Annotated in this window: 234 protein-coding genes, 2 tRNA genes, 2 pseudogenes and 1 CRISPR repeat array (1 of these 239 only partly in view); of the genes and pseudogenes, 123 read left to right on the plus strand and 115 right to left on the minus strand. The window is 67.2% G+C overall.

Annotation, left to right across the window (positions count from 1 at the left end; translation table 11 throughout):
* Positions 1-81: 81 nt before the first annotated feature.
* From ligA to ACV7JO_RS00290, 3 genes are all read right to left on the minus strand, one after another.
* A complete protein-coding gene (gene ligA / locus ACV7JO_RS00280) occupies positions 82-2181 on the minus strand; it encodes an NAD-dependent DNA ligase LigA (protein WP_470354338.1) in 2100 nt (699 codons plus the stop codon).
* A 79-nt stretch (positions 2182-2260) separates the two neighbouring features.
* Positions 2261-3757 carry a receiver/sensor box histidine kinase gene (locus tag ACV7JO_RS00285; RefSeq protein WP_470354339.1) on the minus strand — a complete coding sequence of 499 codons (1497 nt, stop codon included), beginning with the start codon at positions 3755-3757 and terminating at the stop codon, positions 2261-2263.
* A gap of 63 nt (positions 3758-3820) precedes the next feature.
* Complete coding sequence (locus ACV7JO_RS00290) at positions 3821-4927, minus strand: pyridoxal-phosphate-dependent aminotransferase family protein (protein ID WP_470354340.1); 1107 nt, start codon at positions 4925-4927, stop codon at positions 3821-3823.
* Between the two features lie 159 nt (positions 4928-5086).
* Here ACV7JO_RS00290 and ACV7JO_RS00295 point away from each other — a divergent pair, with 159 nt between their 5' ends.
* The 5 genes from ACV7JO_RS00295 (at position 5087) to ACV7JO_RS00315 (ending at position 9576) form a co-directional block, all read left to right on the plus strand.
* On the plus strand, positions 5087-5632 hold the full coding sequence (locus tag ACV7JO_RS00295) for a CDP-2,3-bis-(O-geranylgeranyl)-sn-glycerol synthase (RefSeq protein ID WP_470354341.1): 546 nt from the start codon (positions 5087-5089) through the stop codon (positions 5630-5632).
* Between the two features lie 85 nt (positions 5633-5717).
* Positions 5718-6854 carry a hydroxymethylbilane synthase gene (gene hemC / locus ACV7JO_RS00300; protein ID WP_470354342.1) on the plus strand — a complete coding sequence of 379 codons (1137 nt, stop codon included), beginning with the start codon at positions 5718-5720 and terminating at the stop codon, positions 6852-6854.
* Positions 6851-7615 (plus strand): uroporphyrinogen-III C-methyltransferase, encoded by a 765-nt coding sequence (gene cobA / locus ACV7JO_RS00305; protein ID WP_470354343.1) that lies wholly within the window; start codon positions 6851-6853, stop codon positions 7613-7615. Before hemC ends, cobA begins: the two co-directional genes overlap by 4 nt.
* An 18-nt stretch (positions 7616-7633) precedes the next feature.
* Complete coding sequence (locus ACV7JO_RS00310) at positions 7634-8386, plus strand: uroporphyrinogen-III synthase (protein WP_470354344.1); 753 nt, start codon at positions 7634-7636, stop codon at positions 8384-8386.
* Positions 8383-9576, plus strand: coding sequence for an MFS transporter (locus tag ACV7JO_RS00315; protein WP_470354345.1), 1194 nt, complete (start codon positions 8383-8385; stop codon positions 9574-9576). The genes ACV7JO_RS00310 and ACV7JO_RS00315 overlap by 4 nt, the downstream gene beginning before the upstream one ends.
* Before the next feature lie 4 nt (positions 9577-9580).
* Here the strand turns inward: ACV7JO_RS00315 and ACV7JO_RS00320 are convergent, their stop codons facing one another.
* Positions 9581-10312: a PspA/IM30 family protein gene (locus ACV7JO_RS00320; protein ID WP_470354346.1), complete on the minus strand. Its 732-nt coding sequence runs from the start codon at positions 10310-10312 to the stop codon at positions 9581-9583.
* A gap of 163 nt (positions 10313-10475) precedes the next feature.
* Between ACV7JO_RS00320 and ACV7JO_RS00325 the strand changes: the two genes are divergently transcribed.
* The 4 genes from ACV7JO_RS00325 (at position 10476) to ACV7JO_RS00340 (ending at position 12936) form a co-directional block, all read left to right on the plus strand.
* Positions 10476-11939 (plus strand): DHHA1 domain-containing protein, encoded by a 1464-nt coding sequence (locus ACV7JO_RS00325; RefSeq protein WP_470354347.1) that lies wholly within the window; start codon positions 10476-10478, stop codon positions 11937-11939.
* Between the two features lie 46 nt (positions 11940-11985).
* Entirely contained in the window at positions 11986-12225 is a 240-nt protein-coding gene (locus ACV7JO_RS00330) for a hypothetical protein (protein ID WP_470354348.1), read from the plus strand.
* Between the two features lie 41 nt (positions 12226-12266).
* The gene (locus tag ACV7JO_RS00335; RefSeq protein WP_470354349.1) at positions 12267-12539 is read left to right on the plus strand and encodes a hypothetical protein; all 273 of its coding nucleotides are present in this window, start codon (positions 12267-12269) and stop codon (positions 12537-12539) included.
* A 76-nt stretch (positions 12540-12615) separates the two neighbouring features.
* Positions 12616-12936 (plus strand): DUF5783 family protein, encoded by a 321-nt coding sequence (locus ACV7JO_RS00340; RefSeq protein ID WP_470354350.1) that lies wholly within the window; start codon positions 12616-12618, stop codon positions 12934-12936.
* Between the two features lie 23 nt (positions 12937-12959).
* Here ACV7JO_RS00340 and ACV7JO_RS00345 read toward each other — a convergent pair whose 3' ends face one another.
* Entirely contained in the window at positions 12960-13961 is a 1002-nt protein-coding gene (locus ACV7JO_RS00345; protein ID WP_470354351.1) for a DUF4350 domain-containing protein, read from the minus strand.
* 1 nt (position 13962) lies between these two features.
* Positions 13963-14880, minus strand: coding sequence for a S49 family peptidase (locus ACV7JO_RS00350; protein WP_470354352.1), 918 nt, complete (start codon positions 14878-14880; stop codon positions 13963-13965).
* 110 nt (positions 14881-14990) lie between these two features.
* Here ACV7JO_RS00350 and ACV7JO_RS00355 point away from each other — a divergent pair, with 110 nt between their 5' ends.
* Positions 14991-17018: a heme-binding protein gene (locus tag ACV7JO_RS00355; RefSeq protein WP_470354353.1), complete on the plus strand. Its 2028-nt coding sequence runs from the start codon at positions 14991-14993 to the stop codon at positions 17016-17018.
* 25 nt (positions 17019-17043) lie between these two features.
* On the opposite strand, the gene ACV7JO_RS00360 is transcribed toward ACV7JO_RS00355, so the two are convergent.
* Positions 17044-17811: a methyltransferase domain-containing protein gene (locus tag ACV7JO_RS00360; protein WP_470354354.1), complete on the minus strand. Its 768-nt coding sequence runs from the start codon at positions 17809-17811 to the stop codon at positions 17044-17046.
* A 160-nt stretch (positions 17812-17971) separates the two neighbouring features.
* Here ACV7JO_RS00360 and ACV7JO_RS00365 point away from each other — a divergent pair, with 160 nt between their 5' ends.
* A complete protein-coding gene (locus ACV7JO_RS00365) occupies positions 17972-18148 on the plus strand; it encodes a hypothetical protein (RefSeq protein WP_470354355.1) in 177 nt (58 codons plus the stop codon).
* Here the strand turns inward: ACV7JO_RS00365 and ACV7JO_RS00370 are convergent.
* Positions 18145-18378: a hypothetical protein gene (locus tag ACV7JO_RS00370; RefSeq protein WP_470354356.1), complete on the minus strand. Its 234-nt coding sequence runs from the start codon at positions 18376-18378 to the stop codon at positions 18145-18147. The two genes, ACV7JO_RS00365 and ACV7JO_RS00370, sit on opposite strands and share 4 nt — an antisense overlap.
* 9 nt (positions 18379-18387) lie before the next feature.
* Here ACV7JO_RS00370 and ACV7JO_RS00375 point away from each other — a divergent pair, with 9 nt between their 5' ends.
* Positions 18388-19497: a tyrosine-type recombinase/integrase gene (locus ACV7JO_RS00375; protein ID WP_470354357.1), complete on the plus strand. Its 1110-nt coding sequence runs from the start codon at positions 18388-18390 to the stop codon at positions 19495-19497.
* A gap of 669 nt (positions 19498-20166) precedes the next feature.
* Here ACV7JO_RS00375 and ACV7JO_RS00380 read toward each other — a convergent pair.
* From ACV7JO_RS00380 to ACV7JO_RS00405, 6 genes are all read right to left on the minus strand, one after another.
* Positions 20167-21738: a hypothetical protein gene (locus tag ACV7JO_RS00380; RefSeq protein ID WP_470354358.1), complete on the minus strand. Its 1572-nt coding sequence runs from the start codon at positions 21736-21738 to the stop codon at positions 20167-20169.
* A gap of 207 nt (positions 21739-21945) precedes the next feature.
* Positions 21946-22386 (minus strand): Fe-S cluster assembly sulfur transfer protein SufU, encoded by a 441-nt coding sequence (sufU, locus tag ACV7JO_RS00385; RefSeq protein ID WP_470354359.1) that lies wholly within the window; start codon positions 22384-22386, stop codon positions 21946-21948.
* Between the two features lie 78 nt (positions 22387-22464).
* Positions 22465-23712 carry an aminotransferase class V-fold PLP-dependent enzyme gene (locus ACV7JO_RS00390; protein ID WP_470354360.1) on the minus strand — a complete coding sequence of 416 codons (1248 nt, stop codon included), beginning with the start codon at positions 23710-23712 and terminating at the stop codon, positions 22465-22467.
* Between the two features lie 124 nt (positions 23713-23836).
* A complete protein-coding gene (locus ACV7JO_RS00395) occupies positions 23837-24283 on the minus strand; it encodes a hypothetical protein (RefSeq protein WP_470354361.1) in 447 nt (148 codons plus the stop codon).
* A gap of 37 nt (positions 24284-24320) precedes the next feature.
* Positions 24321-24611 (minus strand): DUF424 domain-containing protein, encoded by a 291-nt coding sequence (locus tag ACV7JO_RS00400; RefSeq protein WP_470354362.1) that lies wholly within the window; start codon positions 24609-24611, stop codon positions 24321-24323.
* Positions 24608-25339, minus strand: coding sequence for a tetratricopeptide repeat protein (locus ACV7JO_RS00405; RefSeq protein WP_470354363.1), 732 nt, complete (start codon positions 25337-25339; stop codon positions 24608-24610). Before ACV7JO_RS00405 ends, ACV7JO_RS00400 begins: the two co-directional genes overlap by 4 nt.
* Before the next feature lie 82 nt (positions 25340-25421).
* Here ACV7JO_RS00405 and thpR point away from each other — a divergent pair, with 82 nt between their 5' ends.
* Together thpR and ACV7JO_RS00415 are read left to right on the plus strand one after the other, a co-directional pair.
* Positions 25422-25985: an RNA 2',3'-cyclic phosphodiesterase gene (gene thpR, locus ACV7JO_RS00410; RefSeq protein WP_470354364.1), complete on the plus strand. Its 564-nt coding sequence runs from the start codon at positions 25422-25424 to the stop codon at positions 25983-25985.
* A 149-nt stretch (positions 25986-26134) separates the two neighbouring features.
* Complete coding sequence (locus ACV7JO_RS00415; RefSeq protein WP_470354365.1) at positions 26135-26944, plus strand: ZIP family metal transporter; 810 nt, start codon at positions 26135-26137, stop codon at positions 26942-26944.
* On the opposite strand, the gene ACV7JO_RS00420 is transcribed toward ACV7JO_RS00415, so the two are convergent.
* Positions 26941-27450 carry a hypothetical protein gene (locus tag ACV7JO_RS00420; RefSeq protein WP_470354366.1) on the minus strand — a complete coding sequence of 170 codons (510 nt, stop codon included), beginning with the start codon at positions 27448-27450 and terminating at the stop codon, positions 26941-26943. The genes ACV7JO_RS00415 and ACV7JO_RS00420 overlap by 4 nt on opposite strands.
* A 130-nt stretch (positions 27451-27580) precedes the next feature.
* On the opposite strand from ACV7JO_RS00420, the gene ACV7JO_RS00425 reads away from it, so the two are divergent.
* Genes ACV7JO_RS00425 through ACV7JO_RS00435 form a run of 3 tightly spaced genes read left to right on the plus strand, consistent with a single transcriptional unit; the run spans position 27581 to position 28678 of the window.
* Complete coding sequence (locus tag ACV7JO_RS00425; RefSeq protein ID WP_470354367.1) at positions 27581-27733, plus strand: 50S ribosomal protein L39e; 153 nt, start codon at positions 27581-27583, stop codon at positions 27731-27733.
* Positions 27733-28011, plus strand: coding sequence for a 50S ribosomal protein L31e (locus ACV7JO_RS00430; RefSeq protein WP_470354368.1), 279 nt, complete (start codon positions 27733-27735; stop codon positions 28009-28011). The genes ACV7JO_RS00425 and ACV7JO_RS00430 overlap by 1 nt, the downstream gene beginning before the upstream one ends.
* A gap of 1 nt (position 28012) precedes the next feature.
* The gene (locus ACV7JO_RS00435) at positions 28013-28678 is read left to right on the plus strand and encodes a translation initiation factor IF-6 (protein ID WP_470354369.1); all 666 of its coding nucleotides are present in this window, start codon (positions 28013-28015) and stop codon (positions 28676-28678) included.
* A gap of 216 nt (positions 28679-28894) precedes the next feature.
* Here the strand turns inward: ACV7JO_RS00435 and ACV7JO_RS00440 are convergent, their stop codons facing one another.
* Positions 28895-29248, minus strand: a complete 354-nt coding sequence (locus ACV7JO_RS00440) for a DUF5658 family protein (protein ID WP_470354370.1) — start codon at positions 29246-29248, stop codon at positions 28895-28897.
* A 146-nt stretch (positions 29249-29394) separates the two neighbouring features.
* Here ACV7JO_RS00440 and rpl18a point away from each other — a divergent pair, with 146 nt between their 5' ends.
* The 4 genes from rpl18a to ACV7JO_RS00460 all read left to right on the plus strand — a co-directional run bounded on the left by rpl18a (position 29395) and on the right by ACV7JO_RS00460 (position 31803).
* Positions 29395-29568, plus strand: a complete 174-nt coding sequence (rpl18a, locus tag ACV7JO_RS00445; protein ID WP_470354371.1) for a 50S ribosomal protein L18Ae — start codon at positions 29395-29397, stop codon at positions 29566-29568.
* Positions 29565-30026, plus strand: a complete 462-nt coding sequence (gene pfdA, locus ACV7JO_RS00450; protein WP_470354372.1) for a prefoldin subunit alpha — start codon at positions 29565-29567, stop codon at positions 30024-30026. The genes rpl18a and pfdA overlap by 4 nt, the downstream gene beginning before the upstream one ends.
* Positions 30027-30033: 7 nt before the next feature.
* Positions 30034-31215 (plus strand): signal recognition particle-docking protein FtsY, encoded by a 1182-nt coding sequence (gene ftsY, locus ACV7JO_RS00455; RefSeq protein WP_470354373.1) that lies wholly within the window; start codon positions 30034-30036, stop codon positions 31213-31215.
* Positions 31216-31392: 177 nt separating this feature from the next.
* Positions 31393-31803, plus strand: coding sequence for a hypothetical protein (locus tag ACV7JO_RS00460; RefSeq protein WP_470354374.1), 411 nt, complete (start codon positions 31393-31395; stop codon positions 31801-31803).
* An 85-nt stretch (positions 31804-31888) separates the two neighbouring features.
* Here the strand turns inward: ACV7JO_RS00460 and ACV7JO_RS00465 are convergent, their stop codons facing one another.
* Genes ACV7JO_RS00465 through ACV7JO_RS00475 form a run of 3 tightly spaced genes read right to left on the minus strand, consistent with a single transcriptional unit; the run spans position 31889 to position 33920 of the window.
* Positions 31889-32539 carry a bifunctional 4-hydroxy-2-oxoglutarate aldolase/2-dehydro-3-deoxy-phosphogluconate aldolase gene (locus ACV7JO_RS00465; protein ID WP_470354375.1) on the minus strand — a complete coding sequence of 217 codons (651 nt, stop codon included), beginning with the start codon at positions 32537-32539 and terminating at the stop codon, positions 31889-31891.
* 45 nt (positions 32540-32584) lie between these two features.
* Entirely contained in the window at positions 32585-32959 is a 375-nt protein-coding gene (locus tag ACV7JO_RS00470) for a cupin domain-containing protein (RefSeq protein WP_470354376.1), read from the minus strand.
* Between the two features lie 52 nt (positions 32960-33011).
* Positions 33012-33920, minus strand: a complete 909-nt coding sequence (locus ACV7JO_RS00475; RefSeq protein WP_470354377.1) for an AEC family transporter — start codon at positions 33918-33920, stop codon at positions 33012-33014.
* A 103-nt stretch (positions 33921-34023) separates the two neighbouring features.
* Between ACV7JO_RS00475 and ACV7JO_RS00480 the strand changes: the two genes are divergently transcribed.
* From ACV7JO_RS00480 to ACV7JO_RS00490, 3 genes are all read left to right on the plus strand, one after another.
* Positions 34024-35433, plus strand: coding sequence for a signal recognition particle protein Srp54 (locus tag ACV7JO_RS00480; protein ID WP_470354378.1), 1410 nt, complete (start codon positions 34024-34026; stop codon positions 35431-35433).
* Positions 35434-35495: 62 nt separating this feature from the next.
* Entirely contained in the window at positions 35496-37316 is a 1821-nt protein-coding gene (locus ACV7JO_RS00485) for a bacteriohemerythrin (protein WP_470354379.1), read from the plus strand.
* Between the two features lie 93 nt (positions 37317-37409).
* Positions 37410-37814, plus strand: a complete 405-nt coding sequence (locus tag ACV7JO_RS00490; protein WP_470354380.1) for a universal stress protein — start codon at positions 37410-37412, stop codon at positions 37812-37814.
* 43 nt (positions 37815-37857) lie between these two features.
* Here the strand turns inward: ACV7JO_RS00490 and ACV7JO_RS00495 are convergent, their stop codons facing one another.
* The 6 genes from ACV7JO_RS00495 to ACV7JO_RS00520 all read right to left on the minus strand — a co-directional run bounded on the left by ACV7JO_RS00495 (position 37858) and on the right by ACV7JO_RS00520 (position 43542).
* Positions 37858-38532: a thioredoxin family protein gene (locus tag ACV7JO_RS00495; protein WP_470354381.1), complete on the minus strand. Its 675-nt coding sequence runs from the start codon at positions 38530-38532 to the stop codon at positions 37858-37860.
* 1 nt (position 38533) lies between these two features.
* Complete coding sequence (locus ACV7JO_RS00500; protein ID WP_470354382.1) at positions 38534-39277, minus strand: ABC transporter ATP-binding protein; 744 nt, start codon at positions 39275-39277, stop codon at positions 38534-38536.
* Positions 39274-40032 carry an ABC transporter ATP-binding protein gene (locus ACV7JO_RS00505; RefSeq protein ID WP_470354383.1) on the minus strand — a complete coding sequence of 253 codons (759 nt, stop codon included), beginning with the start codon at positions 40030-40032 and terminating at the stop codon, positions 39274-39276. The genes ACV7JO_RS00500 and ACV7JO_RS00505 overlap by 4 nt, the downstream gene beginning before the upstream one ends.
* Positions 40029-41105, minus strand: coding sequence for a branched-chain amino acid ABC transporter permease (locus ACV7JO_RS00510; protein WP_470354384.1), 1077 nt, complete (start codon positions 41103-41105; stop codon positions 40029-40031). Before ACV7JO_RS00510 ends, ACV7JO_RS00505 begins: the two co-directional genes overlap by 4 nt.
* Positions 41102-42040 carry a branched-chain amino acid ABC transporter permease gene (locus tag ACV7JO_RS00515; RefSeq protein WP_470354385.1) on the minus strand — a complete coding sequence of 313 codons (939 nt, stop codon included), beginning with the start codon at positions 42038-42040 and terminating at the stop codon, positions 41102-41104. Before ACV7JO_RS00515 ends, ACV7JO_RS00510 begins: the two co-directional genes overlap by 4 nt.
* Positions 42041-42156: 116 nt before the next feature.
* A complete protein-coding gene (locus tag ACV7JO_RS00520; RefSeq protein ID WP_470354386.1) occupies positions 42157-43542 on the minus strand; it encodes a substrate-binding protein in 1386 nt (461 codons plus the stop codon).
* Between the two features lie 145 nt (positions 43543-43687).
* On the opposite strand from ACV7JO_RS00520, the gene ACV7JO_RS00525 reads away from it, so the two are divergent.
* The 3 genes from ACV7JO_RS00525 to ACV7JO_RS00535 are packed head-to-tail and all read left to right on the plus strand — an operon-like array spanning position 43688 to position 45805.
* A complete protein-coding gene (locus ACV7JO_RS00525; protein ID WP_470355797.1) occupies positions 43688-44614 on the plus strand; it encodes a hypothetical protein in 927 nt (308 codons plus the stop codon).
* A 51-nt stretch (positions 44615-44665) separates the two neighbouring features.
* On the plus strand, positions 44666-45244 hold the full coding sequence (locus tag ACV7JO_RS00530) for a magnesium transporter (RefSeq protein ID WP_470354387.1): 579 nt from the start codon (positions 44666-44668) through the stop codon (positions 45242-45244).
* A 42-nt stretch (positions 45245-45286) separates the two neighbouring features.
* Complete coding sequence (locus ACV7JO_RS00535) at positions 45287-45805, plus strand: magnesium transporter (RefSeq protein ID WP_470355794.1); 519 nt, start codon at positions 45287-45289, stop codon at positions 45803-45805.
* Here ACV7JO_RS00535 and ACV7JO_RS00540 read toward each other — a convergent pair.
* Entirely contained in the window at positions 45802-47937 is a 2136-nt protein-coding gene (locus tag ACV7JO_RS00540) for a PAS domain-containing protein (protein WP_470354388.1), read from the minus strand. The two genes, ACV7JO_RS00535 and ACV7JO_RS00540, sit on opposite strands and share 4 nt — an antisense overlap.
* On the opposite strand from ACV7JO_RS00540, the gene ACV7JO_RS00545 reads away from it, so the two are divergent.
* The gene (locus ACV7JO_RS00545) at positions 47936-49054 is read left to right on the plus strand and encodes a nucleoside recognition protein (RefSeq protein WP_470354389.1); all 1119 of its coding nucleotides are present in this window, start codon (positions 47936-47938) and stop codon (positions 49052-49054) included. The two genes, ACV7JO_RS00540 and ACV7JO_RS00545, sit on opposite strands and share 2 nt — an antisense overlap.
* On the opposite strand, the gene ACV7JO_RS00550 is transcribed toward ACV7JO_RS00545, so the two are convergent.
* Together ACV7JO_RS00550 and ACV7JO_RS00555 are read right to left on the minus strand one after the other, a co-directional pair.
* Positions 49051-49785, minus strand: coding sequence for a GNAT family N-acetyltransferase (locus ACV7JO_RS00550; protein WP_470354390.1), 735 nt, complete (start codon positions 49783-49785; stop codon positions 49051-49053). The genes ACV7JO_RS00545 and ACV7JO_RS00550 overlap by 4 nt on opposite strands.
* 63 nt (positions 49786-49848) lie before the next feature.
* Positions 49849-50745, minus strand: coding sequence for a CBS domain-containing protein (locus ACV7JO_RS00555; protein ID WP_470354391.1), 897 nt, complete (start codon positions 50743-50745; stop codon positions 49849-49851).
* A gap of 94 nt (positions 50746-50839) precedes the next feature.
* On the opposite strand from ACV7JO_RS00555, the gene ACV7JO_RS00560 reads away from it, so the two are divergent.
* On the plus strand, positions 50840-51820 hold the full coding sequence (locus ACV7JO_RS00560) for a lamin tail domain-containing protein (RefSeq protein WP_470354392.1): 981 nt from the start codon (positions 50840-50842) through the stop codon (positions 51818-51820).
* A 40-nt stretch (positions 51821-51860) separates the two neighbouring features.
* Positions 51861-52913, plus strand: coding sequence for a molybdopterin-dependent oxidoreductase (locus ACV7JO_RS00565; RefSeq protein WP_470354393.1), 1053 nt, complete (start codon positions 51861-51863; stop codon positions 52911-52913).
* On the opposite strand, the gene ACV7JO_RS00570 is transcribed toward ACV7JO_RS00565, so the two are convergent.
* The 7 genes from ACV7JO_RS00570 to ACV7JO_RS00600 form a co-directional block, all read right to left on the minus strand.
* Complete coding sequence (locus tag ACV7JO_RS00570) at positions 52908-53528, minus strand: HAD family hydrolase (RefSeq protein ID WP_470354394.1); 621 nt, start codon at positions 53526-53528, stop codon at positions 52908-52910. The genes ACV7JO_RS00565 and ACV7JO_RS00570 overlap by 6 nt on opposite strands.
* On the minus strand, positions 53525-53947 hold the full coding sequence (locus ACV7JO_RS00575; protein ID WP_470354395.1) for an RNA-binding domain-containing protein: 423 nt from the start codon (positions 53945-53947) through the stop codon (positions 53525-53527). Before ACV7JO_RS00575 ends, ACV7JO_RS00570 begins: the two co-directional genes overlap by 4 nt.
* Positions 53944-54504, minus strand: coding sequence for an AAA family ATPase (locus ACV7JO_RS00580; protein ID WP_470354396.1), 561 nt, complete (start codon positions 54502-54504; stop codon positions 53944-53946). Before ACV7JO_RS00580 ends, ACV7JO_RS00575 begins: the two co-directional genes overlap by 4 nt.
* Before the next feature lie 33 nt (positions 54505-54537).
* Positions 54538-55380 (minus strand): polyprenyl synthetase family protein, encoded by an 843-nt coding sequence (locus tag ACV7JO_RS00585; protein WP_470354397.1) that lies wholly within the window; start codon positions 55378-55380, stop codon positions 54538-54540.
* 60 nt (positions 55381-55440) lie between these two features.
* Complete coding sequence (locus tag ACV7JO_RS00590) at positions 55441-56391, minus strand: electron transfer flavoprotein subunit alpha/FixB family protein (RefSeq protein WP_470354398.1); 951 nt, start codon at positions 56389-56391, stop codon at positions 55441-55443.
* Positions 56388-57185: an electron transfer flavoprotein subunit beta/FixA family protein gene (locus ACV7JO_RS00595; RefSeq protein WP_470354399.1), complete on the minus strand. Its 798-nt coding sequence runs from the start codon at positions 57183-57185 to the stop codon at positions 56388-56390. The genes ACV7JO_RS00590 and ACV7JO_RS00595 overlap by 4 nt, the downstream gene beginning before the upstream one ends.
* Positions 57186-57267: 82 nt before the next feature.
* Positions 57268-58401, minus strand: a complete 1134-nt coding sequence (locus ACV7JO_RS00600) for a helix-turn-helix transcriptional regulator (RefSeq protein WP_470354400.1) — start codon at positions 58399-58401, stop codon at positions 57268-57270.
* A 154-nt stretch (positions 58402-58555) separates the two neighbouring features.
* Between ACV7JO_RS00600 and ACV7JO_RS00605 the strand changes: the two genes are divergently transcribed.
* Positions 58556-59785, plus strand: a complete 1230-nt coding sequence (locus ACV7JO_RS00605) for a DUF7096 domain-containing protein (protein WP_470354401.1) — start codon at positions 58556-58558, stop codon at positions 59783-59785.
* Positions 59786-59816: 31 nt separating this feature from the next.
* Here ACV7JO_RS00605 and ACV7JO_RS00610 read toward each other — a convergent pair whose 3' ends face one another.
* Positions 59817-60437, minus strand: coding sequence for a methyltransferase domain-containing protein (locus tag ACV7JO_RS00610; protein ID WP_470354402.1), 621 nt, complete (start codon positions 60435-60437; stop codon positions 59817-59819).
* Positions 60438-60621: 184 nt separating this feature from the next.
* On the opposite strand from ACV7JO_RS00610, the gene ahaH reads away from it, so the two are divergent.
* The 11 genes from ahaH (at position 60622) to ACV7JO_RS00665 (ending at position 73038) form a co-directional block, all read left to right on the plus strand.
* Positions 60622-60954: an ATP synthase archaeal subunit H gene (ahaH, locus tag ACV7JO_RS00615; RefSeq protein WP_470354403.1), complete on the plus strand. Its 333-nt coding sequence runs from the start codon at positions 60622-60624 to the stop codon at positions 60952-60954.
* The gene (locus ACV7JO_RS00620; RefSeq protein ID WP_470354404.1) at positions 60941-63217 is read left to right on the plus strand and encodes a V-type ATP synthase subunit I; all 2277 of its coding nucleotides are present in this window, start codon (positions 60941-60943) and stop codon (positions 63215-63217) included. Before ahaH ends, ACV7JO_RS00620 begins: the two co-directional genes overlap by 14 nt.
* Before the next feature lie 282 nt (positions 63218-63499).
* The gene (locus tag ACV7JO_RS00625) at positions 63500-63763 is read left to right on the plus strand and encodes a F0F1 ATP synthase subunit C (protein ID WP_470354405.1); all 264 of its coding nucleotides are present in this window, start codon (positions 63500-63502) and stop codon (positions 63761-63763) included.
* Positions 63764-63783: 20 nt separating this feature from the next.
* Positions 63784-64368 (plus strand): V-type ATP synthase subunit E, encoded by a 585-nt coding sequence (locus tag ACV7JO_RS00630; RefSeq protein WP_470354406.1) that lies wholly within the window; start codon positions 63784-63786, stop codon positions 64366-64368.
* Positions 64365-65441 (plus strand): V-type ATP synthase subunit C, encoded by a 1077-nt coding sequence (locus tag ACV7JO_RS00635; RefSeq protein WP_470354407.1) that lies wholly within the window; start codon positions 64365-64367, stop codon positions 65439-65441. Before ACV7JO_RS00630 ends, ACV7JO_RS00635 begins: the two co-directional genes overlap by 4 nt.
* Positions 65438-65761, plus strand: coding sequence for a V-type ATP synthase subunit F (locus ACV7JO_RS00640; protein ID WP_470354408.1), 324 nt, complete (start codon positions 65438-65440; stop codon positions 65759-65761). The genes ACV7JO_RS00635 and ACV7JO_RS00640 overlap by 4 nt, the downstream gene beginning before the upstream one ends.
* A gap of 3 nt (positions 65762-65764) precedes the next feature.
* Positions 65765-67525 carry an ATP synthase subunit A gene (locus tag ACV7JO_RS00645; protein ID WP_470354409.1) on the plus strand — a complete coding sequence of 587 codons (1761 nt, stop codon included), beginning with the start codon at positions 65765-65767 and terminating at the stop codon, positions 67523-67525.
* On the plus strand, positions 67525-68949 hold the full coding sequence (locus tag ACV7JO_RS00650; RefSeq protein WP_470354410.1) for an ATP synthase subunit B: 1425 nt from the start codon (positions 67525-67527) through the stop codon (positions 68947-68949). Before ACV7JO_RS00645 ends, ACV7JO_RS00650 begins: the two co-directional genes overlap by 1 nt.
* A 163-nt stretch (positions 68950-69112) precedes the next feature.
* On the plus strand, positions 69113-69814 hold the full coding sequence (locus tag ACV7JO_RS00655; protein WP_470354411.1) for a bacteriorhodopsin: 702 nt from the start codon (positions 69113-69115) through the stop codon (positions 69812-69814).
* A 117-nt stretch (positions 69815-69931) separates the two neighbouring features.
* Entirely contained in the window at positions 69932-70636 is a 705-nt protein-coding gene (locus tag ACV7JO_RS00660) for a V-type ATP synthase subunit D (RefSeq protein WP_470354412.1), read from the plus strand.
* Positions 70637-71145: 509 nt separating this feature from the next.
* On the plus strand, positions 71146-73038 hold the full coding sequence (locus ACV7JO_RS00665) for an N-6 DNA methylase (protein ID WP_470354413.1): 1893 nt from the start codon (positions 71146-71148) through the stop codon (positions 73036-73038).
* Between the two features lies 1 nt (position 73039).
* Here the strand turns inward: ACV7JO_RS00665 and ACV7JO_RS00670 are convergent, their stop codons facing one another.
* On the minus strand, positions 73040-73720 hold the full coding sequence (locus ACV7JO_RS00670; RefSeq protein WP_470354414.1) for a MamI family restriction endonuclease: 681 nt from the start codon (positions 73718-73720) through the stop codon (positions 73040-73042).
* Between the two features lie 99 nt (positions 73721-73819).
* Here ACV7JO_RS00670 and ACV7JO_RS00675 point away from each other — a divergent pair, with 99 nt between their 5' ends.
* Complete coding sequence (locus tag ACV7JO_RS00675; RefSeq protein WP_470354415.1) at positions 73820-73996, plus strand: AbrB/MazE/SpoVT family DNA-binding domain-containing protein; 177 nt, start codon at positions 73820-73822, stop codon at positions 73994-73996.
* Here the strand turns inward: ACV7JO_RS00675 and ACV7JO_RS00680 are convergent, their stop codons facing one another.
* The 7 genes from ACV7JO_RS00680 to ACV7JO_RS00710 form a co-directional block, all read right to left on the minus strand.
* Positions 73997-74554: a TATA-box-binding protein gene (locus ACV7JO_RS00680; RefSeq protein WP_470354416.1), complete on the minus strand. Its 558-nt coding sequence runs from the start codon at positions 74552-74554 to the stop codon at positions 73997-73999.
* An 86-nt stretch (positions 74555-74640) separates the two neighbouring features.
* Positions 74641-76032 carry a DUF8148 domain-containing protein gene (locus tag ACV7JO_RS00685; RefSeq protein ID WP_470354417.1) on the minus strand — a complete coding sequence of 464 codons (1392 nt, stop codon included), beginning with the start codon at positions 76030-76032 and terminating at the stop codon, positions 74641-74643.
* Positions 76033-76143: 111 nt separating this feature from the next.
* Positions 76144-76311, minus strand: a complete 168-nt coding sequence (locus ACV7JO_RS00690; RefSeq protein ID WP_470354418.1) for a hypothetical protein — start codon at positions 76309-76311, stop codon at positions 76144-76146.
* A 206-nt stretch (positions 76312-76517) separates the two neighbouring features.
* Complete coding sequence (locus ACV7JO_RS00695; protein WP_470354419.1) at positions 76518-76646, minus strand: DUF7557 family protein; 129 nt, start codon at positions 76644-76646, stop codon at positions 76518-76520.
* Positions 76647-77019: 373 nt separating this feature from the next.
* On the minus strand, positions 77020-77316 hold the full coding sequence (locus tag ACV7JO_RS00700) for a hypothetical protein (protein WP_470354420.1): 297 nt from the start codon (positions 77314-77316) through the stop codon (positions 77020-77022).
* The gene (locus tag ACV7JO_RS00705; protein WP_470354421.1) at positions 77313-77600 is read right to left on the minus strand and encodes a DUF8136 domain-containing protein; all 288 of its coding nucleotides are present in this window, start codon (positions 77598-77600) and stop codon (positions 77313-77315) included. The genes ACV7JO_RS00700 and ACV7JO_RS00705 overlap by 4 nt, the downstream gene beginning before the upstream one ends.
* Before the next feature lie 298 nt (positions 77601-77898).
* Positions 77899-78312, minus strand: coding sequence for a hypothetical protein (locus ACV7JO_RS00710; RefSeq protein WP_470354422.1), 414 nt, complete (start codon positions 78310-78312; stop codon positions 77899-77901).
* 122 nt (positions 78313-78434) lie between these two features.
* Between ACV7JO_RS00710 and ACV7JO_RS00715 the strand changes: the two genes are divergently transcribed.
* A complete protein-coding gene (locus ACV7JO_RS00715) occupies positions 78435-78593 on the plus strand; it encodes a hypothetical protein (RefSeq protein WP_470354423.1) in 159 nt (52 codons plus the stop codon).
* 43 nt (positions 78594-78636) lie between these two features.
* Here the strand turns inward: ACV7JO_RS00715 and ACV7JO_RS00720 are convergent, their stop codons facing one another.
* A complete protein-coding gene (locus ACV7JO_RS00720) occupies positions 78637-79989 on the minus strand; it encodes a tyrosine-type recombinase/integrase (RefSeq protein ID WP_470354424.1) in 1353 nt (450 codons plus the stop codon).
* A 248-nt stretch (positions 79990-80237) separates the two neighbouring features.
* Here ACV7JO_RS00720 and ACV7JO_RS00725 point away from each other — a divergent pair, with 248 nt between their 5' ends.
* A complete protein-coding gene (locus ACV7JO_RS00725; protein WP_470354425.1) occupies positions 80238-80630 on the plus strand; it encodes a DUF6276 family protein in 393 nt (130 codons plus the stop codon).
* 144 nt (positions 80631-80774) lie between these two features.
* On the opposite strand, the gene prf1 is transcribed toward ACV7JO_RS00725, so the two are convergent.
* Positions 80775-82025: a peptide chain release factor aRF-1 gene (gene prf1 / locus ACV7JO_RS00730; RefSeq protein WP_470354426.1), complete on the minus strand. Its 1251-nt coding sequence runs from the start codon at positions 82023-82025 to the stop codon at positions 80775-80777.
* A 201-nt stretch (positions 82026-82226) separates the two neighbouring features.
* On the opposite strand from prf1, the gene ACV7JO_RS00735 reads away from it, so the two are divergent.
* Positions 82227-83045, plus strand: coding sequence for a MinD/ParA family ATP-binding protein (locus ACV7JO_RS00735; protein WP_470354427.1), 819 nt, complete (start codon positions 82227-82229; stop codon positions 83043-83045).
* A gap of 39 nt (positions 83046-83084) precedes the next feature.
* On the opposite strand, the gene ACV7JO_RS00740 is transcribed toward ACV7JO_RS00735, so the two are convergent.
* The 6 genes from ACV7JO_RS00740 to pyrH form a co-directional block, all read right to left on the minus strand.
* Entirely contained in the window at positions 83085-83744 is a 660-nt protein-coding gene (locus ACV7JO_RS00740; protein WP_470354428.1) for an AIM24 family protein, read from the minus strand.
* 74 nt (positions 83745-83818) lie between these two features.
* Positions 83819-85552, minus strand: a complete 1734-nt coding sequence (gene argS / locus ACV7JO_RS00745) for an arginine--tRNA ligase (protein ID WP_470354429.1) — start codon at positions 85550-85552, stop codon at positions 83819-83821.
* A gap of 47 nt (positions 85553-85599) precedes the next feature.
* Complete coding sequence (locus tag ACV7JO_RS00750) at positions 85600-87369, minus strand: site-2 protease family protein (RefSeq protein WP_470354430.1); 1770 nt, start codon at positions 87367-87369, stop codon at positions 85600-85602.
* Between the two features lie 114 nt (positions 87370-87483).
* Positions 87484-87693 (minus strand): hypothetical protein, encoded by a 210-nt coding sequence (locus ACV7JO_RS00755; RefSeq protein ID WP_470354431.1) that lies wholly within the window; start codon positions 87691-87693, stop codon positions 87484-87486.
* A gap of 50 nt (positions 87694-87743) precedes the next feature.
* Positions 87744-89384, minus strand: a complete 1641-nt coding sequence (gene lysS / locus ACV7JO_RS00760; RefSeq protein ID WP_470354432.1) for a lysine--tRNA ligase — start codon at positions 89382-89384, stop codon at positions 87744-87746.
* Between the two features lies 1 nt (position 89385).
* Positions 89386-90072 (minus strand): UMP kinase, encoded by a 687-nt coding sequence (pyrH, locus tag ACV7JO_RS00765; RefSeq protein WP_470354433.1) that lies wholly within the window; start codon positions 90070-90072, stop codon positions 89386-89388.
* Positions 90073-90422: 350 nt separating this feature from the next.
* On the opposite strand from pyrH, the gene ACV7JO_RS00770 reads away from it, so the two are divergent.
* The 3 genes from ACV7JO_RS00770 to ACV7JO_RS00780 all read left to right on the plus strand — a co-directional run bounded on the left by ACV7JO_RS00770 (position 90423) and on the right by ACV7JO_RS00780 (position 92284).
* Complete coding sequence (locus tag ACV7JO_RS00770) at positions 90423-90671, plus strand: DUF7123 family protein (RefSeq protein WP_470354434.1); 249 nt, start codon at positions 90423-90425, stop codon at positions 90669-90671.
* A 111-nt stretch (positions 90672-90782) separates the two neighbouring features.
* A complete protein-coding gene (locus ACV7JO_RS00775; RefSeq protein ID WP_470354435.1) occupies positions 90783-91967 on the plus strand; it encodes a site-2 protease family protein in 1185 nt (394 codons plus the stop codon).
* A gap of 191 nt (positions 91968-92158) precedes the next feature.
* Positions 92159-92284 carry a hypothetical protein gene (locus ACV7JO_RS00780; protein WP_470354436.1) on the plus strand — a complete coding sequence of 42 codons (126 nt, stop codon included), beginning with the start codon at positions 92159-92161 and terminating at the stop codon, positions 92282-92284.
* 38 nt (positions 92285-92322) lie between these two features.
* Here the strand turns inward: ACV7JO_RS00780 and thiL are convergent, their stop codons facing one another.
* On the minus strand, positions 92323-93189 hold the full coding sequence (gene thiL / locus ACV7JO_RS00785) for a thiamine-phosphate kinase (RefSeq protein ID WP_470354437.1): 867 nt from the start codon (positions 93187-93189) through the stop codon (positions 92323-92325).
* 82 nt (positions 93190-93271) lie between these two features.
* Here thiL and ACV7JO_RS00790 point away from each other — a divergent pair, with 82 nt between their 5' ends.
* The 6 genes from ACV7JO_RS00790 to ACV7JO_RS00815 all read left to right on the plus strand — a co-directional run bounded on the left by ACV7JO_RS00790 (position 93272) and on the right by ACV7JO_RS00815 (position 97700).
* Positions 93272-94309 carry a lysylphosphatidylglycerol synthase transmembrane domain-containing protein gene (locus ACV7JO_RS00790; protein ID WP_470354438.1) on the plus strand — a complete coding sequence of 346 codons (1038 nt, stop codon included), beginning with the start codon at positions 93272-93274 and terminating at the stop codon, positions 94307-94309.
* 77 nt (positions 94310-94386) lie between these two features.
* Positions 94387-94848 carry a 30S ribosomal protein S19e gene (locus ACV7JO_RS00795; RefSeq protein WP_470354439.1) on the plus strand — a complete coding sequence of 154 codons (462 nt, stop codon included), beginning with the start codon at positions 94387-94389 and terminating at the stop codon, positions 94846-94848.
* Positions 94849-94927: 79 nt separating this feature from the next.
* On the plus strand, positions 94928-95275 hold the full coding sequence (locus tag ACV7JO_RS00800; protein WP_470354440.1) for a DNA-binding protein: 348 nt from the start codon (positions 94928-94930) through the stop codon (positions 95273-95275).
* Complete coding sequence (locus tag ACV7JO_RS00805) at positions 95276-95881, plus strand: DUF7411 family protein (protein WP_470354441.1); 606 nt, start codon at positions 95276-95278, stop codon at positions 95879-95881. It abuts the gene before it with no gap.
* A gap of 65 nt (positions 95882-95946) precedes the next feature.
* Positions 95947-97254, plus strand: coding sequence for a histidine--tRNA ligase (gene hisS, locus ACV7JO_RS00810; RefSeq protein WP_470354442.1), 1308 nt, complete (start codon positions 95947-95949; stop codon positions 97252-97254).
* A 38-nt stretch (positions 97255-97292) separates the two neighbouring features.
* A complete protein-coding gene (locus ACV7JO_RS00815; protein WP_470354443.1) occupies positions 97293-97700 on the plus strand; it encodes an SHOCT domain-containing protein in 408 nt (135 codons plus the stop codon).
* Here ACV7JO_RS00815 and ACV7JO_RS00820 read toward each other — a convergent pair.
* The 3 genes from ACV7JO_RS00820 to ACV7JO_RS00830 form a co-directional block, all read right to left on the minus strand.
* Positions 97697-98203 carry a GNAT family N-acetyltransferase gene (locus ACV7JO_RS00820; RefSeq protein WP_470354444.1) on the minus strand — a complete coding sequence of 169 codons (507 nt, stop codon included), beginning with the start codon at positions 98201-98203 and terminating at the stop codon, positions 97697-97699. The two genes, ACV7JO_RS00815 and ACV7JO_RS00820, sit on opposite strands and share 4 nt — an antisense overlap.
* Positions 98204-98301: 98 nt before the next feature.
* Positions 98302-100113: a PAS domain S-box protein gene (locus tag ACV7JO_RS00825; RefSeq protein ID WP_470354445.1), complete on the minus strand. Its 1812-nt coding sequence runs from the start codon at positions 100111-100113 to the stop codon at positions 98302-98304.
* Positions 100114-100117: 4 nt separating this feature from the next.
* A complete protein-coding gene (locus tag ACV7JO_RS00830; protein ID WP_470354446.1) occupies positions 100118-101578 on the minus strand; it encodes an ATPase domain-containing protein in 1461 nt (486 codons plus the stop codon).
* Positions 101579-101680: 102 nt separating this feature from the next.
* Here ACV7JO_RS00830 and ACV7JO_RS00835 point away from each other — a divergent pair, with 102 nt between their 5' ends.
* Complete coding sequence (locus ACV7JO_RS00835) at positions 101681-103372, plus strand: histidine kinase N-terminal 7TM domain-containing protein (protein WP_470354447.1); 1692 nt, start codon at positions 101681-101683, stop codon at positions 103370-103372.
* 1 nt (position 103373) lies between these two features.
* On the opposite strand, the gene ACV7JO_RS00840 is transcribed toward ACV7JO_RS00835, so the two are convergent.
* Together ACV7JO_RS00840 and ACV7JO_RS00845 are read right to left on the minus strand one after the other, a co-directional pair.
* Positions 103374-104741, minus strand: a complete 1368-nt coding sequence (locus ACV7JO_RS00840; RefSeq protein WP_470354448.1) for an NAD-dependent succinate-semialdehyde dehydrogenase — start codon at positions 104739-104741, stop codon at positions 103374-103376.
* 98 nt (positions 104742-104839) lie between these two features.
* Entirely contained in the window at positions 104840-105400 is a 561-nt protein-coding gene (locus ACV7JO_RS00845; protein ID WP_470354449.1) for an NUDIX hydrolase, read from the minus strand.
* A gap of 146 nt (positions 105401-105546) precedes the next feature.
* On the opposite strand from ACV7JO_RS00845, the gene ACV7JO_RS00850 reads away from it, so the two are divergent.
* From ACV7JO_RS00850 to ACV7JO_RS00860, 3 genes are all read left to right on the plus strand, one after another.
* Positions 105547-106191 (plus strand): helix-turn-helix domain-containing protein, encoded by a 645-nt coding sequence (locus ACV7JO_RS00850; RefSeq protein WP_470354450.1) that lies wholly within the window; start codon positions 105547-105549, stop codon positions 106189-106191.
* Between the two features lie 78 nt (positions 106192-106269).
* Positions 106270-106956 (plus strand): potassium channel family protein, encoded by a 687-nt coding sequence (locus ACV7JO_RS00855; protein WP_470354451.1) that lies wholly within the window; start codon positions 106270-106272, stop codon positions 106954-106956.
* A 2-nt stretch (positions 106957-106958) separates the two neighbouring features.
* Positions 106959-107189: an Lrp/AsnC family transcriptional regulator gene (locus ACV7JO_RS00860; RefSeq protein WP_470354452.1), complete on the plus strand. Its 231-nt coding sequence runs from the start codon at positions 106959-106961 to the stop codon at positions 107187-107189.
* A 29-nt stretch (positions 107190-107218) separates the two neighbouring features.
* Here the strand turns inward: ACV7JO_RS00860 and ACV7JO_RS00865 are convergent, their stop codons facing one another.
* From ACV7JO_RS00865 to ACV7JO_RS00895, 7 genes are all read right to left on the minus strand, one after another.
* On the minus strand, positions 107219-107731 hold the full coding sequence (locus ACV7JO_RS00865) for a DUF5813 family protein (protein WP_470354453.1): 513 nt from the start codon (positions 107729-107731) through the stop codon (positions 107219-107221).
* Positions 107732-107798: 67 nt separating this feature from the next.
* A tRNA-Leu gene (locus ACV7JO_RS00870) sits at positions 107799-107883 on the minus strand.
* 40 nt (positions 107884-107923) lie between these two features.
* Entirely contained in the window at positions 107924-108265 is a 342-nt protein-coding gene (locus tag ACV7JO_RS00875; RefSeq protein ID WP_470354454.1) for a ferredoxin, read from the minus strand.
* 146 nt (positions 108266-108411) lie between these two features.
* A complete protein-coding gene (locus ACV7JO_RS00880; protein WP_470354455.1) occupies positions 108412-109140 on the minus strand; it encodes a DUF7260 family protein in 729 nt (242 codons plus the stop codon).
* A gap of 157 nt (positions 109141-109297) precedes the next feature.
* Positions 109298-110083: an MOSC domain-containing protein gene (locus tag ACV7JO_RS00885; RefSeq protein WP_470354456.1), complete on the minus strand. Its 786-nt coding sequence runs from the start codon at positions 110081-110083 to the stop codon at positions 109298-109300.
* A 109-nt stretch (positions 110084-110192) separates the two neighbouring features.
* Positions 110193-110741 carry a peptidylprolyl isomerase gene (locus tag ACV7JO_RS00890; protein WP_470354457.1) on the minus strand — a complete coding sequence of 183 codons (549 nt, stop codon included), beginning with the start codon at positions 110739-110741 and terminating at the stop codon, positions 110193-110195.
* A 51-nt stretch (positions 110742-110792) separates the two neighbouring features.
* Positions 110793-111707, minus strand: a complete 915-nt coding sequence (locus ACV7JO_RS00895) for an alpha/beta fold hydrolase (protein ID WP_470354458.1) — start codon at positions 111705-111707, stop codon at positions 110793-110795.
* Between the two features lie 90 nt (positions 111708-111797).
* Here ACV7JO_RS00895 and ACV7JO_RS00900 point away from each other — a divergent pair, with 90 nt between their 5' ends.
* A complete protein-coding gene (locus tag ACV7JO_RS00900) occupies positions 111798-112097 on the plus strand; it encodes a hypothetical protein (protein WP_470354459.1) in 300 nt (99 codons plus the stop codon).
* A 2-nt stretch (positions 112098-112099) separates the two neighbouring features.
* Positions 112100-112570 (plus strand): hypothetical protein, encoded by a 471-nt coding sequence (locus ACV7JO_RS00905; protein ID WP_470354460.1) that lies wholly within the window; start codon positions 112100-112102, stop codon positions 112568-112570.
* A gap of 34 nt (positions 112571-112604) precedes the next feature.
* Here the strand turns inward: ACV7JO_RS00905 and ACV7JO_RS00910 are convergent, their stop codons facing one another.
* On the minus strand, positions 112605-113684 hold the full coding sequence (locus ACV7JO_RS00910) for an anthranilate phosphoribosyltransferase (protein ID WP_470354461.1): 1080 nt from the start codon (positions 113682-113684) through the stop codon (positions 112605-112607).
* Between the two features lie 109 nt (positions 113685-113793).
* On the opposite strand from ACV7JO_RS00910, the gene ahbB reads away from it, so the two are divergent.
* From ahbB to mptA, 3 genes are all read left to right on the plus strand, one after another.
* Positions 113794-114831 (plus strand): siroheme decarboxylase subunit beta, encoded by a 1038-nt coding sequence (gene ahbB / locus ACV7JO_RS00915; RefSeq protein WP_470354462.1) that lies wholly within the window; start codon positions 113794-113796, stop codon positions 114829-114831.
* A 103-nt stretch (positions 114832-114934) separates the two neighbouring features.
* Positions 114935-115534 carry a HalX domain-containing protein gene (locus ACV7JO_RS00920; RefSeq protein WP_470354463.1) on the plus strand — a complete coding sequence of 200 codons (600 nt, stop codon included), beginning with the start codon at positions 114935-114937 and terminating at the stop codon, positions 115532-115534.
* A gap of 74 nt (positions 115535-115608) precedes the next feature.
* Entirely contained in the window at positions 115609-116553 is a 945-nt protein-coding gene (gene mptA, locus ACV7JO_RS00925; RefSeq protein WP_470354464.1) for a GTP cyclohydrolase MptA, read from the plus strand.
* 38 nt (positions 116554-116591) lie between these two features.
* On the opposite strand, the gene ACV7JO_RS00930 is transcribed toward mptA, so the two are convergent.
* Together ACV7JO_RS00930 and ACV7JO_RS00935 are read right to left on the minus strand one after the other, a co-directional pair.
* Positions 116592-117398: a TrmB family transcriptional regulator gene (locus ACV7JO_RS00930; protein WP_470354465.1), complete on the minus strand. Its 807-nt coding sequence runs from the start codon at positions 117396-117398 to the stop codon at positions 116592-116594.
* Positions 117399-117499: 101 nt separating this feature from the next.
* Positions 117500-119122, minus strand: a complete 1623-nt coding sequence (locus tag ACV7JO_RS00935) for a DUF255 domain-containing protein (RefSeq protein ID WP_470354466.1) — start codon at positions 119120-119122, stop codon at positions 117500-117502.
* A gap of 89 nt (positions 119123-119211) precedes the next feature.
* Between ACV7JO_RS00935 and ACV7JO_RS00940 the strand changes: the two genes are divergently transcribed.
* Genes ACV7JO_RS00940 through ACV7JO_RS00950 form a run of 3 tightly spaced genes read left to right on the plus strand, consistent with a single transcriptional unit; the run spans position 119212 to position 122166 of the window.
* Positions 119212-119676: a DUF5812 family protein gene (locus tag ACV7JO_RS00940; protein ID WP_470354467.1), complete on the plus strand. Its 465-nt coding sequence runs from the start codon at positions 119212-119214 to the stop codon at positions 119674-119676.
* Between the two features lie 49 nt (positions 119677-119725).
* Entirely contained in the window at positions 119726-120601 is an 876-nt protein-coding gene (secF, locus tag ACV7JO_RS00945) for a protein translocase subunit SecF (protein ID WP_470354468.1), read from the plus strand.
* Entirely contained in the window at positions 120598-122166 is a 1569-nt protein-coding gene (locus ACV7JO_RS00950) for an MMPL family transporter (protein WP_470354469.1), read from the plus strand. Before secF ends, ACV7JO_RS00950 begins: the two co-directional genes overlap by 4 nt.
* A 5-nt stretch (positions 122167-122171) precedes the next feature.
* Here the strand turns inward: ACV7JO_RS00950 and rnhB are convergent, their stop codons facing one another.
* Together rnhB and ACV7JO_RS00960 are read right to left on the minus strand one after the other, a co-directional pair.
* On the minus strand, positions 122172-122810 hold the full coding sequence (gene rnhB, locus ACV7JO_RS00955; protein ID WP_470354470.1) for a ribonuclease HII: 639 nt from the start codon (positions 122808-122810) through the stop codon (positions 122172-122174).
* A gap of 111 nt (positions 122811-122921) precedes the next feature.
* The gene (locus ACV7JO_RS00960) at positions 122922-124535 is read right to left on the minus strand and encodes a methyl-accepting chemotaxis protein (RefSeq protein WP_470354471.1); all 1614 of its coding nucleotides are present in this window, start codon (positions 124533-124535) and stop codon (positions 122922-122924) included.
* A gap of 128 nt (positions 124536-124663) precedes the next feature.
* Here ACV7JO_RS00960 and ACV7JO_RS00965 point away from each other — a divergent pair, with 128 nt between their 5' ends.
* Positions 124664-125320, plus strand: coding sequence for an HVO_2922 family protein (locus ACV7JO_RS00965; protein WP_470354472.1), 657 nt, complete (start codon positions 124664-124666; stop codon positions 125318-125320).
* 43 nt (positions 125321-125363) lie between these two features.
* Here the strand turns inward: ACV7JO_RS00965 and ACV7JO_RS00970 are convergent, their stop codons facing one another.
* Positions 125364-126641 carry a tRNA pseudouridine(54/55) synthase Pus10 gene (locus ACV7JO_RS00970; protein WP_470354473.1) on the minus strand — a complete coding sequence of 426 codons (1278 nt, stop codon included), beginning with the start codon at positions 126639-126641 and terminating at the stop codon, positions 125364-125366.
* Between the two features lie 101 nt (positions 126642-126742).
* Here ACV7JO_RS00970 and ACV7JO_RS00975 point away from each other — a divergent pair, with 101 nt between their 5' ends.
* Both ACV7JO_RS00975 and ACV7JO_RS00980 read left to right on the plus strand, forming a co-directional pair.
* A complete protein-coding gene (locus ACV7JO_RS00975) occupies positions 126743-127555 on the plus strand; it encodes an undecaprenyl-diphosphate phosphatase (RefSeq protein ID WP_470354474.1) in 813 nt (270 codons plus the stop codon).
* Between the two features lie 46 nt (positions 127556-127601).
* Positions 127602-128471, plus strand: coding sequence for a CheF family chemotaxis protein (locus ACV7JO_RS00980; protein WP_470354475.1), 870 nt, complete (start codon positions 127602-127604; stop codon positions 128469-128471).
* Positions 128472-128700: 229 nt separating this feature from the next.
* Here ACV7JO_RS00980 and ACV7JO_RS00985 read toward each other — a convergent pair whose 3' ends face one another.
* The 8 genes from ACV7JO_RS00985 to ACV7JO_RS01020 all read right to left on the minus strand — a co-directional run bounded on the left by ACV7JO_RS00985 (position 128701) and on the right by ACV7JO_RS01020 (position 137823).
* Positions 128701-128940: a hypothetical protein gene (locus ACV7JO_RS00985; protein ID WP_470354476.1), complete on the minus strand. Its 240-nt coding sequence runs from the start codon at positions 128938-128940 to the stop codon at positions 128701-128703.
* Between the two features lie 92 nt (positions 128941-129032).
* A complete protein-coding gene (locus ACV7JO_RS00990) occupies positions 129033-129260 on the minus strand; it encodes a DUF8119 family protein (RefSeq protein ID WP_470354477.1) in 228 nt (75 codons plus the stop codon).
* A gap of 8 nt (positions 129261-129268) precedes the next feature.
* A complete protein-coding gene (locus ACV7JO_RS00995) occupies positions 129269-129739 on the minus strand; it encodes a universal stress protein (RefSeq protein ID WP_470354478.1) in 471 nt (156 codons plus the stop codon).
* A 2-nt stretch (positions 129740-129741) separates the two neighbouring features.
* A complete protein-coding gene (locus tag ACV7JO_RS01000) occupies positions 129742-131427 on the minus strand; it encodes a VC_2705 family sodium/solute symporter (RefSeq protein ID WP_470354479.1) in 1686 nt (561 codons plus the stop codon).
* Positions 131424-131879 (minus strand): DUF4212 domain-containing protein, encoded by a 456-nt coding sequence (locus ACV7JO_RS01005; protein ID WP_470354480.1) that lies wholly within the window; start codon positions 131877-131879, stop codon positions 131424-131426. Before ACV7JO_RS01005 ends, ACV7JO_RS01000 begins: the two co-directional genes overlap by 4 nt.
* A gap of 96 nt (positions 131880-131975) precedes the next feature.
* On the minus strand, positions 131976-133970 hold the full coding sequence (acs, locus tag ACV7JO_RS01010; RefSeq protein WP_470354481.1) for an acetate--CoA ligase: 1995 nt from the start codon (positions 133968-133970) through the stop codon (positions 131976-131978).
* 81 nt (positions 133971-134051) lie between these two features.
* Positions 134052-135737, minus strand: a complete 1686-nt coding sequence (locus ACV7JO_RS01015; RefSeq protein WP_470354482.1) for a bacterio-opsin activator domain-containing protein — start codon at positions 135735-135737, stop codon at positions 134052-134054.
* A gap of 142 nt (positions 135738-135879) precedes the next feature.
* Entirely contained in the window at positions 135880-137823 is a 1944-nt protein-coding gene (locus tag ACV7JO_RS01020) for an acetate--CoA ligase (RefSeq protein ID WP_470354483.1), read from the minus strand.
* Positions 137824-137948: 125 nt separating this feature from the next.
* On the opposite strand from ACV7JO_RS01020, the gene ACV7JO_RS01025 reads away from it, so the two are divergent.
* The 3 genes from ACV7JO_RS01025 (at position 137949) to glmS (ending at position 142060) form a co-directional block, all read left to right on the plus strand.
* Positions 137949-138809: a CheF family chemotaxis protein gene (locus ACV7JO_RS01025; protein ID WP_470354484.1), complete on the plus strand. Its 861-nt coding sequence runs from the start codon at positions 137949-137951 to the stop codon at positions 138807-138809.
* 264 nt (positions 138810-139073) lie between these two features.
* Positions 139074-140264 (plus strand): bifunctional sugar-1-phosphate nucleotidylyltransferase/acetyltransferase, encoded by a 1191-nt coding sequence (gene glmU / locus ACV7JO_RS01030; protein ID WP_470354485.1) that lies wholly within the window; start codon positions 139074-139076, stop codon positions 140262-140264.
* Positions 140264-142060 (plus strand): glutamine--fructose-6-phosphate transaminase (isomerizing), encoded by a 1797-nt coding sequence (gene glmS / locus ACV7JO_RS01035; protein ID WP_470354486.1) that lies wholly within the window; start codon positions 140264-140266, stop codon positions 142058-142060. Before glmU ends, glmS begins: the two co-directional genes overlap by 1 nt.
* Positions 142061-142069: 9 nt before the next feature.
* Here the strand turns inward: glmS and ACV7JO_RS01040 are convergent, their stop codons facing one another.
* Genes ACV7JO_RS01040 through ACV7JO_RS01055 form a run of 4 tightly spaced genes read right to left on the minus strand, consistent with a single transcriptional unit; the run spans position 142070 to position 145965 of the window.
* On the minus strand, positions 142070-143506 hold the full coding sequence (locus tag ACV7JO_RS01040) for a sugar transferase (RefSeq protein WP_470354487.1): 1437 nt from the start codon (positions 143504-143506) through the stop codon (positions 142070-142072).
* Between the two features lie 58 nt (positions 143507-143564).
* Positions 143565-144551: an SDR family oxidoreductase gene (locus ACV7JO_RS01045; protein ID WP_470354488.1), complete on the minus strand. Its 987-nt coding sequence runs from the start codon at positions 144549-144551 to the stop codon at positions 143565-143567.
* A gap of 42 nt (positions 144552-144593) precedes the next feature.
* Positions 144594-145352 (minus strand): UTP--glucose-1-phosphate uridylyltransferase AglF, encoded by a 759-nt coding sequence (gene aglF / locus ACV7JO_RS01050; RefSeq protein WP_470354489.1) that lies wholly within the window; start codon positions 145350-145352, stop codon positions 144594-144596.
* Between the two features lie 37 nt (positions 145353-145389).
* The gene (locus ACV7JO_RS01055) at positions 145390-145965 is read right to left on the minus strand and encodes a metal-dependent hydrolase (protein WP_470354490.1); all 576 of its coding nucleotides are present in this window, start codon (positions 145963-145965) and stop codon (positions 145390-145392) included.
* Positions 145966-146050: 85 nt separating this feature from the next.
* Between ACV7JO_RS01055 and ACV7JO_RS01060 the strand changes: the two genes are divergently transcribed.
* The 4 genes from ACV7JO_RS01060 to ACV7JO_RS01075 all read left to right on the plus strand — a co-directional run bounded on the left by ACV7JO_RS01060 (position 146051) and on the right by ACV7JO_RS01075 (position 149474).
* Positions 146051-146326, plus strand: a complete 276-nt coding sequence (locus tag ACV7JO_RS01060; RefSeq protein WP_470354491.1) for a DUF8044 family membrane protein — start codon at positions 146051-146053, stop codon at positions 146324-146326.
* Positions 146327-147439, plus strand: a complete 1113-nt coding sequence (locus ACV7JO_RS01065) for a DUF4350 domain-containing protein (protein ID WP_470354492.1) — start codon at positions 146327-146329, stop codon at positions 147437-147439. It begins immediately after the preceding gene.
* 3 nt (positions 147440-147442) lie between these two features.
* Positions 147443-148456, plus strand: coding sequence for an AAA family ATPase (locus ACV7JO_RS01070; protein ID WP_470354493.1), 1014 nt, complete (start codon positions 147443-147445; stop codon positions 148454-148456).
* A 211-nt stretch (positions 148457-148667) separates the two neighbouring features.
* The gene (locus tag ACV7JO_RS01075) at positions 148668-149474 is read left to right on the plus strand and encodes a class I SAM-dependent methyltransferase (protein ID WP_470354494.1); all 807 of its coding nucleotides are present in this window, start codon (positions 148668-148670) and stop codon (positions 149472-149474) included.
* A 674-nt stretch (positions 149475-150148) separates the two neighbouring features.
* On the opposite strand, the gene ACV7JO_RS01080 is transcribed toward ACV7JO_RS01075, so the two are convergent.
* The 4 genes and pseudogenes from ACV7JO_RS01080 to ACV7JO_RS01095 all read right to left on the minus strand — a co-directional run bounded on the left by ACV7JO_RS01080 (position 150149) and on the right by ACV7JO_RS01095 (position 151986).
* Positions 150149-151222, minus strand: coding sequence for a tyrosine-type recombinase/integrase (locus ACV7JO_RS01080; protein ID WP_470354495.1), 1074 nt, complete (start codon positions 151220-151222; stop codon positions 150149-150151).
* Positions 151223-151396: 174 nt separating this feature from the next.
* Complete coding sequence (locus ACV7JO_RS01085) at positions 151397-151525, minus strand: hypothetical protein (RefSeq protein ID WP_470355798.1); 129 nt, start codon at positions 151523-151525, stop codon at positions 151397-151399.
* A gap of 46 nt (positions 151526-151571) precedes the next feature.
* A pseudogene (locus tag ACV7JO_RS01090) lies at positions 151572-151721 on the minus strand (DUF7563 family protein); the annotation flags it as partial.
* Position 151722: 1 nt separating this feature from the next.
* Positions 151723-151986, minus strand: coding sequence for a hypothetical protein (locus ACV7JO_RS01095; RefSeq protein ID WP_470354496.1), 264 nt, complete (start codon positions 151984-151986; stop codon positions 151723-151725).
* A 113-nt stretch (positions 151987-152099) separates the two neighbouring features.
* Here ACV7JO_RS01095 and ACV7JO_RS01100 point away from each other — a divergent pair, with 113 nt between their 5' ends.
* Positions 152100-152324 (plus strand): hypothetical protein, encoded by a 225-nt coding sequence (locus tag ACV7JO_RS01100; RefSeq protein WP_470354497.1) that lies wholly within the window; start codon positions 152100-152102, stop codon positions 152322-152324.
* Positions 152325-152333: 9 nt separating this feature from the next.
* Here the strand turns inward: ACV7JO_RS01100 and ACV7JO_RS01105 are convergent, their stop codons facing one another.
* Positions 152334-152678, minus strand: coding sequence for a hypothetical protein (locus ACV7JO_RS01105; protein ID WP_470354498.1), 345 nt, complete (start codon positions 152676-152678; stop codon positions 152334-152336).
* Positions 152671-152865 carry a hypothetical protein gene (locus ACV7JO_RS01110; RefSeq protein ID WP_470354499.1) on the minus strand — a complete coding sequence of 65 codons (195 nt, stop codon included), beginning with the start codon at positions 152863-152865 and terminating at the stop codon, positions 152671-152673. Before ACV7JO_RS01110 ends, ACV7JO_RS01105 begins: the two co-directional genes overlap by 8 nt.
* 231 nt (positions 152866-153096) lie before the next feature.
* On the opposite strand from ACV7JO_RS01110, the pseudogene ACV7JO_RS01115 reads away from it, so the two are divergent.
* The 3 genes and pseudogenes from ACV7JO_RS01115 to ACV7JO_RS01125 form a co-directional block, all read left to right on the plus strand.
* Positions 153097-153345, plus strand: a pseudogene (locus tag ACV7JO_RS01115) (winged helix-turn-helix domain-containing protein); the annotation flags it as partial.
* A gap of 145 nt (positions 153346-153490) precedes the next feature.
* Positions 153491-154099, plus strand: coding sequence for a hypothetical protein (locus tag ACV7JO_RS01120; protein WP_470354500.1), 609 nt, complete (start codon positions 153491-153493; stop codon positions 154097-154099).
* Between the two features lie 8 nt (positions 154100-154107).
* On the plus strand, positions 154108-154230 hold the full coding sequence (locus ACV7JO_RS01125; protein WP_470354501.1) for a hypothetical protein: 123 nt from the start codon (positions 154108-154110) through the stop codon (positions 154228-154230).
* 200 nt (positions 154231-154430) lie between these two features.
* Here the strand turns inward: ACV7JO_RS01125 and ACV7JO_RS01130 are convergent, their stop codons facing one another.
* From ACV7JO_RS01130 to ACV7JO_RS01145, 4 genes are all read right to left on the minus strand, one after another.
* Positions 154431-155222, minus strand: a complete 792-nt coding sequence (locus tag ACV7JO_RS01130; RefSeq protein WP_470354502.1) for a DNA adenine methylase — start codon at positions 155220-155222, stop codon at positions 154431-154433.
* On the minus strand, positions 155223-155489 hold the full coding sequence (locus ACV7JO_RS01135; protein ID WP_470354503.1) for a hypothetical protein: 267 nt from the start codon (positions 155487-155489) through the stop codon (positions 155223-155225). It lies immediately after the preceding gene.
* Between the two features lie 201 nt (positions 155490-155690).
* The gene (locus tag ACV7JO_RS01140) at positions 155691-156686 is read right to left on the minus strand and encodes a Cdc6/Cdc18 family protein (protein WP_470354504.1); all 996 of its coding nucleotides are present in this window, start codon (positions 156684-156686) and stop codon (positions 155691-155693) included.
* A gap of 105 nt (positions 156687-156791) precedes the next feature.
* Positions 156792-157427, minus strand: a complete 636-nt coding sequence (locus tag ACV7JO_RS01145; protein ID WP_470354505.1) for a hypothetical protein — start codon at positions 157425-157427, stop codon at positions 156792-156794.
* Positions 157428-157682: 255 nt separating this feature from the next.
* Between ACV7JO_RS01145 and ACV7JO_RS01150 the strand changes: the two genes are divergently transcribed.
* Both ACV7JO_RS01150 and ACV7JO_RS01155 read left to right on the plus strand, forming a co-directional pair.
* Positions 157683-157961: a DUF7692 domain-containing protein gene (locus tag ACV7JO_RS01150; RefSeq protein ID WP_470354506.1), complete on the plus strand. Its 279-nt coding sequence runs from the start codon at positions 157683-157685 to the stop codon at positions 157959-157961.
* 21 nt (positions 157962-157982) lie between these two features.
* Positions 157983-160117: a CRISPR direct-repeat array (repeat unit 37 nt; unit sequence GTTTCAGTCCCGGTCGGTGTTTTCGCCCCGTTGGGAC).
* 625 nt (positions 160118-160742) lie between these two features.
* Positions 160743-161945, plus strand: a complete 1203-nt coding sequence (locus ACV7JO_RS01155; RefSeq protein WP_470354507.1) for an RNA-guided endonuclease InsQ/TnpB family protein — start codon at positions 160743-160745, stop codon at positions 161943-161945.
* Positions 161946-161984: 39 nt separating this feature from the next.
* On the opposite strand, the gene ACV7JO_RS01160 is transcribed toward ACV7JO_RS01155, so the two are convergent.
* Positions 161985-162242: a DUF8053 family protein gene (locus tag ACV7JO_RS01160; RefSeq protein ID WP_470354508.1), complete on the minus strand. Its 258-nt coding sequence runs from the start codon at positions 162240-162242 to the stop codon at positions 161985-161987.
* Positions 162243-162400: 158 nt separating this feature from the next.
* On the opposite strand from ACV7JO_RS01160, the gene ACV7JO_RS01165 reads away from it, so the two are divergent.
* From ACV7JO_RS01165 to ACV7JO_RS01205, 9 genes are read left to right on the plus strand one after another with little or no spacing between them, the layout of a single operon-like run.
* On the plus strand, positions 162401-162577 hold the full coding sequence (locus ACV7JO_RS01165; protein WP_470354509.1) for a hypothetical protein: 177 nt from the start codon (positions 162401-162403) through the stop codon (positions 162575-162577).
* Positions 162574-162717: a hypothetical protein gene (locus ACV7JO_RS01170; RefSeq protein WP_470354510.1), complete on the plus strand. Its 144-nt coding sequence runs from the start codon at positions 162574-162576 to the stop codon at positions 162715-162717. Before ACV7JO_RS01165 ends, ACV7JO_RS01170 begins: the two co-directional genes overlap by 4 nt.
* The gene (locus ACV7JO_RS01175) at positions 162714-162953 is read left to right on the plus strand and encodes a hypothetical protein (RefSeq protein WP_470354511.1); all 240 of its coding nucleotides are present in this window, start codon (positions 162714-162716) and stop codon (positions 162951-162953) included. Before ACV7JO_RS01170 ends, ACV7JO_RS01175 begins: the two co-directional genes overlap by 4 nt.
* Positions 162950-163375, plus strand: a complete 426-nt coding sequence (locus ACV7JO_RS01180) for a hypothetical protein (RefSeq protein ID WP_470354512.1) — start codon at positions 162950-162952, stop codon at positions 163373-163375. Before ACV7JO_RS01175 ends, ACV7JO_RS01180 begins: the two co-directional genes overlap by 4 nt.
* Positions 163362-164879, plus strand: coding sequence for a hypothetical protein (locus ACV7JO_RS01185; protein WP_470354513.1), 1518 nt, complete (start codon positions 163362-163364; stop codon positions 164877-164879). Before ACV7JO_RS01180 ends, ACV7JO_RS01185 begins: the two co-directional genes overlap by 14 nt.
* A 37-nt stretch (positions 164880-164916) precedes the next feature.
* Positions 164917-165375, plus strand: coding sequence for a hypothetical protein (locus tag ACV7JO_RS01190; RefSeq protein WP_470354514.1), 459 nt, complete (start codon positions 164917-164919; stop codon positions 165373-165375).
* Between the two features lie 42 nt (positions 165376-165417).
* Positions 165418-165765 (plus strand): hypothetical protein, encoded by a 348-nt coding sequence (locus ACV7JO_RS01195; RefSeq protein WP_470354515.1) that lies wholly within the window; start codon positions 165418-165420, stop codon positions 165763-165765.
* Positions 165762-166229: a hypothetical protein gene (locus ACV7JO_RS01200; protein WP_470354516.1), complete on the plus strand. Its 468-nt coding sequence runs from the start codon at positions 165762-165764 to the stop codon at positions 166227-166229. Before ACV7JO_RS01195 ends, ACV7JO_RS01200 begins: the two co-directional genes overlap by 4 nt.
* Entirely contained in the window at positions 166226-166537 is a 312-nt protein-coding gene (locus tag ACV7JO_RS01205) for a hypothetical protein (protein ID WP_470354517.1), read from the plus strand. Before ACV7JO_RS01200 ends, ACV7JO_RS01205 begins: the two co-directional genes overlap by 4 nt.
* Before the next feature lie 81 nt (positions 166538-166618).
* On the opposite strand, the gene ACV7JO_RS01210 is transcribed toward ACV7JO_RS01205, so the two are convergent.
* Positions 166619-167125 carry a hypothetical protein gene (locus ACV7JO_RS01210; protein ID WP_470354518.1) on the minus strand — a complete coding sequence of 169 codons (507 nt, stop codon included), beginning with the start codon at positions 167123-167125 and terminating at the stop codon, positions 166619-166621.
* On the opposite strand from ACV7JO_RS01210, the gene ACV7JO_RS01215 reads away from it, so the two are divergent.
* The 7 genes from ACV7JO_RS01215 (at position 167106) to ACV7JO_RS01245 (ending at position 177921) form a co-directional block, all read left to right on the plus strand.
* The gene (locus ACV7JO_RS01215) at positions 167106-171110 is read left to right on the plus strand and encodes an RHS repeat domain-containing protein (protein WP_470354519.1); all 4005 of its coding nucleotides are present in this window, start codon (positions 167106-167108) and stop codon (positions 171108-171110) included. The genes ACV7JO_RS01210 and ACV7JO_RS01215 overlap by 20 nt on opposite strands.
* Positions 171110-172861: a hypothetical protein gene (locus tag ACV7JO_RS01220; RefSeq protein WP_470354520.1), complete on the plus strand. Its 1752-nt coding sequence runs from the start codon at positions 171110-171112 to the stop codon at positions 172859-172861. Before ACV7JO_RS01215 ends, ACV7JO_RS01220 begins: the two co-directional genes overlap by 1 nt.
* A complete protein-coding gene (locus tag ACV7JO_RS01225) occupies positions 172861-173694 on the plus strand; it encodes a hypothetical protein (protein ID WP_470354521.1) in 834 nt (277 codons plus the stop codon). Before ACV7JO_RS01220 ends, ACV7JO_RS01225 begins: the two co-directional genes overlap by 1 nt.
* Positions 173695-174834, plus strand: a complete 1140-nt coding sequence (locus ACV7JO_RS01230) for an ATP-binding protein (RefSeq protein WP_470354522.1) — start codon at positions 173695-173697, stop codon at positions 174832-174834.
* A gap of 292 nt (positions 174835-175126) precedes the next feature.
* Positions 175127-175450: a hypothetical protein gene (locus ACV7JO_RS01235; RefSeq protein WP_470354523.1), complete on the plus strand. Its 324-nt coding sequence runs from the start codon at positions 175127-175129 to the stop codon at positions 175448-175450.
* Positions 175447-177270, plus strand: coding sequence for an ATP-binding protein (locus ACV7JO_RS01240; RefSeq protein ID WP_470354524.1), 1824 nt, complete (start codon positions 175447-175449; stop codon positions 177268-177270). The genes ACV7JO_RS01235 and ACV7JO_RS01240 overlap by 4 nt, the downstream gene beginning before the upstream one ends.
* 108 nt (positions 177271-177378) lie before the next feature.
* A complete protein-coding gene (locus tag ACV7JO_RS01245; RefSeq protein ID WP_470354525.1) occupies positions 177379-177921 on the plus strand; it encodes a hypothetical protein in 543 nt (180 codons plus the stop codon).
* On the opposite strand, the gene ACV7JO_RS01250 is transcribed toward ACV7JO_RS01245, so the two are convergent.
* A complete protein-coding gene (locus ACV7JO_RS01250) occupies positions 177918-178055 on the minus strand; it encodes a hypothetical protein (protein WP_470354526.1) in 138 nt (45 codons plus the stop codon). The two genes, ACV7JO_RS01245 and ACV7JO_RS01250, sit on opposite strands and share 4 nt — an antisense overlap.
* A 326-nt stretch (positions 178056-178381) precedes the next feature.
* On the opposite strand from ACV7JO_RS01250, the gene ACV7JO_RS01255 reads away from it, so the two are divergent.
* Positions 178382-179548, plus strand: a complete 1167-nt coding sequence (locus ACV7JO_RS01255) for a hypothetical protein (RefSeq protein WP_470354527.1) — start codon at positions 178382-178384, stop codon at positions 179546-179548.
* Between the two features lie 574 nt (positions 179549-180122).
* Here ACV7JO_RS01255 and ACV7JO_RS01260 read toward each other — a convergent pair.
* The 10 genes from ACV7JO_RS01260 to ACV7JO_RS01305 all read right to left on the minus strand — a co-directional run bounded on the left by ACV7JO_RS01260 (position 180123) and on the right by ACV7JO_RS01305 (position 186340).
* Positions 180123-181781, minus strand: a complete 1659-nt coding sequence (locus ACV7JO_RS01260; protein ID WP_470354528.1) for a DUF7845 domain-containing protein — start codon at positions 181779-181781, stop codon at positions 180123-180125.
* On the minus strand, positions 181778-182299 hold the full coding sequence (locus ACV7JO_RS01265; RefSeq protein WP_470354529.1) for a hypothetical protein: 522 nt from the start codon (positions 182297-182299) through the stop codon (positions 181778-181780). Before ACV7JO_RS01265 ends, ACV7JO_RS01260 begins: the two co-directional genes overlap by 4 nt.
* Positions 182299-183072 carry a DNA cytosine methyltransferase gene (locus ACV7JO_RS01270; RefSeq protein ID WP_470354530.1) on the minus strand — a complete coding sequence of 258 codons (774 nt, stop codon included), beginning with the start codon at positions 183070-183072 and terminating at the stop codon, positions 182299-182301. Before ACV7JO_RS01270 ends, ACV7JO_RS01265 begins: the two co-directional genes overlap by 1 nt.
* Positions 183069-183572 carry a PD-(D/E)XK family putative nuclease gene (locus ACV7JO_RS01275; RefSeq protein ID WP_470354531.1) on the minus strand — a complete coding sequence of 168 codons (504 nt, stop codon included), beginning with the start codon at positions 183570-183572 and terminating at the stop codon, positions 183069-183071. Before ACV7JO_RS01275 ends, ACV7JO_RS01270 begins: the two co-directional genes overlap by 4 nt.
* The gene (locus ACV7JO_RS01280) at positions 183569-183907 is read right to left on the minus strand and encodes an ASCH domain-containing protein (protein ID WP_470354532.1); all 339 of its coding nucleotides are present in this window, start codon (positions 183905-183907) and stop codon (positions 183569-183571) included. Before ACV7JO_RS01280 ends, ACV7JO_RS01275 begins: the two co-directional genes overlap by 4 nt.
* On the minus strand, positions 183904-184029 hold the full coding sequence (locus tag ACV7JO_RS01285; protein WP_470354533.1) for a hypothetical protein: 126 nt from the start codon (positions 184027-184029) through the stop codon (positions 183904-183906). The genes ACV7JO_RS01280 and ACV7JO_RS01285 overlap by 4 nt, the downstream gene beginning before the upstream one ends.
* Positions 184026-184529 carry a DUF6884 domain-containing protein gene (locus ACV7JO_RS01290; protein ID WP_470354534.1) on the minus strand — a complete coding sequence of 168 codons (504 nt, stop codon included), beginning with the start codon at positions 184527-184529 and terminating at the stop codon, positions 184026-184028. Before ACV7JO_RS01290 ends, ACV7JO_RS01285 begins: the two co-directional genes overlap by 4 nt.
* The gene (locus ACV7JO_RS01295) at positions 184522-185640 is read right to left on the minus strand and encodes a GATA-type transcription factor (RefSeq protein ID WP_470354535.1); all 1119 of its coding nucleotides are present in this window, start codon (positions 185638-185640) and stop codon (positions 184522-184524) included. Before ACV7JO_RS01295 ends, ACV7JO_RS01290 begins: the two co-directional genes overlap by 8 nt.
* On the minus strand, positions 185641-186096 hold the full coding sequence (locus ACV7JO_RS01300) for a hypothetical protein (RefSeq protein WP_470354536.1): 456 nt from the start codon (positions 186094-186096) through the stop codon (positions 185641-185643).
* Positions 186097-186267: 171 nt separating this feature from the next.
* Positions 186268-186340, minus strand: a tRNA-Pro gene (locus ACV7JO_RS01305).
* Positions 186341-186478: 138 nt separating this feature from the next.
* Here ACV7JO_RS01305 and ACV7JO_RS01310 point away from each other — a divergent pair.
* From ACV7JO_RS01310 to ACV7JO_RS01330, 5 genes are read left to right on the plus strand one after another with little or no spacing between them, the layout of a single operon-like run.
* Positions 186479-187654 (plus strand): NAD-dependent epimerase/dehydratase family protein, encoded by a 1176-nt coding sequence (locus ACV7JO_RS01310; protein ID WP_470354537.1) that lies wholly within the window; start codon positions 186479-186481, stop codon positions 187652-187654.
* A 3-nt stretch (positions 187655-187657) separates the two neighbouring features.
* Positions 187658-188608 (plus strand): NAD-dependent epimerase/dehydratase family protein, encoded by a 951-nt coding sequence (locus ACV7JO_RS01315; protein ID WP_470354538.1) that lies wholly within the window; start codon positions 187658-187660, stop codon positions 188606-188608.
* Positions 188601-189581 (plus strand): NAD-dependent epimerase/dehydratase family protein, encoded by a 981-nt coding sequence (locus ACV7JO_RS01320; protein ID WP_470354539.1) that lies wholly within the window; start codon positions 188601-188603, stop codon positions 189579-189581. The genes ACV7JO_RS01315 and ACV7JO_RS01320 overlap by 8 nt, the downstream gene beginning before the upstream one ends.
* Positions 189582-189628: 47 nt before the next feature.
* Positions 189629-190090: an OB-like fold-containing membrane protein gene (locus tag ACV7JO_RS01325; protein ID WP_470354540.1), complete on the plus strand. Its 462-nt coding sequence runs from the start codon at positions 189629-189631 to the stop codon at positions 190088-190090.
* The gene (locus ACV7JO_RS01330) at positions 190083-190583 is read left to right on the plus strand and encodes a hypothetical protein (RefSeq protein ID WP_470354541.1); all 501 of its coding nucleotides are present in this window, start codon (positions 190083-190085) and stop codon (positions 190581-190583) included. The genes ACV7JO_RS01325 and ACV7JO_RS01330 overlap by 8 nt, the downstream gene beginning before the upstream one ends.
* Here the strand turns inward: ACV7JO_RS01330 and ACV7JO_RS01335 are convergent.
* Complete coding sequence (locus ACV7JO_RS01335; protein WP_470354542.1) at positions 190569-191819, minus strand: glycosyltransferase family 4 protein; 1251 nt, start codon at positions 191817-191819, stop codon at positions 190569-190571. The two genes, ACV7JO_RS01330 and ACV7JO_RS01335, sit on opposite strands and share 15 nt — an antisense overlap.
* A gap of 91 nt (positions 191820-191910) precedes the next feature.
* On the opposite strand from ACV7JO_RS01335, the gene ACV7JO_RS01340 reads away from it, so the two are divergent.
* The 5 genes from ACV7JO_RS01340 to ACV7JO_RS01360 are packed head-to-tail and all read left to right on the plus strand — an operon-like array spanning position 191911 to position 197801.
* Entirely contained in the window at positions 191911-192918 is a 1008-nt protein-coding gene (locus ACV7JO_RS01340) for an NAD-dependent epimerase/dehydratase family protein (protein WP_470354543.1), read from the plus strand.
* The gene (locus tag ACV7JO_RS01345) at positions 192915-193931 is read left to right on the plus strand and encodes an NAD-dependent epimerase/dehydratase family protein (protein ID WP_470354544.1); all 1017 of its coding nucleotides are present in this window, start codon (positions 192915-192917) and stop codon (positions 193929-193931) included. The genes ACV7JO_RS01340 and ACV7JO_RS01345 overlap by 4 nt, the downstream gene beginning before the upstream one ends.
* A 6-nt stretch (positions 193932-193937) precedes the next feature.
* Positions 193938-195062, plus strand: a complete 1125-nt coding sequence (locus ACV7JO_RS01350; RefSeq protein WP_470354545.1) for a glycosyltransferase family 4 protein — start codon at positions 193938-193940, stop codon at positions 195060-195062.
* A gap of 7 nt (positions 195063-195069) precedes the next feature.
* The gene (locus tag ACV7JO_RS01355; protein WP_470354546.1) at positions 195070-196506 is read left to right on the plus strand and encodes a sulfatase; all 1437 of its coding nucleotides are present in this window, start codon (positions 195070-195072) and stop codon (positions 196504-196506) included.
* A complete protein-coding gene (locus ACV7JO_RS01360) occupies positions 196503-197801 on the plus strand; it encodes a sulfatase (RefSeq protein ID WP_470354547.1) in 1299 nt (432 codons plus the stop codon). The genes ACV7JO_RS01355 and ACV7JO_RS01360 overlap by 4 nt, the downstream gene beginning before the upstream one ends.
* A 19-nt stretch (positions 197802-197820) precedes the next feature.
* On the opposite strand, the gene ACV7JO_RS01365 is transcribed toward ACV7JO_RS01360, so the two are convergent.
* Complete coding sequence (locus ACV7JO_RS01365; protein ID WP_470354548.1) at positions 197821-198378, minus strand: hypothetical protein; 558 nt, start codon at positions 198376-198378, stop codon at positions 197821-197823.
* A gap of 3 nt (positions 198379-198381) precedes the next feature.
* Positions 198382-199119 (minus strand): DUF4330 family protein, encoded by a 738-nt coding sequence (locus tag ACV7JO_RS01370; RefSeq protein WP_470354549.1) that lies wholly within the window; start codon positions 199117-199119, stop codon positions 198382-198384.
* Between the two features lie 150 nt (positions 199120-199269).
* On the opposite strand from ACV7JO_RS01370, the gene ACV7JO_RS01375 reads away from it, so the two are divergent.
* The gene (locus ACV7JO_RS01375) at positions 199270-200583 is read left to right on the plus strand and encodes an O-antigen ligase family protein (protein WP_470354550.1); all 1314 of its coding nucleotides are present in this window, start codon (positions 199270-199272) and stop codon (positions 200581-200583) included.
* Positions 200584-200594: 11 nt separating this feature from the next.
* On the opposite strand, the gene rffA is transcribed toward ACV7JO_RS01375, so the two are convergent.
* On the minus strand, positions 200595-201725 hold the full coding sequence (gene rffA / locus ACV7JO_RS01380; protein WP_470354551.1) for a dTDP-4-amino-4,6-dideoxygalactose transaminase: 1131 nt from the start codon (positions 201723-201725) through the stop codon (positions 200595-200597).
* Positions 201726-201778: 53 nt separating this feature from the next.
* Here rffA and ACV7JO_RS01385 point away from each other — a divergent pair, with 53 nt between their 5' ends.
* Positions 201779-202489 (plus strand): sugar nucleotidyltransferase, encoded by a 711-nt coding sequence (locus tag ACV7JO_RS01385; RefSeq protein ID WP_470354552.1) that lies wholly within the window; start codon positions 201779-201781, stop codon positions 202487-202489.
* Between the two features lie 126 nt (positions 202490-202615).
* Positions 202616-203359, plus strand: a complete 744-nt coding sequence (locus tag ACV7JO_RS01390) for a class I SAM-dependent methyltransferase (protein WP_470354553.1) — start codon at positions 202616-202618, stop codon at positions 203357-203359.
* 3 nt (positions 203360-203362) lie between these two features.
* Here ACV7JO_RS01390 and ACV7JO_RS01395 read toward each other — a convergent pair whose 3' ends face one another.
* On the minus strand, positions 203363-203962 hold the full coding sequence (locus ACV7JO_RS01395; RefSeq protein ID WP_470354554.1) for a class I SAM-dependent methyltransferase: 600 nt from the start codon (positions 203960-203962) through the stop codon (positions 203363-203365).
* A 439-nt stretch (positions 203963-204401) separates the two neighbouring features.
* Between ACV7JO_RS01395 and ACV7JO_RS01400 the strand changes: the two genes are divergently transcribed.
* On the plus strand, positions 204402-205931 hold the full coding sequence (locus tag ACV7JO_RS01400; protein WP_470354555.1) for an ArnT family glycosyltransferase: 1530 nt from the start codon (positions 204402-204404) through the stop codon (positions 205929-205931).
* A 6-nt stretch (positions 205932-205937) separates the two neighbouring features.
* On the opposite strand, the gene ACV7JO_RS01405 is transcribed toward ACV7JO_RS01400, so the two are convergent.
* On the minus strand, positions 205938-206657 hold the full coding sequence (locus ACV7JO_RS01405; RefSeq protein ID WP_470354556.1) for a glycosyltransferase family 2 protein: 720 nt from the start codon (positions 206655-206657) through the stop codon (positions 205938-205940).
* A gap of 94 nt (positions 206658-206751) precedes the next feature.
* On the opposite strand from ACV7JO_RS01405, the gene ACV7JO_RS01410 reads away from it, so the two are divergent.
* The gene (locus tag ACV7JO_RS01410) at positions 206752-207732 is read left to right on the plus strand and encodes a lysylphosphatidylglycerol synthase transmembrane domain-containing protein (protein ID WP_470354557.1); all 981 of its coding nucleotides are present in this window, start codon (positions 206752-206754) and stop codon (positions 207730-207732) included.
* Positions 207733-207744: 12 nt separating this feature from the next.
* On the opposite strand, the gene ACV7JO_RS01415 is transcribed toward ACV7JO_RS01410, so the two are convergent.
* Positions 207745-208686: a dTDP-glucose 4,6-dehydratase gene (locus tag ACV7JO_RS01415; RefSeq protein WP_470354558.1), complete on the minus strand. Its 942-nt coding sequence runs from the start codon at positions 208684-208686 to the stop codon at positions 207745-207747.
* 110 nt (positions 208687-208796) lie between these two features.
* Between ACV7JO_RS01415 and ACV7JO_RS01420 the strand changes: the two genes are divergently transcribed.
* The 3 genes from ACV7JO_RS01420 to ACV7JO_RS01430 are packed head-to-tail and all read left to right on the plus strand — an operon-like array spanning position 208797 to position 211563.
* Positions 208797-210362 (plus strand): oligosaccharide flippase family protein, encoded by a 1566-nt coding sequence (locus ACV7JO_RS01420; protein WP_470354559.1) that lies wholly within the window; start codon positions 208797-208799, stop codon positions 210360-210362.
* Between the two features lie 35 nt (positions 210363-210397).
* Positions 210398-211327, plus strand: a complete 930-nt coding sequence (locus ACV7JO_RS01425) for a polysaccharide deacetylase family protein (RefSeq protein ID WP_470354560.1) — start codon at positions 210398-210400, stop codon at positions 211325-211327.
* 47 nt (positions 211328-211374) lie between these two features.
* Positions 211375-211563: a hypothetical protein gene (locus tag ACV7JO_RS01430; protein ID WP_470354561.1), complete on the plus strand. Its 189-nt coding sequence runs from the start codon at positions 211375-211377 to the stop codon at positions 211561-211563.
* Here ACV7JO_RS01430 and ACV7JO_RS01435 read toward each other — a convergent pair.
* Positions 211560-213092, minus strand: coding sequence for an alkaline phosphatase family protein (locus ACV7JO_RS01435; RefSeq protein WP_470354562.1), 1533 nt, complete (start codon positions 213090-213092; stop codon positions 211560-211562). The two genes, ACV7JO_RS01430 and ACV7JO_RS01435, sit on opposite strands and share 4 nt — an antisense overlap.
* A gap of 121 nt (positions 213093-213213) precedes the next feature.
* Between ACV7JO_RS01435 and ACV7JO_RS01440 the strand changes: the two genes are divergently transcribed.
* The 3 genes from ACV7JO_RS01440 (at position 213214) to ACV7JO_RS01450 (ending at position 217094) form a co-directional block, all read left to right on the plus strand.
* On the plus strand, positions 213214-214410 hold the full coding sequence (locus tag ACV7JO_RS01440) for a glycosyltransferase family 4 protein (protein ID WP_470354563.1): 1197 nt from the start codon (positions 213214-213216) through the stop codon (positions 214408-214410).
* Positions 214411-214516: 106 nt separating this feature from the next.
* The gene (locus tag ACV7JO_RS01445) at positions 214517-215269 is read left to right on the plus strand and encodes an FkbM family methyltransferase (protein WP_470354564.1); all 753 of its coding nucleotides are present in this window, start codon (positions 214517-214519) and stop codon (positions 215267-215269) included.
* Between the two features lie 76 nt (positions 215270-215345).
* Positions 215346-217094, plus strand: coding sequence for an asparagine synthase-related protein (locus tag ACV7JO_RS01450; protein ID WP_470354565.1), 1749 nt, complete (start codon positions 215346-215348; stop codon positions 217092-217094).
* Positions 217095-217134: 40 nt separating this feature from the next.
* On the opposite strand, the gene ACV7JO_RS01455 is transcribed toward ACV7JO_RS01450, so the two are convergent.
* Entirely contained in the window at positions 217135-218787 is a 1653-nt protein-coding gene (locus ACV7JO_RS01455; protein WP_470354566.1) for a hypothetical protein, read from the minus strand.
* 211 nt (positions 218788-218998) lie between these two features.
* Here ACV7JO_RS01455 and ACV7JO_RS01460 point away from each other — a divergent pair, with 211 nt between their 5' ends.
* The gene (locus tag ACV7JO_RS01460; protein ID WP_470354567.1) at positions 218999-220225 is read left to right on the plus strand and encodes an alkaline phosphatase family protein; all 1227 of its coding nucleotides are present in this window, start codon (positions 218999-219001) and stop codon (positions 220223-220225) included.
* A gap of 48 nt (positions 220226-220273) precedes the next feature.
* On the plus strand, positions 220274-220580 hold the beginning of the coding sequence (locus ACV7JO_RS01465) for an NRAMP family divalent metal transporter (protein WP_470354568.1). The gene runs 938 nt beyond the window's last position; 307 of the gene's 1245 nt are visible here — the first part of the coding sequence; it begins with the start codon at positions 220274-220276; its stop codon lies beyond the right edge, outside the window.

The following is a 220580-nucleotide window of genomic DNA, read 5'->3' on the forward strand; positions in this document are numbered from 1 at the left end:
GTAAGGCAACAGTCACGGAGATTGTGGCACGGAGCTTACGCGATTCACGCCCGCCGTGAACGGCGGGATTCTCTCGCTGCATCAAGATAGGACGCCGCGGGCTTCCAACAGCGCCTCGAAGCCGTCTTCGTCGAGTCGCTCGACGCCGCGCTCGTCGGCCTCGTCTCGCTTTCGCTGTCCGGGGTCCTCGCCTACCACCAAGTAGTCCGTGTTGCCCGAGACGCTGCCGGTGGCCGACCCACCCGCCTCCTCGACGAGGGCCTGTGCCTCGCTGCGGGTGTATCCCGCCAGCGAGCCGGTGAAGACGAACGTCACCCCCTCCAGTGCGTCGCCGTCGGTCACGTCGGCGGCCTGCGGGTCGACGCGGTCGAGCAGGCGGTCGACGACCTCGCTGTTGCCCTCGTGGGCGAAGAAGTCGACGACGCTCCGGGCGACCGCCGGCCCCACGTCGGGGACCGCTTCGAGGGCGTCGGTGTCGCCGCGTTCGGCGGCCCCGCGCAGGGCGTCGAACGTGCCGAACTCGGCGGCGAGGTTGCGGGCGGTGACGCCGCCGACCTCGGGGATGCCGAGCGCGACCAGAAAGTCCGCGAGCGGCGGGTCGCGGGCCGCGTCGAGTTCGGCGACGAGGTTCCGCGCGCTGGTCTCGCCCCACCCCTCCAGTTCGGCGAGGTCGTCGACGGTCAGGTCGTAGAGGTCGGCGGGGTCCGAGACGAGACCGGCGTCGAGCAGTTGCGCGACGGCCTTCTCGCCCAGCCCCTCGATGTCCAGCGCGCCCCGGCTGGCGTAGTGCTCGACGGCCCGCTCGCGCTGGGCAGAGCAGGTCAGCCCGCCGGTGCAGTAGGCCATCGGGCCGTCGCGCTCGACGGCGCTCGAACAGACGGGGCAGGTCTCGGGGAACTCGAAGTGGCCGTCGGCCGCGCTCTCGACCACCTCGACCACGTCGGGGATGACGTCGCCGGCCCGCTTGACGCGGACGCGGTCGCCGACGCCGACGCCCAACTCCGCCACGAGCGCGGGGTTGTGCAGCGAGGCCCGCGAGACGGTGACGCCGCCGACCTCGACGGGGTCCATGAGCGCGACGGGGGTGAGCCGGCCGGTCCGGCCGACTTGGACGACCACGTCCCGGACCGTCGTCTCCTCCTTGCGGGCGGGGAACTTGTAGGCGAAGGCCCACCGCGGCGCGCGGGCGGTCGACCCCAGCGCGTCGCAGGCCGCCGTGTCGTCGAGCTTGAAGACGACGCCGTCTATCTCGTAGTCCAGCTCGTCGCGGGCGGCCAGTTGCGCGTCGCGGTAGTCGACGGCCGCCCCGATGTCGTCGACGGTCCGCGCCCGGTCACAGACCCGCAGTCCCCACTCGGGCAGGCGCTCGTGTACGTCTGTGTGGCTCTCGAACGTCGCGGAGGAGTCGAGGACCCCGAAGAAAAACACCGACAGCGGGCGCTGGGCGGTGACACGCGGGTCGAGTTGGCGGAGCGTCCCCGCGGCGGCGTTGCGCGGGTTGGCGAAGGGCTCGTCGCCGGCCTCGACGCGCTCGCGGTTGTACTCGGTGAACGCGTCGCGGGGCATGTACACCTCGCCCCGGACCGCCAGCGAGTCGGGGTAGTCCCCCCGCAGGCGCTGGGGGACGCTGGCGATGGTCCGGACGTTCTCGGTCACGTCCTCGCCGACCTCGCCGTCGCCCCGCGTCGCGGCCCGGACGTACTCCCCGTCCTCGTAGACGACTTCGACCGAGAGCCCGTCGAACTTCGGCTCGCAGAAGTAGCGGGGGTCGTCCTCGTAGCCGGCGTCGGCGAGGCCGTCCCGGACCCGCTCGTCGAACGCGCGGGCGTCGGCGGCCTCGCCGCCGTGGTCGATGGAGCGCATCGGGGCGACGTGTTCGACCTCGGGGAGTTCGTCCAGCGGCTCGCCGCCGACCCGCTGGGTCGGGCTGCCGTCGGTGTCGAGGTCGAAGGTCTCCTCCAACTCCCGGAGCCGGGCGAACAGCGCGTCGTAGGCCCGGTCGCCGATAGCGGGGTCGTTCTCGACGTAGTAGCGGTGGTCGTGGTAGCGGACGGCCGCCCGCAGTTGTCGAGCCTGTTCGCGGGCCGCGTCCTCGTCGAGGGTCTCGGGGTCGGCGAACTCCGTCGGCGGTGTCTCGACGTAGGGGTTGTCGGCGAGGTCGGGGTCGGAGACGGCTCCCATTGGTGTGGCGTCGGTCGCCGCGCCACTAAGCCTCTCTGTCTGCGGTCGGCACGCCGCCGGGACCGGCCGCCACGCTCGCTCACTCGTCCCCGTCGACCGCCTCGACACCGGTCACCTCGAACCGCGCGCCGCCGTCGTCGCTCTCGACGGCCCGCACCGACCACCCGTGCGCGCTCGCTATCTCGGCGACGATGCTCAGCCCGAACCCGGTCCCGTCGTCGGCCGTGGTGACGCCCGGTTCGAACACGTCGGTGTCGTCCGCGGGCAGTCCGGGGCCGTCGTCGGCGACGTAGAAGCCTCCGCCGTTGGCCAGCGGCCCGACGCGGACGGTCACGCCGTCGGCCCCGGACTGCTCCTCGCCCGCCGGGTCGCGGTCGCCGTCCCCGCCGTCGGTCGGCCCGTCCACGGAACCGTGTTCGACGCTGTTGCGAAACAGGTTCTCGAACAGCTGTTGCAGGCGGCTCTCGTCGGCGCGAAAGCGCAGGTCGGCCGCGACTTCCATGGCCGCGCCGGCGGTGTCGACGCGGTCCCAGCAGTCGGTCGCCAGCGCGGCGAGCGAGACCGTGTGCGTCTCGCCGATGTCCTGCCCCTGCTTGGCGAGCGTCAGGACGTTCTCGACGAGCCCCTCCATGCGCGACAGCGCCGTGTCGACCCGCCGGAGGTGGTCGGAGTCGCTCTCGGCGCGGGCCAGTTCGAGGTTGCCGGTGGCGACCGACAGCGGGTTCCGGAGGTCGTGGGAGACGACCGAGGCGAACCGTTCGAGGCGCTCGTTGGTCCGCTCCAGTCGCTTCTCGGTCCGCTTGCGCTCGGTGATGTCCCAGCTCGCGCCGACCAGCCCGGTCACCTCGCCGTCGGGGCCGTACAGCGGGACCTTCGAGGTCAGGAACCACGTGTCTATCGAGGGCGTGTACTCCTCCTTGTCGAGTATCGGCTCGCCGGTCCGGATGACCGACAGGTCGTCGCGGATGGCCGGTTCGGCCTCCTCGGGCGGGACGAGCGCGTCGTCGCGCTCGCCGATGAACTCTTCGGGGTTCTCTATTTGCGCGTCGCTGATGAGGACGTGTCTGGCGTCGCGGTCCTTGACGAACAGGTGGACGGGGAGGCGCGCGAACATCTGGTCGAGGAGCGTCGCCTTCCACTCGGTCTCGGAGAGCCCCGGCGGCGGGAGGTCGGCGTCCTCGGGCACCGACACCGGCGAGCGGTCGACGGCGTCGGCGACGGCCTCCCCGATGCGGGAGAGGCGGCCAGGGCTGTCGGCCGGCACGTAGCCCGCGAGGCCGCGGTCAACGGCCTCGGCGGCTCTCTCGGCCGTCGTTTCCTTGACGACCAGTACCGTCGGGACCTGCTGGCTCGCTGGGTCGAGCGCGTCGTGTACGTCGAAGCCGGTCCCGTCGTGGAGGTCGTACCGGGTGATGACGCAGTCGACGCCGCTGTCGAAGGCCGCTTCGGCGTCGGCGACCCCGTCGGCGGTGACGACCGTCAGGGAGCGCCACGCCGCCGCGAGATCGTCGGCGAGGTCATCCGGCCCCGAACCGACGTAGAGAATCCGTGCGCCCGGTTCGGTACCCTCGTCCATGCGAGCGACACAGGTGCTCCGGAGTGAACTATGTTCCGGCGGACGACCTCCCGGTGGCTCGGCCTACAACCCCGCGACGTCCTCGATGGCGTCGGTGAGTTCCCGGACGCTCTCGACGGTGTGTTCGCCCATGTGGCCGATTCGGAAGCTCTCCTCGCCGATGTCGCCGTAGCCACTGGAGAAGACCATGTCGTACTCCTCGGAGACGGTCTCGACGGTCGCGGCCACGTCGATGTCGCGGGTGTTCTCGACGCAGGTCACCGTCTGGGACTCGTAGCCCGACTCGGGGAACAGGCCGAAGTGGTCGCGGGCCCACTCGCGGGTGTACTCGGCCATCTCGCGGTGGCGCTGGTCGCGGGCCGCGTGGCCCTCGTCGAGCATGTGTTTCATCTGCTTGCGGTAGGCCAGCATGATGGGAATCGCCGGCGTCGAGTGGGTCTGGCCCTTCCGGTCGTAGTAGTCCAGACAGCGCTGGAAGCCGCCGTACCACGAGGACGACTCGCGCTCCAGTTCCCGCTCGTAGGCGTCGTCGCTGACGGTACAGACGGCCAGTCCGGGCGGCATGGCGAAGGCCTTCTGCGTGGAGGTGAAGATGCAGTCGACGTTGTGGGCCTCGACGTCGATGTAGTCCCCGCCCAGACAGGAGATGGCGTCGACGACGAAGTAGGTGTCCGGGTAGTCCCCGAGCAGGTCGCCGATCTCCTCGACGGGGTTGCGCACGCCCGTCGAGGTCTCGTTCATCACCACGCCGACGGCGTCGTAGTCCGCGCCGGATTCCAAGGCGTCGCGGATGTCCGCGGGCTTGACGGCCTCGCCCCAGTCGTACTCGACGCGGTCGACGGTCTTGCCCAGTCGCTCGGCGACGTTGGCCTGTCGCTCGCTGAACGCGCCGCTCGTGGGGACGAGCATCCGGTCGTCGACGAGGTTCAGCGTCGTCGCCTCCCAGAACTCCGTCCCGGAGGCGGTGAGGACGATGACCTCGTTGTCGGTGTCGAGGAACTCCTTGGTGTCCTCGACGATGGTGGTGTAGAGGTCGGTCATCCGGTCCATGCGGTGGCCGAACATGGGCTGGGCCATCGCGTCGATGACGTCCTCGCGGACCTCGGTCGGGCCGGGGAGATACAGTGTCTTGTCGGGATAGTCGCCGGTATATTCGCGTTTCTCGGTCACGGGAGACACCTCGGTACCTCTCCCGTCGTAGCCAGCCGGCATGGTAGTTTTGATACCGGCCACGCAATTTGGCGTTCGCGCCGTCGCGTCGGCCCCGCTACCGGCCGCGGCCCGTGGGCGAGCCACACCGGTTAAGAGCGGGGCGGCCGACGCGCCGCTATGGACGTGTTCGGAGTCGTCGTGACGGGGCTGTGGGCGATGTTGCCGGCGTACGTGCCGAACAACGCCGCGGTCCTCGCCGGCGGCGGGCGACCGATAGACGGCGGCCGGACGCTGGGGGGCGCGCGGCTGCTCGGCGACGGGAAGACGTGGCGCGGGACCGCCGCCGGCACCGCCGCGGGGACGGCGCTGGCGCTGGCGCTGACAGCGGTCGAACCGGCCGCGAGTGCCCTCGTGGGCCACTCCTTACCGGCGTTCCCGCTCCGGGCCGGGTTCGGCCTCGCGCTCGGTGCGATGGTGGGCGACATCGGAGCCTCCTTTCTCAAGCGCCGCAGCGGCCGGGAGCGCGGGGCCGCCTTCCCCGGTTTGGACCAACTGGACTTCGTCGTCGGGGCCGTGCTCTGTGCGCTCGTCCTCACGCCGTCGTGGACGCTGGCGACGTTCACGCCGCCGGTGCTGGTCGCCGTCGCCGTCGTGACGCCGCTGTTGCACGTCACGACCAACGCCGCCGCCTACCTGCTCGGGCTGAAAAACGAGCCGTGGTAGCCGCGCCGCGCTCCCGCCGGGAGCCACCGCAGCGCGACCGAGCGAAGTGATGTGCTTTTCACGGAGGCCCGTCGACAGACGTGTAATGACTGCGCGGGACACGCTCCGACTGGCGACACGCGGCTCGGACTTGGCGCTCCGGCAGGCGGCGACGGTACAGGAGGCGCTGTCGGGCCGGCGGCTGTCGGTCGAGCTCGTCGAGGTCGAGACGACCGGCGACCAGATACGCGACGAACTCATCCACCGCCTCGGGAAGACCGGCGCGTTCGTCCGGAGCCTCGACGAGAAGGTACTCGCCGGCGAACTCGACGCCGCCGTCCACTCGATGAAGGACATGCCGACCGAGCGCCCCGACGACCTCGTGGTCGCGGCCGTCCCCCAGCGGGCGGCCGCCGGCGACGTGCTGGTCACGCCCGACGGAAGCGCCCTCGCGGACCTCCCCGAGGGAGCCGTCGTCGGCACGTCCAGCCTCCGGCGGGGGGCCCAACTGCTGGCCGAGCGGTCGGACCTGCAGGTCGAGCCGCTACGGGGCAACGTCGACACGCGCGTCGAGAAGCTGCTGGCACCCGCGCTCCAGCGCGAGCACCAGGACCGCCACGAGGCCGAGCAGGAGCGCAAGGGCGAGGCCGCCGAGGACGACGACTACGAACACCCCTACGACGAGGATGTCGAGACGTGGTTCGACGGCCTCTCGGAACTCGAACGCAGCGCCCTCGGCCGAGAGCCCGACACCGAGTACGACGCCATCGTCCTCGCCGCGGCGGGGTTAGAGCGGACGGGGCTCTCTCACCACGTCGAGACGACGGCGCTCGACCCGTCGACGTTCGTCCCCGCACCCGGACAGGGGGCGCTGGCGGTGACGGCCGCCGACGGCGACGCAACCGAGACAATCCACGACCGGCTGGACCACCCGCGGACCCGCGTCGAGACGACCGTCGAGCGCACCGTCCTCGCGGAGTTGGGCGGGGGGTGTGTCGCACCCATCGGCGTCTACGCGACGCTGGAAGGCGGGACCGTCCACACCCGCGTCCGCGTGCTCTCCCGGGACGGCGAGGAGGAGGTCGCCGCGGTGCGTGACCTCCCCGCCGAGAGCCACGTCGCGGCCGCACAGGAACTGGCGGCCGACCTCGAAGCGCAGGGCGCGGCCGACATCATCGCGGCGGCGAAACGCGACGACGGCGCGGACGACGACGCAGCGACCGCCCGGGGGGAGGAACCGTGAGCGACGCGCCCGAACCCGGGACGGTGTATCTGGTCGGTTCCGGCCCCGGCGACCCGGACCTGCTGACGGTCAAAGCCAATCGGCTGTTGGAGTCGGCCGACGTGGTCCTCCACGACAAGCTTCCCGGCCCCGAGATTCTGGGGCAGATTCCCGAGGCCAAACGCGAGGACGTGGGCAAGCGCGCCGGCGGCGAGTGGACGCCACAGGAGTACACCAACGCCCGGATGGTCGAACTCGCCGAGGCGGGCAACTCGGTCGTCCGGCTGAAAGGCGGCGACGCGACGGTGTTCGGCCGCGGCGGCGAGGAGATGGTCCACCTCGCTCAGCAGGGCATCCCCTTCGAGGTGGTGCCGGGCGTCACCAGCGCCATCGCCGGGCCGGCGGTCGCCGGCATCCCGGTCACCCACCGCGACCACGCCTCCTCGGTTTCGTTCGTCACGGGCCACGAGGACCCCACCAAGGCGGAGTCGGCTGTCGACTGGGCGGCGCTGGCCGCGACCGGCGGCACCCTCGTCGTCCTGATGGGCGTGGGCAAACTGCCCGACTACACCGCCGCGTTGCGCGAGGCGGGGATGGACCCCGACACGCCCGTCGCGCTCGTCGAGCGGGCGACGTGGCCCGACCAGCGGGTCGTCACCGCGACGCTCGACACCGCCGTCGACGCCCGCGACGAACACGGCGTCGAACCGCCCGCCATCACCGTCATCGGCGACGTGGCCGGCCAGCGCGAGCGCGTCGTCGAGTTTCTGGAGGGGACGTGATGCTGGGGGTGCCCGCGGATGCGTGAGGAGCCCCGGCTCCGGGTAGCGGTGTTCCGCCCGGACGACGAGCGGACCGCCGACGCCGTCGCCCTGCTCGAATCGCTGGGCGCGGACCCGGTCCCCGACCCGATGCTGGCCGTCGAACCGACCGGCGCGGCCCCGCGGACCGACGCGGACTACGCCGTCCTGACGAGCAAGACCGGGGTCGAACTGGCCGCCGACGCCGGCTGGGACCCCGCGGGCGCGACGGTGTGCGCCATCGGCAGCGCGACGGCCGACGCGCTCCGGGCGGCCGGCTACGGCGTCGACCGGGTGCCCGCGGAGTTCTCCTCGTCGGGACTGGTCGACCTGCTCTCGGACGAGGTCGCCGGCCGCGCCGTCGAGGTGGCCCGCTCGGACCACGGCTCCGACGTGCTGACCGACGGGCTGGAGTCCGCCGGCGCGTACGTCCACGAGACGGTGCTGTACCGCCTCGTCCGCCCCGCGGGGGCCGGCGAGTCAGCCGAACTGGCCGCTGCCGGCGACCTCGACGCGGCCGCGTTCACCTCGTCGCTGACGGTGCGACACTTCCTCGAGGCGGCCGCCGAGCGGGGCGTCCGGGACGACGCGATAGCGGGCCTCGCGGACGCCACCGTCGGCGCAATCGGTGAGCCGACCGCCGAGACCGCCGCGGCCGCCGGCCTCGTGGTCGACGTGGTGCCAGAGACCGCCGACTTCGAGGCGCTGGCCTGCGAGGTCGTCGAGGCGGCCGCGCCGACCCACCACGAGTGACGGGGGCCGACGCCGAGAGCGGGCGCGCCGGCCGCCACGTCGCGCTCGTCACCGGCTGGCAGGTCGTCGCCAGCACCTGTTACTACGCGCTGTTCGCCGGAACCACGCTGTTCCGGCAGTATCTCGGTCTCTCGGGTTTCCTCGTCGGCGTCGTCGTCACCGCGGCGACGCTCGGCTACACGCTCGCTCTGTTCCCCGTGGGCGCGGCCGTCGACGGTGCGGGCGAGCGGCCGGTACTCGTCGGCGGCCTCGTCGCGCTGGCGGCCGGCGTCGTCGGCGTCGGACTGGCCGACGGCGCGGCGGGGCTGGCGCTCGCGGCGGTGTGTCTCGGCGCGGCCTACGCCACGGCGATGCCGGCGACGAACCGCGCCATCGTCACCGCCGTCCCGGCGGCGCTCCGGGGCCGCGCGATGGGGGTGAAACAGGTCGGCGTCACTGCCGGGAGCGGTCTCGCGGCGGTCCTCGTCGTCAGCGTCGCGCCCGCCCTCGGGCCGTGGAACCTCGGCTTCCTCGTGGCCGGGGGCGCGGCGCTGCTCGTCGCGGGCGGGTTCGCCGTCGGCTACCGCGGGGCCGCCGGCGGCGAGTGGCGACTGCCCGACGTTCGCGGCCTCGGGCGGGACTCCGCCTACGTCGCGCTGGCTGCCGGCGGCTTCTTCCTCGGGGCCGCGCTGTTCACGACGGTCGGCTACACGACGCTGTACCTGACCGACGCCGTCGGCGTCTCGGTGGCCGTCGCGGGCCTCGGGTTCGCGGCGATGCAGGTGTCGGGCAGCGCCGGCCGGGTGGGTGCCGGCTGGCTGACCGACCGGCTCGACGCCGCCGAGGCGCGGGCTAACGCGACGGTACTGTTGGGGCAGGCCGCCCTCGGCGTCGCCGCGCTCGCGGCGCTGTCGGTCCCCGGCCTCCCGCGGCCGGTCGCGCTCGCGCTGGTCGCCGCCGTCGGCGCGACGGTGCTTGGCTTCACCGGGCTCTACTACGCCTGCATGACGGCGCTGGTCCCGACCGACGAGGTCGGCGCGGCCACGGCCGGCGGGCAGACGGCGCTCAACGCCGGCGCGTTGCTCGCCCCGCCGGCCTTCGGCTGGCTTGCCGACACCGCGGGCTACCGCGCGGGCTGGCTGTTGCTCGCCGCCGCGGCCCTCGCCGGCACCGCGGCCTTCGCCCTTGTCGTCGGCCGGACCGACCCGTGAGCGCTCAGTCCGCCGCCTCGGCGTCCGACGCCGTCGGTTCGGTGTCGACCTCCGACCGGAGCGTCTCCAGTTCGTACTCGACGGCGCGATCGCTCGACAGGCGGTCCAGTTCGCGGTCCACGTCGTCGCCGGCCTGCAGGACCGACTCCAGTTCCCCCGTCTCCGCCAACTCCTCCAAGGCCGCCGCCCGCGCCTCCATCCGCTCGGTCCGCTCGGTCGCGCGCTCGATGGCCCGCCCCACGTCAGCCACCGTGTCGCCGACGCCGGTGAACGCCTCGGCGACCCGCGCCGACGCCTCCGCGGCCTCGTATCGGGCTTTGACGGTTTCCTTGTGCGTGCGGAACTGCTCTATCTGACTGGACAGTTCGGCGCGCTTGCCGACGAGGCGGTCTTGGGTCCCCTGTAGCTCGTCTATCTGCCCGGTGAGGGCGGTTATCTGGCTCACGTGGGCCTGTTTCTTTGCCAGTGTCCGCCGCGCGAGGTCCTCCCGGCCCGCCCGTATCGCCTCGCGGGCCTGTCCGTCGTACGTCTCGACGTTCTCGCGCAGCCGCCGCCTGTGTATCTCCAGTCGCTTCTTCTGGGTCGTCACGTCGGCGATGCCGCGAGTCACGTCCTGTAGCTCGTCGCGCAACTGCTCGTAGGAGTAGTCCAGTTCGTCGCCGGGGTCCGACGCCCGCCCCAACAGGGCGTTGAGCTTCGACCGGACGAGAAACACGAACCGCCCCACGAGACTCATCGGCCGCTCCCGCCGTCCGGCGCTCCGCGAAGTTTCGGTATCATTGACACTACTGACTACGCCCGAATCCGGGATAACCGTATCGTCGGGGCGGGACCGCGCGGCCGAGCGTCGCCGGGGCGTGTGAACGTTTTTAACCGGGGGCGCACCTACTGCCGCCACGATGAGTACGACCGGTCCGGTTCCCGAGCTCGCGGCGCGCGCGACGGCCTGTGCCGACCGCCTCCGCGCCGCCGACCGCGTGTTGCTGGCCTCCCACATCGACGCCGACGGGCTGACCAGCGCTGCCGTCGCCGCGAGCGCACTGGAGCGGGCCGGGATTCCGGTCGAGACCGTCTTCGAGAAGCAACTCGACCCCGACGCCGTCGACGGGCTGGCCGCCCGCGACTTCGACACCGTGCTGTTCACCGACTTCGGTTCGGGCCAACTCGACGCCATCTCGGACCACGTCGCTGCCGGGGCGTTCGAGGCCGTCGTCGCCGACCACCACCAGCCCGCCGCGCCGGCTGACTGCCACCCCGACGCGGTCACCGACACCGACGGCTACGCCGACTTCGAGTACCACCTCAACCCCCTGCTGGAGGGCATCGACGGCGCGTCGGAACTGTCCGGGGCGGGCGCGGCCTACGTCCTCGCCCGCGCGCTCGAACCCGCAGACGGCGACAACCGCGACCTCGCCGCGCTGGCGGTCGTCGGCGCGGTCGGCGACATGCAGGCCGTCGGCGGCGAACTCGTCGGGACCAACGCGAACCTCGTCGCGGAGGGCGTCGACGCCGGCGTCCTCGAGGAAGGGACCGACCTCGCGCTGTACGGCAAGCAGACCCGCCCGCTCCCGAAGCTACTGGAGTACGCGACCGAGGTGCCGATTCCCGGCGTCTCCGGCGACGAGGCCGGTGCGACCCGGTTCCTCGACGACCTCGGACTCGACCTGAAGCGGGCCGGCGAGTGGCGCACGTGGGCGGACTTGGACGCCACGGAGCGCCAGACCGTCGCCAGCGCCTTGGTCCAGCGGGCGGTCGAGCGCGGGGTCCCCGCCGACAAGATAGAGACGCTGGTCGGGACGACCTACACGCTGACCGCCGAGCCGACCGGGACGGAGCTTCGGGACGCCAGCGAGTTCTCGACGCTGTTGAACGCGACGGCCCGCTACGAGCGTGCCGACGTGGGGCTGGCGGTCTGTCTCGGCGAGCGCGGCGACCCCTTGGAGCGGGCCAGAACGCTGCTCTCGAACCACCGGCGAAACCTCTCGCAGGGACTCGACCTCGTCACCGACCGCGGCGTCACGCAGGAGGCCCACGTCCAGTGGTTCGACGCCGGCGACGCCATCCGGGAGACCATCGTCGGCATCGTCGCCGGGATGGCGCTGGGGACCGACGGCGTGACCGCCGACAAACCCATCGTCGCCTTCGCCACTGCCGACGGCGACGAGCGGAAGGTCTCCTCGCGCGCGACCGGGCCGCTCGTCGGCCGCGGCGTCGACCTCTCGGCTGTGATGCGGGAGGCCGCCCAGTCGGTCGGCGGCGACGGCGGCGGCCACGACATCGCCGCCGGCGCGACGATTCCGGCCGGCGAGGAGGACGCCTTCCTCGCGGCGGCCGACGAGGTCGTGGCCGATCAACTCGACTAGCCGGCGGCGAAAAGAGCTATACGTCCCCGTGTCCGACCACGGATAGATGCAGACGCGGGACCTGTTCGATATCGCCCTCGTCGGCCTCGCCGGGCTGTTGGCCTACACCGAGACGTTCGGGCTGGCCGACCCGCGAGCGACGCTCGAAGAACTGTTGGCTATCGTCGCCGGCATCGACATCCGCGTGTATCTCGTTCTGGCCGGCGTCTTCGGCATCGTCTTCGTCACGTACCTCGTGGTGTACCTCCCGAAGAAGACGGCCCGCTCGGCCGACGGCCGGTCCTGAGCGGGCGGTGGTTTTAGCGTCGTGGCGATGCTATTCGGGGTATGGACGGGACGGAGACCGAGCCCGAACGGCTGCTGTTCGGGGCCGGGTTCGTCTTCGGCGTCGGGTTCACACTGCTGGTCCTCGGCACCGTCGTCGCCACCCTCGGCGGCGGTGCGGGCGCACTCGGCGTCCCCGTGGTGCCGCTCATCGCCGCGAGCGTACTCCTCGCCGGCGTCGTCGGTGTCGCGCTCTCCATGCTCGCCTTCCCCGACGACCGCCTCGAAGTACCGACCGCGCTGGCACCGAGCGCCGAGGACTTGGAGGAGGAGTGAGGCGAGCGGCCGGCGGCGGCCCGGGACGAGCGCACAGTCCGCGCCACCTTTATCCCCGGCCCGCTAGCCACCGCCCATGACGGAGTTCGACCCCGAGCAGTTCGAGGACAAGTACGCCAACTACTTCCCGGAGCTACAGAAGGCGTACAAGAACGCTTTCGAGTCGATGAACGACACCTACGACTCCGAACTCGTCCACGCCATCGACCAGCAGGTCCTCAACGAGTCCGAGCCGTTCTACGAGGGTGAGGGACAGTTCCGCGTTGAACTGCCAGACGACCCGACCGACCGGCTGACGGCGGTCGTCGCCGACGACGAGAAAGTCGAGACGCTCCTCTCGGAGTACGTCGAGCGCATCGAGGCGGAGCTCCGGCGCGTGTTCGGCTTCGACGACTGAAAAAATCTGGTTCGCTGCCCGTCTCAGGGCGACGGCGCGGTCGGCACCGAACCGCCGGCACCGCCCGGCCCGGAGGGGCCGCCCTGTGGCTCCGGGGGCTGCGGGGCGTCGGTCGGCGTCTTCTCGCCGCTGACGAGGAACGTCAGCAGGTTCCCGACCAGCACCTCGTTGTCCGCCCGGTAGAGGTAGTCCTGCGAGAGGACGCTCGTGTCACCGACGACGGTGACGTTGCCAGAGCGGGTGACGACACCGTAGGCACCGGCGCGTCGGGTCTTCGACAGTTCGGTGTTCTCGGTCGTCGAGAGCGCGGTCTGCCCGCCGGAGACGGGGACCGCCGTGTGGAACACCGTCCGGTCGACGCCGTCGGTCAGCGCGCCGTCGCCGGTCGGCGTCGCGTAGACGTTGCGGTAGTTGGTGTCGTACTCCTGCATGTTGAACAGGTAGCCCTCACCGTAGCTCACGCCGTACTGGCTGGTCAGGGGCACCATTGGGTCCGGCACGCCCCCGCCGGACGTGGTGACGACGAGGCCGAGTACGGAGGTCTGTGTCTGCGATGGCTCGGACAACACCAGCACGCGGCCGCCCGCGTCGCTGAACGTTCGAAGCCCATCCAACTGCGATTCGGTGTAGCGCTGCTGCGCGCCGAAGGTGACGAAGGCGTCGGCCTCGCGGAGCGTCTCGTTGAGCGGCCGGCCGCCCTGTCGCTGGCCGACGAAGTACTTCACCGTCGCGCCGTTGTCGGTCAGCGTCTCGACCATCGGCGTCAGCGCCTCGCGGTCGATGCTGCCGCCGTGGCCGGCGTCGACGACGACGACAGCACCGTCGGCGTCGCCGTCCATCGTGAGGTCACCCTCGGCCGGCGTCGCGGTCGCCACCGCCGAGTCGCTGTTGAACGACGGCGCGCTCACGTCCCCGACAGCCGGGGCGCTCCCGGTGGTACCGGTCACGGCCGTCCCGGCGACGACCGCGACGACGAGCACGACGGCGAAGAAGCCCGCACGCGCGGCGATGCCGGTCGACTCCATCTCAGGCACCCCCCTGTGCGGTGGCGTTGGTCGTCTGTACCTCCGTCTCGGGCGTCCCGTACACCATCAGGAAGTGCGGCGAGTCGACGCCGCTGTACGTGTACGGTGCCCGCTCGGCGACGGTGCCGTTCCCGTCGGCGGAGCTGCTCAGCAGCACCAGTCCGCCGGCGCTGGCCGGGTTGCGGTAGGTGACGCGGTACTCCGAGAGCCCGGCCTCCGAGGCCGCGCCCGCGATGGCCGCCTCCAGCCCGCCGACCTCGTCAGCGTAGCCGGTCTGGACGGCGCGACCGCCCGAGTACGCGGAGGCCTCCGCCACCGTCGCTCGGGAGACGTTGAGCCGGTCGCCCCGCTCGGTCATCACTGCGCCGACGAACGCCCGCTTCATGGATTCGAGCGAGGCGTAGTACTGGGCCTCGGTCATCCCGCGGTGGGCCTTGTCGGGACCGGTCGTCGCGGACCCGCTCAGGCCGTCGTCGGGCGCGGTGCCGATGACGCCGACGTGGCCGACGATGCTGGCGGGCGTGACGTATATCTCGTCGCTCGGGACGGCGGTGTAGTACGCGCCCGAGGCGGCGTACTGGCCGACGCTGGCGTACACCGGCTTCTCGGCCGAGAGGCGCTTGACGGCCAGATACATCGACTCGCTGGCGGCCGCGCTCCCGCCGGGACTCGACACCCGGAGGACGACGGCCTTCACCGAGTCGTTCTGGCGGAGCTGACGCAGCTCCTGAACAGTGTCCTGTGCAGTGCTGCCGCTTATCGTCTCGTCTATCGAGACGACGGCGACGTACGGTTCGTCTTGGGTGGTGACGCTTGCGGCGTAGGGGACCACAGCGGCACCGACGAGGAGGGCGATGACCGCGAGTACCGTGTACGAGCGGAGGGCAGTCGCGACCATCTCGTCGATTGGATTGTTCATCTCTCTTGCAGTTTTGCCGTCACTCGTCGGTGGTATAAATTTGGGGAATATACGACGCGAGCCGGGCGGATATGAGAAGCTTCCTTACCGTTCGTCCGCAACCGAGACCTATGGAGCAGCGCAAGCCACCGCAGACCGAGGAGGGGTGGTACGTGATGCACGACTGCCGACGCATCGACTGGGACGCGTGGCGCGACGCCCCGCAGCGCGAGCGAGAGCGGGCGCTCGCGGACGGCGTCGAGTTCCTCTCGGCCTACGAGGCCGTCGAGGACGCCGACGAGGGGCAGTCGGCCGTCTACACGATACAGGGGCAGAAAGCGGACCTCATGCTGTTGCACCTGCGGCCGACGATGGGGGACTTGGACGCCGCCGAGCGGGCCTTCGAGCAGACGGAGTTCGCGCGCTTCACCGAGCGGGCCTACTCGTACGTCTCGGTGACCGAGGCGTCGGGATACACGGAGAAGGCCCGAGAGTACTTCGAGGGCGAGGTCGACGAGGACTCGGGGCTCGCACAGTACATTCAGGCGCGGCTCCACCCCGAGGTGCCCGACGAGGAGTTCGTCTGCTTCTACCCGATGAGCAAGCGCCGCCAGCCAGAGCAGAACTGGTACGACACGAGCTTCGAAGAGCGGGCGGCCCACATCAAGCGCCACGGCGACCTCGGCCGCGAACACGGCGGCGACGTGGACCAAATGATATGTGGCTCCATCGGGCTCGACGACTACGAGTGGGGCATCACCCTCTGGACCGACGACATGCGCCACGTCAAGGACCTGCTGACCGAGATGCGGTTCGACCCGTCGACCTCGCGGTTCGCCGAATTCGGTCCCTTCTACGTCGGCCGGCGGTTCGCGCCTGCGGACCTACCGGCCGTGCTGGCCGGGCAGCCGGTTCCCGCCGACGGAGACCAGCCCGGGGCCGTCGAACGGGCCGGAACCGGCGTCGACGCGGCGACCGAGGCCGACGCCACAGGTGGCGACCGCGTCCACGCTGGCGGGGACACCGACGGACACGGCGGCGCGCACCCGGGCAGCGCCGGCGAGGGCGACCATCCCCACGAGGCCGCCGCGGCCGACGCCGACCACCCGAGCGGCGGCCGCCCCGACGACGCGGACGACGGGTCGAGCGGCGGCCGCCCCGACGTGTCCGGCGACTTCGAGGAGGTGGACGACGCCACACAGCGCGTCGGGCGGCTCGGACTCCGCGAGGGCGCGGACTACGACGCCGGCGACTACGCGCTGGTCTTTCACTCCACGGCCGACGCCGAGGCCATCGCCGACGACGTGGCGGAACTGGCCGACAGCTTCGACCACTACGACCGACACGTCCAGACGACCACCCGCGCCGAGAGCGGCCAGACCGTCGTCGTCAGCGTCTGGACCGCCCGGGACGCCGCCGAGACAGCCGCGGGCTTCCTGAGCGACATCGACGGCGTCGACAGGCAACTCGGCGGGCCGCTGGGCGAGGGCGTGAGTGCGGGCGGAGGCGACCACGACGAGAGCGCGGACGACGATGGCCGTGGCGAGAGCGCGGGCGGCGACGCCGCGTCGTCGTCCGAGTCGGTCCGTGAGGCCCTCGACGCGGCGGGCGTCTACGCCGGCCAGCCACACGGTGAGGACGTGTACGCGCTGGTCGTCTACTCCGAGGCTGACGCCGACGCGCTGGCCGACGAGGTGGCCGACCTCCGGGACGCCTTCGAGCGCTACGACACCCACGTCCGAACGACGGTCTACACCGACCCCGACTCGGAGACGACCGCGGTGGCCTCGCTGTGGGACACCGAGGACGCCGCCCGGACGGCCGGCGACTACCTCTCTGACCTCCCCGCGGTCGTCCGCCGGCAGGGTGAGGGCGACGGCTTCGGGACGATGGGGATGTTCTACACCGTCAAGCCCGACCACCGCGGCGAGTTCGTCGAGAAGTTCGACACCGTCGGCGGCCTGCTCGCGGACATGGACGGCCACCGCGAGACCGCGCTGCTGTTCAACGCCGACGACGAGAACGACATGTTCATCGCCAGCCAGTGGGACAGCAAGGACGACGCGATGGCCTTCTTCCGGTCCGACGAGTTCTCCGAGACGGTGAGTTGGGGTCGCGACGTGTTGGCCGACCGCCCGCGCCACGTGTTCTTGGCCTAACCGGGAACCACCGTTTGCGCCGCCCTCACTCCCGGACCGCGACGAACCGGAGTCGCCGGTAGTCGGCGGTCCACGTCCCCGTCTCGGCGTCGAACAGCGGCTCCCGTAGGCGGTCCTCGACGGCGTCGAGGACGGCCTCGCGCTCGGCGTCGGCGACGCCCGCGAAGAACTCCCCGCCGAACATCCCGACCCAGTTCCGCAGGCCGTCCGCGCCGTCGTCCAGTTCCGTCGGGCGGTCGAACAGCCGTGCGAACGTCACTTCGAAGCCGTGTTCCTCCAGTCGGGGCGCGTACTCGCCGACGCTCGGGAAGTACCACGGGGGGTCGCGGTCGTAGCCCCGGGCGGCGAGTTCGGCGACCAGCGCGTCGACGATTCGCGCGACGTTGCCCCGGCCGCCCAACTCGGCCACGAAGCGCCCGCCCGGCGCGAGCGCGTCGGCGACCGTCGACAGCGCGGCGTCGTGGTCCGGCCCCGGAATCCAGTGTAAGGCGGCGTTCGAGAACGCAGCGTCGAAGCCCCCCTCGGGGTCGTACTCGCGGATGTCGGCCTGCACGAACTCGCGGTCGGGGTACGTCTCGCGGGCCCGCGCGACCATCTCCGCCGCCGCGTCGACGCCGACGACTTCGGCCCCGGCCTCGGCTATCCGGGCGGTGAGGTGGCCGGTCCCACAGCCCACGTCGAGGACGCGCTCGCCCGCCGCGGGGTCGAGCAGCGAGAGCACGTCGCCGCCGTACTCGTGGACGAAGCCGTGGTGTCCGTCGTAGGCGTCCGCGTCCCACTCGGTGTCGCTCACGTCCGTACTCGCCGGGGCCGGGGGATAACGCTGTCGCCGGCCCGGACGCCTCGCTCCCGGCTCCCCATTCTGGATAATCGTTCAGATTGTTTACCCACGTCCGGCCCCGAACGGTGAAAATTGGAGTTATACGTCTCTAGCTCCGACGTTCGTACAGTACATGCTCGGGTCACTGCGGCGCACCGACGGGGCCGGCGGGTCGGGCGGGTCCTACGCTGGCCGCGGCGAACTGGCCGAGTGCGAACTGTGCGGCGAGCGACGGACCTGCGCGTCCCACTGCGGGCTGGTGACGTGTCCGCCCTGCCAGCGGGACTTCCTCCCGCGGGGCGTCCGCTAGTCCTCCGTCGTCGTCCGGTCGAGTTCCTTCTCGCCGAAGGAAATCGGGGATATTTCACCTCTGATTAGACTGAAAACTACCATACGTGGCGGGTACTTAAAGCTCGGAACGCTCCGCTCAAGTGGCTCAGACCCGCGAAACACCCGGGCAATGTTGCCGTTTGAGCGTGCAGGGTCTTCTCCACTTAATGGTTTTGGCAAAATCTGGGTTTTAAGCCCCTCTACCTGCATTATAGCAATATGCAGGCTACAGCAAAAACCGATTCAGGAGACCCATCTGCGTCTTCCGGGCTGGCCGGACTCCGCAGGAGAACAAAGATGCAGAACACGGACCACGACCTGCGGGAAGTATCGGCACAGAGAGCAGCAGAGCGGTTCAAGAAGTGGGCCAGAGACGAGTATCAGCCTTCGACCTACGAGAACCACTACACCACTGTCAATCAATTCGTGGCGTGGCTCAGCGGCACTGACTACACGCTCGCCGGAATCGACGGATGGGCATTGGGCGAGTATCAGGACTGGCTCAGGAAACAGGACTACGCAAACGTGACGCGCAAGCAGTACCTCTCTCAACTGCGCGTGTTCCTTCGGTGGGCCAGTCGTCGGAACGTGATGCGTGACGGTCTGGACGACAAGGTAGAGCTACCGGACTTGAGCCGCGACGACGTGCGTTCAGACACCAGCATCGGCCCCGACAGAGTACAGCGGATTCTCGACTATATGGACTGCTATCGGCGTGCCTCTCGGGAGCATATCATCGTCCTACTGTTGTTCAGGACTGGCGCGAGACTCGGGGCACTCCGTGGCGTAGACCTGTCGATGGTCCATCTTCGGAGCGATAACCCCCGGATTGAGGTTCGACACAGGCCGGAAATCGGTTGCCCGCTCAAGAATGGCGAGCGGAACAAGCGAGAGGCAGAGCGCCCCATCCTGATAGGCGAGGAAACGGCTCAAGTCGTCGCTGAGTACATCGAACACCACCGGAGGGACGTGACCGACGACTACGATAACAGCCCGTTGCTGACCACCAAGCAAGGACGTGTGAGCGATAGCGTCATCAAGAAGACCGTCAAGCAGTGGACGTGCCCGGCTGCAACAGAGGGAGAGTGCCCAATTCACGACCACAGACCCTCTCGCCGGGAAGTGGGAAGCTGTGCCCGAGAGTGCGAACACACGAACGCTCACAGTCTCCGCAAAGCGAGCATCACCTACTTCCTCAACAGAGGTGTATCCGTTGAGGTAGTGAGCGACCGGATGAACGTCAGCATCGAGACCATCAAAAAGCACTACGACAGGCCCACAGACGACGAGAGAGCGGCCCGACAGGAGAGTGCGATGGACAAGGTGTGAATCGGCTTTCACGGCATTGTATCCGCATTTCAGGGGTTCAGCGATATATCCGATGTGAACCGGCGTCGAATCGGTTCCAGTAACACGAGTAAACTAACCCCCCTCGAAATACGGACGGTTCAGCACACTCAAGCGGCTGAAAACCGGGGGCAAAAATCGCGTTCGCAAAACCCCAAGGGTACAGACGAAGCGAATACCGACATAAAGCGGGAATTGTTGAAAAGCGACAGACGTGAATAGGGTAACACTCAGCCGACTGCTGACGGCTCGCGTGTGTGCGCTCGCGCTAAGCTTGATAGAGGATTGTGTGTTCAACAAGTGGGTGTACTCTATTCGTATAGGCTACACCCTCCGACCCCTCCACAAGGGAGGGGTCTCCGTGTGTAGTAACAGTATAGTGAGTTCACTCAACAGTACACTGAGTAGTGTACAGTTTGGTTGCGACGGACGTAGTTGCGACGCAACCAGAGTAAACACACTTTCCCCAAGGCTGGTGAATCCATAGAGTCTGGTGTCTGCTTTTACAGTAGGCAGAAGTGTGTTCACTGCCCTCAAGGACAGCCTGTGAACTCAGCAACACTTTCTATCAAATATCCGAAATATAAACATTTTGGAAATAAATGAATTTAATGAGAACAGGGCCAACCAAAAGAAATTCCATTTCCCAACTCAGGAACTGTCACCATCCCCACTATTAGATGCGTGGTACTCGCCGACATAATCGTGTTCAAATAACATACTTTTTAATTCTTCTTTCAGTTTTTGATTCATATGTTCAATTGCATTAAACGCCCCCTCAAGCACTTCTACACGACTACCATCTTCCGTCGGAACAATCTTAACTGCTGGAGGATATTCGGATGCGTCAATGACTTTCACAGGGTCATTAGCTCTTCCCAGACTGGCCCTTGCGGAATTTAACAGACTTTCAATATGCGGAAGACGCTTCATAAATTCCTCATCGACTGAAAGATGTTCAGAGAGTCTATTATCATCGGAATTCGAGTCTAAGTCAAAATCAGGATGGGTGTCAAGCATCAACCAAGCTGATGTTATATTTGATTCAGCAGACTGTCGCTGCTTTCTTATCCAGTCGATATTTGGGATTTCTTTTTGCCAAAAATCAGTAAAATAATTATCCCCGCTTTCAGCAATAGCAGTCACACCCATAGTGACCCACGGCTTGTTTGGTATGTCGTCAATCTCAAACTCAATCGTGGGCTCGCCTCGTCTCCTAAAGCTGTAATCTTGGAAACTTTCCACCTCTTTGGTGACTACCCCAACATCTTCTATTTCTACAGCAATTTTACAGTTGTAGATATATCTCTCATCTAATTCAGAATTGTAGCAAACGAGAGCTATGTTAAGCCGATTAGTCTGTTGGGAGGATAATCCGGCCGAGCTTTGAATTGAATCAATTACGACGCCTTGATTTTCAGCAACAGGCTTAGTAGCATCAATCTGTGGATAGATTTCCTGACTTTTTGGTGTGTAGCTTTCTGGTGAAAAACCTCTACTATTCAACTCTTCCTGCATCTCTTCCTTCGAGCGACCCGCCAAATTGTCTGTATCCAATTTGATTCCGTCGGGCCTTTCGTTCAATGCCATTAGGATTGTACCAGCAGGAGCAGATTCTAACGAATTAGCAGTATAGAATTCGTGAACTTGATGAACAGTATCGGCGACTTCTCCTATTGACCTACTATATACCAATTCGCAAATCTTATTTGGAGCTTCGAAAGCAGTGTCAACCATCTCTCTAACCGAAGACTTGTCGTTGTCTGTCAGGAAATAGTCGGATATTTGAATATCGTGAGCGAAGCGATTCCTGACCTGTTTATCACCAATCTCATCAGACAATTCAATCCCCGACATTTTTAACAAATTCAACTTATCATCAATTCTTAAAGATATGAGAGACGGCCCATTTTCATAATTTCGTATATATTCTGTTGGAATATCAAATTCATCTATTATCAATAGGTTAAGGAGATATTCTGTAACAGACTGGGAATAAATCATAAAAAATCCAATATCGAGAGCGTGTTCTGCAAAGGAACCGGAAAGGCTGTAATCATCAAGTTCCACCAAGTATTTCCAAATCTTTTCCCAAGAGTCAGCTGCTTGCCTTGCCTTGTCGGCTGACTCTTCATAATACATTATCGGACGAGCAAGTTGGATTTGCCTGAAGTACTCTTCCAGAGTCCCAATCTCCTCTTCTTCAAGCGTAATCTTAGGCATTTCAAACAACTATAATTCTCAACTTCAAATATCTGTTCAGACCACAGATGGTTTTATTCTGACTGCATAATGTCTGTATCTTGCTTCCTGCCTCGACTGTTCCCACTCGTCAAGGGACTTTTGAAGATATAAAAAATAGTACCTTTAGGTGTCGGTTCAGGAACTGATGACCATCAAAACTGCTTAGTGAATCGCTCTACTAACTACTTATGTGGAGTCCGACCCGTCCTCGGTTGTCGTTCGATTTATGTCATCCTTCTCGCCGAAGTAGATGTCCGCGCCGTCCTGTGCCACTTTCTCAGCGAGGACGGCACACTTCACGCGCATCGGGGAGATGTCGACGCCGAGCATCTCGGTGACGTCGTCGCGGTCCATCGCCTCCAGCTCCGCGACGGCCATCCCCTGTAGCTTCTCCGTGAGCATCGACGCCGACGCCTGCGAGATGGCGCAGCCGTCGCCCTCGAACGCGACGGCGTCGATAGTCTCCTCGTCTTCGCTCAACACGACGTCCATCCGGATCTCGTCGCCGCACATCGGGTTCTCGCCGACGTGACTGAACGTTGGGTCCTCGATGGAGCCCGCGTTCCGGGGGTTCTTGTAGTGGTCGAGAATCTGCTGCCGGTACATATCGGAGCCGCCGATGCCCATTGTTGTGGCGTGATACGCCGCTCGGTCGGAAAAGGCTTCCGAGCCACCCCGTCTCCGCGGGCCGGACGTTCGCCGGCCTCAGGCGAACAGTTGGCGCGCGTCGTCGATGGCGGCGACGAGTTCGTCGACCTCCTCGCGGGTGTTGTAGACGTAGAAGGAAGCCCGCGCGGAGGCGGCGATGCCGAGTTTGTCGTGTAGGGGCTGGGTGCAGTGGTCGCCGGCCCGCACCGCGACGGCGGAGTCGTTCAGGATGGAGGAGAGGTCGTGGGCGTGGACCGAGTCGAGGTTGAACGAGACGACCCCGCCCCGCTCCTCGCCGACGGGCGGGCCGAGTATCTCCACGTCGCCCTCGTCGCGCAGCCGCTCCATGGTGTACTGGGCGAGTTCGTTCTCGTGGCGGCGAATCCGCTCCATTCCGATGTCGTCGAGGTAGTCACAGGCCGCCGCCAGCGCGATGCCCTGACAGATGACCGGCGTCCCGGCCTCGAACTTCCACGGCAGGTCGTGCCATGTCGACTCCTCGAAGGTGACCTTCTCTATCATCATCCCGCCGTAGAGGTACGGCTCCATCTCCTCCAAGAGGTGCTTCTTGCCGTAGAGGACGCCGATGCCGGTCGGCCCGGCCATCTTGTGGCCCGAGAACGCCATGAAGTCGGCGTCGATGGCCTCTACGTCGACGGGGCGGTTGGGGACCGACTGCGCGCCGTCGACGAGGATGTAGGCGTCGTGGTCGTGGGCGATGTCGGCCAGTTCGGCGACGGGGTTGACGGTGCCCAGCGTGTTCGAGACGTGGACGACGCTGACCATCGCCGTGTCCTCGCCGATGAGTTCGCGGGCGTGGTCCATGTCGAGCGTGCCGTCCTCCTGTACGGAGATGTACCGGCAGGTCGCGCCGGTCTTCTTGGTTATCTGCTGCCACGTCACCAGCGAGGCGTGGTGTTCCATCTCGGTCAGGACGACCTCGTCCTCGGGGCCGAGTTCGTTCAGGCCCCACGCGTAGGCCACGAGGTTCTCGCTCTCGGTGGCGTTCTTCGTGAAGACGATCTCCTCGCGCTCGCCCGACGCCCCGACGAACTCGGCGACTCGGTCGTGGGCCTCCTCGTAGGCGATGCTGGCCTCTTGGCTCAGTTGGTGGAGGCCGCGATGGACGTTGGCGTTTGTCGTCCGGTAGTAGTCCGCGATGGTCTCGACGACCGGTTCCGGCGTCTGCGTGGTGGCCGCGTTGTCCAGATAGACCACCTGCTCGCCGTCGAACTCCCGCTGGAGGATGGGGAAGTCCTCCCGGATGCGCTCGACGTCGAGCGGCTCGGTTTCGGAGTGTCCCATTGCGACTAGAGAAGGGCTCGACGGGCAACTTTCCTTCGGTTCACCGACAGACCCGTCCACGGCGGCGGGTCGGTCGCACCCGGGCTGGTCGTCGCCTGCGACGGCGGCCGACCGACGCGCTGGACTACGGTGAGTCGGTCTCGGCGGCCGCGACGTGGCGCTTACGGTACTCGTCGTGGCGGTAGTTGTCCCAGACGAGGTCCGAGCAGACGTGGGCGTACAGCACGACGGCGGTGAAGACGGCCAGTTCCCGCGAGACGAGGAGCAGACCGGCCACGAGCGCCCCGCCCAGCACGTGGTGGCTGAGCAGCCGCTGGAGCGGCCACACTTCCAGCGGGTCGAACAGCTCGTCTTGGGCGACCAACGCCAGCCGCGGGTCCCGCAGACACCGCCGCAGGGCCGCCCAGTCGCCGGTCGTCAGGCGCGCGACGAGGAAGTGGTCGAAGTCGATGCCGACGCCGACGGCGACGGCCCAGCCGACGGCGGCCCACCACGGCAGCGGCGGCGACAGTGCGAGGGCGGCGACGCCACCGACGGCGGCGGAGACGAGCGCGTGGTCGCGGGAGTACACGGTTCCACGGCGCGGCCCACGGAGAAAAGCCCTCGGGCTACAGCCAGAGCAGTTGCGCGTGGCGGGTCCCGTCCACGTCGAGGACGTTCTCCTCCTCGACGAACCCGTGGTCGACGGCCAGCGCGACGGCCTCCTCGCCGACGATGTTGGCGACCGAACAGCGCGCGAGGCTGTCGACGACCGTCTCGGCGTCGACGGTCTCGCCGCCGTAGAACTCCTCGTCGACGGTCAGCGACACCTTGCCGTTCTCGAAGGTCTCGCCCACGATGTCCGGGTCACAGACCGCGACCAGCGTCCCCTCGTCGGTCTCGCGCTCGTTGAGTATCATTCCAGCAGCTGCTCTTCGGCCTGCTCGCGAAGCTCCTCGGCCTCGTCGGCCAGCTCTTCGGCCTCGTCGTAGCGCTCCAGTTCCTCCAGCGCGCGGGCCTTCTCCTCGAGGATGTCGGCGTTGCGGAAGCCGAGCCGGACCGCGTTGTCGAAGGCCTCGACGGCGTCCTCTGCGAGGCCACGCTCCAGCAGGAAGAAGCCGCGGTTGTACCACGCTTCGGCGAACCGCGGGTCGATTTCGACGGCCCGCTCGGCGTGTTCCAGCGCCTGCTCGGAGCGGCCCGACTCCCACAGCGCGTACGCGAGGTTCGTCTCGGCGGTGGCGGCGTGGTCGCTCTCGGTGTCGCCCTGCAGGGCCTCGCGGTAGGCCCCGATGGCGGCGTCCCACTCCTCCAGTTCCGCGTGGGCCGCGCCCTTGTTGGTCCAGGCCTCCTGTTCGAGGCGGTCGTCGTCCGTGAAGCGGGCGACGCGCTCGAACGTCTCGGCGGCCTGCTCGTGGCGGTTGATGTGCATGTACTCCAGCCCTACGTCGAGCAGTTTGTCGGCGTCGACGGCCTCGTCCGGGAGGTTCGCCCGGTCGAGCGTGTCGGCGACGACGCGGGAGTCGACGGGGTCGACCTTGTCGGGGTCCACCTCGAACTCCGGGGGTTCGAGGTCGAACGCCTCGTAGGGGTCGTCGAACCCCTGTCCCTCGGAGAACTCGTGGTCCCGTGGCTCGCGGTCGGTCATACAGACAGATTACGCGCCAGTGCGGTTAAGGGCTACGTACCCGGCGCGCGGGATTGATGTGGTCGGGGCGACTCGCTCGGGCATGGGCAAGCGACTGTTCGCCAGCGTCGACCTCGACGGCCTCGCGGACGCCGTCGCGGCGGTACAGGACCGCTTCGCGGGCGTCGACGGCCTCCGTCTCACCGACCCCGAGCAGGCCCACGTCACGCTGCAGTTCCTCGGCGACACCGACCCGGCTCGCGTTGACGACGTGGTCGCGGCGCTGGAGCGGGCCGTCGCCGACAGCGGCGTCGGTCCCTTCGAGGCCCGCGTCGGCGGACTGGGCGTGTTCCCCTCGCTCGACTACATCAGCGTCGTCTGGGTCGGCGTCCGTGAGGGCCACGGCGACGCCGAACTCGCCGCGCTCCACGACGCGATAGAGGCCGAGACGACGGCGCTGGGCTTTCCCGCCGCCGACCACGCGTTCACGCCCCACGCCACCGTCGCGCGGATGGACCACGCCGGCGGGAAGGCGCGGGTGCAGTCGGTCGTCGAGTCGGCCGACCCGGACGTGGGCCGGCTGGCCGTCGAGGAGGTCCGGCTGACCGAGAGCACGCTCACCGACGACGGGCCGGCGTACGAGACCGTCGACGCGGTGTCGCTGTAGCCGGCGGGAGCGACACGACGAGCGACCGCCCGAGCGCGTCGGCCGAGAGTCGCCGTGGCAGCGACGAGCACCCGGCCGCGGCGTCTAGGTCGCCCAAAAACAATCAGATTAGTGATAATTCTTATGCCGGCGTGCGGTCTACGTCCGACATGGTCGCCTTCGAGAACCTCGCGTTCGTCGTCGTCGCCGGGCTGGTGACCGCGCTGGCGACGGGGCTGGGCGCGGTCCCCTTCTTCCTCGTCGAGGAGTTCTCGGACCGGTGGAACGTCCTCCTCTGGGGGCTGGCCTCGGGCGTCATGGTCGCGGCGTCGCTGTTCGGCCTCCTCCGCGAGGGGCTCGCCTACGGGTCGTCGATACTGCTGGTCCCGGGCGCGCTGGCGGGCGTCGCCCTCGTCGTCGTCGGCCACGAACTGCTCGACGGCGTCGACCACGGGCCCAAGCAGTACGAGCAGGCCGATTTCCGGAAGCTCGTGCTCATCCTCGGGGTGTTGACGGTCCACAGCTTCCCGGAGGGGGTCGCCGTCGGCGTCTCCTTCGCCGAATTCGGTCTCGACACTGCGCCCGATGCCGGCGTCGTCGTCGCCGGGCTGACCGTCCCCGTGCTGGCGGTGTTCATGACCGCGGCCATCTCCGTCCACAACGTCCCCGAGGGGACCGCCATCGCCATCCCGCTGCGCTCGCTCGGGGTCAGCGAGCCCCGGATGGTGTGGTGGGCGGTGTTCTCCTCACTGCCCCAGCCGCTGGGTGCCGCCGTGGCCTACTACTTCGTGACCGTGGCGAAGGCGTTCATCCCCTTCGGGTTCGGGTTCGCCGCCGGCGCGATGGTCTATCTCGTCGTCACCGAGTTCGTCCCCGAGGCGCTGGACGCGGGCGACGGCCTGCCCGGCGGCGGCCGGCGCGAACTCGTGACCGGGATAGCCGTCGGCGGGGCGGCCATGGTCCCGCTTGCGTTCGTCTAGAAAGGCGTCTTCTTCCGGACGACGGTGAGGTCGACGAAGGCCGTCAGCGGGTCGTCGAACTCCTCGACGCGGGTCTCCATCCGGTAGTTCGAGTGGTCGACGGCGAAGTAGTACGGCCCGCTCGCCGAGAGCGACTCGCGGCCGCCGCCGTCGGCCGTCGTCGCCGCGTACAGCCCGGCGTCGTTCTCGAGCGCGGTCTGACTGAACTCCGCGCGACCCGGCGGCGTCTCCGACGGCTCACGGCCCTTGATGTAGGCATCGTAGTGTTCGAACGCGTCCTCGCTGGCGAAGAAGTACACGTCGAAGGGCGTCTCCGACCGGACGATGTAGCGGATGGCCCCGCCGGGGTCCGAGACGTCCGGAATCTCCGTGACGAACCCCCGCCCCGGTTCGACCGTCACGTCCCGCTTGACGCTGACGACGACCTCGCCGCCGCCACCGAGACAGCCCGCGCCCGCGACGGACAGCCCCGCTCCCAGCGTTCGTAGCACGTCCCGGCGCTTCATCGAGTCATAGTAGCCCGACTCCCGAACTTAATTCTACGCGCGCAATTATTGGCCCTGATAACTCCGGGTCGCTGTGGCCGGCACCGAAAAGGAAGGAATTTAAGCGCCCGCCGGAAAGGGGCAGGATACCATGAGCAAGAAGTCCAAAGCCCAGAAGAAGCGGCTGGCGAAACTGGACCGCCAGAACAGTCGCATCCCGTCGTGGGTCATGCTCAAGACCGACCGCGACGTGCAGCGCAACCACAAGCGACGCCACTGGCGGCGCAGCGACACGGACGAATAATGAGCGCCGGAGATTTCGAGGAGCGCGTCGTCACCGTCCCGCTCCGCGACGCGAAGGCCGAACCGAAACACGAGCGCGCCGACAAGGCGATGACGCTCATCCGCGAGCATCTCGCCAAGCACTTCTCCGTCGACGAGAGCGCGGTCCGCATCGACCCCTCCATCAACGAGGCGACGTGGGCCAAGGGCCGCTCGAAGCCCCCGAGCAAGCTTCGGGTGCGCGCGGCTCGCTTCGAGGAAGAGGGCGAGGCGGTCGTCGAAGCCGAGACCGCGGAGTAACGTGCTCCGCGCGGCCTTCTCCGGGTCGTCGTACGTCGGCGTCTTCGCCCGTGCGACCGACGACTGTGTGCTGGTCCGCCCGGACGTAGACGAATCGCTACGCGAGGATATCGCGGCCGAACTCGACGTGCCCGCCGTCCCGACCACTATCGGCCACTCGGGCACCGTCGGCGCGCTGGCGACCGGTAACGCGAACGGTCTGCTCGTCTCAGCGCGCGTCCGCGAGACGGAGATAGAACGCATCCGGGAGGTCGTCGACCTCCCCGTGACGGAACTTCCCGGGCGCATCAACGCCGCCGGCAACGTCGTCTGCTGTAACGACACCGGCGCGTACGTCCACCCCGACCTCTCCCGGGAGGCGGTACAGGCGGTGCGGGACGGGCTAGACGTCTCGGTCGAGCGCGGCGTCGTCGCCGGCGTCAACACCGTCGGCACCGCCGCCGTCGCCACCAACGACGGCGTCCTCTGTCACCCCAAGGCGACCGACGGCGAACTCGACGCCTTGGAGGACGTGCTGGGCGTCCCCGCCGACATCGGCACGGTCAACTACGGCGGCCCGCTGGTCGGCTCCGGGCTGGTCGCCAACGACTACGGCTACGTCTGCGGGCAGGACACCTCCGGCCCGGAACTGGGCCGCATCGACGCCGCCTTGGGCTACATCGACTGACGCGCCCCGACGCGGTTCGACTCAGCGTGGGTGCTGGTGGCGCAGTTTCTCGGCCACCGAACCCGGAACCGGCGTCCCGCAGTCCCGACACGTCCACGCCCGGCGGCTCCCGTGTCGCCGTGCCCGCAGGTCCTGCCTGTACCGTAGCGTCGCACCGCAGACACATCGATGGGTCGCGGCTGCCATGCCGGTTCTTAGCGCGCGACCGAGGAAAACTCACACGCCGGCCAGCGCCAGCGCGTTCGCGGCGACGACGGCCAGCGAGACGACCGCGAAGGCCGCGAGCGCGGCCGTCGCCCGCTCGTCGTCGAGGACCGCCCACAGGAAGACGACGACGAGCAGCGTCGAGAACTTCAGCAGGCCGATGCCCGACGCCCCGTAGGTGGCGATGAAGGCCCGCGCGACGGCGTTGCCCTCGGCGAGGCCCCGCTCCAGTCCCACCATCGTCGTCACCACGTCGAACACCGTCGAGAGGATGACCACCGACCACAGCACCGCGTGGGTCTCCGAGAGTCGTCGCTCGGTCGGGAGTACCGTCCGCGCCACTCCGGGTAACGAGTCCCGCTGCACGCTGTCGGGACCGACGCTCGCCGCCCGGATAAAGCTGTGTCCCGCTCCTCGCTCGGCGCGCCCGACCCCGTGCCGGCTCCGGGTGTCAGCGCCGCGAGAGAGGCGGAAGGGGAAGATACTTCCCTGTCGTGCACCCACCGATGGGTATGAGCACGTACACTGTTCGCGGCAGTTTCCCGGGCCGTGACGGCCCCCAAGAGTTCGAGAAGGACGTGGAGGCACCCAACGAGGACGTCGCCACGGAGCGGGTCTACAGCCAGTTCGGCTCCCAGCACAACCTCAAGCGCACACAGATCGAAATCGCGGAGGTGGCAGCATGATGGGCGGCGGCGGCGGTGGCGGCGGGCAGATGCAGCAGGTCGCACAGGAGATCGAGCAGATGGACGAGGAGATCGAGGCCATCGAGAACGAGATCGAGAGCCTCCGCACCGAGAAGTCCGAGGCCGACGAGGCCATCGAGGCCATCGAGACCCTCGAATCCGGCTCCACGGTGCAGGTGCCGGTCGGCGGCGACGCCTACATCCGCGCCACCGTCGAGGACATCGACGAGGTCGTCGTCTCGCTGGGCGGGGGCTACGCCGCCGAGCGCGAGCAGGAGGGGGCTATCAGCTCGCTGGAGACGAAAAAGGAGACGCTGGACGACCGCATCGAGGACCTCCAGTCCGAAATCGCCGAGGTCGAAACCGAGAAGGAGGAGCTCGAACAGCAGGCCCAGCAGATGCAACAACAGCAGATGCAGCAGATGATGCAGCAACAGCAGGAACAGGACGACGAGTAAGGCGGCCATGTTCGACGGACTGAAGGACAAACTGAGCGGGTTCACGAGCGACGTCGAGGACGACGTCGACGAGGACGCCGCGGAGGGGGACGCTGTCGCCGACGCCGACCCCGAGGCGGCCGGCCCGGACGGCCCGAACCCGACCGAGACCCCCGATGAGGAGCCCGCCCCCGCCGACGATGACGGCGTCGTCGCGGCCGAGACCGAGCCGCCCGACGACGCGGACGTGCCGGACACGGCCGACGCCGCGGCCGCTCCCGACGGGGACGACGGCGCGGACGATGGCGCCGACGGGGACGACGACGGGCGGAGTCTCACGGAGCGCGCGAAGCTCGTCGCCACGGGGAAGACGGTCATCGACGAGGACGACCTCCAGTCCCACCTCGACGACCTCGAACTCGCCTTGCTCTCCAGCGACGTGGAGCTGAGCGTCGCAACGGAGATACTCGACGGCGTCGAGGCGAACCTCACCGGCCAGACCCGCCGGCGGCTCTCCGGGACGGGCAACCTCGTCCGGGACGCGCTGCGGGAGGCGCTGTACGACGTCATCAGCGTCGGCCAGTTCGACTTCGACGAGCGCGTGCGCGAGGCCGACAAGCCCGTGGTCATCGTCTTCACCGGCGTCAACGGCGTCGGGAAGACGACGACCATCGCCAAACTCGCCAAGCGCTTCGACGACATGGGGCTGTCGACGGTGCTGGCAAACGGCGACACCTACCGCGCCGGGGCCAACGAGCAGCTCCAGAAACACGCCGACAACCTCGACAAGAAGCTCATCGCCCACGAGCAGGGGTCGGACCCGACGGCCGTCGTCTACGATGCCGTCGAGTACGCCGAGGCCAACGACGTGGACGTGGTGCTCGGTGACACCGCCGGCCGCCTGCACAACGACGCCGGACTGATGGCCCAACTGGAGAAGATAGACCGCAACGTCGAGCCCGACATGACCGTCTTCGTCGACGAGGCCGTCGCGGGCCAAGACGCCGTCAACCGCGCCCGGGAGTTCGACGACGCCGCGGAGATAGACGGCGCAGTGCTAACCAAGGCCGACGCCGACCCGCAGGGCGGCGCGGCCATCTCCATCGCCCACGTCACGGGCAAACCCATTCTCTTTCTGGGGACTGGCCAAGGGTACGACGACCTCGAGCGGTTCGACCCCGAGGACGTCGTCGATAGCCTGTTCGACTGAGGTGAACGCCACGCGCCCGACGCCGCGGAAATCCCTCCTTACTCGCCGACGGCGGCCGTCTCTCGGCTCTAGTCCACCGCCGCGCGCGGAGTAACCCGGTCGTGTTCGACAGGTAAGCCGGACTGAGAGTTCGTAATCGGCGACTGGTTATGTGGTCGGGTGTAGTCCGGCCGAGTGATGTCCCGAGACGATGCGACCCGAAGACGCGTACTGACACTCGCCGCCGGCGCGGCGGCGGCCGCACTCGCTGGCTGTGGCGGTGATGGCGGTGCCGGAAGTCCGGCCGGTACCGGAGAGTCGCCGGGCGATGGCGGTGGCGGAATGTCGCCGACCGAAGCCGGGACGACGACGGAGGCTGGGCCCGAGACGGATACCGAGACCGAGACGGAGACCGCGACCGAGACGGAGACCGCGACCGAGACCGAAACCGAGACTGGCACCGAGGGGACCGGTACCGAGGAGACCGGCACGGCGGAGACCGGTACCGAAGAAACCGGCACCGAGGAGACTGGTACTGAGGAGACCGGCACGGCGGAAACCGGCACCGAGACCGGAACGACCGGGACGGAGACCGACACGGTCGTCTGAGCGGGCCCGCGGTAGCTGTCGTCGCTCCGGTTCGAGCGAGACGCGTCGTCGCGCGGGAGCCGTCACTGCTCGGGTGCGAGCCTCGCTACTCGCGCGCGGCCTCGACGGCCTCGACGAACGCGGCGGCACTCTCGCGGACGCCGTCCATGTCGTCGTCGGCGATGGCCTCGTAGTCGACCAACGCGGAGCCGGCACCGACGGCGACAGCGCCGGCGTCGAAGTAGTCGGCGACGTTGTCCGTCGAGACGCCCCCGGTCGGCATGATGGGCACGTCGCCCAGCGGCCCCTGTAGCGCGCCGATGTGGCCCGGGCCGACCGTCGCGGCGGGGAACATCTTCAGGATGTCCGCGCCGGCCTCCATCGCGTCGGCGGCCTCCGTCGGCGTCATCACGCCGGGGATACAGACGACGCCCTCGCGGTTGCAGACGTCGACGACGTCCTCGTTGAGGTTCGGCGCGAGGACGAACTCCGCGCCGGCCTCGATGACGTTGCGGGCGGCGGCGGCGTCCATCACGGTGCCGGCGCCGACGACGGCGTCGGTGTCGGCGAGTTCCTTGTCGACGGCGGCTATCATGTCCGAGCAGCGCTTGGCGTCGGCGGTGAGTTCCAGCGCCGTCACGCCGCCCTCGTGGACGGCCGTCGCCACGTCGACCATCTGCTCTTCGGGGATGCCCCGGAGGACGGCCGTGACCCCGCTGTCGATGAGCTGTTGCTGAACTGCTTGTTTGCTCGTCATGGACGACTCTGCGCGGCCGGGGGGCAAAAGCGTGGGTGGATGGCGTCAGGACTCCGGTTCGTAGGGGTGTGCGATGTCGGTCTTGGGCGCGCCGACGCCGAGGACTCGCACGGCGCTGTCGGCGTCGGCGGGGTTGTACGCCCGGTGTGGGCTGTCCGGCTCGGCGACGAACGCCTCGCCGGTCGCAGCCTCGTACTCGCCCTCGGGCGTCTCGACGGCCAGCGTCCCCGCGACGACGTAAAACAGCTCCTCGCGGCGCTCGTGGTAGTGGTAGGTCCGGGGCAGTTGCTCGCCGGGTGCCATCTCGTAGGTAGCGGCGTGGAGCGCGGCGAGTTCGGCCGCGTCTGAGATACCGCGGCGGTCACAGGGGTAGTCCTCGGTCTCGGGGAGGTCGGCGGGGTCGACGACGTGATAGCCCATATCGGGGGGCCGGCCGCGACCGGCAAAAGCCCCCTGCCCGTCTCGACCGCGGTCACCCCAGCAGCCAGACCAGCAGCGACAGCGTCCCCAGCGAGACCAGCGTCGTGACGAAGACGTTCAGCGACGCGAACGCCTCGTCGCCGCCGAGTTCGCTGGCGTAGACGTACGTCGAGACGGCCGTCGGCACGCCGAGCATGACGACGGCGGCGGCAAGCGCCGTCGGCCCCAGTCCAAGCGTCGCGTACACCGCCCACGCGAGGACCGGCATCCAGACCACCTTGAGCGCGACGACGCTGCCGGCGTCCCGGAGGTCCGCACGCGGGAGGTCCGGGTCGAGCCGACCGCCGATACACAGGAGCGCGAGCGGCAGGGCGAGCGTCGCCACGCCGTCGAGCGCGTCGACCACGGGGGCGGGCACCGAGAGGCCGACCAGCGAGCCGAGGATGCCCGCGACTAGCGCCGCTAGCACGGGGTTGCGAAGCAGCGAGCGAAGCTCTCCGGCAAGCGACGCCTCGCCGCCGGTGAGCCGCACCAACAGGAGCACGGTCAGGGGAACTTGCGTCAGCGCCCCCAGCCCGAGGAGGACGCTCGCCACGCCGGCCGCGGCGTCCCCCAGCGTCGCCGCCACCAGCGGCAGGCCGAGGAAGCCGAGGTTCCCGTGGTACGACTGGACGAGTGCGACGCTCCGGCGCGCGTCGTCGCGCCGCCCCCGGTGGACGACCCAGCCGACGGCCACCGTGACGGCCACGACCAGCCAGTACCCCCCCAGCAGCGCCGGCGACACCAGTTCCCGCAGCGCGCGGTCGAACGTCGAGACGAACACCAGCGCCGGCAGGGCGACGTAGAAGGTCAGCGCCGTCAACTGCCGGGTCCGCCGGTCGTCGAGCGCGCCCGCTCGCCGCGCCCCCACGCCGGCGACGAGGAAGGCGAGCATGTACGCGAGCTGTCCGACGACGGCCATGTGATTGCCAGCCCGCTCGCGCCCTTGGCCCCTTCGGTCCCGGCGTGTCGGGTCGTGGCCCGGACGACAAGCCTTTACCCGTGCCGTCGCGTACTCGACGCAAATGGTACTCGACGACTTGGGGAATTCGCTCCGGGGGACGCTCGACGACCTCCGGGGGAAGTCCCGCATCTCCGAGGAGGACGTCGAGGGCGTCGTCAAGGAGATACAGCGCTCGCTGTTGCAGGCTGACGTCGACGTCTCGCTCGTTCAGGAGCTCTCTGGCAACATCGAGCGCCGCGCGCTCGACGAGGAGCCCCCCGCCGGGACGACCCCGCGGGACTGGGTGCTCCGCATCGTCTACGAGGAGTTGGTCGACTTGGTCGGCGAGTCGACGGACCTCCCGCTGGAGGACCAGACCATCATGCTCGCCGGGCTCTACGGCTCGGGGAAGACGACGACGGCGGCGAAGATGGCGTGGTGGTTCTCGACGAAGGGGCTGCGCCCGGCCATCATCCAGACCGACACCGACCGGCCCGGCGCGTACGACCAGTCCAAGCAGATGGCCGAACGCGCGGAGGTTGACTTCTACGGCGACCCCGACGCCGACGACCCCGTGAAGATTGCCCGCGAGGGGTTGGCGGCGACCGAGGACGCCGACGTGCGCATCGTCGACACCGCGGGGCGGGACGGGCTGAACGACGAACTCATCGGCCAGATAGAGCGCATCGAGCGCGAGGTCGACCCCGACCGGAACCTCCTCGTGCTGGACGCCGCGATGGGCCAGTCCGCCAAGAGTCAGGCCGCGGACTTCCAGGACGCCATCGGCATCGAGGGCGTCGTCATCACCAAGCTCGACGGGACCGCGAAGGGTGGGGGCGCGCTCGCCGCGGTCGACGAGACGGACTCGACCATCGCCTTCCTCGGGACCGGCGAGACGGTCAAGGACATCGAACGCTTCGAGCCGTCGGGGTTCATCTCCCGCCTGCTCGGCATGGGCGACCTCAAACAGCTCACCGAGCGCGTCGAGCGCGCGATGGAGGAGACCCAAGCCGACGACGAGGAGGACTGGGACCCCGAAGACATGCTGGAGGGGCAGTTCACCCTGAAGGACATGCGCAAGCAGATGGAGACGATGAACAAGATGGGGCCCCTCGACCAGGTGCTCGACATGATTCCGGGGATGGGCGGCGGGCTGATGGACCAGTTGCCCGACGACGCGATGGACGTGACCCAAGAGCGGATGCGGGACTTCGAGGTCATCATGGACTCGATGACGGAGGAAGAACTGGAGAACCCCCGCGTCGTCGGCCAGTCACGCACCGAACGCATCGCCCGCGGCTCCGGCAAGCCCGAGGAGCGCATCCGCGAACTGCTCCAGCAGCACAAGCAGATGGAGCAGATGCTGAAGCAGTTCCAAGGCATGGGCGACGGCGACATGGAGCGGATGATGAAACAGATGCAACAGGGCGGCGGTGGCGGTGGCGGCATGGGCGGCATGGGCGGCGGCGGGATGGGGCCGTTCGGCGACTGACCCTTTTCACTCGCCGGGAATCCCTCCCGCGGTTTTTGTGACGCGCTACCGACCCGACGCGTATGCCCCAGTCGGCCGACACCTTCCTCGAGTGGCGCGACGACCGGTACAGCACGGACATCGACCGGTTCGACGAGCAGCACAAACACCTCTTCGGGCTGTTGAACGACCTCTACGTGGCGCTCGAAGCGGGCCACTCCGAGGAGACTGTCGGGCAGATACTCCGCGAACTCGAACGCTACACCGAGTACCACTTCGGCGACGAGGAGGAATTCATGCAGGACTGTGGCTACGCGATGGACTGTGCGGACTGCTTCTACGACCACCGGGAGGCCCACGAGGAGTTCGCCCGGCACGTCGCCGAGTTCCGCGAGCGCCACGAGAACGGCGAGCGGATAACGATGGACGTGTTGGAGTTCGCCCGGGACTGGCTCGACGGCCACATCGCCTCTCCCGAGGTCGACCAGAACTACAGCGAGTACTTCGGCGAGACGGTCCCCGACGACTACGAGTACCGGCCGGGGAAGCTGAACACGGCCCGCAGCGACGACCGGACCTACGAGGGCGAGGACACGGACGGAGTAACACTCGGTAGCGATGTCCACGTCGGCGGGGCCGTGTCGATACGCCACGGCTCCATGGCCGACTGGCTCTCGCGGCTGGTGGACCGCCACGCCGACCGCCCGGTCGCGCTGGCTCGCGCCGACGGGGCCTACGAGGCGCGGACGTTCGGGGCGTTCTACGACCGGGCGCGCGCCGTCGCCGCGGGGCTGCTCGACGCCGGTATCGACCCCGGGACGACGCTCGGCATCTGCGCGCGGCCGTCCTATCGGTGGGCCGTCGTCGACGCCGCCTGTCACCTCGCCGGCGTCGTCTCCGTGCCGGTCCACCCCGCAGCGAGCGACGAGCGGGCCGTCGCGGTCGAGACGACGGCCGGCGTGGACGCGCTCGTCGCCGACGAGAGCGCCAGCGCGGCCATCGCGGAGGCTGCCGGGACGGTGTTCGACATCGGGGCGCTCCCGACGGCCGACCGCGCGGACCTGCCGGGGTTCGGGGCGGACCCGGACGACGTCGCGACCGTCGTGAACCCGCCCGGCGACACGACCGAGGCGCTCGGGTACGCCGTCACCCACCGGAACCTGCTGGCGGCCGTGGCGATGCTGAGCGAGCAGTTCCCGGTCACACGTGGCTCGACCGCGGCGAACGTCCTCGCTCCGTCGTCGGTCTTCGGGCGGGTCGCCACCTACTTCCTGTGGGACAGCGGGGCCGCGGTGGCACACGGCCCCGCCGACGAGATGCTGGACTCGCTCCCGGCGGTCGAGCCGGACGTCCTCGTCGGCGCGCCGGCCGCCTACGACCGCCTCCACGAGGCGTTCCGGGCGGCCGTCGACGAACTTGGCGGCGTCAAACGGCGGCTGGCCGACGGGGCCGCGACCGACCGCGGCGAGGCGCTCCGGGACGGTGCCGGCGGGTCGCTGACCGACTCCGCGGCGGCGCGGCTCGTCTTCGAGCCGCTGTGTGACTCGGCGGGCCTGTCGGACCTCGAGTACGCGCTATGTAGCGGTTCGCTGGACGCCGACCGGGTGCTCTCCCTCTGGGGCCGCGGCGTCCCGGTGAGTCAGATACACGGGACGCCGGCGACCACCGGCGTCGGCTGCGTGGCGCCGTACCGCTCGTCCGTCCCGGCCGCCATCGGCGAGCCGCTGCCGGGCACCGAACTGGCCCTCGCCGAGGACGGCGAACTGCTGTTCCGGGGCGACCACGTCGTCGAGCGGTACTGGGAGACCAGCGACGTGGCCGCGGGCGCGACCACCGACGGCTGGCTCCGGACCGGCGACCGCGCTCGCTTCGACGACGCCGGCCGACTCCGACCGCTCGCGTAGCCGCCCCGGCGGCCGCCGACGCCCCGGCTGACGGCATCCGTTGCCGCGAAACCGGGGGACGAATTAAGGCGACGGCGCGTTGTATAACGAACGATGTACGAAGTAGTAGCGGGCATCGACGAGAGCACCGACCGCGCCAGACAGATCGCGACCGAAATCGTGGACATCCCGATGGACCCGTCGGGGGTCCACGTGACGCTGTTGCACGACTTCCAGGACAACCCAGAGGGCGCGACCGTCGAACAGGTCGCCTCGGTTCGACGCGCCCGCGAGATACTCGAAGAGACGGGTATCGAGGTGTCACTCAGCGAGTCCAGCGGCCGCCCGGCCGACGCGATTCTCGAGATCGCCGACGAGCGGGACGCCGACATGGTGGTCGTTGCGGGTCGCAAGCGGACACCCACCGGGAAGGTGCTGTTCGGTAGCGTCACGCAGAGCGTCATCCTCGGCACCGACCGGCCGGTGTTGGTGTGTAGCGCCGACGAGGACGAGGACTAAGCGTGAACCGTCTCGGGGTCACGCCCTGAGGCACTCGCCGTGCTTATCTGTAGACCTCGGCGGCGCGCTCGGCCAGCGCCGACGGGTCGGTCCGGCCGGTGACTATCTCCACCGGGTCGCCGTTCTCGAAGAGGACGAACCCCGGCGCGGCGTTGACGCCGACCGACCGGCAGAACTCCGGACACTGCTCGCCGTCGACGCCGCCGACCGGTACGTCGTCGGGAAACGCCGCCAACACCTCGTCCAGTCGCTCCTTCATCGCCTCGCAGGGGTCACAGAACAGCTTCCACACCGTGACCACGGCGCGCTCGCGGTCGACGAACGCCGGCCAACTGTCGTCGTCGAGGTGTTCGACGCCCTCCGGCACCGGCGTCGACGGGCCGACCTCGGTGGTCAGGCGCGCCATCTCCGTCAGAGTCGTCGTGTCGTACCCTTCCAGCGTCGCCCGCAGCGTGAGGAACGTGGCGAACTGCGCGCGCGTCACGCCCAGTTCCTCGACGCGCTGGGCCGCCGCCTCGGCGGAGGGGAGCCCGAACACGTCGGCCACGGACTCGTGGAACTCCTCGTCGGGCATCGTCGCGTAGGTGTCGTGGTACACCGCGCGGTCGGACTCGAAGGACTCGGTCGTGTTGACCGCGTCCGTCTCCGGGTCGACCGTCACCACGTCCTCCTCGACGAGCGTGTCGAGCAGGTCCTCGGGGGAGTGGTCGACCGCCATCTCAGACCCCCAAGTACCGGTCGCGTATCTCCTCGTTGGCCCGTAGCTCGTCGGCGTCGCCGTCGAAGACGACCTCGCCGCGGTCGAGGACGTAACACCGGTCGGCGATGTTCATCGCCGCGACGGCGTTCTGTTCGACCAGCAGGACGGTCGTCCCGTTCTCGCTGATACGAGCGATAGCGTCCTCGACGGCCTCGATTATCTGTGGGGCCAGCCCCTCGTAGGGCTCGTCGAGCATCAGGAGTTCGGTGCTCTGGTGGAGCGCTCGGGCGATGGCGAGCATCTGCTGCTCGCCGCCCGACAGCGTCCCGGCCTTCTGTTCGCGGCGCTCGTCCAGTCGCGGGAAGAACTCGTAAATCTCGTCGGTGGACATCCCGTCGTCGCGGAACTGCAGTTTGCGCCGCCACGTGTTGGTCTTGTTGCGTACCGTCTCCGCGAGGTGGAGGTTCTCGGCGACGGTCAGGTCGGTGAACACCCGGCGCTCCTCCGGGACCAGAGAGATGCCCCGGACGGCGATGTCCTCCGGGGGGTCGTTGGTGATGTCGGTTCCGTCGAAGCGGATGGTGCCGCTGCGGACCTCTGGGGGTGTCGCACCGGAGATACAGCGCAGCGTCGAGGTCTTGCCGGCACCGTTCCGTCCGAGCAGGGCCGTTATCTCGCCCTCGGCGACCTCCATCGATACGCCTTGGATGATGTGGCTCTCGTCGTAGTAGCCGTCGATGCTGTCGACGTCGAGTAGCGTCATTCTTCGGCACCTCCGAGGTAGGCGTCTTGGACGGCGGGGTCGTCTTGGACCTCCGAGGGCGTCCCCTCGGCGATGACCTGTCCGCGGTTCAACACGACGATGCGGTCCGAGATGTCGAAGACGATCTCCATGTCGTGTTCCACCAGTAGGAACGTCAGGTCGAGGTCTTCTTTGACCTCCTTGATGAGTTCGACCGTCGACTGCGTCTCCTCGGGGGACATCCCCGCGGTCGGCTCGTCCATCAGGAGCATGTCCGGTTCGGCCGCCAGCGCGATGCCGATTTCCAGTCGCCGCTTGTTCCCGTAGTCGAGGTTCTTGGCGGTGACGCTGCGCTGTTCGTAGAGGCCGACCGACTCCAGCACGCTGTCCGCCAGCTGCGTCACCCCGGGGTAGGCGTTCTGGTGTCGGAGGAAATTGAACCGGAACGAGCCGTGCTCGGCCGCGAGGGCGGCGATGACGGCGTTTTCCTCGACCGAGAGGTCGGGGAAGATAGAGGCCGTCTGGAAGGACTTGCTCATTCCCCGCTGGACGACCTCGTGGGGTTCCAGTCCGAGGATGGAGTCCCCGTTGAACTGGATGTCGCCCTCGCTCGGTTCGAGTCGGCGGGTGACCAGATTGATGAACGTGGACTTGCCCGCGCCGTTGGGGCCGATGAGGCTCACGCCCTCGCCTTGGTCGATGCTCACGTCGACCTCGTCGACGGCGGTGAGACCGCCGAAGCGCTTGGTCAGCCCGCTCGTCTGGAGCACCGTCATCGACCGTCACCTCCGATGTAGTCGCGGATGGAGCGGACGCCGCCCCAGATGCCGTCCGGGAACAGCACGACGACGAGTACGAACACGAGGCCGAGGATGAGGTGCCAGAACGGCCCGATGACGTCCATCCCGCTGACGATGAACTCGATGTAGAGGTACACCGCGGCACCGAACAGCGGACCGAAGAGCGACCCGACGCCGCCCAGCACGGTCATGATGACCACCTCGCCGGAGGTGGTCCAGTACAGCGAACTCAGCGGGACGTAGTTGCCCTCGATGGTGAACAGGCTCCCGGAGATGCCGGCGAACATCGCGGAGATGATGAACGCCATCAGCTTGTACCGCCAGACGTTGAGGCCGACGAACTCCGCGCGGGCCTCGTTCTCCCGGATAGCCTTGAAGACGATGCCGTACGGGGAGTTGAGGATGCGGTTCGCCAGCGCGATGGCGATGACGGCGACCGCGCCCGTAAACAGGTAGAGGGTGTTCCCCGGCAACATCGCCAGCGGGCCGCCGAGTGACCCGTGGAGGTCGAAGACCCCGAACAGCGGGGCGATGTCGACCGAGGTGAACCCGTTCTCCCCGCCGGTGATGAAGGCCAGCGGCGACGAGGAGAGGTAGAAGGACATCTGCCCGAACGTCAGCGTCAGGATGGCGAAGTAGATGCCGCCCCGACGCAGCGAGAGGAAGCCGATGACCCACGCCAGCAACACGGCCACGAGCGTCCCGAAGAGGATGACCAGCACCGGCTGACCGCTGACGCTGGCGCTGAAGACACCGGCCGCGTAGGCCGCGCCGCCCCAGAAGACGGCGTGACCGAACGACAGCAGGCCGGTGTACCCGAGCAGGATGTCGAACCCGAGCGCGAAGATGCCCCAGACGAGTACGAGCGTCGCGAGTTGGGTGTAGCCGTTCAACACGCCGTTGAACACCAGCGGGAACACGAGTACACCGACGACGGAGGCCACGACGACCGCGAGTTCGCTGTCGCGGAGCGCGTCCAGCCGGCCGCCAAGCCCCGTCTTCTCGGTCACTTCGGCGGTGGCCGCCGCGTCGCTCGATTCGTCGCTCATTCGACATCGACCTCCGACCCGAGCAGTCCCTGCGGGCGCAACAGCAGGATGAGCGCCGCGAGGACGTAGATACCGACCCGGTTCCACGCCGCGAAGCCGGTCTGGATGAGCACCACCTGTAAGGTCCCGAGCAAGAGCCCGGCCAACACCGCGCCCTCGATCTTCCCGACGCCGCCGATGACGACCGTCAGGAACGCGGGTACCAGCTGCTCGGTGCCGATGTTGGGGTTGACGTTCGCCAGCGGGCCGCCGACGACGCCGGCGACGCCCGCAAGCGCCGCGCCGATGCCGAAGACGACCAGATAGGGTCGGTCGAGCCGGATGCCCAGCAGCCGGACCATCTCGTCGTCCATCGTCCCCGCGCGGACGATGAGCCCGAAGTCGGTGTACTCGACCAGCGCGTAGACGAAGATGACCAGCGCGGCCGTGATGACGATGACGCCGAGCCGCCACCGGGGGAAGTTCCCGATGACGGGCAGGGCGATGGGGCCGGAGGCCCAGCCCGGTTGGGGGAGCGACTGGCTGTCGCCGCCGACGAGCGCCCGCAGCGCCTCTTGGAAGATGACCGCCAGCCCGAACGTGACCAGAATCTGGTCCGTATCGGGCCGGCTATAGAACGGTTTGGCGACGAACCGCTCCATCACCAACCCGACCACGAACGTGACTATCGGGACGATGACGAGCGCGGCGAGGAAGCCGAGCCCGAGTCCGAACGTCGTGATACCCCACTCGGGGAGCATCCCGTTCGTCAACTGGACCCGCGTCGTGATGAACAGCCCGAGGTACGCGCCGAGCAGGTACAACGCCCCGTGGGCGAAGTTGACGAACTTCAGCGTCCCGAGGATAATCGAGAGGCCAACGGCCAACAGGACGTATATCGCGCCCTGCTGGAGCCCGTTGAGCAGGATGGTCAGGAACTGTGAGAGCAGACTCACCGCTGACCCCCTCCGCTACCGTCAGTCGATTGAATAGTTTTACACATGCGTATCGGTATCGTATGGCATCACACACTTCATGCAAATAAATAATGGTGGATTTCGGACCGCGTCGCCTACTCGTCCCCGTATGTACCGAGCTCACACTCGGCCGCCGGACCGGAGTCACAGCCGTAGCCGAGGTCCTCGCGCGAGGTTATCTCGACGAGTTCGATGAAGTTCCCGCTGGACTGTTCGCTCGCGGGCAGGCCGCGGGCGACCGGGACGGCGCGCTGGGCTTGGTGGTCGCAGGCGCGCATCGTCTCCTCGCCCATCCCGATGTTGCTGTACTCGTAGCCTTCCAGCTCGCGGATGACCTCCGGCGGGTAGAACGTCCCGGCCCGCTCGACGGCCGCCGCGTACTGCAGAGTGGACGCGTAGGCGAGCTGTGCCGGCCCCGAGGGGATGCGCTCGTACTCGTCGTTGAACGCCTGCGTGAAGGAGTTCGAGGGCTCGTTGTCGATCTGAGAGTCCCACGCGATAGTGCCGAACACGCCCTCGATAGCGCCGCCGGCGGCCTGTGCCATCGGGCGGTTGTACAGCGGGACGACGATCTCCATGTCCTCGTCGATACCCGCGTCGACGGCCTGCGAGACGGAGTTCGCCCCGTCCAGCCCGTAGTGGTCGAGCAGGAGCACGTCGGCACCGCTGTTTGCGGCCTCCGAGAGGTACGACGAGAAGTCGCTGGTCCCCAGCGGCGTCGGGACGCTGTTGACCTGCTCCCAGCCGATGCCGGTGAGGAACTGGTTCATCGACTCCTGTACGGTCTGCCCCCAGCTGTAGTCGGCGTACAGCTGGTAGAACGTGTTGTCGGAGCCGTACTCGCTTTCCAGCACCGGCGCGAGCGCCTGTCCGGTCATGTAGGCGTTGAACATCTCCCGGAACCCGTACCGGGCGCAGTCCGCTCCGGTGGTGTCGTTGGAGTGTGTCAGGCAGGACATGAACATGACCCGCTCCTCCTGACAGAGGCCCTGCACGGCGATTGCGACGGCGCTCGACGAGCCGCCGGAGATCATCACCGCGTTGTCCCGGTTTATCATCCGCTGTGCGGACTGCCGGGCGGTGTCGGCGTCGGTCGCGGTGTCACCCTCGACGGACTCGACTGTCTTCCCGAGGACCCCGTCGCCGCTGAGGTCCGGGAACGAGTCTATCCAGCCGCCCCCGTTATTGAGGTGGTTCATTGCGAGGTTGTACGCCCGAAGCTCGTCTTGGCCCTCCGAGGAGTACGGCCCGGACGTGGGGACGTTGAACCCGAACGTCACAGTGTCGCCCTCGACCGGGAAGTTCCCGAGCGCCGGGTACTCGGTGCCGCCGCCGTCGGTGGAGCCGCCGCCTCCGCCGCCGTCGCCACCGCTTCCGCCGTCGCCTGAACAGCCCGCGAGACCGGTTAGTCCGATGGTACCTGCCGCGCCTGCCGTCTTGAGCAGTTGTCGCCTGCTCACTGAGCCACCTTCTGAAGGCATGGGGGTACAGAACGGCGAGTCTGTCATAATAGTTCTGTAAAGTAAACTACCGAGTTTACAGTAATCGGTTGTTTTTAGATATTTATACAATCAGAAACGAGCAAAAATAATAGAACTATGCCGCTCGATGCCGAACTGAACCACTATGGCTCCCGACGCGCGGTCCGTCGCGGTGGTTCTGGTCGCGCTAACGGCCGGTTGCGGTGGATTTAGCTTCGGGGATACCGGATTCCGCGAAACGGAGACCGTCACGCCGGTCACCGTTCCCGGCGACCCCAGCGACGCCCGACCGCCGGGTGTCGGTTTGGAGGGCGTTACCAGTCCGCAGACGCTGGGGCAAGCCCACGCCCGCCGCCTCGACGACACCAGCTACACGCTCGTGGTGAACCGCACCGAGACGTTCCCCAACGGGAGCCGCCACTCCCACATCCGGACCCGCGTCCGGCTAGCCGCCAACCGGACCTACCGCACCGACGTGCGCGTCGCGGGTGAGGGCGGCCCGGTGTTGCTCGGGCGACCGCCAGCAAGCGCGACGTTCTGGTCGGACGGGGACACCTACGTCCGCCGCCTCGACCGGGACAACCAGACGGTGTACAACGAGTACACGCCGCCCGACAGCTACGCCGGCACGTGGCGCTACTGGGTCCGGGCCGTCGCACTGGAGGGGCGGGCCTCGCGGGACCTCGCCGAGACCGTGGCCGCGTTTCGGACGAACGCGATAAACCGAACTAGCGGCCGTTCGGAAACGGTCGTCGTCGGACACGGGCTTCGGTCCGACCGGTTCCGCGGCCGGCCGGTCACGGCTCCGGGCGACGCGACGCTGGTCGCGCTGGTCGCGCCCGACGGGTTCGCCCCGGTCTACCGCGTCCGGTACGCCACCCGGACGGACGACGGGACGCCGGTTGTGGTGACACGCTCGGTCCGGTACACCGCCGTCGGCACCACGTCGGTCGCGCGGCCGCCGTGGTACGACCGGGTCAACGCCGACGGGCCGACGCCGGTGCCGCGACGGGGCCCGTCGGCGGGTGACGCCGCACTCGACGGTCACACCGCGACCGTCGTCCCGCCGTGACCGCGGCTCCGTCGCGGCCCTTTTTGTCGGCGGCGGCTGTGACTCGAACCAATGACCGTCCGCGAGGTCGCGGCCGAGGCCTACCGGGAGTCCCTCCCCGTGCTGGTACTCAGCGCCGTGGGCGGGCTGTTCGCGGGCGTCGTCCTCGGCGGGATGGACGCCGAACTCGAACAGGTGGCCGGCCTGTTCGTCCTCGTGCCCGCGTTGCTCGCGACCCGCGGGAACGTCTACGGCTCGCTGGGCGCGCGGCTGGGGTCGGGGCTCCATCAGGGGCTGGTCGAACCGCGGTTCTCGCTCGGCGACGAGCGGGTCAACGCGGCGGTGGCGGCGGCGCTGGCAAACGGCGTCCTCGTCAGCGCGTTCGCGGCCGTCCTCGCCGTCGCGCTCCTCACTGCCCTCGGCCGACCGTCGGCCTCGCTGCCGACGCTGGTGGGTATCGCGTTGGTCGCCGGCGCAGTCTCGGGCGTCCTGCTGACCGTCGCCGTCGTCTCCGTCGTCTTCGTCGGCTACCGGCGGGGGCTGAACCCCGACACCCTCGCCGGACCGGTCGTGACGACGACGGGTGACGTGGTCGGCGTGGCGACGCTGCTGGCGGCGACGCGGCTCGTCCTCGCGCTGGGGGGTGGCTGAGTGGCGGCCACGGCGTGGACGGTCCGGGGTATCGTCCGTCGGATGCTCCCGGTCCTCGTGGTCCTGACCGCCGTCGAACTCGGGAGCGGGCTGGTGTTGGACACCTTCGAGTCGACGCTGCTGCGGTACCCGTCGCTGCTCGTCCTCGTCCCCGTCACCATCGGGATGGCGGGCAACCTCGGGAGCATCCTCGCGGCGCGGCTCTCGACGGCGTTTCACCTCGGACTGCTCTCCTTCTCGCCGACCGACGACCGGCTGGCGGGCAACGCCGCCGCGACGGTGGCGCTGGCCGCGACCATCTTCCCGCTGGTCGGTGCCGGCGCGTGGGCGCTGCAGGCGCTTCTGGGCGCGACCGCGCTCCCGCTGGCGACGGTCGTGGCAGTGGCGCTGGCGAGCGGCCTCGTCCTCGCTGCGCTGGCCGTCCTCGTCACGGTGGTGACGACCTACGCGGCCTACCGGTTCGAACTCGACCCCGACGACGTGGCGATTCCGGTGGTCACGAACGTCTGTGACGTACTCGGCGTGGTGGTGCTGTTCGCCGTCGTCCGCCTGTTCGTCTAGGCGGTCGGGAAGACGAGCCTGACGGTCGTCCCGTCCTCGTCGTCGACGACCGTCCGGCCGCCGGCGGCGGTGACGACCCAGTTGACGACCCACAGGCCGAGTCCGGTGCCGTGGCTCAGGGGCGTCTCGACCTCGCCGGCGAGGACGCGCCGCTCGTGTGGCGGCAGTCCCGGGCCGTCGTCGGCGACGACGACCGCGCTCTCGTCGGCGTAGCTGTCGGCCCGGACCGACACTGTCTCGGTGTCGGTGTGCTCGACGGCGTTCTCGACGAGTTCCGCGACGGCGACGCCGACGGCTCTCGTGGCGATGACCGGTGCCGTCGACGGTGCGGTGACGTCGATGCCGGCCGACTCCGGGACTGTGGCCCGCTCGACGCCCCGGCGGACGCAGGTGACGAGGTCGACCGTCTCCCGGTCCGGCCGGTCCCGCAACAGCGACTCGGCCTCGTGGACCTGCTCACTGGTGCCCAGCAGGTCCCCGGCCGCCCGTTCGATGTGAGCGGCGCTCTCGGCCACCGCCGGGTCGTCGGTCGTCTCGACGACGTGTTCCGCCCGGCCGACGACGACGTTGACGCGGTTCCGGACGTTGTGCCGGAGGACCCGGGAGAGAACCGAGAGGCGCTGTCCGCGCAGTCGCTCGTCGGTGATGTCGCGGCCGATACCGGCCAGCCCGACCACCTCGCCGTCGGCGTCGACGACTGGGCTCCCGCTGAACTCGTAGGGGATGCGGTCGCCCTGCTTGGTCAGCAGCGCCGACCGCGGCGTCGCCGTCTCGCCGTCCCGCATGACCGTGGCCAGGCTCTCGCCGATGAGGTCGTGGTCCTCCTGCGGGATGACTTCGAGCGCGTGCATCGACGATAGCTCGTCGCCGGTGTAGCCGGTCACCGCCTCCATCCGGTCGTTCCAGCGCCGGAAGGTCCCGTCGGTGTCGAGGACGTAGAACACGTCCGACAGCGTGTTGATGACCGTCTCGACGAACTGCCGCTCCGACTCCAGTTCCCGGCGGCGCTCGACGCGCTCGCTGATGTCGCGAACGACACAGACGAGGCCGCCGTCGTCGAGCCGCGTCAGCGACACCGCCTGCGGGAACGTCGACCCGTCGGCGCGGGTGCCGACGGTCTCGCCGCGCCACTCGCCGGTCTCGCGCATCTCCGGGAACACCTCGTCGCGGAACCGCTCGCGCTGGTCGTCGCCGTACAGGGCCGTCCACTTCTCGCCGAGCAGTTCGGTCGCGTCGTCGTACCCGTACAGCCCCGCGTGGGCCTCGTTGAGGAACTCGAAGCGGCCGTCCCCGTCGAGGATGGCGACGCCGTCTATCGACTGTTCCAGCGCCGTCGCCTGCTTCGCCACCCGCTCCTCGCGCTCCTTGCGCTCGGTGATGTCCCGGATGACCGCGGTGAACAGGTGGCCGTCGCTGCTCTCGCGCTCGCCGAAGGAGACGCCGACCGGGAACTCGGTCCCGTCGCGGTGCTGTGCGGGCAGTTCTATCCAGTCCCAGTCGAGTTCACGCTCGCCCGTTTCGAGGTACCGCGCGACGCCCTCGTGGTGGGGTTCGTGGAACCGCTCGGGCATCACCGCCGTCAGCGGCCGCCCGACCAGTTCCGACGGCGCGTAGCCGAACAGGTCCTCGACGGGGTCGCTGGCGAACTGCACGACGCTGTCGGCGTCGACGGTGACGACACAGAACGTCGTGTTCTCGGTCAGCGACTCGAAGCGCGCCTCCGTCCGTTCGAGGTCGGCGACCGTCGCCGCGTGGTCGACGGCCGTCTCGACGCGGTGGGCGAGCAGCGACGCGCCCTCGCGGCCGCCGACGGCGACACAGTCCGTCGCGCCGGCGTCCAGCGCGGCCTCGACGACGCCGTCGGCACCGCCGGTGTAGACGATACAGGGGAGCGCCGGCAGGGCCTCGGCTGCCCACCCGACGAGCGCGAGCGCGCCGCTGTCGGCGTCACGGCAGGTGACGACCAGACACTCGGCCCACCCGTCCGAAAGCGACGACCGGGCCGCCTCGGCGTCGGTCACCGTCCGCAGGTCCGTGGCCCGCTCGCGCCGGTCGAACGCCTCGACGACCCTCGTCTCGCTGGCACTGTCGCTGACGTGGAGCACCGCTGTTGGCCCCGACTGGCCGACCATGTCCCACGTCTCGCCAGCGCCCCTGATATATCTGCTGGCGCTGCCGTCGGCCATCGACGGACCTTTGCGCCCGCCGGCCCGATACCGGCACGTGCAGTCGGTGCCCGTCCTCGCCGGGGTCGCCGGCGTCCTCGCGGACGTCGCCTACCGGGTCGTGCGCATCACGGTCTTCCTCTCGCTGGGCGTGTTCCTCGCCAACCTCGCGGTCGCGTTCGGCCTCGTCGACCGCATCGCCGCCGTGTCGCGTTATCTCACGGGACCGGCGAACCTCCCGGACGAGGTGGGGACCGCCATCCTGACGACGACGGCCTCGCCGACGGCGGGCTACGGGATGCTGGCCGACTTCCGCGAGTCGGGCGTCCTCGACGACCGGGCGACGCTCGTGGCCGTGACCATCAACACCTTCTTCGGGTTCGCCCAGCACATCGTCACGTTCTACGCGCCCATCCTGATTCCCGTCCTCGGGGCGCGGGTCGGCCTGCTGTACGTCACGACCCGCGGCCTCGTCGCGCTCGCCATCACGCTGACCGGCATCGCCGCCGGGGCGCTCGTGCTCGACGCGTCGAACGTCGGGGGCGACGCGGACGCCGCCGCGACCACCGACGGGGGCGACGCCGACCCGGAGGCGGACACGCCGGCGACCCGCCGGGCAGCGCTACGGGACGCCTACGGCGAGACGAAGTCGAAGGTCCGAGACATCCTCCCGCGGCTCGCGGTCATCTACGCCGTCGTCTCCCTGCTGGTCGCCTACGGCGACCGGTTGCTCGCCGCCGTCGGCCGGGACGGGGCGACCGTCGCCGGCGCGGCCGACGGACTCGCGGGCCTGCTGGGACTCCCGGGTGCGGCGGTCCCTGTCGTCGCCGCGTTCGCGCTCGACACCACCACCGGGGCGGTCGTCATCGCGCCGCTGGTCCGGGACGGGGTCTTCACCGCCCGGACCGCCGTCGCCACGATGCTCGTCGGCGGCATCGTCTCCTTCGCCGTCACGACGTTCAAGCGCTCGATTCCCTTCCAGTACGGCATCTGGGGCCGCGAGTTCGGCTCGAAGGTCGTCGCCGTCAACACCCTCCTGAAAGTCGTCTGGATAGCGCTCGCGCTGGCGCTGTTGCTGGCCTAGTCGAAGGTGTAGGCCATGTTCACCTCGTCGACCTGCTCGTCGCCGATGGTGTAGTGGTCCCGGCGGATGCCCTCCGTGTGCCAGCCGTGGTCTTCGAGAAACGCCATCGCGCGCTCGTTGACCGCCGGGACGCTGTTGTACAGCTTCCGGTAGCCGTTGGCCCGCGCCCAGTCGAGGCCCCGCTCCACCAGTTGGCTGCCGATGCCCGTCCCGCGGTGGGCCTTGGCGACGCCGACGGTCAGTTCGGCCGTCTCCCGGAGCTTGTCCAGTTGGGGCAGGTCGAGGTGACACCACCCGACTACCTCGTCGTCGACGGTGGCGACGAAGAACACCCGCGATTTCACCGTGTTGTGGCGGGTGACGGCGTCCTCGTACAGCAACTGCTCGGCGACGCTCTCGGCGACGACGTAGGTGGCCTCGTCGGAGACATCCCTGATGGTCGCCACCAGCCCCTCGAAGTCGTCGGGACTCGCCGGCCGGATGGTGTAGGCCACGTCCCCGGTCCGGTAGCGCTCGACCGCGCCGACCTCCAGCGCCAGCCGCAGCGTCCCGCCGTCGTCCTCGATGTACCCCTTCGCCGCGAGCGCGTCGAGCGCGTCGCCGAACTCGTCGGGACCCAGTTCCGTCATCTGCCGGACGCGGTGTCGCGTCGCCGTCCCGTGGCGCTCGACGCAGCGGTACACCGCCTCGGCCGCCTCGCTGTCGAACGTCGGCTGCTCGATTGCCTCCATACGCGGGGGTATACGGGCGTGACCGCTTAACTATTGGCAATCGCTAACATCCAGCGTACCGGCTCACTCGTCGCGCTCGGGGATTGGGTCCGAGATGACGACGGCGTCGCCCTCGACGACGCACTCCCCGTCGGCGTCGTCGACGGCCGTCACCAGCCGAAACCGGTCGTCCCGGATGCGCTCGACGACCTCGCAGTGGGCGGTGACCCGCTCGCCGACGTCGACGGGGCCGCGGTAGCTCAGCTCCTGTGAGAGGTAAATAGTCAGTCCGGGCAGGCGCGCGAGCGCGGCGCTGATGAGCCCCGCGACGAGCGTCCCGTGGACGATGCGTCGGCCGAACCGGCTCCCCTCGGCGAACGCCTCGTCTAAGTGCAGCCGGTTCGTGTCGCCGCTGGCCTCGGCGAAGGCCTCCACGTCGGCCTCGGAGAGGGTCTTGGTGAAGCGGACGTGGTCGCCAACGTCGATGCCGTCGGCGGTCCCGTAGCTCTCGAACTCCCAGTCGTCGTCCTCGTAGAGGGTGTCGGGACGCGTGAACCGCTGGCGCTGGGTCTGTGTCTCGGTCGCGGCCGGCCGGTGGGCCAGATGTGGGATGTAGTTCGAGAGGTCGGTCGTCGTGACGATGCCGACGAGGTCGCCGTCGTCGACGACGGGGAGCTTCTTGATGCCGTGGGTCCGCAGCCGCTCGACGGCGTCCTCGACGCTCGCGCCCGGGCGTATCGTCACCAGCGAGGTCGCCATCACGTCGCCGACGGTGAGCGCGGTCGTGTCGCCCCGTTCCGCGGTGACCGCCACCACGTCGCTCTCCGTGATGATGCCGAGACACTCGCCGTCCGCGGCGACGACCAGCGACCCGATGCCCTCGTCGCGCAGCCGCGCGGCGGCGTCGACGATGGCGGCGTCGGGACCGATGGTCCGTGCGGGCGCGTTCATGACCTCGCTGACCGGTAGGGGAACGAGCATCCTACGTGGGGCGTCTCGCGCCACCCCCATAACTGTGAGGCGAGTGACGGGTCGAGCCGGTAGGCTTGTGTCCCTCGCCGCCGTCTCTCGGACGATGCGCGCGCTCGTCGTCGCCGCGGTGCTGCTCGCTCTCGCCGGCTGTGCCGGCCCGGTCGCGGAGACGCCTACCGGAACGCCGGCTCCGAGCGGGGCGGCGGACGCGGTTGCCGTCCCCGACCCGGCCGTCGAGGTGAGCGTTACCGCCGTCGTCGACGGCGACACGATACGCGTCGCCTATCCCGACGGGACCACCGACACGGTCCGCCTCGTCGGCATCGACACGCCGGAGGTCCACGCCGAGACCGACCCCGCGGAGTTCGAGGGCGTGCCGACGACGGCCGCCGGCCGGGACTGCCTGCGGGCGGCAGGGACAAACGCCTCGACGTTCGCCAAGCGGCGGCTGTTGGGCGAGTCGGTCGGCCTCGCGTTCGACCCGAACCTCGACCGCCGGGGGTACTACGACCGTCTGCTCGCGTACGTCGTGGTCGAGGACCGTCTGTTCAACTACCGCGCCGTCGCCGCGGGACAGGGCCGGGTCTACGACAGCGAGTTTACCCGCAGCGACGCCTTCTACGCCGCGGAGTCGACGGCCCGGAGCGAGCGCCGGGGGCTGTGGACGTGTGTCGACAGCGGGACGACAGCCAGTAGCGGGGCGGCGGGTGACGACGGCGCGACTACAGTAGCCGCCGACGGCGGGACGACCGCCGTCGACGGGGTCGTGGTCAGCGAGGTCCGCGCCGACGCCCCGGGCAACGACAACGAGAACCTGAACGACGAGTACGTCGTCCTCGCCAACCGCGGGGCAGAGCCGCGCTCGCTCGCGGGGTGGACCGTCGCCGACGCGGCGGGCCACCGCTACACGTTCGACGCACTCGTCCTCGCCCCGGGCGCGACGGTGACGCTACACACCGGCCGCGGGACCGACACCGACGCCGACCGCTACTGGGGTCGGTCGGGCGCGGTCTGGAACAACGACGGCGACACGGTGACGGTCCGTGACGCCGACGGGGCCGTCGTCGCCGAGCGCTCGTACTGACCGGCGGACGGTTCTTGTCCGTCCAGTGCTAACGTCGCCCATGTACCGCTCGTTGCTCCCGTCGCCCCGCGCCGTCGACTGGGGGCTGTTCGCCGCGGTCGCGGTCCTGCTTGGGACGGGCGTGGCGACGATGTTCACTGGCACGCCCGACACCGCGTGGGTCGTCGACGTTCACGCGGCCGCCGGCCTCGTCCTCGTGGCGCTGGTCGCGGCGAAGCTCTGGCGGGTCCGCCACCGGGTCGCGCCCGACCGGCTCACTGCACCCCGCGTCCTCTCGCTGGCGCTTGCGGTCGACGCGACGGCCGCGCTGACGACCGGCGTCTGGTGGGTGTTCGGCGGGACGCTCGATTTGGGACCGTGGGGCCTCTTTCACCTCCACGTCGCCCTCGGACTGTTGGTCGCGCCGCTGCTGGCGTGGCACCTGTGGTATCGACTCCACTCGCCCGCGACCGCCGTCCGACAGGGGCGTCGGGACGCGTTGCGGTACGCCGGTCTCGTCGCGACCGGAGCCGTCGTCTGGCGGCTCCAAGGGCCGGTCAACGACGCGCTGGAGACGGCGGGCGCGGACCGGCGGTTCACGGGCTCCCGGGAGGAGGGGTCCGGCGACGGCAACCGCTTCCCGGTGACCAGTTGGGTCGCCGACGACCCCGACCCGGTCGACGCCGCCGACTGGCGGCTCTCGGTCGGGGGCCGCGTCGCCGCGCCGGCCGACTACGCGCTCGCCGACCTGCCGACCGACGCCACCGCGGACGCCGTCCTCGACTGCACGAGCGGGTGGTACTCCGGCCACGCGTGGCGGGGCGTCCGGGTCGGGGACCTGCTCGACGCGGCCGGCGTCGCCGACGGGGCCGCGTGGGTCCAGTTCCGGTCGGTGACCGGCTACCGCTGGAGCCTGCCGCTGGCCGAGGCCCGGGACGCGGTGCTGGCGACCCACGTCGACGGCGAACGGCTCTCGCACGGCCACGGCTTCCCCGCGCGCCTCGTCGCGCCCGGCCGCCGGGGGTTCCAGTGGGTCAAGTGGGTCGAGTCGGTGCGGGTCACGCGCCGCCGAGAACTGGGCGAGTGGGTCGCCATCTTCGTCAGCGGCCTATAGCAGGGCGTCGACGGTGGCCCACAGGTCCGGCCCGTCGCTGTCGCGCTCGTAGCGGACGGGGACGAACCCGGCCGCCCGCGCGCCGGCCACGTCGGCCTCGTAGTCGTCGCCGACCATCACGTACTCGTCGGCGGGCAGGCGCTCGCGCAGCAGGTCGTAGGGCGCGCCGTCGGCCTTGTGCGCGCCGGCCTCGTAGGAGGCGACGACGGCGTCGAACAGCTCCAACAGGCCGTGGTGTTCCAGCTTGGCGACCTGCCAGTCCCGGACACCGTCGGTGACGACGCCCAGCGGCTCGTCCGCCCCCAGCGACGACAGGCTCTCGCGGGCGGCCTCGGGTACCTCGGTCGTCGCGTACGCGCGCTCGCGAAGGGTCTCCACCATCGTCGCGGGGTCGCCCTCCCGTCCCGCCTCGTCGAGGACGGCCCGCATCGCCTGCTCGAAAGGGGCCGGTTCGAGCGCCCCGTGGGCGGTGCCAAACGCCTCCTCGGCGGTCGCCACCAGCGCGTCGTCGGCGTCGATGCCGTGGTCCGAGAGGGTCGCCCGTATCACCTCGGCGTACGGTTCGGTCCGGTGGACGAGCGTCCCGTCCACGTCGAAACAGAGCGCGGTCGTCATTCGCCGTCCACGTCGAGGGGCGTGCCGTCCTCGGTCGGCGGCGCGACGTAGTCGATGTACGATTCGGCGTCGGGGTCGCGGACGGTGACGACGACGTGGATGTCGCCCAGTTCGGAGGGGTCGCCGACGGCGAAGTTGACCCGTCCCTCGAAGGCCGCCTGCTTCTTCAGGTCGAACGCGAAGGTCCCGTCCTCCAGCCCGTCGAAGAAGACCGAGCGGGCGGTGTCCAGAATCTCCGCGCGGTGGAGCAACTCGGAGAACGCCTCCATCGAGTGGACCTCGGCGTACAGCTCCCCGGCGCGTTGTTCTGGGTCGGCGTCGGGAAAGAGGGTGGTGACGGCGTCGGCGACGCGGGCGGTGACCTCGGTGTCGCTGACCGGGGCGTACACCTCCACATCGACGCTGTAGACGGCGCTCATTCCAGCGCCTCCGGCCCGTCGCGCAGCAGGGTGCGGACCGTCCGCTGGAACGCCGCCAGCGTCGCGGTGTTCTCGATTGTGTAGTCGGCCATCTCCATGGCGTCGCCCATCCCGAAGCCCAGTTCGCGCTCGTCGCGGTCCGCGAGGGACTCGCCGCCGTCGTCGGCGTCCGCGTCCCGGCCGCGCACGTCGAGGCGCTCGGCGCGCAACTCGAAGGGGGCGTCGACCGCCACGAGCAGGAACGCGTCGCCGAAGGCCTCTTCGAAGGCCTCGACCTCGGTGTCCGAGCGGATGCCGTCGACGACGACGGTGTCGGCGTCCTCCAGTTCGGCCTCGATGACCGGCAGCGACCGCTCGGCGATGGCCGCGGGGCCGTTCTCCTCGCGTAGCGCCGTGGCGACGGTGCCGTGGTCGGTCGCCGGGTCCAGCCCGCGGTCCCGACACTCCGCGCGGATGACGTCGCCCATCGTCACGACCGGGACCCCGGCGTCGGCGGCGACGTTGGCCGCCTCGCTCTTGCCGCTGCCCGGCAGACCGACGATGCCGATGACTCTCATTTGGCGGGAGTTGACCGGCGGCGGGCAAAAGCCCTACCGTTCGCGCACGACGACGAACTCCGCGAGGTCGCGCAGGTACTCCATGGACTGGGACTCGGGCGCGTCGACCGTCGAGAGCGCCTCCAAGGCCGCGTCGGACTCCTCGCGGGCGCGCTGGTTGGCCTCCTCGGGCGAGAGGTCGGTCACCTCGACCAGCGAGGGGCGGTCCATCTCGGCGTCGTGGCCCGTGGGCTTCCCGAGTTTCTCGGCGTCGGCGGTGGCGTCCAACACGTCGTCGCGCATCTGGAACGCGACCCCGACCCGCTCGGCGTACTGGCCCATCGCCTCGACGGTGTAGGGGTCGGCGTCGGCCGCGATGGCCCCCAGTTCCGCCCCGGCCCGGAACAGCGCGCCGGTCTTGCGGCGGGCCAGTTCCATGTACTCGTCCTCGTCGGTCGGCTGGGCGACCAGTTCGGTCGCCTCACCTTCGCCGAGTTCGACCATCGACTCGGCGACGGCCTGCATCGCCCGCTCGTCGCTGGAAAACAGCGCGAACGCCTCCCCGAGCAGGCCGTCCGAGGCGATGATGGCCGGCCCGTGGCCGAACTCCGCCCACGCCGACGGCGTCCCGCGCCGGAGTTCGGACTCGTCGATGATGTCGTCGACGACCAGCGAGGCGTTGTGAACCAACTCGATGCCGACCGCGAACTCCACCGCGTCGGCTGGCTCGCCGCCCAGCGCCTCGCAGACGAGTACGGTCACCGTCGGCCGGACGCGCTTGCCTCCCGAGAGGGCGACGTGGCGGACCTGCTCGGCGAGTTCGTCCGGCTCGACGCCGTCGAGAACGGCCCGCAGTCGCTCCTCGACGCGGTCACGACGCCGCTCGAGATACTCCATTGGTCGCCGTTCAGGGCCGCACGGAAAAGTACCTTATCACCCGTCTGCGGAGCACCCCGCTCACTCGAACTGCTCGGTGAGCGCCGGGACGACCTCGAACAGGTCGCCGACCACGCCGTAGTCCGCGACGTCGAAGATGGGGGCGTTCGGGTCGGTGTTGACGGCGACGATGGTGTCGCTGCCCTTCATCCCCGCGACGTGTTGGACGGCCCCCGAGATGCCGACGGCGATGTAGACCTCGGGCGTGACGACCTTCCCGCTCTGGCCGACCTGCCGGTCTTTCGCCAGCCAGCCGTTGTCGATGAGCGGTCGGGACCCCGCGACGGTGGCGTCCAGCGTCTCCGCGAGGTCGAAAATCAGGTCGAGGTTCTCCTCCTCCTCGATGCCCCGGCCGACCGAGACCAGCACGTCGGCGTCGGTGATGTCGACCTCGCCGCTACCGACCTCCTCGAAGCCGGTCACCGTCGAGCGGACCGCCGACTCGTCTATCGTCGCCTCGAAGGGCTCGACGGCGGCGTCGCCGGTCCCCTCGGCCGCGGGCCACTCCCCGGGGCGGACGGTGACCGCCGCGCGCTCCGCGTGGACGTCGATGGTCGTCTCGGTCTTCGAGCCGTACAGCTCGCGGGTCACCGTCAGGCTGTCGTCGTACGAGAGGGAGACGGCGTCGGTCACCAGCGGCCAGCCCAGCCGGCTCGCCAGCGCGGGGGCGTAGTCCAGCCCGTTGACCGAGTTGGGTGCGAGCAGGAGTGTCGGCTCGACGGCGTCGACCACTTGCTCGACGGCCTGTACCGTCACGTCGTGGTTGAACTCCGCGCCCTCGTCGACGGTGTGGACGGCGTCGACGCCCTCGCGGTTCAGCCGCTCGCCGAACGTCGCCACGTCGCCGCCGACGACGACGGCGTGTAGCTCCCCGCCCGTGGCGTCGGCCAGTTCGCGCCCGGCGGTCAGCAGCTCGAGGCTCACGTCGCGCAGCTCCCCCCGCCGGTGTTCGGCCACGGTCAGGACTGTCATTGCCCGCCCACCCCCTTCTCCCGCAGGACCGTCGCCAGTTCGGCCGCCGTCTCCTCGGCGCTCCCTTCGAACACCGTCGCCTCGCCCTCGCTCTCGGGCTCGTAGAGGCGCGTCTGTTCCAGCGGGCTCTCCACGTCGGCCCCCGAAAGGTCGAGGTCGGCCAGCGACCGCTCGGCCAGTTCCTTGCTCTGGGCCTGTCGGATGCCCCGCAAGCTTGCGTAGCGGGGCTCGTTGATGCCGGTCTGTATCGTCAGCACGGCCGGGAGCTGTACGTCGGTCAGTTCCTCGACGCCGCCCTCCAGTTCGCGGTGGACGTGTGCCACGCCGCGCTCCCGGTCCAGTTCGAGGTCGTTGACCACCGCGGCCCACTCGAAGCCCAGTTTCTCGGCGAGGGTCACCCCCGTCGCCCCGAAGCCGTCGTCGGCCGACTGGACCCCGGTCAGGACGAGGTCCGGCTCCTCCTCCTCGGCGACGGCCGCCAGCACCCGCGCCTTCGTCTCCGGGTCGAGCAGCCCGGCCGCCGCCAGCGCCTCGTCCCACACGCGGACGGCGCGGTCGGCCCCCTTCGCCAGCGCCTGCCGGACGGTCTCCTCCGTCTCGGCCGGGCCGACGGTCACGGTCACGACTTCGACCTCGTCGTCGGCCGCCTCCGCTATCCGGACGGCCGCCTCGACGGCGTAGTCGTCCCACTCGTTGAGGTCCCGGGTCACGTACCGGTCGCCGACGGTCAGCCCGTCTATCTCGAACTCGTCGTCGACGACGGCCACCTCCTTGACCGTGACAAGGATTTTCATACCACGAACTGGGTCCGGCCGGCGAATAAACGTTTGCGAACCGGGGGCGGCGGTTACCGCCGCGCCGACTCGCCGCCGCCCGCTACTGGTCGAAGTCGGTGATGTCCTCGTCGGGGAACGAGATGAGGTTCTCCCGGCCGATGCGGAGCTTGTCGATGCGGTCGTCCTCGTCCATCGAGGACAGCAGCTGTGAGACTTTGGCGTTGGACCAGCCCGTCTCCTTGACGATACGGGCCTGTTTCATCCGGCCGCCGTTTCGCTCCAGCAGGCGCTCGACGCGCTCCTCGTCGCTCAGCAGTTCGGCGTCTATCTCGTCGTCCGTGTCCCCGCTCTCGTCGTCGGCCTCGGGTGTCTCCCGTGTCGCGCCGGCCGCCGGCCCGGAGCCGTCGTCCCCGCCCGTCGCCGCGCCGGCCGTCCCATCGCCTCCTCCTACCTCGTCGCTTCGGACGGCGTACCCGACCGCGGCGAGCAGACCGGCGACGACCAGCGCGCCGCCGAGCCACAGGGGCAGGTTACCGAACCGCGGTCCGGTCGGGGGCGGCGAGGTGGCCGTGTCCGTCGGCGTCGGGGGGTTCCCCGTGTAGACGATTCTGATGTCGCCGGACTCGAACGTCCGCGGCCCGCTGTAACGCAACTCCCCGCCCTCCGGAGCCGTCGGGGGGCGCGCGCTGTCGACGGCGTACCCCGACGGCGGCGCGACGACGAGCGACTGGTCGGCTTCGAGCGTCCGGAGCCACGTCCCGTCGGTCGTGTTGAACACGTCGTCGACGATGAGGAGGTCGCCTTCCCTCGTCCCGAAGTTGGTCCACGTGAACTCGAGGATGAGCCGCCCACGGCGCTCGCCGACGACGTAGTCGCGCTGGACCCCGGTGACGTTCATCTCACGACCCGTGGCCTCGGCGGCACCGTCGCTCGCTGTCCGGAACGCCGCGGCCCAGCCGGTGTCGGTCTCACCGTCGGCGTAGTCCGTCGCAAGCGCCTCGAACGCCGCCGTTTCGTTGGCGCTCTCCAGCGCGTAGGTGTCGGTTATCGTCCACCGCGCGTCGCCGTCGGCCTGCAGTTGGACGTAAAACGTCGTGTTCTCGACGACCGGGGCTGTCGGGGTCGTCTGCTGTGCCGGACCGGCCGCGGCGGCCGGGACGGCCGCGACTGCGGCGACCGCCGGCGTCGTGACGACGAGGAGGGCAAGGAGGAACGGGGCTAGCCGCGGGGACATGCCACCAGAGCATCTACGTGCCGAGGGGAAAACGCTTTCTATCCCAGAGTAAAACGTCAGCGCGCTCTTTGAAACGTCTCGGGCCGTCTCAGCCGTCTACACACCCCGTGCGAATGTGGGGAATTTTTGTACGCCCGGGCTGTATCAGGCGGTGATGCGTTCCGCCCTCGCCCTCCTCGCCGTCCTCTCGGTGGTCGCCGCCGGCGTCGTCCCGGTCACCGGTGCGGCACAGACCACGCCGGAGTCCGACGACACGACGCTTCCGGTCATCGTCCCGGTCAACGACACGACGAACCAGCTCGCCGTCCCCGGGGCGTCGGTCCGCGCGGCGGCGTACAACGAGACGACCGTCGACGTTGGGACCGCGGTCGCGTCCGGCTCCCGGCAGCTCCACCAGCGCCACGAGGCCGGGACCTTCGAACGGCGCTTCTACCGGCTGGAGGACGACGCCGACCGGACGCGCGCGGTCCGAGAGGCGCTCGACCGCGTCGTCGAGCAGAAGCGCGCGCTCCAGCGGACCCAACGCCGGGCCATCTCACGGTACGCGGACGGACAGCTGTCGGCCGCCGAGTTCCTCCGCACCCGTGCGCTCGTCGACGCCGAGGCCCGGGAGCTGTCGGCCACGCTCGATCGGATTCGGGCCGCGGCGCGCAACGAACCGGAGTACGACCTCGGGAGCGGGCTGCGGACCAGACTCAGCAACACCAACGGCGAACTGACCGTGTTACAGGGGCCGGTGAGCCAGCGGACCGGCGGAATGATAGCCGGCGAGACCGCGACGACACCGGTGTACGTCGAGGTGTCGACAAGCGGCTACATGGCCGCGACGGTCGCCGACGGCGAGTACGTCCGCGAGACGCACCTGCTCGACGAGCGCCAGCCCAACGCGACCGACCAGTTCGTCGCCAGCGAGCAGAACCGGCTGTTCGCCGCCGACCTGCGCGCCTCCGAGCTGTACCCGTGGCTCTACGAGCGACAGGGGCCGAGCCTCGACGTCTACGGGACCTCCGGCATCTACCAGTTCACCGCCAACCACCGCTACGGCCGGCTCGTCACCTACCTCGACGGCGGGACGACGAACCCGTTCTACGAGATACAGTACCGCGAACTCACGACCGCGACCAGCACCGCGACCATCGAGACGGTCGAGAACGGCACCCACGTCCAGTGGTCCCCCTCCGTGGCGACCGGGCCGGGCCTCGTCGTCGTCGAGAACAACGCGACCGGCGAGCCAGTCGACGCGACCGTCCGCATCGACGGCCGCAGCGTCGGCCGGACCGGCGACGACGGCCGGCTCTGGACTATCGAGCCCCGCGGCGACTACGCGGTCACCGTCACGAGAGCCAACGGGTCGAGCGCCGGCGTGACCGTCGACGAGGGCTGAACGCCGTGCGCCCGCGGGGAGTTCTGGCCGCTCACTCGGGCACGTCGGCGATGGTGGTGATGGCGCGGGGACTGCCCGGTCGGGATTGCTGGATGTGGTGTTCGAACTCCTCGAAGCCCGCCTGCGTGAACATCCGGTCGGCCTCGTCCTCGTCGTAGAACAGCATGATGGCGTCGGCCATCTTCTGGAAGAGGCCGGAGTCGGGGTAGTCCGGGCCGACGATGAGGACCTGTCCGCCGGGCTTGGCGATGCGGCGACACTCCTCGAGGGCGTCGACGGGATTGGGCCAGTACTCGATGGAGCCAGAGGACCACACCACGTCGAAGGTGTCGTCTCTGAACGGGAGCCGCTCGGCGTCGCCGAGGTGGAACTTCACGTCGCCGCGCCTGCCGAACTTCTCGTAGGCCTTCGAGAGCTGGTGGGCGCTCTGGTCGAGCCCGTAGACCGTATCGACCTGTCGGAGGAGGCCCTCGGTGGCAAAGCCCGTGCCACAGCCGATGTCGACCACGGCGTCGTCGGCGTCGAGGTCGAGCATCCCGATGGCCTCGTCGCGCATCCGCTCGTCCCAGATGAACGGGTTGATCTGGTCGTACACCTTCGAGAGATACTTGTAGAACGTCCGTGCGCGAGCTTTGTTCTCGAGGACTCCCATTGTTCCGGGCTTGGGGTTTCTCGGGCATAATTCCCCGGATTCCCGGCGGGCCGGTGCCACTCGTCCGTCCGCGCTGGCCGCGCCGCGGATGTCCCGACGGCGTGGGTTGTGTACTGCTCCCACGGGCGCGCGGGACTTCGCAACTACCAAATAGGCGCTCTAGCAACGGTCACACGATTAGCAAATGCCACGGCCAGAAGTTCTCGACAGGATAAAGGAGGCCGAGCAGGAGGCCGACGACATCGTCGCTGAGGCCGAGAAGGACCGCGAGGAGCGACTCGAGTCGGCCCGAGAGGAGGCCGAGGAGATACGTGAACAGGCCCGCGAGGAGGCCGACGCGGCCGCCGAGGAGCGCCTCGAGGACGCCCTCGCCGACATCGAAGACGAGCGCGAGGAGCTCGTCGAGGAGGGCGAGTCAGCCCGCGAGGACCTCGAATCGCAGGCGGCCGGAAAGACCGACGAGGTGGTCGACCACGTCACCGACCTGTTCGAGGAGGCGGTACATGCTCAGACCTGAGCGAATGTGTCGCGTCTCGGTAACCGGGTCGAAGCGCGTCATGGACGACATCGTCGAGGCCGTCCACGGTCTCGACATGCTCCACGTCACCGAGTACGACGGCTCGTGGGACGGGTTCGAGCCGGGCGACCCCGCCGAGGGGGCCGACGAGGCCTCCGACCAACTGGTCACCGTCCGCTCCCTGCAGTCGATTCTCGACGTCGACGAGGCCGACGCCGGCCCGACGCGGCTGGTGACCGACGACGCCCTCGACGAGGAACTGGAAGACATCCGCCAGCAGGTCAACGAACTCGACGACCGCCGCGACGAGGTCCGCGACGACCTCCGCGCGGTCGAAGAGCAGATCGACACGATGGAGCCGTTCGTCACGCTCGGCATCGACCTCGACCTGCTCCGTGGCTACGACCACGTCTCGGTCGCCGTCGGTGAGGGCGACCCCGGCGACGTTCGGGACGCCCTCGCCAACAGCGAGATAGACGTCTACCAGCTGTTCGACGAGGACGGCGTCGTCGCCGCCGTCGCCCGCGCCGACGAGGGAACGCTACAGGACGCGCTGGTCAGCGCTTCCTTCTCGGCGCTCGAAGTCCCCGACGGCGAGGGCAACCCCGCCGAGTTCCTCGACGAACTGGAACACCGCAAGCAGCAGCTCGAATCCAAGCTCACGACCGTCGAGGACGAACTCGACGACCTCCGACTGGACTACGCCGGCTTCCTGCTGGCGGCCGAGGAGAAGCTGACTATCGAGGTCCAGAAGGCCGAGGCACCGTTGACCTTCGCCACGACGGAGAACGCCTTCGTCGCCGAGGGATGGATTCCCGACGACCGCTTCGCGGAGTTCAAGGAGTCCGTCGTCGATGCCGTCGGCGCGGCCATCGACGTCGAGAAGGTGGCCGTCGCCGACTACGACGGGCACGGCCACGCGGAGTCCCACGAGGAAGTCGAGTCCGACAGCGGCGGCGAGGGCGGCGTCACGGCCGCCGCCGAGAGCGACGGGTCGCAAGAGGCCGTCGCCGACGGCGGCACGCCGAGCGCGGCCGAGCCGCGGGCCGACGGCGGCGTCGTCACGATGGGCGACGCCGACCCGCCGGTCATTCAGGACAACCCCGGCGCGGTCAAGCCCTTCGAGTCGCTCGTCGAGGTCGTCAACCGCCCGAAGTACGGCGAGTTCGACCCGACGGTCGTCTTCTTCCTCACGTTCCCGGCGTTCTACGGGTTCATGATAGGCGACGTGGGGTACGGACTGCTCTACTTCCTCGCCGGCTACGGCCTGTACACGCGGGTCGAGGGCGACGTGCTCAAGAGCCTCGGCGGCGTGGCGATGTGGGCCGGCGGGTTCACCGTGTTGTTCGGCTTCCTCTACGGCGAGATATTCGGACTACACACGATATCGAACGTCGTCTGGCCGGCGCTTGGCTTCGCCGAGGCACCGGTCCACAAGGGGCTTCAACCCGCGTTCAGCGACTACGCCATCGCGTGGCTGACGATCAGTCTGCTCGCCGGGATGCTCCACCTCGCCGTCGGCTGGACGTTCGACTTCGTCGAGAACCTGAGCCACGGTATCTGGGACGCCCTCACCGAGAGCGGTTCGTGGCTGCTGATGCTGTTCGGTCTCTGGGCGTGGGTGTTCTCCGGCGCGATGGGTGCTGCACCGGACTTCCTGTACACGGCCGAGGAAGGCATCTTCGCCGGCCACCCGTTCGCGCTCGGGTTCGCCGGCCTGCCGGCCCTCAACGTGTTCAGCGTCGCCGGCTTCCCCATCTCGGCGTGGCTGCTCGTCTTCGCCGTCGGGCTGGTCCTGCTCGCGCTCGCCGACCCCATCGAGGTCGTCGAGTTCCTCAACGTGTTCGTGAACGTGCTGTCGTACACGCGGCTGGCCGCCGTGTTGCTCGCCAAGGCGGGGATGGCCTTCGTGGTCAATCTCCTCTTTTTCGGCGTCTACGTCGTCGAGACGAGCCACGGCGCGGAGTGGCACTTCGGCATCAGCCACTCGCCACAGCACATGCTCGAACAGGGGACCTACCACGGCCACGAGGTCACCGAGGTCATGTTCGGCGGCCTGATGCACTCGGGCATCGCCGGCGTCGTCGGCGGCCTGCTCGTGCTGGTCCTCGGGCACGTCCTCGTGCTCGTCCTCGGGGTCACCAGCGCCGGTCTGCAGGGCGTCCGTCTCGAGTACGTCGAGTTCTTCGGCAAGTTCTTCGAGGGCGGCGGCAAGGCCTACAACCCCTTCGGCTACGAGCGGAACTACACCACCGAGGACTGACGGGACGGCTTCCGTCCTGTCGTTGCTTCGCCGACCGGCGCGGTCGCCGGTCGGCACAGCGCCCGCGCTCGCCTCCGTTTCTCGCCGCTGTGACGCCCAGCCAGCGGCCTCGCCCGCTCACACGCCGGCTCGGCGGCTGGTACCAGCTCACACCCGCACCCGCCAGAGCGTCTAAATCGGGCGGATAGCCACCTGACGAAGCGTTTTGGGAAGCTTTATGAACTCCGTGGGGTCACATACGCCTGTTCGGACACGAGCAATCCCAGAGAGGACTACAAAACCATGAGCGCACTACTCTCAGCCGTTAGCGTTGTACTGCAGCAGGAAGCCAGCGCCGCCGCACCCGCCATCCCCGCCGGTGCCGCCGCGGCGCTCGCCGTCGGGCTGGCCGCCCTCGGGTCGGGCTACGCCGAGCGTGGCATCGGTGCCGCCGCCGTGGGCGCTATCGCCGAGGACGACAGCATGTTCGGTCGTGGCCTCATCCTGACGGTCCTGCCGGAGACACTCGTCATCCTCGCGCTGGTCGTCGTCTTCATCCTCGGATAACCTCCTCCCCTTTTCCAACAATGAGCCTTGATACAGTCGTAGAGGACATCCGAGACGAAGCCCGCGCGCGTGCAGAGGAGATTCGGGACGACGCCGACGAGCGCGCCGAGGAGATCCTCTCCGAGGCCGAGGCCGACGCCGAGCGCATCCGCGAGGAGCGCGAGGCCGAGGTCGAGCGCGAAATCGAGCAAACGCGCGAACAGCGCCTCTCCTCCGCCAAGCTAGAGGCCAAGCAGGCCCGGCTCGGTGCCCGCCGCGACATCCTCGAAGACGTCCGCTCGGACGTCGAAGCGGCGCTCACCGACCTCGACGGCGACCGCCGCGAGGAACTCACGCGGGCGCTGCTGGACGCGGCGGTCACGGAGTTCGACGACGGGGCCGACCTGTCCGTCTACGGCAGCGCCGACGACGAGGCGCTGCTTTCGGATGTCCTCGACGATTACGACGACGCAACGTACGCCGGCGAACACGACTGTCTCGGCGGAGTGGTCGTCGAGAGCGACTCCTCCCGCGTCCGTGTGAACAACACGTTCGACTCCGTGCTGGAGTCGGTCTGGGAGGACAACCTGAAAGACATCAGCGAGCGACTCTTCGACTCACAATGAGCCGCGAAGCGACGGCAAAGCGCGACCGGGGAAGCAACTACGAGTACGTCATCGCTCGGGTCCGCTCCCGTCGCGCCGCGCTGTTCGACGACGACGACTACCGCAAGCTGGTCCGCATGGGGACGGGCGAGATAGCCCGCTTCATGGAGGAAACGGAGTACGAGGCCGAAATGAACGCGCTCGGCTCCCGGTACAACGGGGTCGACCTCGTCGAGTACGCGCTGAACCGGAACCTCGCCAAGCACTTCGACGACCTGCTGGACTGGTCCGAGGGCGCGCTGTACGACTACGTCGCCCGGTATCTGCGGAAGTTCGACGCGTGGAACGTCAAGACCGTCGTCCGTGGCCTCTACTCCGACATCGACCGGACCGAGGTCGAGGACGACCTCATCCGCGCCGGCGAGTTCGACGACACCCGCATCGACCAGTTGCTCGGTGCGGAGTCCATCGAGGCGGTCGTCGAACTGCTCGACGACACTATCTTCGGGGAGTCGCTGGCCGAGGCCTACGGCGTCTACGAGGAATCGCAGGTCCTCGTGCCGCTGGAAAACGCCATCGACCGCGCGTTCTACGAGAGCCTGCTGTCCGGTCTCCCGGACAACCCAGAAATCGACAGCCCGACCGGGCTGTACGTCGAGTTCCTGCAGTCGGAAGTCGACTTCCGGAACCTCCGGAACGCGCTCCGGCTCGCCCGGAGCGGGGCCGACATCGACCCCTCGGAGTACTACATCGAGGGCGGCGCGCTGTTCGACCAGCAGGAACTGGCCGGGCTGGCCGCCAGCACGGACCAGTTGGCCGCGGCGGTCCGCGAGAGCACCTACGGCGACGACCTCGACGCGGCGCTGTCGGCGCTGGAAGACGCCGACAACCTCATCGAGTTCGAGCGGGCGTTGGAGGCGGCACTGCTCGAATACGCCGACCGACTCTCGAACCGCTACCCGCTGTCGGTCTGTCCCGTCCTCTCGTACGTCCTCGCCAAGGAGCGCGAGGTCGACAACATCCGCGCCGTCGCGCGCGGCCGTGAGGCGGGGCTGGGTCCCGACGAGATCGAACAGGAACTGGTGATACTATGAGCCAAGAGATAGCCGTCATCGGCAGCCCGGAGTTCACGACGGGCTTCCGACTGGCCGGCGTCCGCAAGTTCGCGGACGTCCCGCCGGAACAGAAAGACGAGCAGTTGGACGACGCGGTCGAGGAGATGCTCGGCGACGACGACGTCGGCATCGTCGTCATGCACGACGACGACCTCGACCACCTCTCCCGTGGCGTCCGCAACACGGCCGAGACCAGCGTCGAACCCGTGCTGGTGACGCTGGGCGGCGGTGCCGGGAGCGGTGGACTGCGTGAACAGATAAAGCGAGCCATCGGCATCGACCTGATGGACGAAGAGTAAACTATGAGTCAAGCAACAGAATCCGACGTCCGCGAGGACGGCATCATCGAAAGCGTCTCGGGACCGGTCGTAACGGCTCGAGACCTCGACGCCCGGATGAACGACGTCGTCTACGTCGGTCAGGAAGGGCTGATGGGCGAGGTCATCGAGATAGAAGGCAACATCACCACCATTCAGGTGTACGAGGAGACCTCCGGCGTCTCCCCCGGCGAACCCGTCGAGGGGACCGGTGCGCCGCTGTCCGTGGACCTCGGGCCGGGCATGCTCGACGCCATCTACGACGGCGTCCAGCGCCCGCTCGACGTCCTCGAGGAGAAGATGGGCTCGGCGTACCTCGACCGCGGCGTCGACGCGCCCGGCATCGACCTGGAGAAGACGTGGGAGTTCGAACCGACCGTCGAGGCCGGCGACGAGGTCGAGGCCGGCGACATCGTCGGGACCGTCCCCGAGACCCCCAGCATCGAGCACAAGGTCATGGTCCCGCCCGACTACGAGGGCGGCGAGGTCGTCTCGACCGAGTCCGGCGACTTCACCGTCGAGGAGACGGTCGTCGAACTGGACTCCGGCGAGGAGATCCAGATGCGACAGGAGTGGCCGGTGCGCCAGCAGCGCCCGACCGTCGAGAAGGAGACCCCGACCGAGCCGCTCATCTCGGGCCAGCGCGTGCTGGACGGCCTGTTCCCCATCGCCAAGGGCGGTACCGCGGCGATTCCCGGGCCCTTCGGTTCCGGGAAGACGGTCACCCAGCACCAGCTCGCCAAGTGGGCCGACGCGGACATCGTCGTCTACGTCGGCTGTGGCGAGCGTGGCAACGAGATGACGGAAGTCATCGAGGACTTCCCGGAACTCGAGGACCCGACCACCGGCAACGCGCTGATGGACCGGACCTGCCTCATCGCCAACACGTCGAACATGCCCGTGGCGGCACGGGAGTCCTGCGTGTACACCGGTATCACCATCGCGGAGTACTTCCGCGACATGGGGTACGACGTGGCGCTGATGGCCGACTCCACCTCCCGGTGGGCCGAGGCCATGCGCGAGATCAGCTCCCGGCTGGAGGAGATGCCCGGCGAGGAGGGCTACCCCGCCTACCTCGCCGCCCGCCTCAGCGAGTTCTACGAGCGGGCCGGCTACTTCCAGAACATCAACGACACCGAGGGCTCCGTGTCGGTCATCGGGGCCGTCTCCCCGCCCGGCGGGGACTTCTCGGAGCCGGTCACCCAGAACACGCTGCGCATCGTCAAGACGTTCTGGGCGCTCGACGCCGACCTCGCCGAACGGCGGCACTTCCCCTCTATCAACTGGAACGAGTCCTACTCGCTGTACCGGGACCAGCTCGACGAGTGGTTCGTCGAGAACGTCCGCGAGGACTGGCCCGAAACCCGGCAGTGGGCCATCGACACCCTCGACGAGGAGGCCGAACTCCAGGAGATCGTCCAGCTCGTCGGGAAGGACGCGCTGCCCGAGGACCAGCAGCTCACGCTCGAAGTCGCGCGGTACCTGCGCGAGGCGTGGCTCCAGCAGAACGCCTTCCACGACGTGGACACCTACTGTGAGCCCGAGAAGACCTACCGCATCATGAACGGCATCAAGACGTTCAACGACGCGGCCTTCGAGGCGCTCGAAGCCGGCGTGCCCGTCGAGGAGATCACCGACATCGACGCCGCACCGCAGCTCAACCGCATCGGCGTCCAAGCGGACTACAACGAGTACGTCGACGACCTCGAAGACGACATCGAGTCCCAACTCGAGGAGCTCTACTAATGAAAGAGTACCAGACAATCACGGAAATCAGCGGACCGCTGGTCTTCGTCGAGACCGACGAGCCGGTCGGCTACGACGAAATCGTCGAGATAGAGACCGGCGACGGCGAGACGCGCCGCGGACAGGTACTGGAGTCCGCCAGCGACTACGTCGCCATTCAGGTCTTCGAGGGGACGGAGGGTATCGACCGCGAGGCCTCCGTTCGCTTCCTCGGCGAGACCATGAAGATGCCCGTCACCGAGGACCTGCTCGGGCGGGTCATGGACGGGACCGGCCAGCCCATCGACGGCGGGCCGGAGATCGTCCCCGACGAGCGCCGCGACATCGTCGGTGCCGCCATCAACCCCTTCTCCCGGGAGTACCCCGAGGAGTTCATCCAGACCGGCGTCTCCTCCATCGACGGGATGAACACGCTGGTCCGGGGCCAGAAGCTCCCCATCTTCTCGGCGTCGGGGCTGCCCCACAACGACCTCGCGCTCCAGATCGCGCGACAGGCCTCCGTCCCGGAGGAAGAGGAAGGCGACGACGACGACGGAACCGAGTTCGCCGTCATCTTCGGCGCGATGGGTATCACGCAGGAGGAGGCAAACGAGTTCATGGACGACTTCGAGCGCACCGGCGCGCTGGAGCGGTCGGTCGTCTTCATGAACCTCGCCGACGACCCGGCCGTCGAGCGGACGCTCACGCCGCGGCTGGCGCTGACCACCGCCGAGTACCTCGCCTTCGACAAGGGGTACCACGTGCTGGTCATCCTGACGGACATGACCAACTACTGCGAGGCGCTGCGTGAGATCGGTGCCGCGCGTGAGGAGGTCCCCGGCCGGCGTGGCTACCCCGGGTACATGTACACGGACCTCGCCCAGCTCTACGAGCGGGCCGGCCGCATCGAGGGCCGCGAGGGCTCCGTGACGCAGATTCCCATCCTCACGATGCCCGGTGACGACGACACCCACCCCATCCCGGACCTGACGGGGTACATCACCGAGGGCCAGATATACATCGACCGCGACCTCAACAGTCAGGGCGTCCAGCCGCCGGTCAACGTCCTGCCCAGCCTGTCGCGGCTGATGGACGACGGCATCGGCGAGGGGCTGACCCGCGCCGACCACGCCGACGTGAAAGACCAGATATTCGCGGCGTACGCGGAGGGTGAGGACCTGCGCGACCTCGTGAACATCGTCGGCCGCGAGGCCCTCTCGGAACTGGACAACAAGTATCTCGACTTCGCCGACCGCTTCGAGCAGGAGTTCGTCGACCAAGGGTTCGACACCGACCGCTCCATCGACGAGACGCTCGAACTCGGCTGGGACCTGCTCTCGATGCTCCCGAAAGACGCGCTGAACCGCATCGACGAGGACCTCATCGAGGAGCACTACCGCGAGGACGAGACCGCCCAGAGCGAAGCCGTCGAAGCGGAAGCGTAAGCGCGGTTCCGTCGCTCTGTTTTCGCAGTTCTCCGCCGCGGGAACTACCTCGTATACCCAATATTTTGGGCATTTGAAGCTTCAGTTGCCAATCCTAAAGTACAGATGTACTATGCCAGCACCCGGCAACGAAGGGATATGGCTGTGGATCGGTACCGCAGGCATGTTCCTCGGCACGCTGTACTTCATCGCCCGCGGTTGGGGAGAGACCGACGAACGCCGCCAGAAGTTCTACATCGCGACGATACTGATAACGACGATAGCGTTCGTCAACTATCTCGCGATGGCGCTCGGCTTCGGCCTGACCATCGTCGAGTTCGGGGGCAGCGAGCACCCGATATACTGGGCGCGATACACCGACTGGCTGTTCACCACACCCCTGCTGTTGTACGACCTCGGACTGTTGGCCGGTGCCGACCGCAACACCATCGCCACGCTGGTCAGCCTCGACGTGTTGATGATAGGGACCGGTATCCTCGCGACGCTGAGTACCGGGAGCGGCGTCCTGTCGGCGGGTGCCGAACGGCTGGTCTGGTGGGGCGTCAGCACGGGCTTCCTACTGGTCTTACTGTACTTCCTGTACAGTTCGCTGTCCGGGCGGATAAGCGACCTTCCCGGTGATACACAGAGTACGTTCCGGACCCTCCGGAACCTCGTGACTGTGGTGTGGCTCGTCTACCCGGTCTGGTGGCTCGTCGGGACCGAAGGGCTGGGCGTCGTCGGTATCGGCACCGAGACGGCCGGCTTCATGGTCATCGACATCGTCGCCAAGGTCGGCTTCGGCTACATCCTGTTGCGTAGTCACAGCGTCCTCGACGGTGCGGTCGACGCCGCCACTGCCGGCGCGTCGCCGGCCGACGACTGACGCCGCCGCGACCGCCCGTCACCGGGCGCGCGGTTCCGCTACCGCAGTCCGTCTCTCCGACAGCGACGTCGAAACGACTGAAAACGATTAACTGCCTACGGCCGAAACGGCCCGGTAATGGCTAAGGACGTCAAACCCACGCGCAAGAACCTGATGCAGATAGAGGACCGCATCGAGCTGTCCGAGCGTGGGCACGACACCCTCGAGAAGAAACGCGACGGGCTCATCATGGAGTTCATGGACATCCTCGACCAAGCTCAGGACGTCCGCTCGGACCTCGACGACTCCTACGACCGCGCCCAGCGCGCCATCGACATGGCCCGGGCGATGGAGGGCGACGTGGCGGTCCGCGGGGCCGCGTCCGCGCTGAAAGAACACCCCGAACTGACGACCCAGTCAAAGAACATCATGGGCGTCGTCGTCCCCCAGATCGAGTCCAGCAAGGTCCGAAAGTCGCTGGACGAGCGGGGCTACGGCGTGATGGGCACTTCCGCCCGTATCGACGAGGCCGCCGAGGCCTACGAGGAACTGCTGGAGAACATCATCCTCGCCGCCGAGGTCGAGACGGCGATGAAGAAGATGCTCGAGGAGATAGAGACGACCAAGCGCCGCGTCAACGCCCTCGAGTTCAAGCTCCTGCCGGACCTCCACGACAACAAGGAGTACATCGAGCAGAAGCTCGAAGAGCAGGAGCGCGAGGAGATATTCCGCATGAAGAAAATCAAAGCGAAAAAAGAATCCGAGACAAGACAAGAACGTGAAGCCGAAGAAGAAGAATCCGAAGACGAAGCCCCGGTCGCCGCCGACGGTTCCGGTATCTAATTCCCGACAAGTTAGCCCTTTTTCCGCCTATCCTTCCCGCCCGCCCGACGACAGGCACGGCTATCGACGCCCCGGCGTCCCCCGATTCGATCTTAACCAACAGCCCCGCCGGCACGGGTGCCCGTGTTGGTTAAGCTGATGCGACGGTGCCGCCGCTACCCGGGCGACGACGTCCCCGCGTCGATCGACGCCGACGGCGGGGGCCGTCCCCGACCGTCACGCCCCGTCAGGAACGTCGCACGTTCCCGAACGTAGCCCGGAAGGTCGCCGTACCGGCACGACCCGACGAAGCGATAACGGGCGACGTGCGGCCACGTACCGGGGTCGTCAGGGTCGACGTCGTGCGTTAGGGACGGCGACCCCCCGAGTGATCGACGCCCATGTAGTGCGCAGTATTCATATGGCCGGTCAACCCCATTTGAAGTATACCGCTGGAACAGAAGGGCCACAGTTTATGTACATTATGCACATACAATTTGCCACGTGCCAGCCTAGCGGGGTACGATATCATGAGTAAGGATCCGTCCCAAACCAAATTGACCGAAGTGGAAGGCACCGATCAGAACATCCGATACGGACACGAATTCAGAAAGTGTAAGAATATTCTTTCGCGGAAAGAGAGTTTGAAGGCTATCGACGCACTAGAAGAAATCGCGAAGATAGTAACGGTCAAAGTCGTCGAAGAAAAGAATTCGACTAACCGCTTCAATCGAAGGTATCTGGAAGAAGGGGACGAATCCCCTATTAATCGATTTGACAACCTGTTGGCGGATGCCGTTTCTGAACTACCTGAACTATCCTTTGACGCTGAAGTCCGGATACGCCACGAATCAACCCTGCTGGATATTGTCGATATCTTCAGCGACTTCGACTTCACATCCAAATCGTCAGGGGGCGGTGACGTCTATCAAGTCTTTATCAGGGAATCCCTTCGGGATGAATTCGGTCAATTCTTCACCCCCAAAGAAATCGGGGAATTCTTGGTTGAACTGCAGGATCCGGACGCTGACGATAGAATCTTGGATCCTTCTGCGGGGCCAGCCGGGTTCTTGGTTAGTGCTAATGATTATTTAGAAGACCGACAACTGTCCGAAAACGGCGACGATATATTTGGGGTAGAAGTCGAACCGACAATCCACGAATTGGCGGTTTTGAACTACTATATCCACGATATGGATACGGACAATATGATCTTAGGGGATTCACTTACCCCAAACAACGACGGATATCCCGCGCCCGTCGAAGACGGTTTTGACGTCATTCTTGCTAATCCACCCTTCAGCATCAAGATTGACGACAGCAACATCCTTGATGGGTTCCGACTGGGGCGGAAGGGGCACCAAGCATCGGATATCCTTTTTGCAGAAAAATGCGTACAGTTGCTAAACGACGATAACGGTCGCTTTGGGATTGTTCTACCTGAAGGCTTCCTGAATACCGACGAATATCGCGACTTCCGCGAATTCCTTCTTGGCAACTGTAGTGTTGATGCAGTAATCAGTCTGCCAGCCGGCGCGTTCGTCCCGTTCGGTAAGTCGATGGCACGCACTTGCCTAATCTTCGGATCAACCGGTAGGGATGACCCTGCATTCGACGGTCGCGTGTTCATGGGGGAAGCCGAAGAAATCGGGTATGAATGCGGAAAGACCGATTACGTCCAAATTGATGCTAACGACCTTCAGAATTTCCTTGATTTAATCGACACCGACGTACCCGAAGGGACAATTCATAACACGGATGCTGGCGGGCGTGCCGCTTGGGTGTCCGACGATCTGCTGAAGCCGGAACGTCTAGACCCCCGAAATTACTTCCAGAAAATCCAGACTGTCAACGTAGATATTGACGCCGAAAACCGTCGGCTAGGGGACATCGCAGATATAATCCAAAACCGGATGACACCGTCCGACCATCCCGACGAAGAATTCGTGTATCTGGAAATCCCTGAAATGCGTGACGAAACGGGGATGGTCGACAGGTACACTACTACAAAAGGATCCGAAATCAACAGCCGAAAAGTAAAATTCGAAGGCGGTGATTTGATATTTTCGCGGATTAACCCGCTGAAGAACCGCATCACGGTCGTCCCGCCCCATATTGACGAAGGTGTCACTTCCAGCGAAATGTACATTATTAGGCCGAAGAACGGCGAAGAAGTTACCAAGTACTACCTATACCGTTTCCTGAAGTCGGAAGCCGCTATGGAATACATTCGTAATCACGTGACTGGATCGTCGTCGTCCCGCCACCGTATAAACAAGGGCGACCTTCGGGATATGGAAGTCCCCTATCCAAGCATAGAACAGCAAAAGCAGATCGCCGAACCGATTCGCGACGGATTCACAGATCTTTGGTCGGCTTATCGCAAGTTCTTCGACGCCCACGAAGAAACGAATATATTCTAATCTAGTCCTGCCATTCAGATAAGGAATCTTGAACTAATTTCGCTTTCCCCGGGTTCAATTCGGCCTTGTGGACATTCATTTCGTTGTCTTCTATGGTCATTTCGAACGCTAACGGAAGTATGATATTCCCGATCTGCTTGGTGACTTTGTTGTCGTCGTCGCCGAGTGGGGGGTGTGCCTGAAAGTTGTTCGACGTATACCCTTCATCATACCACCGCTGAAGTAATTCCCTATAATCAGGGTCTTCAGGTGGCTTAACGTGCCAAATCCGAATACGCATGAAGTCGCTGTTGTTTCGATCGATCAGTATATAGAATACGTTTGGAAGATTGAACCATTCTTCCAACTTGTCTTCTGACCCAATATGGTGATTCCATCGGGGTCGATCAACCCCCGAAATAGTCGAAGCGGTCTTAACTTCTGACCCGTCAGCAAGGTCATCGCCCTTTCCACGCATTCGTTCACCCGGTATTCCAGAAAACACGGACGCCAAGTGTTGGGCGATATATCCCGTGTCGGGCTGTGCCGTTTGTTTGGTGACGTCACGCCACTTCTTCAGTTGTTCCCAAGTGTCGATGAATAATTCGTCGAACAGAAGGGGAATATATTCGACGCGTTCGTCGAACGGTAAATCAAGAATTGCTTCCCGGTCATCTTCGTCATCAGGTAGTTCAACCTTCATCGAATTATGTCTGGCAGTTGTAGATTGGTTTATTTTCCTGCACAAATTGTACATTCTGCACAGAAATTACAAAATGCCTAGAAGGCGGCACCTTGCAGTATGTCGAAGACAGTCAAAGCGCGGGAACACTATGGGGCTGATTCTTTAGACTTGACAATACCGTCAGAATTAGTAAGGGAATACGACGTGAATCCCGGGGATATCTTTGAAATAGACCACGAAGTAGACGACGGCGAATTGGTCGTCAGATACCGACGGGTGTACGAAAGCGAATAGTCAGGTAGAATCTAGATACAGACTATCGGTAGTATCCGTGAAATCAGCATAGGCGTCCCGGGCTTCGTCGATTGATTGCATCCCTGTAATCACGATCTTTCCGCTGGCGAAAACCAAGAAGACTGCCGGCGAATCCGCCATTCGATACACAAGGCCCGGGAATTGTTCGGGTTCGTATTCGACGTGTTCAAGCCCCAATCCAATCGCTAAAGCGTTTAGATCAAACGAAGTGTCGTGATTAGCCACACAGACAAGATTCTGTACAGAAAACCCGTCCCGATTGGTCGAATATTCGATTCCAAGGGAATCTAACGCGGTCAAAAATTGTTCCCGAACTTCGTGAAGTCGATTTACCGAATCTGGCCCGGTGATATGGTACTTCCCATTCCTGTACAGGGTTATCGTCGGGCCGTCTTCTTGCATTTGGATATGGATACCGGGATACTTTTCGGGGTTATAACGTGCAGAATAGGCATCCAGATCCTTTGCCAATTGTTCTAAATCTAGTTCGATATGAAGTTGACCGGCCCCAACTACGTTCACAATTTCGACGGCCATACGTGATTGATTGGTTAGTGAATCATGTTCCGGTGTTAAAGTCTAATCGAACGTGTATCAGCATTCGCTGAAAACAGCGATATTCTTCACGGTGGGGGTTGCGCCCGGTCGACTTGATGCGGCGTCACGAACCGTGCACGCTGTCGCACGTAGCCGGGAAGGTCATCGTACCGGCACGCCCCGACGAAGCGATAGCGGGCGACGTGCGGCCACGTATCGGCGTCGTCAGGGTCGACGTCGTCGCCGTCCGGGGCGTCGTTCGTCAGGGACGGCGACCCCGTGAATAGCCGGCGTTCAAGCGACCAATAGATAGCCGTCTTCCATAGGTCGTCAGGGGCGTCGACCGGGTCGCCCGATCGACGGGCCGCCGCCGCGTCGTCGACGTCGTCGGGGGACATAGCCGCGACCGTCGATAGCGCCCGAAGCGACTTCGACAGGTACGCCCGGGGCGCTTCCCCGTCGGCGTCGTCGGGGCCGTCACCCGACCATAGCCACCGACCGTCCCGGTTCGCCAGCCCGTCGAACCAAACGACTTCCCCGTGGTCGCACCGTTCCGACCAATACCACGACAGGGCCGCCTTCGTCGTCACGAACCGAAGCCCGAACATGACGACGTGTAAGTGCGGCTTCCCGTCGTCGGTGTATTCCAAGACCGTCAGGTTCGGCGGGCGATACCCCGGGCGCGGCGGCCCCGAATCCGCGTCGATCGCCAGCCACGATAACAGCCGGTTTTTCGCTTCGAAAAGCGACGTCGTCGCGTCGGCGATACTGTCGTTCCGCTTCGGGTCAGTCGTCAGGGTCATACACACCGCCCGGTCGAAGCGTTCCGTCGCCCGCCGCCAAGCCCGGTCGAACGTGTCCCGCGTATCGGCGACCCGTGACGGCGTGTTGAAGCGGGTTGAATACGGGACGCATAGGTATTCGGGGACGTCGCCCCGCACCCGTTCGAAGACGGAATACAGCCCGTCGACGGCGTCTAATTCCGTCGCCAATTCCCCAAGAAGGGCCGCCCGCGTCGACGGCGACCCGACGGTCATATTCTTCGACAGGGCCGCCCGCGCCCGGTCTTTGGCGTAATCGTCCCGCCCGTCGCCCGTGTTACACCCCGTCCCGTCCCCGTCCGGCGGTTTTGCCGCACGCATACGGCGGAACAAGGTAAGTGCGGCTGGCGTCGGGAAGACCCATAGATAGCCGTCACGTCGGGCGGTTTCGAATAGTTCCGGGTGTCCGTCGAAGAATCGACGCGCTACCTGATAGTCGGCCCCGCTGTCGACGGCGTCAGGGTCGAAGACGGTACGAACGATATGCGGTAGATTCGCCCCGTCGGGCGTTCCCGCGACGTATTGGAAAAGGGCCGTCTTCGCGTCGGCGCGGCGGTCGCCAGCCCACGGCAGGGAACACGCGGTGTCCCCTACCCCGGGCGTTTGACACGCGATCGACGCGGTCGACGACCTTCCCGAACTACTGTCCGTCGCCATACCCGGCGTCGGACGGCAGGGGCTTGTCGCCCGCTATGTAGCACCCGGCGCACGGGAAGGCCCCGGGAAGCGCGGCACATTCCGGGCACCCGTCGGTGTCGACGTCGCCCGTCATTCGTCGCCGTCACCCCTGTCGTCGCCGTCGGCGATCGCAAGTAGTTCGGCGGCGGTGTCTGAAAGCGGTAGGTCACTATCGGCGACGGCTTCCAAGGCGTCCCGCTTGGCTTCGATTTTGGCTTCGGTGGTCGATTCGTCGGGCGTGGTGTCCGTGGTCGTCATTTTGTGGCTGGCGTGCCGACGTCGCGGGGTCGACGGCCCGCCGCGCCCCACCGGGAACCACCGAAACCGACAAGATTCCGGGCGTACAAGACCCGGACGCACCGCGATTGGTGCGAACCCTACTTTCGGCGGCGGCCCCCTTCGGGTCGCGGTCGTTTCGGGGCGTGTTGGCGCACGCCCCGGTCGATACTTTCAGCCCGCTACCGTCAGGTATCGGTGTCTTCCAACAGCCGGCGCACGACGTCGTCGTATGTATCGTTCATATCGCCGTGTTCCCGAAGCCGGTCGCGGGTGTCGGGTGTTAGGGGAATCGTGGTCGTCATTTTTCGCGCCATATGAACGGCGTGACGACTATTATGGTAAAAATGTATCGGTAAATTGACTATTGTATGAAATGGATTTGTCGGTGTTACACCGAATTACTGTCGGAATCCGTGACTGTTACACCGAATCGCCGTCGAAACCGGCGACCGAACCCGTGCCAGCGTCCCCCCACGACGTCGGGCGCGGTCGACCCGACGGGTCGCTACCCGTCGGCGAAGCCGTCTTCGGGAAGGTGAACTTCGCACCGATCGACGCCCGGTAGCGACGGGCGACGGCACGGCGTTCCGTCGACGGTATCAGCCCCGCACGGCTGGCGGGCGTCGTCGAACCCGGCTAACCCGGGGTCGTCAGGGTCGTCGGGCGACCCTTCGGCGTGAACCCCGGTCATTCGTCCCTGACGGCGTCCCTGTCGCCGTCGTCGCGTGCGTCGACCCATTCCCCGGCTTCCCGATCGTACCGGGTGTGAACCGTCACTTCGGCCCCGTCGCGCCCGTCTTCGACGTCGTCGTCGGTGTCGTCGGGGGCGGTCGTATCGGTGCGTTCGTCCGGCGGAAGGTCGACGGCGACTGTTGTGATTTTCACTTCCGTTACTTCGGGGACGTCGGCACGGGTAGCGTCCCGAAGGTCGTCTAATTCACTTCGCACGTTTCGCCGCGTCGGTCGCTTCTTGTCGTCGGTCATTTGTGGTCGATTTGGTCGCGTAGGTCGTCGATTTCTTGGCGCATTTGTTCAAGGTCTTCGTCCCGGCGTAACTGCCGATATTGGCCCGCAAGGTAGCCTAACGTCCGAAGCCAGCCCTGCCGGACTTTTTCGTTTTCAGGGTCATAGACGCGCCCCGATTCGACCTTCCGGTGCGCTTCCCGAAGCCCGTCTTCGACTAACGCCAGCACTTCGTCGCGGTCGGCGACGTCGGGGAATAGGTCGGACGTGTCCGGGCCGTCCGGGTCGTCGGCGTCGGTCGTCATAGGACACCCCCCGGGGGGAAAGCCCGGAAGCCGGTCGTTCGACGGCTGTACCCCGGGTTCGCGCCGGGATACGCGCCGCTTGTCGACGGTGTAACCACGGATAACGTCGAAGAACCCGCGCCGGGGGCGACCTTACCCCGTCGCGGGCGATCGGCCCTACGACCCGAACGGGTCAGGGAACCGACGACGGTGTCGAACGACGACCGAATCGGTCGATTACCGCGACAGGGCCTATGGGAAGCCCGTCGCGTCTTACGGTATGAACCCGGCATAATTGGGTGTTGGGGTGCGTCCCCGATTAGTCGGCAAGCCGGTCATTTAGCCGGGCGGCGTCGTCGTCGCCGATAGCGTCGACGATACTGTCGACCGTCGATTCTATTTCCGCAAGTTGGTCGCCGGTGCGAAGGATAATCCGGGCATAGCGACGTGCTTTTTCGCGGTCGTCCAAGTTCATTAGGTCGTCGACCAAGTCGTCAACGTCCGACCCGGCGGCGTCGTCGCGGTCGTTCTTCGACACGTCGGCGGCACCGCCGTCCGGGCCGTGTCCGGCAAGCGTGATTCCGTCGTCGCCCCGCTTCGTCCCTGACCCGCCCGTGTTCATCCGCGTGTTGGCGTCCTTGCTATGAAGGGGCGCGGGCGTCTTCTTGTTCCCCGCGAATCGCTGGTTGTCTTCCGATTTGCTACGCATTTCACGGTCGTCGTCGTTCGACATGGTACAGTCTTAATCACGGGTTCGACCTTCATAATAGTCAGGCACCGTACCATTAATGTGTCGTCGTTACACCGCCTTAGTCGCCGGAAAACCGAAGATAGTTCGGACGAATCTATCGGGATATGACAGAAAAGGTAATATCAGTCTATGACGCCGACGACGCGGAAACGATCGTGAACGGGATAGAAGCGACCGACGCCGATACGCACGGGGAAGCCGTCGCGGAATTGGCGGCGGCATACACCGGCTGGCGGGCGACTGATAGTGACGACGACGGGTGACGGTCGCCAGCCCGACCGCGACGACGGGCGACCCCCTGACGACCTATTCGTCGCCGGTTAGTCGTTCAAGAAGTGCCTGTTTCACGTCCGGGTCGTCAAGTAGTTCGTCGACGGCGTCGACCTTTTCCATCGTTTCGCCGTCTTCCGGGTCGGTTTCGGCATACGACCCCTTGACTTGGTCTTCTATCTGTTCTTGGGCCGCCTTCGCGTCGGGCGTAATGACGTCCCCACAATTCGGGCACGCCTTCGCGTTCGGGTCAAGAATTTCACCACACGTCCCGCACGATTCGGGCGTAAGCCCGCTTTCCTTTTCAGGTTCTTCGCCGTGGTACTTCGCTACCGCGTGTCCGATCGCGTCGTCGTCGGACAGGTGCCGATAGGTCGTTTCCATCACGTTCGACCCCGGCGCGTCACCCCGAAGGTGCTTGATATAGGCGTCGTCAAGGTCGTAATCCCGCTTCGCTATCGTCGTGAAATAGTGCCGGAAGATATGGGGGTGAACGTCCTTGTCGACGTCGGCCTTGTCGGCGATTTTCCGAAGGTGGTAGCGAATCGTATCTTGCGTAATCATACCGCCGGGTTCGCCGCCGCCGGTCGCCTTCGGCGTGATTAGATAGTCGTCAGGTTCGCCCGTCGGGTGGTATTCCAGCCACCGGCGAACATACGCTTCCGACCCCAATAGCGGGCGCTTCCCCGACGCACCTTTCAGCCCGTCGGCGTCTTCGTTTAGATACAAAACGTCGTCGTCAAGGTCTATATCCTTGATTCGAAGCGTTTGAATCGCCCGAATCCGTTGCCCGGTGAACGCCAGCAATTCGAAAAGGCACCGTTCGCGGGGACTGTCGATCGCGTCCCGCATAGCCTGTACTTCGTCGACGGTGAACATATCGCGTTCGTCGACCGGCGACTTGTCCGGGGCGAAGACAGGGATTTCTTCGGGGTCGACGTCGTGCCCGTCGTGGTAGCGGTAGAACGCCTTTAGCGCGGATTGATACTGTCCGACCGTCCCCTTCGAAGAATACCCGTCGTCGGGGGCGACGTCGGCGGCCCCGCTTGTCATATCAGCCATTAACTGATTGATAGAATCGGTGTCTTGGGATAGAAGCGGGCCGTCGGTTTCCGTCGCCGCCAGCCGAAGCCGGCTGGCGTAGTTCGACAGCGTCTTCGGTTCCTTCGTTTCCCGACCGTTCCCGTTCGCCCGGAAGGTAGCGCCCGGCACGTCCGGGTCAAGGGCGTCTAACACGGCACGGATAGCGTCGGCGTCGTCTTCGGACACGTCGCCGCGTAGCGTGCCCGGGCCGTCGGTGTCCGGGGCGGGGCCGTCGCCCGTCACCTTCGCCAGCCGGTCTAATTCCTTTTCGTAGCGGTCGCGGGGGTCGTCACGGTGGGTCGCCATACACCCACGTTCCGGGGCCTTTCACTTATTTCTTAGCCAAGAAATCAAGCGCGCTTAGAAAATCAAGGCCAAGAAGGAGGAAGAGGAAGACGCCGTCGAGGCCGCCGAGACCGAGGACGAGGAAGTCGAACCCGTCGCCGCCGACGACTGACGGCCGCGCCGGTCCGTTTCTCTCCGCCCGCCTGTCCCGTCGCCACGGCGGCGCGCACGCGACACGTCCTTCTACCCCCCGCTCGATACTCCCCGGTATGGACTGCCCGGAGTGTGGCGGCGAGACGGTTCCGTTTCCCGTCTCCGAAGAGTTGCGCGAGTACCTGCCGGGCGACGCCGCGGGCGCGCGGGTCTGTCGAGCGTGTCTGGCCCTGCGTCCGGAGCCGTCGCCCCCCGACGCCGTGCCGGACTTCTCGGCGGTCGACGACGCCTTCCCATCGGCGGCGGCGGCCGCAGTGCCGCTGGTGTTACTCGTCGGCCTACTCGACGCGCTCGCGGTCCACCGGGCGGAGATAACCGCGCTCCTCGAACGCGTCGAGCGCGCCGGGACGGACCCGCTGCTCGCCGTCGACCGACTGGGCGCGAGCTACGGCGACGCTGCACACGTCGACCTCAGCCGCCGGCGCAGGCAGCTCGAACAGCTCCTCTGACGGAACCACATATATTAGGTACTACCCACTTACGTCGGTCGCGCTTGGGTGCGACTGCGGCGACGCTGCGTGGCCGCGCGTGGTCCGGTGCTGTGCCCACCCGACCCCCTCCCCCCACCACTTCACCCCCACTTTCGGCGTCCGTTAGACGCCCGTCGAGTACCTGAGGAGACCGGCGATACCGCCGAAGGCGGTCTGTAGCTGCTCGCCTTTCTCGAAGTCCGTCGAGATGAACACCGTCTCGGTGCCGCGCTGGTCGGCCAGTTCCATCAGGTGATCGATGGCGTCCTCGCGGTCGGCGGCGTCGGCGTCGACGGTCGCGGAACACCGGGTACAGTCGTGGGCCTCGGTCTCGGCGTTCGCGGCGACGAGTTCGTACTCGTCGTGGTCGTTCTCGCAGGTGTAGGTGATAACGTCCTTCCGGAGGTCCTCTGAGATGAGCAGTTGCTCGACCGCGCCCATGTTGAGGTTCTGGCGGGTCTGGTCGAACCCGTAGGTGGCCTTGTCGCCGTCGTGGAGTTCCTTGAAGAACTCCTCCATGACCTGCTTGTCCTGCAGCATCTCGTGCTCGTCGAGCACGTCCTGTGCGGCGTCGACGAGGTCGTACAGGCCCGACTCGTCGGTGTAGGCCACGTCGAACTTCCCCAGCACCATGTCCTGTAGCTCGTGGTGGAGGTAGTCGCCGTCGAGGAACTCGTCTTTGGTCGGTGAGGGACCGCCGACGAGGATGCCGTCGATCTCGTGGCGCTCGTCGACGAACAGGTCGTTTGCCATCCCCGCGACCTCCTGATAGAAGTTGTCGATGGCCTCCAGTCGCAGGCGGGCGAACCGCTGGGCCGACTGTCCCCCTTTGCGCTGTTTGCCCGGCACCAGCGACGAGGCGGACTTGACTGGCTCGACGCGTTTGCCCTTCAGCCACCCGACGTTGGCCTCCCGCCGGTCCAGCACGACGAGACCGAACAGCCCCTTGTCGGCCAGCATCTCCTCCAGTGGTTCGGTGAGGAACTCCGAGTCGCAGTGGTACCGGAACGACTGGATGGGGTCGGGCGGCCCTTCGAGGACCTTGGTGACCATGTCGGTCCGACCGCCACCTTGGTCGATGGCCCCCGAGAACAGCACCATCCCGTTTTCCGGTGCCGTGTCGTAGTAGCGCAGCCGGTCCTTGATGGAGGTCAGGGCGTCTTGGACCGCCGTTCGGGTGTCCTTCGACTTGATGTTCGACGCCTCCGAGTGCTCTTGGGTGACGTGAGCGACGACGTCGCTGAGTAGCTTCTCCTCCGGAACGTAGATAGAGACCAGTTGGGTCCCGGAGCCGCGGTACCCCTTGAGTTCCTCGATTACCTTTCGGAACTCGTACTTCTGCTTGTCTGATTGCTCCTGTTCCTGCTCGCTCATTACTTCCCGTTGGCCGAGGCGGCGTAAGAACCTGTTGACAGGGCGGCGCGAGCGGGGGTGAGCGCCGCCGTCGGGCGGCCGGTGCCCGGGAACGGCGGGCGCGACGCATCCGCGTCGCGGCCGCTCGCGTCCGGTGTGTTAGTAAAGAACGTGACGGACGGCTTTATATGACTGCCATTCCTGTGGTCAAGCAACCGAACTATGGCGGGGTACGTCTGTACGATTGCGGGCGGGAAAGGCGGGGTCGGGAAGACGACGACCGCGGTCAACGTCGGCGTCGCTCTCGAGAAGCAGGGGTACGACGTCGCCGTCGTCGACGCGGACCTCGGGATGGCGAACCTCGGCGCGATGCTGGCGGTCGAACCGGACAAGAGCCTCCACGAGATTCTGGCCGGCGACGCCGCCGTCAGCGAGGCCCTGACCGACGCCGCGGGGGGGCTGACGGTCATCCCGGGCGAGCAGTCCCTGGAGGCGTTCGCCGACGCGGACCCGGCGAAACTCCGGAAGGTCATCAAGACGCTCCGGAACGCCTACGACGTGGTACTCATCGACACCGGCGCGGGACTGAGCCACGAGGTGGCGGTCCCGCTCGGGCTGGCCGACGGCATCGTCCTCGTGACGACCCCCGACGAGGTAGCCGTCGGCGACACGGTCAAGACCGCGGAACTCGCCGACCGCATCGACGGCGAGGTCATCGGCGCAATCATCAACCGCGTCACCCGCCACACCGACGTCGCCGACATCGCCGACCGCCTCGGCTTCCCGCTGCTGGCGGTCGTCCCCGACGACCCGCAGGCGACGACCGACGAACCGCTCGTGCTCAACGTTCCCGACAGCCCCGCCGCCGACGCCTTCCAGCGGCTCACCGACGCGCTGGAGGGCCTGTTCTTCAAGGGCAAGACCGTCGAGGAAGACCTCGAAACCATCGTCGACGACAGTTGGTTCGTCGACGACGGGGAACCCGACCCGGAGACCGAGGACGACGAGGACTCCGGGGGCGTCTTCGGGCTGTTCAACTGAGCCGGTCGATGACCGAACGGGCGGACGGGGTGTGGCCGGCTACTGCGCGCCGTGTTCCTCGTAGGGCTGGACGACGACGAAGCCGTCGCCGTCGAAGCGCATCTGGTAGCGCTCGCCGGACTCCTGGCCGACCATGTCGGACAGACTCCGGTTGACCTCCACGTCGGGTGCGGTGTCGCTCCACGCGACCGTCGCGGCGGGGTCGGTCGAGACTGGCGGTTCGAGGACGATGGGGTCGCCGTGGGTCGTCAGCGCGACGTAGCCCGGTCCCTGTAGATAGACGTTCGTGAGGCCGCCGGCGAAGGAGCCGGCGAGGCTGTCGATGGTGCTTATCTCGTAGGAGACGCTCGACTCGAAGGCGAGGACGTCCTCGCCGTTGACGGTGATGTCGTCGCCGGCCCCCAGTTCGAGCAGCTGGACCTTCTTCTGCTCGTCGGCGAGGTAGACGTGGCCGTCGCCTTCGACTTCCATGACCGGCGTGCCCTCGCCGGTCGCCGCCTCCTTCAGAAAGCCCGTGATGCCGCCCTCGGCGGAGGCCTTGCCGGTGAACGAGAGGTCGCCGGTGAACGCGACCATCGACCCGGCTTTCGCCTGCAGGCTCCCGTCGACGTTCACGTCGAGGGTGTAGCTGTTCTCGAGTTGGAAGGGCTCGTCGCTGTCCGTGGGGACGTGTTGGGATTTGAATCGGTCGACTTCCATGGTGTCACAGAGCCGGCGGGCGGCTCTATTGGCGCGTCGTTCGGCTCCGGAAAAAAGTCTACGGGTGCGCCCAGCTACATCGAGGCCGGCGCTTCGACGCCCAGCGAGTCGAGAGCGTTGGCGACGGCGTGGCGCGTCCCGGCCACCAGCGCCAGCCGGGCGGCCCGCGTCTCGCCGTCGGCGTCGAGTACCGGACACTCCCGGTAGAAGGCGTTGAACGTCTCCGCGAGGTCCCGCGTGTACGTGGCGACGGTATGGGGTTCGAGGTCGGCGGCGGCTTCGTCTATCACGGCCGGGAACCGCGCCAGCACCCGCAGGAGGTCACGGGCCTCGGGCTCGACGAGCGCGTCGAACGTCGGGCGCTCGGGCGCGTCGGCGTCGTCGAGGATGCCACAGCAGCGCGCGTGGACGTACTGGACGTAGGGGGCGGACTGGGCCTCGAAGTCCAGCGCCCGGTCCCACTCGAAGGTGATGCCCTTCGTCGGCTGTTTCGAGACGATGTCGTACCGGACCGCGCCGACGCCGACCTGATGGGCGATGCGGTCGATGTCGTCCGCGTCCAAGTCGCCGCGGGTGCGGTCGTCGAGCCGTGCCTCCACTTCCTCGCGCGCCCGGGCGATGGCCTCGTCCAACAGGTCGTCGAGGTCGATGCCGGTCCCCTCGCGGGTACTCATCCCGCCCTCGGGGAGGTTGACCCACGAGTAAAACACCTGCCGGAGCTGGTCAGTGTCGTTGTCAAGCAGTTCGAGGGCGGCCGAGAGCTGGTCGGCCTGGAGCTTGTGGTCCTCGCCCAGCACGGTCACGGCGCGGTCGTAGGTGTCGAACTTCCACTCGTGGTGGGCGAGGTCCCGGGTCGTGTACAGCGAGGTGTCGTCCGACCGCAGGAAGACGAGGTTCTTCTCGAAGTCGGGCAGGTCGAGTTGCCACGCGTCCTCCTCGTAGACCGCACAGTCCAGTTCCTTGAGGCGGTCGACCAAGGCGTCGGTGTCGCCGTTGCGCATGAACCGCGTCTCCTTGACGAACTCGTCGAACGCCGCGGGCAGCCGGTCGAGCGTGCGCTGCATCCCGCCCAACACGGTGTCGACGACCTCGGCGACCCGCTCGTAGGTCTCGTCGTCGCCGTCTTCGAGCCCCTGTAGGATGGCCTGTATCTCGGCTTCGGCCGCCTCGGCGTCCTCGGGGTCGGCGGCTTCGAGGTAGGCGTTGCCCTTGCGGTAGTACCGGACCATCCCGTACTCCGGGGAGTCCCGCTCCGGTTCGGGCAGGTCGGCCTCGTCGAAGGTCTCGTAGGCCCACGTGAACACGGCTATCTGGCGGCCGGCGTCGTTGACGTAGTAGTGGCGGTCGACGTCGTAGCCGGCGTAGTCCAGCACCCGGGCGACGGCGTCGCCGATGATGGGGTTGCGGGCGCGGCCGACGTGGACCGGCCCCGTCGGGTTCGCGGAGGTGTGCTCGACGACGACCGTCTCCTCGCGGTCGGGCAGGCGGCCGTACGCGTCGTCGGTCGCCGCCCGGAACGTCTCGGCGAAGTAGGCGTCGCTCGGGAGGAAGTTGACGTACGGCCCCTGTGTCTCGACGCGGCCGACGTAGGTCAGGGACGCGGCGTCGACGGCCCCGGCCACGTCGGCGGCCACCTTCGGGGGCGGCGCGCCGACCTCGCCGGCCAGCCGGAACGCGGCGCTGGAGGCCAGCACGGCGTCGACGTCGGCCGGCGGCTCCTCGAGCCCGAGGTCGTCGGTCGGCAGGTCGAGGTCCGTGAGCGCGGCTTCGAGGGCGTCCTCGACCTCCGCGCGGAGCTGCAGGAACATACCCGCGGCTTTCGCGGCGGGGAGTAAATGGGTAACGGAACGGCCGGCTACGCCAGCAGCCGCGGCCCGAACACCATCACCAGCAGGCCGCTTATCATCGTCAGCGTGATAGCGACGGTCACGGCCGTCGTCAGCCGCCGGCGGTCCGGTATCGGCACCCGCGAGACGAACGTCTCCGTGCTGGTCCGGAGGATGTGGCCGCCGTCGAGCGGGAACGTCGGCACGCAGTTGAACTGCCCGATGACGATGTTTATCCAGCCGGTCCAGAACAGGACGTTGGCGAGCAGGAACGCCGCGCCCCCACCAAGCGCCGACAGCGGTCCCTGTACGGTGTAGAAGTTCGTCGCGAAGCCGGTGAACCCGGGGAAGTTGTAGCTGATGGCGCTGCCCGGCGCGTCGCCGATGAGCGGCAACAGGAACGTCAGGTAGACCCGCTGGACGAACCCCACGTCGGACTGGGCCTCGGTGGCCGGCTCGCCGCCGATGATGCCCAAGAACGTCGCCGCGGGGTACGGGTCGAGCCCGAAGTCGTCCACCTCGACGCCGCTGATGCCGGGCTGGGGACTGATGCCGAGCAACGCGCCGCCGGTCGCCTCGTTCGTTCCGGGCGTGACCTCGTAGACCCGCCGCTGGCCGTCGACGTAGGCGACGACGGTCACCGTCTCGCTCGGCTCGGACTCCCCGAGGACGCCGACCAGCGCCGTCGAGTTCACGGTGCGCTGGCCGTCGACGGACGTGATGACGACGCCGGACCCGGCCGGCGCGCCCTCGGCGTGCAGCGGGCCGTCCTCGGCGACGAGTGCGTAGCTCCCCAGCGGCATCGTCACGCTCCGCCCGGCCGCGGTCGTGACGTTCGCCACCGGGTGGGCGCTGGCCGCCGTAACGAACTCGCTTCTGGTGTCGACCGCGGTCCCGTTGACGGCGACGACGGTCTCACCGCTCGCGACCGGCGCGCTCGTGACGGCGGTGCTGACGACGACGGAGCGCTCGACGGTCACCGGCGGCCCGTCCCGGCGCTCGACGCGGACCCGCTCGCTCTCCGTCGCCGCGAGCGCCCGCTGGAGGTCGCTGGGCTCGGTCACCTGCTGCCCCTCGACGGCGGTGATGACGTCGCCGGAGCCGATGCCGGCCTCGGCCGCGGGCGTGTCCTCCAGCGCGCCGCCGACGTGGAAGCCGTCGACGACGGCGATGGAGCCGGCGACCGGTCCGAAAAGCAGGAGGAGCGCGACGACGGCGATGGCGAAGTTGTTGGTCACCCCCGCCGCGTACATCCGGGTCTGTGCACCCCGGTTCGACCGCAACAGCCCCTCCTCGTCGGGTTCGACGAACGCCCCGACAGGGACGACCGTCAGCGCCGCCAGCCCCATCGACTCGATGTCGATGTCCTCGACCCGGCACATGAGGCCGTGGCCCCCTTCGTGGACGACGAGTCCGAGCAGGAGGCCGAAGACGATTTCCGGGGCGACCGACAGCGGTAGGAAGTCGTTGACGCCCGGTATCGCGAGCGCGTTCTGTGGCTCGTTTAGCGCCGACGGCTGCGGGTCGACGATGGCCTGATACGCCCCCAGCAGGACCAGCAGGAACGAGCCGACCATCACGACCAGCGCGACGCCGACGCCGAGGTTCCCCCACGCCCGCCAGAAGCGCTTGGGCGCGGCCAGCCGGTCCAAGACAGCCTTCCCCTTCTGCGTGTGTATCGTCGTTATCGGCCCGCTAAAGCGGACGTAGTCGGGAATCACCCCTTGGGTCTTCAGCACCATCGCTACCAGCGTGTAGGCGACCACGCCGGCGAGGACCCACGTCAGCGTACTCACCATTACCGTGACGGTGGGTCCGTCGACGCAAGAGAGTTTGGTTCGACCGCGGTCGCCGCGTTCGGTCGCCCCCGCCGCCGTCGTCCGTTCGATGTCGCTCGACCGCTGCCACGGCGACTACGCGCCCCGCTCGTGAGCGAGGACGGCCACGGCCACCGCGGCCGCGAGCGTCGTCACCGCGACCGCGGCGGCGTAGTAGGGGTTGGCGAAGTCGGGACTGGTGAGAAACACGACCAGCGTGAACGTTGCGCCTGCCAACACCACCCACATCGCTCGGGTGTCCGGGTCGTACGCTTCCCGTAGGAAGTTCCGGAGGGTGCTGGACATACCATCCCGTAGCCGCCCCGTCACCTAACTGTTTGGGGACGCCACCGGACTCAGGACTCGCGGCGCAGTCGCTGTACGACGAACTCGCGGTCGAGTTTGGCGACGAACGGTCCTAGTTGGGGGCCCTCGTCGTCGTCGAACAGCAGGCGGTAGCCGGCCGCGAAGAAGTCGCCGATGTCGATGTCGTGGCGCTTGGCCGTCTCGTATATCTCGCCCTGTATCGCCTCGCCGTCGTGGCCCTCCGCGACGAAGTCGGCGAGGTCGTCGAGGGCGGCCGCGGTCGCCGCGTCGAACTCCGCGTCGGGCATCTCCGCGCGCTTGAGTTCGTAGTCGAACTCGTTGCCGGTCCGCCGGGCCCAGTTGCGGGCGCGCTCGACGCGGGCCAGCGCTCCCTCGACGGCCCACTCGGGGGCGTCCTCGGGGATGTGGCCCTCCTTGCGGGCGATGTCCTCCCGGAGGGCGGGGTCGTCGGTCATCCCGAGCACCGCGGCGAACGTGTAGGGGATGCGGACCCGCTCGCCGTCGACCGCGTCGACGACCATCGGATAGGCGCGCTCGGCGACGGCGGCCTCGTCCTCGTCGCGGGGGTCGGTCTCGCCGAAGTAGACGGCCTCGAAGCGGTCGAACTCGTCGACCAGCCGGTCGACGCTCTCGACGGAGAAGTCCCGCTGCTTGCGGGGGTTCTTCGTGAAGAAGTAGCGGAACACTTCGGGTTCGAGGATGTCGAGCACTTCGTCGACGGTGACGACGTTGCCCGACGACGACGAGAGGGCGTCGCCGTCCAGCGTGAACCACTCGTACACCATCGGCACCGGCGGCTCGACGCCGAGGACGTTCTCGGCGATGTCCTCGCCGGAGGGCCACGACCCCTCGGCGTGGTCCTTCCCGAACGGCTCGAAGTCGACGCCCAGTAACTCCCACTGGGCGGGCCACTCGAAGCGCCACGGTAGCTTGCCGTCCCGCAAGGTAGCGACGCCCTCGTGACCGCAGCCCTCGATGGTCCCGTCGCCCGCGTCCACGTCCGTACAGACGTAGCTGACCTCGCCGGCGTCGAGGTCGACACCGGTGACGCCCTCGGTGAGAATACCGCAGTTCGCACACTGGGGCACGAACGGGACGTAGTCGTCGTCGACCTTGCTCTGGTACTCGGATAGCACCTCGCGCGCGCGGTCGGCCCGCTCTAGCACGCGGCGGGTGACGGCCTCGAACTCGCCGCGCTCGTACAGGTCGGTGTTCGAGACGAACTCCACGTCGACGCCGACCAGTTCGGCGCTCTCTTTCAGCAGGTTCGTGAAGTGCGCGCCGTAGGAGTCACAGCAGCCGAAGGGGTCCGGGATGTCGGTGTAGGGCTTCCCGAGGTTCCGGCCCAGCGCGCCGGCGTCGACCTCGCCCAGTCCGACGACGTTCCAGTCGAGGTCCGCGAGCCGTCGGGGCACCTTCCGCAGGCGGTCCTTGTCGTCGGCAGTGAACACCTGCCGGACCTCGCGACCGCGGTCCCGGAGCGCCTCGGCGACGAAGTGGCCCCGCATTATCTCGTTGAAGTGGCCGATGTGCGGGACGCCGGAGGGTGAGACGCCGCCCTTGACCACGATTGGCTCCTCGGGGTCGCGGGCCTCTACCACGTCGGCGACGGCGTCGGCCCAGAAGGGCTGGTCGGCGTCGCTGCCGACGGCGTAGGGGTCTTCGGCCATCTCAGCCCTCCGGGCGGATTTCGGTGCCCTCGAACCCGTCGCCCCGAACCGCGCGGGCGACGGCGTCGGGGTCGGTACCGTCGAGTACGACCGTTCGGATGCCCGACCGCTGGACGACCTTCGCGGCCAGCAGGTCGACCGGAGCGTTGCTCCCGGCGTCCATCTCCATGTCGGCGATGATGTCGACCAGTTCGCCCGCGGCGAGGTCGTCGAACCGCGTCGCCGCGGGGTCCTCGTTGGGGTCCGCGTCGAAGACACCCGGGACGGAGGTGGCGTAGACGAGCAGGTCCGCGCCGACGTACTCGGCGAAGGCGGCGGCGACGGCGTCGGTGGTCTGGGCGGCGACGATGCCGCCCAACACCGGGATGTCGCCCCGGCGGATGGCCTCCCGACCCGCCTCGTAGCTCTCCGCGGGCGTGGGGGCCGCGCGGTCGTCCAGCGCGGCGATGAGCAGGCGGCCGTTCAGCCGGGTGACCGCGATGCCCAGTTGGTCCAGTTCTATCTCGTTGGCCCCCAGTTCGCGGGCGGTCCCGATGTACTCGCGGGCGGTCGGCCCGCCGCCGACCACCGCCCCGAGGGTGTGGCCGGCCTCGTCGAGCGACTGGAGCGTCGATGCGTACGCGGCGACCCGGTCGGAGTCGAGGTCGGGGGCCAACACGCTGCCACCGACCGAGACGACGACTTTCATTGGCCCGGGGTAGCCCCGATGCGCTCTTAAGGGTTGTCAATACCGGTCTCGCCCCGCCTACCGCCTGTCAAGCGTTCGCTCACCGGCTCCTGCGAGGCGTAATAATCGGCGATACTGGCCGCAAAACGGCGCTGAGATACGTCAGACGGCGCTTTTACACAGTGCGAAAACCGCCACCTCACTCTACCGCTCTCACGACCTCAGATAGCTTCGTAAAACGAATACGGCCTTCTCGAACCGTAGTGAAAGGTGCGTTTCACGCCGGTTCGGCCTGAAAGTGACCGAAGTGACACGAAGCTTCCTTTCTTTATATACCCCCAGAGCAGTTACGGGTGAGTGAGGTGACACAGATGAGCGCTACTACGACGCCCTCCCGCGAGGAAGAGCCCTCGAAAGAACAGCGACTGAAGTCCTTCCTCGCCGAGAAAGCCAGCGACGGCGAGATGTACTTCAAGAGCAAGTTCATCGCCGACGAAGTCGGACTCTCCCCCAAGGAAATCGGGGCACTGATGGTGAAGCTCAAGGACAGCGCCACGGAGATAGAGGTCGAGAAGTGGTCGTACACGAGCGCGACCACGTGGCGCGTCGAACCGGCCTGAAGCCCCCGCGTCCCCAGCCCCGCCCAGCTCTGCGGTCCGTTCTTCTCGTTTCCGTCCCCGACAGCGACGGTGTCGGGGAGTATTAGTGGCCCGGCCCGCTACCCCGAGCCGATGAGTCGCATCCCCGACGACCACCCCTCCCCCGCCGAACTCGCCGGGCTGTTTCACGTCGAGACCGTCAGGCGGGACGGCGACGCGGTGCGGTACGTCGGCCGCCCGCTCGGGCCGCCACAGACCGTCCTCGCCGAACTCCGGGCGGCGCTCGGTCCCGATGGGTACGCCGTCCGACTGGAGCGACCGGCGGTCGAGTCGACCGACGGCGGTCGCGCCCCGGTCGTCGACTCCCCGACCGACTCCGCCTACGCGCTCGTCGTCGAACCGCAGTCGACGGGCGGGGGGGTTCCGTGGCTCAACGTCGCCCTGTTGCTCGTCACCGTCGCCTCGACGCTGTACGTCGGCGCGAGCCGGTGGTACTACATCCCGGTCGCCGAGCAGCCCCTCCGCGTCTTCGAGGCGTGGCCGTTCGTCGTCGCCATGCTCGGCGTGTTGGGCATCCACGAACTCGGCCACTACGCCGCCGCCCGCTACCACGGCGTCGACGTGACGCTGCCGTACTTCATCCCGTTTCCCTCGCTCCTGGGGACGATGGGCGCGGTCATCAACATCCGGGGGCGCATCCCCGACCGCGAGGCGCTGTTCGACATCGGCGTCGCGGGACCGCTGGCCGGACTGGTCGCCACGGCCGTCGTCACCGTCGTCGGGCTCTCGCTCGACCCGATACAGGTCCCGGCCGGCGTCGCGGCCGGCGACGCGGCCTTCAGCATCCGGTTCAACGAGCCGTTACTGCTCCGCGCGCTGCGCTGGCTCGTCGACGCCGCGGGACTGACCGCCGCGGTCGGGGCCGGCGAGGCGGTCCACCCCATCGTCTTCGCCGGCTGGGCCGGGATGTTCTTCACCTTCCTGAACCTGCTTCCCGTCGGCCAACTCGACGGCGGCCACGTCGTCCGCGCCGTCGTCGGCCCCCGACAGGAGACGGTGGCGGCGGCCGTCCCGGCCGCGCTGTTCTCGCTCGCCGGCTTCCTCTATCTCACCCGGGCCGCCCCACCCGTTGGATTGGGCGTCTGGACCCTGTGGGTGTTCTGGGGCCTGCTCTCGACCGTCTTCGCCTACACCGGCCCCGTCCGGCCGACGGTCGACACCCCGCTGGACCGCCGGCGCGTGGCGCTCGCTGCCGTCACCGCCGCCCTCGGCGTGGCCTGTTTCACGCCCGTCCCGTTCGAAATCGTCGCGGCGTAGCGGGGACCCCGTCTCGACAGAGACCCGATCAGAACCCTCTCTGAACTATCTCGTCTATTCTCGGGCCGTTTTCACGCTCCCGGAGTCCCCACTCAAAACCGGCCTGAACGCGTCGGTCGCGTGAAACGACCCGAACGCACGGCAAGCGTCTGGGGTTTATACGACGGTCCGGGGCGTAGGCGTAGGTACACATGCCCGCCCCTCCGCTTCGAACCGCCGAGACCGAGCACCGGGACCGACTCTCCTACGACGAGCGCGCCGACGCCGCCGAGCGTGCCGTCGAAGCCGTCGCCCGCGCGCTCGCCACCCGGCGCTGAGACGGGTCGTCAGAGCAGCCCCGGGACGCCGCCCGCAGTTAGTGCGAGTAGCCCCGGTCGGGCAGGGCGTCGCCGTCGAGGGTCACCCCGTCGTCGGTGACGCGCCCGATTCGGTGCAGCGCACACGGCGTCGCCGTCCGCGCGGTCCCGATGGCGTCCTCCGGAACGGTACAGACCAACTCGAAGTCCTCCCCGAAGAACGCGCCGAGTTCCAGTCGGTCCTCGTCGTCCGTCGACACTCCCTCGACCGCGTCGGCTATCGGCAGCGGCGTCTCGACGGCCATCCCGCAGTCGCTCGCCGCGGCCAACTGGTGCAGCGAGCGCGCCAGCCCGTCGCTGGAGTCCATCATCGCCGTAGCGTGGGGTGCGAGCGCGCGCCCCGCCGCCACGCGGGGCCGGAACCGGAACAGGTCGTTCGCCCGCTCGGTCTCGCCGCGCTCGAACAGCCTGAGTGCGGCCGCCGACCGGCCTAGCGTCCCCGTGACACACACCGCCTCGCCCGGCGACGCCCCGGACCGCCGGACCGGCGCGTCGGACTCGCCGACGGCGGTCGTGGCGACGGTGAACTCCCCGTGGTCGTCGAGGTCGCCGCCGACGTACTCGCAGCCGGTGGCCTCGCAGACCCCGACCGCGCCGTCGACGAACGCCCGTAACTCTTCCGCGACGAACTCGGGGGCGGCGTAGACGGCGACGGCGGCCGTCGGGTCGGCCCCCATCGCCGCCACGTCCGACAGCGACGCGCCGACCGCCCGCCAGCCCGCGGTGTAGGGCGCAGTCCCGTCGGGGAAGTCCGTCCGCTCGTGGAGCATGTCGGTCGTGATGACTTGCCCGTCCACGACGGCGCAGTCGTCGCCGGCCGCCGGCAGGCGGTCACCGAGTAACGCGAGTGCGGCCCGCTCGTCCATACCGTCACCTCGCGGCCGGGCGGCAAAAGGGCGGGGCTTCGTCCCCGGTGCCTTCAAGCCCCGGACGCGTGAGGCCAACGGTATGGACGACAGCCGGTGGCCGACAGTGGTGGGCTTCGCTGGGGCGCTCGCCGTGCTCGGAGCGCTGGTCTACGTCGTCGGCGTCGACGACACGGTGGCGGCGCTGACGACGGCGAACCCGGCCGGTGTGGCCCTCGTCGTCGGCATCGCCGCGGTCTGGCTCACGTCGTGGGGGCTGGCGCTGTGGAGCGTCCTCCGGGCGCTCTCGGCCCCGGTCCCCGTCCACACGGCCGTCCTCGTGTTCGCGGCCGCGGTGTTCTCGAACAACGTCACTCCCTTCGGACAGGCCGGTGGCGAGCCCCTGAGCGCTCTGCTCATCTCGACGGCTGCCGACAGCGAGTACGAGACCGGCCTCGCCGCCATCGCCAGCGTCGACACCATCCACTTCGTCCCCTCGGTCGGCTACGCCGCCGTCGGACTGACCTTCGTCGCCGCGGGGGCGGTCAGGCTCGGGCGGAACCTCGTCTTCGCGGCCGCCGCCATCGCAGGCCTCGCGGTCGGACTGCCTGTCGCGGCGTATCTCGGCTGGCGATACCGCTACGAGTTGGAGGAAACCGTCGTGCGGGCGCTGACACCCGCTATCCGCCTGCTCGGTCGCGTCGCGCCGAACCGCTCGGCACCGACGCCCGCGGCCATCGAGGCCCGAATCGAGAGCTTCTTCGCCGCCATCGACCGCGTCGCGGCCGACCGGCGGACGCTGTTGCGGACGCTCGCGTTCTCGGCGCTCGGGTGGGCGTGTCTGGCGGCGTCGCTGTGGGTGTCGCTGGCCGCCGTCGGCGCGCGGGTCCCGGCCGCGACCGTGTTGCTCGTCGTCCCCGTCGGGAGCATCGCCAGCCTCGCGCCGCTGCCGGGCGGTTCCGGCGCGATAGAGGCGGTGCTGGTGACGATGCTCGTCTCGACGGCCCCGGTGACGGCGGCGACGGCCACCTCGGCCGTACTGGTCCACCGGGGCGCGACGTACTGGCTCCCGACGCTGGTCGGGGGCGGCGTCGCCACAGCCTTGGGTGCCGGCCGGGCCGCCCCACCGAGCGAGGAGTGACCGCGGGGTCGTGAACGGTTCACGACCGGCGCGCGGTAACGACGCGTTTAAATGACGCCACGGGAAAGAAACCGTCAATGGCGACACTCTACGACGCTCCCACCGAGGCTCTCATCGAGGCCCTCGCGGAGACGCTCGACGACGAGGACGACATCGAACAGCCCGACTGGGCGGCGGTCACCAAGACCGGCGTCGACCGAGAACTCCCCCCCGAACAGGACGACTTCTGGCAGCGCCGGGCGGCCAGTCTGCTCCGGAAAGTCGCCGTCGACGGCCCCGTCGGCGTCAACAGCCTCCGGACGGCCTACGGAAGCTCGAAGCAGGGCTCGACCCGCTACCGCGTCCGCCCCAAGCAGAAGAGCAAGGGCTCCGGGAAGATCATCCGGGTCGCGCTCCAGCAACTGGAGGAGGCGGGCTACGTCGAGACCGCAAAGGAGGGCGGCCGCCGCGTCACCGGCGAGGGCCGCGCCCTGCTCGACGACACGGCCGGCGCGGTCATCGAGGACCTCGACCGCCCGGAACTCGAACGCTACGCGTAACTCCGACGCTTCCGCGCTCGTTCTGCCGTCGGTGGCTCCGTAATCGTTTTCCGGCGGAACGCAGTACTCTCTTGTAGCTATGAGTGGCGACCCAAGCGACGAGGAGCTCGAAGAGCTCCGGCAGAAGAAGATGGAGCAACTCAAAGAGCAACAGGAGGGTGGCGACGGCGAGGCCCAAGAGGCCGCCCAGCAGCAGGCCGAGGCTCAGAAGAAGGCTGTCCTCCGCCAGCATCTCAGCGACGGCGCTCGCAAGCGGCTCAATACGGTCAAGATGTCGAAGCCCCAAGTCGGCGAGCAGGTCGAACAGCAGGTCGTCGCGCTGGCCCGGAGCGGGCGGATACAGGACCAGATAGACGAGGACCAGATGAAGGAGCTCCTCTCGGAGCTGACGCCGGACTCGAAGAGCTTCGACATCAAGCGCCGGTAGATGCGCTGTGGCCTGCTGTACAGCGCGGGCAAGGACTCGACGCTGGCGGCGCTGCTTCTGGAGCCGTTCTACGACGTGACGCTGGTCAGTTGCACCGTCGGCGTCGTCGACCCCGAGCCGGCCCGCGAGGCCGCCGCAGCGGTCGGGTTCGACCACGAGACGGTCACGTTGGACCCCGAAGTGGTGAATGCGGCCGTCGACCGAATGCGTGAGGACGGCTTCCCGCGCAACGGCATCCAGCGGGTCCACGAACACGCCGTCGAGCGGGTGGCCGCCGGCGACTGGACCGACGGCCTCGACGCGGTGGCCGACGGGACGCGCCGGGACGACCGGGTACCGACCGTCGAACGGCCCCTCGCCCAGAGCGTCGAGGACCGCTTCGGCGTGGACTACCTCGCGCCGCTGGCCGGCGTCGGCCGCGGCGCGGTCGACGCGATGGCCGAGCGCGCGCTGGACGTGGAGACCGGACCGAGCGAAACCGTGCCGAAAGCCGACTACGAGGTCGAACTGCGGGCGCTGCTGGCCGAACGCCACGGTGACGGGGCCGTCGACGCGGTGTTTCCCGACCACACCCAGTCGCGGGTGCGCGGGCGGCGCGACGACTGACTCGCTTCCGGCGCGGCCGGGCGCGAACGGACAGGTTCAAGCGCGGCGTGACTGTACCAGCGGGTATGTACGACCGCGTCAAGGGGTTCCGCGACTTCTACCCCGAGGAGATGCAGGCCCGCCGGTGGGCGATGGACACGCTGGAGAGCGTGGCCGGCCGCTACGGCTTCCGGGAGATAGGGACGCCGGCGCTCGAACCGACGGCGATGTACGTCGACAAGAGCGGCGAGGAGATAGTCGAGGAGCTGTACAGCTTCGCGGATAAGGGTGGCCGCGAGGTGGCGCTGACGCCCGAACTCACCCCCTCCGTCGCCCGGATGTTCGTCGCCAAACAGCAGGCGCTCTCGAAGCCGGTCAAGTGGGTCTCCACCCGGCCGTTCTGGCGCTACGAGCAGGTCCAGCAGGGCCGGTTCCGCGAGTTCTACCAGACCAACGTCGATATATTCGGCTCCAGCGACCCCGCCGCCGACGCCGAGGTGCTGGCCGTCGCCGTCGACATGCTCACCGAACTGGGGCTGACGAGCGACGACTTCGAGATTCGGGTCTCCCACCGCGACGTGCTCTCGGGCCTGCTGGAGTCGTTCGACGCCGACGTGGACACTCGCGAGGCCATCCGCGCCGTCGACAAGCGCGCGAAGGTCGACCGCGAGGCGTACCTCGACGCCCTCGTGGCCGCCGGCCTCGACTACGGGCAGGCCGAGGAGTTCGACGACCTGCTGGGGGCCGACGAGAGCGAACTGGAGTCGCTCGTCGACGCCGCCGGTACGGAGACGGTCCGGGCGGCCATCGAGAACCTGCGGGCGGTGCTCGCGGCGACCGATGACTTCGGCGTCCGGGACCACCTCACGCTCTCGCTGACGACCGCTCGGGGACTGGACTACTACACGGGCGTCGTCTTCGAGTGTTTCGACTCCACCGGCGAGGTGTCGCGCTCGGTGTTCGGCGGCGGGCGCTACGACGACCTCATCGAGGGGTTCGGCGGCCAGCCCACGCCCGCGGTCGGGTTCGCGCCCGGCCACGCCACGCTCCAGTTGCTGTGTGAGCGGGCCGGCGTCTGGCCGGCCGAGGAATTGACGACGGACTACTACGTCCTCCAGATCGGCGACACCCGTCCGACCGCGGCCCGGGTCGCCCGGGACCTCCGCGAGCGGGGCCACGTCGTCGAGAGCGACGTGGCCGACCGCTCGTTCGGCGCGCAGATGGGGTACGCCGACGAGGTCAACGCCGAGACGGTCGTCGTCGTCGGCGAGCAGGACCTCGAAAACGGCGCGGTCACGGTCAAGGACATGGACAGCGGCGACCAGACGACCGCGCCGGTCGACGCGTTCCCGGGCGACCGCGAGCGGCCGACCTACGACGACTTCGCCGACTGACCGGGCGGTTTTTGTATCCCGGCGTTGTCACTTCCACCATGCCGCCGACCCTCCCCAAGCGGACGCTACTCGGCGTCGTCGCCGTCCTTTCCTTCGGCGCGACGGCGCTGCTCACCGTCTTCGAAGCCGGCGTCCTGATTCCGACAGTGTTCATCCTCGGTTTCGTCGTCCTGCTCCCCCTCATCGCCCTGCTCGGCGAGCGGTTCCCGCTCGTCGAACCCGCGGACGACGACGCCGAGGAGCGCGTGCCGGCCGACGGCGACACCGCACCGACGGCCCCCGCGCCGACCGCCGACGCGCCGGTCGAGGAACTGCGGGCGCGGTACGCTCGCGGCGACCTGACACACGAGGAGTTCGAGCGACGACTCGAACGGCTGCTGGAGACCGACGACCTGACCGACGGCGACGGCGGGAGCGACGAACGGGTGCGCGAACCGCAGCGCTAGAGCGGCCGCTCCATCTCGTACTCGGTCCGGTCGCGCATCCGCGTCTCGAAGCCGACGGCGTTGTACAGTTTGACGGCGATGCGGTTGGTGTGTGAGACGGTCAGCCAGACGTGGTCGAGTCCGTTCGCCTGCCCGTGGCCCAGCAGCGTCCGGATGAGCGCCGTCCCGACGCCGGCCGACTGGTAGTCGGGGTGGACGAAGATGGCGAGTTCGGCGTCGCCGTCGTGAGGGACGAGGACGGCGTGGCCGACCGGCCGCCCCTCGTGGCGCGCGACGACGTTCAGCCCGTCCGCGAGCAGGCCCGTGACCCACTCCCGGATGGCCGGCGGTTTACGGGGCGGGACGCCCTGTGACCGGGAGTCGGCACCGAACGCCGCGTACATCTCGACCAGCGGGTCGGAGTCGCCGTCGGACGCCGCGATGGCGACCGTCCGGCCCGCCGCGTCGGTGACCGAGCGGGGCGGGCGGGGGAACCGCTCGACCTCCGCGTGCGTGGGTGTCATCGCCCGTAACTACGGCCCCCAGCGGCCTAAACCCGTCACGTCTTCCCAGTGATTGGGAGCGCGGGTGAAACCCGTCGACGGCGCGCCGACTCAGGGACTTACTGCGACGGGGCGCGCTTGAACAGCAGGGTGACGACCGTCCGGTCGTCGGTCGAGTCGTCGAGGTGGACCCGGCCGCCGGCCCGCTCGACGCTCCACTTCACCAGCCAGAGCGAGAGCCCTTGGAGGTGTGACAGCGGCCCCTCGATACCGTTCTCGAGGACGGTCCGCTCGACCTCGTCGAGCGCGACGCCGTCGACGGCCACGCGCAGGGCCGCGTACGTGGGGTCGTCGGCCACCTCGACGGCGATGTCGACCGTCGGCCCCGACACCGCCGTCGCGTCGCGGACACTCTCGACGAGGTGGTCCAGACAGGCGTCGAGGTTCATCGGGTACCGAACGCGTCCGACGTCGGTCGTGTCGAGGGCCATCGATACGTCGGGGTAAGTCGTCGTCAACACCTCGCCGAAGGCGTCGACGACGCTCGCGAGGTCGCCCGTCGTCGCGCCGCCCGACAGCCGGTTCGGGTGGAACTCGCGGGCGGTCTCGCTCAGCGCCAGCAGTTCGGTCGCGGCGTCGTCGATGCGCTCGGCCAGTTCCGCGGTCTCCTCGGCCGTGGTCGTCTCGGCCATCGCCGCCAGCGTCTCGGCGGTCCCGATGATGGTGTTGGTCTTGTTCCGCACGTTGTGCCGGAGGACGCGGTCCAGCACCGATAGGCGGCTCTGGTGGTCGCGTATCTCCGTGATGTCGCGGGTGACGACGACGGTGTGTACTCCCTGGATAGTACCGCCGTCGCGCTCCGGCTGGACCCGACACTGCAACACGTCGCGCTCGCCGTCGGGTTCGGTGACCGTCAGTTCGCAGGTCTGTGTCTCGCCGGTCTCGGCGACGGCCCGCAGTGCCGCCTGCAGCTCCGCGGTCTGGTCGTCGTCCAACACCGTCTCGACGCTCGTCCCGACGCTCTCGCCCTGCGGGACGCCGAAGACGCGCTCGAACGCCCGGTTGGCGTACCGGACCTCGTCGTCCCCATCGAGGACGAATATCGGGTCGGTTATCGACTGGACGATGCGCTCGTACTGCATCAGCGTCGCCTCCCGCTCCTTGCGCTCTGTCACGTCGCGCTGGAAGCCGACGAAGTGGCTCACCTCGCCGTCGGTCCGGACCGGCTCGATGTCCAGCGCGTTCCAGAACGGCGTCCCGTCGCGCCGGTAGTTCAACACGTCGACCGACACCGGCTCCCCGTCGTCCAGCGCCGCCCGTATCCGTTCGACGGTCGCCGGGTTGGTCGCCTCACCTTGGAGAAAGCGGCAGTTGCGACCCACGGCCGCTTCGGGTTCGTAGCCGGTGAGTTCGCCGAACCCCTCGTTGACGTACGTGAGTTCCCGGTCGCCCCCGGCCTCGGCGATGCTGATTCCGACGCCGGACTCGTCCATCGCCCGCTCGTACAGTTCGAGGCGCTGTCGCCGCCGCGTCGAGGTCTGCGAGTGCCGGCGGGTCCGGACCAACCCGTCGATGCGGGCGCGTATCGCCGCGCTCGGGGCCGGTATCGGTTGGATGCCCGCGAGCGTCTCGCCGAGCGCGTCGGCGTAGCGCTCCCACGGCTCGCCGTCGTTGGCCCGGGCCAACAGGAGAACCGGCGCGTGGACCGGCTTCTCGACGGTCTGCCACGCGTCGATAGCGCCACGCCACCGCTCGAAGCCGCGTTCGTCGACGACACAGACGTCGCTACCCGCCGGTATCGACTCGGAGACGACCGTCGTCCGGTACTCGGACAGCCGGTCGACCAGTAGCTCGCGGTTCCGCGACCGCGTGACACAGAGCGCGACGCGGGGGCGCTCTGTGGTGTCGATGCCGGGAGTCGTCCGGTCCATCGTGTCAGCCGGTCCCGTCCCGGACCCGCTCGGGTGTGCCGGTGAGCAGGCCGCGGTAGCCGGTCAGTCGGTCACCGACCTCGAGCCCGTCCTCGCCGATGGCGAGCTCGCGCAGCGACCGTTCGAAGTCCCCGTAGCGTTTCTTGAGGACGCCGACGGACTTCTCGATGCGCCCGTCGACTTCGAGGTAGCGCAGGAACAGGATGTTGTCGGCGAGGTAGCTTATCCGCTCGCTCGTCGCGGCGAACTCGCCGGTGACGCTCTCGACTTCCTCGACGAGGACGACGGTGACGCCCATTCGCTTCAGATACCGACAGAGGGCGTGGAGTTCGCGGAGCAACTGGTCCTGTGACCCAGCGGTCTGGAGCCCGAGCCTGTAGCCGGACAGCCCGTCGAGCATCACGAGTTCGGCGTCGCGCTCCTCGACGGCCCGCCGGACTCGCATGGCGAACTCGTCGGGCGTCTGGGTCAGCGACTCGACCTCGGCCAGTTCCAGCCGCCCCTCGGCGACGTGGTCCTCGATATCCATGTCCAGTTGCGTACACCGGTCGACGAAGTCGGTCCGTAGTTCCTCGAAGAGGTACGCGACCGACTGCACGCCGGCCTCCGCGGCGGCTTCGAGGAAGTGTGTCCCCGTCGTCGTCTTCCCGACGCCGGAGGGCCCGGAGATGACCGTCACCGACCCGCGCTCGATGCCGCCGTCCAACAGGTCGTCCAGCCCCGCGACGCCGGAGCCAAACTGCGTCCCGGACCGCTCGCGGGCGTGGTCGCCGGGGACGAGTTTCGGGTAGACGCGCCCGCCCTCCCCGTCGTGGACGCGGTACGTGTGTCGCCCGCTGGCCGAGTCCGAGCCGCGGAACTTCGTCACTTCGAGCGTCCGGTGGTACGTCTCCCGGCGGAGTTCGAACGTGGCGTCCCCGAGGAACTGGAGGTCGGCGTCGGAGCCGTCGGCGGTGACCTGCGTCGTACACAGCGTCGTCGTGTCGCTCGATTTGAGCGTATTGAAAAGCGAGGAGATGGTCCGACGGAACTGGAAGTCGTCGGGTAGCAGCGACCGCAGTTCCGACAGCGGGTCGACGACCAGCCGGTCGGGCTGACGCTCCTCGATGGCGCTCGCTATCTCCGACAGCAGTTCTTGGCCCTCGACTTCCTCGGCGGGGAAGACGCTGTAGCTCTCGCTCTCGAAGAAGCGCTCGTCCTCGGCGCTGAGGTCGAGTATCGTCACGTCGCCGAGGTCGATTCCCAGCGTCGCCGCGTTCGCCCTGATGTCGCGCTCGCTCTCCTCGAAGCCGACGTACAGCCCGCCCTCTCCGGCCGCGAGATACTGGAGTGCCAGTATCGTCTTCCCGGTCCCCGGCCCCCCGCTGACGATAGCCGTCTGTCCCTCGCGCAGGCCGCCGTGCAACACCGCGTCGAGGCCCGGCGTGCCCGACGCGATTCGTGTCGGGCCGGTTCCGTGTGACATGTTTCTGTTGCCAACCGATTCGAGCGCACGACGGTTAAAGGAGGCGGCTCCAGCGACCCGAGGAACTTTACGCAGCCGGCGAAACCCCACGAAACGTCTCGCATGGTACTCTCCCCGCTGTCGGGCGTCCTGCTGGCCGCCGTCGCCGGGATGGCCGTCGCCTTCCTCGTCTGGCTCCACCGGGACCGCCCCGGTGCCGGGCCGCTCGCGGCCTTCGTCGTCGCCGCGAGTCTCTGGGCTGTCGCCTACGGGCTGGAACTCGCCGTCCCCGACGTGGACGCGATGGCGCGGCTCCTCCAGCTACAGCTGACGCTGTCGGCTGTCGTCCCCCTCGCGTGGCTGGTGACCGTCGTCGACTACGCTGGCCGGCCGGAGTGGCTCACTCGCCGGCGGTTCGCGGCCCTGCTCGTCGAGCCGGCCGTCTTCGTCACGCTCGTGTGGTCGAATGGGGGCCACGGGACCGTCTGGTCCGGGTCGGCGACGACGGCGGCCGGCGGGACGACCGCGTTAGTCCCCGTCTGGGGGCTGGCCTACTGGGGCCACGTGGCGTACACGCTCGCGCTCGTCCTCGCCGGCGGCGTCCTCCTCTCGGGGCTGCTGTTTCAGACGAACCGGCTGTACCGCGGGCAGGCACTGGCGCTACTGGTCGCCGTCGCCGTCCCGACGCTGGGCCACACGCTGTACGCGCTCGACGCGCTCCCGGTCACGTTCGACCCGACGAGCCTCGCCTACGTCGTCTCGGGCGTCGTCCTCTCGGGGGCCATCCTCCGCGGGCAGTTGCTCGACGTGGCCCCCGTGACCCGCGAACTCGGCCGCGAGGCGGTCTTCGCCGAGATGGACGACCCGGTCGTCATCGTCGACGAGTCGGGGCGGGTCGTCGATGTCAACGCCGCCGCGGCCGCGCTGTTCGACGACGGCCCGGACGCGCTGCCCGGCCGCTCGCTCGACGACGACCTGCCGGCCCTCGCCGACGCCCTCCCGCCGCAGGGCGAGTCCGGCCAGACCGAACTCTCGCTGGACCGCGACGGAGCCGTGCGGCACTACGACGTTCGCGTGACGCCGCTGTACCGGGCCTACGGCACCGTCTCGGGCCATCTCGTGAGCCTGCGGGACGTGACCGACCGGCGACAGCGCGAGCAGCGCATCGACGTGCTCAACCGGCTGTTGCGCCACGACATCCGCAACGAGATGAACGTCGTCCGGGGGAACGCCGACCTGCTGGCCGACAGCGTCGACCCGGCCGAGCGCGACCGCATCGACCGCATCCTCGACACCGTCGACGCGGTGGTCGAGCGCAGCGACAAGATCGGGCGCGTCTCGGAGGCCTTAGAGAGCGAGCGGCCGCGGCCGATGTCGCTGTCGCGGCTCCTCTCGCCGGTCGTCGCCGAGGCCCGACAGGCCAACCCCGACGCCGACATCTCGCTGTCCTGTCCGGACGACCTGTGGGTCGAGGGCGCGCCGTCGCTGGCGCTGGCCGTCGAGGAACTGCTGGACAACGCCGTCAGACACGGCGGCCCGGAGCCGACGGTCGCGGTGTCGGTCGCCGACGACGCGGCCGAGTCGACGGTATCCGTTCGCGTCAGCGACGACGGCCCCGGCATCGCGGACCACGAGCGGGCGGTCATCCAGTCGGGCGAGGAGACGCCGCTCCGGCACGGCTCCGGCGTCGGGCTCTGGCTGGTCAACTGGGTCGTCAGGAACGTCGGCGGGACCCTCGCGTTCGCCGACGCCGACGACGGCACGACTGTCGCGGTGGAACTGCCCCGAACCGACCCGCCAGTGGACGCCGACTGAGCTACGCCACCCACACCGTCTTCTCGTTGACGAACTCCCGGAGGCCACGGCGGCCGAGTTCGCGGCCGTAGCCCGACTCGCCGATGCCACCGAAGGGCAGTCGCGGGTCGGACTTGACGAGTTCGTTGACGAACGCACAGCCGGCGTCGACCGACCGCGCGAACGCCTCTCCCCGCTGTCTGTCCTCGGTCCAGATGCTCGCCCCGAGCCCGTAATCGGTGGCGTTCGCAAGCGACAGTGCTGTCGCCTCGTCGGGCACCTCGAAGACGGCCGCGGCGGGGCCGAACACCTCCTCGGTCGCCGCGGGGCTGTCGCGGGGCACGTCCGTCAGCACCGTCGGCGGGTAGTAGAACCCTTTCCGGTCGAGCGGTTCACCGCCGAGTTCGACCGTCGCGCCCGCCGCGGCGGTGGCCCTGACCTGCTCGTCGAGCGTGTCGAGCAGGTCCTCGCGGGCCTGCGGTCCCACGTCGGTTCCGTCGCTGAACGGGTCGCCGACCCGGAGGTCGGCCATCGCGTCGACGAACGCCGGCACGAACTCGTCGGCGACGGCCTCGTGGACGACGACGCGCTTGGCCGCGATACAGGACTGCCCGGAGTTGATGGTCCGGGCCCGCGCGATGGTCTCGGCCGCCGCGTCCACGTCGGCGTCGTCGAGAACCACCGCGGGGTCGCTCCCGCCGAGTTCGAGGACCGTCGGCTTCAGGTTCGCGCCGGCGGTCTTCGCCACCGCGCGGCCGGCCGCCCGGCTCCCGGTACAGGTCGCCGCCGCCACGCGGTCGTCGGCGATGCATTCCCGCGTCTGCTCGTCGTCGACCAGCAGCGTCTGGAACGCCCCCTCGGGCAGGCCCGCCTCGCGGAACACGGCCTCGATGGCCCGCGCGCACTCGGGGACGTTCGGGGCGTGCGAGAGCAGGGCGACGTTCCCGGCGACCAGCGACGGAGCGGCGAACCGGAAGACCTGCCAGAACGGGAAGTTCCACGGCATCACCGCAAGCACCGGCCCGAGCGGTTCGTGGGCGACGTAGGTCTTCGCGCCGACCTCGCTGCCGACCCGTTCGTCGGCGAGGAACTCGGGGCCGCGCTCGGCGTAGTACTCACACACCCACGCACACTTCCGGACCTCCGACCGGCCCGCCGAGACGGGCTTGCCCATCTCGGTCGCCATCGTCTCGGCGTACTCGTCCTCGCCGGCGCGCAGCCGCTCGGCGGCCTCGGCCAGTAGCGTCGCCCGCTCCTCGACGGTGCGGTCGGCCCACGACGTGGCCGTCTCGGTCGCGCAGTCGAGCGCCGCTTCGACCTCGGCGTCGGTGTGTGTGGCTATCGGCTCCAGTCGCTTCTCGGTCGACGGGTCGACGCGTTCGAACGCCATGCCGGCGCTATCGACCGGCGTCGTATTGTAGCTTGGTCACGGAAGCGCCGCTCGCGGCATCGAGACCCCGCCCCGGAAGACGCGCCGGCCGCTTGGCCCTACCGCTCCCCGTCGCGGCGCATGGCTATCTCGAACCACGGGCACAGGCGGAGTTGGCGGTAGTACTCGGGGTGTTCGCGCAGGCGGTCGTAGGGGACCCACATGAGGCCGTCGACCTCTTCCGGATTCGGGTCGACGGCGGTGTCGTGCAGCGTCGCCTGCAGGACCGCACAGACCTCCCACTCCAGCCCCGCGTTCTCGTAGTAGCGCTTGTACTCGAAGCGGTCGGTCACCCGGAGGTCGCTGTACTGACTCGGCGTGACGCCCAGTTCCTCCTCCAGTCGCTGCCGGGTGGCCTCGACCTGTGTCTGTCCCTGCACGGGGTGGGAGGCGACGGTGCCGTCCCAGTGGGTGTCCCAGAGGCGCTTGTCGGCGGCCCGCTGGGCCAGCAGGACCCGCCCGTCCTCGTCGAACAGCAACGCGGTGAACGCGCGGTGGCGGATGCCCTCGCCGGTGTGGGCGTCGAGCCGGTTGACCACCCCCTGCTCGGTGTCGTCGGCGTCGACCGCGATGACGTCCTGCGCTGCGTTCTCGTGTGTCCCCGCCGCGTCGTCGGTCATACCCGCTCAATCTCAGAGGGGCTTCTTACGCGCTTCGACTTCCGGTAGCCCGGGTCTCCGGGGCCACACCCGGCCGATTGCGGGGTTTTTTCACGCGCTGGGAACCCGCTACCACCGTTTTATGCCGCTATCACCCAGCTACGCGTATGAGCGACTCGGGTATCAGAGCCGAACTCGCCGTCGACTCGCCGGGGGCCTGTCCCGTCGCCGCCGTCTCCGAGGAGGTCGACACCACCGTCTCGAACGTCGCCCGGAGCAGTCCGCGCGACGGCGCGGTCGTCGAGGAGTTCACGGCGACACAGACCGACGGCGGCGCGCCGGCGGCCCACGCCGACATCGAGCAGGTGTTCGCCACGGAGGCGGGCGGGCGGTACCGCTTCGAGCGCGACCGACAGGGCTGTGTCTGTGAGACCGTCGAGGAGTTCTCCTGTCCGGTCTCGGAGGTACACGCCGTCGACGGCCGGCTCGTGGTGACGTTTCACGCCCCCGACGTCGAGCGCGTCCGCGCCATCGTCACCCGCCTCAAGGAACTGTTCGACGACGTCTCGCTGCGGACACTGCGGCGCGACGGCGACACCGACGCCGCGGACTCCGTACTCGTCGACCGCGGCCGCCTGACCGACCGCCAGCGCGAAGTCCTCGAAACCGCCGTCGAGATGGGTTATTTCGAGTACCCCAAGGGGGCCAACGCCGGCGAGGTCGCCGAGGCGCTCGACATCTCCGTCTCGACGCTGGCCGAACACCTCGCGGCCGCACAGTCCAAGCTCCTCGACGCCATTCTCGACGCCTGAGACGGCCCGCTCGACGGACGACTCGCTTCGCGTTACTCCCGGGGTACTTTTATCCACCCCCGTCCCCTACGGCCTCGTATGCGATTTGTTATCGTGGGTGCAGGGCGCGTCGGTCTCCGGACCGCGCGCGTCCTCCGAGAGAGCGGCCACGAGGTCGTCCTCATCGAGGGCGACGAGGCGGCCATCGAGCGAGCGCGCACGGCCGGCTTCGAGGTAGTCGAGGGCGACGGGGCGCTCGAAGAAACGCTTGCCGACGCGGACTTGGATGCCGCCGACGCGCTGGGCGCGCTCACCGGCGACCTCAACGACAACTTCGTCGCCTGCATGATAGCCAAAGAGCACGGCTGTCGGACCGTCATGCGCATCGACGAGGACTACCGCGAGGAGATATACCAGCGCTACGCCGCCGACGTCGACGAGGTCATCTACCCCGAGCGCCTCGGCGCTATCGCCGCCAAGAACGCGCTGCTGGGCGGCAACATCCGCGCCGTCGCCGACATCGCCCAGCACCTCCAACTGGTCGATTTCACCGTCACCGACGCCTCGCCGATGCACGGCTACACGCTCTCGGAACTGGAACTGCCGGCCAACTCCCGCCTGCTCGCCCACGGGAAAGGCGACCGGCCGCTCGCGCTCCCCGACCCCGACGGGACGCTCGAAATCGGCGACCACCTCGTCGTCCTCGCCGACTTCGACACGCTGTCGGACGTGCGCAGCATCATCGTCGGCGAGTCCGGCCCCGCGACCGCGGTGGGGGGTGCCTGACGATGGTCACCGCCTACGTTATGGTCAAGGCCCACACCGGCGACGCGGACCGCCTGAAGACCGAAATCGAGGGCGTCGACGGCGTCGCCGAGGCCCACATCGTCGCCGGCGACGTGGACCTCATCGCCAAGGTGGTCGTCGACTCCCCCGCCGCGGTCAAGGACGTAGCCGCGACTCACATCCAAGAGATAAACGGCGTCGAGAACACCCAGACCTACATCGCCATGGACTGACCGGGCACGCCGTCCCGCCGAAACCGCGCCTACAGCGGCGTCCCGCCCCGCGTCCCCTCGCTCCCGCCGGTGCTGGCCTCGCCCAACAGGTCGGCGACGACGCCGACGTAGTCGTAGCCGGGGACGATACCCTCGACGTAGGTCCCCTCGACGTACTCGACGAAGGCCTTCGCCGCGTCCGCGGCCTCGCCCGCGCCGCCGAGGCTGAACCGGTAGGTGACGACGACGTCCTCGCCGTCGCGCTCGACCGCGTAGTCGTCAAGGTCGACGGCTACCCGGGTCGCCTTCGGCGCGTCTTCGAGGCGCAACGAGAGCGTGTCGAACCAGCCGTCGGCCACCGCGTCGCCGACCTCGTCGGCCGTCGCCGCGTGTAGCGTCGGTGCCCGCACGGTAACCTCGTAGTCGGTCCGCCAGTCGTCGCGCTCGCTCGCGGTGACGTGACCCTCGAAACTCGTCGTCTCGACGGCGTAGCCGTCCGCGACGGCGGTGAACCCCTCGCGGCGTTCGAAGGTTTCGGCCGCGTCGCTGGGTGTGTCGGTCATTCAACCCGAATACGGTACTGAGCCGCAAAAGCGCGTCGCATCCCGCCTCGCGTTCGCTCGCCGCGGATGCGAGGGATGGGATTCGAACCCATGGACCCCTACGGGAGCGGGTCTTAAGCCCACCGCCTTTGGCCAGGCTCGGCTACCCTCGCGCAGGCTGTCCTGCACGCCGCTGGGGAAAACGGGTTTCGGTTACCAGTCGACCGAGAGCGTCCCGTCGCCGTTCGGGTCGGGGGCAATCTCCTCGTCGGTGCGACGGTCGACGACGTGGATGACGCCGCGGTCCTTCTTCGCGGGGCAGATGTCGGCCGCCGCGACGTTGTGGTCGAGTTCCTCCTCGTCGAAGAAGTAGGCCTTCGGCTTGGCGATTCCCGTGTCGAGGTCCAGCGACCAGTTGTCCGACACCTCGGCGCACTTGCCCGCCCCGAAGCACTTGTTGGCCTCGAAGATGAGTTTGTACGGCTTCTCCTCGACCGGCGGCGCGTTCTGCTCGCCGACCGCGCTCGGGTCGACGGGTTCGTCGGCGTCTGCCATCGGCGACGATTGGGGACCGACGGCCTTTCGACTGTCGGTTCCCACAGTCCACAGACGACGCTCGCTCGCCGGGGCACGCGGGCGTCGCGCGGCCCCGACACGAGGTGCCGCCCGAGCCCTCGCCGGGCCGGGCGCGCTGGCGCGGGTCAGCGGTTCGCGTCGATGGTGGCCCGACAGCGGGTCACGTCGCACAACACCGGGCAGTCGGTCGACAGCGCGTCACCGTAGAGATACCGGACCAGACTCGTCTCCTCGACGCCGGAGAGCGGGCTCGCCGACCGGCCGTGGAGCAGTTCCTGTCTGCGCCGGGCCACGGCGTCGCAGCGCTCGGTCGCCGCCTGCAACGCGTCGCGGCGTGCGGGCCGGTCGCCGGTCGTCAGGTCGTGGACCGTCGCCTCGATGTCGTTCAGTTCGTCGCGGCACTCGACCAGCGAGTCGCGCTCGCGGCGGAAGGTCCGCAGGGCCTCGGCTCGGCGCTCGCGCGCTCGGTCGGTCGCTTCCACGAGGCACTCGCGGACCGCCGGCGTCAGCCCCGCGGCGTCGAGGACGGCGACGGCCAGCGACTCGCCGAACTCCGCAGTGAGGCTCTCCCGGAGCGTGTCGCCGTACTCCGCGTCGTAGTGGGGCGTGTCCATCACCGTCTCGCGGTAGGCCGTCCGAACCGCCCGGAGACCGGCGGGCGCGACGTCGGGCGACGCCACCGCGAGCGCGCCCCCGGTCGGCTCGGCGACGCTCGACGGCGCGCCGCGGGACGTGACTTCGGCGAGGCGGCGGCGGAAGGCGGCGAACGCGTCTCGCTCGGTGCTGACAGTCGCTATCTCCGCGCCGACGGTCTCGACGGCGCGGTCGATGGTGGGCTGGCGTGTCTCGACCATGTGTTGGGGGGTTCCGGCCGCGGGGACCGGGCCGTGGCCGAACCCACACGAACGAGTGGGTTGAACGCTACTATGTGACCTATATACCGCTCGGTTGCGGTCGGTAGCGGCGGCGCGGCCGACGCGGCGGCCGGTCGGGGCGCGCGCGAGTAGCCGGTCAGGTCCCGTCGAGGACCCGAACCTCGTCGCCGACCGACAGCGACCGGCCGCGGCCGCCCTCGGGGACGCGCGCGATGAGCATCATCGTGTAGAAGTGGTCGAAGGCGTCGCGGTCGGCCCACTCGGGGAACGTCTCGCGGCGCTTCTCGACGAACCGCTCGCGGAACGCCGGCGTCGGCTCGCCGGTGTCGGGGTCCCGCGTCGGAACGACACAGCGGCCACAGGGCGTCGCGCCCTCGAAGCGGACGCCGCCGACTTCGAACGCCGGGGCGTCCGCGCCGACGAAGCGGTCCTCCCAGAACGCGGGGACGCCGCCGATTTCGACGTTCGCTCGCAGGCGGCGGCGCGCCCCGTCGACGGTCACGTCGTCGAACCACGAGGCGACCGCCTCCAGCGTCGCCGTGCTGACGACCGACGGCCCGGAGCCGCCGCGGTCGACGTGGCCCTCGGCCGCGTCGCGGGCGAGCGTGAGGTCGTCGTCGATACCGAGCGCGTCGCCGAGCCACGCCGCGGCCTCGGCCCGCCCGTCGGCCGTTTCGAGGTCGAACTGTCGGCTCTCGTCCCCGTCTACCACCCGGAACGTCGCCGTCTCGGGGTCGTAGGCCGTGTCGAGGGCGTGAAACCGGTCGCTGCGCTTGGCGTTGACAACGTCGCCGTCGCCGTCGAACAGCGCGAACTCGCGGTCGCCGACGAGCGTCCCGCCGGGGCGGACGCCGGCCGTTTCCCTGTCGAGTCTGTCGAAGCCTTTCACCGGGTAGACCGTGAGTCGGGCGACGTGAGCCACGTTTGCCGACCGTACACTCCGGGAGTAATTAGCTGTTGCCGAACGGGGACGCGGGCCGGCGTGACCGAACGGGGACGCGGGATGCGGGGCCGACGGTCTCAGCGCCCGGTCAGCGGTCGACGCTGACCGATTCGAGCACGACGCCGTCGACCGGCGCGTCGTTGTGGTCCGTCTCCGCGTTGCCGATGGCCTCGACGACGTCCATGCCGTCGACGACCTCGCCGAAGACGGCGTGTTTCCCGTCGAGGTGGGGCTGGGCGTCCAGCGTGATGAAGAACTGCGAACCGTTCGTGTCCGGGCCGCGGTTCGCCATGCTGACGACGCCCGCGCCGTCGTGCGAGAGGTCGTCGTGGAACTCGTCGTCGAAGGTGTAGCCCGGGCCGCCGCGGCCGGTGCCCGTCGGGTCGCCCATCTGTACCATGAAGTCGTCGATGACGCGGTGAACCTCGATGTCGGTGTACAGCGGGTCGACGCGCTTCTCGCCGGAGTCGGGGTCCTCCCACGCACCCGTCCCGGGACCGACCTCGGTCCCCTCGTAGTCGTCAGCGCCCTCGGCCAGTCCGACGAAGTTCTCGACGGTTTCGGGGACGCGCTCGTCGTACAGGTCTACCTCGATGTCGCCCTCGCTCGTGTGCAGCGTCGCGGTCAGGTCGCTCATACGCTCTCGGAGGGCGGCCCCGGGGAAAAGGTTGCCCACTCCCGCCCCGCGTCAGCCCAGATGGGCGAGCAGCGCGTCGGTCACCCGCTCGGGCGCGTCGAACTGCACCCAGTGGCTCGCGTCGGGAAGCCGCTCGACCCGGATGTCCGGGACCCAGCGGTCCAGCCCCTCGGTCAGCGACACGTCGAGAGCGGCGTCGCGCTCGCCCCACACCAGCAGTGTCGGGGCCGCGACGGGCAGGTCGCCGACCCCGCCCCGCGTCAGCGTCAGTCGCGCGCTCCGGCGGAACGCCGCCCGGTAGTAGTTGACCGCTGCGGTCAGCGCGCCGGGGCGGGCGAGCGCGCGCTTGTACCGCGCCACGTCGGTCTCGGAGACGGCGTCGGGCCGGACCGTCGACGCCCGGAGCAGTCGCTCCAGCGCCGCGAAGTCGTCGCGCCGGAGGCTCCACTCGGGCAGGCGCGGTAGCTGGAAGAAGCCGACGTACCACGACTTCCGTAGCTGTGTGAGCGAGGTGCGAAGCGCCCGCTCGTAGGCCGAGGGGTGTGGCGCGTTCAGGACGGCGAGGTGGTCGACCACGTCGGGGCGGTCGGCGGCCGTCTGCCACGCGACGAGGCCGCCCCAGTCGTGGCCGACGACGTGGGCCGACTCCCGGCCGGCGGCGTCGACCAGTCCCGCCACGTCGGCGACCAGTTCGGCCACGTCGTAGGCCGCGACCCCCTCGGGCTTGGCCGAGCAGTTGTACCCCCGCAGGTCGGGCGCGACGACGCGGTAACCCGCCGCCGCCAGCGCCGGAATCTGGCGGTGCCACGCGTACCAGAACTCCGGGAAGCCGTGCAGGCAGACCACGAGGTCGCCGTCGGCGGGGCCGGCGGTGACCGCGTGGAGCGTGAGGCCGTTCGTCTCGACGGTGTCGTGGCCCCACACCTCGCCGTCGGCGGGGACGGTCCACTCGTCGGCGGCTGTCATCGGCGGACGTTGGTCGCCGGCGACGAAAGCGGTGTCGGCCCGCCGGCCGTCGACACCGGGCTTTTGTCCGTCGGGGGCGACCCCTCGACCATGAGCGACGAGCGCGACCCCGAGGCGAACCTCGAGGAGTGGCAGTCGGCGATGCGGGCCGAACACGCCGAGGCCATCGCCAACCCCGACCCCGACGAGGACCACCGCATCGAGGGCGTGACGCAGGTGAGCTACCGCGTCGCCTTCGACTACGACGCCGACCGCGACCGGCTGGAGCGGGCCGAGCGCGAGCAGGTCGACGAACCGGCCGACCCGGAACTGCTGTCCTGTGCCTGTGGCGTCCGCGGGATGACCCGCGAGGAGGCGCGCGAACACGTCGCCGCGGCCCGGGAGGCGTGACGGTGGCCGTCGACGCCCGCGGAACCGTCGCGGCGTACTACGACGCGCTCCGCGAGGGCGAGCCGCTGGGACGCTTTTTCGCGCCCGAGCGGCCCGGCGACGACCCGGCGGTGAAGTTCGGCGTCTCCGAGCGGTTGGTCGGGACCGATGCGATACGCGAGGGATTGCGTGAACAGACCGCGCTGACGGCCGACTGGACCGTCGACAGCGGCGCGCTCCGGGTGACCGAGCGCGACGCCCACGCGTGGTTCAGCGACGCCGTCGGGCTGGCGTGGACCGACACCGAGACCGGCCAGCGCCACGCCTTCGAGACGCGGTGGAGCGGGACGCTCGAACGGCGCGACGCGACCGGCCCCCGGGACGCCGAGGGGGCGGCCGGCGACGCGGACGGTGTCGGCGACGCGGACCCCAGCGGTGCCCCGGACTGGCGGTTCGTCGGCATGCACGTCAGCGCCGCGACGGAACTTCGGTGAGTCGGGGCCTGCCGAAGGTTCGGACCCGCCCGGTTCAGAACGCCCGCAGGTCCGCGAGCGCGTCGGCGGCGCTGCCGTCGGCGAGGGCGTCCCGGGCCCGTTCGAGGCCGTCGCGGACGCTGTCGGCGTCCTCGCGGGCGTAGATGCGGAGCGCGGCGTTGAGCGCGACGGCGTCGGCGAAGCCGTCGTCGCGCTCGCCGGCGAGGACGGCCTCGGTTATCTCCGCGGAGTCGGCGGCCACGTCGTCGACTTCGAGGGCCTCGCTGGTGAGGTCCATCCCGTACTCGCCGGTCCGAATCTCGAAGTCGGCGATGGCCTCGTCGTCGCCGCTCTCGTCGGGCCACTCGGCGACGACGGTCTCGCCGGGGCGCACGTCGTCGTACCCCTCCATCCCTTGGAAGAACAGCGCCCGGTCGACGGTGCTGGTCTCGGCGTTTCTGAGCGTGCGAATCATCTTCTTGGCGAACGGGAGGTGGTAGAAGCTCCCGAGGTGGACGCTCGCGCCGGCGGGGTTGGCGAGCGTCTCGACGGTGTTGACGAAGGTGCGTACGCCCATCATGTCCCGGCGCTCGAACAGGACGTGGATACCGGGGTTGAAGTTGGGCTGATAGTAGAAGCCGAAGCCGGTCGAATCGACCATCTCGGCGCTCTCCTCGGGCGCGAGTTCCGTCCGGACGCCGAGTTCGTCCAGCACGTGCTTGTAGGCGTCCTGTTTCTGTGTCGGGACGCGGTCGCCGGAGTGGACGACGACGGGCGTGCCCGCGGCGGCGGCGACGAGGCCGGCGGCGACGCCGAGGATGGCCGACTCGCCCTTGCCGTCGTAGTTGGCCCCGCAGTCGACGGGGTCGGCGTCCGGTTCGGCTCTGACGACCGACTCCTCGGTCATCACGTCGACGTACGCGCCCAGTTCCTCGGGGACGTTTCGCTTCCAGCGGTTGGCGAGCCAGAACGCGCCCAGCGTCGTGTGGTCGGGTTCCCCGCCGAGGATTCGCTCGAACGCCTCGCGGGCCTGTGCCCGCGTCATGTCGTCGGCCGACTTGTGACCGGAGCCCACGACCTCCGTCATCAGCCGCTTGAGGGGCCATTCGCCGTACTCGCGGGTCGCTTGTGCCATGCGAACCCGTTCGGCCTCGGTTCCAAAAGCCCCTGCGTTTCGTTCTCATCTTGCGGGAACGCGCCCGTGCCCCGAAAGCCATACACCCCCTGACTCCTAACCGGAAACGATGAGCCTCCGGTCGGGCGACTGGCGCGAGCGCATCGACGACGTGGACGCCGCTCTCGTCGACGGTTTCCAGAGCGGGTTCCCGGTCGAAGAGCGGCCCTTCGAGGCCGTCGGGGACGGGCTGGGCGTCGACGCCGACGAGGCGCTCGAACGGGTCAGACGGCTGCGCGAGGTCGGCGTCTTCCGGCGCTTCGGGCCCGTACTGAACCCGCCAGTCATCGGGTCGTCGACGCTCGCGGCCGTCTCGGCCCCCGAGGACCGCTTCGACGAGGTGGCCGAGGCCGTCAACGGCCACCGGCAGGTCAACCACAACTACGCCCGGGACCACGAGTGGAACATGTGGTTCGTCGTCACCGCGGGGTCCCGCGAGACGCGCGACCGCATCGTCGCCGACATCGAGGCCGAGACGGGGCTGTCGGTGTTGGTCCTGCCGATGCTGACCGACTACTACATCGACCTCGAGTTCCCCGTGGTCAACGGCGACCGGTTCGCCCGGGAGTCGCTGGAGGACACCGCCGCGTCGGCCACCCGCGTCAGCGAGGACGCCGCCGCGGACCTCTCGGAACTGGACCGCCGGCTCCTGCTGGAGATACAAGAAGGGTTCCCGCTGACGGCGACGCCGTACCGCGACGTGGCCGCGGCCGTCGACGCCGACGTGGCGGACGTGCTCGCGGCCGTCGAGGGCCTGCGCGACGGCAACTGCATCAAGCGCATCGGCTGTGTCGTCAACCACCTCACGACCGGCTTCGACAGCAACTGCATGGTCGTCTGGGACGTGCCCGACGACGAACTGGACGCCCGCGGCCAAGCGGTCGGCGCGCTGCCGTACGTGACGCTGTGTTACCACCGCCCGCGCCGCCCCGAACAGGGCTGGTCGTACAACCTCTTTACCATGATTCACGGCCGCGAGAGCGCGGCCGTCGACGCGAAGATAGACGAACTCGCGACCGACCACCTCCCGTTCGACCACGACCGACTGTACTCGACGACGACGCTGAAACAGACCGGCGCTCGGTACGACGACATCGTCGGCGAGTGACCGACCCCGCCGCCGGCCCGCGGTCCGGGCGCGGAAATGGTTCAGTTTCTGACGGCAAGCCGAACGCTTTTCCCTCCGTTAGACAATGCTCACGTGCGATTAAATGACACACGAGGGACCCGCGACCGTGCTGGTCGTGGACGACGAGACCGATGTCGCCGACGCCTACGCCGCACAGCTACGCGAACGGTACGATATCGAGACCGCCTACAGCGGCGAGGCGGCCCTCGACGCGCTCGACGACACCGTCGACGTAGTGTTGCTGGACCGTCGGATGCCGGACCTGTCCGGGAGTGAGGTGTTGACCGAGATACGACAGCGGGGATTGGAGACCCGTGTGGCGATGGTGACCGCCGTCGACCCCGATTTCGATATTCTGGAGATGCCCTTCGACGACTACGTCGTCAAGCCGGTCTCGCAGGACGCGCTGTTCGACACTATCGAGCGGCTCCTGCGGTGTGCGAACTACGAGGACCGCCTGCGCGAGTACTACGCGCTCACCTCGAAGTTCGCCGCTCTGCAGGCCAGCAAGTCGGAGTCGGCGCTCTCGAACAGCGAGGCGTTCGAACAGCTCCGGGCCGACATCGACGATATCCGGGGGGAACTCGACGACATCACCGCCGACTTGGACCAGTCCGACTTCGAGGCGATGTTCAAAGACATCGACGCGCGCGGTCCCTTCTCCGAGTCGGAGTCCGGGTAGCGCCCGCCCTGCCCCGTCTGGGGCGGGTTCCCCCTTCCGAAAGCACTAACCGAGTCTCGTCCTAAAGACGGTCAATGAGTCAGCAACTCCCGGACGTGCAGGCTTCGAGTCCGGACGTGACCGTCGGGCTCAACCGCGTCGGCGTGACGGGCGTCGAGAAGCTCGTGAAGCTCGGCCGGCGGGACCGCGACCCCATCGTCCTGATGGCGGAGTTCGACGTGCTGGTCGACCTCCCCTCGTGGCGCAAGGGGGCCGACATGTCCCGCAATATGGAGGTCGTCGACGAGACGCTGGAGGACGCGGTCGCCGAGGAGGCCTACCGCGTCGAGGACGTCTGTGGCGACGCCGCGGAGCTACTCCTGGAGAAACACGACTACACGACGAAAGCCGAGGTGCGCATGGAGGCGGAGTACGTCACCCACGAGCGCACCCCCGAGAGCGACATGGCGACCCAGTCGACGGCCGACATCATCGCCTCCGCGACGGCCACCGAGGAGGGGACCAGCGAGGAGATCGGCGCTCGCGTCACCGGGATGACCGTCTGTCCCTGTTCGCAGGGCATGTCCGCCGCCCGCGCCCGCGAGACGCTGCGCAGTATGCAGGTCGAGGACGCGGTCATCGACGAGTTCCTCGAACAGATGCCACAGGCCGGCCACTCACAGCGGGGCCACGCCACGCTCACCGTCGAGAGCGACGGCGCGCCGGAGGTCGACCTCAACGACCTCATCGAGGTGGCCCGGGACTCGATGAGCGCCCGCATCTACAACCTCGCCAAGCGGCCCGACGAGGACCACATGACCTTCGAGGCCCACAAGGACGCCAAGTTCGTCGAGGACTGCGTGCGCGCGATGGCCGAGGGCGTCGTCGAGGCGTTCCCCGACCTCCCGGACGACGCCATCGTGACGATGAAACAGTCCAACGACGAGTCCATCCACCAGCACAACGCCCACGCCGAGCGGGTGGCCCAACTCGACGACCTCCGGGCCGAGGTCGACGGCGCGCAGTTCGCCGACGACTGAGGTCCCGACTCGGGACCGGTTTCCGTCCCCGGCGACCGCTAGGGCGGCCCCACCGGGGTCGCCTCCGCCCAGTGGTCGGCGAAGGCCTCGCTGATGTCGGCGGTGAACTCGGGGTCCTTGAGGTCGATGACGCCGAACGTCTCCGCCCGGCCCAGCGGGTGTGGCACCTCGATGCAGACCTCGGTGTCGTCGACGAGTTCGAACGTGGTCGTCACATCGGAACTGGCGCGGGCCTCGTAGCGCTCGTACGGCGAGAGCCGCTCCCAGTACGCCCGGTTGACCGCGTCCGGAAGGCTCTCGAAGAGGTCCGGGCGCACCAGCAGCGACACCGCGACGCCCCGCTCCAGCGCGGCCTCGAGTTCGTCGACGATGCGCTCGGTGGCGTCGACGATGTCGACCTGCCGGGCCGGCGACGACCCCACCATGACGATGCGCTCGTCGGCCGCCGCCAGCCGTTCGAGCAGGAGGTCGAGCGTCTCCTCGGGGCCGACCGCGGCCGTCCAGAACGGCTCCTCGACCGGGTCGCCCGTCTCCAGTTGGTCCGAGAGGTCGTCCACGATGCCCTCGTACTGCTCGGCCTTCTCGTCGAGTTCGCGCTTCTTGTCCGCCAGCAGGCGGTCCAAGGCGGTGTCGGGCTCGACGGCGACGTACTTCTTCGGACGGCTCGCTGTCTGGCTGCGCACGAGGTTGTACGTCTCCAGACTGTTGAGCACGTCGTAGATGCGCCCCATCGGCACGTCGCTGGCCCGGGACAACTCCTTGGCCGTTGTCGGCCCCGTCTCCAGCAGCGAGCGGTAGGCCCGCGCCTCGTACTCGGACAACCCAAGGTCTCTCAGGCTCGCCATACCGGACCCTTCGGTCGCACACGCAAAAACTAACCGGTCGTTTACCGTTCCCGGACGTTTTCGCCGCTTCCGTGCGCCCCTCGCCGCCGGGGCGCAGGCGCTCACTCGGCCGCGGTCCCGCCGGTCAGCGCCGCTTCGAGGGCCGCCGGCGTCTCCGCCTCGGCGGTCACCGTCCCGTCCTCGCGGTGGCGGGCCACGCCGTCGCCCTCGGGGTCGGGGACGACGGTGGTCTCGTGGTCGGCCAGCCGGAGCGCGGCCCGGTGGAGGTCCGTGCCGGCCTCGGTGCCGACGGTCAGCACCTGCGGGTCCCGCAGGCGGGCGGCGACCGTCGCGTAGTGGGCCACCTCGACGCCCATCCGCTCGGCCGCGCCGGCGAAGGACTCGACGGCGGCGGTCGCCGCTGTCCGATAGCGGTCCGCGCCGGTGAGCGCGGCGAGGTCGACCAGAGCGTCGGCGAACTCGACGGTGGCGTCGAGCGGGTGTAGCGACCGCCCGCAGAGGCCCGCGCCGCTGTCGGGACCGTCGCGGAACGCGCCGCCGTCCTGCCGGCGGTGCTCGATGGTCCAGTCGGCGACGGCCGCCGCGGGCCCGGGCTCGCCCAGCACCTGCCCGCTGGTGGTCAGCCCCCGCAGGAGCTGGGCTTGGTCGAACAGCAGACCGGCGTCGCTCTCGGGGCCGCCGTAGTGGCGCACCGCGCCGTCCTCGACCAGCGTCTCGACGACGTGGTCGCGGGCCCGCTCGGCGTACCGACGGGCGCGCTCGCTGTCCGTGTAGGCGTACACCCACAGCAGGGCGTCGACGGCCAGCCCGTTCCGGTCGGCGAACACCGTGTCGTCGACGTGGGGGGCGTCGGCGTCCTCGCGGGCGGTCGGACTCAGCCGGTAGTAGTCGTCGTCGCCGGCCTGACTGCCGGCGAAGGCGTCCCCGGTCCAGAGGTCCGTCGTGAGGTACTCGACGGTCCGGCGGGCGGCGTCCCGGTAGGACTCGGTCCCGGTGTAGCGATAGCCCCGGGCGAAGGCCCGCACGAGGGCGGCGTTCTCGCCCAGCAGCTTCTCCCGGCGCGGGTTCGACCAGTCCCGCCCCGTCGCGTAGCGGTAGAAGCCGCCGTCGTAGGTGTCGAGCAGGTGGGTCTGGACGGCCTCCAGCGTCCGCGTCGCTTGGTCGCGGGCCCGCACCAGCGCGAACTCGACGGTCCGGGGCAGCGGGAACTTCACGTCGGACCCCCAGCCGCCGAACTCGTCGTCGAACGCGCCGAGCAACTGCTCGACCATGTGCTCCTCGATGCGGGCGCGCAACTCCCCGGCCGGCGGGGCCTCGTCCTGTAGCTGTCGGGGGACCGAACCGGCCGCGTCCCCGCGGGCGTCCCACGACTCCCGGACGCTGTCGAGGATGCCCCGGAAGCCGTCGGGACCGAGGAAGGTCGCGCCGGTGATGACCTCCCCCTCGGGAGTCAGAAACACCGTCGAGGGGAACCCGCCCATCGTGTAGCGCTCCCGGACCCGGGGGTTCCGGTCGGCGTCGACCCGGACCGGGACGAACCCGTCGTTGATGTTGGCCGCGATGCGGGGCTCGCCGAACGTCCCTCGGTCCATCGCCCGACACTCCGCGCTCCACGGAACCGAAAGCGAGAGCAGGACCGGCGTCCCGCGCTCGGCGGCGCGCTCGAAGGCGTCGGCCCCCCACTCGCGCCACTCGACTTTCGTGTCCGCCGCGAACTCGTCCATGGGCCCGCTCGGACGTGCGCGTACAAATGCCCTCGCACTCCCGACTCGGCAGTCGAAACCCCGAAGGCCGTACCCGCTGTAGGCTCGCCATGACCAAGGAGGGTACCTTCCTCGTCGCGGCCGCCGACGCGGAGACGGCGACGCTGCGGGACGTGGTCGACTCGCAGGTGGTGACGCTGTCGGAGAACCCCGGCGTGGAGGCCGGCGAGGTGCTGGAGGCGACCGTCGAACCGGAGCCGCCGATGGAGGTCACCTACGCCGTCACCGAGGTCCGGGACCGCCGGACGGTTCCGGTCGAGCGCGTCGACCTACAGCCGACCACGCAGGTCCGGGAGACGGCCGCCGAGCAGGCCGTCGGCGAGGTGACGACCATCGACCGCGCCGGCGAGGGGGAACTGCACGTGCTGACCGTCCCCGAGGACGAGGTCGACGCCGCGGCGGCGGACGTGGTCGACGACGAGAACACCGTCGCCCGGGCCGCCCGCCTCGGGATGGAACGGGTGGAAGTGCGGACCGCCGACGGCGTCGTGAGCGTCCGTTACCTGCCGGACTGACCACCGGCGTTTGAGAAGGCTTATTCGGGGGCGTGCCACACCCACGGCCATGGTCGCGTTCGAGGTCCCGGAAGTCGACTACACCCAGTACTCGAACCGCCAGTTGGTGGCGATACCGCTGGCGGTGCTGGCGCTGGCGCTGTTGGTCATCGGCGGCTGGTGGGTCGTCACCGGCGCGCCGGTCACGCCGGGAGTCGACTTCACGGGTGGGGCGGAGATAACCGTCGAGTCCCCGACTCAGTTGTCCCAGCAGGAGGTATCAGAGACGTTCGACTACCCCGTGGTCTCCGTCCAAGAGATATCCACCGGCGAGGGCAACCGCTACGTCGTCACGTTCGACAGCACGGCGGACATCTCCGAAATCCGTGACACTGCGGAGGCCAGCGAACAGTTGACGGTGCTGCGCAGCGGCACCACGTCGCCGCTGTTCGGCGCGGAGAACCAACGGTTCGCCGTCATCGGCATCGGCATCGCCTTCCTCGGGATGAGCGTCCTCGCCTTCGCCTTCTTCCGGACGTTCGTCCCGAGCATCGCCATCGTCATCTCCGCGTTCTCCGACATCGTCATCCCCATCGCCGTGATGAACCTCGTGGGCATCGAGCTCTCGCTGGGCACCGTCGCCGCCCTCCTGATGCTCATCGGGTACTCCGTGGACTCGGACATCCTGTTGAACAACCACGTCCTGCGGCGCTCGGGCGGGTTCTACGAGTCGACCTACCGCGCGATGCGGACCGGGGTGACGATGACGCTGACCTCCATGGCCGCGATGGCCGTGATGGCCGTCACGGCGACGCTGTTCGGTATCGGGCTGATGGCCGACATCGGCCTCGTCCTCGTCTTGGGGCTGGCCGCCGACCTGATGAACACCTACATGCTCAACGTGACGCTGCTTCGCTGGTACAAGTACGAGGGGGTGAACCGATGAGCCGCCTGCCGGAGAACTGGCGGGTCGGCCTGCTGGTCGTCCTGTTGCTGGCGAGCGCGGCGGCGCTGTTCGTCCCCGGAACGCCGCCGGGGCTGACTGCCGACGAGGGCGCGGCCGCCGACGACCGGGCGACGAACCTCCAGTACGGCATTCAGTTGAGCGGCGGGACGCGGGTCCGCGCGCCCATCGTCGGGATGACCGCCGAGGGCGTCACCGTCCCCAACCGGACCGCACAGGCCGAGCAGACGCTGGCGAACGGCCTCGGAATCGACCCCATCGACGTCGAGGTCCGCGCGCCCGAGAGCGCGGGCGGCAGCGGCACCATCGAGGTGTTCTCCCGGAACGTCACCGAGTCCGAGTTCCGCGCGGCGCTCGAAGCCGAGGGGTACGACCCCGCCACCATCCGGGAGGGCGTCACGGCTCAGACCCGCGCGGACATGGTCGAGCGCGTCGACCGACGCATCAGCCAGTCCGCGCTCAGCGGCGGGTCGGTCCAGCAGGTGAGTTCGCCGACCGGGCGGAGCTTCATCAGCGTCACCGCGCCCGACCGCAGCACCGAGGAGCTCATCGACCTGCTGGAGGAGCGGGGGACCGTCCGCGTCTACGCGGTCTACCCCAACGAGAACGGGACGCACGTCCGCGAACAGGTGCTCTCACAGGAGCAGTTCGCCGACGTGGGGACCGCCCGCGAGGTCAACGGTCGGCCCGGCGTCTCGGTGACCGTCGCGGACGGCGTGGCCGGCGACTTCGCCGAGCGGATGGCCGCACGGGGATTCGGCAGCGGCACCTCGTGTGACCCGACGCAGTACAACCACAGCGACCCGACCAGCCTCCCGGCGGGTGACCGCTGTATCGTGACGACGCTGAACGGCGAGCCGGTGTTCGTCTCGCGGGTCACCGCCGGCCTCGGGCAGGAGTTCGCCAGCGGCGAGTTCGTCAACGGGCCGACGTTCCGGATGTCCACCTCCTCGATTCAGGAGGCCCGGGAGCTGGAACTCAACCTCAAGTCCGGTCGCCTTCCCGCGCCGCTGGCCTTCGAGCAGGGGACCAGCGCGGAGCTGTCGCCGGCGCTGGCCGAGCAGTTCCAGCGGAACTCCGTCATCACCGGCCTCGTGGCCGTGCTGGCGGTCAGCCTCGTCGTCTACGCTCGCTACGGCCGCCCCGAGGTGGCCCTGCCGATGATAGTGACGGCGCTGTCGGAGGTGTTCATCCTGCTTGGCTTCGTCGCGTTCGTCCAGTACCCGCTGAACCTCTCGCATCTGGCGGGCTTCATCGCCGTCATCGGGACGGGGGTGGACGACCTCATCATCATCGCCGACGAGATACTCCAGCAGGGCTCCGTCGAGACCGGGCGGGTGTTCCAGAGCCGCTTCCGCAAGGCCTTCTGGGTCATCGGTGCGGCCGCCGCGACGACCATCGTGGCGATGAGCCCGCTGATGGCGCTGTCGCTGGGTGACCTCTCCGGGTTCGCCATCATCACCATCGTCGGCGTCCTCATCGGCGTGCTCGTGACGCGGCCGGCCTACGGGGACATCCTGCGGAACCTCGTGCTAGACGAGAAGTAGGCCGGTCAGAACTCGCCCAGCGTCGCCTGCTCGGCGGCCGCCAACACGTCGTCGCAGGTCGACCACGACGCGCGGGCGCAGTCGGGCACGGTCCCGTGGCGGTCGACGTAGGCCGCGAGAAACGCGCGGGTCGTCGGGTCGCTCGGGTACCCCGAGCCGACCCGGTCCCCGTAGGCCTCTCCCAGCGCCGCGACGTGGGCGTCGCGCTCGACTTTGGCGACGATTGAGGCCGCGCCGACCAGCGGGTCCGTCTCGTCGGCACCGTGGGCCGCCTCGACCGACACGTCGGCGTCGACGCCCGCGGCGACGCGGCGGCCAAAGCGCGCGGCGTCGGTGTCGCCGGCGTCGACGGTGCCGGCCAATCCGTCGCGCGCGACGCCGGCCAGCGCCTCCGCGTGGGCGGCGACAGTCAGTCCGTTCATGTCCGTCTCGGGGTCGTCGATGCGCTCGACGGGGATTTCGGCGACGGCGACGGCGTCGGCGGCGGCGCGGACCGCCTCGGCCAGCCGTTCGCGCCGGTCGGCGGGAATGTTCTTCGAGTCGCCGACGCCGTCCGGTAACGCCGCGGAGTCGGCTCGGACCGCCGCGGCGAACATCGACCCCAAGACGGGTCCCTTCCCGGCCTCGTCGACGCCGAATCGCATGGCTGTTCACTCCGCCCGGGCCGACAAAACGGTTGTGCCCCGCCGGTCTCGTGATGCGGGAGGTGTCCGCGACCGGAGTCCACTCACGCCGGCGCTGCCGGGAGCGCGCGCCTAGTGGTCGTCACTGAGTTGCCGGACGCGGGCGTTCAGTTCGTCGATAGCCGCGGACTGTTCGTCGGTCACCGTCACGATGTTGTCGGCCGCGTCTTCCGTGTCCGCCGCGTGTTCGCGTGCCTGCTCCAACGTAGTCGTGAGTTCTTCGACGGTCTCGGTCTGGTCGTCGGTCGCCCGAGAGACTTCGCTGATTCCTTGGGCGGCTTCGTCGATAGCCACCGCGATGTCCTCGAAGGCCGTCAGCACCTCGTCTATCTGGTCGCTCGCGGTCGCGATCTGACTGTGGGACCGCTCGGCCGCGGCGACGGTCGAGTCGGTCTGTGTCTGCAGGCTCTCGATGTTCTCGGTGATGTCTTCGGTGTGCTGGCGCGTCTCGTCGGCGAGCGTCTTCACCTCCTCGGCGACGACGGCGAACCCGTCGCCGTCTTCGCCCGCACGGGCCGCCTCGATGTTCGCGTTCAGCGCGAGCATGTTGGTCTGTTCGGCCACCTCGGAGATGACCTCGACGACGTTCTCGATGTCGTCCATCCGCTCGCCGAGGTCGGTGACCGACTCGACGAGTTCCTCGCCGATGTCCGTGACTTCGTCGGTCGCCTCGTGGGCGTCCTCGGACGCGTCCAGTCCGTCGTTGGCGGCTTCACGGGCCGTTTTCGCGGCGGTGTCGACCTGTTCGGCGGTGGCCGCGACCTCCTCCATGGTCGCCGAGAACGACGACATCTCCTCGACGCTCTCGACGAGGAGGTCGTTTTGCGCGTCGACGTTGCGGTCGATGTCGGCCGCAGCGGTGGTCGCTCGCTCGACCGCCTCCGAGAGGCGAGTGGCCTGCTCGTCGACGCGGACCACGGTCTCCTGTATGTTCTCGGCCATCTCGTTCACCTCGTCGACGACCGTGAGCAACTGCGAATCGACGTGGTCGCTGTCGGCGAAGGAGGCGCGGGCGTCGAGGTCACCGTCGGTCAGTGCCTGTAGCGTTCCCGACACCTCGTCGACGAGTGCCTCGACGGCCTCCTGTCGCCGTCGTTCTTCGGTCAGGTCTTGGACCATCTCGACGGCCCCCTGTAGGTCTCCGTCCTCGTATATCGGCATCACGGTGACTCGGGCGTAGTGTTCGACGTTCCCGCTGTGGTCGGCGACGCGGTCTTCCTTGACGTAGAGGTGGCGCGACGGGTCCTCGACTGTAAGCCCGAACGCCTCGTCGGCTGTCTTCGGCGCGTCGAGGACCTGCTCGATCATCGTCTGGTCGGTGCTATCGTAGAGCAGCATGCCGACGTCCGTGCGTCCGAGCGCGTCGTCGGCGTCGATACCGGTCATCTCCTCCATGTCGTGGTTCCACGCCCTGATCTCTCCGTCGGGACTGAGCATGAACGCGGCCTGTGGGAGCCCACTGAGCACGACGTGGCCGCCGACATCGAACTCCGAGTCGTCGGTCTCCGATTCCGGGCCGCTGTCCGCTTGCGCTGTCGGGGCACTCGTCGCGGTCGATGGGGCGTCCGAAACCGCGTCGTCGCTCGGTTCGGTCGCGACCTGCCCCCCGTCGGTTCGGGGTTCGTGGGCCGCTGTCTCGGTCCCACGCAGCGAGGAGCGTAACCAGCGGAGAACGTTTGTTTGCATACGTCCTTCTTACCCACATTTACAAAAACAGTACTGCCTAACAAGTAAGGAAGAGTACTCGGGAAACCTCTTGCCAGACCGGACAGTGCCCAATAACATTATGTGTTGGCGAGCCGACTGGTCCGGTGATGCCAGAGGAGACCATCCACGAGGCGGTGGAGACACGCAGCCGCGGGGGTATCGCGTCCTACCTGCGCCGACTCGCGCGGCGCTTCGAGCGGAACGAGCCGACCCCGGTCGACGAGGACCAGACCGTGACGGTCGAACCGCCGGCCGACGCCGAGGTCGGGGTCGAACTCGAACGCGAGGACGGGCAACTGCACCTCGAAATCGAGATGGAGTGGTCCGAGCCCGAAGGCGCGGTCGACACCGCGGCGGCCGCGAGCAAGGCGACCTTCGAGGTGTACGAGGACAGCGCCGAGCAGTGGCGGTGGCGGCTGGTCCACGACAACGGCAACGTCATCGCCGACGGCGGCGAGGGGTACGCCTCCAGACAGAAGGTCGAGCAGGGACTGGAGAGCGTCCGGTCCAACGCCCCCGGTGCGCACGTAGTCGACGCCTCGACCGACGAGACGGCCCCGGAGACGGGCGGCAGCGCCGCCACCTTCGAGTTGTTCGCCGACGCGGCCGAGCAGTGGCGGTGGCGGCTGGTCCACGACAACGGCAACGTCATCGCCGACGGCGGGCAGGGGTACGCGTCGAAACAGAAGGCCAGACAGGGGCTCGACAGCGTCAAACACAACGTCCGGGGCGCGGCGGTCGAGGACGGGGAACGGCGCGACTGACGGCCGGAGAGCGAGGGGCTGACGAGCGGGGCGTGGCGACGGGCTACTCCCGGCGGTACTCGTCGACGAGGAACGATTCGTCCTCGCCCTGTACGTCGACGACGTCCAGCGCCGTGACCTCGGCACCGACGCCCAACAGCCCGGCGAGGCTGGGGTCGGTCCGGCCCTCGTCGCCAGAGACCAGTTCCTTCACGTAGAGGCCGCCCTCACCGTGGACGCGGAGTTCGGCGCGGGTCGGTCCGTCGAGGTGGCCCTCGATGTCGTACACGTCGCGGGTCCGCGTGATGTCGGCGCGGCGATGGTCGACCCGCCGGGGCGTGTCCTGTGCGACGGTCACGCCGTCCAGTTCCGCCAGCGCGGCCGCGAAGTCGTCCGCCTCGACCGACCCGTCGAAGGCCACGTCCATGCGGTAGGTCTTGGAGGCGGCCAGTTCCTTCACGCGCTCGACCATGTCGTGCGTGACCAGCGCGAGGTCGTGGACCGCGACCTTGCCGTCGGCGAACTCGTTGATGTCGGCCTGTAGCTCCTCGACGTCGACGTCCCGCTGCCGGGGGGCGTCGACCTCGATGACGAACGGGCGGCCGGATTCGAGCATCAGCGCGTCCACGTCCTCGCGGCCCGCGCCGTGGAACGTCCCGGCCTCGCCGTCCATCGCCTCGACGACGACCGGCGCGGTGAGTTGCTCGACGCTCTCGTCGTAGCGGTAGCCGCTGCCCCCGCACCCGTCACAGGGCTCGCCCTGCCACAGCCCGGTGCCGTTGCAGTCGTTGCAGGGCCACTTCGTCTGTGGGATGTCCCGTTCGAGCTTCCGGTAGCGGCCGTAGACGAACGCGGAGTTGACCTGCACGTCGACCGCGTCGGTCGCCAAATCGAGCGTGAACTGCACGTCCGGACGGCCGAACTCCACTTCGGCACCGGTCTCGCGGCCGACGCGCTTGCCGACCTCGCGGTTGAGTTCGGTCTTCAGCGCCTCCCCGCTGTCGGCGTCGAGCCCGGCGTCCTCGCGCAGCAGGTCGTCGTTTTCCGAAAGCAGCGGCGGCACCTTCGTCCCGACCTGATAGGTGTCGAACGCGTAGCCCCGCGCCGCGGTCGCGGCCTGCTCGGCCCACCACTCGACCCGGTCGCACTCCCCCTCACAGACCCAGCAGTCGTCGGCCGCCTCGTAGGGGTCGTCGGATTCGAGCGCGAGCGTCACGCGCAGGGCCTCGCCTCGCTGGGCGTTGGCGAGCCCGAAGCTCCGCTCGGCGAACAGCCGCCCGAGGCAGGCGTCACAGAGCGGCCCCGCCTCCAGCGCCGCCCGCGCGTCGTCGAGTATCGTCATCGTCGGACCGACGCGACGGCTCCGTAACTGCGTTTCGCCTCTCCGCGGGCGGCCTCCGCCGAACCGAACCGCATTTGGGGCCGGGCGGTCGTCCGGTCGGTATGAACCCGCTGGTGGTCGCCGTGTTGCTGGGGCTGTTACAGGGAACACTGGAGTGGGTTCCCGTCTCCAGCGAGGGCGGCGTCGCGCTGGCCTCGGCGGCGCTCTCGGGACTCGACCCCGCCGCCGCGACGCGGCTGGCGCTCTTTCTGCACGCCGGGACCGCCGTGGCCGCCGTCGGCTACTACCGCCGGGAGGTCCGCGACATCCTCGCCTCGGCCGGCCGGCTCTCCCGGCGGCCCTTCGCCGACGAGACGGCGGACCTCGCCTTTCTCGCGGCGGCGACGCTGGCGACGGCGGTGACCGGACTGCCGGCGTATCTCGCGCTTGACGCCGCCGTCTCGAACCTCGAAGGCGGTCTCTTTCTCGCGTTCGTCGGCGGCCTGCTGGTGGTGACCGGACTCGTCCAGCGGTTCGCCACCGCGCTGTCGCTGGGCGAGCGGACGACGCCCGACTGGCTCGACGCCGTCGTCGTCGGCGCGCTACAGGGGCTGGCGATTCTGCCCGGCGTCTCCCGCTCGGGGACGACGGTGAGCGCGCTCCTCCTGCGGGGCCACGACGGGGAGTCGTCGCTGCGACTCTCCTTTCTCCTGTCGATTCCGGCCGCGCTGGCGGCCAACGCGCTGGTCGTCGTCGACGAGGGGATACCGGCCATCGCGCCCGCCGAGGCCGCCGTCGCGCTCGCGGTCAGCGCCGCCGTCGGCTACCTGACCGTCGACGCGCTCGTCCGGTTGGTCCGCCGGGTCCCGTTCTGGAGCGTCTGCCTCGCCTTCGGCGGATTGGGGGTCCTCGGCGGCTTGCTCGTCGCGCTGTGACACGGACTTATATATTCTCAGGCGACAACTGTCCGGTATTGCGGCTATGAGCGGGGACGAACGGAAAGCCGTCGACACGTCGGGGGACTTCCAGTACGCCGTCCGCGACGGCGAGGTGGTCTCGGACCCCCAGTGGCAGTCCTGTCGGTTCGTCATCACTAACAAGCGCCTCGTCCTCGCCACGAACGAGGGGAAGCGACAGATTCCCCACTCGAAGATACGCGTTCCCGACGACGACGAGGAACTCCTGCCCGACGGCGCGGCGGCCAACGCGACGCCGCTGGAGGTCGGCAACAACGTCCTCGTCGTCGACGCGAGCGGGGTCGACGACTTCGAGACGGAGTACTGCCGGGCGGCGCTACACGGCGAGGTCATCCTCGCGCGCTCGCCCGCCGTCGTCGGCGGCGTCGTCCAAGAAGACACCCGGTGGCGCAAGGCCCGTTTCCAACTCGACGACGACGTCGTCGCCCTGCAGTTCCCCGACCGCGAGGGGACGAGCTTCGAGGTCGAGGACGTGGGCACCGTCGAGACGGGCGAGAGCACCGTCATGGGCGAGTCCCGGACCGTCGTCGAGGTCGAACACACCGACGCCGAGGGCCGCAGCGTCGAGTCCCACCTCTCGGGGATGCCCCACCACGCGCGGGCGCTGGAGACGCTGTTCCGGCGGGTCGTCGACCAACGCGGTGACGACGACTACGAACTCTCGGAGATGGAGAGTCAGGTCCTCATGGCGCTGTACTCCGGCGTTTCTCCCTTCGAGATGTCCGACTTCGTCGGCATCAGCCCCGACGAGGTCGAGGAGATATACCAGAAACTGCTCGACGTGGGGGCCGTCGACGAGGTGCGGACCCGGACGGAGGTGGCGCTCAACGCGCAGGGGCGTAACATGGCGAGCGAGGCGATGAGCGAGCAGTAGCGAGGGGCGCGCGAAGCGCGGCCCTCGGAGCGACGCGGCGACTGGAGGGAACCGGGGAGCAGTAGCGAGGGGCGCGCGAAGCGCGGCCCTCGGAGCGACGCGGCGACTGGAGGGAACCGGGGAGCAGTAGCGAGGGGCGCGCGAAGCGCGGCCCTCGGAGCGAGCGGGGAGGGACGACCCGCGAGCAGCGAGAACCCACCGACGGCGACTGAATCCCGTTCGGATACGCCTACTCCACCTCGCGGACGACGGTGCCGTACTCGACCGACACCAGTTCGACGCCGTCGGGGAGGTCCGAGACGCTGATGGGTTCCAGTTCGAGGATGTCCCCGTCGGCCGTCTGGACCCACTCGCGCCCCGAGTCGCCGTCCCAGCGGTACGGCGACCACTCCCCGGATTCGAACCGCCGCCAGAGTTCGGTGGCGGTGTGATAGCCCCCGGCGTCGCTCCGGAAGACCGTAGCTTCCATACCCGGACGTGGCACGGCCGCCCGGTTAACCGGACCGCCTAGCCTTGATAATTCCGGGTTGTCCGGCGTACCGAGGGAGGCGGGGCCGGTGGTCAGGCGCTGTCGCCGCCGACGGCCTCCAGCGACGCGAAGAAGCCGTAGTAGGCGACGACGCCGCCCAGCAGCGTCAGGTAGTAGAGCCACTGGGGGCCGCCCGGCAGGAGGTCGAAGACGAGGGTGACGAGGGTGACCCACGTCAGCGCGAACACGAAGTCGACGACCATCCCGCCGCGGTGTTCGCTGACGTGTTCGCCGACGGCCTCCAGCAGTCCCTTCGTCATCGACACCGTCACTCCTCCGCCTCCTCCCGCTGTTCGTCGACGACGAGGACGGGGACGTGCGTCGAGCGCAGGACGCGCTCGGTGACGCTGCCAAGCAGCGCTCGGCGGACGCCCGAGCGGCCGTGGCTCCCCATCACGACGAGGTTGATGTCCGCGCTGTCGGCGTAGCCCGCGATGACATCGTGGGGCGTGCCGGCACGGACCTCCTCGTGGACTTCGACGCCGCGGTCGGCCGCGGCGTCCGCGACGGCCCCGGTGGCCGCGTCGGCCTTCTCTTTGAGTTCGGTCATCTCGTCGAAGTTGCCCTGTTTGATGCGGTCGACCTGCTCGGTTCCGAGGCCGAAGTTCACCGCGTCGATGTCGACGACGTACAGCGCGTGCAGCGCCGCGTCGTACTTCTCGGCGAGGTCGACCGCGTGGTCGACGGCGACGTTCGCCGTGTCGCTACCGTCAGTGGGGATGAGGATGTGGTCGTACATCGTTAGTCGTCCGCAGGGGTCTCACCGCCGCCGTCGCTGGCGACGATGTCCTCGGCGGTCTGTTGCTGGCCCATGGGTTCGGGGCTGTGACACTGCCGGACCATCTGCTTGGTCTCGAGGGGTGGTTCGGGGGTCACGAGCGACACCCCGATGGTGACGAGGAACACGAGCGGCGTCCCCACCAGCGCGGCCCCGATGGGCGGGACGTACTGGGCGTAGATGGGGACGATGGCCTGTCCCGGCCCGCCGGCGAGGTCGGCGAGGAAGCCGATATACGCCGGCAGGACGCTGTTGACGACCGACGTTATCCACAGCAGCAGTCCGACGGACATCCCGGCGATAGCGCCCTGTCGGTTGGTGTTCTCCCACCAGAGCCCGAGGAAGAACATCGGGAACAGGACGGTGCCGGCCAGCGAGAAGGCGAACGCGACCAGTTCGCCGATGAGCGCGGGGGGATTGAACGCGGTCACGGTGACCAGCGCGCCCATGGCGACGATGGTCGCGCGGCCGATGAGTACCTGCTGGCGCTGGGTCGCGTCGGGGTTGATGAGTTCGGCGTAGATGTCGTGGGCGACCGCCGACGAGGCCGTGATGAACAGTCCCGAGGCGGTGGCGATGGCCGCGGCCATCGCGCCGGCCGCGACCAGTCCGACGAACCAGCGCGGGAGGTTGGCGAACTGCGCCGCCAGCACGACGATGACGTCGCCCTCGGCACCGGACATGGCCTGCTGGCCGCTGTAGACGGCGTCGGGGGCGAGGTCGTTGACCGCCGCGAACAGGTCGACGCCGAAGGCCGCCATCGCGGGCGCGGCCCAGTACAGGAGCATGATGAAAAACAGGCCCCAGACGGTCGACCAGCGGGCCGTCCGCTCGTTCTGGACGGTGTAGAACCGCACCAGCACGTGCGGGAGGCCACAGGTGCCGAAGATGAGCGAGAACGCCGTGGCGACCCAGAGGTAGTAGCCGTTCCCGCCGATGAACGGCGCGGAGAACTGGCGGCTGAGTTCGCCGAACAGCGCGCCGTACTCTATCTGCGGGAGGACGGTCGAGTAGCCCTGCGAGAAGCCGACGACGTAGACGCCGACGAGGAAGGCGATGATGAGGATGACGTACTGGACGGCCATGTTCTTGGTCGCGCCCAGCATGCCCGAGAGGGCGAGGTAGCCGACGGTGATGGTCATCATCACGACGATCATCGGGACGATGTCGAGTCCGAAGACGTACTGGCCGACCAGCCCCATGCCGCGGGCCTGTCCCACCGAGTAGACGTACGCGATGAGCAGCGTCGTGAACGCGCCGAGCGCGCGGGCCGTCGGGGAGTTGAACCGGTCGCCGACGAAGTCCGGCGCGGTGTACTTCCCGAACCGGCGCATCTGGGCCGCGAGGAAGATGAGCAGGACGAAGTAGCCGGTGGTCCAGCCGACGATGAAGGCCAACCCGTAAAAGCCCGAGAGGGCGACCAGTCCGGCCAGTCCGAGGTAGGAGGCGGCCGACATCCAGTTGGCCCCGATAGCCATCCCGTTCTCGATGTTGCCGATGCCGCGGCCGGCGACCCACATCCCCTCGGTGTCGGCGACCTTGAACAGGTAGCCGATGACGAGGAACGAGGCCATCATCAGGAAGACGAGGATGGCCGGCAGGAGCTTGAAGGAGATGTCGAGCGCCTCGGCCTGCAGGGGTACTGTCACTGCTCTACACCCCCGTCGGTGGCCGCGGCGTCGCCGGCGTCGTCAGCCCCGCTCTCGCCGGTTGTCGGCCGGCTGTGGTCGATACCGTACTTCTCGTCGAGCTGGTCGCGCTTGCGGGCGTAGATGGCCGCCAGCACCAGCGCCCCCGTCGGCCCGACGAAGGCCACGAGGAAGTAGTGCAGCGGGAAGCCCGGCGGGACCGTTATCGAGGTCATCGTCTCCGGCGCGATGACCGTCAGGGTGACGGGACCGAAGACGATGAGCGCCCAGACGATGAACCCGGTCCAGACGATGCGCAGGTGGTCGCGCATGTACGCCGTGCTGGGGTTCAGGAGGTTCACCTCCTCGTCGAGGTAGTCGGTGTTCTGGTGTTCCTGTGCCGCCTCGGTGGTCGCCCCACCGTCGGTCGCAACCGTGTGCCTGTCGGCACTGTCGTGTGTCGTATCTGACATGGAAGTCGAACTGTGTGGCTGTCGTGTCGGTGTGGTGCTGCCGTCGGTAGTCGGATGCCGTGGCGCGTCGCGAGGGGCCCCCGTCCCCAAGCGGTGTCAGTCGCCCCCGACTTTCGACTCGATGTCGCTCACCACGTCCGGGTTACGGAGCGTGCTGGTGTCGCCCAGCTCCTCGCCGTTGGCGATGTCCTCGAGCAGCCGCCGCATTATCTTCCCCGAGCGGGTCTTCGGGAGTTCGGGCGTGAAGATGACCTGTTCGGGCCGGGCGATGGGACCGATGGCGTCCTCGACGCCGTCGATGATGCGCCCCCGGAGCTCCTCGTCCTCGTCGGCGCCGTCCTCGGTGATGACGTAGGCGTAGACCGCCTCGCCCTTTATCTCGTGGTCGCCGCCGACGACCGCGGCCTCGGCGACGCCCTCGACGCCGACGATGGCGCTCTCTATCTCCATCGTCCCGAGCCGGTGGCCCGAGACGTTGATGACGTCGTCGACTCGGCCGAGGACGGTGATGTATCCGTCCTCGTCTATCTTCGCGCCGTCCTCGGGGAAGTACACCCAGTCGTCGGGGTCGTCGCTGTCGGTGTCGGAGTACTCCCGCCAGTACTCGTCGATGAACCGCTCGTCGTTCTTGTACAGCGTCCGGAGCATCCCCGGCCACGGCTTGTCGACCGTGAGATAGCCCGCGCGGCCGGGTTCGACCTCCTCGCCGTCCACGTCGACGATGCGCACGTCGAGGCCGGGCAGGGGCGGCCCCGCCGACCCCGGTTTCATGTCCTTGACGCCGGGCAGCGTCGTCACCATCATGCCGCCCGTCTCGGTCTGCCACCACGTGTCGACGACGGGACACTCCTCGTTGCCGATGTTGGTGTAGTACCACTTCCACGCCCGCGGGTTGATGGGTTCGCCGACCGTCCCGAGCAAGCGGAGGCTGGAGAGGTCGTGGCTGTCGGGGTACTCCGACCCCCACTTCATGAACGCGCGGATGGCGGTCGGCGCGGTGTACAGTTGGGTGGCCTCGTAGTCCTCGACGATCTCCCAGAGGCGGTCTCGCTCCGGGTAGTCGGGGGTCCCCTCGTACATCATCGTCGTCGTCCCCAGCGCCAGCGGGCCGTAGACGATGTAGGAGTGGCCGGTAATCCAGCCGATGTCGGCCGAGCAGAAGTAGGTGTCCTCGGGCTTGATGTCCAGCACCGCTTGGGAGGTCCACGCGGACCACGCGAGGTAGCCGCCGGTGGTGTGTTTCACCCCCTTGGGCTCGCCGGTCGTCCCGGAGGTGTACATCAGGAACAGCATGTCCTCGGCGTCCCGGGCGACCGGGTCGACAGTGGCCCCCTCGTGGTCGCGCTGGAGGTCGTCGAAGGCGACCTGATTGTCGGCGTAGTCGTGGTCGAAGCCGTCGCCGTCGCGCAGGCGCTCGGCGACGACGACCGTCTCCACGTCGTGGTCGACGCCGGTGAGTCCCTCGTTTGCCTTGTCGAGGTGGTCGAGCGGGTCGCCGCGCCGGTAGTAGCCGTCGCAGGTGACCAGATACTCCGAGTCGGCGGCGTTCATCCGCGTCGCCAGCGCGTCCGCGGAGAAGCCGGCGAAGACGACGGAGTGGGGTGCCCCGATGCGGGCACACGCGAGCATGGCGATGGGGAGCTGGGGAATCATCGGCATGTACATCGTCACCACGTCGTCCTCGCCGACCCCCTGCTCGCGCAGCGCCGCCGCGAACTCGTTGACCTCGCGGTGGAGTTCCTCGTAGGTGTAGGTGATGTTGTCTTCTTCGACGGGTTCGCCGACCCACTCGATGGCGGCCTCGTCGCCGCGTTCGTCGAGGTGGCGGTCGAGACAGTTCGCCGAGGCGTTCAGCGAGCCGCCGGTGAACCACTCGTAGAACGGCGGGTTCGAGTCGTCGAGCACCTGCTCGTAGTCGTCGTCCCAGTCCAACAGGTCCGCGGCCCCCTCCCAGCAGTCGGGCCAGTTCTCCTCGAACTCCTCGTAGACCCCCTCGTCGGCCACGTTCGCCTGCTCGACGAACGACGCCGGCGGCTCGAAGACCTCCTGTTCCTCGAGTCGCGCCTCGAGCTGGACATCGTCATCTGACATGGTCTATCACCCACAACCCCCACGTGGTACATAAACGGGGGTACTAACTATGCCAACCCGGCCGCCCGCTGGCGGTCGGCGCTACCGTTCGTCGACCGCGGGCCGCTCGCCGACCGGCTCCTCGAAGAAGGCCGTCAGGAGCTTCTGCTGGGCCTTCCGGAGGTGGTTGTGCAGCGTCGGCGAGGAGACGTCGAGCGCCTCGGCGAGTTCCTCGGCGGTCGAGCCGCGGGGCCACTCGAAGTAGCCGCTGTGGTAGGCCGCGCGCAGGACGGAGGCCTGCCGGTCGGTCAGCCGGTCCGAGAGCCGGTCGCGGAAGCTCGTGTCCGTCTCGCCGGGCCGGTCGGTCTCGCGTTTGGCCGTCAGCGAGGTCTCGGGGTAGTCCGCGACGAGCGCATCGACGACCGGCCGGACGCTGGTCTCGCTGGGCAGTTCGACGACCAACGTCGCCGTCCCGTCGACTGCGGTCAGGTCCCGGACCCGCCCCCCGCGCTCGATTATCGACAGGGCCGGCGCGGCCGTCACGACGACTTCGAGCATCGCGCCGTTCCCGTAGTCCTCGATGAGCCGGGCGTCGTCGACGGCGTCGGTCTCGGCGGCCAGCGACAGCACCGCGTCGGCGCTCACGCCGTCGACGACGAGGTAGTACAGCAGCGAGTGGCCGCCGACGGGGACCAGCCCCGACAGCTCCAGCCGGCAGTCGTGGGTCGCCGAGAGGTCGACGAGAAACGAGCCCCGGTCGGCGCAGTCGAGTTCCAGTTCGGTCACCGTGTCGGCCAGCAGGAGCCGCTTGCGCTCGGTCGCCGCCAGCGCGTGGCCGACCTGCGCGCCGACGGCCGAGAGCAGGTCCCGTTCGGCGTCGGCGGGCGCGGTCGTCGTCCCGACCGCGAGGACGGCCGCGGCCTCGTCCTCCCGGACGACGGGCACGAGCGCGATGGGGCCGGCCGCCCCGTCGACGACGGCGACGGTCCCGGTCTCCAGAACGGTCTCGACGGTCCCGAGGTGCGGGTGCAGCCGGTCCCGCGCGGCGGCCACGTCGGTCCCGGCGTTTGCCCGGACGACGGTCTCCTCGCCCGTGCGCTCGACGGTCCACGCGAAGCGGAACCCATCGGTATCGGCGAGGACCTCACAGACCCGCCGCACCAGTTCGTCGCCGGTGGCGGCGCTGGCCAGCGCCTCGGCCACGTCGGCGGCGACAGCCACCGTCCGCCGGAGCCGGGCCGGCGGCTCCCCTCCCCGGGACCGTCCGAAGGCTTCGAGGACGGTCTCGCGGTCGGTCTCGGGCAACAGCGGTTCGAGGGCGGCCAGCCGGTCCCATCCGCCCACGTCACGGACGACGCGGGCCGGCACGCCCGCGGCCAGCATGCTCGCGGCGAAGTACTGCCGGAGGTCCCGTGAGGAGACGTTCGCCAGCGCGGGGTCGGCCTCGGCGGCGCGGTCGGCCACCTCGCTGACGAGCATCTGGAGCCGACGCGCGGAGACGTCGAACAGCGACTCGTCGTCGGCCGTGTCGGTCGCGCTCGCGTACTTCCGTAAGTCGTGTTCGACCGCCGAGGGGAGGTACGCCTCGCGGCGCTCTCCGTCCGCGCCGCGAACGGTCAGGAAGAACGCTTCGTCGACGCCCACCACGTCGGCCACGCGGACCCGCGTCATCTCGGCGGGTCGCAGTCCGACCTCGCCGGCCAACCGCACAACGAGGTCCGACCGGTGGGTGTCGGCGGCGTGTCGGAGGCGCTCGTAGTCGGCGTCGTCGAGGTGTCCGTCCGCCATCTACTTCGCTAAATCGTGTGAGAGCGAAATAAGTCTATGGGCGGCGCGAAACCACCCCGTGTGGCGCTTCGAACGCTTCCGAAGTCGCGTTTCGTGTTCGCGGGGAGTGCGCGTTTCGTAATCTTCTCTCTCGACGAAATTCTCAGGAGTCGGGCGTCGCCGACTGGAGTTCGCCGAGTATCTCTGGATTGCGGAGCGCACTGGTGTCGCCCAGCGGGTCGTCGTTGGCGACGGCCGTCAGCAGGCGGCGCATCACCTTTCCCGAGCGGGTCTTCGGGAGGTCGGCGGTGAAAACGACCTCCGAAGGGACCGCGAGACTCCCGATGGCGTCCGCGACGGCCGCCTCGATGGCGTCCCGGAGTTCCGCCTCCGAGCGGCCTCGCTCGGGCGAGACGTAGGCGTAGATGGCCGTCCCAGTGGTCTCGTGGTCGGCCCCGACGATGGCCGCCTCGACGACGCCGTCGACCGACGCGATGGTCGACTCCAGTTCCATCGTGCTGAACCGCCGGCCGGCGACGTTCAGGGCGTCGTCGACTCGGCCCAACAGCGTGACGTAGCCGTCCTCGTCCATCGAGGCCCCGTCCTCCGGGTAGTAGCGCCACTCCTCGCCCCGGGCCGCGTTCGCCCCCCAGTCCTCGCCGTCCAACAGCGCGACCGGCATCCCGGGCCACGGCCGCGTCACGGCGAGTTCGCCGGCCTCACCCGTCCCGACGGCTTCCCCGGCGGGGTCGACGACCGTCGCCTCGATGCCGGGCAGGGGTTTGCCGGCCGCGCCGGGGCGCATCTCGTCGACGCCGGGCAGCGTCGAGACGAGGATGGCCCCCGTCTCGGTCTGCCACCACGTGTCCACGACGGGCGTCTCGCCGCCGCCGATGTGTTCGCGGTACCACTCCCACGTCGGCCGGTCGATGGGTTCGCCGACCGTCCCGAGCAAGCGGAGGCTGGAGAGGTCGTGGCCCTCGGGGTACTCCGCTCCCCACTTCATGAACGCCCGGACCGCGGTCGGGGCGGTGTAGAACACGTCGACGGCGTAGCGCTCGACCAGTTCCCACAGTCGGTCGCGCTCGGGGTGGTCGGGCGTCCCGTTGTACAGCACCGTCGTCGTCCCGAGCGCCAGCGGGCCGTAGACGATGTAGGAGTGGCCGGTAATCCAGCCGATGTCGGCCGAACACCAGTAGGTGTCCTCGGGCTTGATGTCCAGCACCGCTCGGGAGGTCCACGCGACGTGGGCGAGATACCCCCCGGTCGTGTGGTCGACGGCCTTCGGTTCGCCCGTGGTCCCGGAGGTGTAGATGCGAAAGAGCGGGTCGCTGGTCGCCCGCGGGACCGGGTCGACGTCCGTCCCGGCGTGGTCGTCGCGCAGCCGGTCGTAGTCGTGGTAGTGCTGGCCGAGGTGGATGTCCTGTCCCAGCCGGTTGGCGACGACGACGTGAACGTCCTGCTGGAGCTTGATGCGGGCGTTGTCGGCCTTGTTCTTCTGGGCGACGGCGCTGCCACGGCGGTAGTAGCCGTCGCAGGTGACCAGATACTCCGAGCTGGTCCGTTGCATCCGCTCGGCCAGCGCGTCCGCCGAGAAGCCCGCGAAGACGACGTTGTGGGGCACGCCCAGCCGGGCACACGCGAGCATCGTCACCGGGAGTTCGGGCACCATCGGGAGGTATATCGTCACCACGTCGCCCTCGCCGACGCCCAGTTCCCGCAGGGCTGCCGCCGTCGCGTTGACCTCGCGGTAGAGGTCCAGATAGGTGTACGTCTCCGAGTCCCCGAGGTGACCCTCCCAGACCAGCGCCAGTTGGTTCTTGCGCTCGGGGAGGTGCCGGTCGACGCAGTTGACGGCGGCGTTCAGCTCTCCGCCGGCGAACCACTCGAAGGGCGGCTCGGAGCCGCCCCGGAACACCTCGTCGTAGTCCGTCTCCCACTCCAGTAGGTCCCCCGCCGCCGCCCACGGCTCGGGCCACTCGTCGGCGAAGCGCTCGTACACCGACGCGTCGCGCACGTTCGCCTGCTCGGTGAACCACGCCGGCGGGTCGACGGCCGGCTGTTGGTCCAGCGTCGGCGAGCGGCCCGAGCCGTCCCGGTCTGCCATCGTCCCAAGGTTAACAGGTTTTATGATAAGCGTTGTCACTAATCGCCCCGTTCTCAATCCCGACACTGCCGGCGGAACTTATATTCGGACCTGCGGACAAGACAGAGCAGAGACCGGTCCGGGACATGAGCGACACGGAGAAGAAAATCGCCGACACGCAGGGCCAGTTCCTGCAGGCGGTCAAGCAGGGCCAGCGGCTCACCGACGCCGAGTGGCAAAACTGTCGCATCGTCCTCACGACCGAGCGCGTCGCCATGATAGCCGACGAGAAGCGGCAGGTGGCGCTCGACGACATCGACCGCATCGCCGACCGGTTCGACGTGAACCAACAGAGCGCCGGCGTCTCGGAGTACGTCGGCTTCCACGTCGGCGACGACGTCATCCTCGTCTCGGCGTCGAACCACGAGGAGTTCGAGACCGACTTCTACCGCGCCAGCCTCAACGGCGAGGTCATCCTCGTCCAACACCCCGCGCTCAAAGGCGGCGTCGTGCAGGACTCGGCGTGGACAAAGGGCCGGCTGAAGGTCTCCGACGAGGACCTGCGGCTGGCGCTGGCCGACGGGCAGGCCGTCGACATCGAGCGAGCCGACATCGGCGACCTCGAAGTCGAGGAGAAGACCGTCGAGGGCGACGAACGGACCGTCATCCAAGTCGAACACAGCGAGGACGACATCAGCGTCGAGACCCACCTCGCCGGCGAGGAGTTCCACGCGACGGTGCTGCGGACGATGCTGCAGGACAGCGCCGAGCGCAATCAGGCCGACCTCGACCTCTCGCCGACGGAAAAGCGGGTCATCATGGCCTTGCACTCGGGCGTCTCCCCGTTCGACATCCCGAGTTTCGTCGGCATCAGCGTCGAGAAGACCGAGGAGATATTCGACCGCCTCATCGAACTCGACGTCATCAGCGTCGTCCGCGAGCGGACCGAGGTGAACCTGACGACGAAGGGACGACGGGTGGCGGGCGAGCGGATGGGGGAGCAGTAGCGAGGGGCGCGACCAGCGGGAGCGGCCCTCGAAGTGACGCGGCGACCGGAGAGAACCGTGGAGCAGTAGCGAGGGGCGCGACCAGCGGGAGCGGCCCTCGAAGCGAGCGGCGACCGGAGGGAACCGTGGAGCAGTAGCGAGGGGCCCCTCGAAACGCGAGCGGGGAGAGACGACCTGCGAGCAGCGAGAACCCACGGCCGGCGAACGGCGCGCGAATTCGGCCGACCCCAGAAAGTTGAAACCGTCCGCCGGACAGATACAGGTATGCACATCGACACCGCCGTCGTCCTCGCAGCGGGGGAGGGGACGCGGCTGCGGCCGCTGACGCGAAACCGGCCCAAACCCATGTTGCCGGCAGCGAACCGACCGATTCTCGAACACGTCTTCGACGCGCTGGTCGAGGCCGGCGTCGAGCAGTTGGTCGCCGTCGTCGGGTTCAAGCGCGACCGAGTACAGGACCACTTCGGGCCCTCGTACCGCGGCGTCCCAATCGAGTACGTCACGCAAGCCAAGCAGTTGGGCAGCGGGCACGCGCTCCTACAGGCCCGCGAGGCCGTCGAGGGGCCGTTGCTCGTGCTCAACGGCGACCGGCTCATCGACGCCGGGACCGTCACCGCTGTCGCGGCCTCCCACGCCGACACCGGCGACCCCAGCGTCGCGGTCTACGAGCGCCGGGACACCCACCGGTACGGCGCGGTCGAACTGCGGGGCGACGAGATAGCCGACATCGTCGAGAAGCCCGCGAGCGACGACTACCGGCTCATCAACGCCGGCGTCTACGCGTTCTCGCCGGACATCTTCGCGGCGATAGACGAGACGCCCCGCGACGCGGGGGAGTTGGCGCTGACCGACACCATCGAGCGCCGCATCGCCCACGACCGGGTGCGGGGCGTCGAGGTCGACGGGATGTGGGTCGACGCCACCTACCCGTGGGACCTCCTGACCGTGGCCCGCGAGGTGCTGGCCCGCGGCCGCGTCGTCGAGGCCGAGCGCGACGACGGCGTCTGGGTCGACGAGTCCGCCCGCGTCCACGAGGCGGCCGTCTTGCAGGGGCCGGTCGTGGTCGGCCCGGACTGCGAGGTCGGTCCCGACGCGGTCCTCGGGCCGGACGTGGCGCTCGGCCGCAACGTCACCGTCGGCGCGAACACGGTCGTCCAGCGCTCGGTACTGGACGCCGACACGCGGGTCGACGCCGGGTCGACGTTGGTCGATACGGTCACCGGCGAGGACGTCCACCTCGGGGCCGCGACCGTCGTCCCCGGCGGCCCCGCGGACGTGCAGGTCGGCGCGCGCGTCTTCGAGGACCAGCGACTGGGCGCGGTCGTCGCCGACCGGGTGCGCGCCCGGGGCGACGTGAGCTTCGCCCCCGGCTCCTTGGTCGGTCCCCACGCGACGCTGGGGGCGGGCGTGACGGTCCGCGACAACGTCGGCGAGGGCGTGGAGGTGACCCGCTGATGTGTGGCATCATCGGCTGTGTCGGCCGCGGCGCGGAAACCTTGGAGACGCTGGTCCACGGCCTCTCGAAACTGGAGTATCGGGGGTACGACTCGGCCGGCGTCGCGATGGTCGACGACACCGTCGGCGTCTGCAAGACCGCCGGCGAGATAGACGACCTGCGGGCGGCGTTGGCCGACGGCGGCCCCTCGGGGACGGTCGGTATCGGCCACACGCGCTGGTCGACCCACGGCCCGCCGACTGACGAGAACGCCCACCCCCACCGGGACTGTCACGGCGACGTGGCGGTGGTCCACAACGGCATCATCGAGAACTACCAGTCCCTGCGGGACGAACTCGTCGCGGCCGGCCACGCCTTCACCTCCGATACCGACACGGAGGTCGTCCCCCACCTCGTCGAGGACGCCCTCGAATCGGGGGCCGACCCCGAGGCGGCCGTCCGCGAGGCCGTCGGGCGACTGGAGGGGAGCTACGCCGTCGCCGTCGTCGTCGCCGGCACGAACGCTGTCTTCACCGCCCGCAACGACTCGCCGCTGGTGCTGGGGGTCGGCGACGGCGCGACCTACCTCGCCAGCGACGTGCCCGCGTTCCGCGATTTCACCGACGAGGTCGTCTACCTCGACGACGGCGAGTTCGCCCGCCTCGACGGCGCGACCGGGGGGTGGACGGTCACCGAACACGACGGCACCCCGGTCGAGAAGGAGCGAAACACCGTCGAGTGGGACCCCGAGGAGACCGGCAAGAGCGGCTACGACCACTTCATGCTCAAAGAGATACACGAACAGCCCCGGGCGCTCCGGCAGTGTCTCCGGAGCCGCGTCGACGAACTCGCCGGCAGCGTCGACATCGGCGACCTCGGCGACCTCTCCCCGACGGGCGTCCACTTCGTGGCCTGTGGCACCTCCTACCACGCCGCCCTGCACGGCGCACAGCTGTTCCGGGAGGCCGGCATCCCGGCCCAAGCGTTCCTCGCCAGCGAGTACGCCACCGCGGTCCCGCCCATCGGCGACGCCCTCGTCGTCGGTGTCACCCAGAGCGGCGAGACGGCCGACACGCTCTCGGCGCTGCGGGCCGCCCGCCGTCGGGGGGCACGGACGATGGCGGTCACGAACGTCGTCGGGTCGACCGCGGCCCGCGAGTGCGACCACGCGTTCTACATCCGCGCCGGCCCGGAGATAGGCGTCGCCGCCACCAAGACCTTCGCCTCGCAGTTGGCCGCGCTGAACGTGCTGGCGCTGGGTCTGACCAGCACGGACGACGCCCGCGAGGTCATCGCGGCCCTGCGGGACCTCCCGGGCGACGTACAGGAGGTGCTCGACGAGTCGGCGGCCGCCGAAATCGCCGAACTGTACCAGAACGCCAACGCCTACTTCTTCATCGGCCGGGGGTACCAGCACCCGGTCGCGCTGGAGGGCGCGCTGAAGATGAAGGAGATAACGTACAAACACGCCGAGGGGTTCGCGGCCGGCGAACTCAAACACGGCCCGCTGGCGCTCGTGACCGAGCAGACGCCGGTGTTCGCGGTCGTGACCGGCGACGACGAGCGGGCCAGAAAGACCATCGGCAACGTCAAGGAAGTCGAGGCCCGCGACGCGCCGGTCGTGGCGGTCACCGACGGACAAAGTGACGTGGAGCGATACGCCGACCACGTGTTGGAACTGCCCGAGACCCACCCCCGAGCCGCCGCCGTGCTGGCGAACGTCCACCTCCAACTGGTCTCGTATCACGTCGCGGACCTGCTCGGCCGGAACATCGACAAGCCCCGCAACCTCGCCAAGAGCGTGACCGTGGAGTGAGCCGGCCGCTCACTCCGCCTCGGCCGCGTCGGGACCCCTGAGAACCCCGACGGCGTCGGCGGCGACCTGATACAGCTGCCGGACGACTATCTTCGCGTCCAGCGAGAGCGACTGGGTCCGGATGTACTCGATGTCGTGCCGGAGCTTCGTCCGCGGGCGGTGGCCAGTGACGCCGTGTACCTGTGCCAACCCGGTGAGGCCGGGCCGGACGAACCAGCGGCTCCGCCACGCGTCGACGGTCGTCTCGATGTTCTCGTCGAGTTCGGGGCGCTCGGGGCGGGGGCCGACGACGCTCATGTCGCCGACCAGCACGGACCACAGCTGCGGAATCTCGTCGAGGTGGGTCGCCCGAAGGACGCGCCCGACGCGGGTGACCCGCGGGTCGACGCCGCCGCGGTCCTCGGAGCTGAGCCGCGCGCCGGAGTCGGCCTCGGCGTCGGCGACCATGCTCCGGAACTTGTAGATGGTGAACGTCTCGCCGAACGCCGCCGTCCGCTGCTGGCTGTACAGCACCGGCCCCGACGAATCCAGTTTGACCGCCACGGCGACAAGTGCGGAGACGGGCGCGGTCACGACCAGCCCGACGACCGCGAAGGTCACGTCGAACAGCCGCTTGAGGGCGTAGTCCTGCCAGTCCCACGGTTCGAGGTTCGTCCGTATCAGGTCGCCCCCGTCGCGCTCGGCGACCAGCACGTCGTCGGTGTGTTCGCGGTGGACCAGCGCCTGAATCCCGCGCTCGTGACAGGCGGCGAGCGCCCCGAAGAACTCCTGTCGGTCCGGCCGGCGGAAGCCGAGCAGGACCGTGTCGATGTCGTAGCCGACCAGCACGTCCCGCAGGCGGGAGAGACCGCCGAGTCGGGGGAGTTCTCCCGCGGGCGTCCCGCCGTCGGCCCGGCCGACCGCCTCGGTGGCGAGTTCCCCGACGGTGACCCCGGGCGGCGCGACGTAGCCGACCACGTCCATCTCCGCGGCGGCCTGCAGTCGCTCCATGACCGCGCTGTCGTCGCCCACGATGACCGCTCTGGTGGCCTGCTGGGGCCGCCGCCGGATGTAGACGAACCACGGCGGCAACAGGACGCCGAGCAGGACGACCGTCGCCACCAGCGTCGTCCGGGGGAGCCGCGTCGACCAGTCGAAGTAGCCGATAGTCGCCAGCCCGGTCGCCGCGAGGACCAGCCGCTTCTGGGCGATTTCGACCGTGTCGAGGATGCGCCGCGAGCGGGGCTTGAACAGCGGCCAGAGCGCCCCGAGGACGATGACGACCGTCGTGAGGACGTTGCCCAACAGCGCCCCGTTCCGATAGGTCAGGGGTTTGAGGTTGCTGAGCACCGGGAGCGACACGAGCAGCGACTGGACCGCCGGGGTGTTAGTGAGAAGCACCGCGGCGACGGTCAGCACTACTGACCCGCCCGCAGCGAGGGCTCGGTATCGCCACCCGGACAGCATTAGCTAACAGGTTGTTGTTGGCCGATAAAAGGTCTGCGGGCCGTCGGACGCCCGTCGGCTACGAGTTCCGGACGAGCGGTTCGTACCACTCGCGGTTCTCGCGGTACCAGTCGACGAACGCCGACACGCCCTCCCGGATGGTGTGGTCGGCCTCGTAGCCCAGCAGGTCGGCCGCCTTCGAGGTGTCGGCATGGGTGTGTTCGGCGTCGGCGTCGTGGCGCTCCTCGTAGACCAGTTCGAGGTCCGGGGCCAGTTGGTCCCGTATCTCCTCGGCCAGCGTCCGTATCTCGATGTTGTCCGTCGAGCCGACGTTGACCGCCTCGCCGTCGGCGGCGTCCGAGTCGAGCAGGGTGACGTTGGCCTCGACCACGTCCTCGATGAAGGTGAAATCGCGGGTCTGCGTGCCGTCGCCGTAGATGACCGGCGGCTCGCCGTTCATGCACCGCGAGACGAAGTTCGAGATGGCCATGTTCGGGCGCATCCGCGGGCCGTAGACGGTGAAGTACCGCAGGGCGACGACGGGGAAGTCGTACACCTCGCCGTAGGCACAGGCGTAGCGCTCGGCGGCGAGTTTCGACGCACCGTAGGGCGAGACCGGCGTCGTCGGGTGTTGCTCGTCGTAGGGGAGATACTGGGGGACGCCGTAGACCGACGAGGAGGAGGCCATCACGAACCGTTCGATGCCCTCGTCGCGGCAGGCGTCGAGCAGGTTCAGCGTGCCGTCGGCGTTGACCGCGTCGTACTTGCGGGGGTCCTCGACGCTGGGCCGGACGCCGGCCTGTGCGGCCTGATGGTAGACGTAGTCGGCGTCGGCGACGAGGTCGGCGACGAGGTCGGCGTCGCGTACGTCGCCCTCGACGAGGTCGTAGCTCCCGCCGCCCGCCTCGGCGGCGTCCCGCCCGATTTCGACGTTGTGGCGCTTGATGTCGAGGTCGTAGAACGGGTCGAGGTTGTCCAGTACGACCACGTCGTGGCCGTCGCGGGCAAACCGCTCGGCGAGGTGGCCGCCGATGAAGCCCGCGCCGCCGGTGACGAGAATCCTCATTACCCCATCGGGTCGGGCGGCGGACAAAAATCCGTCGGGTCGTCAGCTCCCCGAGGTGTCGAGCGACTGGGCCGCGAGGTCGGGGTCGACCTCGCCCTGAAGGCGCTTCTCGGCCTCGTCGCGGTCTTCGGGGTAGCCGATGTCGTTGCGCCAGCCGTCCATCCGGATGGCGTCGATGGTCCGGCCCGAGTGAAGCAGGAGGTCGATGGCGTCGCTTATCTCGTACTCGTCGCGGTTCGAGGGCTGGACGAGGTGGCAGGCGTGGAAGATGGCCGGCGTGAACGTGTAGAAGCCGGTCATCACCAGATTGGAAGGCGGGTCGGCGGGCTTCTCGACGACCTCGGTGATTTCGCCGTACTTGTTGGTGTCACAGACGCCGTAGCGGTCGGCCTCCTCCCACGGGACCTCCTCGACGAGGAAGGCGGCGTCGGCCCGCTCCTCGGCCTGTCGGTTGACCACGTCCTGTAGGTTCGCGTCGAAGATGTTGTCCCCGAGCATCAGCATGAAGTCGTCGTCGACGTGTTCCTCGACGGTCAGCAGGGCGTGGGCCAGCCCCTTCTGCTCGCGCTGGTGGGTGTAGGTGATGGGGACGCCGTCGAACTCGTCCTCGAAGTGGTTGATGATGGCCTGTTTCTTGTAGCCGACGACGACCAGCAGTTCGTCGGCCCCGAGGTCGATGAGCTGCTCGAAGCAATGTGCGAGGATGGGCTTGCCGGCGACTTCGACCATCCCCTTGGGTTTGTCCTCGGTGAGCGGCCGGAGGCGGGTGCCCTCCCCGGCGGCGAGTACGACAGCCTTCATGCCTGCGGCTCTCTCGTCCGTCGGTAAAACCCTTCTTCTATCCGCGGCCGGAGTCACCGGCCGTCTCGGCGCTCCCGGCAAATCGCCGCAGGCGGGTTCTGGCCGCGCCCAGCATCGGGTAGCCGTCGCGCGCCCACAGCAGGGCCGCCAGCGCGACCAGAGCGAACTCGACGGCCAGCGCGGAGTCGAGCGTCAACTGCGCGAAGTGCGCGAGGAAGCTCTGTTCGGTCCCGTAGGCCGGCATCGGCAGGACCGGCCAGAGGAGGTAGGTGAGGTCGCCGAACGACCCCTCGACGGCCGGGTAGAGGCCGTCGGCGAGGCTGTGTGTGAGATAGCCGACGAGGAACGCGACGCCGAGGCGGGACCGCCCGTATCGCCGGGCGAGGGCGGCGACGACGGCTGCGACGAGGGCGAACGTCAGCAGCGAGTGCGCCAGCGAGCGCCCGCCGGGGAGCACCCCGAGGGTCCACCCCAGCGGCTTGTCGACGAGGTCCGGGAACTGGGTGCCGACGGCGAGGGCGACGACCGACAGGGCCGTCGGCGTCCGCCCGTTCGACCGGACGTACAGCGAGTAGGCGAGATAGCCGACGGCGGCGTGTCCCCACGGCCACATACCGATGCCGTCGGCGGGCCGGCGCTTGTCTCTGTCGCTTCGCGTGTCGACAGCTTCTAAGGGTTCGGTCGGCAACCTCGGGGCGATGGCTACCAGACGCCGCCAGCAGTTCGTCCACGGGCAAGCGGTCTGGATGCTCGCGGCGGTGCTGGTACTCGCGGCGCTGGACTCGCTGTCCTACGAGCTATTCTTCGTCGTCTCGCTCATCGGCCTCCTCGTCGTCGTCGAACTCACCGCCCCGGTAAACGTTACGCCGCGCTGGCGCTCGCGGCTGAAGTGGCTGATTCTGGCCGGCCTGCTCGGGTTCGGCTACGTCGTCGTCAGGCGAATCCTCGAAATCCTCCCGTCGGGGCTGATATAGGTGGACTGGACCGACTACCCCCGCGTGGCGCTCGTGGTCCTGCTGGTCGTCACGAACGTCGGGTTGGTCGCGGCGATGAGCACGTCGACCGCGGCCTACGGCCCGTACAACGGCGCGTGGGACGGCGGGACCGCGCTGCGCGAGGAGGTCCGGGCCGCCGGCGCGACGCCCGAACTGGCCCGGACGACGGCGGCCTACGTCGGGACCGACGCCGACCGGACCGCGTTCGTCCTCTCGCCCACCTCGGCCTACGGTGCCCGCGACGCCGACCGCGTCCGACAGTTCGCCTCCAGCGGCGGGACTGTCGTCGTCGCCGGCGAGGCGGGGGGCGCGAACGCGACCAACCGCCTGCTCGCCCGGTTGGACGTGGCGACGCGGCTGAACGGGACGGTCGTCCTCGACGACCAGAACAACTACCGCAACGCCTCGCTCCCGACGGCGACGAACGTCTCGGACCACCCGCTCGTGGCCGACACCGAGGGGCTGACGCTGAACCGCGGGACGGTGCTCGACGTGCCCGAACGGGAGTTCGGCGTCGGCGGGCGCGAGGCCCGCGTCCTCGTCCGGACGACCGAGGTGTCGTATCTCGACCGTAACGGCAACTACACGCTCGACGACGCCGAGCCCATCGGCTCCTACCCCGTGGCGGCGGTCGAACCGGTCGGACAGGGCCGCGTGGTCGTCGTCAGCGACGCCAGCGTGTTCACGAACGCGATGCTCGACCGCGATGGCAACGCCGCGTTCGCCCGGGCCGTGAGCCGAAACGCCACCACGGCGCTGCTCGACTACTCCCACCGGCCGCCGCTGCCGCCCCTGACCTACGCGCTGTTGGTCACTCGCACCACGCCGTCGGTCCAACTCCTCCTCAGCGCCGTCGCGCTCGCCGCCGTCGCCCTGTGGGCGCGCCGGCCGTCGCTCTCGATACCGAACTCCCTCGCCGACGCCCGTCCCGTGCGGGCCCTGCGCTCGCTCGGCGGCGACGCGACTGACGACAGCGTCGCCCTCACCGAGTCGGACGTGGTCGCGTACGTCCGCGAGCGCCACCCCGAGTGGGACGCCGACCGGGTCGAACGCGTGTCGCAACACATTATACGCCGGCGGCGCGAATCGTAGGCGATGACCGACCCCGCCGCCCTCTACGCCGACATCCGCGACGAGATGCGTCAGGTCCTCATCGGGAAGGAGACGCTGGTCAAGGGGTTGACCATCGCCATCCTCACCGACGGTCACATCCTGCTGGAAGGCGTCCCCGGCGTCGCCAAGACCACCGTCGCCAACCTCTTCGCCGAGTCGACGGGCTTCGACTACAACCGCGTCCAGATGACCCCGGACATCCTCCCCGCCGACATCACGGGCACCTCCATCTACCGCGAGCAGACCGGCGAGTTCGAACTCCAGAAGGGGCCGGTGTTCGCCAACGTCGTCGTCGCCGACGAGATAAATCGCGCGACGCCCAAGACCCAGTCCGCCCTGTTGGAGGCAATGCAGGAACGCACCGTCTCCATCGAGGGCGAGACCCTCGCCCTCCCCGAGCCGTTCATCGTCATCGCGACCCAGAACCCCATCGAGATGGAGGGGACCTACGAACTCCCCGAGGCCCAACGCGACCGCTTCCAGTTGAAGCTCACCGCCGACATCCCCGAGCGCGACGAGGAGGCCGAACTGCTCGACCGCTTCGACCGCGAACCCGACCTCGACCCCTCGACGGTTTCGCAGGTCGTCGACGACGCGGCCGTGGCCGCCGCGCGCGAGGTGGTCGCCGACGTGTACATCGACCAGACCGTCAAGGAGTACATCCTCGACATCGTCGCCGCGACCCGCGAGAGCCCGGACCTCAGCCACGGCGCGTCGCCGCGCGCCTCGCTGGCCTTCCTCGATACGAGCAAGGCCCGCGCCGCCATCGAGGGCCGGGACTACGTCATCCCCGACGACGTGAAGGCGCTGGCCGTGGCGATTCTCGCCCACCGCGTCGGCCTCTCGACGGACGCCGAACTCAGCGACCGAACGACCCGCGAGGTGATTACTGACATCGTCGAGCGCGTCGAGCCTCCGGGCAGCAGTTTCGAGGCCGCCGACGCCGCCACCGCCGACGGCGGCCAGCCCAGCGACGTGAGCGACGCCGAGGAGTGAGTCGGTGCGAGCGGTTCGGCGGGGTCCCGCGGAAGGTAGACGGCGGAGGTCACACACGGGGACCACCCGGTTTCAGGTGGACCTTCCAGTTTCGACATCTCTCGATAGCGACCGATAGTCACGGACACCCGCTCGACGGGTGAACTGGGAACGCGGGCTAGCGCGACACTGGAACGCCGTATTCAATAGGAAACGACAGTACTACACGAGTATGTCTCTCAGGGGTACGATTTATCAGATATTGCCGAAGCCCATTAAGCCGGTCGCCAAACAGAGTCACCAGTATATATTCGGGTACGACTACGCGTCCGATGACGAGTTACATTCCCGATTTGTGGAGGATATATTCGACTCTCGACGAGACTACGAGCGCTACATAGACGAATTCAAGCAAGGTTCTGTCGAATCCCGGCGAAACGAAGCCTTGGAAGAGTATCAAAAAATGACAGGGAAAGAAGAGATGAGCGGGATAGGATTAGAGACCGCAAAGGATTACTACGCGATAGTACGAGAAGTGGAACCGGATACGGTAGTCGAGACGGGAGTTTGTAACGGTGTATCGACCCTTGCTATTCTATTAGCAGTTCAGGAGAACGGATCGGGTCAGTTATATTCTATCGATTACCCCTACAGAGCCGACGAGCAGCTCAGCGAATTTCGCCAAGAGACGTTCGAGAGCTACGGCGGCGCTGCGATTCCAAGCGACAAAGAGCCGGGATGGATAATTCCGACCGAGTTACGGTCCCGATGGGAGTTGATAATTGGCAAAAGCCAACGAGCACTTCCGAGATTAGTTACTGAACTGGGATCTCTCGATCTGTTCGTCCACGATTCCGAGCACTCTCATCCCTGTATGATGTTCGAATATGAACTGGCATACGAGTGGTTGGCGGACTCCGGGGTCATCTTGTCAGATGACATTACGTGGAACGACGCGTTCGAGACATTTACCGAGGTCCGCGAACCGAGCTACGGAAAGTTATCGAATAACGTCGGTTATATGCAGAAGACAGAGTAAGGATGTCGATGAGTCGGTTCGAACGACCGGGTAGTCACCGTTGGCTCCGCCACCCACCAGTCCCCTCGTCGGACGCTCAGTTGGCTATCTCTCTTACTCCGGAGAGGGCTCCCGCGTCGCGCGACACCGTCGATAGCCACAGAAGTACAGCCATTAAAATGAAGCGACGGGGTTTGCCGTGTCTCCACACGAAGAGACAACAGAGGACGCCTCCTCAACTTGCGACTATAGTAGCCATTGAAAATCAATACACACCCGACCGCACGACGGCAGTGCGGTCGGTGTGTAAATCGTTTCAATTGTTACTATAGGCGAGAATGAGCCGAGGCGGGCCGCGAACACGGGGAGACGGCCACTCACGTCGTCCGCGTTGCGACTCCCTGCTCAAACTCACTTGACGAACATTTCACCCCTCGCAGACGGCTCGCTACGCTCGCCGTAATTGTTCGGTGGAATGGGCCGGCGCGAATGTCGAATCACGCCCAGACGTGCTCGCTTCGCTGCGCGCGACTGGTCTACTTCGAATTCGCTTGGCGTACATTTCACACCCACTACGGACTCTTCGCTATCGCTCGTCGTTGCGAAGTGGGGTGAAAATGGGCCGGCGCGATTCAGATTTATTCGGTTTCGTGGGCGGTTCAGTCTGTTCTCTGTACGGTTTCTGAGAATCGGTGTTACGTATCATCGGTCTCGATATCCATGTTGTCGACGAGCGACCGGCGGCGGTCCTCCATGCGCTCACGGAGTCGTTCGCGCCGCTCGGCGGGCGTCGCCTTGTCGTAGTGTTGTTCAATCGTCTTTCGCGTCGCGTTCACCCGTTCGGCCACGTCCTGTGGCGGCCACCCCAAATTCAGCAGCCACGTAATCGTCCCGGTGCGGATGTGGTGGGGAGCTCGGGACGATGGGCACTTGCTGGCGTGGTCGCGGTCGGTCCACTGACACGCCTCGATGTCCTTGTCGTGGGGACAGTAGCCGTAGGTACACGGCAGCGTCGAGAGGTACGAGATGACCCGAACAGTATCGGCCGTCGGCCGACCGACAGCACTGGCGATGAGCGGCTGGCGACCGTGGTCGTCGCGGGCATCGTACCGATACTCGGCGATATAGGACCCCAACACGTCGCCGACCGGCTCGGGCAGGGCCACCGGCCGCTCCCCCTCGATTTTGTTCTTGAGCGGCGTGCCGGTGTCCGGCCGGTGCCGGAACATCACGTAGGGCGAGCCGTCGAGATGGGCGTCCCGAACATCGAGGCCGCGGATGCTCCCCTGCCGAGCACCGGTGTACCACGCCAGTTCGAGCCATGCGTGCTGTCGGGTCCCGTAGTCCCGGTCGGACTCTCGGTAGTACGACAGCAGTTCCTTCGCCTGTTCGGTTGCGAGTTTGGTGTCGCTGGACCGCTCCTCGGCGCTGATATCGGGGATGCGGACCGCATCCGCGAGCCCATCATCAACAGCGCCGATATCCTCCAAGAACTCACAGAACACGCGGAGCGTCCACATCTCGCCTTCCAGCGTGACCGGTTTGATATCGGCACTCCGAAACTCGTAGTACTCGTCAAGGTCGTAGCGACGGAAGTCGCCGACCGTATCGATGCCGACCGAGCCACACCACTCGACGAACAGTTTGAGGCGGTAGCTCCACCCTTCGATACTCTCCTCGGTAGCGTCAGAACGCCGGCGACGGAGGTACCGCTCGACGGCTGCGGCCGGCGTGAGGTCGCTGGGCTCGGGCCGTCGACGCCCGCTCACGCGCCGACCACCCCCAAACTCCTAAATCGTGGGTCTGTCAATCGGGTCATGGGTCTCTGTTGGTGACGGCGAGCGCGGCCAAGGTTCCAAGTTGAGCGCGCTCGCCGTCGAGGGACCCTCCCGGACTCGAACCGGGATTCCACCCGTGGGTCAGATACTGCCGTCTCTACTGTGCTACCGAACGCCCAGCGCTTCGAGCGCGTCCCGGAGCATCGCCTCGTCGGCTCCGTTGGCGAAGTGGACGAGCTGGCGCACGAGTCGCCCCTGCTGGTCGCTCTTGTGGTCCGGCGACGGCCACGGCACCCCGCGGACCTCGACCCACAGGTCGTGCCTCGGCTTTGTTGCCTCCGCGGTGTGAGCGCGCCTCGCGGACCTCCGCGCCGTCGCGGATAGCGTCCTCACAGTCCGGGCAGACACGGGGCTGGTCGACCCCGCTGGGCGTGAAAACACGCGCGTAGAGGGCGGTCACGAACGACCCACAGCGCTGGCAGTGGGGCATCTCAGTCCTCACCCCCACAGTAGCGTTGGTCGAACGCAGTCACCGCGGTCGACGTGATGCCGCAGTCGCGACACTCGAACATCACGGTCGATGACGCGTCCTCGGTCTCGACCGCGGCCGCCCGGGTCTCGTGGCCGGCGACCGTCACCGTCTCGTCGGCAGCGAAGTAGCCGACGACAGTATCGGTCCGCGCTCGATTCGGCGGCGTGTGGCCCGTGGTCGGTTCGTCGTCGGTACTCTCGGCCTCGGTAGTAGTCTCACTCATAGTGAATCGGTGAGTATGTTTATCAGGCTGGGCGTTGCGTTTGCGGGCGTCTCATGTCCGAGCACTGCGCATTGTGTGGGGCGGAAAGCCCCGACTGGACTCACCGGCCGCTGATGGACTGGACGCAATACCTCCGTGAGGAACGCGACATGGAACCGCTGGTAGGGGCGGCGGTTATCCCGGTGTGTTCGGACTGCGAGATGCGACTTGACCGGCTGCGCGAGGAGTGGCAAATCAAAGACCGCTACCCCGACGAGCAACGCGAGCAGACGGTCGAGCAGGTCCACGCCGCGCTGGATGAACTCGACCTCGACGCCATCGATTCTGAGTTCGCGTAGCTTCAGCATCTACACCAACCTCTCAACCGGGTACAGCGTGATTCGCGCCGGCGACTCCGGGGGCTGTACGACGAACGCGATTGCGAGCCCGTACCGCCGGAGCACATCGTAGTACGTTGTGTCGGCCGTGCCGTCGGCGTTCCTGACTTGGATACTCTTGGTTCGGTCAGCGGCGTCGCTCTGTAGCTCGACTTCCGCGAGGCTGTCCATCTCGGACAGTTCCTCGCTGGCCTGCTGGAGGCGGTCGACAGGTGCCGAACGGCCCCGGGCTGTCAGCCGCTCCAGCATGGCCCGCTCGGTCGCAGTGAACTCTGCAACGTCGATACTCTCGGTGGTGTCGGTGGTTTCAGTCATGGGTGGGAAGGAACGTCGTCAGCGTCGTCTCGCGGCCGCTGTGGCCGCAGGGGTCGAGCGTCCGTCGCCGGTCAGCCGCGATGCCCGCGATGGGCGTTCCGCAAATCGGGCAACCGGTCGTAGGCTGTGCGTAATCCGCGTCGAACCGTTCGGGGGTTTCAAGGCCCCGTGAGGCGTGTTTGCTCATGCATTCGGTCGACCGACGCGCCGTCCGTGCTGGACACACGGCGGCGCACCCGTTTTTCAGCGTGCGTGACGCCCGAGGGAGCGGCGCGTCGGCCTCGCTTCTGACGTGGAAGTTACAGCCACTAATAGTTACCGTTGGTAACAGCCATATGGTGCAACCTTTAGTAACTACCAACTCTTGTAAGAAATATGAAGGCGAGAGGGGTTCAGAATGACGGATAAGGACACAGACGTGAAGCTCCAGCGCCCTACTGACTTTCTGATACTCGACTGCCTTACAGAGGGGAGAAATGTGGCCGTGAATATCGCCGAGGAAATCGACAAAAGCCGTAGCCACGTGAACGTCCGGCTCCCGCAACTGGAAGACTACGGACTGGTCGATAAGGTGGGTCCAGCGGCGAACTCTGGACTCTATGAAATTACTGAACTGGGCACGCTGGCCGTCGAAAACCAGAGTCAGTACGGCGAAGTTGAAGACTTCGGTGAGTTCCTCACCGACCTTCTGGAGTAGACTGGGCTCTGCATCTACTCGTAGAAGCCGTCGCGGTGGCCGACATGACGGTCGTGCTGACGACAACCTGACGGGACCCCAATCCTTTTTGTAACCCACCGTCACCGCCGGTGTAATGACGAATGACGAGGCGGAGGAAGTTGACCGCCAATCAGACATTGCGCTGGAGTCTGCCCGTCGCGTGTACGATAAGCGGGTTGACCGACTCCAATCTCTCGACGATAAAGCAATGCGGACCGCGCGAACGGCCGTTCTCATCCTTGGGTTCGTTGCGGCCGCCCTCACGTCGATAGGCCCCTCTGCTGTCGGTGACACGCCGCTGATACCGGTCGTTGCTGGGACACTTGGAGCGCTGGCGGTCACCACGGCGGCGTTCGTCTGTGTCGGCGTATATACAGTCACGGAGTATCCGAGCGAAACTGACCGAGGTGACTTGCGAACTACGCCGCGACCGGAGAATGACATCTGGTACGAGAACGTGATGACACAGTTAGAGTTTGGATTGCTCGCGCTCGACGAAGAACTCACAAAGAACACGGCGTATTTCCAGACCGCACAGCTCCTCCTGTTGACTGGTGCTATTCTGCTGGTGTACGCGACCGGCGTCTCAGTCGTTGCAGAGGCGTTCGGGGTCTCCGTCGTTACCCAGACAGTGACGCTGTTCGGAATCGTCGTGACTGTGCTCCTTCTTCGAGCGATACAACTAACACTCCCGAGAGTGTAGATTGGTATATGTCCGACGCCGACAGCGCGAAATGGGAGCAAAACGGACCGCCCGTACTGCGTCGCTTCTTTTCGTTTTTCGGCATCCGCTCGGCCCGGATGGAACGCAAACGCGACGACGAGGACGATTAGATATTTCGTTGCTGCTGCACCCCGCTGTTGGTTTCTGACCCCAACAAGGGTTTGACTTCGGGTTGCCAGTCTCTCACACGCACTTCTTATATCACATCTCTTATTAGACATAACCTGATGGTTAAGGGTGGGCCGACCAACCATACCCTTCCCCCACCCCCCACCATCGATGGTTGTGCCGTCGGCCCGTTTTCCCACGGTCATGCGTCCACCTCTGGCTGGAAGTTCAACAGTAGATGTTCGCGCGTCTTGTTCGTCGAACCGCTGGTCCCGTTGTTGATGTAATTCCGCCCGTCACGTCCCAGAATACGGAACTCCTCCGCTCGGTCTGGAAGGTCTTGATACGAACACAGACATCGCCCCTCAAGGTCAGCTATCGCTGCGAGGAACTCGTCGTGGTTGATGTCACTTGCGGGGTAGTAGTCTTCAGTCCCGACGTACGGTGGGTCGAAATAGAACACAGTCTCCGCGTCGTCGTACTTCTCGACGAGCTCCCGCCAGTGGAGATTCTCGATTACTACGTCAGCGAACCGGTCCGCGAACTCACGGAGTCGGTCGAGCTTATTCGCAAACGACAGCGCTCGGCTTGATACCTTACTCGTAGCGAAGCCATTGGGGGAGTCGTAGCCGCCGCCCCACTGTGAGTAGCGGAGATAGAAGAACCGACCTGCTCGCTCGATGTCGTCGTGTGGCCGGTAGCCGCGGTAATACGTGTCGACCCACTCTGAATGAACAGCACGCGAGTACGGTACCGCCGATAGCCATTCGGTCAACTCCCCCGGCTGTTCCCGTAGCACCTCGAAGAAGTGCACAAGGTCCTCGTCGAGATCGTTGTAAACCTCGACCGTACTCGTGTCCGGGTCCTTGTTTGCCAGCACGCCGGCAGCACCGCCGAAGACCTCGACGAAGCACCGATGCTTGGGGACGAGGTCGAGTATCCACGACGCGAGCTTGCTCTTCCCGCCGGGGAACGGGAATACCGCATCTGCCATTTAGCTCATCACCTCCTCGATGCCGAGTCCGAACAGCGAGTCGGACAACCACTCGGGTATCTCAGGATCAGCCAGCAGGTCCGTCTCCGTAGTCGTGGTCAGCAGCGTTGCCACACCGTCACTGTCGATGCCAAACACCCACCTCTCACCGCGTTCGACTTCGAGGCACGCGTCGTACTCCGGACTATCGTAGTAGAAGCACACTTTCACTTCGTCGCCGTCGATTTTCTCACGCTCGATGCGGTCGGGACTTTGCGCTCGGGACATATCCGACGCGACGACACAGACCCTAAAGGCACTGGGGCGGGCGGGTGGGACGAAACGGTACACACACAACTATCGCGATGAAAATAAGCCCCTCGCCCGACTGATACCCCCTCAAACGATAGTGAGACGGAATTGGGACGAAGTGGGACGAAATGCCGCAGTCTGGCGGTCCGTCTGTGAGAGGAAGATGAAACGAAACCGCTACAGCCGTGAGACGTAGTCACACCCGCGCCCTTCGCCCACCGAGTCGATCAATTCGTACTGCTGGAGGCTCTTGAGATACCGCCACCGGCTGGATCTGGACTTCGGCGATGGCGACCGATTCTCGTAGCGTGCATGAAGTGTCCCGCTGTCTATCTCGCCGGCCTCTTCGATGATGCGCAGTAAAAGCCGCTGGTGCGTGCCGAGCGACCGCACCCGCCGTTCTCGAATATCCTCGTCGGCATCCTCGATGACGCTCGCCACGACCGCGGCCGTCAAATCTCGCATGTCTCGGCTCTCGACGTGGTCGGCCGCTCGGCGGAGTATCGCTATCCCCCGCCGGGCATCCCCAGCAGCGGTATCCGCGATGTACTCCAGCGCCTCGTCGTCGACACGCGAGCCGATGAGGCCGTGGTCGACGCGGCTTTCGAGGATATCGAGTAGTTCGGCGTAGCTGTACTTGTTGAGGCGAATCGTGGCCGAACTCCGCATCCGTGACTTCGCCGCCGATCCGAGGTCGGCAAACCAGCGGTCTTCGTCGGTCGTGATACAGATGAGCGAGACGTTCGGCACGTCCCACAGCGCCAGCAACGGTTGCTCCCCGAGGACGGCGACCTCGTCGAGGACGGCGACGATCTGGTCGTCACTCTCTCGAAGCCGGTCGATGGCCTCCGAGGACGGCGTGCCTTCCCGTCGAAGGTCCGCGCCGAGCCCGACCTCGCGGACGAGCTTGTGGAGCACAGCGGCGTGGGTACTGTCGGCCATACAGTTCACATAGCCCCAGCGAATCCCCAACATCTCACGCTCCAGTTGAGACAGCGTATACTTCGCTATCGTCGTCTTTCCAGCCCCGCTGGGACCAAAGATGCACACGTCTTCGGCGCGGTCCAGCGCCGACGGGGCGAGCACGGACGAGAGGTGGTCAATCTGGCCGTCCCGATGGTAGAGGTCGCGCGGAACGAAATCAGGCTTCAAAGCGCGGGCGTCTGTAATCATCGTAGACTGACGTGTCGAGAGATGGGGGCAAAGAAGCAAGCCTTCCGGAGTGAAAGTGAAACCAAAGGACGAAAAATAGCCGCCAGATCGTTCTCTCAAATCACTCTATATCGGGGGGCTAATTCGTCCATAATCCGACCAAGAGACGCTAAATTCTGGGTCTTCCGGTGCATCAAACCAGATAGTGTATAGTTCCCAGCCCCCGGGTATCGGTGCATCCGCAGATTCAGAACGTTCGAGGATTGAGGGTACATCGACGCGCTGACGAACACTGTCCCACTCGATTCCTTCAGGTAAACTATCTGTCGTAGAGTACCGATTTCCGTCTGCCACTAACTGAAAATCGCTATTGTCTGGAAGTGAAGAGATAGAGCCATCTCCCAAATTTGAGAACTCGAAAGTAACCGAGTAAAAAGAGCCATTTTCAGGAGATACAGTGTCCAACTCCTGAGACTCAGAATTGAAGTACCGGATATCATGTTTATATGCCCAGTCGAATATACTCACTCCCAAGAAGTCGTCGCTAATCACTTCCCTATCGCCCGGTGGGTCGGGCGTCTCTTGTTGTGTTGTCGTTGTAACTACGGGGGTGAATGTCCCGGCGGCAGTTGAGGACGAGGGGTCGTCCTCGTCAGTGATCTGTGCATCTGTTCTGGTACCTGTCCCGTCCTCGGTAACCGAACGCGGACAACCAGCGAGCGCACTCGTCCCCAGTGCGGCAATGTATTTTCTCCGTTTCACATTCGTCAATCAGATTGAACTATTATTAGCTCTGCGGGTACGTCTTCAACGCGACCGCGAGGGGTTGCGTCTCGATATCAGCCGAATCCCGAATATGAACACGAGCGCTCGTCCGTCGTGTTCATCAGACCGGGGCCGCGACAGTTTCCCCGTTCCGAACGAAGCGACGACTCGGCCTGATTCGCCTCGTGTTTATATACTCGACCTGTTCCAGTGACCGCAAAAATCTAGGATGTCGGTCTCGTGTTCACGAGCATGGCTCGAAACGACCGGCCGAAGTCGATGCGAATCCGCTTCGACGACGGGAACTGGCACCGCCTTGATGCCATCGAGGACGCGGCTGACCTCTACGACCGAAACAAGACCGACGCGGTGACGCTGGCCTGTGACGACATGGCCCGCCTCGCGGACGTGCTGGAGGACTTCCTCGCTCGGGACGACCTTACTCGCGGTCAACAGCGAGACCTCGCCGACGCGCTGGACCGAACACTGTCGCTGGAGGTTGACATTCAGAACCACGTAGAGATACGATAGCGATTCAGTTTCGCTGCGACTGTTTCAGTCTCAGTCAGTGTTTTCGTCCCGTTGGGACTGGCTGGTCGAAGTAGACCAACGCCTTCGCTTCCAGTTTCAGTCACGGTCGATGTTTTCGCCCCGTTGGGACCGACCTCGGGGCCGACCTCCGCCGGCAGGGCTCACCGTTTCAGTCCCGGTCGGTGTTTTCGCCCCGTTGGGACGTCTACGCCCCGGACGGCAACAACGGGACGACACGTTTCAGTCCCGGTCGGTGTTTTCGCCCCGTTGGGACCCCGAAAACGGACGCCGACGGCAACATCATCCTGTTTCAGTCCCGGTCGGTGTTTTCGCCCCGTTGGGACGAGATGTGGGGACTCTCGTATCTAAAGGAGGCACTCGTTTCAGTCCCGGTCGGTGTTTTCGCCCCGTTGGGACGAACGCAAAGCCCGAATTGAACGCCTCGAAGTTAGTTTCAGTCCCGGTCGGTGTTTTCGCCCCGTTGGGACGGTAGTCCTCCAACTGCTCCATGCGATTCGTCACTGCCGTTTCAGTCCCGGTCGGTGTTTTCGCCCCGTTGGGACGGATCTGCACCATTAGATACCACTCCCTCTGTTTCGGTTTCAGTCCCGGTCGGTGTTTTCGCCCCGTTGGGACAGGATAGCTAGCCACCAACCGATGGCGAGCATCCAGTTTCAGTCCCGGTCGGTGTTTTCGCCCCGTTGGGACAACCCGCAGGGTACTCTTGCGGCCCATCCAAAATCGGTTTCAGTCCCGGTCGGTGTTTTCGCCCCGTTGGGACCCGTGTCGTAGTCGTTCAGCGTGTCGTAAGCGTACGAGTTTCAGTCCCGGTCGGTGTTTTCGCCCCGTTGGGACCCGCGATAGGGTCACTGGAATCGACGTGGTAGTCGTGTTTCAGTCCCGGTCGGTGTTTTCGCCCCGTTGGGACCCGCCGACGTGCGCGGGCTGAGTCCCGAACGCCAGTTTCAGTCCCGGTCGGTGTTTTCGCCCCGTTGGGACCCGCCGACGTGCGCGGGCTGAGTCCCGAACGCCAGTTTCAGTCCCGGTCGGTGTTTTCGCCCCGTTGGGACTACACGGCCGGCGAGATAGACGAGCAGGAGTTAGAGGTTTCAGTCCCGGTCGGTGTTTTCGCCCCGTTGGGACGTGTCGACGTTGACGAGGACGAAGGTGGTGCGGTAGTTTCAGTCCCGGTCGGTGTTTTCGCCCCGTTGGGACCGCTCAAATACGAGTCTCGTCAACCAGACCAATAGGTTTCAGTCCCGGTCGGTGTTTTCGCCCCGTTGGGACTGGCCCGTCAGGTGCGCGAGCGGGTCGTCCGTCGAGTTTCAGTCCCGGTCGGTGTTTTCGCCCCGTTGGGACCGGTTGCTATCAATCGCAAAGGCTTCGAGGTTCTGTTTCAGTCCCGGTCGGTGTTTTCGCCCCGTTGGGACCCGCATCGGTAGCGCTCTCGGGAGCCGTGTCGTCGAGTTTCAGTCCCGGTCGGTGTTTTCGCCCCGTTGGGACGTGTCAGCCATTAGGGTGGCTTGGTCGAGGTCACTGTTTCAGTCCCGGTCGGTGTTTTCGCCCCGTTGGGACCGCCGGCGACCCGCCCGCCGACGACGACATCACGCTGTTTCAGTCCCGGTCGGTGTTTTCGCCCCGTTGGGACTGGTCGTCATCGAGTCCAACGGCATGCAGCAGTACGTGTTTCAGTCCCGGTCGGTGTTTTCGCCCCGTTGGGACCCGCCAGCGTGTCGACCTCCGGCACGTCCGAGGTCAGGTTTCAGTCCCGGTCGGTGTTTTCGCCCCGTTGGGACGGACGGTTTCGTTGTTAATCTCGGGCATCCGAAGTTTCAGTCCCGGTCGGTGTTTTCGCCCCGTTGGGACCAAACTTCTCGGTAGCGCCGTTGTCGCGGCCCTTTGTGTTTCAGTCCCGGTCGGTGTTTTCGCCCCGTTGGGACCTCTCCGTAGTCTGGATGCTGGGCAAGGACCGCAAGTTTCAGTCCCGGTCGGTGTTTTCGCCCCGTTGGGACCGACCAGTCCCGATGGCCGTTCGGACAGGCGTATGTTTCAGTCCCGGTCGGTGTTTTCGCCCCGTTGGGACCTACGGCCTAAAGGTCTACGCAGGCAGGTTCGACGCGTTTCAGTCCCGGTCGGTGTTTTCGCCCCGTTGGGACAGGGGGGATGAAATCGACTTAGAGGCCTGTTGGACGATATGCAGCGACGCACAACGACCGCTCGATTCGTGGACCCCAGCTGTACACGTAGTTTATAACAGTCGACGAAGTCCCGAGTTGGGTGTCGGGTCAGTCGGGTATGAATAGATTTCTTTTTCCGTTCTCTCGGAGCGTTGGAAGACACTCCTCTGTGTACGGAGGGATACGCGCTCGTGCCTATTCAGACATCGTTCCTCGCGGGACAATCCGCGTTCGCTGCGGGTTTCTTCTCGTCCGCAGCTCGGGAGGTCTATGAGTTCCGGCCACAGGTTCCCGTATCCTCGGGAGGGCCACCCCTGTCAGTCTACTACCGCCTGTGCAGCCCCAGCTTTCAATGCTGGTGTTTTCCCCTCCACGGCCGATACCAAGCCTTTGTACAGGGCTCTTGGCTTCGTGCCGGTTCATCGGCGGGCGCGCTCCGGCGAGACACAATCAGCCTCACCGACGGGGTGAAACACCCCCGCTCCGCCGACGACATGTAGCCGACGACGGCTTATCTCGTAGTATCATGCCTAGGATTATATAGATAGGGGGAGCAGAACAACGGCGTGCCCTCTCACAGTGACGGCCTCGTCACGGAGGCAGTATGACTTCTGAGCGCGATAATCCACAATCTGATCTTGATGACTTCCGCTGTGGAACAACAACGGAAGAGATTACCCGTACGATTCGGCTGCAACTCGAAGTGACCACCCGAAAGCTCGAACGTGTTTCACAAGCCATTGAGGAGTGGCAGGACGTGGCGTCCTTTACTGCTGACATCCTTCCGTCGTTTTACACATATCAGTGGGGGAGTCGAAGTAGCCAACTCCGGCGGCTAGTGCGAGCGGAGTTCGACGCTCTCAATATCTATGCCCACGACCGTGATGCAGCCGTAGGCAAGGTCCGGGAAGCGTTTGATTCGTGGAACCAGCGGGGCCAGCCCGGTGACCCGCCACAGGGCGAGTTTGGCAATGCCTCGTATTACCGGATGTCGACTTCTTCAAGCTCAAAGCGCCGTCGAGAGATCGTGCAGAACGAGCGTGGGTTCGGCCTGCGTGTGTCGCTCCTAAAGCCTGCATCGGACCCGATTTGGTTCCACATCAACGCCGGCCAGTACCAACGGGAGTGGCTTGAGAAAGTGGTCGACGAAGACGAGTCCGCAGAGCTTGGAGTCGTGGAGCTGCGAAAGGACGATGGAGAGCTATACGCGCATGTCAGCATCAGCGAGGAAGTTGAGGTATACGAACCGGGTGATGTCGACACAGTCATTGGGGTTGATCTCGGCGAGCGAGTCCTCTATGCTGTCGCGGTGGTAACAGACGGCACTGTTGAAACTGTCGAGATGGAATCCGGCCGCGAGTTCCGCCATTACCGCGAGCGACTTGACGCACGTCGAGAACGGCTTTCTGAGCAAGGCGACTTGGCCGGCGTCCGTGCAACGCGAGGTGATCGACGGCGATATACCGAGCAGCAGACCCATACCGCGACTCGGCGGATTGTCGATCTTGCTGCGGAACACGCACCATGCAAGATTCAGTTCGAAGACCTGACTAATTACCGAGAGACGGCTGCTGACCCAATCCACGATTGGCCTCATGACATGCTAACTCGCCAGCTTGCGTACAAGGCTACGGAGGCTCGGATACCAATCGAGGCGGTTGATCCCAAGGAAACTAGTATAACCTGCCGAGAATGTGGTGAGACGAACCCAGCGTTCAGAGATGGTGACGAGTTTGAGTGCTGGGACTGCGGGTATCAGGTCCACGCCGACGTGAACGCGGCTATCAACATTGCCCAGCAGAACTAAGACTCAGCGGTCTCGATACGACCTTACCGTAGTCCGCGTTCACTCACCCTGCCGCTGCCCGAACACGTCCTCGTCGAGAATCCGCTCGGCCGCCAGCCGCTGGACGACCTCGCACTCACTCAATTCGGGCACGTCGCCGTCGCACACCCGAGCGACGTAGACACGCTCTCCGAGTCGGTCGACGGCGAGATGGGCCTCGTCGGGCTCGCCGTCGGCGTCGAGGAGGTCGTCACGGTCGAGAAACGACTTCGGAATGGTCACCATACCGGAGCCACCCCGGCTCTGGAGTTTCTGCATAGGACCTCTGTCGAGTGCTGGCTAATAAGTGCAGTCACGGCCCCCAGTCGCTGGCGGTTATCCCACCAGAATCCCCGACTCAGCGGGCGACCTTTTAGCTGAGCCAGCCACGCGCGACCAACCCGCGGCACAGCCGCGGGCTGTACCCCTACCCAACTATGGCGAAACCAGAGACCGGCAACAAACTGCCGGACAGCGGGGGCAACTCCCCGCACCGACCGTTCCGAACCGAGTGGCGCAACGTCGACGAGCGACGCCGCGCCCGAGCACGACGCGAGGCGGCCGGCGCGAGCCGCGACCTCGCCGCCTCGCTGCTGGCCGGAGGTGGCGCGTGACGGGCTGGTCCTGTGACGACTGCGACGCGCAGGCGTCGACCGACGACGCCGACTACGATGGCCTCGTCGAGCGCTCCCGAGCGGTGCACGAGGAGACCACGGACCACACGACCAGCGCGGTTGAGGAGGTCCCGGTGTGACCGCGACCGAGCCGGACGTGCTCCGGGCCGCGAACCGCGTCTCCATCGTGGTCGGTCTCGGCTTCTCCGCCGTCTGTGGGGCGCTGACTGACAGCGTCCTGCTGGCGGCGTTCCCGACCCTCGCCGCCATCGCGGTCCTCTACGGCGGCATGCGAACCACCACCCGCCTCGGGAGTGACCGACCACTCGATAGAGATCCCACCGACCTGCCAAACGACCACGGGGGGCAAGCGTGACAGACGGCGAAGTCGCCGTCCGGCAGAACGGCCAAGAACATGCCGTCAGCACGCCCGAACTCGATGGGCAGGTGTACGTCGACGTGGACGAAGCCGTCGCCCACGTCCCGCCGGAGGTCGGTGTCGTCTATCACGACGACCGAGACGACCTCGCGGCGGATGGCTACGGCGAGCGAACGGAGGTCGAGATGCGTGGCGTCGCTCTCCCGGATGACGCTGCCAAGGGCGCACTGCTGCTCGGCGGCGGGCTGCTGGCCGCCGCGGGTTCGCTGTTGGGCGGCTCCGTATCACCGGGACTGCCGGCGCTCGCGGCACTGTTCGGTGGCGCGATGCTGACGTACATCGGCGCGCGAACGGCATGGACCGACCGAACGACGGCTCGCGCCCGTGATAGCGCATCCTCTGAACATGAGACTCAGTAACCCACAGACAGCGGTTCGCTCGCTGCTGCTGGCGACCCTCATCGTCGCGTCCGTCATCGGTGGCGCGGTCGGTGGGGCGGTCGCACAGTCCAGCGAGCCGGTAGTCAACCCGGAGACGCACGGCACGGTAACCATCGACTCCTACAACGTGAGCTGGGAGCCGATTCAGTACGAGAACGACAACGGAGAACTGGTGTCACACCCGTCCCACGTGAACCAGTCCGTCGACAACCCGTTCGCGTACACCGCGACGGACCTCGAAATCGCCAACTACGGCGAGTTCCCTCGCAAGTCCACCGAAGAGGGGAACAACTCGGTGTCGGCGCTGGACGCGAGTGAGTGGTCGACCACGGTCTCGGACACGAGCAACACGGCGCTGACCGCGAGTGATACCGAGACCGCTCCCGGCGTCGAGGCGGTCAACATCGCTACCGGTGGTTCGATGGCGACGGGCGACACCGCGACCGCCACGTTCTCGAACTTCTCGGTGACGAGCGACGAGAACAAGCGCTATCTGCAGGTGGCGATGGACGTGAACCAACTCGACTCGGCCGCGACCGTCGACGTGCGGGTCGTTGACGAGAACGGCGACTACTACGTCGCCGAGGTCAACGCCTCTCGGAGTTCCGGCGAAGACCTCATCGGGAGCGCACAGGGCGAGGGGTACGTCTTCCAGCGGCAGCTCGGGAAGATGAACCTCGTCGCCGACGGTGACGGCACTTTCGACAACATCCAGTCGGTCGATGTCGTCGTCGCTGACGCGGATGCGGACGTGAGCATCGCGGCGCTGAACGTCGAGAAGATGTCGACGTGGGACTACGGCACGGAACTGGTCGACAACGACAGCGACGACGAGCTCGAAGAACAGACCATCACCGAGGTCACGACGCCCGGTGAGATTGCGGTGGTGTCGCTGGACTCACTCGGCCAGACGTTCCAGTCCGGGACGGTCCACGACCTCAGCATCGAGTTCGTCAGCGACCGGAGCGACCGGGACGCGTCGGCTGTCGAGTACTCGATGAACCAGACCGACCAGAGGCCGGGCTACTACGGCACGGCGACGGTCTACGCGCCGACGGGACTGGTCAGTGCCTACGAACTGTCCTACTCGGGCATCGAGACGACGATGAACCAGTCGTTCCTCTCGGACCGTTACATCGAGGTCAGCTACGCGGAGGGCGTCGGTGACACCGATCCCGAGAACATCAGTTCGTGGACGGACATCACGTCCTCGTTCAGTTCTGAGGGCGACGTGGTTACCGTCGACGACACGATTCAGCCCGGGCAGACGAACTACGCCGTCATCAAGCTCCAACTCGTCGAGTCCGAGTTCAACACCGTCGACAACGCGCTGTCGTCGGGCGGTGCGGCCGTCATGGGGCCGGGCGGTGGCGGTGGCCTCGGGAACCTCCCGCTCATCGGCGGCGCGCTGGCGACGCTGTCGGGCATCTGGGCCTACGTTCGCGGGGCTATCCCGTTCATGGGGCCGAGCCGAGGGGCGTGATTCCGATGTCCGACACTAACTCGGGAGGTGACTGCTGATGGCAAGTAGCGACGGCCGCTGGACAAACCGTCTCCAGACCATCGCCAACGTCTCAGACAGTAGCTGGACGAACATCCTCCCGAAGACGCTCCTGCTGCCGGTCATCGCGTTCTTCGCGTCGCTGGCCGACGCCATCGGGGCGTTTCTGGGTATCCCTATCGCAACGGGCCGGGCCTTCGGCGAGGGGATCGGTGACCTCATCGGTTCGTTCCTCGGTGGCGGGGCGAGCATCATCTCCTCGGGCGCGACGGAGTCATCGTCGTCACTTGCGAGCGGCATCTGGGCGCAGTTCGGCCCACTGGCGTTCCCGCTCGCTATCGGTGTCGTCGTCCTCGGGGCGCTGGTAATCGCCCGAGCGCGTCAGCAGGGCTCGACGAGTAACATCTTCCCGGGGGCTGGCGGCATCGACGCTCCAGAGTGGCTCCCATTCGCCGGCGAGGAGGAGGAAGAAGTCTGATGGCCTGCGAGCCGTCGGCGAGCGCCTCAGGAGGTGCCCGGCGTGAGTGACGGCTGGCAGACCTTCGCGGTGGACAAGAACACCGCAGTCGACTGGAAGACACTCGTGATGTCGTCGCTGGGGCTGCTCTCGACGGTCGCGGCATCGAACTTCGCCAGTATCGTCGACACAGCTCTCACGCTGTTCGCCGTCACTCCGCTGCAGAAAGCTGGGGAGTTCGTGCGAGCGGTGGTCGGCGGCCTGACGGGGACTCCGGGCGTCGTGTCGGATGCAGCGTTCGGGGAGACGAGTGCCGCTATCGGAGACCTCGGCATCGCGGCCTTCCCGGCCGCACTCGTGGTCGTCGTGGGTCTCGGGTTCGTCGTTGCGGAGGTGCGAGAGCGCCTATGAGTGCGAACGAGGGCTCGTTGATTCCGTCGACAAGCCCGTCGGATTGGGTCCGACAGCGCATCACGGAGTATCTCATCGGAGCCATCGCCGGCTTCGTCGGCGTTGTCGCCGGCGTCATTGACGACGGCTACGGTATCGTCGAGAACGGCGTATCGAGCGCAGGAACGTCGCTCGTGGACACGCTCGACCTCGTCGTTGACGGCGCGTGGATGGGCGTGGAGTTTTGGCAGGAGTGGCTCATCACGCTCGCAACCGAGTTCGGCCCAGCGGCTCCGTTCGTGCTGCTGGTGCTGTGGTCGCTGACGTTTGCGGCCGTGGTCCTCTTCCTCGTGGCGACCGGGCCAGCCCTCTCGGACGCACTCGGGTCCATCCCGGTTATCGGCTCGCTGGCGGACGCACTTGTGACGTGGGTCATCGAGTGGCTGTACCGCCTCGCCGACTTCGTGCGGGGTGAGAGCGCGTGAGCGTCCGTTCATCACTCAACGCCGTTGCTGCCCACCCCGCGGCGAAGGCGACCGGCATCTCGGCGCTCGTCGGCGTCGTGCTGAAGCTGCCCGTCGTCGTCGCTGTCGCGGGGACCCTCTGGAGCCAGCTCGGGACGATATTCACGGCCGTCTCGGTGGCTGGCTTCTCCATCGCTCCGAAGGTCGGGTTCATCCCGACCGGCATCGCGCAGAACACGGCACTGGTCGTCGGCGGGCTGTTCGTCGTGAAACTGCTCGTCGTGAAGGTCCTGCACAGCCTCTACAAGCAAATCAACGATTCGACATAGGAAATCCAACAGTATGAGACACAACACGCACGCACAGACGCAGTACCGCACGCCGGCGACGGGAGGTGACGGCTCGTGGCGCTAGAGATGCTGACCGGACTGCTGTCCGTGTCGGTTCTCACCACGCTCCTCGGGCTGGCTGGCGTTGGCGCGCTCGCGCTCTGGACGTTCGAAGAGCGCGAGGAGGCCGATGATCGGGTTGACCTCGTCGAGCGGGTCGGCGAGCGAGCGCGGACGACCACCGGTGGCATCGCCGGCGCGTTCGGGTCGCTGGCGGTCATCGTCACGTCCATCATGGTTACCATCGGCCGCGAACTGGCGATGACCGGTGCCGAAATCGCCCCGCTGATCAAGGCTGCGCCAGCGCTGACTGGGGAACTCCTCCTCGGGATACTGGCGTACTTCCAGATAACCGGCTACATACCGCTTGAGCCGTGGCAACTGGGCCTCATCGTCATCGCGGTCGTGCTGGTGACGCTTGTTGCCCGCTACGGAACCGCCGGCTCGACTACGACCCGCTCGCGGGGGCCTGACCCCAGCCCGTCGGGCACTTCGATATTTCAGTACGATGAACCACAGGATACTCACAGCGCTACTGGTCGCGCTGGCCGTGCTCTCGGGGATTCCCACCGGCACCGTCAGCGCACAAACGGACGCCGGTCCCGCCGGGATGGCCGCCGTTCCCGACAGCAACATCGCGGTCGATGTGCCCGAGGGAGAGGCACCAGCCATCCCCGCCGAATCGCTCCGCGGCAACGTCTACGCCGCCAGCAACGCCTCGACGACGGGCGTGACAGTCACGACGCCGGACAGAGCGGAAACGCTGGTCGAGTCGGACAGCAACATCATCGGCGCGGGTGACCTCGCGCTCATCCTGTCCGACGATAGGCACCACGCTGGCCGACGGGTCGCTCTCCCCGCGGGCGCGGTACAGGACGCGCTGGGCTACACGCCTGAGCAGGTCCGTGGCGTCCACTCCAGTGGGTCGACGTGGACGCGGGACGTGACCTACGAGAACGGCTATCTGGTCTTCGAAGTGCCGGAATTCTCGGAGAACGGCGTGACCTTCACCGGCGAGGTCCAGATAACTGCGTCGCCGGCGACGGACAATTTCAGAGCAGCCTACAGCGTCGGCGACACGGACGCGGTCGCGGAGTACCAAATCGAGACGACCGGCGTACTGAACACGCAGACCGACACAGAAAGTGCCGGAGCGCTGGCGAACGGCGACACGCTGCCGCTATCGGTGGCAGGGAACCTCGTCCCGACCGGTCCGTCACCCAGCGACGAGCCGGAGATCGTCTTCGAGGGGCAGACCAAGACCGTACCGTGGTCCGCGAGCGCGACGGGACATAACCACGGGACGGCCATGTCGGTTACTGTCCCGGGCAACGTCGACCCAGTCAACGAATCGGTCACGTTTTCCGGCGTCGAAGAAACGACTGGAGCGACCTACACTGGGTCGAACCTCGCCGACGGCGAGTCCTTCGACTACGATGTCGACGGGAACGTCCCAGCTTCTGGGGCCGAGGTGACGTTCTCCGGCGAGTCGACGACGACCTCGCGGACCGTGTCGGCGACAGTCCCATCGTCGGGCGAGACTATTGATTACGACGCTGCTGGGAACCGCCCGCCGACGAACGGACAGGTAACCTTCTCCGGTATGGTCTATCACTCACAGGATGACCAGTCGTGGTCGGGCGTCTCGGGCGGCGACTCTCTCTCGATTCAGAACGGCGGCAACATCGACCCGACCGGCCCCGCGAACGGGGACCCGGAGGTCACGGTAACCGCGCAGACCTCGAACGTCAGCCAGTTCGGTACAAATGACGATACGGACAAGCTTTTCCGAGATAGCGGTGATGGGACCGAGTTTGAGATTCGGGACCCGCCGTCGACGATAACTCATGTCCGAACTTACGTCGAGGGGCCATACCCCGACGATGCATCGGACATTGATGTCTATCTGATTAGTGAGGGTGCTGATAAAACCCATGCTGAAGGAACTCACGTTGGGACGATTAACCCCGACCCTGAGGTTGGTTGGCAAACATTCGAGATATCTCCATACCAGCCCTCTGGAAGTACCGCTACTGTTGCTTTCGTGTCTGACAGCTCCAGTGACTTTGGATACGTCAGCACGCGGATGGACACGGGATTCGACGATATCCGGTATGCGAAGCGGTCGCAATACTCCAGAACAGCTGCCGGCTGGGTCGAACTCGTCTCCCAACCGGACTCGCTGACGGTCTCTTCGTCAACGGACTCGACGACGGTCACAGGCCTGTCAGACGGAAACTCGCACTCGGCAGGCCTCTCGATACCGGCTGGCGACTCGTCGCTGTCGACCTCTGGAGCCGGGACGTTCGATGTCTCGCTCACTAAGACTGACCGGGTCGCAACCGAGGACCCGAGCATCGATGTGGACGGCGATGGGTCGACCGACGCCTCTTACAACGGGATACTACGAGACGGCGAGACAGCGACGCAGTCCGTCGACGTGCCGCTGGGCAGTACCACAGCAACAGCGACGACCTCGCGGCACAAGGTCGACCTTGACCTCTCGTTCGACGAGCGCACAGCAACGGAGGACCCGGCCGTCGACATAGATGGCGACGGGTCGACGGACGCCTCTTACGACGGCGTCCTCACGTCCGGGCAGACCCACACGGCGACCGTCGGCACTCTCGCTCCCGGGTCGCACACGGCGACAGTCGCCGTCAGCGGTGAGCCCGTCGACCTCGACATCTCGATGACTGAGCGGACGGCAACGGAGGACCCGGCGCTTGACGTGGACGGCGACGGAACGAACGAGGTCGCACACGCGGGCATTATCCCGGAGGGAGAGTCGGTCACTGTTGACGCGGAGGCGCTGACGAAGGGCGACAACACCCTCACGACCTCACTAACTTCGGGGACCGTCGACTACTCCGTGTCGGCGGATGGTACCTATCACACTGAGGACCCGGCCGTCGACGTAGATGGGGACGGGACAACTGAGGCCGGCTACACCGGTGTTCTCGCGCCCGGCGAGACGACGACCGCGGAGCTCCCGAGTCTCGACCGACAGACCGACGGCGTCACCATTTCGACGAACGCTGACACAGTCACGACCGCGCGGGTTACCTACACCGAGCGCACCGAGACCGAAGACATCGAGTTGTTCGTCAACGGGAACCGGACAGCATCTCTTGGACGACTCGGCGACGGTGAGACGGTCTCGCTCGGGACCGACGCGGCGTGGGTCCGCGAAGGCGAGAACAATGTGACACTCCGGCTCGCCCAGCAGCCTGCGGACGCGCCGGCGACGCAGGCCGAACTGACCTATCGTCACGAAGTGCAGGACCAGCAGGTAGTCACGTACACCGCCGAACAGCTCACGTCCCGCTACAACGTCTCGAAGTCTTTCGCCGGCGACCGACCGTCGGCGAACCTGACGATTCCGTTCGAGCGCAACGTCTTCGAGGTTCGTGACCTCGAACAGCGGACCAACGGCGGCGCGTGGTCCGATGTCGCCCCGTCGAAGTACGGTCTCGACAACACCACGTTGACCGTCGAACTCGGCGCGGTCGACGCTGGCGACTCCGTCGCGGTGCGGGCGAACGCGTCGATGGCGCGCGTCAACAACGGTTCGGTGGCGGTCGTCGAGCCGAGCGTCCGCTCGTCGACGCTGGACTCGCGTGTCCGCCTCACCGACTGGGCAGGCGATTCGTACATCCGAGTCCCGCGGGGGGCAGAGCGAATCCATTACGCCTACGATGAGCCGTGGCCCGGCGAAGACGGCGAACACGCCGAAGTACAGGCCAACGGGACGCAGCGTCTCTATCTACCACCCGACGATGCAGGCTACGAGTTCCAACTCTCGACCGTGCCGGTGGTCGCTACACCAATCAACGGTGAGGTGCTTGTCTCCGTACCTGACGCACCTGATGGGTCTGAGCCGACAATCGAGATCGCTCCCGGCGACTCTATCGGCGACGAGGTCGAGTTCACGTATCTCGACGCCGATACGGACCAGAAGTACGTCCTCTACTCCAAGACCAGCGAGGTCGTCCGCGATTCGGGGACGGCGAACAGCCCAGTCACACTCACGGACGACGACAACGACGAGACGCTGCAGTTCCGAGAGGAGAACACGTCAGCGTCGTCGTCCGGTGGCGCAGGCGGGTTCCCGCAAATCTCGATGGGGCCGGCAGCCGCGCCCGATGAGGGGATACCGGTCCCGCTCGTCGTCGGCGTCGTACTCCTGCTGGCACTGGCGGTTCTCGTGCGCCGCTTCGAGTTCATCACGCTGCCGTCGGGTGTCCCGACGGGGACGCTACCCGGGGTGGCTGTGGCGCTTATCATCCTCTATATCGTCGACTGGGCGAGTGGGCACGTGTTGTCGCAGTCGCTCGGGGCGGGCGTCCAGCAGATTGCACCGCTCGCGGGCCTCGTCGGTGTGGGTCTGCTGGCGTACTACCTCTACAAGACCTACATCAAGGGACAGGGGCCGCGCCCCATCCAGATCGTCGCTGCGGGGGCGAATCGCGTCCGGAGTGGTGCAGGCCGCCTTCGGGGAGGGAACAACTGATGACGGCCCGACTCGCCACGTGGGTCGTTGCGGCGTTGCTCGTCGCCAGTATCCTCGCAGTGCCGATGGCTGCCGGTCAACAAGCCGACGAGTCGGGGCAGAACTGGACCCTGAGCGACCTCCAAAAGCAGGGTGAGGTGACGGACACGCGCTACCCCTCGCTCCGGGTTGCCGGAGAGATGGAAGCGCTTTGGTTGGTCCGCTATCCGCCGCGTGGGACTGGTACCTACGGCTCCCGCGGTGCGCAGGAGTTCATCACTCCGACGACGACCGTGCAGCGCAACCGGGTCCGTCTGTACGGGTCGTTCCCGTTCGACGGCCAGAACCGGACATACAGTCTCACGAAGGTCTACTGGCACCCCGACAGTCGGCAGGTCGAGACGGACAACGGGACGGTCATCACGCAACGATACGCGAACGTCACGGCGGTCGGCCAGCAGGAGGTGACGTTCCAGTCGGGGATGCGCCGACATAGCGAAATCCCGCTGCGGGGCCACTACGACGATGCCGAACGGGTGACCATGCTGTTGGACATCGGCAGCCAGACGCTCCGCTGGACGTTCGCACACAAGTCTATCCCGACAGCGCAGGCTGCCCCAGACATCAGCAGCCGCGGCGACCTGAACGAGTACATCCTCATCTGGGTCGTACTGCCGACGCTGGTACTCTCAGGCTTGTCCTACAACTACGTCCCGAAGTTCCGCCGCAAGGCACTCGCAGGCACTGGTCGAGGCGCTGGGACGTGGATAGCGCTGGGGTTCGTCGCCGCGGTGGGGGCGTACTTCACGGGCTACTACGCGCTGGCTTCGCTGACCGCTCACTTCCCGGTTGTGTTCTCGCTGTTTATCGCCTACGTCGTCGCCGTGATGCAGCTCGAAGACGACGAGGACGCCGTCGAGACGTGGGGCTTCATCCGGATGGACCCGGAGACCGCGACCAGCCCGCTCGACGACAAGAGCGAGATACTGGATTCGGGGGATATCGAAATCGAAGGCTACGATGTGGTCTTCGACGAGGACGGCGAGCCGGTGCTGTACTCAACCGGACTCCTGTCGATGTGGGCGCGGTACAAGGGGTGTTACGCCCGGCTGAACATCGACAACCGAGAGGCGGAATGGAACTGCATCGGCGACTACGACAAGGTCATCGTCGTCGACCAAGACGCGCCGGCGCTGGTTGAACACCTCCCGTCGCGGGTCATCTTCGCGTGGCCGTGGCGGACTTACCAGCCACCGCGTGACGATGCGGGCAACCTGCTGGATGACGACCTCGACCCCGGGAAGTTCCGCGTGCTGCCGGGAGAGATGGGGACAGAGCAGTACGTCCAACTCGCGGCGATGGTCGGCGTACCGGCGATAGCGTCGGTTGCCGCTGCTGATTTCGTCGGCGCGTGGCAGTGGGGGCCACTGGCCTGCCTCCCGTTCGTGCTGACGTTCGCCGAACCCATCGAGGGGAAAGCCCAGTCGTGGGTCGCGCCCGGACAGGCGCGTAAAGCGTGGGTGACTGCATGGTACACGGACCTGAACGTCCGCCGATTCGGCACTATCGACGAGGTGCTGCGGAAGCTCATCGAGAGCGAGAATAAGCAGTACAACGTCGAGGAGTGGATGCAGAACCTCCGCGAGGAGGGAGTCATCAACGAAGCCCACAATCGGGAGAGCAAACCCTTCGACACTGTCCTCTCGGATGACGACCCAGCGGTCGACCGTAACGACCGAGGAGAGGCCGCGTCTGCGGGTGGTGACGACTGATGGCATCGGAGTCTGGCCGGTCGTCGCTGGACGACCTCCTCGATGACGCGCGTGACCGCATCGAGGACCCGGACGCAGATACCGAGGTGTCGGCGGTCACTCCGGCACTGGACAAATTGAACGAGGACCAGCGACAGTGGCTCCAGCGCTGGACTGTCGAGGGGTACACCGACCGACGCGACCTCATCCTCTCGCTCCATCAGATGCAGTTCTGGTCTCTCGGACGTGTCCCTGACGGCTGGTTCGTCGAGGTTTGTTCGAAGCCGGTCCCGCTGTCGGTCCTCATCACGACGGCGAACCGGCGTGAGTGGAGCGAGGACCCAGTCGACCAGCACACCGCGGAGACAGAGCGGCGGCAACTCGCGGCGAAGTACGTCCGGCCGGCGTTTCGGGCCGCTTATCGAACGCTCCGGAAGAACGTCCAGCAATACACGAACGAGCACGAGCGCGTCGAGGACGCGACTGAGACTCAGTACTTCGCGATGCGGCCGGCGCTGGACGACCTTTACAGCAAACAGAGCGACCTCCTTCTCTCGCTGCTGGACGGGTTCGAGGACATGACTGTCGTCGACGACTGGCTCTCTCGGCTGGACAACGGGACGCTCGGCGAGTTACACAAGGTCGAACCGGATTTCGACTGGAAGATTCACGACAGCCCAGCGGCACAGCGCGTCCTCACGGAAGACGACGCGAAGTACAGCCGCGAGCGGGAGCTGTGGGCCGCGACGTACCTCCTCCCCTCGTACAACCGCGCGGTCGAACGATGGACCGACGAGGCTGACGAACATCGCGAGGACGCTGACAGCGGCGACTACGGAACGAGGACGATGTAAATGTCTGTTCACGACCCACAACAACTCGGATTCGAGGCACCGCACTACGGAAGCGCACAGTGGACGGGTGATGACCGCCGTCACTCGGACGGCCGCCACCTCCGCCGACTCCACGGGATGCCGCAGTTCGACCCTGACCAGTTCGACGCTGAAGGGCTCGTCCCGGCGTTCTGGGACCACACGTGGGACGGCGGCCGGACCCAACCCAGTGGCGGCGTCGAGTGGTTCGCCACCGGTCCGCCAAACAGCGGGAAGACGACGCTCGCACTCCGAGCGGCGCAAATCGACATGGAGGTCAATAACTCCCGCGTCGTGTGGCGCGCGGCCACAGGGTCGCGCTCGGAGTGGCTCCCGTTCGCGCCGGTCGCGCACGTCTGTCTCCCGAAGGGATACGACGCTACCGCGTACGTCGTCGAGAAGGGCGGGAACCGCAACTCGATGGGGAAAGAGGTGCCGCTGGAGGATGTCGTCCGGACGGTCACGCACTACTCTGACGTGATGGACTTGAACCTGAACGTCCTGCAGGACGGCGTGTTCCACGTCGTCTACCCGGACCCCGAGATGCGGGGCTGTCAGTGGGTCTACGAGGAGTCGGACAAGGTCGTCGACGGCGTCGAGTTCCAACACGGCGACCCGGTCGACCACTGGTGGTTCGGTTGGGCGCTATCGCTCGTCGAACGTGGCCCGTTCGACTGGACGACGTGGGTCTGCGACGAGGTCGCCAGCCTCGCCCGTGAGGGCGTCTCGAAAGACCAGTACGCGACCCTCCAGAAAGTCCAACTCGCCGGGACGGCCGTCGAGGACTTCCGGAAGAACGGCATCATCGGCCTGTTCTTCGGCCACAAGGACAAGCACCTGCACAACCTCTGGACCGACCGGATTCGCTGGCGCGTGGCGATGAACGGTACCGCTAACCCGCACGGCGGCGCAGCACCGAAGGGCTTCGAGTCGGTACCGATGGAGGACGACATCGCGTCCCAGCTCGACACCGGCGAGGCAGTCCTCTACACCGAGCAGGAGTTCACTTGGCCTCCCATCTCGTGGCCGAAAATCTCGAAGCCCATCCATGGCGACCTGAAGGTCTATCTGTCGGAAGCTGACGCTGAGGCGACTGTTGCCACAGGAGGTGCGTCGGCGTGACCGAGCCGGCGGCCCACCCCACCGGTCCGACTGGGGCTTCGTCGACGTCAACGACTCACCGAAACGTCTCAGATTTCGATGACGAGTCCATGGGGCGGAACCGTCGGAGATGGGTCCCCGCGCCGGTTTCGCCGCCGCGGCCGAGACTATTCGCGCGCGCGGAACTCCTGACTGGACGGGAGTACCCCCCCGTGTGGGCGAGCGCATTATGTGACGCGCGACTGCGCGGCTGGCCGGTCGCAGGAAAACCTCACGAATCTGGGACCTCTCGACGAGTCGGAGGTGCGGCGCGATGCTCGTGACACCGGTCGACCTGCTTCGGATGGGCGTCGAGTTCTTCGCGGACCAGTTCGGGCTGGCGACGCTCGGCATCGGTGTCGGGACGCTGATGACGGCCGGCCTGTGGCTCTGGTGGGGATTCAAGCTCAAGACCGTCCTCGGCGTGGCGGTTGCCGTCGGGCAGACGACTGCCCGGCACGGGCTGGTATCGCTCTGTCTCTCGGCAGTCCTGCTGGGTGCGTTACTCTGGACCGGCATCATCCCGGGAGTCGACCAACAGGCAGCGATGACCGCCCTCGACGGACTCGCCGACGCTATCGCGGGGGTGGTCGGGTGACAACCTCCACGCCCGGCATCGACCATCACAACACCGAGGTCTACGATGTCGGGGACCATTACGCTGACACGGTCGGCGAGACTATCGCCGTCCGCGGACAGATTCGGCAGCGTTCCTCGGTGGACCCCAAGCTCGACGAGGCAGCCTTCGAATGTCACCGCTGTGGAACGCTCCACCGGATACCACAGGACTACGGGATAATCCGGGAGCCAACCGTCTGCGAGGGATGTGAGAAGCGCGGCCCGTGGAAACTCGTCAATCGGCTCTGTGAGTACGTCGACTATCAAGCGCTCCGGCTGCAGCCGCTCCCAGAGCAGGTTGAGGAGGGGACCGAAACTATCGATGCCCACCTCACCCGAGCGCTGGCTCGCCGTGGCGTCGAGTCCGGAGAGGTCGTCACAGTTGTCGCCGAGTACAAAGCGATTCACCCCGACGGGTCGACAGTCGGGACGAAGATACTCGACGCCGAGAACATCGTTGTCGAGGAATCGGCCAGACAGGAGGCGAACCGACAGGAACATCGGGACGTTATCGACGACCTCGCCAACATCCACGACCCGATGGACATTCTCGTCGAGTCCGTCGCGCCCAACCACCACGGCGATTCCCACATCAAGGAAAGCCTCATCCTGCAGTTGGTTCGTGGCAATTCCCCGGACGCCGACGGGACGAACCACCGCGGACTCGTCCACCAACTCCAACTGGGCGACCCCGGAACTGGCAAGACGGACTTCGGAGAGGCACTGACGGCGCTCAGCCCACGCGCTCAGAAGACCTCGGGCAACGAAGGCACCAGCGCGGCCGGACTCACCGCCGCGATGACCAAAGACGGCTTCGCCGACCGAGACCTCACGGTCACCGCTGGTGCTATCCCGAAGTGCTCGGGTGGCGCGGTGTTCGTCGACGAACTCGACAGTGCTGGGGACGCCGAACAGAACGCCGTGCTGGAGGCGATGGAATCGGGGAAGGTGACCGTCGAGAAGGCCGGCGAGCGTGCCGTCCTGAACGCCGAGACCGCGATGCTGATGGCTGCCAACCCGGCGGACGGCCACTTCCGCGATAACGACCCGCCTATTCGGCAGACGAATATCATCTCGCCGCTGCTGGACCGGTTCGACCTCATCTGGGTCCTTCGGGAGCGAACCGACCGCGGCGAAATCGACGACCTCGCTGGTCACATCATCGACGGGCGCGACGTGGCGACTCGGCGAGAGCGTGGCGAGCGCGTGCCCGAGAGCCTCCGCGACGAGGTGGACGGTGACCTCGATATGGGTGCGCTTCGGGCGTACCTGCAGGCGTGTCGTGACCTCTCACCCACGTTCGCGGACGATACGGTGAAAGACGCGCTCCGGGAGTGGTACGTTGAGGTGAAGACTCGACTCGTCTCTCGGGAGCGAGAACACGACCGCGTCATCCCGATAACGCCACGGTCGTTGCTGGACCTCATCCGGCTGGCGGAGGCGTCGGCGAAGGCGCGCCACTCCGAGACGGTCGAGATGGTCGACGTAGAGCGGGCGACCCGGCTCAAGAGCCGGTCGATGCGCGAACTCGGTCTGGAAACCGGCCCGGACGTGGAGGTCGAAACCGGTGAGGACGGTGGGCTGGTCGTCGCATCCGATGCGCCGACGGCGGTCGTCACCGAGGTCGTCGAGGAGCTGAAGCTGAGCGGTCCGTCCTACGGGGCCGACCGCGACGCGGTGATCGAGACCGTCGTCGACGAAACTGACGACCTGACCGAGAGCGACGCCGCGACCCTCGTCGAGGAGATGTTGGCCGCCGAGACTATCGACGAGACGCCTGACGGGAGGCTGGTCGCGTGAGTCGACCCGAGGCGGCGCTCGTCGCGTGCGTGCGCTGTGCGGCAGAACCGGAAACGGGCTGGTGTCCGGCATGCGGACGGCAGCGTGACATTACTGGTGGAACTTAAAATGGAATCACTACCTCGACTCGTTTCGGCAGTCGTACAGACCACTGCAGACGCAACAGGCGTCGAGGATGGCGTCGTGGCGGCCGCCGGTCTGCTGACTGGCTTGCTGGTGCTGGTCCTGTTCGCCATTCAGTCAGCCACCGAGCGGAATATCTGGGATTTTCTGGCCCGCGTTGACGGTATCGGACTCATCGCCATCGGAACTTCGGCGACGGTACTGGTCACGCTCGCGGAGCCGGAGTTCGGCCTTCTCCGAGTCTACGGGGCGCTGTTCGCCGGAGCACTGGTTCTGTTGGTGGCGTGGCGCTCTGACGACATCGACACGCTTCCGGAGTATGTGTGGTGGTTTAGCATCGGCGGGGCGCTTCGGCTGATTCTCATCGGTTCGATGATGACGACGGGTCTCGCGCTGTGGTGGAAGGGGCCGACGAAAATCGCGGCCGTGGACTACCTCGCTGGGTTCCCGATTGCGGGGATTGTGATGCTTCTCACAGTCGCGTTGTTCTCCAAAGACTACGTCAAGAATCCGTTCACCGAGGATTAGCGTTCGATGAGTTCGCCCTTCTTGATGAGTTTCGGGATGCTGTATCCGTCACGGTGGTGTTTGACCAGAATCCCGATATGGATGAGGACGCCCAACCCGATACCGAACAGGGCGGTCGCGAGTTCGAACGTCATACTCAACCCCATATCCGGGTATAGAATGGCTGCAAAGAAAGGATTTGGGGTGGTTGAGGTGCGTAGTCCCCTATCAGTTGTTGGATGCTGTCTCAGGGACACTGCCTCTCACACTCAAGAGCTACACACGACCGACCTGTTTCCTGCTGCCGTTCGTCACTGAGAGTGTTTCCCGAAACTACTTATCCCGTCGATAGAACTAGCACCTGTCTGATATGTTACCGCGGAGGTACACAGCACTAAGCATTGTCGTACTCATCGTTATCCTCGGAGGGTGTCAGGGCCTCATGGACTCTGGCCCGTCTGTATCCGACACTCGCGTCGAGATGGTCGACGACTCACCGGCGGTCGTGTTCAATTACTCCGTTTCGGACTTCTCGACAGTTCTGTTGCAGGGGCCGTCCGGCGAGGTAATCAACGAGGGGACTATCGAGCCGAACCAGACACAAGGCGCGCTGTACATGGGTGAACCACGCGGCGGCAACTACACGCTCATTGTCCAACAGGGTGGTGAGACACAGGTACAGGAACGCCTCTCCTTTGAGGGGCCGAAAGTCGAGATCGTCGGTGCGACCGAAACGTGGAGCGGTACTGAGCTCAGTAGTGTCGTCGTCGAAGTTCAGAACACTGGAGATCTCCCTGCCCGGACACGGGTATCTTCGGTAGAATTCAACGGCACCGAGACTGATGCTGGAGTCGGCCAGTGGGTGCGTGCTGGGGAAACTGTTGAGCTACAGTATGAGGTCAGTGGTTTCAACGCTCCGACTGTCTCCAAACCCGGCCAGTACACGGGCCATGTCACCATCTCATCGGCTGAGACCACGCAGGCAGCGCAGTTCTCGGAAATGTTTGCGACACCACAGCCGACTGTCGAATCTATCAGCCCAACGTGGGATGGACCAGCCCTACAAACCGTCACAGCGACAGTCAGTAACGACGCGAGGCTATCCGCTGATGCTGGACTCACGATATTCGTAAACGGCACCGAAGTCGGTAGTTCGGGTATCACGTCTCCGCCGGGAGAAAGCACTCACGAGCTTACTGGGCCGCTGTTCTCGCCGATGTACACTGCGACCACTGGCGGCGAAAAGGAAGTCCGGGTTCAGGTGAGTCGGCCGGGCCACGAGGACACTCGAAGCGTCACGAAGTCTTTTGAAGGCGCGAAGATTTCGATATCGAACGTTGAACCGGGATGGGACCGAGCCTATACTGACGCCGATGTCGACCTCGCTGGTGTCGACTTTGACGCTGAGAACACCGGCGACATACCGTTCACGTACGATGCCGTCCGCTTCGAAATCGATGGCCGTTCACGTACAGCTGCACCGTACGCTCCAATCACCATCTCGCCCGGGAACACGGACCAGTCCAACTGGTTTATCGACGAGGATATCCCGCTGGATGACGGCAGCTATAACCTCCACATCGAAATGTTACGGAACGGAACGGTTGAAGCAGAAACGACTCACAGTGTGGATACAGACGGTGCCTGAATCAGTCGGGCAGTAGGTCAAAGTCGTCCAAATCTGAGTCTGCTTCTCCAGTATTCTTACGCGATAGCTGGTTTGGGGCTTCTGTGGGTGGTATTCTCAGGAGATTCGATACGGACTGAGTAAAAACTCAATCAAATGGATGAAACAATCTGAACTCGCCGTGTTCTCGGTACTGGTAAAGTAGCCCGATTACAGTCCCGACAATAAGGACCGCAACCCACGTTTGGCGAGGGGTGAGTTCAATCATCGTCCTGTTTGGGGATTGACTGTGAAACAACTTAGACGTTCCCCGCTACCGACCACCGGTTCCGCTGGTATCGCGGTGCGGGTGCGGTAGTATTGCGGTTTTGCGGTGCGGGGCCAGCCCGACCGAAGGGAGGGGTGGGTATTTGGATTTGGTACCATTCGGTACACTACCTAAGGGTGCCTTGCCCACCGGGTGCGAAAGCGAGCCCGATGGCCGCCGCTGGCGAGGTGAGCGACCGACAAAATTACACAGCAGGAGAGGATGGAACGCGGTTAGTATATAAAGGGAACCGACCGATGAACAGTGATGCCTCTCTGCCGGAGCCGCTTACCAGATGGGCCGGTCCACGTTGTGCTTGCCGAGGAATCGGCCGTCGACGACGACACGACGGTCGCGCCGAACCTCACCGTCGAGTCCCGTCCAGTCGATGAGCGCGGACTCGAAGCTATCGGTCGGTAGCGGTGAGGCCTCAGCGGCATCGAGGCCCGACCGGAGTATCTTCAGTATCTCCTGAAGACCCACGGGCTGCTTGAGTTCCATCTTCAGCGGGTCGCTCGTCGAGTGGATGACGATGCCGTGGCGGTTCGCCCATCGTTCGAGAGCCGACGGCTCGCCGTCATCGCGGCGAGAGAACGGCGACGCCCGCTCTGCCACGCGGTTGAGGGCGTCCATCGTCGCGTCCTTCGTCGCCCGCCAGCGCTCGGCCACGTCCTCGATTTGGTCGCGGACAACGCCGTCCCGGAAGCGGACCATGCCGTTCTCGACCTCGATGATGTCCGCGAACCGCTCGGCGGCTCGGTACACCGTCGATGCCGACTTACCGGCGTCCTCGGCAACCTCCTGATAGTGCCGACCGCTGCCGTCGGTCATCGCCACCAACACGTCCCACGCCCCCTCGGTAGTCTCGGGGCCTGCGAGCTGGTCGACGGCGTCGGCACGGGACTGCTGTTCGAGGTCGGGCATCGGGTTCGGCCGCACGTCGACCGCGTCGTCGGCCCGCCCGGGCTCGAAGTACGGGTCCTCAACCCACACATCGGAGTCCGGAGCGAAGTCGACGCCGGCCCAGTGGAGCGCGTTCACGACGGTCTCGCGGAACTCCGAGACGGCTGAGTCGTAGCCGTGCCACGGTATCGCCGACTCGCCGTCCGGGTAGTAGTCCGACCAGTACTGACACTCGATTTTGTGGTGGTAGAGCGGGTCGTCGCCCGTATCCTCCGACCGGACCCACTTCGGCTGGTAGCACTTGAGCCGCTTCGCAAGCGTCTGGTCCGAGAGGAGCCGCTGCCAGTTATCGGGCGACAGCGCCACGGCCTCGTAGTGGCCCTTGATGTCCTCGTGGTCCCACTTGTGCTCGCCACGACCTCGGCCGTTCGAGAACTGGGATATGTGTTCGAGGACGCCGCCCTTGCCGGCGAGACAGCCGGTTGCGACTTCGCGGAGGATGCGCCCGTACAGTTCGAGCGCGTAGATGGACGACCACTCGTGAGCGTCGACGAAGTACCCGGCGTCGATAGAGAGATGCGAGGCCAGCGACTGGAGTAACCCCAACACCTCGAACTGCGAGAGGTTCGTCGACTCGACCTGCACCCGGATGGACTCCGGGCACTGCGTGGGCATCCCACCGATGAGGTCGCCCGTCTCGACGTGTCGAGCCCTCGGAAACCCGGGCCGAAAGGTAAAGTCCACGCCGAGTTCGTCGTTTTCGTCGTCGGCCGCGTAGACGCCGAGCTTGTACTCGTTCATCGCGCCGTCGAAGGTGGCTGACGGGGGAGTCTCGATTTTCCCCTCCCAGTGGGTCGAGCGGACGATTTCGAACTCGGAACCGTCGAAGGCGAAGGTCTCCTCGCTGTCTTCGAGGTCGGGCTCGTACTGGCTGACTATCGCCCAGTACGGCGAGAGACCACCCTCGTCGAACACGAGATTCGCGCCGATGCGGTGTGGCTGGAGGTCGATGACATCCTCGATGCTCGTGGCGACCTGCGTCACGCGTTCTCACCCCCGTCGGCGAACTCGCCAAGCGTCGCGGGCTCACTGGTCGGACTGGTCGCGCTCGTGTCGACGCCGTCGGGGTCGTACGCGACCCGCTCGCGCTCGGCGCGGCGCTGTTCGCGCAGGTCGGCCGCGGTGGGGCCGTCGGCGGCGTCACAACAGTCACACGGCTCGCGCGGGCCGTGCGGGAGCCGCTCGGGGCGCTCGCCGTGAAAGCGAAGCCACTCCTCACGCTGGTCGAGGCGGCGCATGATGGCGTCGCGGGGCTCGTCCAGCGGGGTCCGGGCGTCGTCGGCGTAGCGGTCGTTCGCCAGCCGGCGCTCGACGGCCCGCCACGCGGCCACCCGCTCGACGGAGTCCATGCCGTCGATGAGCGAGATGACGAGGGCTCGCCGCGAGGAGTTCGCCAGCATGTCCGCGTCGAGCCAGCGGGCGGGGTCCTCGCCGATGCGGTCGACGATGTTAGGACAGCGCAGCCGCTCGCGGCGGTCGCCCGCCTGTGTCGTCGACGGCATCAGGCATCGTCCTCCGGAGCGCCGCCATCGGTTCGTGCTGTGTACGCCTCAGTGAGTGGCCGCTGTCGAAGCGAGTCAGGCAACGGGATGCCGTCGATGGCGGGACAGTAGTGCAGGAGGTACTGCACGTACTCGGGCGGGATAGCACTGTGAACCGACTGTTCGGGCCAGTCGGTCGGGACGCTCTTTGCCGCCGCGAGTTCGCGCCGCTGATACTCCGTGTTGTTGTAGTTGTCCCGCGTCGACATCGTCAGGTTCGGTTCCCCCGTCTCGACGGCGTGCGGGGCCGAAAACGAGGTCTCGAAGTGGCGTTCCAAGTCGAAGGGGAGTCCGAACGCGAGTCCGTTGATACGCGTCGGGTCCTCCAACTCATCGCACCGAGGGACGTTCTCGATGACGTACTGGTCCGGACTGATGGCCGCGACCACGTCGCGCACGTTCAGCTCCTCGAAGCCGGGATACCGACGCTCTATCTCGCCATCGTCCCAGTCGTAGCGAGCGGCGTTGATTTGCGTGAGCGGCGTGTACCGGAGACACGGCGGGGACATCCAGAGGATGACCGTCTCGGCTTCGAGGTAGTCCGCGAGGACGTCGAGGAGCCACTCTACGTCGCTCGCGTCTCCCCGGACGAACTCGCCGGGGTAGTCGTCGCCGTAGTCCTTGATGTCGACGCCGACGTGGTTGATGCCGAGCCGGTCAAGCGCGTGCCCGACGCCGCCACGGCCGGAGTAGAGGTCGATGACGAGCACCTCCGACCAGTCAGTGTCGGTCATCGCTCACCCCCGACGACCGCGGCGTCGAGCACGTGAGGCCAGCCCATCTTGGCGAACGTCTCCTCGTGGCGGTCGATACTGTACCAACTGCCGCGGAGATGCTCGTCCAGCAGCGACGCCGGGATGACGGCGACCGCCAGCAGTTCCTTGGCGGCCCCCGCGTCTTCGTAGACGGCGAGCGCGTACATCGCGCCGGCGTCCAGCAGGGCGGCGTGCTGGCCGCCCTCGCGGCCTTTGATGACCCACCGACCGCGGCGGTCGCTCCCGTCGCGGCGCACGCAGGCCTTGATTTCGACCTTCGAGCCGACGGCGACCAGCGGCGTGCCGGCGAAGACGACTGGCACGCTGGCGTCGACGAGCGAGGGGGCCAGCAGGTCGGTCACGACGGCGTCGTGATGGGTGGTCTCGTCGAGTGCGAGGTCGAGACCGTCGATGGCCGCGGCGACGAGGTCCTCGATGTCGTGGCCGATAGCCTTCGCGTGGGCGATTGCGCCGCTCATATGCCGACCTCCTTGAAGACGATTACCTGAACGGTCGTCCCGGGACTGATACCGTCGTTGTAGTGCCGGTTCAGACTCTCCAGCAGTTCGTCGGCGGTCTCAGAACCGTACTCCGCACCGAACAGGTCCAACAGCGCCGGCACCTCGACAGCATTGACGCTGGCGGTGCGGCGCACTTCCAGCAGTGCAAACTCGGTACCGTCGTCGAACGTGGCCGTGACGATGTCTCCGACTGCTGGTAGGTCTGTCTCGTAGCGGACGGTCGCCGTCTTCTTGCCGTGGAGAATCGGCCCGACGTACGCCTCGTGAAAGGCGAGTTCGGCAGGACCGCTCATAGTGCCCTCTGACACCGCGAGTAGTGTTCGGGGCTGTTCCACGGTTTGATGCTGACTGCACCAGCGCGGTAGGCCCACAGCGTCGCGCCCAGCAGGTGCTCGCGGGCGATAGAGCGGGTCACTGCTGACCCTCCTCGTGGTCAGTGTCCGTGTCGCCACAGCGGGAGTTGCACCCGCCTTCGGCGCGAACTAAAGTCGCCTGCTGGCCCGGCTTCAACTTCTCTTTCAGTGCCGACTCCCGCTGCCCGGGCATCATCCCGCGATGCGGGTCAACCACGTCGTAGCCGTGGGCTTCCAACTCGGGAACCAGCGGGTCGACGTAGCCGCTGCCGGCGTAGATCGTCACCGTATCCGCGTCGTGATGCTCCAGCGCCGGGAGGAGGTCCTGTAGGACGAACGCGCCCCAAACCGGGGACCGCTCCCGGATGTTCATGTCGTAGTTCGGAAGCGACTCCCACGGCCGGACGAACCCGTACTTCGCCGAGAGGATGCCGTACGCGGCGGCGTCCCGGCCGACCGTCCGCCGCTTCCGAAACACGGAACTCGGCTCGTACTTGAACTCGGCACGTCGTAGCCCGTCAAGCTTCGACTTCGAGCAACTGACCAAAACGAACTCAGTCATCGGCCGTAGCACCTCCGAACTCGGCGAGATTCCGCTGGTCTGTCCGCGTCTCGAAGTCGTCGTTGAACTCCGTCAGCCGGTGGGTCGCCTGAATGAGCATAGCGAACTCGAAGGCGCCGCCGACGGCGTTCTGGTACTGGCCGTCGACGTGTCGGCAGGTCTTCGCCCGCCAGTGCTTGTCGAGGATCTGGTCGTTCTGGACGGCTTGAGACGGGCTGGAGTTATCGACCGAGTCTAACAGCGACGGCTCCTCACGGAGCGTCGCGACCAGCTCGTCGTCGAGTCCCCAGCCGAGACCGTGGGCGACCGGCTCGTCGCCGATCTCCGCTCGGAACGCCAGCGTTCCGTCGATCCGTTCCTCTGGAGAGGCGTTCGCGAGCCCGCCAAGCATGTATCGGTGCGACAGGTGCGACTCCTCGATGATCGGGTAGATCTCGGCGACGTGCTCGTCGTATGGCGGCTGGAGCGGGACGTACGCTCGCGGATGTACATCCGGGTCGTGGAGCTGGATGAACTCGCGGATGCTCTCGGTGGTCGCCTGCTGGTCGTGGAGGTAGTCCTTCGCGACGACCGCGGTCGCGCGGCGCTCGATGGCGTGGCGGAGGATGTCTCCGTTACTCAGGTCCTCGCCGATCGCGGAGTCGAGGATGCGGTCCTGGCTCCGCCAGAAGCTCGCCGGGTAGCACTCCGCGGCGTTCTGAAGGCGGTACGGCCACGGGTGCTTGAGGCTGCTGGCTGCGTAGATATCGAGCGGGCAGGCGTCGAGAAGGACCTCCAGCCGGCGGAAGTACCCCAGCGCCAGCCCAGCGTCGAAGGTGTCGAGTTCGTCGCCGGTCGCCCGGAACTCGTCGGGGTGGTTGGCCTGACGGCCGTGGCGGTCGACATGGTCAGTGCCGCCCGTCGACTGCCCGCCGTCGGTCACGAGCCGGTTGTTTGCGTCGGCGCGGACACGGTTGGCCTGCCGTGGCTGGGACTCGGTGAACGCCCGCCAGACCTGTCGCCACGCCTTATCACACGGACCGCAGAGCCGCCGGCGGTCGCCGTTGGGCAGGCGTTCCCAACGGGTCGCACAGACCTCGCCGCAGGACTCGCAGCGCTTGCGAGCGCCCATCTACGCCACCTCCTCGTCGACCCGGCAGTGGTCGCGGTGGTCGACGCGAGCGCCGCCGCGGGGCCACTCGTCAGGACGGTCGGGACAGCCGGTGAGATGGCCGTACTCGGTCGTGCCGTCGGTCCCGATAGTGACGCGAGCGCGGCAGTGGGGGCACCGCTCTAACCGGTCGCCGTCGGTCGGGAACGACTCGCCACCGCGTTGGACGCTGAGCGGGCTGTGGTCCTGCTCGGCCGCGCCGTGACAGGAGCGGTCGGCGTCGCCGTCGTCGACGCTGCGGTGCAGGTGCGACCCGTGTTTGCTGACGAGGTAGGCGTCGAGGTCGGTGTCGTCGTCGGGGAAGCACTGCGGGCAGGCGTCGTACTGCGCCGCTCGCCCGGAGTCGCCGGGCGTGACCATCCAGTCGCCCGTGGCCGGGCAGGGCGTCGCGCGGGTGAGCGTCTCCGCGACGCTCATGGGCGACACCTCCCGTCGTCGAGGGCGGGGCAGCGTTGGTTCGGCTCGTCGATGAACTCGCCACAGAAATCGCAGATGAGCCGCTCGCCGTCGTCGACACGGCTCATGCGGACCACCCCGTAGAGCGGCCGCTACCTATCAGGAAACCCGGGAAAAAGGGTTTATATCCAGTGGGCCGGCGCGAATTCGAATCGCGGTTACGGCCACCCGAAGGCCGAAGGATACCAGGCTACCCCACCGGCCCGTGCGATAGCAACAGGAGCAAGGTGGAGGGGCGGTTTAACGGTTGCGAATCGCAGGGCCGGGGCGTCGGCGGGTACCAGCCGACGGCCGATGACAGAAGATATTTAACCGAGTGTGGTTACTCACAAACTGAGTAACTATGACCATTCTCGTCACCGGCGGCGACGGCTACCTCGGGTGGCCGACCGCCCTGCGGATCGCCTCGCGGACCGACGACCGAGTGCTGCTCGTCGACAACTTCGGCCGGCGCGAGTGGGTCGAGGAGGTCGGCGCGACCAGCGCGACGCCGGTCGGGAGCATCGACGAGCGCCTCGACGCCGCCCGGGAGGTCCACGGGCTGACGAACCTCTCGTTCACCGAGGGCGACCTCGCGGAGAAGGCCTTCGTCGACGAACTGCTGGCCGTCCACGAGCCCGACGTGGTCGTCCACACGGCCGCCCAGCCGTCCGCGCCGTACTCCCAGATAAACGGCGAGCGGGCCAACTACACCCAGCGCAACAACTTACAGGCGACGCGGAACCTCCTGTGGGGCCTCGAAGCGCACGACCTCACGGACACCCACTTCGTCGAGACGACGACGACCGGCGTCTACGGCGCGCCGGAGTTCCCCATCCCCGAGGGCGGCGCGGCGATGGAGAACGACGGCGAGCGCGACGACGTGCCGTTCCCGAACATGGGCGGGTCGTGGTACCACGCCACGAAAGGCTTCGACGCCCAGAACATGCGGCTGGCGAACACCCAGTTCGACATCCCCATCTCGGACGTGCGCACGGCCATCGTCTACGGCACCGAGACCGAGGAGACTCGGGACGACGAGCGCCTGAAGACCCGGTTCGACTTCGACTACTACTTCGGGACGGTCACCCACCGCTTCTGTGCCCAAGCCGTCGCCGGCTACCCCGTCACGGTCTACGGCAAGGGCGAGCAGCGCAAGCCCTTCGTCTCGCTCGAGGACGCCGTCGAGGGCCTCGCGCAGTTGGCGCTTACAGACCCCGACGACCGCCCGCGGGACCTGACGGTGTACAACCAAGTGACCCGCGCCATCTCCATCGTCGAGATAGCCGAGACCATCGCCGACGTGGGCGGGGAGTTCGACCTCGACGTGGCCGTCGAACACTTCGAGAACCCCCGCGAGGAGGACGAGAGCCACAAGATGGAGATCGAGAACGACCGCTACGCCGACCTCATCGGCGGGCAGGACCAGACGTTCGAGGCCGGCGTGCGGGACATCTTCGAGACGCTGACGCGCCACGCCGACACCATCGCGGCCCACGAGGACCGGTTCCTCCCGGGCGTCCTCGAAGCCGAGGACTGAGCCATGGACGTGTTGGTCACGGGTGCCTGCGGGTACATCGGCAGCGCGCTCCTGCCCCTGTTGCGCGGCGACGAACGCGTCGACCGCGTGGTCGTGCTGGACGCGCTCTCGGACGGGTCCCCTCGGGCCCTGCTGGGGACGCTGGACGGAGGCCTCGACTTCCGCCGGGGCGACGTGCGGGAGTACGGCGACGTCGAGAGCGCGATGCGGGGCGTCGACCGCGTCGTCCACTTGGCGGCCATCACGGGCGCGGCCAGCACCCACGACCGCCGCGAGGAGACGTTCGCGGTCAACTACGACGGCACCGAGAACGTCCTGCGGGCCGCCGGGAAACTCGGCGTCGACCACGTGGTCTTTGCCTCCTCGTGTAACGTCTACGGCCGGGCGACCAGCACGGACATCGACGAGACGGTCACCCCCGACCCCATCAACCCCTACGCCGAGTCGAAACTGGAGTCCGAGGCGCTGCTGTCGGAGTACTGCGACGAGTTCGACATGACCGGCACTGCCCTCCGGATGGCGACCAACTACGGCCACTCGCCGGGCGTGCGGTTCAACCTCGTCGTGAACTACTTCGTCTTCCGGGCGCTGACCGACCGCGCGCTGACGGTCTACGGCGACGGCTCGAACTGGCGGCCGTTCGTCCACGTCCGGGACGCCGCCCGGGCCTACGCCGACGCCGTCTTGCGTCCCGACGCGTGGGACGAGCGCGTCTACAACGTCGGCAGCAACGACCAGAACTACCGCATCGCCGAGATCGCCGACACCGTCGCCGACGAGGTCGCGCCGGTCGACGTGACCTATCTGGAAGACGAACACCCCGGCCCGTCCTACCACGTGAACTTCGACCGCCTCGCCGACACCGGCTTCGAGACCGAGTGGACGCTCCGCGAGGGCGTCCGCGACCTCGCCGAGCGGTTCGCCGCCGACACCACCGAGAGTACCCATGCCTGAACGAGACATCGACACCCCCCGCGTCGCCGTCACCGGTGCCGCGGGCTACATCGGCAGCCGCGTCGTCTACGAACTACAGCGGGCCTACCCCGACTGGGAGATAACCGCGCTCGACAACTTCTATCTGGGCGACGTGCGGTCTATCGGCGGCGTCGACGTTCAACACGTCGACATCCGGGACCGTGACCGCCTCGAAGCCGCGCTCTCGGGCGCGGACGTCGTGATGCACCTCGCGGCCATCTCCGGCGTCGACGACTGCGAGGACCAACCCGACTTGGCCTACGAGGTCAACGTCGGCGGCACCGAGAACGTGGCGTGGTTCTGCCGCAAGACCGGCGCGGCCCTCGTCTTCCCGTTCTCGATGGCCGTCGTCGGCGACCCCCAGCAGTTCCCCATCACCGTCGACCACCCGCGGGACCCGCTGAACTGGTACGGTCGGACGAAACTGCTCAACGAGCGCGCCATCGAGGACTTCGCCGACGGCGCGTTCCCGGCCCACCAGTTCATGATTTCGAACCTCTACGGCGGCCACGAGATAGATGGCGAGACGGTCTCGAAAGGCACCGTTATCAACTTCTTCGTCGACCGCGCGCTGGCCGGCGAGACGCTCACGGTGTACGAGCCCGGCACGCAGTCCCGGAACTTCGTCCACGTGAAGGACGTGGCGCGGGCGTACGTCCGCAGCGCCGAGCGACTGCTCGACCAACTGCGCGCCGGCGAGACCGGCGTCGAGAAGTACGAACTCGCCAGCGACGAGGACCCCAGCGTCCACGCGGTGGCCGAGTCGGTCCGCGACATCGGGGCCGAGGTGGCCGGCACCGACGCTGAGGTGGCCGTCGTCGACAACCCGCGGGGCGACGACGAGACGCTGGTCGATTCGTTCCCGGTCGACACCGCGCGGACCCGCGAGGCCCTCGGCTGGGAGGTCCGTCACGACGTGGCGTCGGCGGTACGCGACACTTTCGCGGAGTAGCCGTCGAAGCGCAACGACCATTTGCACGGCCGGCGGAGTACGCCACCGTGAACCAGTGGTACCGCGTCGGTATCGCCGTCTGTCTCCTCACGGCCGTCGGCATCCTCGCCGTCCACGCGGACCTGACCGAGGACCGCCGGGACCGGTCCCCGAGTCCGGCGACGCTGGCGGCGAACTACGAGGCCTACGTCGGCCAGTCTGTGTTGCTGTTCGGAACGGTGACCGAAACCCACGCTGACGGGGTCACCATCGAACGCGGGCCGCTCTCGATACGTGTGACCGGAGCAGACCCGGACGTGGCACCCGGTGGGACGGTCCAAGCGTACGGCACGCTCCGGCCCGAGCACCGGCTCAGCGCACAGCGCGTAGTCGTCGTCAATCCGTCGCGGGACGCACGCCTGTACAAGTACGCCGTCTCGGCGCTGGGCGCGCTCCTGTTTCTCGTCGCCTTCGGTCGACACTGGCGGGTTCGAACCGACACGTGGGAGGTCGTCCGACGGGATGGCTGACCTGCTGACGCATCTCTTGGCCGCGTACGTCCTGCTGACGGTCGCCGGGTGGGGTGTCGAGTGGCTGGACCGGCACTGGGTCGTCGTCGGGATGGGGGGTGCCGCGATTCCGGACCTCGTGAAGGTCGGCGTCCTCGTCGACGCCGGCACCGTTCGGTCGCTGGTCGGCGCGCCGTTCTCGTACGAACCGCTCTCGACGCTCGGCGGCGTCCTCCTCGCCGCCGGTCTCGTGACTGTCGCGTTCGAGCGCGGCCGCTGGCGTCGGGTCTACGGACTCGTCGTCTTCGGGGGTCTCTCGGCGCTCGCTCTCGACGGCCTCCGCGCGTTCGCCGACGGCCGCGCGACGGCGTACCTGTATCCGTTCACGGACTGGCGACCGCCGACGCCGAGTCTGTACGTCTCGTCGGACCCGGCCGTGGCGGTGACCGCGGTCGTCGCGGCCGGCCTCGTCTTCGCCGTCGACCGTCGGCGACGCGCCTCACGCGACGAGTGACCGGAGGACCGACCGGTATCGGCGGACGGCGTCCGATTCCGTGTACTCGGCTTCGAGACACGCCCGTGCGTTCTCTCCCAGCCGTCGCCGGCAGTCCGGGTCGTCGGCCCACGCCGCGAGTACGTCGGCCGCGCGCTCGTCGTCGCCGCTTTCGACCCACACCCCGCAGTCGTGTTCCCGCACGACCCGCGCCACCTCGTCGCCCTCGCCGACGACGGCGAGAACCGGGCGGCCGGCGGCGAGCGACGAGTAGAGCTTTGAGGAGACGCACAGCCCCTCCATCTCCGGCTTGATACCCACGAGCGAGGCGTCGCCGCCGGTCAGCGTCTCCGGTACCCGTTCGAGTGGCTGAAAGGGTAGGAACCGGACGCCGTCGATATCGTTGGTCTCGACGTACCGCCGTAGCTCGTCTTTGCGCGCGCCCTCGCCGATTATCAGCAGTTGCACGTCCGTCCGGCCCCGCCGTTCGAGTTCGGCTATCGCGTCGATGGCCGTCTCCAGTTCGTGGAACCGACCGATGTTCCCGGAGTACACGAGCGTAAAGGTGTCGAGGAGTCCCTCCTCGCGGGCGAACTCGTTGTCGGCCTTGTCTATCGGTTCGACGAAATCGGGGTCCTCCCAGTTCGGGGCGACGACAATCTTCGCCGGGTCGAACGCGGGGTCGTCCGCCAGTTTCTCGCGGAGCCGTCGCTCCATCGACTCGCCGATGACGACGATGCGGTCGGCGTCCCGGTACACCGCTCGCATCACTCGGAACCACGCCCGCGCGACGAGGCCGTCCTCGGCGACGTAGCCGAGCGCTATCGGCATCTCCGGATACATGTCGTAGACGACGTAGGCGTACGGCGTCCCTTGTACTCGCTTCGCGGCCCACGCCGCGAGCGGGAGTATCGGTGGGTTCGACAGCACGAGGCGGGCGTCGTCGTCTCGGTGTGAGAGCAACAGCCGGACGGTCGCGAGCAGTGTGAACGACAGCCAGTTCAGCACCCGCAGCGGGAGGCGGTCCTTGTCGAAGCGCGTGGTCCGGACTCGGCGGACGTCGACGCCGTCGACGGTCTCCCGACGCGGCGTCGCCGTCTCCCGGTCGTCGGCGTGGTAGTTCGGCAGCGCGGTCACCACGCCCACGTCGAAGGCGTCGGTCAGTCCGGTCGCCAGCGCCGTCACCAACTGTGCCGTCGACGCCTCTTCCGGGTGAAAGTACTCCGTCAGTACGGTCACCTGCGACCGCTCGTCCATGCGGGACCTACTCGATACGGACACCTGACGGTGACGGTTCGACCGTCCCCGTGCCCGGAACGCATATGGGCGCGGGCGTCAGTTGCCACGTATGGACTGGACCGACAGGCGCGTCGTCGTGACCGGCGGGGCGGGGTTCATTGGGAGCCACCTCGCCGACCGCCTCGTCGCGGCGGGCGCTACTGTCACCATCGCGGACGACTTCTCTCGGGGGTCACTCGACAACGTCCGACACCTCGAATCCGATGTCGATATCCGCCCGGTCGATTTGACGACCCGAGCGGGCTGTCTCGAAGCCACGGAGGACGCCGACGACGTCTTCCACCTCGCGGCGAGCGTCGGCGGTATCCACTACATTCAGCGCGAGAACGTCGGCGGTCTCACGCCGAGCGTGCTGATGAACCAACAGATGCTCGAAGCCGCTCGCCTGACCGACGTCGACCGGTTCCTGTTCGCGTCGAGCGCCTGCATCTACCGACAGCAACACGACGACCTCAACCGCTTCTCCGAGGAGCAGGCCTTCCCGGCCGACCCGCACAGCACGTACGGGTGGGCGAAGGTACTCGGCGAAGTCGCCTGCCGGGCCTACGACCGGGACTGCGACATCGACACCGGGATGGTCCGCATCTTCAACGCCTACGGGACCCGTGAGTCGCTCGACCCCGAGTCGAGCCACGTCATCCCGTCGCTGTGTCGGAAGGTCATCGAGGAACCCGACGGCGGCAGTATCGAACTGTTCGGCGACGGGACCCAACAACGCGGGTTCATCTACGTGACCGACCTCGTCGAAGGCCTGCTGCGTGCCATCGACTGCAAGGTCGATGCCGACCCGATAAACCTCGGAAACGGTCACGAAGTCGTCAGCATCAACGACCTCGCGGAGACCATCATCGACGTCTCGGGGAAGGACATCGCCATCGAACACGACGAGTCGAAGCCGACCGGCACCGACCGCTACGCCGCCGACACGGCGAAGATGGAGGCGGCGCTCGACTGGACGCCGTCGGTGTCGCTGGAGGAGGGCGTCCGCGAGGTGTACGAGTGGGCCGCGTCCGAACTCGGCACCGACGGCTCCACCGTCTCGGAGGAAGCGACATGAGCTACGACGGCGAGACGGTCCTCGTGACCGGCGGCGCGTCGTTCATCGGGAGCCACCTCGTGGCGGAACTGGTCGCCCGCGGGGCCGAGGTCCGGGTCGCCGACGACCTCTCCTCGGGCGAGACGGACAACCTCGCGGACGTGGCCGACGAGATAGAACTGTACGAGGGGTCGCTCAAGGACCGGTCGTTCGCCGACCGCGCCAGCGAGGGCGTCGACCGGCTGTTCCACCTCGCGGCCGACCACGGCGGCCGCGGGTACATCTCGAACTACCCGGCCAACTGCGCGACGAACATGGCGCTCGACAACATCGTCTTCGAGACGGCCGTCGAGAACGGCGTCGAGAAGATAACCTTCGCCTCCTCGGCCTGCACGTACCCGACCGACATCCAACGGGAGCGCCGGCGGCTCAGCGAGGACATGGTGAGCTTCGACGAACGCGGCGGTGCCTACGCCGACGAGGCCTACGGGTGGGCGAAGCTGATGGGCGAACGCTCCCTGCAGGCGTTCCACGAACAGCACGGTGTCGACGCCAGCACCGTCCGCATCTTCACCGCGTACGGGCCACGGGAAAACGAGACACACGCAATCGTCGCGCTCATCGCCAAGGCGTTCGCCCGGCAGGACCCCTACCGGATATGGGGCGACGGCGAGCAGACCCGGAACTTCACCTACGTCGACGACATCGTGTCGGCGCTGGTGTTGGCAAACGAGAAGATAACCGACGCGACCCCGGTCAACGCCGGCATCTCCGACTACATCTCCATCAACGAGGTCGCGGAGGCGATATTCGACTACGTCGGGTGGCGGCCCGACGAGGTCGATCACATGACCGAGAAGCCTGTCGGCGTCAGACACCGGGCCGCCGACACGACACGTGCCGAGGAACTGCTGGGCTGGTCCCCGGAGTACTCGCTGGCCGACGGCCTCGCCGAGACCATCGACTGGTACGTCGAGAACCGCGACCGCGAGTACGTCCGTGAGAACTTGGAGACGCTGCTACACGAGCGGTGACGCCGTATGACCGACGTACTGGTGAACACGGTGTCGCTGAGTGGCGGAGCGCTCACCCGCGAGCGCCACGTCCTCTCGCGGTTCTCGGCGGTCGAATCGGGGCTCGACGTCACGGTCCTGTGTACGCCCGCGACCCGCGACGCGATAGGTAGTTCCGAGGCACTCCGGTTCGAGACCGTCTCGGACCCGGGCGGGACGGCGAGCAGGCTTCGCTGGGAGAACACGGCCCTCCAGCGGTACGTGCGGCGACTCGACCCCGCCGTGGTCTACTTCCCGCTGCACATCACGAACCTCGTCGATACGCGCCCGAAGGTCGCCGCCGTCAGGAACGTCGCCCCCTTCTATCCCGAGGCGTTTCCCGGCGCGTCCCTCCGAGAGCGCCTCCGTCTCCGCGCGCTCAGACTCGCGACCCGCCGGACGGTCCGCCAGTCCGAACGGGTCGTGTTCATGACCGAGGCGACGATGGACCGGGTGGCCGCGACTGTCCCGGCCGCACGCGAGAAGGGCGTCGTCGTCCCGCACGGGACGCCGGACGGCTTCGAACCGACCGCGCCGGACGCGGCGGTCCGCGACCGGTACGGCCTCCCGGAGTCGTTCCTCCTCAGCGTCTCGAACGTCGCCCGCTACAAGAACCTCGTCGAGCTCGTCGAGGGATACGCGCGTGCGACCGAACGGGCGGACCTCCCGCCGCTCTGTCTCGCCGGGAAGGTCGTCGACGACGGGTACTACCGCCGGGTCCGCGACGCGGTCGACGCCAACGGCCTCCGGGGTGACGTTCGGTTCCTCGGCTACGTCGACCACGACGACCTCCCTGCCGTCCACGCGGCGAGTGACCTGTTCGTGTTCAGTTCCGCCTGCGAGAACGCACCGATAGCCGTCATCGAGGCGCTCGCGTGTGGGCAGCCGGTCGCCACGTCGGATCGCGCCTCGATGCCGGAGCTGTGTGGCGACGCGGCGGCGTACTTTGACCCCGACGACCCGGCCGCCATCGCCGAGACGCTGGTGGCACTGGCCGAGAACGCGGATAGACGCGCCGAACTGTCCGAGCGAGCGCGACAGCGCGCCCAGCGGTTCGATTGGCGTGAGACGGCCCGGCGAACCAGTACACTCTTGAGAGAGGTAACGGGGTAGTACGATAGTGAACGTCCTGCTGTACGTCATGGACGCTTTGCGCGCGGACCACGTCTCCTGTTACGGCTACGACCGTGCCACGACGCCGGTCGTGGACTCGCTCGCCGCCGACGGGGTGCGCTTCGAGCGCTGCTTCTCTCCGGCGACGTGGACCCGCCCGGTCGCGGGGTCGCTCGTCACCGGCCTCTACCCGCCAGCACACGGTACGCGGACGCGACACGACACGCTGGCGACGACGCGGGCGACGCTCGCGGAGACGTTCGGTGACGCGGGTTACGAGACAGTCGGCGTCACGTCGATGGGAAACGTCTCCTCGGCGACGGGGTTCGACCGCGGCTTCGACCGGTTCGTCGACCTCTATACGGACGACGCGGTCGTCGAGAAACGGCAGACGACCACCGCGACCGAGGAGGAACTACAGTCCCAGTCGGGCGTCGTCGCGCTTCCCCGGGCCGAGGATATCACCGAGGCCGTCGGTGCGTGGCTCGACGGGCGTGACGATGACGACCCATTCTTCGCCTTCTGCTGGTCCATCGAGCCACACATCCCGTACGACCCGCCGCCGGGTGCCGAGCGGTTCCGGGACCCGGACTACGATGGCCCGGTCGACGGGAGCCGCGACTGTCTCCAGTCCGTCTCGACGGCCGCCGACCGCGAACAGCTGAAAGCGCTGTACGACGAGGAGATTCGGTACAACGACGCCGCGCTCGGCGACCTGCTCGACCGCCTCCGGGACGCCGGCGAACTCGCGGATACGCTGGTCTGTGTCGTCGGCGACCACGGCGACGCGTTCGGCGAACACGGCCGGCTGACACACGGACACGCTCCCCACGACGAACTCGTCCACGTCCCGTGGGTGCTCCGGCCGCCGGGCGGCTGTGACGCGACAGCGCCGTCGTCGCTCACGTCCCTCGTCGACGTGTACCCGACGCTGTTGGACGCCGCCGGCGTGGCGGTCCCGGACGCGCCCGGGGCTGTCGCCGGGCGGTCGATGGCCGACGACCCCGACGACGACCCCGGTCACGAGTCGGTCTTCTTTGAGACGAAGTCCTACGACATGCAGAACGCCTTCTACGGGCTGCGGACCGACGACTGGAAGTACATCAGCGTCGAGCGGCCGGAACGGAGCGCGTCCACCGTTCTCGGCCTCGCACAGTACGTCCTCGAACAGGGGATACTCACCGACATCCTGCGGCATCCGCGCCACTACTGGAACCGGTACTGGTACGACGACAACGAACTCCTGTTCGCCCTCCGAGACGACCCAGACGAACAACGAAACGTCGCCGCCGACGACACGGACCGACTCGAGGAGTTGCGGAGCGAACTTGCGGCGTGGCAGCGGGCGTGTCGGGCGTACCGCGACGGCACCGACCGCGAGACTGGGGCTGTCATCGACGGCGCTACCGAGGAGCAACTCAGACGACTGGGGTACACGGAATGACGCGACCGAACGTCGTTCTGCTGACTGTCGACTCCCTGCGGGCCGACCACGTGAGCGCCTGCGATGCCGACTCTCCGGTCGAGACGCCTGCGATGGACAGTATCGCCGACTCGGGAACGGCGTTCACCGATGCCGTCTCGCAGGGACCGTTCACGACGTTCTCGATGCCGTCGCTGTTCACCGGCCGCTACCCGAGCGCCCTCGATTACGTGTCCTTCTCCGACAGCGTCGTCGGCGTCTACCCGTCCGAGGACGTCCAGACCCTCCCCGAACGTCTCGCCGACGCCGGCTACCGGACCGCCGGCTTCCACTCGAACCCACTGCTGTCGAACCTGTTCGGGTTCGACCGGGGGTTCGACACCTTCGACGCCGACCTCCCGTTCTCGGACCTCGACCTTCCACCACGAGTGAAACTCGTCACCAACAAACTCCGCCGCCTTCTCCGCCGCCACGCGTATCTCCCCGCGGAGACCATCACCGACCGCGCAGCCCGGTGGGTGCAGCGACAGGGCGACGGGCCGCTGTTCTGCTGGGCGCACTACATGGATGTCCACGGTCCTTACCAGCCCAAACAGGGGTTCACGTACTACAACAAGTACCGTGCCGAGCGGCTCTGGCAGACCGCAAACAGACGGCCGGAGTCGCTCTCCGCCGCCGAGGAGACAGAACTGCTGACCAACTACGCAACGGAGATAGCCTACACGGACCGGCACATCGGCCGTCTCCGCGAGGCGGTCACGGCGGCGACGGACCGACCGACGCTCGTCGTCGTGACTGCCGACCACGGCGACGCCTTCGGCGAATACGGCTACTACGGCCACCCCCACCGAACCCACGAGGAACTGACGCACGTTCCGCTTCTGGTCGACGACCCGACTGGGACGGTTCCGGACGGGACAGTCGAGACGCCGACCGAACTCGTCGACGTGATGCCGTCCGTCCTCGCCGCCGCAGGTGTCGACTCCCCGGACTCCGTCGAGGGGTGCCGACTCGCGTCGTCGGAGGATAGGCCCGCGATTACCGAAGCCGAACTCGTTCCCGGCTACCGCGGTGCTGTCGTCACGCCGGACTGGCGATTCGTCGACGACCGAATCGCCGAGAAACAGACGTTGGTCGACAGAGCGACCGGCGAAGCCGTCGCGGAGGCCGCCGAACCGGAGGCGTACGATCGGCTCCGGGGGGCGCTCGGCGACCACCGGGCGCGACCGGCTGCCGCCGACCGGGTGCGACGCCACTCGGAGATAGACGACGAGGACGTACAGGACCGCCTCCGTCGGCTCGGCTATCTGGAGTGACCGCCCGCTCGACGGCCGTCTACTCGGTCTTCGCGCGGTCCGCGTTCACAAGCGCCACCGTCGCGAGGACGAGGAGGCCGAGCCAGAACACGACCCGCGTCCGGGATGCGCTCGACCAGACGAACGCGACTTGGAGCGTCAGGAGACAGACGGCGCCCACTGCCGCGGTCCGGACCGGGCGGGCGACGGCGGCCGCGCGCGCTCGCCGTCCTACCGCGGCGGCGCGTCCCGTCGCGTCGACGACCCGCTCCGACGCAGCCAGACGGTCGAACCGCGCTATCAGTTGGCCGACGACGACAGTATCGACCGGGCGAATGCGAACCTCCTCGTTCAGACCGCCGTCCACGAACCACGCTTTGACGCGTGACGAACCGACGACTCGCACCACGGCGCTCGCACCTGTCGAGAGCGTCGACCCGCGATACCACCGGGCCGCGACCGACGCGACGCGAAGGGCAACGGCGTCGAGCCCGAGGCGGATGGCGCTCATCCCCCGCTGAACCGTTCTCGCCGCTAGCGAACGCCGGTACGCCACCGCCAATCGGTTCCTGTCGTCGGCGCTGTCGTGTCGTCCCATGGGTCACTGCCTCGGGCGTGCGACCCCGAGGCGCTCGACGTGTCCAGCGACGACGATGTCTCCGACCACTATCGACACGCGACCGTTGACAAGGAGGGCGTCGGTACCGTATCGCCGGACGCCGTCGTCGGCAACCGCGACGAGTTCGACCCCGACCAGTTCGCCCCCCGACGGGGTGGGCGTCACCGAGACGACGCGGCCGGTGGATTCGTCTCCGGCCCGAATCAGCGTGTCGTTGTCGAGGGTGTGCCCGACGCTGTGGGACCGGTTGACCGCGACGAGGGCCCGGACGCGGCGGGTCTGGAGCGCGTCCCCGGACGCCGCTCCGGCCTCGCGGACGAGCGTTTCCGTTCGGTACGAGTCCGTCCGAATCGAGATTCGCTGCCCCTCGTAGATGCGGTTCCCGGCGTGCGAGAGCGTTCCGTTGTACGAGACGCGCGCAATGACGTGAACGCGCCCGTCCGGGCGAGCGACGCGACGACTGTCTTCGACGTGTAGCGTCGTTCCGCCCGCGGTCGGACGGAGCGTGTCGTTCACTGCAACCGCCGCCGCGTCACTGCCCGGCAGTGCGTCGTACTCCAGCGTCGCGTACCGGGTCGGTCCCGGCTCTGTCCCCGTCGGCTCTGTTGCCGAGTAAAGAGACACGCCGGCGACCGCAGCACCGAGAAGGAGGAGCACGGCCAGTACGTCGAGGACGTTCGCGACGCCGAAGAGGCGACCCTTCTCGTCGAGCAACTCCATCGCGCGGTCAGATGGAACACTGGGTGAAAGGTGTTGTGCCATCCCGATGCCCCGATTGCGACCCTCTCCCCGACCGCAGTCGCGCGGACGGAACTGTCGGCTCTCGGACCCGAATCCTCAATAGGGGCCTCGCTGTACCGGTGTGGTAGAATGGCGCAGACGCACGGCCGCGGGTACCTGCACTCGTTCGCGGGCGAACCGACGTTCGCGGTCCTGTTTACCGTCGCCCTCGCCGCGACCGTCCTCCCGCACAGCGTCGCAACCCCCAGTAAGATAGTCGGGTACGCCGTCAGCGTCCCGGTTTACGGCCTCCTCTTGGCGTACGTCGTCGCCGTTCGCAAGGAGGACATCGGCGGGCCACGATACGCTGTCCTCCTCCTCGGGTGTCTCTGGGTCCTCTTCCTCGCGCATCTGGCGATGAACCGCACGAACTTCCAGATGGTCGCTCGCGCTCTGCCCTACGTCGTCTTCAGCGCTGGGAACGTACTGTTGCTCCCCAGAGTCGTCCCACGGGAGGCGTTTCTGGGCGTCGTCAGCCGCCTCGCCGCGGTGTTCGTGGTCCTCGAACTGCCGCTTCTCGTGGTCGACAGCTACCGGCTGCTCTGGTTCGAGTTGACCGTCGGCAACCACAGTCCGCTCCTGTTTCACTTCCTCCACGGCGTTCGGTTGCAGTTTCTCACCTCGGTCTTTGGCACCACCGGCGCAGCGGGCGTGTTCTTCCTCGTCGGCGCGTTCGCCGCCGTCATCGAGGCCGTCCGGACGCGCCGGCCGACTGCCGTGGCGCTCACCGCGCTCAACTGTACCGGGATTCTGCTGACCGCGAGCCGAGACACCGCGGCGGCGTTTCTCGTCGCCGCCACGCTGTTTGGTCTCTATCTGCGGTTCGGTCGGCGCGTGCAGTACGCGGCCGTCGTGTGTACGCTCGCCGGCGTCGGGACGTTCATGCTGCTGGCGCTCGGGTTCGTCCCGGGGCCGAGAGGCGTCGTCGCCGTTCTCGGAAACCGATACGGTATCTGGCAGTTCGTCGTCGATGCGTTCTTCCAGCGCCCGGTGTTCGGGTTCGGTCCCGGCGACTCCAAGGAGATCGTCCGCCCGTTCCTCCCCGTCACCGGCCGACTGGGCTGGCAGTCGAGCGCACACCAGCCCCACAACGCGTACATCCGGACGCTGGTCACGCTGGGGCTTGTCGGAACCGGCCTGTACGTTTTGCTCCTCGTCCGGGCGATACTCGGCGCGTACGACGGACTCGATGCGGTCGACGCCGGATTCGTCTCCCTCGCTGTCGGTCTGACCGTCAACCAACTGTTCCTCTCGTTCCGGATTTTCGGGATGAACTCGACCGCCGTCCTCGCCGCGCTGGTGTTCGGATACGTCGTCCAATCCGGATGTGACGGGGCCGCGGTTTGGCGTTCGGGCGGAGCAGCGACGGCGGCACACGCGCCCGATTCGGCGGCGGCCGACTGACGCCTGTGCCGCTAGTCGAAAAACGACTTCACGGCGTCCACGACCGCGTGTCTGTCTTCGTCGGATAGTTCGGTGTGAATCGGGAGGCGAACGAGCGTCCGCGCGGCCCGTTCGGTTACCGGTAGGTCACCCTCGCCGTACCCGTACTGCCGTCCCATCTTCGAGGTGTGTAGCGGCCGATAGTGCGACGCCGCCCCGATACCCTTGCCCCGGAGGTGTGTGACGAAGGTCTCTCGCCGCTCCCGCGAGGACAGCCGAACGTGGTACAGGTGGTAGTTCGGACGCCGACCCGTCGGCACCGTCGGTAACCGGAGGACGCCGTCGTCGGCCAGCGGCCGAAACGCGTCCTGATAGTGTTCGAAGGTCTCCCGCCGGGCCGCCCGTATCTCGTCGCGGCGCTCCAACTGCGCGCGAAGCAGCGCCGTCTGTAGCTCCGAAGGGACGTAACTGGAGCCGGTGTCGACCCACGTGTACTCGTCGACCTCGCCACGCCGGAACTGGTCGTAGTTGGTCCCCTTCTGGCGGACGATTTCGGCCCGCTCGTCGAAGCGCGACTCGTTGACGAGCAGGGCACCGCCCTCCCCGGCGACGTAGCTCTTCGTCCCGTGGAAACTGTAACACCCGAACGTCCCGAGAGTCCCCAGCGACTCGCCCTCGTACGCCGCGGTGACGCCTTGGGCCGCGTCCTCGACGACGGCCGCGTCGCAGCGCCGCGCGAGGTCGGTTATCTCGTCCATCTCGCATCCGATTCCGCCGTAGTGAACCGGGACGACGACGTCTGTTTGCTCGGAGAGACAGGCGTCGAGCGCCGTCGGGTCGATGTTGAGCGTGTCGTCTCGCACCTCACAGAACGTCAACTCGGCCCCGCGGCGAGCGAACGCCGTCGCCGTCGACGGGAACGTGTACGACGGGAGGACGACCTCGGAGTCCTCGTCGACGTCGAGCAACAGCGCCGCCATCTCGAGCGCGTGGGTACAAGACGTCGTGACGAGCGCGCGTCGAGCGTCGAACGCCGTCTCGATGATGTCCTCACACTGGTTCCCGAACTCCCCGCCCCCTTTCAACGCTCCCTCGTCGAGTACGCGGCCGACGTACTCCCGTTCCGCTCGGCCGATGGCCGGCGCGTGTAACGGGATACGCATACCGGGACTCCGACCCAAGTATTTATTAAACTTTCCGGCGACTTACGGGAAGTATGCAAGGCGTCGTCCTCGCGGGCGGGAAGGGGTCTCGCCTCCGACCGATGACAGACGTCGTCAACAAGCACGTCCTCCCGATTTACGACGAACCGATGATATTCTACCCGGTTCGAACGTTGCTCCACAACGGTGTCAGCGATATCCTCGTCGTCAGCACACCGACCGACATCGGCCGGTACATCCAACTGCTCGAAGACGAGTTCGGGGACGACGCGGAGCTCAGTTACAAGGTCCAGACGGAACCCCGCGGTATCGCACACGGCATCGGACTCGCCCGCGACTTCGTCGACGGCCCGTTCGCCGTCGTCCTCGGTGACAACGTCGTTCTGGCCGACCTACAGGCGGCCTTCCGGCGGTTCGAAGAGGGCGACGAGTCGGCGAAGATATTCCTCAAACGCGTCGACGACCCGGCCCGGTACGGCGTCGCCGATGTCGCCGACGGCGAGGTGGTCTCGCTCCGCGAGAAGCCGTCCGACCCGGACTCGAAACTGGCTGTCATCGGGTTGTACCTCTACGACCGGAGCGTGTTCGATGTCATCGACGACGTGGAACTCTCCGACCGCGGCGAGTACGAGGTCACGGATGTCAACCACCGGTATCTCGCGGCCGGCGACCTCTCCTACGCGGTCGTCGACGGCGAGTGGTTCGACGCCGGGACCCCCGAGGGGCTGTTCCGTGCGAGTCGGGCGGTTCGCGAGGAAAGTTGACGTTTGACCGTGAGTGATGGGAACCGTGTGGATGTACACCGAGCCATTCCAGCGTCAACGGATGCCGGAGATCACGCTGTACGGATACTCCCGATCGATCGAACGTCCGACTTGACAGACTGAGACATGGACAGAGACACCGAGACGGTTTACCGCGAATTCGACCGGCACTGGTGGATACAGTCCCGACAGGATATTGTTACACGGCTCGTCACCGATCTTGACGTTCCGTCCGACGGTACCGTGTTAGACGTTGGCTGTGCGGCGGGGGGACTCCTCGGGCATCTGTCCGGCCTCGGATTCGACGTGACCGGCGTAGAGTACAGCCCACGACTCGCCGAAGCTTGCTCTGCGCGAGACAGCGTGGAGAACGTGATTAGGGCAGACGGTTCACAGCTTCCGCTCGCCCGAGACCAGTTCGATATCGTCGTCGCCTCCGACGTGCTCGAACATATCGCCGACGAAGCCGCCGCTGTTGCCGAGTGGTGCCGCGTCCTCGCCCCTGATGGGGTTCTGATCGTTTTCGTTCCCGCTTACGACGCTCTCTGGAGCCGGATGGACGAGACCGACGGCCACCACCGCCGCTATACCCGAACGGAGTTAGTCGATGTGCTCGAACACGCAGGAGTCACAGTGCGTCGAGCGTCGTACTGGAATGCCGCTTCGCTTCCCGGTGCCGTCCCGATAAAGCTCCTTGACCGCTTTGGTGTCGTGGAGACGGAGCAGTTCGGGCGGACGAACCGCGTCCTGAACACGGTGTTGACCCGTCTCCTGTTCGCGGAAAACGCCCTCTTGGCGAACGGCGTCGACATCCCACTCGGCCTCAGCGTGTTCACAGTCGCGACGCCGACACAGCCGGGCCGTGAATAGATGTTACGCGGCATCGATGACCGCGAGCATCTCGCGTCCGCTGCAGATATCCGTCAGCTCTCGGACTCTCGGGCCGTAGGCTCCGTCGAGGAAGTCCCGAAACGTGTTCCTCGTGAAACGGGTCGAGACCGAACCGCCCGCGGGGTCGGAAAACCAAGCTCCGAGTCGTTTGACGAGTCCGTTGTCCGACGAGGTGATATTCTCTACCGGTTCCGTCAGGATGACTGCGTCCGACGCAGCGTCAAGCAAGCTATCCACGATGTGACGGCGCTCGTCCATGAACTGATACAGACTTGCCTGCATTACCACGTACTCTGCTGAGGGGATATCGGCCGTTCGGATGTCCCGTATGACCGTCTCGAAGTTCTCGTCTCGCTCACTCGCAGGCATCAACCGCTCGTTGATGTCGAGACCGACGTACTCGGCCTCTCCACGGAGTGCGCTCGTGTATAGCTCGCACGTCCCACAACAGACATCGACGACGGTCGAGCCGACCGGGATTCGCTCTGCGACTGTGGTGAACCGTTCCGAGTAGTTCCGTCCATAGAGTAGTCTCATGGCCGTGGTGTATAGGAACGGATGGTGGTATACCACACTCCGCATCGTCGGATGTACTGGATGCCGTCAGTTAACCCTTCTCTTAGTGTTGCCGTCTCTATCGGTTTGGGTCTATCCCATCGCATCAGGCAGGGTTCCGGACGAAACCGAGGACCCATCCCGGAATCGTGACTTCGGTCGTGCGACGTGTACTGCTCCCACTCGCCGGTTCGTCCGATTCCGGTTCGGTCTCCGTAGTACAAAGCTTATGTCGGTCTTCAGTACTACAGTGTACCCAATGAGTTCCCGCGACGGCTCCGGTGTCTCGGTTCCCGCTTGGAGACGCCGCTACGTCGCGCTCGTTATCGCGACTGGAGCCTGTATCAGAATACTCCTCTGGCAGGTCTATCCGTTCGCGTTGTGGAAAGTACTCCAGATATTCAACGTCTCACGACTCTCGGCTATCAGGTATATCGCCGATTTCCAGGGATATCAGCCGCTCCGAATGCCGTTCTATCCGGTCGTTTCGTCGTCCTTCTATCGCTCGTTCGATATTTTACTCGGCCTGAAGGCCCTGACCCTGTTCCCGCTCGTACTCGGCATCGTCTCGCTGCCGCTGTTTTACGCGGCCGTCCGCCGACTGTTCGACGCCCGGGTCGCCGGATTTGCGCTTCTCCTGTACGCTTTCTACCCGAAACTCGTCGTCGTCGGCGCTACCGGGCTCCCCGAATCCGCCTCGGTGTCATTTCTCGCCGTCGCGCTGTACTGTCTCGCCCGCGGCGAGGACGACGCCGACCCGCGATGGCACTTCGCCGGCGGCGTCGCCGGACTCTGCTCGTATCTCATGTTCGTGCCCGCCATCGTTCCGGTCGTTCTCCTCTCGCTGTATCTGTACGCCGGCAGTCCCGTCGACGTGGCCGACAGCGTCCCGATACCACGGCCCGACGTACCGACGGCGGCGTACAGCCTCGTTCCCGGGGTCGCCGGCGTGGTCTACGTCGTCGTCGGCCCCGTCAGCTCCGCCCTCGGGTCGGTCACCGGGAGCTACTACCGGGAGACGCTCCGGAGCTACGACCCGTCGCTGTTCGTCCATCCGGAGGCCTACGGACCGCTCGAACGCGTCGGCCGGTACCTCGCGTACACCTACTTCGACTTCTGGTGGCACACGCGGGGTGCCGACTCCGAGTACCAGATTCTCAACTTCCTCGGGAGCCTCGCGTCGCTGTTCGGGTCCCTCTTCCCGCTGTACCTGCTCGTCTGGACGGCGGGGACACTCGTGCTGACCGGGTTCGTCGGTCTCGGGCTTCGACGCCTCCTGACCGCTCGAACCCGATTGCGGTGGCTCGTCGTCTCGTGGCTCGGCGCGTTTCTCCTCCTGTACAACCTCCGGAACCTCGGGTGGACCGGTGGGTTCCAGACGCGGCACTTCCTGCCCGTGTTTCCGGCCGTCTGCATCGCTTTCGGCCACGGCGGGGTGGCCGTAGCTTCGTGGGGGCAGCGCCACCGCGGCCGGGTTCCGAGTCCGGGCGTCTCCGTCGGTCACCTCGGCACCGCGCTCGTCGCGGTCCTCCTCCTCGGACTCCTCGCCAACGCCGGGGTCCACGGGACGTTCAAGCAGACGGAACACCGCCTCTCGGCCGAGGACCCCGTCGCGGAACTCGAAACGGTAGCGCCGGAGGACGCGGCCGTCGCGGTCGTGAAACCGCGGACGTACGCCGCGACGGTCGTCTATACTGGCGACCGGATTCGGCCGACGATACTGGTTCGCTCCGCGCGCGAGCGGGCGGAACGGACAGTGTTCACCGAAGTCGAGTCGGCCGCGGCGGTCGTCCCGCCGTCCACGCTTGGCGACCGCGGGTACACCCACCTCTTTCTGGTCCAGCGGTCCGGTCAGTTCGGCCCGACACAGCGGGCGTATCGGTCTGCCGCCCTCGAACGGGGTGGCACGGTTGTCTACAACGACACAACCGAGCGAGGCGACGCACAACCGCCGGTCCGCGTCACCATCGTCGCGCTCGACGGCACGTCGGCGTGACTGTCGTCACCGGAGTTTCGAGTACTCGCCGCGTCGGTAGTGCCACACGTTACGCAGATACGCCGGGATGTCGCGGCGGAGCGAAACTGTACTCCCTGCCGCCTCGTTCTTGACGAACAGCACCGGCTCTTCTTCGACGGCGAGGCCGGCGTCGATAGCCCTGAGCATGACCTCCGTGTCCCAGAACCACCCGTCTGACTCCACTCGGTCGAGTACGGGGAGAATCGTCTCTCTGTCGAAGAACTTACACCCGGCTTCGGTGTCGTGCAGCGGGTTGTCGAGGAGCGCCTTCGTCAGTGCTTTGTACGACCAACTGAGGAGAGCGCGGTGAAACTGTGTGACCGAGAGCCTGTACCGCCGGTGTCCACACACCACGTCGGCACCCCGTTGTATCGCCCGCACGAGCGGATACACCTCGTGGATTCCGACTTCGAGGTCGATGTCGAGGAACCCGACGATAGGGCTCGACGCCGCCTGAATGCCGTCGGTGACGGTTCTCCCCCGCCCCCGGTTCGTCTCGTGGTAGACCGCCGTCGCGTGGTCGGTCGCCGCGACGTACTCGGCCACGAGGTCCGGCGTCCGGTCCCGACTCGCGTCGTCGACGAGTACGAACTCCGGGTCGTACCGCACCGCCGCGAAGAACTCGTCGATGGCGGCCATCGACTCCCGGAAGATGTCGGCCTCGTTGTAGCACGGGAGGACCAGACTCACAGGCTGTGCCGACATGTGTCTGCCACTCTGGTCGGGAGGGTTTAATTCTGGTCTTTCCACCCCCTCGCTCTCGGCAAGACATTTCACCCGGCACCGAATTGTAGTCGGTGTGCGACGCGGAACGGTTCTGAAAGCCGCCGGCGGGACGCTTTCGAGTCTCTTCTTCGTCTACTTAGCTGTCCGTGGCGTCGCCGTGCGTGACCTCGCGGCCGCGTTCGGCGGCGTCTCGGCCGGCCCTGCCGCCGTCGGTTTCGGGCTGTTGTTGCTGTCGCTGTGCTGTCGCGCGGTTCGCTGGCGACTCGTCCTCTCGTCGGCGGCACCTATCGCGGTCCGTTCGCTGTTCGAGTACAACACGCTCGGTTGGGCGCTCAACTTCGTCCTCCCGATGCGCTCTGGCGAACTCGTCAAGGCCGTCGCCGCAGCCACGAACGAGGGGGAGCGCACGGCATTTCTGCTCGGCTCCGTCGCGGTCACGCGCCTGTTCGACCTGCTCACGCTCCTGTCGCTGTTGTTTCTCGGACTCGTGGTCTTCGAGACGACCGTCCCGCCGGTCGTCGTCACCGTCGGAGCGGTACTGTGCGTGGCCCTGATTGCCGGGACGCTCTCGCTCGTCGTCGCCGGCGACCGCCTCTACCTGCTCCCCGTCGTCGGGCCGCTGCTGGAGCGATACTTGGCGGCGGAACTGGCGGCTGTCACCGCCGGGCTCTCGACGGTTCGGACCGGCCGCCAACTGGCGACAGTCGCGGTGGCGTCGCTCACCGTCTCCAGCCTTGACGCGCTGGCGTACTTCTCGTTCCTACAGGCGTTTGGCCTCTCGGTACCGCTGCCGGGCGCGTGGTTCCTCGTGGCCGTCACGGGACTCGGGATGGCCGTCCCGTCGAGCGTCGGCGGCGTCGGGCCGTTCCAGTACTTCACGGTCCTGGGACTCGCCGCTTTCGGCGTCGCTCGCGCCCCGGCGTTGAGCTTCAGCCTCTTCTTTCACGGCGCTCAGTTCGCCGCGGCGGCGCTGTACGGGTCGCCGCTGGTCTTCCGACACGGGGCGAACTTGGTGTCGTACGTCGAACAGGCGTGGGCGTTCGACGCCGACTAGCTCGGCCACGGTTCACGAAAACCGTCCCGAATCGGCGGCCTCCCGGTACCACGAGACTGTCCGCTCCAGCCCGTCCCGGAACTCGACCGTCGGGTTGTATCCGACCTCGTCGCTCAGCTTGGCGTCGTCGACGGCGTAGCGATAGTCGTGTCCGGCGCGGTCGTCTACGTACGTGATTCGCTCCGCCGGCTCTCCGAGGAGCGTCAGAATCGAACGGGCGACCTCGCGGTTCTCGACTTCGGTCCCGCCGTCGACGTTGTACACGCCCGTCCCGCCGTCCTCCAGCAGCGCGGCGAGCGCCCGACACAGGTCGGTCACGTACAGCCAGTTCCGCCGGTTCGTCCCGTCCCCGTACACGGGCAGCGGCTCGCCGGCGAGCGCCCGAAGCGTCATCTTGGGGATGAACTTCTCCGGGTGCTGTCGCGGGCCGAACGCGTTCGTCGGTCGGGCGACCGTCACCGGGAGGTCGTACGTCTCGACGAACGCGTTGGCGAACATATCCGCGGCGGCCTTGCTGGCGGCGTAGGGCGAACTCGGGTCCGGGGCTGCCGACTCGTCGAACGCCCCTCGCTCTCGACTCCCGTACACCTCGTCGGTCGACATGTGCAGGAACCGGTCGATATCTGCGTGTCTGAGTTCGTCGAGTAGGACGAACGCGCCCCGGACGTTCGACTCGACGAACGCGTCGCCGCGCTCGATGCTCCGGTCCACGTGGCTCTCCGCGGCGAGATTCACGACGGCGTCGGCCGTCCGGTAACACTCCCGGACGAGGTCTCTGTCCGTGACGTTTCCCTCGTGGAACGTTATCTCGTCCCGAACGTGTTCGAGGTTCCGCTCGCTGCCAGCGTAGGTGAGGGCGTCGAGGACGACGACACCGTGTCCCGCCGTCAAGAGGACGTCGACGAGGTTCGACCCGATGAACCCGGCACCGCCGGTGACGAGCACGGTGGACATCTTGGCCGCGGCTTCGTCCCACGCGGCCATAAGTTCCCGTGTGCCGGCGGTTCGGGACCCGGGACAAACGATAGATACACCTTCGGCGAGTCTGACTATCGGGCAGAGTTATGTCCGACGAAGAGGTGGTGTTCCTCCGTGAGGGCGCGTTCTCCTTCGTCGGGAACCTCGCAGACAAGGGACTCAGATACCTCTTTCTCGCGGTCGTCACGTTCCTCGTGTCGCCGGCGACGTTCGGGACGTTCGTGTTCGCGTTCGCCGTCGTGACCGTCGTCTACAAGGTCGGCCACGCCAACCTCGACCGGGCGATAAACTACTACGTTCCGCGGGCCGTCGCCGGCGGACGGGAGTCGGAAGCGCTCGGAATCACGCTCAAAGTCTCCGCGTTGCTCTTTGCCGTCGTCGGTGTCGTCGCCGCGGCGCTCGCGCTCGCTGCCGCCCCCATCGCGGCGCTGCTGGGACGGCCGGACGTCGCTCCGCTGCTGTCGCTGCTTGCGTGGTACGTCCTCCTCCGGGGCGCGCGGGACGTCGTGGTCGCGCTGTTCGACTCCTTCGAGAAGGTCCGTTACTCCGTCGTTCTCGACTCCGTTCTGTACCCGCTCCTCCGGTTGGGCCTCACGGTGGTTTTCCTGTACGCGCTCTCGCCGCTCGCCGGACTCGCCTACGCCGTGTTGGCGGCGTGGGTCGTCACGCTCGTCGCCGGTGTCGTCCTGTTGTACTATCGTAGCGGTCTCCACTTCGCCACGGATGTCTCGACGACCGTCTCTGCCCGCGATATCTTGGCGTATTCGGTGCCGCTGATGGGACTCGGAATCGTCTGGGCCGTCGTCTCGCAGGTCGATATCATCCTCCTCGGCGTTCTCTCGGACGCCGCCGCGCCGGGGCTGTTCAGAATCGCGTTCTCCATCGCCGCCCTCTCGAAGTTCGCCACACAGACGTTCACCTCGATAGCCAAACCGCTCTTCTCGAAGGTCGACAGCGACGACGTGACACGCTCGGTCTCGGAGTTCTACGGCACCTCCGCGCGGTGGATAGCGCTGCTGACGGTCCCCAGCGCCGTCGTCCTGTTGCTCACCGGCGCTGACATCACCGCCGTCTTCTTCGCCGAGGCGTATGCGGGTGCCGGGTCGGTCGTCGCCGTTCTCGTTCTCGGTCTCGCCGCGCCGTTTTTCTGGGGGGACATCTACACGCTCCTCGAATCCAGCGGCCGCACGGTGGAGCTACTGCTGCGGGCGCTCGTCGTCCTCGTCGTCAACGTCGGCCTCGACTACCTTCTCATCCCGCGCTACGGCGTTTTCGGTGCCGCCGTCGGGACGACCGTGGGCGTCTGGTGCGGTGCGAGTGTCGCCCTCTACTTCGTCAGAGCCGAACTGGGGCAGTTACCGCTCTCGCGCGGACAGGTCGTCTACCTCGCTGCTGGCGTCGTCACCTTCGCGGGACTCCTGCCGGTCAGTCGGACGCTCGCTCCCCTCCCGACGGTCCTCGTCGTCCCGCCGCTCGCGCTCGGACTCTACCTCGGCGTCGTCGTCCTCCTCTCGGGGTTCGAGCGGCGCGACCTCGAACTCGCGGAACGCGCCGGCGAGCGCGTCCGCGCATCGACGGGCTGGGACCCCGCGCCGGCGATTCGCCTCCTCCGGTACGGGACGAGAGGTGCCCCCGACTCGACATCCTTTTGACCGCTGTAATCCATGACTGACAGTACCACGCGACGATGACTGCGACCGTCACACTCAGTCTCGAGGTAGAACTGGGATGGGGAGCGGGTCGCAAGTCGTCGTCGAACACCCTCGAGAAACTGAGTCCCGGCCGCGAGCGGGAGACGGACGCCCTTCACGCCCTGCTGGAGTGGTGTGACGACGCCGGCGTGCCGTTCAGTTTCGACGTCGTCGGGCATCTCCTCCTCGACGCCTGCGACGCCGACCACGACTGCCCGTTTCCCGGCCACTTCGACGTCGACCCCGGAACGGACGCCGACACCGACCCGCTGTTCTACGCGCCGGACCTCGTCGACGCCATCCGCGAGAGCGACGTCGAACACGAGATATGCACGCACACGTTCTCACACGTCGACTGCGCTGCCGTCTCCGCGGACGTACTCGACTGGGAACTCGACGCGGTGAGCCGGACACACGAACGCGCCGGCATCGCTCCGCCCTCGTCCATCGTTCCGCCGTGGCACGCGCCGGCCCCGCGGGATATCCTCAGGGACAGCGGTATCCGGACGCTCAGAACGCCGCTCCCGGAGTACGACCGACCACGGCGTAAGCCACACACGTACCTCTGGGCGCTCACCAAGTCACATCCGGTGGCCGACCCGGTCGTCGTCGACGGACTCGTCGAGACGTACTGCACGCCCCACCCCTCGTTGACCGCACAGCACCTCCCGACCGGCCGACTCCCGCCGTCGCCGGTCTTTCGCGCCATCCCCGTGTCGGTGCGCCAGCGGATTCACGAGCGGTACCTCGCCGATGCCGTCGAACGCGCGATAGCGACCGGCTCGCACGTTCACCTCTGGAGCCACCTGTTCAATCTGGGTCACGAGAGTCAGTGGTCGCCCGTCCGATCGCTCGTGGAACTGTTGGGCCGGTACCGAGACGAGGGCGTGGTCGAAGTCGGCCGGATGTGTGACTTACGCAGGTAACCGGGGCGAGCGAAACCCCTATCGGCGCTGTGACTGTACGGACGCGTATGCCTGCCCTCGAGATAACCGTCGACGAGACGCTGTATCAGCGCCTGTCCGCGCGGGCGGAACGGACCGGATTGGAGTCACCGGAAGCGTACGGTGCACTGGTGCTCGAATCGGTCCTGGCCGAACTCGAGTCCGACGACCGCGCCGGGGAAGTCGAGCGGCGACTCGAAGACCTCGGCTACCTCTAGACGTCGACGTGTCTGGCGACTTGCTGGACGAGGCGTATCTCGGCGGTGACCGGGTTCGTGTCCCGATACCGGACTTCGCGTGTCGCCGGTCCGCTCCCGTCCGCGAAGAGGTCCGTTCGCGCCGTCCCGTCCATGTCTTCGGGCACCGCGCAGTCGTGTAAGTGCAACAGCGTCGGTGCGAGGTCCAGAATCGAGAGTCCGGAGACGGTCCCGGTACCGAAGGACGGCCCCGTCGCGGCGAACAGCGCCGCCCGCTTGTTCTCGGCCACCCAGCCACCGCTCTCCGGCCGCGCGAACACGGACTCGTTTCCGAAGTCCCCCGAGATGTGGACGTTCGGCGCTTGGTCGATGACGAGGTCGGGCGCCTCGTCGGCGAACTGCCCCTCGTACACCTCTTCGCCGCGGTACACCGCCCGTGCGATGGGCTGGCCGTCCGGGCCGGTCAGCGAACCGAGGGCCGTCTCCAGCGTTCCCACGAGTTCGTCGTACCGGGGTGACGCGGCGTCGGCGGTGACGTACACCGGCCCCTGTCCGCTTGCGACGACCTCGGTCTCGTCCCACTCGACTGTCGCCTCTCGCTCGCGGTTGATGCCGCCGTCCTCGTTCGGGAGGAGTGCGCGGAGTCGCTTCGGTACGGTCTGTCGCGCGACACGGCGGAGATTGACGCTGTCGAGGAGGCGAGCGATCCGTTCCCGGTTGATACCGGCCCTGTACATCGCGTTCTCGACGGCCGTATCGGCCGGTTCGAGGTACCCCTGCTCTTCGAGCCACGTGTTGACGTTGAACACGACTTCGATGGGGTTCGAACCGTGGTCGCTCATCAGCACGACGTTGTACTCGCCGTCGAGGAACGTCCCGACGTGGTCGTCGACAGTCTGCCACGCTCGGCGGGTGTACTCGTCGTCCCACCCGTAGTGGTGCAGCGAGTTGATGTAGAACGTCGTCGCCTGCAGGAAGGACACGTCGTACTCATCCATGAGGGCCGTCGCGGCCGCGAAACGGGCGTCTACGAGGTCGAGTATCTCCTCGGCGGCCGCCTCCCGCTCGTGGTCGATAGCGTGGGTCGGTCCCACCCGGTAGTCGAAGTCCGCTTCGAGACGCGACTCCAGTTCTCGCGGGGCGGTGTACCCGTCCGTTGCCGCGTCGGGCGCACCGGCGACGACGAACCCGTCGACAGACTTCGGCGGGTGGGTGGTCGGCACGCCGAGGACGCCGACGGGGTCGGCCTCGGCGATGAGTTCCCAGAACTCGGTGTTGACGTGTTTCCGGACGGACGGGTAGTGGATGCGACGGTTCTCGGTATCGACGTTCCGCCACCAGAACAGCCCTATCTTCCCCGGGTTCTTCCCGGTGGAGTAGGCCTTCCAGTTCGGCGACGTGACCGGCGGGAGGACCGACTCCATGTCGCCGCTGACCCCGGTATCGAGGACGCGCTGGATGTTCGGGAGGTGGCCGTCCTCCAGCCACGGCTCGATTAGCTCGAAGTGACCGCCGTCGATACCGAACACGACGGTCGGATGCTCGGTCATCGAACTGACGTTACCGACTCGGTACAATAAGTGACGGGGTCACACCCGGACGCCGTCGACGCCGCGCCCCCCGCTTGCGACGGCCCGTAACCGATTTACAACTGTGCGTGATACCGGAACCGTGAGCGAGTTCGGCGACGCAACGCTGCTCGTTGTCGGTCGGAGCGTCGACTACGACGGGGACCACTACCACATGTCCGGGCCGCACTGGGAGATGCTTGCGGCCCTCGCGGACCGCTTCTCGGACGCCGTCTACCTCTGTCAGCGACGCGATTCGGACCGCGGCGAGAACCTCACCAGAATCGACGAGTCCCGAATGCGGGTGCGAGCAAACGCCGACTGGCGGAGCGACTCACCGCTCGCCCGCCTCGACTCGCTGCGCCGGGACGCGCAGTTCGTCGCCGGCCTCTCCGGCCCGGTCGTGACGTACACGTACTACCCCGGGTTCTACTCGTTTCTCCTCTCGCCGGTCGTCCTCAGGACGGCCACACACTCCTTCGCGCACTTCGGGAGCGACGCCGTCGACACGGCCGGTGCCGCCTACGACCGGTCGATCACCGGCCGGGCCAAAAGCGCCGCCTACAGACACGCACAGCGGTACGTTCTCGACAACACCGACACGGTCTTCTCGACGGACCCGAAGATGGAGCGCCGGTACCCGGACGCGCCGATAACGGAGTCCGCCCCGGTCATCGACTTCGACCTCTCGGACCTGCGGAGCGATTCCGCGGACCCGTTCGACGCGGAGCCGTACCGACTCCTGTTCGTCGGCCCCTTCCGGCCGGTGAAGGGGCTCGACCACCTCGTCGACGCCGTCGCCTCGCTTCGGGCCGAGGCCGACGCCGACTTCGAACTCCGACTCGTCGGCGACGGCACGGTTCGGGACGACATCGCGGACCGCGTCCGTCGCCACGGTATCGAGGACGCCGTCGAGTTCACGGGGTACATCGGTGACCGGGACCGCTTGGTCGAGCAGTACCGGACCAGCGACGCGCTCGTGATACCGTCGCTCAAGGAGTCCGTCCCCCGCGTCCTCTACGAGGCCACGTCGATGGGCCTCCCGGTCGTCGCGACGCGGGTCGGCGGTATCCCGACGCTTCTCGACGACGGCGTCGACGCACTCCTCGTGGACCCAGAGGACGCCGCCGCCATCGCCGACGCGGCCGTCCGGCTAGCGAACGAGGACGGACTCGCGGACCGCCTCGCGGACCGCCTTGGCCAGAAGGTGCAGTGGCACCTCGAGACGGACCCGGTGGAACAGCGGTTGGACGGCCTCTCGGAGCGGTTCAACGGCGACGACGGCGGAAGTGGTCGGTGACCGCGTCGCCACCGGACCCCCCACTTCGCCCGTTGGCCGTCGTGGACACCGCTGCGACCCCGGGAGCGAACCGCATATGTGGGGTCCTTCGCTATGTACCGTATCGATGTCCCAGCGAGTGATACAGAAAGCCAGAGAGGACGACTTCTCTACGTTTCTCCGCAAGACCCTCTCGCACGCCTACACGGGGTACGTTCGCCCGCGACTCCCGCCGACGGCCGACCCCGTCGTCTACAACGAGATAATCGTCGGCTTTCGCCGGTGGTTCGACGACTTCCTCCCCGTCGGCGTCCTCAAGCGCGCCAACGCGATACCGAAGCCCCGATTCAAAGAGCACAACGCTGCGTACATACGGCGGTACGCCTCGGAAGGCGACACGTTTCTGAACGTCGGTGCCGGGATGGGGGTCACGCCGACCATCGGTTCCCGGTGTGTCGGCCCCTCGGGCCGAGTCATCACCTTCGAAGGTAGCTGGGTGAACACGCTCCAAACCAGACGGACCTTCCGCCTCAACGGTGTCGACGACCGTGCGACGGTGAACTACGCCAGCGTCGGTGCGGAGAAGCACATCCCCTACGAGAGCGCGAACGCCGCAGCCCGGGACCACGTGAGCGGGGCCGAACTCCCGGACTGTGATTTCCTCGAACTCGACTGCGAAGGCGCGGAGAGCGAAATCCTCGCCGAACTGGGGCCGCGGCCGAGACACATCGTCGTCGAGACCCACCCCGAACTCGAGTCGCCGACCGACCACGTCCGGTCGCTCCTCGACGCGGCGGGGTACGATGTCGTCGACAGCTACGAGTACGCGCCCGACGACACGAACGAGGGTGCGGTACTCGTCGGCGAACACACCGAGTGAGTCTCCCGCGGTAGCCGGTCGCCCCGTCGGTGCGCGTTCACAACCACTATCTGCGCCCTCGCTGTACGTGGGCCCGATGGTCGGAATCGTCGGTGGGACCGGAGGCGAGGACGCGGTCGCGGAGATGGCGGACCCGATGACACACGGGGAGTGGTACGAGTTCGAGACGGTGCACGCCGACGACTATTGTCTCGGCGTGTTACACCACGGGCCGCCCGACGAGAACAACGTTCGCGTGTGGCGCGATGGCGAGCGAATCGGCGTCCTGTATGGGGCCCCATCGGCGTCGGGTTTCCTCGATGGGGTGTTCGATACGCCCGGTCGGACGCTGTCGTCGCTCGACGGTTCGTTCGTCCTCGCGTGTATCGACACCGACGCCGGAGACGTGCTGGTCGCGACTGATAAGCTCAAGACCTACCCGGCGTACTACTCCACCGAGGACGGTCTCGCGTTCGCCTCCGAACTGAAGGGAGTTCTCACACGGATCGACGACCCCACCATCGACACGCAGACGGTCGTCGACTTCGTCGGCACGGACTGGACGTGGGGCGACGAGACGCTCGTCACGGAGGCCGCCGACCTCCGCCCGGCCAGTTACCTGCGGTACGACGGTGACGAGTGTACGGTCGACCGGTACTGGGAGTTCGACTACGAGCGGCGGACCGAGGGCGGCTACGTCGATACTCTGGTCGAGAAGTACGAACGTGCCGTCGAAGACGCCGTCGGGGCGGTCGATACCGACCTCGGCGTCTGGCTCTCGGGCGGTCTGGACAGTCGGGCGCTCGCGGCCGTCGTCAAGCGGTGCCGGGACGAGTTCACGACGCTGACCTACGACGCCAACCCCGGCCGCGGTCAGAACGCCGACCCGGCCCGCCGCGTCGCTGCGGCACTTGACGTTCCCAACGAGTACTTCGAGTTTACGGCAGAGGAGTACGTCGCGGCTCTCGACGAGGGTATTGCCCTCGTCGACGGGATGGTCTCGTGGACCAACTACCACGACCTCGTCCTCTCCCGAACGGAACTGCGTGACAACGCCGATGTCGTCATGAACGGCGCACCCACCGGCGGTCTCATCGGTGAGGAGATGTGGCCGATTCACCTCCGTGGCGGCCGTGGCGACGGGTCCGTAGTCGACCAAGCGTACCACCGCCACCACCGCGTTGACGAACATCGCCTCGACGACCTGTTCTCCGTCTCGGTCGACCCCAAGGCGTCTATCCGGGCTGAGAGAGACGACAGCAACAAGGAGACGTTTCACGGCCAAGTGCTCGACATCGAGTACCGCAACTTCTCACCCAACTATCACACCCGTCGGAACAACCTGTTCCGAAGCTACGTGAGTACCCGCTCTCCGTTTCCCAATGGAGAGCTACTCGACCACCTCACGGGTATGCCAGCCGCCTTTCGACAGTCCACCGTCCCGTTTACCGGCGGCCGACTCAATCACCCGACCTCGCCGCTGAAGATGCAGTTGGTTCGGGCGCTCGCCAACGGCATCGAACACGTCCCGTACGAACGAACCGCGTTAGCACCGACGCGTCCGTTCTGGCTCCACACCGCCCGCTACTTCGCTATCCGCGTCCTCCAGAAACTCACGTCTTCGGAGAACGCATCGAAGACGATGTACGCGGACTGGTACAGACACAACGACGCGATGCGGTCGTTCGTCGACGACTGCTTGGACGACGTCCGCGACCGGCCGCTGTTCGACTCCGACGCCGTCGACGAACTCCGGCGCGAACACCTCCACGAGGAACAAAACAACATCCGCGAGATAGCCGCACTGACCACCGTCGAACGCTACCGGCAACAGTACATCGACTGACCGCCCCGAAGCGGGAGCCGGTGGGTCGACAAGGGCGGATTCACCGGCAGTCACTGCGTTCGACGGTCATGGGCTCGATGTGGGTGATGTTCCGCATCTCGAGTGCGGTCGACCGGTTGACGTACCGCATCCCATCGACAGTCAACAGCGTACAAGCGATGTCGTCGGCCTCTGGCGTACTCTCGCGTACGTAGAAGTAGTCGTACCGGGTCCGTGGGCTCCACGGTATCGACGGCTTCGGTCTGACCATGACGGCGGCCAGACCGTACTCCGAGGAGAGCCACCGCTCGCTCTCCGTCGCCTCGATTCCGGCCTTCCGGACGAACATCACTAACTCCGGCGTAGTCCGGGCGATGTACTCGCTGTCGATACCGCGTCGCGCCACCCGTTCGCTGGTCAGTCCGCCGACATCCACGGCATGCCACTCCGAGTAGTACGGAATCGCCCCGCCCTGTGCGACCAACATGCTGTACTCCTTGTCGCTGTACTGCTCTAGCTCCTGTCCGACCTCGATGGTGTCCTCGGGGTAGGCCTGCGCGTATCGCTTGGCGCTGTCCGAAACCATGTGCATCGGGTAGGCGACGGAGAGTGCCACGACGAGGAGTATCGCTACTGTCTCGTAGTCGACCGACTCCCCAACCCGGCTGACGAGGTCGAGTTCGAACGCCGACGGGGCGACGTACAGCAGTGACACGAAAAGCGCCGGCAATACCGTCATCTGGAACCGCCACAACTGTCCTTGGACCGGCCGGATGAAGAACCAGAGGAACAGGAACACGCCACTCGCGGCCACAAGCGGCGCGACCGGCCACCACTCTCGGGGACGCGTCTCGTCGCTGGCGACCGTTGCCAGCAGCACGACGACACCGACCGGAGCGACGAGCCGGGTCAGAAACTCGAAGACGAGGAATATTCCGTTGAGACTGAGTCCAGAAGAGGACTTGATGTAGAACGGGTTCGGAAAGAGGTAGCCGTAGTACGCGTACCGCCCGATCATATACGCTACGCCGGGGATGAGGGCGAGTACAGCTCCGAGGGCGACTAACCGAACGAACGCTTGTCGTCCGTGCTTACGGTAGACCACCACTCCCAACCCACCGACGCAGACGAGCGAGTACACGACGAAGTCCGGCCGTGTGAGCATCCCGAACAACAGCGCCACGTACAACACACTTATCCACCCCAGAGTCGGGTGCTCGGCGATTCGCACTGCCGCGACCGACGCGAGGAAGACGAAGGCGATGGCCGTGGTCGTCTCCATCGCTTGGACGGTCAACAGCGCGAACGCCGGGTTGACCGCAACCATCGCGACGGCGGCGACGACGATAGTGAACGACGCACCAGTCGATCTGCCGAAGTAGTACAGTCCCGTGATGAACCCGATACCGGCGGCGACCGAGACGGCCTGCATAAATGGGGCCGCCGGAACACCGAGTACGTGCGGGACCGCACTGAGAACGGCCCAGAAGAAGGAGGTAAACCCCTCTACCGGATTGGTCGTCCCGGCGTTCCAGACGAGTCCGTTCCCCGCAGCCAGGTTCTTACCGTATCTGAACGTGATAAACGAGTCGTCGAGCACGAAATCGGAGAAGAAAAGCGACCAAGCGACGAACACGGCGTTGAACAGGACTACCGTCCCGATGTCCCGCAGCACGTCTCGCGACCACTGCCTACCGAGGAGTGTCCCGGCCATTGTGATGCCAGCAACCAACACGGAGTGACGAATAAGACTTTTCGTCGTGTTTCGGCCCCGCTCGACGACTGTGCGGGCCCCGGGACTGCCGGTGTCGTCGCGGTCCCCTCACCCCAGAGCCAGCGGTTCCCGGTACCGTGTACGTCCCGGCACGGCTCGAAGATTGGCAGGGAGCCAAAGGTATTAGTCCGCGATTCGCATACATGTGGCCGTGATAGTCCTAGGCGTCGACGGGGCGAACCCCGATACGTTACTCGCTCCGGCACGCCGGGGGGCGCTCGAAAATGTGGGGTCACTGCTCGACGACGGCGTCGGCGGCCCACTGTGGAGTGTGACCACGTCCAGCGCGGCCGCGTGGACGGCACACCTCACGGGAATCCCACCGGAACGCGGCGGAATCACCGGGTTCGTAACCGACGGTACGTTCGTCGAGACCAGCGACATCGCGGTCACGACGTATCCCGAACTGCTCGACGCCGCCGGCGTGCGGGTCGGTATGGTGAACCTCCCGCTTACCCACCCGGCGCTGGAGTTGGACCACGGCTTCTGTGTCCCCGGCCAACTGACGCCGCTCGACGCCGAGACGTACGCCTGCCCGCCGGAACTGCACGACGTGCTTGACGAGGTCGACTACGAGGTCGACATCCAGTACGGCGACCGGCAGTACTCGTTCGTCGACGCCGATCTCGAGGCGTCGCCGGGACAGGTGCTCGAAGACGTTCTCCGGGTCGAAGCCAAGCGGATGGACGCCTGCCGTCGCCTGATGGACGCCTACGAGTGGGACGTGTTCGTCGTGTTGATAAACGGGACCGACCCGATGCAACACGTCCTCTGGGACGAGATGGCCGACTCGACGCTCGAAGAGACCCGAATGCTGGCGATGTACGAACTGCTCGACGGGTTCGTCGGCGACCTCAGGGGCGACTACCCCGACGAGGACCTGCTCGTGTTCTCCGACCACGGGTTCCGACGGGATGTCTGGGGCGGCGACGAGACCACCCGAGCGCGGTGGTCGCGTCTCCGTGGCCTCGGGAGCCGGATTCTGCCGGACGCGGTCAAGCAGACCCGCGTCCGGCAGTACGCTCTCGACGCGCTCGCCTCGGCCGCCTCGACGACCGGGACGGACGGCGACCACCATCCCGGTGCCCACGACCCGGAGGGCGTGTGGCTCCTCTCGGGGCCGTCGGTCGCGGCCCGCGACGACCCGGTCGAGACGCAGTTCCTCGACCTGCCGGCGACGGTGCTCCACGCGGCGGGCGTCCCCGTCCCGAACGCGTACCCCGGGACGGTCCGCGACGACCTCCTCTCGCTCGACCGGGCCCCGGAACGGGACGACTACAGATTGGACGTGGACCGGACGGACGACGCGACGCAGTACGAACGCACCGAACAGCTACAGAACTTGGGCTACGTCGAGATGGTCGAGGGCAGCGAGTGATGCCCGGTGGTCGACTGACTCGACGGCGGCGGACCGGAGTGTTTCACAATGAGCTCTGAGACGACCGAATTCGGGACGATAGGCGTCGGACGGAAGATAAAGCGGTATCTCCACGGCTACGGTCTCGGTATCCTCTTCGCAGCGAATGTCTTCGGGGCAGGGTCGGTGTACATCCTGAGCAGTACGGGCGCTAACTTCGGCCTCGCGCTGCTGTGGGTCATGCCACTGGCGTTGGTGGTCGACTTCGTCATGCACGAGATGTCCGGCCGTCTCGCCACTATCGACCAACCGCTCATGGGATACATCAAAGACGTAATCGGCGACAGGGCGAGCGTCGTCTTCGCGGTCTGTATCT

The organism is Haloarcula sp. MBLA0138 (assembly GCF_055632455.1).

Excerpts from the sequence above, each read along its gene's own strand:
- ligA (WP_470354338.1), bottom strand. The coding sequence starts at position 2,181 with ATGGGAGCCGTCTCCGACCCCGACCTCGCCGACAACCCCTACGTCGAG.
- ACV7JO_RS00285 (WP_470354339.1), bottom strand. The coding sequence starts at position 3,757 with ATGGACGAGGGTACCGAACCGGGCGCACGGATTCTCTACGTCGGTTCG.
- ACV7JO_RS00295 (WP_470354341.1), top strand. The coding sequence starts at position 5,087 with ATGGACGTGTTCGGAGTCGTCGTGACGGGGCTGTGGGCGATGTTGCCG.
- hemC (WP_470354342.1), top strand. The coding sequence starts at position 5,718 with ATGACTGCGCGGGACACGCTCCGACTGGCGACACGCGGCTCGGACTTG.
- ACV7JO_RS00310 (WP_470354344.1), top strand. The coding sequence starts at position 7,634 with ATGCGTGAGGAGCCCCGGCTCCGGGTAGCGGTGTTCCGCCCGGACGAC.
- ACV7JO_RS00320 (WP_470354346.1), bottom strand. The coding sequence starts at position 10,312 with ATGAGTCTCGTGGGGCGGTTCGTGTTTCTCGTCCGGTCGAAGCTCAAC.
- ACV7JO_RS00325 (WP_470354347.1), top strand. The coding sequence starts at position 10,476 with ATGAGTACGACCGGTCCGGTTCCCGAGCTCGCGGCGCGCGCGACGGCC.
- ACV7JO_RS00330 (WP_470354348.1), top strand. The coding sequence starts at position 11,986 with ATGCAGACGCGGGACCTGTTCGATATCGCCCTCGTCGGCCTCGCCGGG.
- ACV7JO_RS00335 (WP_470354349.1), top strand. The coding sequence starts at position 12,267 with ATGGACGGGACGGAGACCGAGCCCGAACGGCTGCTGTTCGGGGCCGGG.
- ACV7JO_RS00340 (WP_470354350.1), top strand. The coding sequence starts at position 12,616 with ATGACGGAGTTCGACCCCGAGCAGTTCGAGGACAAGTACGCCAACTAC.
- ACV7JO_RS00345 (WP_470354351.1), bottom strand. The coding sequence starts at position 13,961 with ATGGAGTCGACCGGCATCGCCGCGCGTGCGGGCTTCTTCGCCGTCGTG.
- ACV7JO_RS00350 (WP_470354352.1), bottom strand. The coding sequence starts at position 14,880 with ATGAACAATCCAATCGACGAGATGGTCGCGACTGCCCTCCGCTCGTAC.
- ACV7JO_RS00355 (WP_470354353.1), top strand. The coding sequence starts at position 14,991 with ATGGAGCAGCGCAAGCCACCGCAGACCGAGGAGGGGTGGTACGTGATG.
- ACV7JO_RS00365 (WP_470354355.1), top strand. The coding sequence starts at position 17,972 with ATGCTCGGGTCACTGCGGCGCACCGACGGGGCCGGCGGGTCGGGCGGG.
- ACV7JO_RS00370 (WP_470354356.1), bottom strand. The coding sequence starts at position 18,378 with ATGCAGGTAGAGGGGCTTAAAACCCAGATTTTGCCAAAACCATTAAGT.
- ACV7JO_RS00375 (WP_470354357.1), top strand. The coding sequence starts at position 18,388 with ATGCAGGCTACAGCAAAAACCGATTCAGGAGACCCATCTGCGTCTTCC.
- ACV7JO_RS00380 (WP_470354358.1), bottom strand. The coding sequence starts at position 21,738 with ATGCCTAAGATTACGCTTGAAGAAGAGGAGATTGGGACTCTGGAAGAG.
- sufU (WP_470354359.1), bottom strand. The coding sequence starts at position 22,386 with ATGGGCATCGGCGGCTCCGATATGTACCGGCAGCAGATTCTCGACCAC.
- ACV7JO_RS00390 (WP_470354360.1), bottom strand. The coding sequence starts at position 23,712 with ATGGGACACTCCGAAACCGAGCCGCTCGACGTCGAGCGCATCCGGGAG.
- ACV7JO_RS00400 (WP_470354362.1), bottom strand. The coding sequence starts at position 24,611 with ATGATACTCAACGAGCGCGAGACCGACGAGGGGACGCTGGTCGCGGTC.
- ACV7JO_RS00405 (WP_470354363.1), bottom strand. The coding sequence starts at position 25,339 with ATGACCGACCGCGAGCCACGGGACCACGAGTTCTCCGAGGGACAGGGG.
- thpR (WP_470354364.1), top strand. The coding sequence starts at position 25,422 with ATGGGCAAGCGACTGTTCGCCAGCGTCGACCTCGACGGCCTCGCGGAC.
- ACV7JO_RS00415 (WP_470354365.1), top strand. The coding sequence starts at position 26,135 with ATGGTCGCCTTCGAGAACCTCGCGTTCGTCGTCGTCGCCGGGCTGGTG.
- ACV7JO_RS00420 (WP_470354366.1), bottom strand. The coding sequence starts at position 27,450 with ATGAAGCGCCGGGACGTGCTACGAACGCTGGGAGCGGGGCTGTCCGTC.
- ACV7JO_RS00425 (WP_470354367.1), top strand. The coding sequence starts at position 27,581 with ATGAGCAAGAAGTCCAAAGCCCAGAAGAAGCGGCTGGCGAAACTGGAC.
- ACV7JO_RS00430 (WP_470354368.1), top strand. The coding sequence starts at position 27,733 with ATGAGCGCCGGAGATTTCGAGGAGCGCGTCGTCACCGTCCCGCTCCGC.
- rpl18a (WP_470354371.1), top strand. The coding sequence starts at position 29,395 with ATGAGCACGTACACTGTTCGCGGCAGTTTCCCGGGCCGTGACGGCCCC.
- pfdA (WP_470354372.1), top strand. The coding sequence starts at position 29,565 with ATGATGGGCGGCGGCGGCGGTGGCGGCGGGCAGATGCAGCAGGTCGCA.
- ftsY (WP_470354373.1), top strand. The coding sequence starts at position 30,034 with ATGTTCGACGGACTGAAGGACAAACTGAGCGGGTTCACGAGCGACGTC.
- ACV7JO_RS00460 (WP_470354374.1), top strand. The coding sequence starts at position 31,393 with ATGTCCCGAGACGATGCGACCCGAAGACGCGTACTGACACTCGCCGCC.
- ACV7JO_RS00465 (WP_470354375.1), bottom strand. The coding sequence starts at position 32,539 with ATGACGAGCAAACAAGCAGTTCAGCAACAGCTCATCGACAGCGGGGTC.
- ACV7JO_RS00470 (WP_470354376.1), bottom strand. The coding sequence starts at position 32,959 with ATGGGCTATCACGTCGTCGACCCCGCCGACCTCCCCGAGACCGAGGAC.
- ACV7JO_RS00475 (WP_470354377.1), bottom strand. The coding sequence starts at position 33,920 with ATGGCCGTCGTCGGACAGCTCGCGTACATGCTCGCCTTCCTCGTCGCC.
- ACV7JO_RS00480 (WP_470354378.1), top strand. The coding sequence starts at position 34,024 with ATGGTACTCGACGACTTGGGGAATTCGCTCCGGGGGACGCTCGACGAC.
- ACV7JO_RS00485 (WP_470354379.1), top strand. The coding sequence starts at position 35,496 with ATGCCCCAGTCGGCCGACACCTTCCTCGAGTGGCGCGACGACCGGTAC.
- ACV7JO_RS00490 (WP_470354380.1), top strand. The coding sequence starts at position 37,410 with ATGTACGAAGTAGTAGCGGGCATCGACGAGAGCACCGACCGCGCCAGA.
- ACV7JO_RS00495 (WP_470354381.1), bottom strand. The coding sequence starts at position 38,532 with ATGGCGGTCGACCACTCCCCCGAGGACCTGCTCGACACGCTCGTCGAG.
- ACV7JO_RS00500 (WP_470354382.1), bottom strand. The coding sequence starts at position 39,277 with ATGACGCTACTCGACGTCGACAGCATCGACGGCTACTACGACGAGAGC.
- ACV7JO_RS00505 (WP_470354383.1), bottom strand. The coding sequence starts at position 40,032 with ATGACGGTGCTCCAGACGAGCGGGCTGACCAAGCGCTTCGGCGGTCTC.
- ACV7JO_RS00510 (WP_470354384.1), bottom strand. The coding sequence starts at position 41,105 with ATGAGCGACGAATCGAGCGACGCGGCGGCCACCGCCGAAGTGACCGAG.
- ACV7JO_RS00520 (WP_470354386.1), bottom strand. The coding sequence starts at position 43,542 with ATGCCTTCAGAAGGTGGCTCAGTGAGCAGGCGACAACTGCTCAAGACG.
- ACV7JO_RS00525 (WP_470355797.1), top strand. The coding sequence starts at position 43,688 with ATGGCTCCCGACGCGCGGTCCGTCGCGGTGGTTCTGGTCGCGCTAACG.
- ACV7JO_RS00530 (WP_470354387.1), top strand. The coding sequence starts at position 44,666 with ATGACCGTCCGCGAGGTCGCGGCCGAGGCCTACCGGGAGTCCCTCCCC.
- ACV7JO_RS00535 (WP_470355794.1), top strand. The coding sequence starts at position 45,287 with ATGCTCCCGGTCCTCGTGGTCCTGACCGCCGTCGAACTCGGGAGCGGG.
- ACV7JO_RS00545 (WP_470354389.1), top strand. The coding sequence starts at position 47,936 with ATGTCCCACGTCTCGCCAGCGCCCCTGATATATCTGCTGGCGCTGCCG.
- ACV7JO_RS00540 (WP_470354388.1), bottom strand. The coding sequence starts at position 47,937 with ATGGTCGGCCAGTCGGGGCCAACAGCGGTGCTCCACGTCAGCGACAGT.
- ACV7JO_RS00550 (WP_470354390.1), bottom strand. The coding sequence starts at position 49,785 with ATGGAGGCAATCGAGCAGCCGACGTTCGACAGCGAGGCGGCCGAGGCG.
- ACV7JO_RS00555 (WP_470354391.1), bottom strand. The coding sequence starts at position 50,745 with ATGCTCGTTCCCCTACCGGTCAGCGAGGTCATGAACGCGCCCGCACGG.
- ACV7JO_RS00560 (WP_470354392.1), top strand. The coding sequence starts at position 50,840 with ATGCGCGCGCTCGTCGTCGCCGCGGTGCTGCTCGCTCTCGCCGGCTGT.
- ACV7JO_RS00565 (WP_470354393.1), top strand. The coding sequence starts at position 51,861 with ATGTACCGCTCGTTGCTCCCGTCGCCCCGCGCCGTCGACTGGGGGCTG.
- ACV7JO_RS00570 (WP_470354394.1), bottom strand. The coding sequence starts at position 53,528 with ATGACGACCGCGCTCTGTTTCGACGTGGACGGGACGCTCGTCCACCGG.
- ACV7JO_RS00575 (WP_470354395.1), bottom strand. The coding sequence starts at position 53,947 with ATGAGCGCCGTCTACAGCGTCGATGTGGAGGTGTACGCCCCGGTCAGC.
- ACV7JO_RS00580 (WP_470354396.1), bottom strand. The coding sequence starts at position 54,504 with ATGAGAGTCATCGGCATCGTCGGTCTGCCGGGCAGCGGCAAGAGCGAG.
- ACV7JO_RS00585 (WP_470354397.1), bottom strand. The coding sequence starts at position 55,380 with ATGGAGTATCTCGAGCGGCGTCGTGACCGCGTCGAGGAGCGACTGCGG.
- ACV7JO_RS00590 (WP_470354398.1), bottom strand. The coding sequence starts at position 56,391 with ATGACAGTCCTGACCGTGGCCGAACACCGGCGGGGGGAGCTGCGCGAC.
- ACV7JO_RS00595 (WP_470354399.1), bottom strand. The coding sequence starts at position 57,185 with ATGAAAATCCTTGTCACGGTCAAGGAGGTGGCCGTCGTCGACGACGAG.
- ACV7JO_RS00600 (WP_470354400.1), bottom strand. The coding sequence starts at position 58,401 with ATGTCCCCGCGGCTAGCCCCGTTCCTCCTTGCCCTCCTCGTCGTCACG.
- ACV7JO_RS00605 (WP_470354401.1), top strand. The coding sequence starts at position 58,556 with ATGCGTTCCGCCCTCGCCCTCCTCGCCGTCCTCTCGGTGGTCGCCGCC.
- ACV7JO_RS00610 (WP_470354402.1), bottom strand. The coding sequence starts at position 60,437 with ATGGGAGTCCTCGAGAACAAAGCTCGCGCACGGACGTTCTACAAGTAT.
- ahaH (WP_470354403.1), top strand. The coding sequence starts at position 60,622 with ATGCCACGGCCAGAAGTTCTCGACAGGATAAAGGAGGCCGAGCAGGAG.
- ACV7JO_RS00620 (WP_470354404.1), top strand. The coding sequence starts at position 60,941 with ATGCTCAGACCTGAGCGAATGTGTCGCGTCTCGGTAACCGGGTCGAAG.
- ACV7JO_RS00625 (WP_470354405.1), top strand. The coding sequence starts at position 63,500 with ATGAGCGCACTACTCTCAGCCGTTAGCGTTGTACTGCAGCAGGAAGCC.
- ACV7JO_RS00630 (WP_470354406.1), top strand. The coding sequence starts at position 63,784 with ATGAGCCTTGATACAGTCGTAGAGGACATCCGAGACGAAGCCCGCGCG.
- ACV7JO_RS00635 (WP_470354407.1), top strand. The coding sequence starts at position 64,365 with ATGAGCCGCGAAGCGACGGCAAAGCGCGACCGGGGAAGCAACTACGAG.
- ACV7JO_RS00640 (WP_470354408.1), top strand. The coding sequence starts at position 65,438 with ATGAGCCAAGAGATAGCCGTCATCGGCAGCCCGGAGTTCACGACGGGC.
- ACV7JO_RS00645 (WP_470354409.1), top strand. The coding sequence starts at position 65,765 with ATGAGTCAAGCAACAGAATCCGACGTCCGCGAGGACGGCATCATCGAA.
- ACV7JO_RS00650 (WP_470354410.1), top strand. The coding sequence starts at position 67,525 with ATGAAAGAGTACCAGACAATCACGGAAATCAGCGGACCGCTGGTCTTC.
- ACV7JO_RS00655 (WP_470354411.1), top strand. The coding sequence starts at position 69,113 with ATGTTCCTCGGCACGCTGTACTTCATCGCCCGCGGTTGGGGAGAGACC.
- ACV7JO_RS00660 (WP_470354412.1), top strand. The coding sequence starts at position 69,932 with ATGGCTAAGGACGTCAAACCCACGCGCAAGAACCTGATGCAGATAGAG.
- ACV7JO_RS00665 (WP_470354413.1), top strand. The coding sequence starts at position 71,146 with ATGAGTAAGGATCCGTCCCAAACCAAATTGACCGAAGTGGAAGGCACC.
- ACV7JO_RS00670 (WP_470354414.1), bottom strand. The coding sequence starts at position 73,720 with ATGAAGGTTGAACTACCTGATGACGAAGATGACCGGGAAGCAATTCTT.
- ACV7JO_RS00675 (WP_470354415.1), top strand. The coding sequence starts at position 73,820 with ATGTCGAAGACAGTCAAAGCGCGGGAACACTATGGGGCTGATTCTTTA.
- ACV7JO_RS00680 (WP_470354416.1), bottom strand. The coding sequence starts at position 74,554 with ATGGCCGTCGAAATTGTGAACGTAGTTGGGGCCGGTCAACTTCATATC.
- ACV7JO_RS00685 (WP_470354417.1), bottom strand. The coding sequence starts at position 76,032 with ATGGCGACGGACAGTAGTTCGGGAAGGTCGTCGACCGCGTCGATCGCG.
- ACV7JO_RS00690 (WP_470354418.1), bottom strand. The coding sequence starts at position 76,311 with ATGACGACCACGGACACCACGCCCGACGAATCGACCACCGAAGCCAAA.
- ACV7JO_RS00695 (WP_470354419.1), bottom strand. The coding sequence starts at position 76,646 with ATGGCGCGAAAAATGACGACCACGATTCCCCTAACACCCGACACCCGC.
- ACV7JO_RS00700 (WP_470354420.1), bottom strand. The coding sequence starts at position 77,316 with ATGACCGACGACAAGAAGCGACCGACGCGGCGAAACGTGCGAAGTGAA.
- ACV7JO_RS00705 (WP_470354421.1), bottom strand. The coding sequence starts at position 77,600 with ATGACGACCGACGCCGACGACCCGGACGGCCCGGACACGTCCGACCTA.
- ACV7JO_RS00710 (WP_470354422.1), bottom strand. The coding sequence starts at position 78,312 with ATGTCGAACGACGACGACCGTGAAATGCGTAGCAAATCGGAAGACAAC.
- ACV7JO_RS00715 (WP_470354423.1), top strand. The coding sequence starts at position 78,435 with ATGACAGAAAAGGTAATATCAGTCTATGACGCCGACGACGCGGAAACG.
- ACV7JO_RS00720 (WP_470354424.1), bottom strand. The coding sequence starts at position 79,989 with ATGGCGACCCACCGTGACGACCCCCGCGACCGCTACGAAAAGGAATTA.
- ACV7JO_RS00725 (WP_470354425.1), top strand. The coding sequence starts at position 80,238 with ATGGACTGCCCGGAGTGTGGCGGCGAGACGGTTCCGTTTCCCGTCTCC.
- prf1 (WP_470354426.1), bottom strand. The coding sequence starts at position 82,025 with ATGAGCGAGCAGGAACAGGAGCAATCAGACAAGCAGAAGTACGAGTTC.
- ACV7JO_RS00735 (WP_470354427.1), top strand. The coding sequence starts at position 82,227 with ATGGCGGGGTACGTCTGTACGATTGCGGGCGGGAAAGGCGGGGTCGGG.
- ACV7JO_RS00740 (WP_470354428.1), bottom strand. The coding sequence starts at position 83,744 with ATGGAAGTCGACCGATTCAAATCCCAACACGTCCCCACGGACAGCGAC.
- argS (WP_470354429.1), bottom strand. The coding sequence starts at position 85,552 with ATGTTCCTGCAGCTCCGCGCGGAGGTCGAGGACGCCCTCGAAGCCGCG.
- ACV7JO_RS00750 (WP_470354430.1), bottom strand. The coding sequence starts at position 87,369 with ATGGTGAGTACGCTGACGTGGGTCCTCGCCGGCGTGGTCGCCTACACG.
- ACV7JO_RS00755 (WP_470354431.1), bottom strand. The coding sequence starts at position 87,693 with ATGTCCAGCACCCTCCGGAACTTCCTACGGGAAGCGTACGACCCGGAC.
- lysS (WP_470354432.1), bottom strand. The coding sequence starts at position 89,384 with ATGGCCGAAGACCCCTACGCCGTCGGCAGCGACGCCGACCAGCCCTTC.
- pyrH (WP_470354433.1), bottom strand. The coding sequence starts at position 90,072 with ATGAAAGTCGTCGTCTCGGTCGGTGGCAGCGTGTTGGCCCCCGACCTC.
- ACV7JO_RS00770 (WP_470354434.1), top strand. The coding sequence starts at position 90,423 with ATGAGCGCTACTACGACGCCCTCCCGCGAGGAAGAGCCCTCGAAAGAA.
- ACV7JO_RS00775 (WP_470354435.1), top strand. The coding sequence starts at position 90,783 with ATGAGTCGCATCCCCGACGACCACCCCTCCCCCGCCGAACTCGCCGGG.
- ACV7JO_RS00780 (WP_470354436.1), top strand. The coding sequence starts at position 92,159 with ATGCCCGCCCCTCCGCTTCGAACCGCCGAGACCGAGCACCGGGACCGA.
- thiL (WP_470354437.1), bottom strand. The coding sequence starts at position 93,189 with ATGGACGAGCGGGCCGCACTCGCGTTACTCGGTGACCGCCTGCCGGCG.
- ACV7JO_RS00790 (WP_470354438.1), top strand. The coding sequence starts at position 93,272 with ATGGACGACAGCCGGTGGCCGACAGTGGTGGGCTTCGCTGGGGCGCTC.
- ACV7JO_RS00795 (WP_470354439.1), top strand. The coding sequence starts at position 94,387 with ATGGCGACACTCTACGACGCTCCCACCGAGGCTCTCATCGAGGCCCTC.
- ACV7JO_RS00800 (WP_470354440.1), top strand. The coding sequence starts at position 94,928 with ATGAGTGGCGACCCAAGCGACGAGGAGCTCGAAGAGCTCCGGCAGAAG.
- ACV7JO_RS00805 (WP_470354441.1), top strand. The coding sequence starts at position 95,276 with ATGCGCTGTGGCCTGCTGTACAGCGCGGGCAAGGACTCGACGCTGGCG.
- hisS (WP_470354442.1), top strand. The coding sequence starts at position 95,947 with ATGTACGACCGCGTCAAGGGGTTCCGCGACTTCTACCCCGAGGAGATG.
- ACV7JO_RS00815 (WP_470354443.1), top strand. The coding sequence starts at position 97,293 with ATGCCGCCGACCCTCCCCAAGCGGACGCTACTCGGCGTCGTCGCCGTC.
- ACV7JO_RS00820 (WP_470354444.1), bottom strand. The coding sequence starts at position 98,203 with ATGACACCCACGCACGCGGAGGTCGAGCGGTTCCCCCGCCCGCCCCGC.
- ACV7JO_RS00825 (WP_470354445.1), bottom strand. The coding sequence starts at position 100,113 with ATGGACCGGACGACTCCCGGCATCGACACCACAGAGCGCCCCCGCGTC.
- ACV7JO_RS00830 (WP_470354446.1), bottom strand. The coding sequence starts at position 101,578 with ATGTCACACGGAACCGGCCCGACACGAATCGCGTCGGGCACGCCGGGC.
- ACV7JO_RS00835 (WP_470354447.1), top strand. The coding sequence starts at position 101,681 with ATGGTACTCTCCCCGCTGTCGGGCGTCCTGCTGGCCGCCGTCGCCGGG.
- ACV7JO_RS00840 (WP_470354448.1), bottom strand. The coding sequence starts at position 104,741 with ATGGCGTTCGAACGCGTCGACCCGTCGACCGAGAAGCGACTGGAGCCG.
- ACV7JO_RS00845 (WP_470354449.1), bottom strand. The coding sequence starts at position 105,400 with ATGACCGACGACGCGGCGGGGACACACGAGAACGCAGCGCAGGACGTC.
- ACV7JO_RS00850 (WP_470354450.1), top strand. The coding sequence starts at position 105,547 with ATGAGCGACTCGGGTATCAGAGCCGAACTCGCCGTCGACTCGCCGGGG.
- ACV7JO_RS00855 (WP_470354451.1), top strand. The coding sequence starts at position 106,270 with ATGCGATTTGTTATCGTGGGTGCAGGGCGCGTCGGTCTCCGGACCGCG.
- ACV7JO_RS00860 (WP_470354452.1), top strand. The coding sequence starts at position 106,959 with ATGGTCACCGCCTACGTTATGGTCAAGGCCCACACCGGCGACGCGGAC.
- ACV7JO_RS00865 (WP_470354453.1), bottom strand. The coding sequence starts at position 107,731 with ATGACCGACACACCCAGCGACGCGGCCGAAACCTTCGAACGCCGCGAG.
- ACV7JO_RS00875 (WP_470354454.1), bottom strand. The coding sequence starts at position 108,265 with ATGGCAGACGCCGACGAACCCGTCGACCCGAGCGCGGTCGGCGAGCAG.
- ACV7JO_RS00880 (WP_470354455.1), bottom strand. The coding sequence starts at position 109,140 with ATGGTCGAGACACGCCAGCCCACCATCGACCGCGCCGTCGAGACCGTC.
- ACV7JO_RS00890 (WP_470354457.1), bottom strand. The coding sequence starts at position 110,741 with ATGAGCGACCTGACCGCGACGCTGCACACGAGCGAGGGCGACATCGAG.
- ACV7JO_RS00895 (WP_470354458.1), bottom strand. The coding sequence starts at position 111,707 with ATGACAGCCGCCGACGAGTGGACCGTCCCCGCCGACGGCGAGGTGTGG.
- ACV7JO_RS00900 (WP_470354459.1), top strand. The coding sequence starts at position 111,798 with ATGAGCGACGAGCGCGACCCCGAGGCGAACCTCGAGGAGTGGCAGTCG.
- ACV7JO_RS00910 (WP_470354461.1), bottom strand. The coding sequence starts at position 113,684 with ATGGCACAAGCGACCCGCGAGTACGGCGAATGGCCCCTCAAGCGGCTG.
- ahbB (WP_470354462.1), top strand. The coding sequence starts at position 113,794 with ATGAGCCTCCGGTCGGGCGACTGGCGCGAGCGCATCGACGACGTGGAC.
- ACV7JO_RS00920 (WP_470354463.1), top strand. The coding sequence starts at position 114,935 with ATGACACACGAGGGACCCGCGACCGTGCTGGTCGTGGACGACGAGACC.
- mptA (WP_470354464.1), top strand. The coding sequence starts at position 115,609 with ATGAGTCAGCAACTCCCGGACGTGCAGGCTTCGAGTCCGGACGTGACC.
- ACV7JO_RS00930 (WP_470354465.1), bottom strand. The coding sequence starts at position 117,398 with ATGGCGAGCCTGAGAGACCTTGGGTTGTCCGAGTACGAGGCGCGGGCC.
- ACV7JO_RS00935 (WP_470354466.1), bottom strand. The coding sequence starts at position 119,122 with ATGGACGAGTTCGCGGCGGACACGAAAGTCGAGTGGCGCGAGTGGGGG.
- ACV7JO_RS00940 (WP_470354467.1), top strand. The coding sequence starts at position 119,212 with ATGACCAAGGAGGGTACCTTCCTCGTCGCGGCCGCCGACGCGGAGACG.
- secF (WP_470354468.1), top strand. The coding sequence starts at position 119,726 with ATGGTCGCGTTCGAGGTCCCGGAAGTCGACTACACCCAGTACTCGAAC.
- ACV7JO_RS00950 (WP_470354469.1), top strand. The coding sequence starts at position 120,598 with ATGAGCCGCCTGCCGGAGAACTGGCGGGTCGGCCTGCTGGTCGTCCTG.
- rnhB (WP_470354470.1), bottom strand. The coding sequence starts at position 122,810 with ATGCGATTCGGCGTCGACGAGGCCGGGAAGGGACCCGTCTTGGGGTCG.
- ACV7JO_RS00960 (WP_470354471.1), bottom strand. The coding sequence starts at position 124,535 with ATGCAAACAAACGTTCTCCGCTGGTTACGCTCCTCGCTGCGTGGGACC.
- ACV7JO_RS00965 (WP_470354472.1), top strand. The coding sequence starts at position 124,664 with ATGCCAGAGGAGACCATCCACGAGGCGGTGGAGACACGCAGCCGCGGG.
- ACV7JO_RS00970 (WP_470354473.1), bottom strand. The coding sequence starts at position 126,641 with ATGACGATACTCGACGACGCGCGGGCGGCGCTGGAGGCGGGGCCGCTC.
- ACV7JO_RS00975 (WP_470354474.1), top strand. The coding sequence starts at position 126,743 with ATGAACCCGCTGGTGGTCGCCGTGTTGCTGGGGCTGTTACAGGGAACA.
- ACV7JO_RS00980 (WP_470354475.1), top strand. The coding sequence starts at position 127,602 with ATGAGCGGGGACGAACGGAAAGCCGTCGACACGTCGGGGGACTTCCAG.
- ACV7JO_RS00985 (WP_470354476.1), bottom strand. The coding sequence starts at position 128,940 with ATGGAAGCTACGGTCTTCCGGAGCGACGCCGGGGGCTATCACACCGCC.
- ACV7JO_RS00990 (WP_470354477.1), bottom strand. The coding sequence starts at position 129,260 with ATGACGAAGGGACTGCTGGAGGCCGTCGGCGAACACGTCAGCGAACAC.
- ACV7JO_RS00995 (WP_470354478.1), bottom strand. The coding sequence starts at position 129,739 with ATGTACGACCACATCCTCATCCCCACTGACGGTAGCGACACGGCGAAC.
- ACV7JO_RS01005 (WP_470354480.1), bottom strand. The coding sequence starts at position 131,879 with ATGTCAGATACGACACACGACAGTGCCGACAGGCACACGGTTGCGACC.
- acs (WP_470354481.1), bottom strand. The coding sequence starts at position 133,970 with ATGTCAGATGACGATGTCCAGCTCGAGGCGCGACTCGAGGAACAGGAG.
- ACV7JO_RS01015 (WP_470354482.1), bottom strand. The coding sequence starts at position 135,737 with ATGGCGGACGGACACCTCGACGACGCCGACTACGAGCGCCTCCGACAC.
- ACV7JO_RS01020 (WP_470354483.1), bottom strand. The coding sequence starts at position 137,823 with ATGGCAGACCGGGACGGCTCGGGCCGCTCGCCGACGCTGGACCAACAG.
- ACV7JO_RS01025 (WP_470354484.1), top strand. The coding sequence starts at position 137,949 with ATGAGCGACACGGAGAAGAAAATCGCCGACACGCAGGGCCAGTTCCTG.
- glmU (WP_470354485.1), top strand. The coding sequence starts at position 139,074 with ATGCACATCGACACCGCCGTCGTCCTCGCAGCGGGGGAGGGGACGCGG.
- glmS (WP_470354486.1), top strand. The coding sequence starts at position 140,264 with ATGTGTGGCATCATCGGCTGTGTCGGCCGCGGCGCGGAAACCTTGGAG.
- ACV7JO_RS01040 (WP_470354487.1), bottom strand. The coding sequence starts at position 143,506 with ATGCTGTCCGGGTGGCGATACCGAGCCCTCGCTGCGGGCGGGTCAGTA.
- ACV7JO_RS01045 (WP_470354488.1), bottom strand. The coding sequence starts at position 144,551 with ATGAGGATTCTCGTCACCGGCGGCGCGGGCTTCATCGGCGGCCACCTC.
- aglF (WP_470354489.1), bottom strand. The coding sequence starts at position 145,352 with ATGAAGGCTGTCGTACTCGCCGCCGGGGAGGGCACCCGCCTCCGGCCG.
- ACV7JO_RS01055 (WP_470354490.1), bottom strand. The coding sequence starts at position 145,965 with ATGTGGCCGTGGGGACACGCCGCCGTCGGCTATCTCGCCTACTCGCTG.
- ACV7JO_RS01060 (WP_470354491.1), top strand. The coding sequence starts at position 146,051 with ATGGCTACCAGACGCCGCCAGCAGTTCGTCCACGGGCAAGCGGTCTGG.
- ACV7JO_RS01070 (WP_470354493.1), top strand. The coding sequence starts at position 147,443 with ATGACCGACCCCGCCGCCCTCTACGCCGACATCCGCGACGAGATGCGT.
- ACV7JO_RS01075 (WP_470354494.1), top strand. The coding sequence starts at position 148,668 with ATGTCTCTCAGGGGTACGATTTATCAGATATTGCCGAAGCCCATTAAG.
- ACV7JO_RS01095 (WP_470354496.1), bottom strand. The coding sequence starts at position 151,986 with ATGAGTGAGACTACTACCGAGGCCGAGAGTACCGACGACGAACCGACC.
- ACV7JO_RS01100 (WP_470354497.1), top strand. The coding sequence starts at position 152,100 with ATGGACTGGACGCAATACCTCCGTGAGGAACGCGACATGGAACCGCTG.
- ACV7JO_RS01105 (WP_470354498.1), bottom strand. The coding sequence starts at position 152,678 with ATGACTGAAACCACCGACACCACCGAGAGTATCGACGTTGCAGAGTTC.
- ACV7JO_RS01110 (WP_470354499.1), bottom strand. The coding sequence starts at position 152,865 with ATGAGCAAACACGCCTCACGGGGCCTTGAAACCCCCGAACGGTTCGAC.
- ACV7JO_RS01120 (WP_470354500.1), top strand. The coding sequence starts at position 153,491 with ATGACGAATGACGAGGCGGAGGAAGTTGACCGCCAATCAGACATTGCG.
- ACV7JO_RS01125 (WP_470354501.1), top strand. The coding sequence starts at position 154,108 with ATGTCCGACGCCGACAGCGCGAAATGGGAGCAAAACGGACCGCCCGTA.
- ACV7JO_RS01130 (WP_470354502.1), bottom strand. The coding sequence starts at position 155,222 with ATGGCAGATGCGGTATTCCCGTTCCCCGGCGGGAAGAGCAAGCTCGCG.
- ACV7JO_RS01135 (WP_470354503.1), bottom strand. The coding sequence starts at position 155,489 with ATGTCCCGAGCGCAAAGTCCCGACCGCATCGAGCGTGAGAAAATCGAC.
- ACV7JO_RS01140 (WP_470354504.1), bottom strand. The coding sequence starts at position 156,686 with ATGATTACAGACGCCCGCGCTTTGAAGCCTGATTTCGTTCCGCGCGAC.
- ACV7JO_RS01150 (WP_470354506.1), top strand. The coding sequence starts at position 157,683 with ATGGCTCGAAACGACCGGCCGAAGTCGATGCGAATCCGCTTCGACGAC.
- ACV7JO_RS01155 (WP_470354507.1), top strand. The coding sequence starts at position 160,743 with ATGACTTCTGAGCGCGATAATCCACAATCTGATCTTGATGACTTCCGC.
- ACV7JO_RS01160 (WP_470354508.1), bottom strand. The coding sequence starts at position 162,242 with ATGCAGAAACTCCAGAGCCGGGGTGGCTCCGGTATGGTGACCATTCCG.
- ACV7JO_RS01165 (WP_470354509.1), top strand. The coding sequence starts at position 162,401 with ATGGCGAAACCAGAGACCGGCAACAAACTGCCGGACAGCGGGGGCAAC.
- ACV7JO_RS01185 (WP_470354513.1), top strand. The coding sequence starts at position 163,362 with ATGAGACTCAGTAACCCACAGACAGCGGTTCGCTCGCTGCTGCTGGCG.
- ACV7JO_RS01190 (WP_470354514.1), top strand. The coding sequence starts at position 164,917 with ATGGCAAGTAGCGACGGCCGCTGGACAAACCGTCTCCAGACCATCGCC.
- ACV7JO_RS01200 (WP_470354516.1), top strand. The coding sequence starts at position 165,762 with ATGAGTGCGAACGAGGGCTCGTTGATTCCGTCGACAAGCCCGTCGGAT.
- ACV7JO_RS01215 (WP_470354519.1), top strand. The coding sequence starts at position 167,106 with ATGAACCACAGGATACTCACAGCGCTACTGGTCGCGCTGGCCGTGCTC.
- ACV7JO_RS01220 (WP_470354520.1), top strand. The coding sequence starts at position 171,110 with ATGACGGCCCGACTCGCCACGTGGGTCGTTGCGGCGTTGCTCGTCGCC.
- ACV7JO_RS01225 (WP_470354521.1), top strand. The coding sequence starts at position 172,861 with ATGGCATCGGAGTCTGGCCGGTCGTCGCTGGACGACCTCCTCGATGAC.
- ACV7JO_RS01230 (WP_470354522.1), top strand. The coding sequence starts at position 173,695 with ATGTCTGTTCACGACCCACAACAACTCGGATTCGAGGCACCGCACTAC.
- ACV7JO_RS01235 (WP_470354523.1), top strand. The coding sequence starts at position 175,127 with ATGCTCGTGACACCGGTCGACCTGCTTCGGATGGGCGTCGAGTTCTTC.
- ACV7JO_RS01245 (WP_470354525.1), top strand. The coding sequence starts at position 177,379 with ATGGAATCACTACCTCGACTCGTTTCGGCAGTCGTACAGACCACTGCA.
- ACV7JO_RS01250 (WP_470354526.1), bottom strand. The coding sequence starts at position 178,055 with ATGACGTTCGAACTCGCGACCGCCCTGTTCGGTATCGGGTTGGGCGTC.
- ACV7JO_RS01255 (WP_470354527.1), top strand. The coding sequence starts at position 178,382 with ATGGTCGACGACTCACCGGCGGTCGTGTTCAATTACTCCGTTTCGGAC.
- ACV7JO_RS01265 (WP_470354529.1), bottom strand. The coding sequence starts at position 182,299 with ATGCCGTCGACGACACAGGCGGGCGACCGCCGCGAGCGGCTGCGCTGT.
- ACV7JO_RS01270 (WP_470354530.1), bottom strand. The coding sequence starts at position 183,072 with ATGACCGACACTGACTGGTCGGAGGTGCTCGTCATCGACCTCTACTCC.
- ACV7JO_RS01275 (WP_470354531.1), bottom strand. The coding sequence starts at position 183,572 with ATGAGCGGCGCAATCGCCCACGCGAAGGCTATCGGCCACGACATCGAG.
- ACV7JO_RS01280 (WP_470354532.1), bottom strand. The coding sequence starts at position 183,907 with ATGAGCGGTCCTGCCGAACTCGCCTTTCACGAGGCGTACGTCGGGCCG.
- ACV7JO_RS01290 (WP_470354534.1), bottom strand. The coding sequence starts at position 184,529 with ATGACTGAGTTCGTTTTGGTCAGTTGCTCGAAGTCGAAGCTTGACGGG.
- ACV7JO_RS01295 (WP_470354535.1), bottom strand. The coding sequence starts at position 185,640 with ATGGGCGCTCGCAAGCGCTGCGAGTCCTGCGGCGAGGTCTGTGCGACC.
- ACV7JO_RS01300 (WP_470354536.1), bottom strand. The coding sequence starts at position 186,096 with ATGAGCGTCGCGGAGACGCTCACCCGCGCGACGCCCTGCCCGGCCACG.
- ACV7JO_RS01310 (WP_470354537.1), top strand. The coding sequence starts at position 186,479 with ATGACCATTCTCGTCACCGGCGGCGACGGCTACCTCGGGTGGCCGACC.
- ACV7JO_RS01315 (WP_470354538.1), top strand. The coding sequence starts at position 187,658 with ATGGACGTGTTGGTCACGGGTGCCTGCGGGTACATCGGCAGCGCGCTC.
- ACV7JO_RS01320 (WP_470354539.1), top strand. The coding sequence starts at position 188,601 with ATGCCTGAACGAGACATCGACACCCCCCGCGTCGCCGTCACCGGTGCC.
- ACV7JO_RS01330 (WP_470354541.1), top strand. The coding sequence starts at position 190,083 with ATGGCTGACCTGCTGACGCATCTCTTGGCCGCGTACGTCCTGCTGACG.
- ACV7JO_RS01335 (WP_470354542.1), bottom strand. The coding sequence starts at position 191,819 with ATGGACGAGCGGTCGCAGGTGACCGTACTGACGGAGTACTTTCACCCG.
- ACV7JO_RS01340 (WP_470354543.1), top strand. The coding sequence starts at position 191,911 with ATGGACTGGACCGACAGGCGCGTCGTCGTGACCGGCGGGGCGGGGTTC.
- ACV7JO_RS01345 (WP_470354544.1), top strand. The coding sequence starts at position 192,915 with ATGAGCTACGACGGCGAGACGGTCCTCGTGACCGGCGGCGCGTCGTTC.
- ACV7JO_RS01350 (WP_470354545.1), top strand. The coding sequence starts at position 193,938 with ATGACCGACGTACTGGTGAACACGGTGTCGCTGAGTGGCGGAGCGCTC.
- ACV7JO_RS01360 (WP_470354547.1), top strand. The coding sequence starts at position 196,503 with ATGACGCGACCGAACGTCGTTCTGCTGACTGTCGACTCCCTGCGGGCC.
- ACV7JO_RS01365 (WP_470354548.1), bottom strand. The coding sequence starts at position 198,378 with ATGGGACGACACGACAGCGCCGACGACAGGAACCGATTGGCGGTGGCG.
- ACV7JO_RS01370 (WP_470354549.1), bottom strand. The coding sequence starts at position 199,119 with ATGGAGTTGCTCGACGAGAAGGGTCGCCTCTTCGGCGTCGCGAACGTC.
- ACV7JO_RS01375 (WP_470354550.1), top strand. The coding sequence starts at position 199,270 with ATGGCGCAGACGCACGGCCGCGGGTACCTGCACTCGTTCGCGGGCGAA.
- rffA (WP_470354551.1), bottom strand. The coding sequence starts at position 201,725 with ATGCGTATCCCGTTACACGCGCCGGCCATCGGCCGAGCGGAACGGGAG.
- ACV7JO_RS01385 (WP_470354552.1), top strand. The coding sequence starts at position 201,779 with ATGCAAGGCGTCGTCCTCGCGGGCGGGAAGGGGTCTCGCCTCCGACCG.
- ACV7JO_RS01390 (WP_470354553.1), top strand. The coding sequence starts at position 202,616 with ATGGACAGAGACACCGAGACGGTTTACCGCGAATTCGACCGGCACTGG.
- ACV7JO_RS01395 (WP_470354554.1), bottom strand. The coding sequence starts at position 203,962 with ATGCGGAGTGTGGTATACCACCATCCGTTCCTATACACCACGGCCATG.
- ACV7JO_RS01400 (WP_470354555.1), top strand. The coding sequence starts at position 204,402 with ATGCCGTTCTATCCGGTCGTTTCGTCGTCCTTCTATCGCTCGTTCGAT.
- ACV7JO_RS01405 (WP_470354556.1), bottom strand. The coding sequence starts at position 206,657 with ATGTCGGCACAGCCTGTGAGTCTGGTCCTCCCGTGCTACAACGAGGCC.
- ACV7JO_RS01415 (WP_470354558.1), bottom strand. The coding sequence starts at position 208,686 with ATGTCCACCGTGCTCGTCACCGGCGGTGCCGGGTTCATCGGGTCGAAC.
- ACV7JO_RS01420 (WP_470354559.1), top strand. The coding sequence starts at position 208,797 with ATGTCCGACGAAGAGGTGGTGTTCCTCCGTGAGGGCGCGTTCTCCTTC.
- ACV7JO_RS01425 (WP_470354560.1), top strand. The coding sequence starts at position 210,398 with ATGACTGCGACCGTCACACTCAGTCTCGAGGTAGAACTGGGATGGGGA.
- ACV7JO_RS01430 (WP_470354561.1), top strand. The coding sequence starts at position 211,375 with ATGCCTGCCCTCGAGATAACCGTCGACGAGACGCTGTATCAGCGCCTG.
- ACV7JO_RS01435 (WP_470354562.1), bottom strand. The coding sequence starts at position 213,092 with ATGACCGAGCATCCGACCGTCGTGTTCGGTATCGACGGCGGTCACTTC.
- ACV7JO_RS01445 (WP_470354564.1), top strand. The coding sequence starts at position 214,517 with ATGTCCCAGCGAGTGATACAGAAAGCCAGAGAGGACGACTTCTCTACG.
- ACV7JO_RS01450 (WP_470354565.1), top strand. The coding sequence starts at position 215,346 with ATGGTCGGAATCGTCGGTGGGACCGGAGGCGAGGACGCGGTCGCGGAG.
- ACV7JO_RS01455 (WP_470354566.1), bottom strand. The coding sequence starts at position 218,787 with ATGGCCGGGACACTCCTCGGTAGGCAGTGGTCGCGAGACGTGCTGCGG.